At 51.3% G+C, this 180351-nt stretch carries 165 protein-coding genes, 2 tRNA genes, 1 pseudogene and 1 riboswitch; of the genes and pseudogenes, 38 read left to right on the forward strand and 130 right to left on the reverse strand.

The features are described from left to right. Positions 1-939: 939 nt before the first annotated feature. The 9 genes from AC0YOA_RS30795 to AC0YOA_RS30835 all read right to left on the reverse strand — a co-directional run bounded on the left by AC0YOA_RS30795 (position 940) and on the right by AC0YOA_RS30835 (position 10874). Entirely contained in the window at positions 940-1110 is a 171-nt protein-coding gene (locus AC0YOA_RS30795) for a hypothetical protein (protein ID WP_475789878.1), read from the reverse strand. Between the two features lie 228 nt (positions 1111-1338). After that, positions 1339-1782: a D-aminoacyl-tRNA deacylase gene (gene dtd / locus AC0YOA_RS30800; protein WP_475789879.1), complete on the reverse strand. Its 444-nt coding sequence runs from the start codon at positions 1780-1782 to the stop codon at positions 1339-1341. 23 nt (positions 1783-1805) lie between these two features. Beyond that, on the reverse strand, positions 1806-3989 hold the full coding sequence (locus AC0YOA_RS30805; RefSeq protein WP_475765283.1) for a RelA/SpoT family protein: 2184 nt from the start codon (positions 3987-3989) through the stop codon (positions 1806-1808). Positions 3990-4328: 339 nt separating this feature from the next. After that, entirely contained in the window at positions 4329-4841 is a 513-nt protein-coding gene (locus AC0YOA_RS30810; protein ID WP_210045682.1) for an adenine phosphoribosyltransferase, read from the reverse strand. Further along, the gene (gene recJ / locus AC0YOA_RS30815) at positions 4838-7273 is read right to left on the reverse strand and encodes a single-stranded-DNA-specific exonuclease RecJ (RefSeq protein WP_475789880.1); all 2436 of its coding nucleotides are present in this window, start codon (positions 7271-7273) and stop codon (positions 4838-4840) included. The genes AC0YOA_RS30810 and recJ overlap by 4 nt, the downstream gene beginning before the upstream one ends. A 130-nt stretch (positions 7274-7403) precedes the next feature. After that, a complete protein-coding gene (locus tag AC0YOA_RS30820) occupies positions 7404-8315 on the reverse strand; it encodes a cation diffusion facilitator family transporter (RefSeq protein ID WP_475765279.1) in 912 nt (303 codons plus the stop codon). Positions 8316-8357: 42 nt separating this feature from the next. Beyond that, a complete protein-coding gene (gene secF / locus AC0YOA_RS30825) occupies positions 8358-9290 on the reverse strand; it encodes a protein translocase subunit SecF (protein ID WP_379113733.1) in 933 nt (310 codons plus the stop codon). Then, entirely contained in the window at positions 9280-10545 is a 1266-nt protein-coding gene (gene secD, locus AC0YOA_RS30830; RefSeq protein WP_475789881.1) for a protein translocase subunit SecD, read from the reverse strand. The genes secF and secD overlap by 11 nt, the downstream gene beginning before the upstream one ends. Before the next feature lie 89 nt (positions 10546-10634). Beyond that, positions 10635-10874 (reverse strand): post-transcriptional regulator, encoded by a 240-nt coding sequence (locus AC0YOA_RS30835; RefSeq protein WP_210045737.1) that lies wholly within the window; start codon positions 10872-10874, stop codon positions 10635-10637. 253 nt (positions 10875-11127) lie between these two features. Between AC0YOA_RS30835 and spoVB the strand changes: the two genes are divergently transcribed. Then, positions 11128-12726: a stage V sporulation protein B gene (spoVB, locus tag AC0YOA_RS30840; RefSeq protein WP_475789882.1), complete on the forward strand. Its 1599-nt coding sequence runs from the start codon at positions 11128-11130 to the stop codon at positions 12724-12726. Positions 12727-12803: 77 nt separating this feature from the next. Here the strand turns inward: spoVB and AC0YOA_RS30845 are convergent, their stop codons facing one another. Beyond that, positions 12804-13535 carry a YetF domain-containing protein gene (locus AC0YOA_RS30845; RefSeq protein ID WP_475789883.1) on the reverse strand — a complete coding sequence of 244 codons (732 nt, stop codon included), beginning with the start codon at positions 13533-13535 and terminating at the stop codon, positions 12804-12806. 289 nt (positions 13536-13824) lie between these two features. Here AC0YOA_RS30845 and AC0YOA_RS30850 point away from each other — a divergent pair, with 289 nt between their 5' ends. The 3 genes from AC0YOA_RS30850 to AC0YOA_RS30860 all read left to right on the forward strand — a co-directional run bounded on the left by AC0YOA_RS30850 (position 13825) and on the right by AC0YOA_RS30860 (position 16449). Then, positions 13825-14217, forward strand: coding sequence for a TIGR04086 family membrane protein (locus AC0YOA_RS30850; RefSeq protein ID WP_210045677.1), 393 nt, complete (start codon positions 13825-13827; stop codon positions 14215-14217). A 111-nt stretch (positions 14218-14328) separates the two neighbouring features. After that, positions 14329-15198 carry a phosphatase PAP2 family protein gene (locus AC0YOA_RS30855; RefSeq protein WP_475789884.1) on the forward strand — a complete coding sequence of 290 codons (870 nt, stop codon included), beginning with the start codon at positions 14329-14331 and terminating at the stop codon, positions 15196-15198. 255 nt (positions 15199-15453) lie between these two features. Beyond that, on the forward strand, positions 15454-16449 hold the full coding sequence (locus AC0YOA_RS30860) for a class I SAM-dependent methyltransferase (protein ID WP_475789885.1): 996 nt from the start codon (positions 15454-15456) through the stop codon (positions 16447-16449). 126 nt (positions 16450-16575) lie between these two features. Here the strand turns inward: AC0YOA_RS30860 and yajC are convergent, their stop codons facing one another. From yajC to AC0YOA_RS31130, 54 genes are all read right to left on the reverse strand, one after another. Continuing rightward, complete coding sequence (yajC, locus tag AC0YOA_RS30865; protein ID WP_210045674.1) at positions 16576-16878, reverse strand: preprotein translocase subunit YajC; 303 nt, start codon at positions 16876-16878, stop codon at positions 16576-16578. Positions 16879-16896: 18 nt separating this feature from the next. Further along, complete coding sequence (gene tgt, locus AC0YOA_RS30870; RefSeq protein ID WP_475789886.1) at positions 16897-18030, reverse strand: tRNA guanosine(34) transglycosylase Tgt; 1134 nt, start codon at positions 18028-18030, stop codon at positions 16897-16899. A 17-nt stretch (positions 18031-18047) separates the two neighbouring features. After that, positions 18048-19094: a tRNA preQ1(34) S-adenosylmethionine ribosyltransferase-isomerase QueA gene (queA, locus tag AC0YOA_RS30875; protein WP_475789887.1), complete on the reverse strand. Its 1047-nt coding sequence runs from the start codon at positions 19092-19094 to the stop codon at positions 18048-18050. A 10-nt stretch (positions 19095-19104) separates the two neighbouring features. Continuing rightward, positions 19105-21255 carry a SpoIID/LytB domain-containing protein gene (locus AC0YOA_RS30880; RefSeq protein ID WP_475789888.1) on the reverse strand — a complete coding sequence of 717 codons (2151 nt, stop codon included), beginning with the start codon at positions 21253-21255 and terminating at the stop codon, positions 19105-19107. A gap of 23 nt (positions 21256-21278) precedes the next feature. Beyond that, positions 21279-21716: a thiol-disulfide oxidoreductase DCC family protein gene (locus tag AC0YOA_RS30885; protein WP_475789889.1), complete on the reverse strand. Its 438-nt coding sequence runs from the start codon at positions 21714-21716 to the stop codon at positions 21279-21281. A gap of 103 nt (positions 21717-21819) precedes the next feature. Continuing rightward, positions 21820-22842, reverse strand: a complete 1023-nt coding sequence (gene ruvB, locus AC0YOA_RS30890; RefSeq protein ID WP_210045670.1) for a Holliday junction branch migration DNA helicase RuvB — start codon at positions 22840-22842, stop codon at positions 21820-21822. Between the two features lie 20 nt (positions 22843-22862). Further along, positions 22863-23492, reverse strand: coding sequence for a Holliday junction branch migration protein RuvA (gene ruvA / locus AC0YOA_RS30895; protein WP_475789890.1), 630 nt, complete (start codon positions 23490-23492; stop codon positions 22863-22865). Then, positions 23489-23992 carry a crossover junction endodeoxyribonuclease RuvC gene (gene ruvC / locus AC0YOA_RS30900; protein ID WP_210045668.1) on the reverse strand — a complete coding sequence of 168 codons (504 nt, stop codon included), beginning with the start codon at positions 23990-23992 and terminating at the stop codon, positions 23489-23491. Before ruvC ends, ruvA begins: the two co-directional genes overlap by 4 nt. A gap of 164 nt (positions 23993-24156) precedes the next feature. Beyond that, positions 24157-24861: a BofC C-terminal domain-containing protein gene (locus tag AC0YOA_RS30905; RefSeq protein ID WP_475789891.1), complete on the reverse strand. Its 705-nt coding sequence runs from the start codon at positions 24859-24861 to the stop codon at positions 24157-24159. A gap of 200 nt (positions 24862-25061) precedes the next feature. Next, on the reverse strand, positions 25062-26741 hold the full coding sequence (locus AC0YOA_RS30910; RefSeq protein ID WP_475789892.1) for a LysM peptidoglycan-binding domain-containing protein: 1680 nt from the start codon (positions 26739-26741) through the stop codon (positions 25062-25064). 167 nt (positions 26742-26908) lie between these two features. Then, entirely contained in the window at positions 26909-27790 is an 882-nt protein-coding gene (gene ilvE, locus AC0YOA_RS30915) for a branched-chain-amino-acid transaminase (RefSeq protein ID WP_475789893.1), read from the reverse strand. A 25-nt stretch (positions 27791-27815) separates the two neighbouring features. Further along, positions 27816-28682 carry a prephenate dehydratase gene (pheA, locus tag AC0YOA_RS30920; protein WP_475789894.1) on the reverse strand — a complete coding sequence of 289 codons (867 nt, stop codon included), beginning with the start codon at positions 28680-28682 and terminating at the stop codon, positions 27816-27818. Next, on the reverse strand, positions 28679-29659 hold the full coding sequence (gene thrB / locus AC0YOA_RS30925; protein WP_475789895.1) for a homoserine kinase: 981 nt from the start codon (positions 29657-29659) through the stop codon (positions 28679-28681). Before thrB ends, pheA begins: the two co-directional genes overlap by 4 nt. A gap of 178 nt (positions 29660-29837) precedes the next feature. Then, positions 29838-31124: a homoserine dehydrogenase gene (locus AC0YOA_RS30930; RefSeq protein WP_475789896.1), complete on the reverse strand. Its 1287-nt coding sequence runs from the start codon at positions 31122-31124 to the stop codon at positions 29838-29840. A gap of 23 nt (positions 31125-31147) precedes the next feature. Next, entirely contained in the window at positions 31148-31585 is a 438-nt protein-coding gene (locus tag AC0YOA_RS30935; RefSeq protein WP_210045661.1) for an ACT domain-containing protein, read from the reverse strand. A gap of 356 nt (positions 31586-31941) precedes the next feature. Then, complete coding sequence (gene obgE, locus AC0YOA_RS30940; protein WP_475789897.1) at positions 31942-33264, reverse strand: GTPase ObgE; 1323 nt, start codon at positions 33262-33264, stop codon at positions 31942-31944. Positions 33265-33278: 14 nt separating this feature from the next. Further along, positions 33279-33836 carry a Spo0B domain-containing protein gene (locus AC0YOA_RS30945; protein WP_475789898.1) on the reverse strand — a complete coding sequence of 186 codons (558 nt, stop codon included), beginning with the start codon at positions 33834-33836 and terminating at the stop codon, positions 33279-33281. A 297-nt stretch (positions 33837-34133) separates the two neighbouring features. Beyond that, complete coding sequence (gene rpmA, locus AC0YOA_RS30950) at positions 34134-34448, reverse strand: 50S ribosomal protein L27 (protein ID WP_210045658.1); 315 nt, start codon at positions 34446-34448, stop codon at positions 34134-34136. Positions 34449-34465: 17 nt separating this feature from the next. Beyond that, positions 34466-34804, reverse strand: coding sequence for a ribosomal-processing cysteine protease Prp (locus AC0YOA_RS30955; RefSeq protein ID WP_475789899.1), 339 nt, complete (start codon positions 34802-34804; stop codon positions 34466-34468). 14 nt (positions 34805-34818) lie between these two features. Continuing rightward, positions 34819-35130, reverse strand: coding sequence for a 50S ribosomal protein L21 (gene rplU, locus AC0YOA_RS30960; RefSeq protein WP_475765233.1), 312 nt, complete (start codon positions 35128-35130; stop codon positions 34819-34821). Between the two features lie 204 nt (positions 35131-35334). Beyond that, positions 35335-36609 (reverse strand): Rne/Rng family ribonuclease, encoded by a 1275-nt coding sequence (locus tag AC0YOA_RS30965; RefSeq protein WP_475789900.1) that lies wholly within the window; start codon positions 36607-36609, stop codon positions 35335-35337. Between the two features lie 41 nt (positions 36610-36650). Further along, complete coding sequence (locus AC0YOA_RS30970) at positions 36651-37535, reverse strand: site-2 protease family protein (RefSeq protein ID WP_475789901.1); 885 nt, start codon at positions 37533-37535, stop codon at positions 36651-36653. After that, complete coding sequence (locus AC0YOA_RS30975; protein WP_475789902.1) at positions 37528-38472, reverse strand: peptidoglycan DD-metalloendopeptidase family protein; 945 nt, start codon at positions 38470-38472, stop codon at positions 37528-37530. The genes AC0YOA_RS30970 and AC0YOA_RS30975 overlap by 8 nt, the downstream gene beginning before the upstream one ends. 189 nt (positions 38473-38661) lie before the next feature. Next, positions 38662-39453 carry a septum site-determining protein MinD gene (minD, locus tag AC0YOA_RS30980; RefSeq protein ID WP_475789903.1) on the reverse strand — a complete coding sequence of 264 codons (792 nt, stop codon included), beginning with the start codon at positions 39451-39453 and terminating at the stop codon, positions 38662-38664. A 188-nt stretch (positions 39454-39641) separates the two neighbouring features. Next, positions 39642-40301, reverse strand: a complete 660-nt coding sequence (locus AC0YOA_RS30985; protein WP_475789904.1) for a septum site-determining protein MinC — start codon at positions 40299-40301, stop codon at positions 39642-39644. 63 nt (positions 40302-40364) lie between these two features. After that, the gene (gene mreD, locus AC0YOA_RS30990; protein WP_475789905.1) at positions 40365-40892 is read right to left on the reverse strand and encodes a rod shape-determining protein MreD; all 528 of its coding nucleotides are present in this window, start codon (positions 40890-40892) and stop codon (positions 40365-40367) included. Continuing rightward, entirely contained in the window at positions 40889-41770 is an 882-nt protein-coding gene (mreC, locus tag AC0YOA_RS30995) for a rod shape-determining protein MreC (RefSeq protein WP_475789906.1), read from the reverse strand. Before mreC ends, mreD begins: the two co-directional genes overlap by 4 nt. A gap of 47 nt (positions 41771-41817) precedes the next feature. Then, positions 41818-42849 carry a rod shape-determining protein gene (locus AC0YOA_RS31000; RefSeq protein WP_210045649.1) on the reverse strand — a complete coding sequence of 344 codons (1032 nt, stop codon included), beginning with the start codon at positions 42847-42849 and terminating at the stop codon, positions 41818-41820. A 43-nt stretch (positions 42850-42892) separates the two neighbouring features. Further along, a complete protein-coding gene (gene radC / locus AC0YOA_RS31005) occupies positions 42893-43582 on the reverse strand; it encodes a RadC family protein (protein ID WP_210045648.1) in 690 nt (229 codons plus the stop codon). A gap of 45 nt (positions 43583-43627) precedes the next feature. Next, entirely contained in the window at positions 43628-44251 is a 624-nt protein-coding gene (locus AC0YOA_RS31010) for a Maf family protein (protein WP_210045647.1), read from the reverse strand. 34 nt (positions 44252-44285) lie between these two features. Further along, positions 44286-44528, reverse strand: coding sequence for a DUF4321 domain-containing protein (locus AC0YOA_RS31015; RefSeq protein ID WP_210045646.1), 243 nt, complete (start codon positions 44526-44528; stop codon positions 44286-44288). Positions 44529-44590: 62 nt separating this feature from the next. Further along, positions 44591-46039, reverse strand: a complete 1449-nt coding sequence (locus tag AC0YOA_RS31020) for an SPOR domain-containing protein (protein WP_475789907.1) — start codon at positions 46037-46039, stop codon at positions 44591-44593. A gap of 994 nt (positions 46040-47033) precedes the next feature. Beyond that, positions 47034-48434: a UDP-N-acetylmuramate--L-alanine ligase gene (gene murC / locus AC0YOA_RS31025; RefSeq protein WP_475765217.1), complete on the reverse strand. Its 1401-nt coding sequence runs from the start codon at positions 48432-48434 to the stop codon at positions 47034-47036. A gap of 7 nt (positions 48435-48441) precedes the next feature. Then, entirely contained in the window at positions 48442-49818 is a 1377-nt protein-coding gene (locus AC0YOA_RS31030) for a bifunctional folylpolyglutamate synthase/dihydrofolate synthase (RefSeq protein WP_475789908.1), read from the reverse strand. 70 nt (positions 49819-49888) lie between these two features. After that, positions 49889-52549: a valine--tRNA ligase gene (locus AC0YOA_RS31035; protein ID WP_475789909.1), complete on the reverse strand. Its 2661-nt coding sequence runs from the start codon at positions 52547-52549 to the stop codon at positions 49889-49891. 543 nt (positions 52550-53092) lie between these two features. Then, positions 53093-54670, reverse strand: a complete 1578-nt coding sequence (locus AC0YOA_RS31040) for a LysM peptidoglycan-binding domain-containing protein (protein WP_475789910.1) — start codon at positions 54668-54670, stop codon at positions 53093-53095. An 85-nt stretch (positions 54671-54755) separates the two neighbouring features. Further along, positions 54756-55748, reverse strand: coding sequence for an RluA family pseudouridine synthase (locus AC0YOA_RS31045; RefSeq protein ID WP_475789911.1), 993 nt, complete (start codon positions 55746-55748; stop codon positions 54756-54758). A gap of 14 nt (positions 55749-55762) precedes the next feature. Next, positions 55763-57064, reverse strand: coding sequence for a glutamate-1-semialdehyde 2,1-aminomutase (gene hemL / locus AC0YOA_RS31050; protein WP_475789912.1), 1302 nt, complete (start codon positions 57062-57064; stop codon positions 55763-55765). Positions 57065-57128: 64 nt separating this feature from the next. After that, positions 57129-58121, reverse strand: a complete 993-nt coding sequence (gene hemB, locus AC0YOA_RS31055; protein WP_475765204.1) for a porphobilinogen synthase — start codon at positions 58119-58121, stop codon at positions 57129-57131. Positions 58122-58209: 88 nt separating this feature from the next. Next, complete coding sequence (gene cobA, locus AC0YOA_RS31060) at positions 58210-59772, reverse strand: uroporphyrinogen-III C-methyltransferase (protein ID WP_475789913.1); 1563 nt, start codon at positions 59770-59772, stop codon at positions 58210-58212. A gap of 5 nt (positions 59773-59777) precedes the next feature. Further along, positions 59778-60746 (reverse strand): hydroxymethylbilane synthase, encoded by a 969-nt coding sequence (hemC, locus tag AC0YOA_RS31065; RefSeq protein ID WP_475789914.1) that lies wholly within the window; start codon positions 60744-60746, stop codon positions 59778-59780. Next, on the reverse strand, positions 60743-61423 hold the full coding sequence (locus tag AC0YOA_RS31070) for a precorrin-2 dehydrogenase/sirohydrochlorin ferrochelatase family protein (protein WP_475789915.1): 681 nt from the start codon (positions 61421-61423) through the stop codon (positions 60743-60745). The genes hemC and AC0YOA_RS31070 overlap by 4 nt, the downstream gene beginning before the upstream one ends. Before the next feature lie 43 nt (positions 61424-61466). Further along, positions 61467-62285 carry a cytochrome C assembly family protein gene (locus tag AC0YOA_RS31075; RefSeq protein ID WP_475789916.1) on the reverse strand — a complete coding sequence of 273 codons (819 nt, stop codon included), beginning with the start codon at positions 62283-62285 and terminating at the stop codon, positions 61467-61469. 100 nt (positions 62286-62385) lie between these two features. Then, positions 62386-63795 (reverse strand): glutamyl-tRNA reductase, encoded by a 1410-nt coding sequence (gene hemA / locus AC0YOA_RS31080; RefSeq protein WP_475789917.1) that lies wholly within the window; start codon positions 63793-63795, stop codon positions 62386-62388. 177 nt (positions 63796-63972) lie between these two features. Continuing rightward, a complete protein-coding gene (speD, locus tag AC0YOA_RS31085) occupies positions 63973-64371 on the reverse strand; it encodes an adenosylmethionine decarboxylase (RefSeq protein WP_210045632.1) in 399 nt (132 codons plus the stop codon). Positions 64372-64693: 322 nt separating this feature from the next. Then, the gene (locus AC0YOA_RS31090; RefSeq protein WP_210045631.1) at positions 64694-65284 is read right to left on the reverse strand and encodes a non-ribosomal peptide synthetase module; all 591 of its coding nucleotides are present in this window, start codon (positions 65282-65284) and stop codon (positions 64694-64696) included. A gap of 166 nt (positions 65285-65450) precedes the next feature. Continuing rightward, positions 65451-66095, reverse strand: a complete 645-nt coding sequence (gene yihA, locus AC0YOA_RS31095; RefSeq protein ID WP_475789918.1) for a ribosome biogenesis GTP-binding protein YihA/YsxC — start codon at positions 66093-66095, stop codon at positions 65451-65453. An 18-nt stretch (positions 66096-66113) separates the two neighbouring features. Beyond that, a complete protein-coding gene (gene lon / locus AC0YOA_RS31100; RefSeq protein WP_210045629.1) occupies positions 66114-68456 on the reverse strand; it encodes an endopeptidase La in 2343 nt (780 codons plus the stop codon). Positions 68457-68542: 86 nt separating this feature from the next. Continuing rightward, entirely contained in the window at positions 68543-70249 is a 1707-nt protein-coding gene (lonB, locus tag AC0YOA_RS31105) for an ATP-dependent protease LonB (RefSeq protein WP_210045628.1), read from the reverse strand. A gap of 252 nt (positions 70250-70501) precedes the next feature. After that, entirely contained in the window at positions 70502-71617 is a 1116-nt protein-coding gene (gene ispG, locus AC0YOA_RS31110) for a flavodoxin-dependent (E)-4-hydroxy-3-methylbut-2-enyl-diphosphate synthase (protein WP_210045627.1), read from the reverse strand. Between the two features lie 106 nt (positions 71618-71723). Next, positions 71724-72980 (reverse strand): ATP-dependent protease ATP-binding subunit ClpX, encoded by a 1257-nt coding sequence (gene clpX, locus AC0YOA_RS31115; protein ID WP_210045626.1) that lies wholly within the window; start codon positions 72978-72980, stop codon positions 71724-71726. A 23-nt stretch (positions 72981-73003) separates the two neighbouring features. After that, the gene (clpP, locus tag AC0YOA_RS31120) at positions 73004-73600 is read right to left on the reverse strand and encodes an ATP-dependent Clp endopeptidase proteolytic subunit ClpP (RefSeq protein ID WP_210045625.1); all 597 of its coding nucleotides are present in this window, start codon (positions 73598-73600) and stop codon (positions 73004-73006) included. A 228-nt stretch (positions 73601-73828) separates the two neighbouring features. Next, complete coding sequence (gene tig, locus AC0YOA_RS31125; protein WP_475789919.1) at positions 73829-75130, reverse strand: trigger factor; 1302 nt, start codon at positions 75128-75130, stop codon at positions 73829-73831. A 95-nt stretch (positions 75131-75225) separates the two neighbouring features. Next, positions 75226-76137 carry a hypothetical protein gene (locus tag AC0YOA_RS31130; RefSeq protein WP_475789920.1) on the reverse strand — a complete coding sequence of 304 codons (912 nt, stop codon included), beginning with the start codon at positions 76135-76137 and terminating at the stop codon, positions 75226-75228. Positions 76138-76322: 185 nt separating this feature from the next. Between AC0YOA_RS31130 and AC0YOA_RS31135 the strand changes: the two genes are divergently transcribed. Together AC0YOA_RS31135 and AC0YOA_RS31140 are read left to right on the forward strand one after the other, a co-directional pair. After that, positions 76323-76396, forward strand: a tRNA-Gly gene (locus tag AC0YOA_RS31135). Positions 76397-76712: 316 nt separating this feature from the next. Next, complete coding sequence (locus AC0YOA_RS31140) at positions 76713-76841, forward strand: sporulation protein YjcZ (RefSeq protein ID WP_210045623.1); 129 nt, start codon at positions 76713-76715, stop codon at positions 76839-76841. A 461-nt stretch (positions 76842-77302) separates the two neighbouring features. On the opposite strand, the gene AC0YOA_RS31145 is transcribed toward AC0YOA_RS31140, so the two are convergent. Together AC0YOA_RS31145 and AC0YOA_RS31150 are read right to left on the reverse strand one after the other, a co-directional pair. Then, complete coding sequence (locus AC0YOA_RS31145) at positions 77303-78196, reverse strand: TetR/AcrR family transcriptional regulator (protein WP_475789921.1); 894 nt, start codon at positions 78194-78196, stop codon at positions 77303-77305. Between the two features lie 19 nt (positions 78197-78215). Further along, positions 78216-81413 (reverse strand): efflux RND transporter permease subunit, encoded by a 3198-nt coding sequence (locus AC0YOA_RS31150; RefSeq protein WP_475789922.1) that lies wholly within the window; start codon positions 81411-81413, stop codon positions 78216-78218. 195 nt (positions 81414-81608) lie between these two features. Between AC0YOA_RS31150 and AC0YOA_RS31155 the strand changes: the two genes are divergently transcribed. Next, positions 81609-81685: transfer RNA gene (locus AC0YOA_RS31155), tRNA-Arg, on the forward strand. A 224-nt stretch (positions 81686-81909) separates the two neighbouring features. Here the strand turns inward: AC0YOA_RS31155 and AC0YOA_RS31160 are convergent. From AC0YOA_RS31160 to AC0YOA_RS31185, 6 genes are all read right to left on the reverse strand, one after another. Next, positions 81910-82353 carry a LytTR family transcriptional regulator DNA-binding domain-containing protein gene (locus AC0YOA_RS31160; protein ID WP_475789923.1) on the reverse strand — a complete coding sequence of 148 codons (444 nt, stop codon included), beginning with the start codon at positions 82351-82353 and terminating at the stop codon, positions 81910-81912. A 17-nt stretch (positions 82354-82370) separates the two neighbouring features. Next, a complete protein-coding gene (locus AC0YOA_RS31165) occupies positions 82371-82517 on the reverse strand; it encodes a cyclic lactone autoinducer peptide (protein ID WP_475789924.1) in 147 nt (48 codons plus the stop codon). Next, entirely contained in the window at positions 82498-83040 is a 543-nt protein-coding gene (locus AC0YOA_RS31170) for an accessory gene regulator ArgB-like protein (protein WP_475789925.1), read from the reverse strand. The genes AC0YOA_RS31165 and AC0YOA_RS31170 overlap by 20 nt, the downstream gene beginning before the upstream one ends. After that, complete coding sequence (locus tag AC0YOA_RS31175) at positions 83021-83665, reverse strand: hypothetical protein (RefSeq protein ID WP_475789926.1); 645 nt, start codon at positions 83663-83665, stop codon at positions 83021-83023. The genes AC0YOA_RS31170 and AC0YOA_RS31175 overlap by 20 nt, the downstream gene beginning before the upstream one ends. A 432-nt stretch (positions 83666-84097) precedes the next feature. Further along, the gene (locus AC0YOA_RS31180; RefSeq protein WP_475789927.1) at positions 84098-85819 is read right to left on the reverse strand and encodes a methyl-accepting chemotaxis protein; all 1722 of its coding nucleotides are present in this window, start codon (positions 85817-85819) and stop codon (positions 84098-84100) included. Further along, on the reverse strand, positions 85812-87494 hold the full coding sequence (locus AC0YOA_RS31185) for a pyridoxal phosphate-dependent decarboxylase family protein (protein ID WP_475789928.1): 1683 nt from the start codon (positions 87492-87494) through the stop codon (positions 85812-85814). Before AC0YOA_RS31185 ends, AC0YOA_RS31180 begins: the two co-directional genes overlap by 8 nt. Positions 87495-87606: 112 nt before the next feature. Continuing rightward, a riboswitch (cyclic di-GMP riboswitch) is annotated at positions 87607-87693 on the reverse strand. A gap of 303 nt (positions 87694-87996) precedes the next feature. On the opposite strand from AC0YOA_RS31185, the gene AC0YOA_RS31190 reads away from it, so the two are divergent. Then, a complete protein-coding gene (locus AC0YOA_RS31190) occupies positions 87997-88890 on the forward strand; it encodes an SDR family oxidoreductase (protein WP_475765169.1) in 894 nt (297 codons plus the stop codon). Between the two features lie 104 nt (positions 88891-88994). Here the strand turns inward: AC0YOA_RS31190 and AC0YOA_RS31195 are convergent, their stop codons facing one another. The 3 genes from AC0YOA_RS31195 to AC0YOA_RS31205 all read right to left on the reverse strand — a co-directional run bounded on the left by AC0YOA_RS31195 (position 88995) and on the right by AC0YOA_RS31205 (position 91893). Further along, the gene (locus tag AC0YOA_RS31195) at positions 88995-89978 is read right to left on the reverse strand and encodes an aldo/keto reductase (protein ID WP_210045614.1); all 984 of its coding nucleotides are present in this window, start codon (positions 89976-89978) and stop codon (positions 88995-88997) included. 146 nt (positions 89979-90124) lie between these two features. Continuing rightward, on the reverse strand, positions 90125-91453 hold the full coding sequence (locus tag AC0YOA_RS31200) for a 5'-deoxyadenosine deaminase (RefSeq protein WP_475789929.1): 1329 nt from the start codon (positions 91451-91453) through the stop codon (positions 90125-90127). A 92-nt stretch (positions 91454-91545) separates the two neighbouring features. Continuing rightward, the gene (locus AC0YOA_RS31205; RefSeq protein ID WP_475789930.1) at positions 91546-91893 is read right to left on the reverse strand and encodes a hypothetical protein; all 348 of its coding nucleotides are present in this window, start codon (positions 91891-91893) and stop codon (positions 91546-91548) included. A gap of 173 nt (positions 91894-92066) precedes the next feature. Between AC0YOA_RS31205 and asnB the strand changes: the two genes are divergently transcribed. Further along, entirely contained in the window at positions 92067-93911 is a 1845-nt protein-coding gene (gene asnB, locus AC0YOA_RS31210) for an asparagine synthase (glutamine-hydrolyzing) (RefSeq protein WP_475789931.1), read from the forward strand. Positions 93912-94085: 174 nt separating this feature from the next. Here asnB and AC0YOA_RS31215 read toward each other — a convergent pair whose 3' ends face one another. The 3 genes from AC0YOA_RS31215 to AC0YOA_RS31225 form a co-directional block, all read right to left on the reverse strand. Then, positions 94086-94742, reverse strand: coding sequence for a non-canonical purine NTP pyrophosphatase (locus AC0YOA_RS31215; protein ID WP_475789932.1), 657 nt, complete (start codon positions 94740-94742; stop codon positions 94086-94088). Next, complete coding sequence (rph, locus tag AC0YOA_RS31220; RefSeq protein ID WP_475789933.1) at positions 94739-95485, reverse strand: ribonuclease PH; 747 nt, start codon at positions 95483-95485, stop codon at positions 94739-94741. The genes AC0YOA_RS31215 and rph overlap by 4 nt, the downstream gene beginning before the upstream one ends. A 236-nt stretch (positions 95486-95721) precedes the next feature. Next, a complete protein-coding gene (locus tag AC0YOA_RS31225) occupies positions 95722-96780 on the reverse strand; it encodes a GerMN domain-containing protein (RefSeq protein WP_475789934.1) in 1059 nt (352 codons plus the stop codon). A gap of 166 nt (positions 96781-96946) precedes the next feature. Between AC0YOA_RS31225 and AC0YOA_RS31230 the strand changes: the two genes are divergently transcribed. After that, the gene (locus AC0YOA_RS31230; protein ID WP_475767249.1) at positions 96947-97471 is read left to right on the forward strand and encodes a phosphatidylglycerophosphatase A family protein; all 525 of its coding nucleotides are present in this window, start codon (positions 96947-96949) and stop codon (positions 97469-97471) included. 584 nt (positions 97472-98055) lie between these two features. Here AC0YOA_RS31230 and hemG read toward each other — a convergent pair. Genes hemG through hemE form a run of 3 tightly spaced genes read right to left on the reverse strand, consistent with a single transcriptional unit; the run spans position 98056 to position 101613 of the window. Then, positions 98056-99585, reverse strand: a complete 1530-nt coding sequence (gene hemG, locus AC0YOA_RS31235) for a protoporphyrinogen oxidase (protein ID WP_475789935.1) — start codon at positions 99583-99585, stop codon at positions 98056-98058. A 32-nt stretch (positions 99586-99617) separates the two neighbouring features. After that, entirely contained in the window at positions 99618-100547 is a 930-nt protein-coding gene (hemH, locus tag AC0YOA_RS31240) for a ferrochelatase (RefSeq protein ID WP_475789936.1), read from the reverse strand. Next, positions 100540-101613: a uroporphyrinogen decarboxylase gene (hemE, locus tag AC0YOA_RS31245; RefSeq protein ID WP_475789937.1), complete on the reverse strand. Its 1074-nt coding sequence runs from the start codon at positions 101611-101613 to the stop codon at positions 100540-100542. Before hemE ends, hemH begins: the two co-directional genes overlap by 8 nt. Positions 101614-101867: 254 nt before the next feature. Here hemE and AC0YOA_RS31250 point away from each other — a divergent pair, with 254 nt between their 5' ends. Continuing rightward, positions 101868-103082 carry an MFS transporter gene (locus AC0YOA_RS31250; protein WP_475765149.1) on the forward strand — a complete coding sequence of 405 codons (1215 nt, stop codon included), beginning with the start codon at positions 101868-101870 and terminating at the stop codon, positions 103080-103082. A gap of 135 nt (positions 103083-103217) precedes the next feature. Here the strand turns inward: AC0YOA_RS31250 and AC0YOA_RS31255 are convergent, their stop codons facing one another. Next, positions 103218-103844: an O-methyltransferase gene (locus AC0YOA_RS31255; protein WP_210037616.1), complete on the reverse strand. Its 627-nt coding sequence runs from the start codon at positions 103842-103844 to the stop codon at positions 103218-103220. A 119-nt stretch (positions 103845-103963) separates the two neighbouring features. Here AC0YOA_RS31255 and AC0YOA_RS31260 point away from each other — a divergent pair, with 119 nt between their 5' ends. Together AC0YOA_RS31260 and AC0YOA_RS31265 are read left to right on the forward strand one after the other, a co-directional pair. After that, positions 103964-105103 (forward strand): THUMP domain-containing class I SAM-dependent RNA methyltransferase, encoded by a 1140-nt coding sequence (locus AC0YOA_RS31260; RefSeq protein ID WP_475789938.1) that lies wholly within the window; start codon positions 103964-103966, stop codon positions 105101-105103. A gap of 95 nt (positions 105104-105198) precedes the next feature. After that, on the forward strand, positions 105199-107190 hold the full coding sequence (locus AC0YOA_RS31265) for an LTA synthase family protein (protein ID WP_475789939.1): 1992 nt from the start codon (positions 105199-105201) through the stop codon (positions 107188-107190). Positions 107191-107347: 157 nt separating this feature from the next. Here AC0YOA_RS31265 and AC0YOA_RS31270 read toward each other — a convergent pair whose 3' ends face one another. From AC0YOA_RS31270 to melA, 8 genes are all read right to left on the reverse strand, one after another. After that, positions 107348-108592 (reverse strand): DUF445 domain-containing protein, encoded by a 1245-nt coding sequence (locus tag AC0YOA_RS31270; RefSeq protein WP_475789940.1) that lies wholly within the window; start codon positions 108590-108592, stop codon positions 107348-107350. Between the two features lie 204 nt (positions 108593-108796). Continuing rightward, positions 108797-109018 (reverse strand): YuzB family protein, encoded by a 222-nt coding sequence (locus AC0YOA_RS31275; RefSeq protein ID WP_210037612.1) that lies wholly within the window; start codon positions 109016-109018, stop codon positions 108797-108799. A gap of 43 nt (positions 109019-109061) precedes the next feature. Then, positions 109062-109364 carry an iron-sulfur cluster assembly accessory protein gene (locus AC0YOA_RS31280; RefSeq protein WP_210037611.1) on the reverse strand — a complete coding sequence of 101 codons (303 nt, stop codon included), beginning with the start codon at positions 109362-109364 and terminating at the stop codon, positions 109062-109064. Between the two features lie 108 nt (positions 109365-109472). Continuing rightward, complete coding sequence (locus AC0YOA_RS31285) at positions 109473-109715, reverse strand: hypothetical protein (protein ID WP_475765138.1); 243 nt, start codon at positions 109713-109715, stop codon at positions 109473-109475. Between the two features lie 211 nt (positions 109716-109926). Then, a complete protein-coding gene (gene fur / locus AC0YOA_RS31290) occupies positions 109927-110406 on the reverse strand; it encodes a ferric iron uptake transcriptional regulator (RefSeq protein WP_475765136.1) in 480 nt (159 codons plus the stop codon). Positions 110407-110607: 201 nt separating this feature from the next. Beyond that, complete coding sequence (locus AC0YOA_RS31295) at positions 110608-111825, reverse strand: M14 family zinc carboxypeptidase (RefSeq protein WP_475789941.1); 1218 nt, start codon at positions 111823-111825, stop codon at positions 110608-110610. A 163-nt stretch (positions 111826-111988) separates the two neighbouring features. After that, the gene (gene racE, locus AC0YOA_RS31300; RefSeq protein WP_475789942.1) at positions 111989-112813 is read right to left on the reverse strand and encodes a glutamate racemase; all 825 of its coding nucleotides are present in this window, start codon (positions 112811-112813) and stop codon (positions 111989-111991) included. A gap of 260 nt (positions 112814-113073) precedes the next feature. Further along, complete coding sequence (gene melA / locus AC0YOA_RS31305) at positions 113074-114375, reverse strand: alpha-galactosidase (RefSeq protein ID WP_475789943.1); 1302 nt, start codon at positions 114373-114375, stop codon at positions 113074-113076. A gap of 207 nt (positions 114376-114582) precedes the next feature. On the opposite strand from melA, the gene AC0YOA_RS31310 reads away from it, so the two are divergent. Next, complete coding sequence (locus AC0YOA_RS31310; RefSeq protein ID WP_475789944.1) at positions 114583-115485, forward strand: AraC family transcriptional regulator; 903 nt, start codon at positions 114583-114585, stop codon at positions 115483-115485. Positions 115486-115541: 56 nt separating this feature from the next. Here AC0YOA_RS31310 and AC0YOA_RS31315 read toward each other — a convergent pair whose 3' ends face one another. Both AC0YOA_RS31315 and AC0YOA_RS31320 read right to left on the reverse strand, forming a co-directional pair. Beyond that, complete coding sequence (locus AC0YOA_RS31315; RefSeq protein ID WP_475789945.1) at positions 115542-115943, reverse strand: YtxH domain-containing protein; 402 nt, start codon at positions 115941-115943, stop codon at positions 115542-115544. A 1-nt stretch (position 115944) separates the two neighbouring features. Then, positions 115945-116451: a DUF948 domain-containing protein gene (locus AC0YOA_RS31320; protein ID WP_475765124.1), complete on the reverse strand. Its 507-nt coding sequence runs from the start codon at positions 116449-116451 to the stop codon at positions 115945-115947. 231 nt (positions 116452-116682) lie between these two features. Between AC0YOA_RS31320 and AC0YOA_RS31325 the strand changes: the two genes are divergently transcribed. Continuing rightward, a complete protein-coding gene (locus tag AC0YOA_RS31325) occupies positions 116683-117459 on the forward strand; it encodes an SDR family oxidoreductase (RefSeq protein ID WP_475789991.1) in 777 nt (258 codons plus the stop codon). A 49-nt stretch (positions 117460-117508) separates the two neighbouring features. After that, positions 117509-117628: pseudogene (locus AC0YOA_RS31330) on the forward strand (MerR family DNA-binding transcriptional regulator); the annotation flags it as partial. 155 nt (positions 117629-117783) lie between these two features. On the opposite strand, the gene AC0YOA_RS31335 reads toward AC0YOA_RS31330, so the two are convergent. The 3 genes from AC0YOA_RS31335 to AC0YOA_RS31345 form a co-directional block, all read right to left on the reverse strand. Beyond that, the gene (locus AC0YOA_RS31335) at positions 117784-118449 is read right to left on the reverse strand and encodes a helix-turn-helix transcriptional regulator (protein WP_379112744.1); all 666 of its coding nucleotides are present in this window, start codon (positions 118447-118449) and stop codon (positions 117784-117786) included. A 169-nt stretch (positions 118450-118618) separates the two neighbouring features. Continuing rightward, complete coding sequence (locus AC0YOA_RS31340) at positions 118619-119044, reverse strand: DUF86 domain-containing protein (RefSeq protein WP_475789946.1); 426 nt, start codon at positions 119042-119044, stop codon at positions 118619-118621. An 82-nt stretch (positions 119045-119126) separates the two neighbouring features. Beyond that, positions 119127-119414 (reverse strand): Dabb family protein, encoded by a 288-nt coding sequence (locus AC0YOA_RS31345; RefSeq protein ID WP_475789947.1) that lies wholly within the window; start codon positions 119412-119414, stop codon positions 119127-119129. Between the two features lie 119 nt (positions 119415-119533). Between AC0YOA_RS31345 and AC0YOA_RS31350 the strand changes: the two genes are divergently transcribed. Further along, complete coding sequence (locus AC0YOA_RS31350) at positions 119534-119785, forward strand: hypothetical protein (RefSeq protein ID WP_475789948.1); 252 nt, start codon at positions 119534-119536, stop codon at positions 119783-119785. A 138-nt stretch (positions 119786-119923) separates the two neighbouring features. On the opposite strand, the gene AC0YOA_RS31355 is transcribed toward AC0YOA_RS31350, so the two are convergent. From AC0YOA_RS31355 to AC0YOA_RS31370, 4 genes are all read right to left on the reverse strand, one after another. After that, on the reverse strand, positions 119924-120304 hold the full coding sequence (locus AC0YOA_RS31355) for a cupredoxin domain-containing protein (RefSeq protein WP_210037597.1): 381 nt from the start codon (positions 120302-120304) through the stop codon (positions 119924-119926). A gap of 125 nt (positions 120305-120429) precedes the next feature. Beyond that, positions 120430-120807, reverse strand: a complete 378-nt coding sequence (locus AC0YOA_RS31360; protein ID WP_379112747.1) for a YhjD family protein — start codon at positions 120805-120807, stop codon at positions 120430-120432. Positions 120808-121022: 215 nt separating this feature from the next. After that, positions 121023-121382, reverse strand: a complete 360-nt coding sequence (locus AC0YOA_RS31365) for a phage holin family protein (protein WP_210037595.1) — start codon at positions 121380-121382, stop codon at positions 121023-121025. A 168-nt stretch (positions 121383-121550) separates the two neighbouring features. After that, the gene (locus AC0YOA_RS31370) at positions 121551-123737 is read right to left on the reverse strand and encodes an alpha-galactosidase (protein WP_475789949.1); all 2187 of its coding nucleotides are present in this window, start codon (positions 123735-123737) and stop codon (positions 121551-121553) included. A gap of 239 nt (positions 123738-123976) precedes the next feature. On the opposite strand from AC0YOA_RS31370, the gene AC0YOA_RS31375 reads away from it, so the two are divergent. The 4 genes from AC0YOA_RS31375 to AC0YOA_RS31390 all read left to right on the forward strand — a co-directional run bounded on the left by AC0YOA_RS31375 (position 123977) and on the right by AC0YOA_RS31390 (position 128095). Further along, entirely contained in the window at positions 123977-125437 is a 1461-nt protein-coding gene (locus tag AC0YOA_RS31375; protein WP_475789950.1) for a spore germination protein, read from the forward strand. Positions 125438-125499: 62 nt separating this feature from the next. Beyond that, on the forward strand, positions 125500-126720 hold the full coding sequence (locus tag AC0YOA_RS31380; RefSeq protein WP_475789951.1) for a Ger(x)C family spore germination protein: 1221 nt from the start codon (positions 125500-125502) through the stop codon (positions 126718-126720). 17 nt (positions 126721-126737) lie between these two features. Next, positions 126738-126983 carry a hypothetical protein gene (locus AC0YOA_RS31385; protein WP_475765106.1) on the forward strand — a complete coding sequence of 82 codons (246 nt, stop codon included), beginning with the start codon at positions 126738-126740 and terminating at the stop codon, positions 126981-126983. A 5-nt stretch (positions 126984-126988) separates the two neighbouring features. Further along, complete coding sequence (locus AC0YOA_RS31390) at positions 126989-128095, forward strand: GerAB/ArcD/ProY family transporter (RefSeq protein WP_475789952.1); 1107 nt, start codon at positions 126989-126991, stop codon at positions 128093-128095. Between the two features lie 108 nt (positions 128096-128203). Here AC0YOA_RS31390 and AC0YOA_RS31395 read toward each other — a convergent pair whose 3' ends face one another. The 6 genes from AC0YOA_RS31395 to AC0YOA_RS31420 all read right to left on the reverse strand — a co-directional run bounded on the left by AC0YOA_RS31395 (position 128204) and on the right by AC0YOA_RS31420 (position 136362). Continuing rightward, positions 128204-130471, reverse strand: coding sequence for a poly(ethylene terephthalate) hydrolase family protein (locus AC0YOA_RS31395; RefSeq protein WP_475789953.1), 2268 nt, complete (start codon positions 130469-130471; stop codon positions 128204-128206). A 255-nt stretch (positions 130472-130726) separates the two neighbouring features. Beyond that, positions 130727-131872, reverse strand: a complete 1146-nt coding sequence (locus AC0YOA_RS31400) for a metallophosphoesterase (protein ID WP_475789954.1) — start codon at positions 131870-131872, stop codon at positions 130727-130729. Between the two features lie 473 nt (positions 131873-132345). Continuing rightward, positions 132346-132909, reverse strand: a complete 564-nt coding sequence (locus tag AC0YOA_RS31405; protein ID WP_475789955.1) for an FAD-dependent oxidoreductase — start codon at positions 132907-132909, stop codon at positions 132346-132348. A gap of 59 nt (positions 132910-132968) precedes the next feature. Then, entirely contained in the window at positions 132969-134126 is a 1158-nt protein-coding gene (locus tag AC0YOA_RS31410) for a DNA sulfur modification protein DndB (RefSeq protein WP_475789956.1), read from the reverse strand. Further along, the gene (locus tag AC0YOA_RS31415) at positions 134126-135262 is read right to left on the reverse strand and encodes a DNA sulfur modification protein DndB (protein ID WP_210037585.1); all 1137 of its coding nucleotides are present in this window, start codon (positions 135260-135262) and stop codon (positions 134126-134128) included. The genes AC0YOA_RS31410 and AC0YOA_RS31415 overlap by 1 nt, the downstream gene beginning before the upstream one ends. A gap of 347 nt (positions 135263-135609) precedes the next feature. Next, positions 135610-136362: a 3-oxoacyl-ACP reductase family protein gene (locus AC0YOA_RS31420; protein WP_475789957.1), complete on the reverse strand. Its 753-nt coding sequence runs from the start codon at positions 136360-136362 to the stop codon at positions 135610-135612. Between the two features lie 306 nt (positions 136363-136668). Between AC0YOA_RS31420 and AC0YOA_RS31425 the strand changes: the two genes are divergently transcribed. Then, positions 136669-137256: a TetR/AcrR family transcriptional regulator gene (locus AC0YOA_RS31425; protein ID WP_475789958.1), complete on the forward strand. Its 588-nt coding sequence runs from the start codon at positions 136669-136671 to the stop codon at positions 137254-137256. 149 nt (positions 137257-137405) lie between these two features. On the opposite strand, the gene AC0YOA_RS31430 is transcribed toward AC0YOA_RS31425, so the two are convergent. Next, a complete protein-coding gene (locus tag AC0YOA_RS31430; RefSeq protein WP_475789959.1) occupies positions 137406-137789 on the reverse strand; it encodes a c-type cytochrome in 384 nt (127 codons plus the stop codon). Between the two features lie 209 nt (positions 137790-137998). On the opposite strand from AC0YOA_RS31430, the gene tatC reads away from it, so the two are divergent. Continuing rightward, positions 137999-138736 carry a twin-arginine translocase subunit TatC gene (tatC, locus tag AC0YOA_RS31435; RefSeq protein WP_210037581.1) on the forward strand — a complete coding sequence of 246 codons (738 nt, stop codon included), beginning with the start codon at positions 137999-138001 and terminating at the stop codon, positions 138734-138736. An 18-nt stretch (positions 138737-138754) separates the two neighbouring features. Beyond that, positions 138755-138967: a twin-arginine translocase TatA/TatE family subunit gene (gene tatA / locus AC0YOA_RS31440; protein WP_210037580.1), complete on the forward strand. Its 213-nt coding sequence runs from the start codon at positions 138755-138757 to the stop codon at positions 138965-138967. A 109-nt stretch (positions 138968-139076) separates the two neighbouring features. On the opposite strand, the gene AC0YOA_RS31445 is transcribed toward tatA, so the two are convergent. Together AC0YOA_RS31445 and AC0YOA_RS31450 are read right to left on the reverse strand one after the other, a co-directional pair. After that, positions 139077-140792, reverse strand: coding sequence for a GMC family oxidoreductase (locus tag AC0YOA_RS31445; protein WP_475789960.1), 1716 nt, complete (start codon positions 140790-140792; stop codon positions 139077-139079). Between the two features lie 21 nt (positions 140793-140813). Then, positions 140814-141584 carry a gluconate 2-dehydrogenase subunit 3 family protein gene (locus tag AC0YOA_RS31450; RefSeq protein ID WP_475789961.1) on the reverse strand — a complete coding sequence of 257 codons (771 nt, stop codon included), beginning with the start codon at positions 141582-141584 and terminating at the stop codon, positions 140814-140816. 120 nt (positions 141585-141704) lie between these two features. Here AC0YOA_RS31450 and AC0YOA_RS31455 point away from each other — a divergent pair, with 120 nt between their 5' ends. The 3 genes from AC0YOA_RS31455 (at position 141705) to AC0YOA_RS31465 (ending at position 144684) form a co-directional block, all read left to right on the forward strand. Beyond that, the gene (locus AC0YOA_RS31455; RefSeq protein ID WP_475789962.1) at positions 141705-142403 is read left to right on the forward strand and encodes a hypothetical protein; all 699 of its coding nucleotides are present in this window, start codon (positions 141705-141707) and stop codon (positions 142401-142403) included. A 244-nt stretch (positions 142404-142647) separates the two neighbouring features. Then, on the forward strand, positions 142648-143760 hold the full coding sequence (locus tag AC0YOA_RS31460) for a copper amine oxidase N-terminal domain-containing protein (RefSeq protein WP_475789963.1): 1113 nt from the start codon (positions 142648-142650) through the stop codon (positions 143758-143760). A gap of 276 nt (positions 143761-144036) precedes the next feature. Beyond that, positions 144037-144684, forward strand: coding sequence for a transmembrane-type terpene cyclase (locus tag AC0YOA_RS31465; protein ID WP_475789964.1), 648 nt, complete (start codon positions 144037-144039; stop codon positions 144682-144684). A gap of 117 nt (positions 144685-144801) precedes the next feature. On the opposite strand, the gene AC0YOA_RS31470 is transcribed toward AC0YOA_RS31465, so the two are convergent. After that, positions 144802-145599: an AraC family transcriptional regulator gene (locus AC0YOA_RS31470; RefSeq protein WP_475789965.1), complete on the reverse strand. Its 798-nt coding sequence runs from the start codon at positions 145597-145599 to the stop codon at positions 144802-144804. A gap of 179 nt (positions 145600-145778) precedes the next feature. Between AC0YOA_RS31470 and AC0YOA_RS31475 the strand changes: the two genes are divergently transcribed. Both AC0YOA_RS31475 and AC0YOA_RS31480 read left to right on the forward strand, forming a co-directional pair. Then, positions 145779-146864: an FG-GAP repeat domain-containing protein gene (locus AC0YOA_RS31475; protein WP_475789992.1), complete on the forward strand. Its 1086-nt coding sequence runs from the start codon at positions 145779-145781 to the stop codon at positions 146862-146864. Between the two features lie 6 nt (positions 146865-146870). Further along, positions 146871-147929 (forward strand): Gfo/Idh/MocA family protein, encoded by a 1059-nt coding sequence (locus AC0YOA_RS31480; protein ID WP_475789966.1) that lies wholly within the window; start codon positions 146871-146873, stop codon positions 147927-147929. Positions 147930-148160: 231 nt separating this feature from the next. Here AC0YOA_RS31480 and AC0YOA_RS31485 read toward each other — a convergent pair whose 3' ends face one another. The 7 genes from AC0YOA_RS31485 to AC0YOA_RS31515 all read right to left on the reverse strand — a co-directional run bounded on the left by AC0YOA_RS31485 (position 148161) and on the right by AC0YOA_RS31515 (position 157073). Continuing rightward, positions 148161-148601, reverse strand: coding sequence for a HEAT repeat domain-containing protein (locus AC0YOA_RS31485; protein WP_210037571.1), 441 nt, complete (start codon positions 148599-148601; stop codon positions 148161-148163). A gap of 152 nt (positions 148602-148753) precedes the next feature. After that, on the reverse strand, positions 148754-149698 hold the full coding sequence (locus AC0YOA_RS31490; protein WP_475789967.1) for a carbohydrate ABC transporter permease: 945 nt from the start codon (positions 149696-149698) through the stop codon (positions 148754-148756). Between the two features lie 14 nt (positions 149699-149712). Next, a complete protein-coding gene (locus AC0YOA_RS31495; RefSeq protein ID WP_475789993.1) occupies positions 149713-150663 on the reverse strand; it encodes an ABC transporter permease in 951 nt (316 codons plus the stop codon). Between the two features lie 123 nt (positions 150664-150786). Beyond that, positions 150787-152466 carry an extracellular solute-binding protein gene (locus tag AC0YOA_RS31500; RefSeq protein ID WP_475789994.1) on the reverse strand — a complete coding sequence of 560 codons (1680 nt, stop codon included), beginning with the start codon at positions 152464-152466 and terminating at the stop codon, positions 150787-150789. 171 nt (positions 152467-152637) lie between these two features. Beyond that, positions 152638-154365, reverse strand: coding sequence for a sensor histidine kinase (locus tag AC0YOA_RS31505; RefSeq protein WP_475789995.1), 1728 nt, complete (start codon positions 154363-154365; stop codon positions 152638-152640). 78 nt (positions 154366-154443) lie between these two features. Next, on the reverse strand, positions 154444-156018 hold the full coding sequence (locus AC0YOA_RS31510) for a response regulator transcription factor (RefSeq protein WP_475789968.1): 1575 nt from the start codon (positions 156016-156018) through the stop codon (positions 154444-154446). A gap of 209 nt (positions 156019-156227) precedes the next feature. Next, positions 156228-157073, reverse strand: a complete 846-nt coding sequence (locus AC0YOA_RS31515) for a helix-turn-helix transcriptional regulator (RefSeq protein ID WP_475789969.1) — start codon at positions 157071-157073, stop codon at positions 156228-156230. Positions 157074-157226: 153 nt separating this feature from the next. Here AC0YOA_RS31515 and AC0YOA_RS31520 point away from each other — a divergent pair, with 153 nt between their 5' ends. After that, positions 157227-157970 (forward strand): SDR family oxidoreductase, encoded by a 744-nt coding sequence (locus AC0YOA_RS31520; protein ID WP_475789970.1) that lies wholly within the window; start codon positions 157227-157229, stop codon positions 157968-157970. A gap of 114 nt (positions 157971-158084) precedes the next feature. Next, positions 158085-158885 (forward strand): SDR family NAD(P)-dependent oxidoreductase, encoded by an 801-nt coding sequence (locus tag AC0YOA_RS31525; RefSeq protein ID WP_475789971.1) that lies wholly within the window; start codon positions 158085-158087, stop codon positions 158883-158885. Between the two features lie 217 nt (positions 158886-159102). Here AC0YOA_RS31525 and AC0YOA_RS31530 read toward each other — a convergent pair whose 3' ends face one another. The 9 genes from AC0YOA_RS31530 to AC0YOA_RS31570 all read right to left on the reverse strand — a co-directional run bounded on the left by AC0YOA_RS31530 (position 159103) and on the right by AC0YOA_RS31570 (position 168480). After that, positions 159103-160242, reverse strand: a complete 1140-nt coding sequence (locus tag AC0YOA_RS31530) for an exo-beta-N-acetylmuramidase NamZ family protein (RefSeq protein ID WP_475789972.1) — start codon at positions 160240-160242, stop codon at positions 159103-159105. Then, complete coding sequence (locus tag AC0YOA_RS31535; protein WP_475789973.1) at positions 160239-160943, reverse strand: PIG-L deacetylase family protein; 705 nt, start codon at positions 160941-160943, stop codon at positions 160239-160241. Before AC0YOA_RS31535 ends, AC0YOA_RS31530 begins: the two co-directional genes overlap by 4 nt. Before the next feature lie 2 nt (positions 160944-160945). Then, entirely contained in the window at positions 160946-161911 is a 966-nt protein-coding gene (locus AC0YOA_RS31540; RefSeq protein ID WP_475789974.1) for a GNAT family N-acetyltransferase, read from the reverse strand. A 28-nt stretch (positions 161912-161939) separates the two neighbouring features. Continuing rightward, positions 161940-163136 (reverse strand): anhydro-N-acetylmuramic acid kinase, encoded by a 1197-nt coding sequence (locus tag AC0YOA_RS31545; protein WP_475789975.1) that lies wholly within the window; start codon positions 163134-163136, stop codon positions 161940-161942. Next, positions 163137-163997, reverse strand: a complete 861-nt coding sequence (locus tag AC0YOA_RS31550; protein WP_475789976.1) for a carbohydrate ABC transporter permease — start codon at positions 163995-163997, stop codon at positions 163137-163139. An 18-nt stretch (positions 163998-164015) separates the two neighbouring features. Beyond that, complete coding sequence (locus AC0YOA_RS31555) at positions 164016-164918, reverse strand: carbohydrate ABC transporter permease (RefSeq protein WP_475789977.1); 903 nt, start codon at positions 164916-164918, stop codon at positions 164016-164018. Positions 164919-164999: 81 nt separating this feature from the next. Beyond that, the gene (locus AC0YOA_RS31560) at positions 165000-166451 is read right to left on the reverse strand and encodes an ABC transporter substrate-binding protein (RefSeq protein WP_475789978.1); all 1452 of its coding nucleotides are present in this window, start codon (positions 166449-166451) and stop codon (positions 165000-165002) included. Between the two features lie 40 nt (positions 166452-166491). After that, a complete protein-coding gene (gene murQ, locus AC0YOA_RS31565; protein ID WP_475789979.1) occupies positions 166492-167406 on the reverse strand; it encodes an N-acetylmuramic acid 6-phosphate etherase in 915 nt (304 codons plus the stop codon). A gap of 210 nt (positions 167407-167616) precedes the next feature. Continuing rightward, entirely contained in the window at positions 167617-168480 is an 864-nt protein-coding gene (locus tag AC0YOA_RS31570; protein ID WP_210037555.1) for a MurR/RpiR family transcriptional regulator, read from the reverse strand. A gap of 319 nt (positions 168481-168799) precedes the next feature. On the opposite strand from AC0YOA_RS31570, the gene AC0YOA_RS31575 reads away from it, so the two are divergent. Further along, positions 168800-169138, forward strand: a complete 339-nt coding sequence (locus tag AC0YOA_RS31575) for a c2 calcium-dependent domain-containing protein 4C-like protein (protein ID WP_475789980.1) — start codon at positions 168800-168802, stop codon at positions 169136-169138. Between the two features lie 165 nt (positions 169139-169303). Here the strand turns inward: AC0YOA_RS31575 and AC0YOA_RS31580 are convergent, their stop codons facing one another. Continuing rightward, complete coding sequence (locus AC0YOA_RS31580) at positions 169304-170119, reverse strand: UTP--glucose-1-phosphate uridylyltransferase (RefSeq protein WP_475789981.1); 816 nt, start codon at positions 170117-170119, stop codon at positions 169304-169306. Positions 170120-170345: 226 nt separating this feature from the next. On the opposite strand from AC0YOA_RS31580, the gene AC0YOA_RS31585 reads away from it, so the two are divergent. Genes AC0YOA_RS31585 through AC0YOA_RS31600 form a run of 4 tightly spaced genes read left to right on the forward strand, consistent with a single transcriptional unit; the run spans position 170346 to position 174855 of the window. Continuing rightward, on the forward strand, positions 170346-171629 hold the full coding sequence (locus tag AC0YOA_RS31585; RefSeq protein ID WP_475789982.1) for a UDP-glucose dehydrogenase family protein: 1284 nt from the start codon (positions 170346-170348) through the stop codon (positions 171627-171629). Then, the gene (locus tag AC0YOA_RS31590) at positions 171626-172570 is read left to right on the forward strand and encodes an NAD-dependent epimerase/dehydratase family protein (RefSeq protein ID WP_475789983.1); all 945 of its coding nucleotides are present in this window, start codon (positions 171626-171628) and stop codon (positions 172568-172570) included. The genes AC0YOA_RS31585 and AC0YOA_RS31590 overlap by 4 nt, the downstream gene beginning before the upstream one ends. A gap of 18 nt (positions 172571-172588) precedes the next feature. Beyond that, entirely contained in the window at positions 172589-173845 is a 1257-nt protein-coding gene (locus AC0YOA_RS31595; protein WP_475789984.1) for a glycosyltransferase family 4 protein, read from the forward strand. Between the two features lie 5 nt (positions 173846-173850). Then, positions 173851-174855 (forward strand): CotS family spore coat protein, encoded by a 1005-nt coding sequence (locus AC0YOA_RS31600; protein WP_475789985.1) that lies wholly within the window; start codon positions 173851-173853, stop codon positions 174853-174855. A 71-nt stretch (positions 174856-174926) separates the two neighbouring features. On the opposite strand, the gene AC0YOA_RS31605 is transcribed toward AC0YOA_RS31600, so the two are convergent. Continuing rightward, positions 174927-175973, reverse strand: a complete 1047-nt coding sequence (locus tag AC0YOA_RS31605) for a DUF4037 domain-containing protein (protein WP_475789986.1) — start codon at positions 175971-175973, stop codon at positions 174927-174929. Between the two features lie 178 nt (positions 175974-176151). Further along, the gene (locus AC0YOA_RS31610) at positions 176152-177540 is read right to left on the reverse strand and encodes an MFS transporter (protein WP_475789987.1); all 1389 of its coding nucleotides are present in this window, start codon (positions 177538-177540) and stop codon (positions 176152-176154) included. 148 nt (positions 177541-177688) lie between these two features. Between AC0YOA_RS31610 and AC0YOA_RS31615 the strand changes: the two genes are divergently transcribed. Together AC0YOA_RS31615 and AC0YOA_RS31620 are read left to right on the forward strand one after the other, a co-directional pair. Continuing rightward, positions 177689-178528, forward strand: coding sequence for a helix-turn-helix transcriptional regulator (locus AC0YOA_RS31615; RefSeq protein WP_475789988.1), 840 nt, complete (start codon positions 177689-177691; stop codon positions 178526-178528). A gap of 132 nt (positions 178529-178660) precedes the next feature. Beyond that, positions 178661-179443, forward strand: coding sequence for a sugar phosphate isomerase/epimerase family protein (locus tag AC0YOA_RS31620; RefSeq protein WP_475789989.1), 783 nt, complete (start codon positions 178661-178663; stop codon positions 179441-179443). A gap of 59 nt (positions 179444-179502) precedes the next feature. Here AC0YOA_RS31620 and AC0YOA_RS31625 read toward each other — a convergent pair whose 3' ends face one another. Together AC0YOA_RS31625 and AC0YOA_RS31630 are read right to left on the reverse strand one after the other, a co-directional pair. Further along, positions 179503-180018, reverse strand: coding sequence for a DUF6886 family protein (locus AC0YOA_RS31625; RefSeq protein WP_475789990.1), 516 nt, complete (start codon positions 180016-180018; stop codon positions 179503-179505). A gap of 194 nt (positions 180019-180212) precedes the next feature. Next, complete coding sequence (locus AC0YOA_RS31630; RefSeq protein ID WP_475789565.1) at positions 180213-180329, reverse strand: IS3 family transposase; 117 nt, start codon at positions 180327-180329, stop codon at positions 180213-180215. Positions 180330-180351: the final 22 nt, after the last annotated feature.

Raw genomic sequence — 180351 nt, forward strand, 5'->3', positions numbered from 1 at the left:
TCCCTGACGGGACCCACTTTTACTTTTTCTGCGCTCGGGGCACCTGGTGTTCCTTCGGAACTGGAATAACGTTTGGGGAACAGAGTGCGCATCAGCACGACTATTATGGTTATTAGTTTCGTCCCTGACGGGACCTGTTGCTGCCCCCTAAATCCCCCGGAGAGGGACCCCAAAGGGTTCCGGCCCTCTGGACTCCCGGCCGAATAACGTTGGCGATGCTGACAAGCGGGTTAGCTGCTGCGAGGTCGCCTCGTTTTTCGTCCCTGACGGGACCCACTTTTACTTTTTCTGCGCTCGGGGCGCCTGGTGTCCCTTTGGGACTGGGATAACGTTTGGGGTTCAGAGGTGCATGCATGCAACTATTAAACTTTCACGTGTTCGTTACTGGAGATTGACAAGTAAACTTATCAAATTTAAACATCACTTAAAAACCGGCTCTGTCACACAACGTTATTATGGGACGCAGTCCACCAGGCGCCTTGGGAGCAAAGAAAGGAAGTGTGTCCCGCAAGGGACGAAAACGATCCAAGGTAAGCAGTGACTTCCATGCGTTTCTCTGTAGCGACAACGTTATTCATTCCGGGTGTCCAGAGGGCCGGCGGCCCTTGGGGTCCCTCCTGTGGAGGGATATAGGGAGGGATATACAAAGAAAAAAACCTACAAACAATGTTGTAGGTCCATCAATAATATATTCAAAAAAGGGGGTCGACCTTTATTATAGGTTCAACATGTTATAGGAACATTGAAAATAAGTTACATTTTCATTACAAAATTAAAAGCGTTTCCTTTCACACTTCACAACCATGCTCGGCAATCCAAAAAAAATTACCTACATGGAGATGCAAGCAATGTTGGATTAGAGAAAACATCACAACATTCCCCGCACAAGACAAGAAAGAGGCCTCACTTCAGCTACGGCCTCTCCTCTCTTGCACATCCTCAACTGCTGTGCTCGCCCTGAGTTTCTCGGCGTGGAGCCACTGCCCCGCCCATCCATTCGGCAGCGATCTCCTCCTCAAGCTCCGAGAAGATCAATGCTTCCCGGCGGTCCGCCTGAAGCAGTCTCCTGGAGGATCGTTCCATACCTTGCTCCTTACGCGACCGGTGCATGGCGGCAAACCCCTTTTCACCCATTTACTTAAAAAAGTCGTCCAGAGTCCGTAAGGCGACAGATAAAAAGATCTGTCGCCAAGTCTCAAGGAAAAACCGCAGCCGGGTTATGAATTCTCCATTCCCGCTGCATCGCCTTTTTAAGCTTATATGGTTATTAGTGTTGCCCATGCGCCCGGAATTAAGCCGTGTCCGGCCGGTTTGGAATAAATTCTCTTCCTGACTCCCTTATTGCCCGCTGTCCAATAAAAGAGTGACTGGCCCCCAATTGACCAGAGAGACATCCATCATTGCCCCAAAACGCCCCGTCTCCACATGAAGTCCACTGGACCGCAGCACCTCGTTAAAGTTTAAATACAGCGCTTCGGCCTGCTCCGGCTTGGCCGCAGCCATGAAATTGGGACGTCGGCCCTTTCGACAATCGCCGTACAGAGTGAACTGGGAAACCGATAAAATGGACCCTCCGGCATCAAGAATGGATAAATTCATTTTATCGCTGGTATCTTCAAAAATCCGCAAGCCCGCAATTTTATCAGCCATCCAGCGGACATCGTTTTCGGTATCTTCATGCGTAAGACCTACCAACAGGACAAGACCTTGCTCGATGGAGCCGACCGTCTCGCCATCGATGGTTACGGCCGCATGCTTGCTGCGCTGCACAACGACTCTCATATGTCTATAACCCTCTCCATTACCTATTGCATGATCCGATGGACCGAATACACATCCTTCACACGCTTGATCTTCTCCACAACAGACTGCAAATGTTCCAGATTACGGATCAGGATGGTCATGTGGATCATGGCCAGCTTGTTCTTGTCAGAACGTCCGGACACCGCGGAAATATTGGTTTTGCTCTCCGACACGGCCTGCAGTACTTCATTCAGCAAGCCGCGGCGGTCATGGCCGGTAATTTCAATATCCACACTATAGTTGGCCTCAATGGACTGCTCCCACTCCACTTCAATAACGCGTCCCGCTTCCTCGCCGCCTTCACCGAGTGGAATGTTCTGGCAATCCGCCCGGTGAACGGATACGCCGCGGCCCCGGGTGATATATCCGATAATATCGTCGCCGGGGATCGGATTGCAGCAGCGCGCAAATCGAACGAGCAAATTATCCAGGCCTTTGACCGTAACACCATGGGTGGGCCGCGTCTTGCGCTGCGCCGGTGCGGTCTTGACATCCTTCTTCTCATTCGTCAATTCAATTTGATTGGCTTCTTCTGCTTCTTTGCGCATTTTTTCCGTCAGCTTGGTTACAATCTGGGCAGCTGTAATGCCGCCGAAACCGATCGCGGACAGCATATCGTCGATATCGTTAAAGGTGAATTTGGCGGCAGCTTCCTGCAGCTGCGAATCGCTGAGCCATGCCGGGGGCTCCAGCCCCAGACGTTTCAGCTCGCGCTCGAGCATGTCACGACCTTTCTCCACATTCTCTTCACGGCGCTCTTTCTTGAACCACTGCTTGATTTTACTGCGGGCATGAGAGGATTGGGCGATTTTGATCCAGTCCTGACTGGGGCCGTAGGAATGCTTCGAGGTGAGAATCTCAACGATGTCACCGGTCTTCAGCTTGTAGTCAAGCGGGACGATTCGTCCGTTGACCTTGGCTCCGATCGTACGGTTGCCGACCTCCGTATGAACCCGGTAAGCGAAATCCAGCGGTACCGCACCTGCCGGCAGCTCAAAGACTTCCCCTTTTGGGGTAAATACAAAAACAAGATCGGAAAAGAAATCCATCTTCAAGGATTCGACAAATTCCGATGCGTCGCTGGCCTCATGCTGCAGCTCGATAATTTCACGGAACAGCGTCATTTTATCCTCGAAATAGCCGCCTGGCACTACGGCCCCTTCCTTGTAGGCCCAGTGGGCGGCAATCCCGAATTCGGATGTGCGGTGCATGTCCCACGTTCTGATCTGCACCTCCGTAGGCTCCCCTGTCGGTCCGATCACTGTCGTATGGAGCGACTGATACATATTGGCTTTGGGCATCGCGATATAATCCTTGAAGCGGCCAGGCATCGGCTTCCAAAGCGTATGAATAATACCGAGTGTGGCATAACAATCCTTGATATTATCCACAATAATACGAATGGCGAGCAGATCGTAGATTTCGTTGAACTGCTTGCTTCTCGTCGTCATTTTTTTATAAATGCTGTAAATATGCTTGGGCCTGCCGGATATATCGCCTTCAATATTCATTTCCTCGAGCTTCTCGGTGATTCGTCCGATGACGTCGGCGATATACTGCTCCCGCTCCGTGCGTTTCTTCTTCATCAGATTGGCAATCCGGTAATACTGCTGGGGATTCAAATAACGCAGCGCGATATCTTCCATTTCCCACTTGATGGCAGAAATACCAAGACGGTTCGCGATCGGACAGAAAATCTCAAGCGTCTCATAGGCGATACGCCGCTGCGCTTCCTCTGACTGATATTTGAGAGTGCGCATATTATGAAGCCGGTCGGCAAGTTTAATAAGAATGACACGGATATCCTGCGCCATCGCGACAAACATTTTCCGGTAATTCTCGTTCTGCTGCTCTTCCTTGGAGCGGAACTGGATCTTCTCCAGCTTGGTCAGACCGTCCACAACCGCCGCGCATGGCTCGCCAAACCGGGACCTGACCTCTTCCAACGGGACGGTCGTATCCTCGACCACATCATGAAGGAGAGCCGCTATTATCGACAATACATCCATCTGCATATTGACGAGAATTTCCGCAACTGCAACAGGATGCAGGATATAGGGCTCACCTGATTTACGAACCTGCCCGTGATGGGCCTGATCTGCAAAATCATAAGCTTCCTGAATTTTTTGCAAATCCTGTTCCTTCATATAGGTGGAAGCTATTTTGAGTAACTGCTCGATGCCCATGAAACGTCCCTTCCCGACTTCTATTTCCCCTTATTATGCCCCCTGTCAGGGCTCAGCGTCAACTATGGCAGCCATTGGCGGCACTCTTGCCCCTCTTGTGAAGCGAGCCACCGGACCTGACATAGGCCCTTCAAACACTATCAGGATGCGGCATACCTCATGCAGCCGGTCAAAGCGCGACCTTCTCCCCATTCACAAAACAAAAAGCAAGGTCAACTCTCACTGTTGATAGATGAGAAGAAAGCCTTATAAAATGATACGGAATGAACTTTATAAATTGAGAAAAAACACCGGAACATGATCATTCCGGTGTTTTTTCTTACCATCTGTTCGAAGGAATCAATAGGTCATCAATGAGAAAATATCCAGGTCGCCAAGCTTGCTGCGGCCGTCCAGATAACCAAGCTCGATCAGGAAGGCCGCTCCGATTACTTGTCCGCCAAGCTGATCGATCAGATTGAGTGTCGTTGCAATCGTTCCTCCCGTAGCAAGCAGATCATCTGCAATAAGCACTCTCTGGCCAGGCTGGATGGCGTCCTTGTGAATCGCCAGCTTGTCTTTGCCATACTCAAGATCGTAATCAGCTTCTACCACCTCACCCGGAAGCTTGCCGCTTTTACGAATCGGTACGAATCCAACGCCAAGCGCAACCGCTAGCGGCGCACCTACAATAAAGCCGCGGGCTTCCGGTCCGGCAATCAGATCAATCTGCTTGTCTGCCACCGCCTGCTTCAGGGCATCGATAACCGCGCAGTAAACAGGACCGTTGTTTATCAGTGTTGTAATATCCTTAAATCGGATGCCCGGCTGTGGAAAATCGGGAATAATCCGAATATAATCCTTAAAATTCATGAAACGCCCACTCCTTTTATTATGGATAACGGTAAAGCTTCCTCCGCCTGCTCAATAATCCAGCCGGCAAGCTCTTTGGTTTCTGCGAACAAAATCTGCTCCGTTTTCTCCCGCCGCAGCGCATCACGATATGTCGGAGAATGAGCAAGCTCTCTTTTGACAGGATCGGCGACAAGCCGGAGCTCATTGTTCTCTGTACGGATCAGCTCCAGCTCCAGAAAAACCTTCAGCATGAAAGCGGCAGACGCTTTCTTCCAGCCCATCATGACAGACAGCCGATCCGCTGCGCCATCCTCGTTGATTGGACATACGCGACGAAGGGTCTGGTACAGGTGACCGAAGTTCTTGCGGTCCGTATGGGAGAATGGCTGTACGGCTGCAGTTTCAGGTTTTTTTTGCTTGTCCTGACGCGATGCGGCAGATTTCGCTTTGCTGCCTGGCTTGTCTTCATTGCCGTTAAAGGATTCGCTGTACATGGCGTAGACCCTTTCAATCCCTTGGCAAGCCTTAATGGAGGAAGCGAGCTTATCTGCAGAAGGCGGCCTCCCCAGAATAATCAATTTGGAGCAATACCAGCTAGCTTCTGCAGCATCTTCATAAGTAACCATCCGAAGGCCATCCGGGAGAGCCGCGGATTCCGATTCCCTGACGGCCTCAAGCCATACCGGCGACGGAATCAGGACCAGGACAGATTCCAGATCGTCATCCTTGATCAGCTTGAGCAAAGCTGAGAACGAATCGCTGCCGGCTTGTCCACGGCGATCAAAAAGCTGAATATGCGGCACCCGCATATCGCCAACCATGAACTGCACCCGGCGTTCGCCATTCCATTCATTGATGGAAAGCTCGCCAACCAGTTCTAGCTCAGCGTCGTCGGAGAGCTTATCCAAGTGCTTGCCGAAGCCAAAACCGACCGCATCCAGCAGCTTCCCGTCACCGCTTAGCGACAGCTTCAAATGCTTGCTCTCCCTGCCAATGGCCCGCCGGTCCGCAAGCTTCGCGCCTTGCAGAAGCAGCTTAGGGGCCATATTGCCATTTCCAAACGGTTCAAGCTGTTCAAGCTGCTCCAGCACATCCATGGAAGCATCTTTGATTGTGCACGCCATATCAATCAAGGTTCCCGGGATCCAGTCTTCCTCCGTGAGCCATTCATCCGCCAGTTGGCACAGACGCGATTCCAGCAGCTCCAGATTGTCTGCACGCAAGCTCATGCCAGCTGCCGCCTGATGGCCGCCATAATGGTCCAGCAGCTCATCGCATCGTGTCAGCGCGGCATGCAAATCATATCCGGCAATCGACCTGGCAGAGCCCTTACACATCCTGCTTTCCTTGTCGATGCTCAGAATTAGTGTTGGCTTGTAGAATCGGTCAATCAGCTTGGACGCTACAATTCCTACAACACCGACATTCCAGCCTTCTGAAGCCAGCACGATGACAGCCGGCTCCTTCTGCCCCGCTTCAGCGGCTAAGCTGCGCTTGTCCTCCCACTGCTGCTCGGCTTCCTTCACGATGGTTTCCACGATAAGCTGCCTCTCACGGTTCAGGGTATCCAGTGTAAAAGCAGCCTCTGCCGCTGTCTCGTCATCCGAAGCGGTAAGCAGGTTCAATGCCCGATGAGCATGGTCCAGACGGCCCGCCGCGTTGATCCGCGGCGCCATTCCAAAACCAATGTCTGTAGAACTGACATCTGCAAGCTTGATGCTCGCCGCGTCCGCAAGAGCACGGAAGCCCGGCTTATCCCCTTTGCGCAGCTCCTGCAGGCCAAGACGCACCAATACCCGGTTTTCATCCGTGAGCGGCATTAAATCCGCGACGGTACCAAGCGCGACCACATCGCACCATTCTACCGGCGGTTCGCCTAGCAGCGCCTGTGCCAGCTTGAACGCCACGCCTACACCTGCCAAGCCCTTAAACGGGTAGGAACAGTCCTCCTGCTTGGGATTGATTAATGACCATGCGTCCGGCAGCACATGAGGCGGCTCGTGGTGGTCCGTCACAATAACATCGATCCCCAGCGAATTGGCGTGATTGATTTGTTCAACGGCGCTGATTCCAGTATCCACTGTCACAATCAGCTTAACCCCCGCTTCAGCGGCAAGATCAATCGCTTTTGCATTCAGCCCATACCCCTCCAGGGTACGGTGCGGTATGTAAGAGTCGAACTTCAGTCCCATTCTGCGGAACAAAAAGGTCATCAGCGCAGTGGAGGAAACTCCATCCGCGTCATAGTCGCCAAATATTCGGATAAACTCATTTCGTTCCTCCGCCTGCCTGATGCGCTTAACGGCTTGTTCCATCCCCTTCAGCAGAAATGGATCATGCAGGCCCTCTAAACCGCCATAAAGAAACTGACGCGCGGCATCAACACCAGCTAAACCCCTTTGAACAAGCAGTCTTGCGACCAATGGCGATAAGGATAATTCACGGGCCAATATGGCGGCGCGTTCCTCTCCTTCATCGTCAATCTTTGCGACAGTCCAACGTGTTTTGGATCTGATCAGAATGCCACCTCCTTTCACCGGGACTGAAAAAATTGCTATAAGCTCAAAAAAAACGCTGCTGCTACTGCAACAGCGTCGGCATATGGTCCTGGTTCGGATCGTGATTGGATTTGTATGGATAACCCGGGTCATAGGGCTCAACATGTACTGATACATCCGTAACATGACTGAACCGCTTCATCAAGAAGTATTTGACCCGCTTGGCAATCTCGTTGCCTTCTAAAACCGAGATGCGCGGATTAACGCTAATTACGATGTCCCCGACAACATAATGCCCATGCTCCCGGACACGAAGCTCCTCAACTGCAATTACACCTTCAATCCGCTGAATCGCGGCTTTGAATTCATTCAGATCCGCAGGCTCGATCTCACTTGAATGGCTTTTCAATACGGATGCTGAAGCTACACGGTAACCGCTGGAGAACACAATCACCACAATAATAAGTGATGACGCGGGGTCAAAATAATAGAGCACCGGCAGATCGAGCGGCTTGCCGAGAGCTGCCGCCCCTGTTCCCACGAGAGCAGCCAATGAAGCATAAAAATCAGTGCGGCGTTCTTTAATCGGGAAGAACAGCTCCTTTATGACAAAAGCAAGCACGACTGTTGTAACGGCAGGCCAGCCCGGCCCCTTGTCCACCCCGTCGGCGATTGATTTGATGGCGGATATACCGATTTCCAATCCGACAATCATCAGTAATATCGAAGCCATCACACCGGATGCTGCCTCGGTTTTTCCTTGCAGGGCCGGTACCGGAGCATCGGGTGCGCCAAGCCTCCTGCTGCGCCTGATACCGGTAAGAGAGACAAATGATGAAGCAGCGTCGGAGGCGGAGCGGCATGCATCGGCAAGCAATGCTTTACTGCCTGTTTGCGCACCGATTCCACCTTTCACCGCCGCGATGCAGACATTACCGAGAAGTCCGGTCCATGCCGCTGATTCCGCCTTAGCGTAACGTTGATTCGCTGTCATGGAGGCCTCCTAAGCCATCATAATAATTGAATCCTTATAATCTTATGAAGCGGCTGGCGTTTTTACCGCTGTTTTTGGTTTTTGTTTCTTCTTCAGCACCAGCCAGAGCGGGCTTGCGATAAAGATCGAAGAATATGCTCCACTGACAAGTCCAATGAGAATGGCCAGTGAGAACAGTTTGATGGCTTCACTGCCGAATATCAACAAACAAATTGCAGCAACCGCAACAGTCAATACCGTATTAATGGAACGCGTGAACGTCTGCCCTACGCTGGCATTAACCAGCTCGTCCAGATCGGACGGCTTCTTGATCTTGGCAAAACGTAAATTCTCGCGCACACGGTCAAATATGACGATCGTATCGTTAATGGAGTAACCGATAATGGTCAATACCGCAACGATGAACGGCAAATTCACTTCCAGCTGCAGAATCGAGAACACACTGATTACGATGAAGGCGTCATGCATCAGGGCGACAATCGCCGCGAGCGCAAAGCGCCATTCAAAACGGATGCTTACATAGATCACGATACCCAAACTTGCAACGAGCATCGCAATTAATGCATTGCGTTCCAGTTCTTTGGCAATTTCAACATCAACCGTATTCACCTCGGCGGATGCATCCTTGTCAAAATTCGCAGCAAAGCCATCTTTAAGCGTTCTTTCCTTGGCGTCGTCAAGAACGGTGTCAAAGCGCATGGTTACACGGCTTGCTCCAACGGTTATGGCCGGTTGACCCAGGCCGTTATCCGCAAGGAACTTCTCGATGGCTTCCTTTTGTCCACTCATATCCTTCTTGACGGCGATATCGACACTGGAGCCTGCACGAAAATCAACCCCGTAATTCATTCCAAAAATGCCGAGCATAGCGATTCCCAATATCGTGATGGCAATCGAAAAGATAAAGAAGTAACGGGATCTTTTTACAAAATCGAACTTGATGTTCGAATCATGACCAAATTTATTAAAGCGCACGGATATCCTCCTCCTTGACTCCGAAATATCCCGGTTTTTTCACCAAGTTACTGCGAATAAGCAGGGAAAGGAGAAAGCGGGAGATGAACACGTTGGACAGTATACTCACAATAATGGTCAGGATGAGAATGATCGCAAAGCCTTTGACAGCGCCTGTCCCAAGGAAATAAAGCACGATCCCTGCAATTCCTGTCGTTACGTGCGCATCAATAATGGTCCGGAAAGAGTTTTTGGAACCGGCCTTATGTGAGGACATGATGCTCTTGCCGCTGCGCATTTCCTCCTTGATCCGTTCCGCCATAATAATGTTGGCGTCGACCGCCATCCCGATTCCCAATATAAAGGCGGCAATACCAGGCAGTGTAAGCGTCGCATTAATCAAGTTGAAGCACAGGAGCAAAAGCCAGATGAACACCACGATCGACACACTGGCAATAATTCCCGGCAGACGGTAAAAAATCATCATAAACAGCAGGATAAGCACCGTTCCGAGCGCACCGGCAAACAATGTTTCCTGCAAGGAAAGTTTGCCCAAGGTCGCCCCTACGCTCTGGGTATATTTCTCCGTCAATTTAAGCGGAAGTGCGCCAAGGTTGATTGTATTCTTCAGATCGGTTGCTTCCTCACGGGTGTAATCACCGGTTATAACAGCTTCATCGCTGTTGATTTCCTGTGCGACGTTAGGCGCTGATAGCTCTGTATCATCCAAATAAATGGCCAATTGATTTTTTGGAGAAAGCTTCGCAATTTCTCTGGTTATCTCAGCAAATTTGCTTTTATCCTTCATCTTTATGGATATCTCATACTGGTTCAAATTGGTTTGGCGGATATCCGCCCCATTTTGTTTGAACTCGTTCCCTTGAAGCTCCACCCTGCAATAGCCTGCGTCGTCAGCACAGCCGCGGGCACTGCGGAAAGTAAGCTCAGCCGGTTTCTTGAGAATATCACGTACTTTATTCTCATCGGTGACTCCTGCAATCTTGACGCGAATCCGGTTTGAACCTTCTGTTGTTACGTCAGGCTCCGCAACCCCCGTTGCGTTTGCACGCTGTTCGAGACTTTTGGCTGTCTCGGTCAAGGACTCTTTGGTAACCTTTCCACCTGCTTCAATCGGTTGTGCCTCGTACAGAATTTCGAATCCACCCTTCAGATCAAGACCCAGCCTGACCTTGTCAATGATCATAGGGCTAGTTGCTGCTACGACGCCGACGGATACGACGACGATGAGCACAAATGCTAGCAAACGACGGTTCATAATACCCTTAGTTCCCCCTTAAATTCTCATGTCAATATTCCTATTATAACGATGGTGCAAAAACGAGTCAAAAAAAAAGAGCCCCTCTTTTAAAAATGGGTTCCTTTATAGGCGCTGATAGTCATAAAGTTCATGAATTTCGTTACCTTGAGCGACAAAATGTCATTTACCACCTGGTGCATCATCGGTTCTCCGGTCTTGGCGTATTTCTCACTGACACATTCCCATATATCCTTGCCTGAAACATATTCGTAGCCCACAAGCCTGAACTCTTCCGCTTTGCTCTGACACAGCGATTCAATCGAGCTCACCCATTCTTCACTTGTCATCGGCTTATCGTCATCAGTCAATAAAAGATTATTATCCGTTGTCAAGGGAACAACTCCTTTCGCACTTCCTGCTTTCTTTCTCTGCTGCTCCTTATATTCGCCGCCTAGCCCCTGGATTCCTGCCGCAGGTTCAAAATTGACTGCATGGAAACGGACATGCCTCGCATAAACATGAAGACAGGACAGGTTAGCGTCTGCATGCTGTCATTCACTTAAGCACGTCCATTAATCGTGGAGGAAAGAGGGAACGACCGTGACCAAGCAAACGTTTATCAAAGGGGCTCTTATCCTGCTGGCTGCCGGAGTCGTGAATCGCATACTTGCGTTCATTCCCCGTATTGCGCTGCCGCGAATCATCGGAGCGGAGGGCGTGGGTCTATACCAGCTCGGTTACCCTTTCCTGATCGTGCTTCTTACCCTTATAACAGGCGGGATTCCCCTGGCAATCGCCAAATGGATTGCCGAGGCCGAGTCACAAGGCGATCATAGACGCGTAAAACAAATTTTCCGGACGGCAATGGGACTGGTGGTTTCTCTGTCCTGCGTGCTGACAGTCTCCTTTATTCTGCTTACCCCATGGATGGTCAAGCATTTGATGACGGACCAGCGCGTTTATCAGACCTTTCTCATGATGACCCCCCTCCTTCTCATAATCGGGATTTCTTCCGTGTACAGGGGCTATTTTCAAGGCAAACAAAATATGATTCCAACCGCGATTTCCACGACCGTCGAAACGATTTTCCGTATTGTTTTTGTACTTCTGTTTGCAAGCTGGCTGCTTCCTTACGGTCTGGCATGGGCGGCGGCAGGGGCCATGATCGGCGTCGTCGCTGGTGAAATCATGGGATTGGCGGTACTAGTCTGGCAATATGTCCGGGACAAGCGCCGGCAATCCTCCGTCCCGCAGCATGAAGCAGCAGACAGTCTGGAAGCAGCCTGTAAGCCCGGCCAGCCAATAATGGGCAGCGATAGTCAAAAACCAATCCTGAGGCGCCTCATCAATCTGTCCGTCCCCGTGACGGCAAGCAGAATGATCGGCTCCTTCTCCTACCTGCTCGAATCCATTTTTACCGCTCGTGCGCTCGCAGCTGCGGGCATCGCAACCGGCATTGCAACTGCCCAGTATGGCGCCCTGCAGGGAATGATCATCCCTATCCTGCTTCTGCCGACTGCGCTTACTTACTCGCTGGCTGTTTCTCTGATTCCCTCGCTTTCTGAAGCAGCAGCCAAAGGAGATTGGACGACAATCCATAAGCGGCTTCACCAATCGATGCGGCTGGCCCTGGTCACTGGCGCCCCCTTCGTCGTGGTGATGGCCCTGTTCGCCGAACCGATCTGCCGGCTGCTGTACAATCATGCGGAAATTGCCCCCATGCTCAAGTGGATGGCGCCAATCGGTCTCTTTATCTACATGCAGGCTCCGCTTCAGGCTGCGCTCCAGGCGCTGGAGAAGCCAGGTACTGCTCTTATGAATACATTCATTGGCGCAGTGGTCAAGCTTCTTCTCATTATCAAATTAGCTTCTGACCCTGAGCTGGGCATATATGGCGCTCTGATCGCCATCAATATCAATATCGTGCTGGTCACTCTGCTTCATGCATTCAGCGTTATGCGTTTTATCAAATTCCGGATGAATATGATGGACTTTCTGAAGGTTGGCGCGGCAATGGTTGTCATGGGGGCCGTCTCCCTCTGGATGATGAATCAACAAACGCTGCCAGCATTATGGCAAAACATGACCGCAGCCTGCCTCCTGGGCGGTTTGGTATATTTGATTCTAATGGTTAAGCTTCGCATTATTGACCGGTACGATGCCGCCCGGCTCCCCCTGATCGGAAGGTGGTTCCGTTAAATAATATCTAAATCCTAAAGAGGAATGGGCAGAAAAAAGGATCGCTCCTTCTCATCCGGGGAGAGAAAGAACGGTCCTTATTTGCGGCCGTCATCGATATACAGCTTGCCATTGTGGTCAATGGTGCAGAGAAATATTTTCTTCATATCATACACGCCATTCTGGCGCAATTGATTATTAAGCCAGAAACGGTCTTTGCCCATACGCTCCAAATTATCGGTTTGCAGCTTGCCGTCCATGATCAAGGCAACAGGCAGGGATTCGAATCTGAAATTCTTGGGAAAAGGCTTCGGCGGCATTGATTTTTTGGCCCATTCAGAATCTTGCCGGTTGTTGCCATCTGATTCATCCGGCTGCGGATTCTCTTTCTCGATGACGGATAATTTGCCGCTTGGTTCAAGAAGCGCGAATTCAACATCGGCAACAGAAGATATCTGATTTTCCCGAAGCTGCAGCATGAGATCATCGAGATTGTATCGCTGCTTTTTCATGGCCTCGCGATCCAGCTTGCCTCCCTGAATAACGACCGAGGGCTTACCGTCGAACCATGTGCGAAGCGTGTGGCTTTTCAGGGTGATTAACGCAATTCCAATCTGGATTATGACCAGTACGGCCATCGGAAGCAAGCCTTCCATCATCGGTCTTGACGTGTCTTCAATAACAATGACAGCAATTTCCGCGATCATGACAGAGATCACAAGGTCAAAGACTGACAACCGGCCGATCTCTCTTTTCCCCATGAAACGCAAGGTCAGAAAGACCACAAAATAAATCAAAACGGTACGGAGCGCAAGAATCCAGAGGTCCATCAGATCACGTCCTCCCAAAGTTCTAAGGAGTATTGTCACCTTCCATGTGCGGGGTCATACGTCCAAAAGGGTTGGTTATATTCATCTCCTGCCCCAAATTCTGCCCCATGGAATCTTCTTTGCCACAATTGGAATATTACCGCTCGACTTGTACTATTCTTGTCAGCTTGACCATATGTTTAGTAACGAAAAGTTTTAACCTGTCCTTCCGGAGCATAAAAAGATTCTCTGGCAGCATGTCATCCGTGGAAGGAAAGCATCGCTATAATTCTTAAGGAGGCTGCACGGAATGAATCCAATGAAAAATGTTCCTAATGTGCATATGAAATCGCCCATGCTATCGGGACTTCTGTACGCGGGGATCTGGCTGGCTGCCGGAGCCCTGCTGCTGTCGGCATTGTTAAGATGGGGCAGCATGCAGGAAAGCGAGCTGCCTTCCTACAGTATGATCGTCCATGGCTGCGCAGCCCTCGCCGGCGGCTTCGTATCAGGCCGGAGATCCGGTCGCCGCGGCTGGTATTCAGGCGGGATGCTGGGTCTTTTCTATGCGGTGCTGGTGCTGTTTATCAGCTTCATGGCTTCCAATACGGGAGTCAGCGGACGAACCTTGATCATGCTACTGGAAACGCTTCTGTGCGGCATGGTCGGCGGAATGGTAGGCGTAAATGCCAAACGCTCCTGAGCGAATACATTCAATTCGTGAACAGTTTTTGAACATGCAGTCTCCCCCTTAAAATATGCTATACTGAATCGCAGCCATAGAAACCGGTTTTTTAGGGGGAACGTAACTACGATGATTCTGTTCAACAATATGACAACCGTTGCCATCTACACCACGATTGTGGTTGTCATTTTATTGGGGTATGGTTCTTTGAGCAACCCGCTTCGCATCGGCGGATTATTTCTGAAAGAGCTGGCGACGAACCGCAAATACCTGCTTCATTTTGCAGCAATGATGCTCATTTTATTTTTCAATAAATATGAGCTTTCTATCGAACAAAATATGACAAACACTCATGATTTCGCTACTTTTTTTCAATCAATCGAAGGTCATTTTGTGGGCAACCTGCAGCATTTCTTTAAAAATGATATTTTGACGACTGTACTGGCGATGATGTATGTCGTTGTATTTCAAGCGCTGCTCATCACTTCAATCGGTCTTTATACGTATCAGCAAAAAACCCGGCGCATGTTCTACGCGTTATGCTACGCGATCATGCTGAACTATCTTGTAGCTATCCCGTTTTATTTATATTTCCCTGTCAATGAGGTTTGGGCGCATGATCCAACTGTGCAGTTTTTGATGCTTGACGCTTTTCCACACTTTGAGACGGAATACCGGGCTTTATCCGGAATAAATAATTGCTTTCCAAGCCTGCACACCTCCATATCCGTAACGCTTGCCATTCTGGCTATACGCTCAGGCAACAAACGCTGGGCCTGGTTCTGCAGCATCAGCGCGGTTGTCGTGATCTTTGCGATTTTCTACCTGGGTATACACTGGCTCATCGATATGTGCGGAGGTTTGCTACTCGGCCTTGCGGCCTCGACGCTCGGCATGAAGTTCAGCGCGTTCAAAGATCCATCCAAAAATCGCAAAAGTAGACCCGATGCATCGCCAGCACCTGGATCCGCAAATGTCAGTTTCGTTCGTGAGGAATGAAACTGAACTGATTTCCTGCACATTTTTCACCGCACGCCCGGCTCTTGCAGCCGGAGCGTGTTTTTTGTTTTGACTTCCAGAAATTCCTGAAGAAACTGTACTTCCCCTACTTCAGTCCCCGTTTCAACTCGGCTAAATGGCGGTATTTATTTCTATGATGCTCTCCTGCATCGAACAAAAGAACTATTCGATCCAGAAGCTTTGGGTCACAACAACCAAGCAATTCATCAACTACGCACAATGGGAGGTGCTCTCATGATAGAGCACATAATTGAATGGAACCGCCATTTTCAGGCCAAAAAATGGGCAAAACAAAATACCTCCTTCATCTCGAGCTGGCATGCTTATGTTGGCTATACCGCCCAGCTGTTTGACCGGTTCTCTCAGGGTGGCACCATTGCCCATATTGCCGAACGCTATGGGCTGGATCCTCTGCTGCTTCAGCAGTGGGCTGATGTGGGGATTGAAGTCGGGCATTTGCATAAAACCGGGGATATCTATATGACAAGCTCCATCATGCGGCAGTATGCTTCAAGCGAAAGCAACGAATCGATAGGACACTGGCTGGAGGAAATGATGGAGATCCACATTCCGACGCTGCTGCGCTTCCCGGACCTGTTGACAGCCTCTTCTAACGGCACACATACATATTCCAAATCATTATCGACTTCTTTTTCCTCTCTGCTGGAGACGCTCGCCTACCCAAAAATCTTGCAATGGGTGCGCAGGCAGGGAGCCAAAACCATTCTGGACATCGGCTGCGGCCGTGCCACCTATCTGAAAAAACTGGCTAAAAGGGACAGAAGACTTAAATTAATCAGGATCGAGCAAAATCGTTCTTTAATTGGCAAGTCCTTAAAAGGAACAAGACGTCAGTACCATGGCAGAATTGAACTGGTGCAGGGAGATTTTCGCAGCTGGAAGGGTCCCAAAGAGCCGGTAGATCTGGTCATGCTGAATAACGTTCTGCATCAGGTCAAACCCCGGGATCGCAAATGGATGCTTGAGAAGGTAAGCGGATTTCTGGCTGGAGACGGCTCGGTATCCATCATCACTCCGCTTCATACAGCCTCCAGCGGTAAAATATTTTCAGATGCCTTCAACAGTCTCACGCCTGCCCAGCAGAAACCGTTTCCGATACCGACCCGGGAAGAGCTCACGGATTTGGCTCATGTCAGCGGACTTAACATCGTCTCGCAAATTCCCATTCATCCGGAAAGCCATTGGTATTTTATCACTCTGGAATCCTAGGATCTTCCCACGCCCACTGGAATATATTCATTTGAATCTCTTAATTCCAATTGAAAAGGCCGGCAGCTGATAGAGGCAAGAAACCTCTTCAGATGCCGGCCTTTTATTGACAAGAAGGCTGTTTATTTATGTAGCTGATTCTTCTTTCTTATCAAGTGAGACTGGTGCGCTTGCGGTTACAATGTTATTCACCGCACTGCGGTCGAAGGTAATTTTTGTCGCGTCATTTACACGCAATACCACGATATCATCACTAAGTTCCAAGACCGTTCCGTGCATGCCGCCAATCGTGACGATTTTATCGCCTTTCTTTAATTGGCTCAGCATGTTGCTGCGTTGTTTGGATTTGCGCTGCTGCGGACGGATAAGGAGAAAATAAAAAACCGCAAACATCAGTACAAATGGCAGAATAGATGTTAATCCTGTCATTTTCTTTCACCCCTTTCCTTAAAATCCTTTGGTGTTCTCAAACAGACCGTATTGAGCAAAGAAGGTCTCCCGGAAATCGAGCAGCCGGTCTTCCATAATTGCTTGGCGAACGTCCCTCATGAGCTGCAGTAGAAAATGCAAATTGTGGATCGTCGTAAGCCGGATACCGAACGTTTCCTCCGCCTTGATAAGATGGCGTATGTATGCGCGGGAATAATTCTTACAGGTGTAGCAGGAACATTCCGGATCCAGCGGCCCAAAATCCTCGGCATACTTGGCATTTCGTATAACAAGTCTTCCACTGCTTGTCATCGTTGTACCATTACGCGCAATACGGGTCGGCAGAACGCAATCGAACATATCAATTCCGCGGATCGCACCGTCAATGAGAGCATCCGGTGATCCTACTCCCATCAAATAACGGGGTTTCCCGGCTGGAAGCAGCGGAACCGTACATTCAAGCACGTTATACATCATATCCTTCGGTTCTCCAACGCTAAGCCCACCAATAGCATACCCCGGGAAATCCATGGAAGTCAACTCGGTCGCGCTTTGGCGGCGCAAATCTTCAAACATGCCGCCCTGAACAATAGCGAAAAGACCCTGGTCCTGAGGTCTTGCATGGGACTCCAGGCAACGCTCCGCCCAGCGGGTGGTCCGTTCCAGCGATTTCTTCACATAATCATATTCGGCTGGATAAGGAGCACACTCGTCGAAAGCCATCATAATATCGGAGCCCAGTGCATTTTGGATTTCCATCGCTTTCTCCGGAGAGAGAAACAGCTTGTCCCCGTTCAGATGGGAGCGAAACTCCACACCCTCTTCCTTGATTTTACGCATGTTGCTCAAACTAAATACCTGAAATCCGCCGCTGTCTGTCAAAATAGGCCGGTCCCAGTTCATAAACTTATGCAATCCGCCGGCTTTCCTGACAATTTCATGTCCTGGGCGAATAAACAAGTGATAGGTATTGCTCAGTATAATATGAGCATCCATCTGCTTCAGTTCTTCAGGACTCATCGTCTTGACCGTTGCCTGAGTCCCAACCGGCATAAATGCCGGTGTCTCAATGACTCCATGGGGAGTGTGCACCCTTCCGAGCCTGGCTCCGGACTGCTTGCAGGTTTTAATCAATTCGTAAGTAATCGCCAATTTGCTCTCGTCCATTCCTAGTAGATAAACATCGCATCGCCAAAACTGAAAAAGCGATATTCTCGATCAATTGCTTCCTGATATGCTCTCATCACCGCCTCGCGCCCTGCGAGCGCACTGACCAGCATGACAAGCGTTGACTTCGGCAGGTGAAAATTGGTCAGCAGCGCGTTGACAAGCTTGAACGCATAGCCGGGATAAATGAAAATATCCGTCCATCCGCTGCTCTCGCGTATCGGTTCTCCCTCAAAGCGGCTGGCCACCGTTTCCAGCGTTCGCGCCGAGGTAGTCCCCACCGCTATTATCCGGCTGCCGCGCTCGCGCGCCGCCTGCAGCACAGCAGCTGTCTCCCGGCTTAATTCATAATATTCCGAATGCATCGTATGCTCTTCGATTCGTTCCACTGACATAGGCCGAAATGTGCCCAGTCCGACATGAAGAGTTATATAGGCAATGTGAACGCCTTTTGCCGTTATCTGCTCCAACAGCGATTGCGTAAAATGCAGCCCTGCCGTAGGAGCGGCGGCTGAGCCTTCATGCTTCGCGTACACGGTCTGATACCGCTCACGGTCATCCAGCCGTTCCTTGATGTACGGCGGCAGCGGCATCTCGCCAAGGCGGTCGAGCAGCTCGTTAAAGATGCCCGTGTAATGAAATTCAACTATCCTGGCTCCCATGTCGCCTTCGCCAATAATGGTAGCCTTCAAAAGAGGCTGGCCCTGGCTGTCTTCGCCAAAAATCAGCTCTGCGCCAACTTTTAACCGTTTGCCCGGCTTGGCCAAGGTCTCCCATCGGTCTCCGGCCAGTTGTTTCAACAAAAGCAGCTCGGCTTTGGCTCCTGTATCCGCCTTGATCCCCATGAGTCTGGCCGGCATTACTCTCGTATCATTAAGTATAATGGTGTCTCCGGGGACCAGCATCGTCAGCAGGTCTACAAAACGGTGATGGCCGATAATGCCTGTCCCGGCAGAGAGGCTCAGCAGCCTGGAAGCGGTACGATCCGCTAACGGTGTCTGGGCAATAAGCGATTCCGGCAGTTCAAAATCAAAATCATCTACATTCATCTGTTATTTCTCATTCCTTCATGATCGTTACATCTTTAAAGTAGTATTGCAAAATATATTTGTAGTCATACCCTGATCCCGCAAGTCCCAAAGCTCCATATTGCGATAGACCCACGCCATGCCCGTTTCCGTGCCCGACAAACCGGAACGCCGGTTCCGTAGTTGCCGCTCTCACCGTACCATCACCGCTCAGAACGAATATATTGCCGCTCAACTCCTTTGTTTGGGAGCTGCCCGAGGCGATAAGCATGCCGCCTTCCGCCGGCCTCTCGCTGACCCCGCCACTGGCGCCTGCAATCGTTAAGCGCGCGGTTTGGTCAATGGTAAACAACGTGCTCGGCAGCCCTCCAAAAGCGGTACGGTAGGAGTCTGGTGTTTTCACATCCAGCTTCTGACCATTGACCAGAATCTCGGTTGGACGTCCGGATGGACCTTTCTGGCTCACTTCGAACGTCTTTACCGCTCCGCTCACCGCGGTTGGAACCTTGCCCTTCATGAGCGCCAACAGCGCGTCGGAAGTATAGGGTCCCCTGATCCACGACATCTGGTTGGACTCAGCCACGGTCTCAATGACCGTAACCAAAGTACCTTTGGATACCTGAGCCACGGGTGCAGCCTTCTCATCCACCAACGGGGCGGGTCTGACCTGAACGGAGTCGGCATTCACCCGCATCAGCGGCTGGCCCGCTGCATTCTTCTCCCCCGTCTCTTCCAGCAGATCCTCGCGGATATAACCAACCACTCCTGTCGGAAGGACGGCGCGCTGCCAATGCTTGAGTCCCTTCTCGGAGGATTCATCCGGGCTCGTTACCGTCTTCAGGTAGCCGACATCATTGCCCCAGATCTCCATGGAATCAGCTGTTTGTCCGCCTGCGCTGGAAGAGAACAAAGCTTCGATTACGCTCCCGTTATACGTAAGAACCTCACCTTTGGTTGCATCCACTGCGGCAATTGTTGTGGGCTTCTCCGAACCAATCCCACCGTAAGCCTGGCTTAGCGTCGTATCCACAACATGCGCAACCTGAAATTTAAAGCCTTGGAACAAGGCATAGGTGCGGGCAGCCACCGCTTGCGATTTGAGTGCTTCGGCAGGCCAGGAGGCCGGCATTTCCGCTCCTACAACAGCGTACAGATATTGTTCAAAGGGCAGTTCATTAATAACGGTCAGCTTATTGTTGACTCCGCTCAGCTCAATTTGCCCCCGGTAGCTGCGGTTATATCGTTCTGTCAGTTTAATTCCGCTGGAGGCTGATGTGGACAACCACAACTTCGATTCGGCCATCGGGACAGAATACAGCATCTGAGGCGCGGCGGCCGCTTCCGAGATGGTATGATCATTGCGGATAATGACATAAGCGGCAGCGGGATCGGTTGCGGTCAGCGGCAAGCCGTTATCCGCTGCGGCAGCCTGCGCTTTGATATTGTCCAATGCGGCCGAATCAGCAGCAGCACCGACAATGACAGTGTAGGAACCCGCTGCGCCTCCAACAGATTTGATTGCTGCGAACGCGTCAATACCCGCTGCTCCGAACGATTTCGCCGCAGCCGCAGCTTCTTCCCGGGTGTTAAACGAGCCTGCCTCAGCATGCAGAGGGCCGGTGATATCCGGCTTGGCTTGTCCCCCCAGAGCAGCGATTGTGCCGTCCTTCTGCCATTTCTCACTGGCGGTGCGCGCTGCTGCTGCTGCTGTGTATGTACCTTCAAGAACCTGATATGCTGTTCCGTTGTTTTTGAATATGGAAGTCAGCAGCGGTGTTCCGCCTATTGCTTTCAACCGTTTGGCGGCACTGAGCGCCGTCTGGAAGTCGCCGGTCTCAAGCACCTTCGGCTTATAGTCGTCCAGAGTAAAGCGGATCGACTCTCCAGCGGATGATTGAAACAATGGCGTAACAGCGGAAGGCTGCCGCAAGCCCACCTGGATCGGGGCTGCGGAGGAGACTGTGGCCGTCGCCGTATTCAGCGTATATTTGCCCGGAACATCCAGGAACAGCCCCACCCGGATGGTATCCAGTGACGTAACCGCTCCCTGAGCAGGCTGTGCAGCAGCAACCAGCAGAAATACAAGTGCTGAAAGCATTGCAGTAGCGGCCCAGTTGTAGCTTGCTTTGGGACTTTTTGATCCCGCAGCCTTCTTATCAGAGCCTGCACGCATGACATTCATATGCCGTTCATCCCCCTTATGCTTTATTCACGCCTCGGCAGGGTGCACGACCCATTCGTACAGCCATCGTCTGCTTTGCCAAACCAGTCATAACGTCTTGCAGCAATATATCTGTACAAGTAATCAGCCATTCCCCGCATACCCGGTATACGGTAGAGAAGAGCCACCCACTTCAAATTACGGACAGTACGCAGAATACGAACTATACCATCTGCTCCTGCATAAACAGCCCCGCCCTGATCAATGACATGAAGCCTGGAGAGTAGTTGTTCGCGGGGGAATGATTGAATGCTTGCAATCTCCTCCTCACTCTCTTCGAGGGATTGGATGGAGATAAACCTCAAATCCGCCGAGGAGCGCAGCTCCTTCATTCGCCGCACACTGGTCAAGCACAAATTGCATACACCGTCATACAAAACGATAAGCCTCTCGCCTTCATTGTCCTTCACGCGCTTCCCCATCCGAGAAGACCGCCTCCTTTGTTCCTTCAGCCAAACTACCCCTTATACTCCATATCAAAGGGTCATTGCAGGCATACGAACGAACCCATGCTTATGGCTGCCGCTAACTCTCCTCATCACCTGTAAAACGCTGCGGCACAGGCAGACCAAGGTGAAGATAAGCGAGCGGTGTGACGATGCGGCCGCGCGGAGAACGTTGGAGAAATCCGATTTGCATCAAATAAGGCTCGTATACATCCTCTATCGTCTGACTCTCCTCGCCGATTGTAGCGGCAATGGTGTCAAGACCCACCGGACCGCCGCGATAGTTGGAAATCATGGCACGGAGCATTTTGTGATCGATTTGATCAAGACCCAGCGCATCAACCTGGATCAGACCAAGTGCGGATTGCGCCAATTCATGGGTGACAATCCCGTCCCCGCGCACCTGGGCAAAATCGCGCACCCGCTTGAGCAGCCTGTTGGCAATCCGCGGCGTCCCCCGCGAGCGCGTCGCAATCTCCCCGGCCGCCTCGCCAATCACACTCACTCCCAATATTTCCGCAGCGCGGTTGACGATGTAAGCAAGCTCATCAACATTGTAGAATTCCAGTCGGCTGGTCACTCCGAACCGGTCCCGCAGAGGAGCAGAGAGCAATCCTGCCCTTGTGGTAGCGCCAATAAGAGTAAAAGGCGGCAGCTCCAGCCGGACTGAGCGGGCGCTCGGTCCCTTGCCGATCATAATATCCAGTGCAAAGTCCTCCATCGCCGGGTACAGCACCTCCTCCACACTCCGGTGGAGACGGTGGATCTCGTCGATAAACAGCACATCGCCTTCCTGCAAATTCGTAAGCAATGCGGCAAGATCGCCGGGACGCTCGATCGCAGGGCCGCTCGTCGTCCGCAAATTTACTCCAAGCTCATTGGCGATAATATTGGAGAGCGTGGTCTTGCCAAGCCCTGGGGGACCATACAAAAGCACATGATCAAGTGCTTCCTTGCGCAGTTTCGCGGCTTCGATAAACACTTTCAAATTTTCCTTGACCTGCGTTTGGCCAATATATTCAGCCAGGTAACGGGGACGCAAACTAAGCTCCACCGCCTGGTCTTCCATCATGAGGTTAGCGGAAATTATCCGATCATCCATTCACGCCTGCCTCCTTCCCCTCAACCTTTAAACAACTGCTGCAGCGCTCTTTTCATAAGCGCGTCCACTGTCTCGTCCGGAACTGCCGTATTTTGCAGCAAGGTCCAGGCCCTGTCAAGCTCAGCCGCCGTATAGCCCAACGCGCCAAGAGCTTCACGTGCTTCCTGCCAAACCTTACCGCCTTCACCTGCGCCAGCTGGAGCAAAGTCCTCTTCAAGCGACCAGCCTCCGTTAACGCCGAATCCAGGAGATACGGAAGCAAGCTTATCCTTCAAGTCCAGAATCATCCTCTGCGCCGTCTTCTTTCCGATTCCCGGCAGCTTCATCAGAAATGCTACATTCTCCTGCTGGATGGCGGCGATAATTGTCTCCGGACGTCCTCCCGCGAGGATTCCCAGTGCCACGCGCGGCCCTATCCCGGAAACCTCCAGGAGCCTGCGAAACATCGCCTGCTCCTCGCGGCTTTGAAACCCGAACAGCAGTATAGCATCCTCTCTGACATGATGATGGGTATAAACCGTTACACTCTCATCTCCTGCCGCAAACGCGTATGGATTGGGCGTATAGACACGGTATCCGATATCCCGGACATCAATAACCACATATTCAGCATCCAGATGGACAACGCGGCCTCTCACAAAATCGATCATCGGCGCGTCACCTCGTTAATTTTGGCGGTAAGTACAGAAGAGTGGGCATGGCAAATTCCGATAGCCAGCGCATCAGCAACATCATCCGGCTTCGGGATTGCGCTGAGCTTCAGCAGCATCTTGACCATCTCCTGCACCTGGCGCTTCTCCGCCTTCCCGTAACCCACTACCGCCTGCTTCACCTGCAGCGGTGTATATTCGGAAACCGGCAGACCCCGCTGCGCGGCAGCCAGTATGATAACGCCGCGCGCCTGGCCAACCGCAAAGGCTGTTGTCACATTCCGGTTGAAGAAAAGCTTCTCGACCGCTACAGTATCCGGCTTATATTTGTCAAGGAGCGAGCAAGTCGACTCATACACCTGCAGTAACCGCTCTTCCTGGGGAGTATGTGCCTTGGTTTCAATGCAGCCATACTGGACGGGAACAAGTTTATGTCCTATTTTATCGATGAATCCGAATCCTACAATGGCGATTCCCGGATCGATTCCTAATACACGCAAGGCCTAATCTCTCCTCATGCCAGTCAATTGGCCTTTTTTGCCTACCTCCCATTATAACAAATGATAAGCGGAATGAGAACACGCGTTTTGTCTTTCGCCGGAATCTCATATGCACACAAAAAAGGACATGCGGCAACCCACGCACGTCCTGCTTCATCTCTAGTTCAATAAGTGGACTTCATGACCTTCTCGCTTTCGTCCAGTGCATAGTCGCTGAATGTGGACAACACGCTGTTGTATCCGTCCAGATCGCTTATCCGTATACCGTTCAATAATTCATCCATTCGCTCCTTGGGCAGACTGCTCTCCATGTAGTTAACATCAAGCTGAAAAAAGGTCCGCATGACTTTCTCTTTTTTCGGCGGCCCATCGAATAATGTGAGGTTGCCATCCTTGTCTATTCCAATATAGGCATGGCTTTTGCAAGCTTCTGACAAGTCATCCATGCGCTGCTCCATCACAACCGTACTGTTTTTACCTATAACCGCCGTCCATTCCGGATGTTGTTTAAGCATCCCAAGAACTGCTCGGGCATCCGCTGTTCCAAGTGAAGACGTCTCCTCACCGCATATATACGTCCGATGCAGCCAAACCTTCACCTGCCCCTGATGCTCAGCCAGAAGCTTGATGACACTGCTGCTGGCAGCAGGAGGGGATTCACTCTCTCCATGCGTCTCCGGCAGCATTCGGGAGACATCGACCCTGGCTATGTTCATGGAGCCGCTGCTATCCTGAAGGCTAGCAGCATAAACGTCTTCGGATAGTGCCGATATACTAACCAGGACGAGCATAGAGCCAAGCGTCCACAAGGAGCGGCGGCGGCGGCGGATTCTCTTCTTCAACTGCTTCCACAGGCTGAATTCCATCATGGAGGAACTCCCCTTTTAACTTTTCTGCTAGTATTCCTCCATTGTTCAGGAAATATGCGCCTTGGAATATTGTGAAACAAAAGTCCTGATAGAATGAAAGAAGACGGACCGGACATGACATTTTTCACTTCGGAAGCAGTTAGTAAAAGACTCTCCCCTGTCCAACGAGGACCGGAGAGAGCCATATATTTAAAATTCAATTATCGGTTAATCCACGGGTAGGAGCCGCGGTTTTTCTGTCTTTGCTGGGTCTGTGCCTTACGGGATACCCGGACTGCTGGCTTGGCAGCGGGCTTGCGGATCTTCGCCACCTTGGCCGGCTGGCTTTGCTCGACGCTCTCATTTATTTCAGCCTGCTCCTCCTCATCGCGGTCATGGCATCCGCAGTTGCAGGGCTTTTTGCCGGAACCGGTGGTCTGCTGGGCCGCAACCTGGCCATTTCCGACATAATTATAGCTCGGATAAGGTGATTCCGCCTGGCTTAGCGTTGCAGACGGGTAACCTCCATATGGCCCCATCATCGCCGGAGACACGGCCGTCTGATCATAATACCCGTAGCCGCCTCCTTGCGGCATCATCATTGCCGGAGACACGGCTGTTTGATCATACTGCCCGTAGCCGCCTCCTTGCGGCATCATCATCGCCGGAGACACGGCTGTTTGATCATACTGCCCGTAGCCGCCTCCTTGCGGCATCATCATTGCCGGAGATACGGCCGTTTGATCATATTGCCCGTAGCCGCCTCCTTGCGGCATCATCATTGCCGGAGACACAGCCGTTTGATCATACTGCCCGTAGCCGCCTCCTTGCGGCATCATCATTGCCGGAGACACGGCTGTTTGATCATACTGCCCGTAGCCTCCTCCTTGCGGCATCATCATTGCCGGAGACACGGCCGTTTGATCATACTGCCCGTAGCCTCCTCCTTGCGGCATCATCATTGCCGGAGATACCATTTCGTTCTCCATCCCGTAACCGCCCATCGGTCCGTAGGGCATTGGTGCCGGTGCTCCCCAAGGCAGCGTTGATGAGCCCATCACCTGCCCGGGCGGACACCAATTAGCCGGCCCCATTTCAGCGGGACTCACAGCGGTCGGCATTGAATAACCATAGCCTCCGGACATTGCCGGAGAAGTCATCGGGTAGCCGTATCCATGAGTTTGCATTGCCGGCGAGACATTCTCCGGCATATTAGGCATATCATACAATGACATTACCTCGGTAGCCGGCACTCCGTATTGTTGAAACAAATCGATATGCTTCTCGTATTCGACATGGATCGGGTACGTTTTCGGCTTCTCCATCACTGGCACAACAGGCATTGGAGCAGGAGCAGGCGCAGGCTCTGGAAGGGGCATGGGAACCGGTGTCGGGACAGGAGTTGGAACAGGCATCGTGCTCGGCTTTTGCCCAGTCGGCTTTTTGCCGATGAAGGGTGCCGTGGACATCTTTCCCATCAAACCCTGTACGCCTTGCATCACCGAAGATGGATGAAGCGGATGATGGCCTGCATCCTCATGATGCTGATCGTGCATATGCGGCATTTGACCCGGAGTGCTGGTCTTGGGAATGTTGACAATCTCACCCGTCAGCAGAACGTTCGGGTTTTTGAGCTGAGGATTGGCTTTAATCATATCGCTCAGCGGAACGCCCCAGGCTTTGGACAGCTTCCAAAGTGTATCCCCTTGTTTAACCTCATGCTGATGCATGATTTCCATGTCTTCCGGCTTCGATGCCGGGATTTTAATCTTCATTCCCACATCAATCATATCTACGTTTGTTATGGATGGATTAAGCTCAACAATGTCTTCCAAAGACACGCCATACTTTTGAGCGATCATATATAATGAATCGCCTTTTTTCACAATATGAATTTTCACTTGCCACTTACCTCCTGTCACGGTCTGTAGTTTATGGGCAGCGGCGAACGCCCATCCACCAATCCCTACATCCTATGCGAGAGATAGGCGGCTGCCACACTCTTTAGCAAAAAAAAATTGGCCCGCCGCGGGACAAAATCCCGCAGCAGGCCCTAATAAAACCATGATTACTCGTATACTTTTACGCCATCAACTTCAACAATCTTACGGAATTCTTCAAGCAGACGGGTTGTGATTGGGCCCGCTTTGCCGGAGCCGATCGTTCTGCCGTCCACCTCGCGCACAGCGATAACTTCAGCAGCCGTCCCTGTGAAAAACACCTCGTCGGCCACAAATACGTCATGAAGCGTGAACGGCTCTTCCTTGAGCTTATAGCCCAGTTTATCGCACAGTTCCATAATGGCTGCGCGGGTGATGCCTTCAAGCGCTCCGATATAGCAGGGCGGCGTGTACACGACACCTTTCTTGATAATAAAAATGTTGTCGCTCGAGCCTTCCGCCACATAGCCTTGGGCATTCAGCATGATTGCCTCGCCTACGCCTGCAAGGTTAGCCTGGATTTTAACCAGAATATTATTGAGGTAATTGAGCGATTTGATCTTCGGATTGAGCGCATCCGGGATGTTGCGGCGCTGGGATACCGATACAGAGACAAGGCCGTCGCGGTATGCTTCAGGCGGGTAAATGGCCAGCTGTTCGACGATGATGATTACCCATGCGGTCGGGCAGCGCTTCGGATCAAGCCCCAGATTGCCGGGTCCGCGGGACACAACCAGCCGGATATACCCGTCGCGGAACTCATTGCGCCGGATTGTCTCGACCAAGGCTTGTTCCATTTCCTCATAGGAAAGGGGAATATCCAGCATTATGGATTTTGCCGAGTCGTACAGCCTGTCAAGATGCTCCTTGCATTTGAAAATATTGCCGTTATATATGCGAATCCCTTCAAATATTCCATCGCCATAAAGAAAGCCATGATCGTAAACCGATACCTTTGCATTTTCCTTAGTAACGAATTCTCCATTCAAATAAATAACTTGCTCTGCCATATGCGTGTGTGCACCTCCAGGAATATTAGCCTTCATATGTGAAGCTGGGATAGCTGCCCAGCGTTCGGACCTGGCAGCCAATTGCCTCAATCTCGCTGATTGCGGATGGAAGCAATACGGTATCCAATGACATTTCGATATCGATGAGAAAATAATAATTGCCCAGCTTTTTTTTCGTCGGGCGCGACTCGATGCGGGAAAGATTGATTTTGCGCCACGCGAAAGCAGACAGCACCTGATGAAGCGCACCCGGATAATCCTCCGGCAGCGTAATTAATATACTTGTTTTATATGCCTGCGATTGTCTGCTGGTCAACGGCTCCGGGCCTATAAGAAGAAATCGCGTAAAATTGTTGTCATGATCGGTTACGCCCCGCTCAAGCACATCAAGCCCGTTGTTCCATGCTGCCGTCGTCTGACCGATTGCCGCCCATCCGCTTAGCGGATTTTCCCTTACGATGCTTACCGCTTCAGCCGTGCTTCCCACATGCTCCAGTTCCGCATGCGGAAGATGCTTGCGCAGGTACTGCAGGCACTGCGCCATGGCAACAGGATGGCTCATTACCTTGGTAATCCGGTTGTAATCCAGGACTCCGTCTGCGCCGGAGAGCTCTGCCAGCGGCCCGATGAGATTTTGGATGGAAGGATATACCCACTCAGCCTGAATCGGCAGATTCACCTCATCAACCAGCCAATCGGTATGTAGGCTTACAGAGCCGTCAATCGTATTTTCTATTGGAATAATGCTGTAGTCGGTTGTCCCGTCGGCCGTGGCAAGAAAAACATCTCCAATAATCCGAAAGTACTTGTAATCAACCTCGACGCCGGAGAACAGGTATCTCGCCGCCTCATCCGACGTTGATCCTTGTGTCAAACACGCAACTCGTATCATGCTCTTACTTCTCCTTTAATCCGCTCCAGCAGCGAGCCGCCGTTCTCTTCACCCTGCAGAATGGTTATTTCAGGGCCAGTCGCACATGGCTTAAGCCACAGCGTCTCCGCCTTGATTCCTGCCTTGCCGAGTGTCTGAATGAGAAACTGCTCCAGTTCCGCCTTGCGCAGACTGTTAGTATCAACAAGAGTCAGCAGTGTCGGCCCCGCCCCGCTAAGAGCAGCTCCAAGGGCACCGTACTCTGTTGCCTTATTCAGTATTTCCTGCATTCCCGGAATTAGTGCGGCCCGGTAAGGCTGATGCAGCCGGTCCCGCATCGCATGCTTGATCAGCTCCAGCTTCCCGCTTGCCAATGCGGCGACGAGCAGCGAGCTGCTGGAGACATTGAAGACTGCATCTGCATGCGGTATGTGCACAGGCAGCGCATGACGGGCTTTTTCCGTTGCTAGATGAAACGCCGGGATGGCTACCAGGACCTCAAGCTCTACATGCGGATCAAGGCGAACCTTCTCCGCCCGCTCTCCGTCCCAGGCCGAGACAACAATGCCGCCAAAAAGCGAAGCCCCGACATTATCGGGATGCCCTTCCAGCTTCGTCGCGATCTGGAACAGCCGGTCGTCCGTCAACGGGAAGCCAACCAGGGCGTTGGCCGCCGTCAAGGCTCCGACGATAGCCGAAGCGCTGCTCCCAAGTCCTCTGGTAAGCGGAATATCGCTGTACATGGCGATGTGCAGCTCCGGAATCTCAATGTCTGCCTCTGCGAATACCAGCTGTGCTACTTTGTAAATCAGATTGGACTTATCCAGCGGAATGCCATCCAAGCCCTCGCCATGCAGTTCAATGACCGTCTTGCCGCTTCGGGGCAATGACATCTCCAGCCAGGAATAGAGGGAAAGCGCCATGCCCAGCGTGTCGAAACCTGGACCCAAATTGGCCGTGCTGGCAGGAACCTTAACGATTATTTTGCGATCAGTCATCGTACACCACATCCCAATCCGAGACTACAGGCAAATATTTTTTGCCGTTCTGAAGCAAACCAAGGTATCTCATGCGTGTCAATACTCCTTCAAAAAGGGTTATACATAGAGAAACGGCTTTGATGCCCCCTGGGCGGCAAAGTTAGTTTCCTTACTTAAAGTAATTAAAATGACTGAGTCAGCCTTCTACACGGTAAACGCTCCTGATGGTCTTAACCACATCCATACTTTCAAAGGATTCCAGCACCTTCAGAACTGCCGCTTTGCTGGCATCATGCGTAATAATGATGATTTCCGCTTCGGGTATGCTAGCATTGGGCTGCTGAAGCACAGATTCCAGACTGACCTCGCATTCCGCAAAGGCTTGCGTGATCTTCGCCAGAACGCCTGCGCGGTCATCGACATGCAGCAGCATAAAATACTTCGATGCAATCTGCTCATCGGTCTTGAGCTTCTTCTGCTTATAGGAGAGCAGCGCCTGTTTGCCGTTGACACCGAGCTTCAAATTCTTGATGACAGCCACCAGATCAGCCACAATCGATGTAGCAGTCGGCAGTTCTCCTGCTCCGGCGCCGTAAAACATGGTTTCGCCGACGGCTTCGCCAAATACATAAACCGCGTTAAAGACGCCATTGACCGAAGCAAGCGGATGGGTATGCTTCACCATTGTCGGCTGCACGCTGACGCTGATAAAGTCATCCTGGCTCTCTGCAATTCCAAGCAGCTTCACCACATATCCAAGCCGGCCCGCATATAAAATATCCTCGCGGCTGACCGATGATATTCCCTTCACATCGACATCTTCCAGTGCAATATTCGCACGAAAGCCAAGTGTCGAAAGAATGGTCATTTTGCGGGCCGCATCCAGCCCTTCGACATCCGATGTCGGATCCGCTTCGGCATAGCCGAGCTGCTGGGCTTCAGCCAGCGCTTCCGTATACGCAGTGCCCTCCTGCGTCATTTTGGTCAGGATGAAGTTGGTCGTTCCGTTGACGATCCCCATAATTTTTGTAATCCGATCTGAAGAAAAACCCTCAACGAGCGTGCGGATGATCGGTATGCCTCCGGCGACGCTGGCTTCATAGAGCACATCGCATCCATGCTCCTGCGCTTTGGCCAGAATCTCGGGGCCATGCAGAGCCATCAGATCCTTATTTGCCGTAATGACATGCTTGCCCCTCGCCAATGCTTCAAGAATATATCCTTTGGTCAGTTCAATCCCGCCCATGACCTCGACAATAACGGAAATATCCGGATCATGAATAATATCCCAGGGATCCTCTGTAAGCTTGCCCGGATCAATATTCACCGCGCGGCTCTTATTCACATCTTGCACCAATATTTTATCAATAACGATCGGCGAACCCACCTGGCTCTGCAAATCCTCCTGATGTCCTTCGACGATCCGAACAACACCCGTTCCAACCGTTCCAAGACCAAGCAGTCCCACTTTTACCGGTTTCATGATTTCTCCTCCATCAACTCGTTCTATCCTTGTCCGATGACCGACGCTTTGCGGACGCCATCCTGTTCATGAATGGCTGTCATAAGCTCCGTCAGCGTCCCGCCCATCTGCGAAGTATCGACAGAAATAACTACATTGGCTAATCCTTGAAGCGGAATGCTCTGATGAATCGTCAGCACATTGCCCTCCGAGCTTGCAACAAGACCAAGCACTTTGGACAAGACACCCGAGCGGTGATCCAAATCCATGGAGATCGTGACAATCCGTTCACGTTCGAGCTGATTCAGCATATGAACGCCATCCTTGTACTTATAGAAGGCGCTTCTGCTCAGTCCGGCACGCTCCGTCGCTTCATGGACAGTAGCGGCCTCGCCGCGCTGGAGCATCTCTTTGACCTGAATCGTTTTGACAATCGCCTCAGGCAAAATGTCCTCTCGGACGATAAAATATCGTTCCGCCACTAATCGTCCTCCTAAGAAAGACATCTGTTCTTCTATAGTGGACATTATATCGAATATCCACCAAAGCGGCAATAGGCAATTCCATGAACACAATATTTCTATTATACCTGATTTGACAGAAGTGGGAAGCCTGAGGCTTAATGCTCCCGTATGCATCTTCTTAAGCAAGAAGAAACCGCTTTGCCGTCCTCAGGGACAAAGCTTCTTCACCCTAGAAACTTTGGCATAGTATAGACCTAATTTATATTTTCTTGTAGTTCCAACAAAAAATAAGACGAACCCGGCATATTATCCGGGTCCGTCTTATTTCTGTCCCACTTCATTTCTATGCCAAATCAGCCATTGCAGGAGAAGCATTATTCGTAGAAATAATCGCTGCCCTCGAAGAACTCGAATGAGAAATCCCCGATCCGAACGGTGTCGCCGTCCTTTGCTCCGATTTTACGCAGCTCTGCGTCGACTCCCATTTTCCGCAGAGTGCGGGCGAACCGCATGACGGCATCATGCGTGTTCAAATTGACGCGCCTCATAAATTTCTCGATTGCTGCGCTCTCGACATAGAAGCCTTCGTTTTCCTTGCCGACGGTAAAGGACTCGTCTTCCTGCTGCTCCAGCGTATAAACTTTACGCTCTGCTACATCCTTGACCTCTTCGATAAGCGGCATTTCCGGTACGGTTTCAAGCAGATCCGCAGCTTTGTAGAGCAGTTCCTGTACGCCCTGCTTGGTTAGAGAAGACATCGGAACGATCTCGTACTCCATCTCGCCGTCAAGCCCGCTCAACTGTTCCCGGAACAGCTCCAGCTGCTCCTGCGAATCCGGCATGTCCATCTTGTTGGCGGCAATAATTTGAGGACGTTTAGCCAGCAGCGGATTATACAGAGCCAGCTCTTCATTGATCTTGTTCCAGTCCTCGAATGGATCTCTGCCTTCGGATCCGGACATGTCGACCACGTGCACAATAACACGCGTCCGCTCTACATGTCTCAGAAAATCATGGCCCAGTCCCACGCCTTCATGAGCTCCCTCAATCAAACCTGGCAGATCCGCCATGACGAAGCTCCGGCCGTCGCCGACTTCGACCACACCAAGATTCGGTGACAGCGTTGTAAAATGGTAGGCGCCGATCTTCGGCTTCGCCCCCGAAACGACCGAGAGCAGCGTAGACTTGCCTACACTCGGAAATCCGACCAGTCCAACATCCGCCATTACCTTCAACTCGAGAACGATCCAGCGTTCCTGGCCTTCTTCACCGTTCTCGGCAAAATCCGGAGCCGGATTGCTTACGGTGGCAAACCGGCAGTTTCCCCGTCCGCCCCGTCCGCCGCGCGCTACAACGATCTGCTGGCCGTGCTGGGTCATATCGGCAATAATTTCCTGGGTATCGTCATTAATAATAATCGTGCCTGGCGGTATCCGGACAATCATGTGCTCGGCATTGGCTCCATGCATGCTTTTCACTTTGCCGCGTTCGCCCTTCTCCGCCTTGAAATGCTTCTGATACCGGAAGTCCATCAGCGTCCGAAGCCCTTCATCCACGCGAAAAATCACATCGGCTCCCCGGCCCCCGTCTCCGCCGGCCGGTCCGCCCTCGGGAACATATTTCTCCCGGCGGTAGGATACGATACCATTACCGCCGTCCCCGCCTTTTACAAAAATCTTTGCTTTGTCGACAAACATGCCCCAGCCTCCGTTTATTTCACAAGCTCCGCATGGAGCACCAAATTGTCCGGCTCTATATCCGCTCCGGCTGCCCTCAGCGGCGAATCTGTCATCGCCCGCTTACATTTATGCTTCCATTCGTTTGTATCCTTCATTCCGCCGTCATAATGAAACGAAGCGGTCATTGTATTCTCGTTCAGCGATAGATCGACCAGCAGCTTGGCCGCATCTCCGGAATCCGGTTTAACCGCGAGCCGGTACGCATCAATAATGTCCTGCATAGTCTGTGCTGCGCGATGACCGTCAATACCCAATTCCATGAAATTAAGGTCACCCTCAATATCAATATCCAGCTCCACGTCATTCGTCAGCGTTCGAAAGGACTGCAGAAAAGTGACAAGCGATGGAACGCCGAGCTTGGCGATCTTGCTCTCAGTCATCATTCGTTCTCTTATTTGCTCCACACATTGAACTGCCTTCTCGGCCTTCTGCATCCTGATATAGCCGTATAAAACCTGCAAATCATTCATCCAGTCATGACGATGATGATTTAAAGTTGTAATTGATAATGTCTGCAGCACATGAATCATCCGGGCTTCCCGTAACGCAAATTCTTTTCGTACACACCATGCCCAGACCGCCCCGGCCGCCAAGAACCAAACAACGAAACCCGCTAAAAACCAAGGCTCAAACCGCCATGTGAGAACGGCAGCGGTTGGGATAATCAATGACGCGGCTGCATAATACTTGTTCCTGTTAAAGCGATTCATGGACCGATCCTACTTTCCTGTTCTCTCCTAGCCATTACCAGTATAGCATATGCTTCCAGGCGCCGCCTAAGGAAAAAAAGGAAGCCCCGGCCTGCGTGCAGACCGGGGCGAGCTTGATTATTGCGCTTCGACTGCCGCAGCTACCGGAGCAGCCTCGACCGAGTATACGCTAACTTTCTTACGTACACGTCCCCAGCGTTCAAACTTCACAACGCCTTCGATTAATGCGAATAATGTGTCATCTTTTCCGATCCCGACATTATTGCCCGGATGGATTTTGGTTCCGCGTTGACGGAACAAGATGCTGCCCGCCGTTACCAATTGACCGTCTGCGCGTTTGGCGCCCAAACGTTTCGATTGGCTGTCACGACCATTTCTTGTGGAACCTACACCCTTCTTCGATGCGAATAACTGAAGATTCAGTTTCAACATGGTTGTACCCTCCTTTGTTACCGAGTTAGTTGACGAATCTGAACGTACTTTCCGTAAGAGGTTACGATTGTGCTGAGCATAACAATCATCGATTCCAGCAGCAGCTGCACCCTTTCGTTCATAGCGGGATCGCTCTGCTCCGGAATATCAGACTGCAGCCACCCATTGTCCATGGAAGCAGGAAGCTCCAGACCCGCAAGCTCCTCAATCGCGTTGACTGTACCGACCGAAATGGCCGATACCCCGGCGCAAATGATATCTTTGCCTGGATTCTTAAACTTCGCATGTCCTTCAATCGCAAATGATACGATACGTGAATTCTCGGCGGAATGCCGCAAAATAGTGATCGTAATCATCCCTGGGACCTCACTTAAGCCTTGATCGCGCCAATCGTTACTTTCGTATACGGCTGACGATGACCTTGCTTACGACGGTAGTTTTTCTTCGCCTTGTATTTGTAAACGATAATTTTTTGACCTTTGCCGTGTCTCTCAACTGTAGCTGTAACAGAAGCTCCAGCAACAACGGGAGTTCCGGTTACGAGACCATCTTTATTGGAAACAGCCAGTACGCGGTCGAACGTTACGCTCTCGCCATCACCGGCGTTCAATTTCTCGATGTAAAGAACATCGCCTTCTTGAACCTTGTATTGTTTACCACCCGTTTCAATAATCGCGAACATGTAGTGCACCTCCTTATTTTCGAAGACTCGCCTGATGCAGGTGCCTTCCGATTCAATAACCGGCCGGGCTTGTCAACCTGTTCTGTGCGGTAAATGACTGCAGGGGAAAAATCCCACTCCAACAGGCACCATAATATATTATCACAGGATCAGTCACAATAGCAACAATATAATTCCATTCCAGCTATCAAACTGCCGGTTTATTTACTTGCCGCCCGATGGTCTGGACATATTCACTCTGCCCCTGCCCTTGCAAACCGGACAAACCTCCAGCAATTGATTCATGACATGATCGCGAACCTTCTTGCGGGTCAGCTCCAGCAGTCCAAGACGGGTCCAGCCGACAACCTGGCATTTGGTGCGGTCAAGCTTGAGCAAACTCTCCAGCCGGTGTGCGATCTGTTCGCGGTGCGATTCCTGCTCCATATCAATAAAATCAATGATAATAATGCCGCCTACATCACGCAGCCGCAGCAATCTGGCAATCTGCTCGGCCGCTTCCATATTCGTCTGGAACACCGTATCTTCCAAATCGCGCGAGCCGACAAATTTACCGGTATTGACATCAATCACGGTAAAAGCCTCCGTTTCATCCCAGACCAGATCTCCTCCGCTGCTCAGACGGATACGGCGCTCGAATGCCTCCTGCAGCTGATGATTCACCTGATAGCGGTTCATGAGCCCGACAGAAGAATGACTGGAGTGAGACTGATCATAGAACCGCAGCCGGGATTGCATGGTAGGCGCCATTTGCCTGATTAATGCTTCCGTCTCGGTGTAAAATTCCTGATCGTCGATCCAGACCTCGTCCATTTCCACAGTAAGCAGATCTCTCACCAGCCGGTGGGCAAGACCTGCCTCGCGGTGAAGCTCCGCAGGTACCGGAGTATCCTCCGAACGGGCCTCAATTCCCTGCCACAGCTCCCGCAGGAACTGCACATCCGTCTGCAGCGCGTCACTGGCCTCGCCCTCGGCCGCGGTACGCAGAATGATTCCTTCATCAGAATGGCGGAAACGTTCACCAAATGAACGCAGCCTTGTCCGCTCCTGCTCCATCTTCACTTTTTTGGAAACTCCGACATAGGCGGCATGAGGCATATACACGAGAAATCTCCCCGGCAGCGAGAAATGTGTGGTTACGCGCGCCCCTTTTCCTCCAAGAGGCTCCTTGACAACCTGCACCAGAATCTCCTGACCGACCCGCAGAAGCTGAGCGATCGTCGGCTTCTCCTTCGGCTGCTGGTCCAGATGGGGATGAAGCACGTCGTCAATATACAGAAATGCGTTCTTGACAAGTCCTATATCCACAAACGCCGCCTGCATGCCTGGAAGGACATTCACGATTCTGCCTTTAAATATACTCCCGACAAGCTGGCTGTCCATCTCTCTGGTTTCCATATAAAATTCCAATAAACGGCCTTTATCGACGATTGCGATTTGCAGTCTATCCTTTTCACTATGCACTAGCATCAGCTTCATCTTGATTTATCACCTGCCCAGTAGGTGTTCTGGGTTATATTTTACATGAAAAGCTCCAAAACTGCACGGTCTGCCTTTCCCTCTGCCAGGAAACCGTCCACCAGCCGCTGTTCCGGCAGCACCGCAACAATGCTTCCCTGCTCTTCCATGACGACAATCAAGTGGTAGCTGTCGCGTTTAAACAAACGCAAAGCGGAAGCGATTGTATGATGCCTTGATATAATAATGGGAAGCGCCCAGCTCCCATGCTCAAGTGATCTTGAAGAGGCTACCGCCCGATGTGTCAGAAAGCGGATAAACAAAAAAGGGATATGCCGATAGGCTGTCCAATTCGTCAGCAGCAAAAAAAATCCCACCGCCAGCAAGTTCGCCTGAATCCCGCCGCCCGGATGACGAAATACGGGAACAACCGAAACTATTATCATGCAGCTGCTGAGGAGCAGACTAGTTCTCGTTCCCCAGACAAGCGTTCGATGAAATGGCTGAATTCTGCTCAGGGCTGCCTGCAGCAGCTTGCCTCCGTCCAGGGGAAGAATAGGCAGTAAATTAAAAAGCCCGATCATCATATTCGCCTGCATCACATACATGGACCAATCATGGCTCCACCAGCCTAAGAAACCCATAAGCCACGCCAAGACCCCCATCCAGACGTTCTGCAGCGGACCGGCAATTGCGACAATCGCCTCTTCCCTTGCCGGCAGGTTGGCCCCTTCTTCGATTTCAGCAACGCCTCCAAAGGGAAGCAGCTTCACTTCACGGACTGTCCACCCAAAGCCTCTGGCCGTAACGACATGTCCGATTTCATGGACCAGCACGATAGCGAACAAGGTGATAAGCTCTACAAAATAACCCGTTGCAATGGAAGCCAGCATGACAAGTACAAAAAGCGGATGAACCGACCACGCAATCCCATACAGCTTAATCAAACGGGATGACGTCAGCGGGATCGACGTACCGGCCTTTCTCCTTCACCGCAAAAAATAACAAGCTTTGCTCACCTTCTTTGGCAGCAGGCAGCTCCCCAAGCGACTCCCCGGCTTCCACCCAGTCATTAACAGCCACCTTCACCTGACCAAGCCGTCCGTAGACCGTCATCCGTCCGTTGGCATGCTGGACAACAATGGTCTTGCCCGTCTCCTTCTCTTCGGATACAAGCAGAACCCGGCCTGTTTCAGCCGTCAGTACCGGAGCCGCGGAGCTGCCGGCAAGCTCGACTCCGCTTAAGGTTTCGGCAAAGGAGCGGATAATTACTCCCTTGGGAAGCGGTGCGACGACAGGCAGCGCCACCTCCCCCTCGGCCAGCTGCGACTCTCCCTGGTTCCCGCCGTTGAACAGCGGGATAAAGGAAGGCGCACCGGCAAACATCCGGTTATACCAGGTTGCAGCCTGGTTGAAATCGATTTGTTCCGTGAGGGCTGCCGTAACTATTTCCTGTCCCTTCTTCGCTGCTGGAGTCTCCAGATGGAACATGGCGAACACGATAACGAAAAGCGCAGCGGCGATAGCACTCTGAATGAAAAGTCCCTGGACGATGAACGGTTTGCCGGGGGGGCGCTCGCCTCCGGGAACATCCGGAACCAGTCGGTTCCGGATGCCCTTTTGAGGCGTACGCTCCCATCCCGTTCTTTCCCATGGATTGGCCTGCGCCTTCCACATTTGCTCAGGATCAAGTCCCTGCTCTGGGATTTGCACAGTGAGCGGAAAGTTCTTTTCTTCGAAAGGCAGCGGCAAAACGGGTGATGATTGGTCATCCTTGAGGCTGCGTACCGGTATCATGACAGCTTGCTCCTGCTTCTGCTTTTGCTTCATTATCCGACGGATCCGCTCCTGGCGGCGCTGACGGATACCATTGTTTGTATCCACGGCCCATCCCTCCATCTCATCAAGCTTGTTCGCTTATTTATATGAGAAGACAGGCTTGTTTATGTTGTTGGCAAAACTGGGCGGCGGACACAAATAAACCGTTCAGCTTTGCTGAACGGCTTCCAAGAGAGCCGGAGGGTTGAACAATTCAGCCGGTTCAACGGTTAGATATTGCTCAATCCCTTGCAATCAACCTATTCCAAGAAACTTGCGGAAACGCTTTATGACTCCCGACTTTTCCTCAAGCGGCATTAGCGGCACCATGTCGCCTAACATCCGGCGGGCGATATTGCGATAGGCAATAGCAGCACGTGAGGAAGGATCCATGACGGTAGGTTCACCCGCATTGGCCGATCGGATTACCTTCTCGTCGTCCGGAACGATCCCCAGCAAATCGATTGCGAGCACCTGGCAGATTTCATCGATATCCAGCATTTCACCCGAGCGCACCATATTGGCGCGGATCCGGTTAATGATCAGTTTGGAGGGGACCTTGTTTTGTTCGAGAAGTCCAATCACCCTGTCCGCATCCCGGACAGCGGCATTCTCCGGCGTGGTAATGATAATCGCGCGGTCAGCGCCCGAAATGGCATTGCGGAATCCCTGCTCGATCCCTGCAGGACAATCAATCACGACATACTCGAACTCCTTCTTCAGCTCCAATACAATATCTTTTACCTGCTCAGGTGTAATATCGTTCTTGTCCTTGGTCTGAGCAGCCGGCAGCATATAGAGTTCATCGAAACGTTTGTCCTTAACGAGCGCCTGATTCAATCGGCAGCGGCCTTCGGAAACATCGATCAAATCATAAATGATCCGGTTCTCAAGCCCCATCACCACATCCAGATTACGCAGACCGATGTCGGTATCCACCATGCAAACTTTTTTGCCCAATAAAGCCAGCGCCGTCCCTAAATTGGCCGAGGTCGTTGTTTTGCCGACTCCGCCTTTCCCTGATGTAACCACTATCGCTTCTCCCAAGCTTAACACTCCCCCGCTGCAACCATCGAAGCCTCAATCCGCTAAGCCAGGCTCCAATTGGCAGTCTAAGTAACGTTGTACCAGAGCATATACTCCGCTAAGACCCAAAACCTGGATAGTATTGGGACTTTTAAAAGCCTGGCGGCATAACAAGATTGTTCCTCGCTTCATGAATGAATCCAATAAACCTATACCTTAAAAACAAAAGAATGATTGCGTAAACGATGCAGCTGCGACATCTTGTCAATCTTCATGGCGCCCTCATTCAAATAAGCGAATTCCATCGTTGCATCACCTGTCATCCACTCATCCGGCGGCCGGCTAATCACTTCACTAATACGAAGCTGAGTAGGTCTGAGCAGAGAAGCTGCAATAATAGCATCCGTTTTGCCGCCGGTTCCAGCATGGGCGAGTCCGCGAAGAGCGCCAAGCACATAAATATCCCCTGTGCACAGCAGCGAACCTCCGGGATTCAGATCTCCCATCAGCAGCAAATCACCATGATGCTCCACGGTTTGGCCGGAGCGGATAATGCCGGTCATGACGCGTATATTGTTGCCCTCATCAATCCTGGGTGCTTCCGGTATATCACTTTCAACCGATTGCACGATAAGATTGCCTTGCTGGCGGATAACAGACCTTATTTGGTCCTTCTCCTCCTCGTTGGCCAGGCGGGCACCCAGCTTCACATGAACATGAACGATCGGACCGGTCAGCAGCTGTTGGTGCGACTTTTCCAATTTGTACTGCAGTTCTTGAAGAAGCACGGAAAATTCGCAATGGTCGTCAAGAAGAAAAACCAATCCTTCTTTAACGCCTTTGATCGTAATATGCTGCTTATCGGTCACGCTCGTCCCTCCTTCTCTACTTAATTACGATTCTTTTTCGGACCTCCCGATTCCTGCCTGGATTTATTTTTCATCGTCATCTTCCTTATTCTTTTTCAGACTGCCCTCGAACCAGCGCCTTGCAGGCACGTACATGAGCAGGGAAAATAACAGCTGAAGAAAAAGACTCGGCAGAATGTGATCAAAAATCGCCCATTCATAGGACAGGCTGGTTAGTCTGAAGACGCGGTAAATAAAATGGACAACCGTATCATTTATAAAAGTAAACAAACCGATCATGGATAAGGCCATCAAAAGGGTGCTTCTTTTATTTTCCAGCAGCAGACCAGACAAGTATCCCACAAGCCCGAACGTAAAGGACTCAACTCCAATAATTCGGCCATAAAAAGCCAGATCCTGCAGCAATCCAAAGGACAAGCCAAGAATAACCGCGGAATGGCGGCCCCGGTACATCGCTGCAAAAAGCACAAAAGCCAGTGTGAAATGGGGAACTACCCGCCCCACTAGACCATCCGGCAGAATCCAGTAAAAAATCGTCCCCTCCGAAATAAAGAAAAGCAGCATCACAAGGATAATCCGTTGTATGCTCATTGCGTTTCTGCTCCGGTATCCGGAATTTTCACCACGAATACTTCCGTCAAATGATTAAAATCCGCTGCAGGCGTAATCGTTGCCGTCTGGGTCAGACCAAAATCCCCTACCTGAACGGAATCCACAGTTCCCACAATCAAACCTCTCGGGAACACATTGGCAAGCCCGGAAGTAATAATTGTATCACCTTTGGCAATAGGATCGTTCTCGGGAATTTTGCTCATCGTCAGCTTGCCCGTATCCTTGCCGTAACTTTCAATCATGCCAAAAGAGTCCTCTTTGTTCAGTGCCGTGGTGGGAATTTGCTTCGTACTGGCATCCAGTGAATTCGCATCCAAATCCGTTATCGGCATCACTGAGGAATAAAATGGATCAACCCGGCTTACCAAACCGACGAGACCTTTGGTTGTGACGACAACCATATTTGTTTTAATCCCGTCTTTAGACCCCAGATCAATACGAATGGTCTTGTCATAAGGATCATTACTTGCGGAAACAACTTGTGCAATCAAATATTGATAATTTTTATACAGTTCCTTCTGCCGTTGTGTAAATCCCAATGCCTCAGTCAACCGCTCATTATCTTTTTTAATCTGGTTAAAATTAATGCTGTCCCTGGCATAATTCGCCGCAATTCCGCGGAGAATTTCATTTTCCTTGTATACGTCATGCAGCTTGGATAAATCTTCAAACAAGCCCGCGATATAGCCTGCGGGCCTGTAAAACCATTCCTGTACAAATGCGCTGGAATCGAGGATAAAATTTTCCGGCCAGGTGAGCTTCTTGCGCTCACCGATCGAAAAGCCCATAACGGCTACAAAAACAATAAATATGATCATCAGAACAAACATGCGTCGATTGCGCATCCAATTAAACAATTCTTATCACCCGTCCATTCCACTCATCCGTTTTCCCCATCCGGACTTTATCGTTTGGAACGAGAAACCGGGCCGCCCCGCGTTTTGAATAAATCAATATTATCAAGCGCACGTCCAGTTCCTATTGCAACGCAATCAAGCGGATTTTCCGCAACAATAACAGGCATCCCTGTTTCACGGGCCAACAATTTATCGAGGTTGCGCAGCAGCGCGCCTCCCCCGGTCAGTACAATTCCACGATCCATAATATCGGAGGACAGCTCCGGCGGACACTTCTCCAGGGTGACTTTAACCGCTTCAACGATCGAATTCACGGTATCCATAAGCGCTTCCGTGATTTCGCCGGAGGAAATCGGCAATGTTTTGGGCAGTCCGGACACAAGGTCGCGGCCGCGAATTTCTATGGTTTCGGGCTTGTCCATCGGCAGCGCCGAACCGATCTCCATCTTGAGCTGCTCCGCTGTCCGTTCCCCGATCATGAGGTTATACATGCGCTTAATATATTGGATAACTGCTTCATCCATTTCATCGCCGGCAATCCGGATCGAACGGCTTGTTACAATACCTCCAAGGGAAATAACCGCCACTTCGGTTGTGCCGCCGCCAATATCGACGACCATGCTGCCAGTAGGCTCCCATACCGGAAGATCAGCCCCGATAGCCGCTGCGAAAGGTTCTTCAATTGTGAAAGCTTCTTTGGCTCCCGCCTGCTCCGTTGCTTCCTTGACAGCCCGCTGTTCCACTGCTGTAATGCCAGATGGCACGCAAACCATGACATTTGGATGGCGCGGAAAAAAAGAACGCTGCTTCTGAGCCTGGCGAATAAAATATTTAATCATTGTAGCTGTTGTTTCAAAGTCAGCGATAACGCCGTCTTTCATCGGACGGATCGCCCGGATGTTGCCCGGTGTGCGGCCGATCATTTTTTTGGCTTGCTCGCCAACAGCTTCAATTGTTTTTGTATCCGTACGAAGAGCTACAACTGAGGGTTCTCTTACGACAATACCTTTTCCTTTTACATATACAAGCGTATTTGCCGTTCCCAGGTCAATCCCTAAATCCTTTGTACCACCAAACATGATAATCTTCCTTTCTCTTCTTAAGGCAATCCCTCATATTATATTACATACAACCTTGCTCCTTCAAACTGATAAACCGATTGTCACCTATTACCAAATGGTCAAGCACATCGATGCCGACCAGTTCGCCCGCCTCCACCAGCCTGCGTGTCAAAGTAATGTCCTCAGGGCTCGGCGTTGGGTCGCCGCTTGGATGGTTATGTAAACATATTATAGATGCGCTGCTGCACTTAATGGCCGCCCGAAAGACTTCACGCGGGTGCACAAGCGACGCATTCAAGGTTCCAACCGAGAGGGTCTCGCGATGGATGACATGGTTTTTGGTATTCAAAAATAAACAGACGAAGTGCTCCTTTTTCAAATACCGGAGTTCCTCCATCATGAAATTAGCCGCATCGGAGGGTTTGCGAATCGTCAGAGTCTCATTCTGCTGGCTGCGCGCAAGGCGCCTGCCCAGTTCAATGCCTGCACGCAGCTGAACGGCCTTGGCCGGTCCAATACCGCGAATGGCCGTGAGTTCATCAATGCTCATATCAACCAGGCCATACAAACTGCCGCATTCTTTCAGAATACGCGAAGCGAGCAGCACAGCAGATTCACTCTTGGTTCCCGTTCGTAACAAAATAGCCAGTAATTCGGCATGACTTAATGCTTCGGCCCCAACTGTCATCAGGCGTTCTCTTGGTCGGTCTTCGTTAGGGACATCCCTCAGCACATATTGCTGCGCCTCCATGTCCTGTTCCTGCCTTCTTGGATGAATTGAAAAATCATGCTTGAATCAAATGACTTCTACGCCAAAAGCAGACAGCATTTCGGACAGCAGGGATAACGGCAAGCCCACGACATTGAAATAGCAGCCGTCCAACCTGTCTACCAGCGTCGCGCCCAGACCTTGTATGGCATAGCTTCCCGCTTTATCCAGTGGTTCTCCGGTCGCCACATAACGCTTCATCCGGTCCTGATCAAGCGGTTTCATAGCAACCCTGGTCATCCGGTAACGGACAAGCTCCCTCCCTGAGGAAGTCTCCAGGCAGGCGACACCTGTGTAAACATGGTGTTCCCGTCCCTGAAGTCTGGTCAGCATCCTGAGTGCGTCCTGCTCATCGACAGGTTTCCCCAGAACGTCCCCGTCCACTACGACTATCGTATCCGCTCCAATAATAAGAGACCGGTCCGCGTCATGGCCGCCGAGCATGGGAACAGCCGCTCTTGCTTTGCGTAGTGCGAGCTGCTCGACAATACGGGATGGCGACCAATCCGGAGGTGTTTGTTCATCCGCATCGGTCGACAAAATGAGAACCGGCAAGGACAGGTCGAGCGATGCGACCAAATCCCGCCGGCGTGGAGATGATGAAGCCAGCACGAGCTGGCGAACTTGTTTTGTAGGAAGGGATGCATCCATTTGAGTAGCACTCCTATTAATTACTGATGCGTTGTCACATTTTGCGGTACAGCCAGACGGCTGCAACAAGCCCGATGATACTGAGCAGGCTTACCTTTAAGCGGATTGTGAAATCGTAGCTCAGCACAAGTAAATCTGCAGCTGGCGACCACTTAACTTCGGAGGTTTTGGTTAGAAACGATAGTCCAGAGACGGGAGTAAGCCAGCGCGCCACCAAAGTGCCCGCCAGTAAACCGATTAAGATGAATAACAGCAGAATCCATCCATTTTTCTTCATCTTCCATCGTCCCTCGCCATTTTTTGACACGTTTGCTCTATTATACGCTCCAGCGAAACGCTTTACAATCCATCGATAGCAGCAAACCAGGCTTTTTGGGCAAACACCGCTTCCATAAGCGCGTTTTGCATTGACCACAGATGCGCATCAGAAGGCTTCTTTGCATATTCGCCAGCTGCAGCGGACGCCGCGTTCACCTGCTGAATAACCTTAAGCAGCGCCGTTTTTTGCTGTGCATCTGTCACACCCTTCTCTACAAGCGAAGCTGATTTTACCCACTGCTGATGAAGCTCGCTCCAACTGCTCGCCTCACCCGTGGAGGCATCATTAAGCTTTTCTAATGTGCTCTCATCCATTTGACGAATAAGCTCGCCCGTTTGTTTGAAAAAACTTTCAATTTCTGCAGGCTTGCCGGTATAGGGTAGGGAGGAGAGTGCGGGTACATCGATTTGCTTAATGTAAACTTCCATTCCGGTTAACGTTTGGCCAAGCGCAAGCGCCTCGTTTCGATCCGCAGCCATGCCCACATAAACCCGATAGTCTTCACCATCCGCATAAGATGCAGCCGCCAACCCTTTTGCCGTCAGCTCCTGAACTGCCGCATCCAATCCTTCTTGATTGCTGAAAACTCCATATTGCAGCATGTAATAGGAGCTTTCAGGTATATCGACTTTGATATTGGATAATCCAGCCGCTGCCCCGCTCTGATTTCCAGAAGTGCTGCTGCTCCCATTTGAATTAACCGCCGCGACTTGACTGTCCTTATTATCTGTTGCGTTCGCGCCCGCACCAACCTCAAAAGTCGGCACAGCCGCTCCGGCCCCAGGATCCTCCGTCGACGGCGGACCTCCCGCAAAAAGGGCCAATATAAAATAACCGAACAATCCTCCGGTCACAACCGCTCCGGTCACGGATGCAAATACCTTGTACCAGGATGGATTCCGGCCATGGCGGTAATTTGCAGCCGTCTTGAACGAGCTGAGGTTGCCCTGTGAACCTGAAGAATTCCTTTCATGCTCGTCCAGATCCTCAAGATCAATTTCAGGCTGATGCGCTTGAATTGTTTTCGGTCTCCCGTTGAACGGCTCCTCCGCTGCCGGCATATGATACAGACTATCGTGAGCGTCATAAATGGGAGTTGATGCCATATAGGCATCCTCCCAGGACGAAAGCTTCGCTTCTAAAGGTTTCACTGTTTGTGGTGGATCAGCATGAGCGGGCTCGGCAGGTTTTACTGTATTCCTGGAGTCCTGAGGCGTGGCTGAAGGCTGAGATGCTCCCTTGACCGTTTGACGATCGGTCTCGCGAATCAACTGCTCCAACGCATGCGCATCATTTTGGAACGGGCTGTTCCATGTCCCCTTATCGGATGAAAATTGAAGTTCTTCCTGAAAAATCGGCACGACATTGGACTTGTTCGGGCGTTCCTGCAAATCCGGATCCGGCTCCCGCTGCTCACGAGCTCCGTTTTGCTTGTCAAAACGGTACGTAATGCGTGCTTTTGAATTCATATCACTCTCTCCTTGTCCGCATTCTCTAGTACGCTTCCTGTGGTACTTAACAATATCTTTGTGAATCTTGTCCCTATTTTCAGCAATGTCTTTGTGTTCCTTGTCCCTGTTTTCAACAAAGTCTTTGTGTTCCTTGTCCCTCTTCTCAGCAATGTCTTTGTGTTCCTTCTCCCTCTTCTCTAGTAATAGTGTATGAAGAGATTAAGAGACTTATGACAAGTGCCCCTCCCTAAATCCCTCCTGAGGAGGGACCCCAAGGGTCTTCCGACCCTCTGGACACCCGGAATTGACTAACGTGGGCGTTATAGAGAATCGCTAGTATGCCGCTGACTGCTATGATCGTTTTCGTCCCTCTCGGGACACACTTCCATGTAGCGCTCCCGAGTCGCCTGTGGACTTTCGTCCCTGAATAACGAACGCAGCTGCAGAGACGCTCTTACGTTACAGCAAGCAGGGATCGTTTTCGCCCCTCTCCGGGGCACACTTCCATGATGCACTCCCAAGCCGCTGATGGACTTCGTCCCTGATAAGATTTGGTTCATATTGATGAGGAATTTACCTTGGTATAATCGAATTGTAATTATCTCGAATTCTTAAATCGGGGATTAAAATAAGATCGGAAGAATGTAATCGTAAATGGAGGAAATGAGTCTGTGATTCTCAAACGTTATTCCAGTCCCGAAGGGACATCTGGTGCCCCAAGCGCAGTAAAAGTAAGAGTGGGTCCCGTCAGGGACGAAAAACGAGGCTATGTCGTAGCAGCTAGCCCGCTTCGCCGCCCCGCCAACGTTATCCCACCCGGGTGTCCAGAGAGGGCCGGAACCCTTTGGGGTCCCCCTCCGGGGGATTTAGGGGGTCATCTCCACTCCATAGAAATGGAATCCGGGGAACATTTGGGGAGGGGCCTCTCCAAATAAAAATAGCCCTCTGGCAGCATCCGAAATTGAATCGGATGTCCAGAGGGCCAAGAGGCACTTGTCGTCCCACAGAGGACTTAGGGATGCCTTGATCGAAGCAGTCTTGCGAGTCCATCGGCAACCTTCCAAATGTCTCCGGCACCCATAGTAATGACAAGATCACCTGGTGACACTCTTTCGGACAGCTCGGCAAGCACCTCTTCTTTAGTTGGCAGATAGGCGGTATTCGCATTACTGTTTTTGACGATGAGCTCGACCAATTTTTTAGAATGAACACCTTCGATCTGCAATTCGCCGGCAGGAGAGTAGATGTCTGTAATAATGACCTCATCCGCCTCCAGGAAAGCCCTGCTGAATTGCTCGAACAGAAAGAAGGTCCTCGTATAGCGCTGCGGCTGGAATACGGCGATAATTCGCTTTCCAGTTGATTTTGCCGCACTGATGGTCGCCTGGATCTCAGTGGGATGATGGGCGTAATCATCAATGACGAGAATGTCATTAACCTCGCCGAGAACCTGAAATCGGCGTTTGGCTCCGCGAAAATCGACGATAGCCGCGGCTATTGCGTCGAAAGGCACGCCTGCCTCCAGACAAGTAATGATAGTTGCCATCGCGTTGTAGACATTATGCCGCCCCGGAACGGACAGGTTGATACTGCCCAGCTTATTGCCATGCTTTGTCAACTCGAAGGAGGCTTTACGGTCGCCGAGTTCAATATTCGCTGCGGTGTATACGGCGTCGTCTCTTTCGATCGCATATGTGATGATCCCGGATCCGCCAAGCGGACCGGCTTCCAGATTCGGCAGCATATCCAGGAGGTTTTCATCGTCAATGCAAATAATCGCTTTCCCGTCTTCCTTAACCTGGCTTAAGAACTGCACATAAGCGGCCTTCAGCTTGGTGAAATCGCCGTCGTAGTTCTCCAAATGGTCAGGCTCAACGTTGGTCACAATAGCAATAGCAGGATGATATTGCAGGAAGGAGCCGTCGCTCTCATCGGCCTCCGCTACTACAAACTCTCCCTTTCCGGCCTTTGCATTGGTGCCTACATTAATGATCTCTCCCCCGATAATATAGGTGGGATCAAGTCCGCATGTTTCCATAACAAGTGCGATCATCGATGAAGTCGTCGTTTTGCCATGAGCGCCCGCAACTGCGACGCCTTTGCCGTTATTCATCAGTCTCGCCAGCATTTGTGCGCGATGCAGGATCGGAATGTTCAAATCCTCTGCTTCTTTGCGCTCCACATTGTCGCGGGACAAAGCGGTAGAGTATACAACAAGGTCCGCGCCTCTCACATGCTCCCGCTCATGGCCAATATAGATATGCGCTCCATTAGCCGCAAGCTTCTCGGTGAGTTCCTGCCCTGCGACGTCGGAACCTGACACCTTGTACCCCATTTCCAGCATGACCCGAGCGATAGCGCTCATACCATAACCGCCGATACCGATGAAATGAACGTGTTCTGCCGTATTCAAAGACGGTTCACCAACCTTTTTCAGAATCCATATTGTAGAGCAATTGAGAGCGGACGTCTGCAATCAAATAGAGCGTTCCGGTTACAACCGCCAAATCGGCTTCACCGGTCAACTTCTGAAGCCGCGCGAGCGCCTGCTTCCAATTCGGTTCCACGATGAGCTCGAAAGGACGGCCGATTTTCTCCCTCATCTCCCGAACGATATCTGCCAATGCTTCGGCCGACATCGCCTTGCGAAAATCAGGCTCAGTTACCACGAGCGTATCCACTAGAGGTAGTATATGCCGTATTGTGTCAGGATGATTCTTGTTCGCCAGCATCCCGATCATAAGATGAAGTCGGTTATACGTATACGTATTGCGGAGTGCGTCCGCGAGTGTTTCTGCGCCCTCGGGATTGTGCGCGCCGTCAACCAGCAGTCGGGGAGATTGGAGCACCATCTCCAGCCGTCCGGGCCAGGCTGCCTTGCGCAATCCCTGCCGGAGATCTTCATCATCCATGACAAGCGCATAGTATTGACGCATAACCTCCAGCGCCATGACAGCTACCGCAGCGTTGGCGCGCTGATGCGCACCATTCAGCGTAATCGTCAAATCGTCAATGGAGCGGAACAACCCGTTGAAACGAAAATTCTGCTCGTCTTCCTTCACATTGAGTGTGGTTTCACTGAATTTCTCACCGAGCAGATACAAGGTGCTGTTTGCAGCCTTGGCCTTGGAAGCGATGATTTCGATGACCTCCGGCTGACTGACGGCGCTTATTACTGGAACTCCGGGCTTGATAATCCCTGCTTTCTCCCGGGCGACCTCTTCAATGGTATCACCCAGAATATCCATATGATCATGTCCCACATTTGTGATGATGGAGACGATGGGATTGACAATATTCGTTACATCAAGCCTTCCCCCAAGCCCCGTCTCCCAAACTACAAAATCCGGATATGCTACTGTCGCATAATACAGTATAGCCAATGCCGTTGAAACCTCGAACATCGAGGGCGATCCAAGCTCCGATTCCGCAATCTCCTCGACATGCGGCTTAAGCCTGTTGGACAGCATAAGCAGCGTTTCCTCCGGGATATCGACACCGTTATATTGAAACCGGTTGGTGAATTTGGTGATGAAAGGAGACGTGTAGGTCCCCACATCATAACCGGATTGAATCAGCACGCTGGTAAGGTAAGCACAGACGGAGCCCTTGCCGTTTGTACCGGCAACATGAATAAACTTCAAGCGGCGCTCCGGATGGCCGAAGCGTTCCATCAACAGCTCGATGCGATCCATTCCCGGCCGAATGCCGAACGCAACTAATCCTTCTATCCAATCCCGTGCTTCCTGATAAGTTGCAAGCCCGCCGTCAGCGGACTTAAGAAGCTGATCTGTCATAAAAGTTCTTCCTTCTTCCTCATTAACCTAAGCAATTGCTCGCAGGCTGCTATAGCGGCGTTAACGATCGTTATCCGCGCAGCTCCGCGAGTCTTGCTTTCACTTTTTCCCGTTTATCCGCATAATCGGCCATTTTGGCCCGTTCTTCATCAATGACCTTGGCAGGCGCTTTGGCTACGAAGCCTTCATTGCCCAGTTTCTTCTCGACCCTTTCAACTTCGCCGGTCAAATTCTGAATTTCCTTCTCCAAACGTACAATCTCCTGGTCGATATCAATCAGCCCGGCCAGTGGCAAATACAGCTCCGCCCCGGTAATAACCGCCGTCATTGCTTTATCCGGCGCCTCCTGGGAAAGACTGATTTCAAGCAAGGATGTCCCGCAGAAACGGCTGACGAATTCTTCGTTGCGGCTGAGAATGCCCGCTTCCGCTTCACCGGATGGCTTGATGAGCAGCTCGACTTTCTTGCTCATTGGCACATTGACCTCTGCGCGAATATTGCGGACCGATCGGATAATCTCCATCAGAAGCTCCATCTCGCGAACGGCATCAGGCGCTTCCAGCGCAGAATCATATGCCGGCCAGGCAGCCAGCGTGATCGTCTCGCCGTCATGGGGCAGATGCTGCCATATTTCTTCACTTATGAAAGGCATGAACGGGTGAATCAGCCGCTGCGTCCGGTCAAGCACATATGCAAGAACGGACTGCGTGGCCCGCTTCGCTTCCGGATCGCTGCCGTACAGGTTCAGCTTCGCAAACTCAATGTACCAATCGCATAAGTCGTCCCAGATGAAATTCGTCAGCAATCTGCCGGTTTCACCGAACTCATAGCTATCTATAAGTCGTGTAACATCGCGTGAGGTTTCATTTAACCGGTGCAGAATCCAGCGCTCTGCTGTTCCGAGCTTCCCGCTGATATCGATATCTGAAGCCGTTACCCCTTCCAGATTCATCAGCGCAAAACGGGATGCGTTCCAGATCTTGTTCGCGAAATTACGCGCCTGTTCCACTCTCTCCCAGCGAAAACGCAAATCCTGGCCAGGCGTACTGCTCGTCGAGATCATGAAGCGCATCGCGTCAGCACCATATTTCTCGATCACTTCAAGCGGATCGACGCCGTTGCCCTTGGATTTGGACATCTTGCTGCCATTCTCATCGCGAACAAGCCCATGCATCAGAACATCCTTGAACGGTTTCTGGTCCGTGAATTCCAGGGCGGTAAAGATCATGCGGGCGACCCAGAAATAAATAATATCATAACCGGTTACCAGTACGTCGGTTGGATAGAAACGCTTCAGATCCTCCGTCTGCTCCGGCCAGCCAAGCGTCGAGAACGGCCATAATGCCGAGCTGAACCAGGTGTCCAGCACATCCTCATCCTGCCGCAGCGAGGAGCCACCGCATTTGTCGCAAACTTTAATATCTTCTCTTGCTACAAGCAGTTCTCCGCAATCATCACAATACCAAGCCGGTATGCGGTGCCCCCACCACAATTGGCGGGAAATGCACCAGTCACGGACATTTTCGATCCACTGCAGATAAATTTTCTCAAACCGGTCAGGAACAAAACGGACACCGCTGCCCGCACGCTGAGCCTCAATCGCCGCCTGTGCAAGGGGTTTCATCGATACGAACCATTGCGTGGACAAATAAGGCTCGATAACGGCGCCGCTGCGCTCGCTGTGTCCTACCTGATGGACATGATCCTCAATTTTAATGCAGACGCCCTGAGCCTGAAGATCAGCCACAATGCGCTTGCGGCATTCCGAACGGTCCATTCCCTTGTAGGGGCCTGCCTCATCGTTCATCACGCCGCTCTCATCCATGACAACAATTTGCGGGAGCTGGTGGCGCCGGCCGACCTCAAAGTCATTCGGATCATGGGCAGGCGTTATTTTAACCGCGCCGGAACCAAAATCCTTCTCTACATAATCATCAGCGATAATCGGGATTTCCCTGCCGATAATCGGCAGAACGATCACCTGCCCGATCAAATGCTTGTAGCGGGCATCCTCGGGATGAACAGCAACAGCGGTATCGCCAAGCATCGTCTCCGGCCGGGTTGTAGCAACGGTCAGGAAGCCGCCCTTATCCTTCAGCGGATATTGCAAATGGTAGAGATGCCCGTTCACTTCTTTATATTCAACCTCAATATCCGAAAGCGCTGTGCGCGCGGCGGGATCCCAGTTGATGATCTTTTTGCCGCGGTAGATCAGCTTCTTCTCATACAGTCTTACGAATACCTCGCGCACAGCTCGTGAAAGTCCCTCATCAAGCGTAAAGCGTTCGCGCGAATAATCCAGCGAAAAGCCCATTTTGCCCCACTGCTCATGAATGGTCTGTGCGTATAATTCCTTCCACTCCCAGACCTTCTCCAGAAACTTCTCGCGCCCGAGATCGTATCGGGACACACCCTCCTCGCGCAGCTTCTGCTCCACTTTGGTTTGTGTCGCAATCCCGGCATGGTCGCTGCCCGGCAGCCAGAGCGCGTCAAAGCCCTGCATCCGTTTCGTACGGATCATAATGTCCTGGAGTGTAAAATCCAGTGCATGCCCGATATGCAGCATCCCCGTTACATTGGGCGGCGGGATAACAATGGTATACGTCGGAGCATCAGGACGCTTGCCGGCTTCAAAATATTTTCCCTGCATCCAATATTCGTACCATTTGGCTTCCGAGGCCTTCGGATCATACGTCGTCGGCATCTCTGTCGTCATTTGTTTTTCAGACATGGCTACTTACCTCCATTATGTTTGCAAACCGGAACTTGAGTAACGGCCTGAAGGCCGCTGCTCCGGTTGTGAATATGAACATGGTTAAACATTGTAAATGGAAATGAAAGGAGCAATTATTTTCCAAATAAAAATAAACCTTCCGCCCCTTTATTGCAAAGGACGAAAGGTTATGCTTCCGCGGTACCACCTTTGTTTCGACCAGCGGTTTCCCCCTGATGCGACACCTCGAACAGATAACGGCTGCGACCGGCTGGAACTAACGGACGAATCCGCTCATCCAAGCAACTCAGGGGCGACCAGTTGCAGCAAACATCCTGCAGAACCTCACAGCCATCCGGTTCCGCTCTCTGAAGGCATTGATGCCACTCTTCCCCTTCAATGTTATTATTACTTAAAAGTATTGCCTTATTTTTTCTATCATACACGTTATGATTTGCACTCGTCAATCCTAAAGCGGGATACAGGCGGCCCAATATGCCGTTCACAGCAAAAAATCCCTCTGGAGCGGATTGCCGCTGCAAAGGGATTCATGGTTTGAAGCTATGGAATATATAAAACCTGGCCTTCATTGATGCTGTGGTCGGACAAACGGTTATAGAGAGCGATTTCGCGGGGCTGCATTTGATAGCGGCTCGCTATCGTCTCGAGAGTTTCTTCGCGCTGTACGATACACATGCGCAATCTGCGGAACGATTGATCGTCCGCGCTTCTTCCGAAGAACAGATTCTTCCATTCGATCTCATCGCCGTTTGGCTGACTTGCCGCTTCCGCCGCCTTTTGCGCATCCTGCTTCGCAACCGCTCTTGCTTCCTGCTCCCTCAGGCTGGACTGCAAAAGAGAACGAAAACCGACATTGCTTGCTGGCTGTCCGGACACTTCATCAGAAGGCTTGATCCCCAAAGCAACGCGCATTTCCTTGGGAGCAGGCTCAGGTTCTGCCGCGACGGGATCAATCTGGATTGGCTGAGCGCCCAATGGGCTGTCCGCTGCAATAACAGACGGGTCAGGAGGCTGCTCTTCGGCTGCCGGGTGGAATGTTGAAAACTGCTGGTCGGTACGCTGTGATTCCCGATTAGAACCCTCAGGCTCTTCCGCTTCCAGCTCGGAGAGATTAAGTATTTCCTCTTCCTCTTCAAGCTGCTGCTGTCTGAGCGCCTCTAGCCTGTAGGCTTCCCATTCGGCAGCTTCGCGGCGGGCGTCTTCCCGCTCTTCTTCAAGAGCCCTCTCCCGTTCTTCCTCCTCCAGCTGGGCAGCGCGCAGTGCAGCCGCTTCCCGCTCGGCATCCGCTTGACGCAGCTTCTGGAAGGCTAATGCATCCCGCTGCTCGGCTTCCAGTCGGCGCTGTTCCCTGCCGGCTTCCTCTGTTTCACGCTGAAGCTGTTCCCGCAGAGCCGCTTCGCGGTTCGCGGCCTCCCGCTCGGCGATCTCGCGGTTTGCCGGTTCCCTGAATCCTTGCGTAACAGGAGCTGCCCAGCCGTCGAAGCCAGCTGGCGGCTCCTGTACCCGCGGTGGCGAAGGCTGTGATGCGGGAGCTGCCCAGCCGTCGAAACCCGCTGGCGGCTCCTGCGCTCCCGGTGGCGAAGACTGTGATACGGGAGCGCCCCAGCCGTCGAAACCAGCTGGCGGCTCCTGCACTCGCGGTGGTGAAGGCTGTGATACGGGAGCGCCCCATGAAGGCAGCTGTTCTTCATCTTCCCTTTTATGAACGACGGTAAAAGGTTCCTCACGCCATTCTTCCTGCTCCTGCTTCTGCTCGATTTCAATGCCAAGCAGGGACAATACGCCTGTTACATTGAGCGTTCTGGCGGATAGCAGATCGACATCGAAGTTATCAATTTCCACCGCGATGTCATCGAGTCTGTTAATGCGGTTCATAGGAAGCGTGATTTCCACTGGAATCATATGCTCCAGCGCTTGATCTCCCTCAAGCCCGTCAGGCGCCCGATATACTCCTGACAGCAGCAGATGCCCCTTTAGCAGCACTTGTTCACCCTGCTGAACAATCTGGATACGGGGAACAAGCTCGATCTCTTCGAGCTCGTCTATTGCAGCCACATCATCCGGCAAATGAACACGTTCGTAAACGTCAAAGCGTAAACCGCTCGATGGATTGGACACGCTAGTCGTCCTCCTTTCCCCTCTCATAGCTTGGTTATAGCTATCTTCCCTATTTATCTATATGGCGAGGGGTAGGCGGGCATGACTACATTTTCAATGGAGTACCCAATTGATTGACGACATTCCGGAACCAAGGGGGCTCCGGTGAGCGAACGGTGATTGTGCGATGGGAAAAAGGATGCTGAAATACCAGTTCCTCGCCCCGCAGCGCCTGATGGGGAAGAAGCCGGCTGCTGCCGCCATACAGAACATCGCCGATAAGCGGGTGACCGATATGGCTCAGATGGACACGGATTTGATGCGTACGTCCTGTTTCCAGCATCAGGCGGACCCAGGTGGCCTCCTTGAAGGTCTCCAGTACCTCATAATGCGTGACAGCCTCATCGCCTGCGGGCGAAACGCGCCTGCGGGCCTTATGATGGCGGTCCTTCCCGATTGGTGCAGCTATTGTACCGCGTTGATTGCCCATGCGGCCCTGGACAAGCGCAGCATACTGGCGTCCGATCTGTTTAATCCGCATGGACTCGTCCAGACGCAGCTGGGCGAGGTCATTTTTAGCATACAGCACAGGTCCCGATGTATCATCATCCAGACGATGGATATGCTTGACCGGCATGGGGTCGCCTGCTCTTAGACAATGACAGGCAGCAGCCTCGTCCAGCGTGCCGCGCTGACCGGGAGCCGAAGCATGGACAGGCATTCCGGCTGGTTTGTCCATTACAAGACACCAGTCATCCTCAAACAGGACAGCGGCTTCCCCATGAGACTTCTCGGTGAGCTGTTTTTGGGCCAGGCGGTAAAGTGGATCGGCTTCAATATTTGCCGGTACAAAGGCATGCAATCGGACAACATCGCCTTCCAGCTGAATGCCGCCAACCGAGAACAGCCGGTTCACCCATTTGTCCGGAAAGAAAGCAAGAGCCAGCAGCCACTGCCGCACAGCATGCGGATGGCTCCCGGCCTTCAATACAGGAATATTCAATTGCTTTTCTTCAGACCATTCAGCCAGAACGGGAACCGGCAGCTCCAGCCACTCTCCGCTGCGTCTGATGCTCCTGCCTTGCGTCCATTCATCCATTGGCCCCATCGCTCTTATAAACGCCGCAGCGCTTCATCATGAGCATCAACCGTGGCATCAATGGCATTCTCATCATGGACGGCAGAAACAAACATGCCTTCGAACTGGGAAGGCGCAACGCTGACTCCCAAATCCAGCATCGCTCCAAAATAAGCCTTAAACCGTTCCGAATCAGCGGTTTTAGCCGTGTCATAGTCGATGATGTGCTTGTCGGTGAAAAATGGGCACAACATGGATCCAACACGGTTAATCGTACAAGCGATTCCATGTTTGAGCGCATTGGATTCAAAACCATCCTGCAATCTGACCGACATCCGTTCCATATGCTCATATCTCTCCGGCGTGAGCAGGCTAAGCGTCGTATATCCCGCCGCCATCGCGAGCGGGTTGCCCGACAATGTGCCGGCTTGATAGATTGGGCCGCTCGGGGCCATCAGCTCCATCAACTCGCGTCTGCCGCCATATGCGCCAACCGGAAGCCCGCCGCCGATCACTTTTCCCAGGCAGGTCAAATCCGGACTGATGCCGTACAAGCCCTGCGCGCAATGATAGTGGACGCGGAATCCGGTCATGACCTCATCAAAAATAAGCAGGCTTCCATACTGCTCCGTCACCTCGCGCAGCCCTTCAAGGAAACCCGGCAGAGGAGGAACCACCCCCATATTGCCGGCGACCGGTTCAACAATGATGCAGGCAATTTGCTCGCCAAACTTCTCGAAAGCGAGCCTTACCGAATCCAGATCATTATAGGGTACTGTAATGGTTTGGGAAGCCACGCTTTCCGGCACGCCAGGACTGTCAGGCAGACCCAGCGTGGCGACACCGGAGCCTGCTTTGATCAGAAGGCTGTCGGCGTGCCCATGATAAGAGCCTTCGAATTTTAAAATTTTGCTCCGCTTCGTGTAGCCTCTTGCCAGACGCAGGGCGCTCATGGTCGCCTCTGTGCCGGAATTCACCATACGCACCACTTCAACTGATGGAACGCGCTCGCATACCAGCTCCGCCATTCTGGTTTCCAGCTCGGTTGGCGCACCGAAGCTGGTCCCCTTCTCAGCCGTCCGCTTGATGGCCTCAATGACTTCCGGATGGGCGTGACCCATGATCAGCGGCCCCCAGGAGCCTACATAGTCGATATAGCTGTTCCCGTCAATATCGTAGACGCGATAGCCTTCACCGCGTTCCATATAGACCGGGGTAAGCCCAACGGACCGAAAAGCCCTGACCGGCGAATTTACACCTCCGGGAATGACAACCTTCGCTTGTTCAAAAGCCGCCTTGGAACGCTCATCCCGGCGAAACCGATTATTTTCGCTCAAATTCGACACACCACCTGTTATTTGTTCGCAATCCTATCATTTTCACGATAGAGTAAGATTGCGTCTATTCCTTAAGCCAGCGCGCGGCATCCAGGGCATGATAGGTAATGATCAGATCCGCTCCGGCCCGCTTCATACCGGTTAATGTCTCAAGCACAATCGCCTTCTCGTCGATCCAGCCGTTGAGGGCTGCGGCCTTCACCATGGAATATTCCGCACTTACATTATAAGCCACAACCGGCAAATCAAAATGATCCTTCAGCTGGCGGAGAATATCCAGATAGGCAAGCGCAGGCTTCACCATCAGCATATCCGCACCTTCAATAACATCGGATTCCGCTTCACGCAGCGCCTCGCGCCCATTGGCCGGATCCATCTGATAGGTCTTGCGGTCCCCGAACTGCGGAGTCGAATGAGCCGCTTCACGAAAAGGCCCGTAATAGGCCGACGCATATTTTACAGAGTAGGACATGATGGGAATCATTTCGAAACCGGCTTCGTCCAGCCCGTCCCGAATGGCACTCACAAATCCGTCCATCATATTGGATGGAGCGATGATATCGGCTCCGGCTTGAGCCTGGGAAACAGCCGTTTTCACCAAAAGCTCGAGCGAAGCATCATTATCCACTTCAGCTGCGCCAGTCGACTGATTATGCAAGATGCAACCGCAGTGACCGTGATCTGTAAATTGACACAGGCAGGTATCTGCCACAACGACCAGTTGAGGTGCCCGGGATTTGACGCTGCGTATGGCCTGCTGGACAATTCCATCCGGCTCATAGGCGGATGAGCCGACAGCGTCCTTATGTTCGGGAACGCCAAACAGGAGAATGGACTGTACGCCGGAAGCTACAACGGCATCGATTTCCAGTTGAAGCTGATCCAATGATAAATGGTAGACACCCGGCATGGAAGGAATTTCCTCTTTAATATTTTGACCGTACGTAACAAAAATCGGATAAATAAAATCATTCACCGTCAGCTGCGTCTCGCGGACCATATTGCGCAGTCCCGCAGAACGGCGCAAACGGCGATGTCTCGTAATCGGAAAAGTCATAATAATACCTCCTTAGGCGTTTATGGCAAAGTTCTTCATTTCATGGTTTGGCGAGCCGCCAACAAGACTCGGTTTCCCGGCTTCAAGCTTACTCCCCAGGAATCCGTTTGGCTAAGCGCGATGCCGCGATAGCCTCGATAAGACCGTCAATTGTCGCATCCTCCGGCTGAATGGTCACGACCAGTCCCGATTCCGCTGCTGTCTTGGCCGTAAGCGGTCCGATGCAGGCAATATCCGCACTCTGAAGCAGATCTACCGGATTGTCCACTCCCATGCGCTGCATAACCGTTATTAAATTGGTTACCGTTGATGAGCTGGCAAAAGTAATGACATCCACCTTGCGTTTGATCAGCAGCTGCAAAACATCTTCATCCTGGTCATCTTCAATTACAGTTTCGTAGACATCAATTTCCACAGTTACGAGCCCGCGCAAGGCAAGCTCCCGCGGAAGCACTTCCCTGGCCAGATCGCCGCGCGGCAGAAGCACCCGCTGACCTGGCAGCAAGCTCTCATGCAAGCTGTCCAGCAAGCCCTCTGCCTGAAATTTTACAGGAAGCGACTCTACGATCAGACCGCGTTTCTCCAAAGCTTCTGCTGTTTTGGGCCCGACAGCGGCAATTCGGGCCTGATGGAATTGCCGGATATCTATACCCAAACTTTTCAGCCAGCCAAAAAAATACTCGACCCCGTTCACGCTTGTGAACATCAGCCAGTCGTATTGCTCTTCGGCAAGCAGCGCCGATTCTACCTCCCGCACCGCGGCAGCAGAACTCTGCTCACGCGTCTGAATGACCGGAAATTCGCAAGGCTCCCCGCCCAATTCCTCAATACGGTCCGCCAGTTCGCTGCTTTGCGCTCTCGCTCTTGTCACCAGCACCCTTGTTCCAAACAAGGGCTTGCGTTCATACCACTGAAGCTTGTCACGCTGCCGGACAACATCACCTACGACAATAACAGCAGGAGGCTTGAAATCAGCTGCTCTCACAGTTGCTTCTATCGCTTCCAAAGTTCCGGTGATGGTCTGCTGTTCCACCCGGGTGCCCCATCGGATCAGCGCCACAGGAGTCTCAGGAGGCTTGCCGTGCTTCATGAGCTGGTCGGCAATATAGCCGATCTTGGCAACGCCCATAAGAAAAATAAGTGTGCCTGTCGCATTCGTCACTTTATCCCAGTGAATCGACTGGTCAAGCTTATCAGGGCTTTCATGCCCCGTTATAATAGATAAGGATGAAGCCAGATCCCGGTGTGTAACAGGGATTCCTGCATAGGCAGGTACGGCAATCGCCGATGTAATGCCGGGAATGATTTCGAACTCAACGCCATTTTGCTGCAGCAGCTCCGCTTCTTCCCCGACACGACCGAAGATCGTGGGGTCTCCGCCTTTGAGTCTGGTGACAATCTTCCCTTCAAGCGCCAGATCAACAAGAAGCTGATTGATATCCTCCTGCTTCATCGTATGACGGTCGGGAAGCTTTCCCACATAAACTTTCTTTGTGCCTGCCTTAAGATATTTCAGCAAACGGGGGCTGGCTAACCGGTCGTACACCACGACATCACATGCCTGCAAACATTCCATGCCCCGGATTGTAATCAGCTTCGGATCTCCGGGACCTGCTCCTACGAGAAAAACCTTCCCTGTCGCCTTCTCCATGCCGTTCATCCCCCATATTCGGCCAAAATACGGTCTGCACCTCTCTCTATGAGCGCATCCGCGACTTCCTTGCCCAGCTTCTCGGGATCACTCCCATGAATGGTTTCTTTCAGCAGTATCGCGCCATCCGGTGAACCGACAATACCTGTAAGCGCGAGAACAGGAGTCTGCTCGGCTTCCTGCTGATCGATAATCGTCGCATAGGCTCCGATCGGAATTTGACAGCCCCCATTCAGCGCGCCAAGAAAGCTGCGCTCTGCACGTACGGGTAATGACGTCATAGGGTCATTAAATAAATCGAGCAGATCACGAACTTCCTTGTCATCCTCGCGGCACTCAATGCCAAGCGCCCCCTGACCCACTGCGGGAACAGACAGCTCTAACGGCACGTAAGAGGATACCCTGTCCTCCCAGCCCATTCTCTTGATCCCCGCAGCCGCCAGAACGATGGCATCGAAGCCTTCTGTCTCGAGCTTGCGGATTCGTGAATCAATATTGCCTCTGATTGATTCAATTTGCAGATCGGGACGGGCGTACTTAAGCTGGCAGGAGCGTCTTAAACTGCTGGTGCCGACCTTTGCTCCCTGAGGAAGCTGCTCCAGCGAGAAATTGTTTTTGCTGATCAGACAATCCCTTGGATCGACCCGCTTGGGCGTGGCGCCATTGATAAGCCCCTCAGGCAGCTCGAAGGGCATATCCTTCATGCTGTGAACGGCAATATCAATCTCCCCGTCGAACAAGGCTTGTTCAATTTCTTTCACAAACAAACCTTTTCCACCCACCTTGGACAGCGTGACATCCAGAATGCGGTCGCCTTTCGTAATAATTTTGCGCACCTCAAAAGAATAATCCAATTGATGCAGAGCGCATAATGATTGCAGCTGATCGATTACCTGGCCCGTTTGGGTCAAAGCCAGCGCGCTTTGCCGTGTTCCGACCACAATAGTCCGCTTTCCGTCAATGATATATGTCATTCCTCATGCCCCTTCTCCACTATATCCTGAAGCCGTTTCAACCAGCCGCCGATCTCTTCCTCAACAGAACCAGAGCGTTCAGCCGCAGGCGATTCTCCTCTCGAATACGCAAGTATCTCCTGAGCCGCAAGCTTTAAAATGGCATGCCTTCGTTTCTCATCAGACTCCTTCTCAAGAGCTTGTTTACGCAAAAGGCCCAGCTTCGGAAGTGCAGTTCCCAGCTCTTTCCCATAGTTCATTTCCAGCTCCCGCTTGATGCGGGCTATCAGGGAGGGGCTCGCCCCTCCGCTCGTCACAGCCAACAGCAGATCGCCTCTGCGGACGACCGCAGGAGTAATAAATGCCCCTTCTTCGGCTTTGTCCGCCACATTGCACAATACCCCGCTGCCCGCTGCAGACAAGGAGATGGAATGATTGACAGCCCGATTGCCGGTAGCTGCGAATACAAGAAAAGCATCGGCTAAATCCTCTTCCTTGTATTCCCTCCGCTTATGCCGGATAGACCTCAACTCTGCCAATCGTTGAAGCTCCTCAGTAAGCAGGGGGCTCACGACCACAAGCCTGTCCGCTCCGGCTTCCAGCAGTCCCAGCACCTTGCGCTCCGCGACAGCTCCCCCTCCGATTACAACGCAGAGCTTCTCTTTGAGATTCACCATCATTGGATAAAAATCAGCCAAAATTGTTCAACCTACTTTCCTTAGCGTATACGGCTTAAGGAATCTATGACCAGCCATGAAAAGAAGAGGCCTTATTCATTAACAGATTAAGCAGCAGAACGCCAAAGCTGATCAAATTAAAGCGGGCGCTGTTCCAGACTGTCCCGTTGAACCATCGATGCCTCAATACGTTGGCAATATAGAGCGCCAATGCAACGAATGATGTGAGCACCTTCGGATCAAGCAGCAGAGAGTACCTGCCTTCCGTCAAAATCGATGTAACCGCAACCGCCAAAGACAATGTAAGCAGCGGCGTACCGATTAACGACGCCCTGAACATGAACCGGTCCATAACATCCAAACTGGGCAGCCGCTGAACGCTCTTGGTCCACCTCTTCCCTTTCAATCTGCCATGCAGGAACAAATACATACCTGAGAAAATGGCGCTTATCGTAAGCGCGGCGAAGGCACAGATCATCAGGCTGACATGAACCACCAGCAATTCCCTAGCGAGCTCCCAAGGGGCCAGCGACGCCCCTGAGCCGATACCGAACAAATTAAGCGTCAGTACCGCGAAGCCGATTACATTCGCGAAGAAAACAATAAATTCAATCCTGAAAAATTGACTGATAACGAGCGATATCGTCACCAGCAGCCAGGAGAACAGCAATAAATATTCAAACAGGCTCATAAAGGTCATATCCAAATGCGAAGCAATCCGCTGAACCAGAAATACCGCCTGCAGCACCCAAACGAAAGTAAGTAGCCCTGTTCCCACTCGTTTCGCCCTCCGGTTCCGGTCAACGAAATCCGAGAAGTAAAACAGCAAGCTCAGGGCATAGATATAAAGCATTGCATCATATAACCAATTTTGTGTAACCATGGGCGCCTCCACAAGTACGGCTTGAGATCGCCGGATAAGGAAATGGCGGCTATTCGCCGCCTGTCACGTTCACTTGAATCCCAATCGCTCGATATAAAAATTAAGTGGTCGCAGCAGCGATTGTACGTGAGGCTGTCTGTGCTCCAGGATTTTTTCCGAGTGACGAGATATGAGCGCCCTCTGATGAAGAGACAGCCTCACGTTGTTTGGTGGATCTGCGTTCCTCAAGCTTGGCCTCTGCGATTTCCTCTTCCAATGCGAATAATTTCACAAACAAATCCATCGCATCATCAGCATGCTTCTCGGAAGCCATCTCTTTAATACGGACAATCGGATCGTGCATCATTTGGTTCACTATGCTTTTCGTCAGCTTACGGATAATTTTCTTCTCGCGTTCGCCCAAGTCAGGGAGCTTGTTGGTCAGGCTCTCCATGGTCTCTTCGTGAATAACCGCTGCCTTGTCCTGCAAAGCGCGAATGAGCGGCGCAACGCCTAGCGTCTTGTACCACTGGCGGTATACATCCAATTCCTCAGCTATGAAGGTCTCAATCTTGGCCGCTTCTGTACGGCGCTGCTCCAGATTGCTCTCTACAATGCCTTCCAGATCATCGATATCATACAAAAACACATTTTCAACTGCTGCGATTGCAGGATCCAGATCACGCGGCACAGCAATATCAATCATAAAAAGGGGTCGCGCCTTGCGTGATTTGATGGCGGCCGCCACCTGTTCCCGCGACAGCACATAACCGTTGGATCCTGTTGAACTGATAACAATATCCGTCTCATGAAGACGATGAATCGCATCTGTCAAGGATAGGGGAATCCCGTTAAACTTGTCCGCAAGCTCTACAGCACGGTCATACGTCCGGTTCACGACAAAAACTCTGCTGACTCCATTAGCATACAAATGCTTGGCAGTCAGTTCGCTCATCTTGCCTGCACCGATAATCATGACTGTCTTGCCGCTGAATTGTCCGAAAATCCGTTTGCCCAATTCAACAGCCGCATAACTGACCGAGACGGCAGCCTCTCCGATTGATGTCTCGGAATGCGCCTTTTTGGCCAGTGTCACCGCCTGTTTGAACAGCATGTTAAACATCGTGCCCGTTGTCTTCAGCTGCTGGGCAAGCAGAAAAGCACTCTTCACCTGACCCAGAATTTGAGTTTCCCCAATCACCATGGAATCAAGTCCGCATGTGACTCGGAACAAATGCTCAATCGCACGTTCATCTTCATACATATATAGATCGTTCGTAAATTGCTGTCTCGGCATGTCAAACCATTGTTCCATAAAATGACGGATGTAATGACCGCATAAATGCGGACGATCGACTACAGCATACAATTCGGTACGATTGCAGGTCGCAACAATGACACATTCCATGACGCTGTTCGTCTGCTGTAATTGTTTAAGGGCCTCCGGAAGGTCCTCGTCTGTAAAAGTAAATTTTTCTCTGACTTCGACTGGAGCCGTACGGTAATTAAGGCCAACAACCAATATGTGCATGCGCGTTCACCTGCCTTTCTTTACACTTATTATCGTCTTAATCATCAATTATTATAGCATAGTTCGACAACCTGTACTCCTGCAATTATGAAAATTGTTTGAATGCATCATGATTAAAAACCGCATTAAAAATGACCACGAAAGCTCCGTGGTCATTGATCAAGTCATATGAAAATGTTACACAAGCTCGACTTGCTTCAAATCCGGTTCTACAACCTTCAATTCGCCCATTCCACGAATCAATTTCTTGGCATGAGTCGTTGTTGGTTTCAAAACAGACAGCATGTAGTCGATCGCAAGCTGCGGATCCACTGTTTCTCCGCACGTATAACAGTCGAGAGCAGCAAAACCTTTCTCAGGATACGTGTGAATGGAGAGATGACTTTCAGACAGCAGTACAAGAACGGTTGCGCCTTGTGGCTCAAATTGTTTTCCTTGCACAGAGAGTACGGTAGCGCCGCAGCTTTCAGCAGCCTCCACCATTTGGGCTTGTAAAAATTCCGCGTTGTTGAGCAGGTCAAAATCCACACCCCATGTGTCAACAGCAACGTGTCTTCCGAAAGTTGAGTATTCCATCTTTCGGTTCCCCCTTCCTAGGAATAAAATGTTTGAAAACTTTCATCCGCTAGGACCTACGTCATTCACTGCCCGAGGGAAAAATCTCTCGCAACATTACCATGTCCTGAGTGAATCCTGGTTCCTAATATTCTTTTCAACGAGAATAAAAATAACATCTATCGCTGATAAATGCAATAGTTTTTTAAAATTCTTTATATGAAGTTTTATCCTCAGTCCCATGACTGCAGCATTCGCGCCAGAGCCTTGAGCCGCATAGAGGCCGCAAAAAATAAAAGCCGCCAAGGCGGCGGCTTTCAATCATGCATATAATGTCAAGTGATTATGCTTCCAACACGAACAAATGACGGGTGTGGTGCTTTAATTGCTCGTCGATTCCGGCAATCTGATCCCGGTCTGTGCATTGGTTGCGTAAATCGAGCAGTTCATTGATGGTGTGGTGGATGATTTTGATCTCACGTTCGATTTCCGTGCTGCGGAACCGTTCCTCAAGTTGGCCAACGGTATTCTTATACTCAAAAACAACCCGCAATTCTCCACCGGCATTCTCTACAATCTTGCGTACAGCGCCCATTTCATAATAATAAACCATCGTATAAGAAGGATAAATCCGATTGACAATGGCATTCCCGCGAAAAACGGAAACTGCTTTGCGCATAGCATTTGTTAATTTTGGTTTAACCAACCGGCAGGAAAGTTCACAAATATAATGATCTTCTTGACGTTCAAAAATTAAGCGGACTTCTTCATGTCCTGCTTGGTCTTCGAGAATCATTTCGTGATTGCCGTTATCGAGCACCATGACCTGCTGCTGCACATGATGATCTTCAAAGAAACGAACAAATCCCGCCATCTCATCAGCCGTTAGTTGCAGAGAAGCTTTGACATATTCCGTGGCTATCCGCTGAGCCATAAAAATCTCCTCAATTCTATAAACATGCCCTTTGTAAACCTTTGCTTAAATATATTATACTTCATCATTGCCGTTTATTCCTGCCGGTTGTTCTTGAAATTCACTCAAATTCCAGAAGAATCACGAATAATCACTCATGAACGTATCATATTATGCACTTTGCTCGTTATTCGGTTGCTTCATCGCGGACTTCCTGCTCTTCCTGCTGTTCATCCTCTTCCCGCGCTTCCGCGATCCGCTCCACAATAATGCTCCAGACCTCGTCGCGTCCAAGCCCCGTCTCGGAAGAAAACAGCACCATTGCATCGCTGGGGACGGTCCCCAATGTGTTCTTAATCATTTTAATATGTTTGTCCCATTTGCTGCGCGGAATTTTATCCGCTTTGGTGACGATGATACAGACCGGAATATCGTAAAACTTCAACCAATCGTACATCATTTTATCGTCTTTGGACGGTTCATGACGAACATCGATGATAAGCATGACCATTTTGAGCGGTTCGCGGTTCTGCAGAAATCTCTCGATCATTTTGCCCCACTGCTCGCGCTGCGTCTTGGACACTTTGGCATACCCGTATCCGGGGAAATCGACGAAGTAAAGTCTGTCTTCGATACGGTAATAATTAAGCTGCTGGGTTTTGCCGGGCTGAGAGCTCGTGCGGGCCAGGTTCTTGCGTTGGATCAATTTATTGATCAATGATGATTTCCCGACATTCGAACGCCCTGCCAGAGCAAACTCCGGCAAGGCGTCCTCAGGATATTGGGAAGGCTCTACAGCGCTAATCACAAATTCGGCTTTGTTGACATTCATTCTTGAATAACCTGCTTTCTAATGCGTCTGAATAGGCAGCTGCGTAAGGGCGTGCTGCAGCACCTCATCCATATGGCTGACCGGAATAAAATCCAGATCGTTTCTTATGCTCTCCGGAATATCGCGCAGATCACGCTCGTTTTCTTTGGGGAGCAGCACCTTTTTGATCCCTGCGCGATGCGCTGCCAAGGATTTTTCTTTCAATCCTCCGATTGGCAGTACACGTCCTCTCAGCGTAATCTCTCCGGTCATGGCCACTTCCTTGGACACATGTCGGCCGGTTAACGCGGAGATGAGCGCCGTTGCCATCGTAATACCGGCAGAAGGGCCATCTTTGGGAATCGCACCCTCCGGGATATGGATGTGAATATCGTTCTTCTCATGGAAATCCGGATCAATGTTCAGCTCCTTGGCTTTGGAACGCGTAAAACTAAAAGCAGCCTGAGCCGATTCCTTCATGACATCGCCAAGCTGACCGGTCAAGGTCAGTTTGCCACTTCCGGGCAATACCGTAACTTCAATGACCAGCGTGTCGCCGCCGACTTCCGTCCAGGCAAGTCCGGTAACTGCCCCGATCTGATCCTCGATCTCAGCCATACCGTAGCGGAATTTGGAAGGCCCGAGCCACTCCTTCACTTTGGCCGTATCCACTTGAATAGGGGTGCGCTCCGGATCGGACACGATCGCTTTGGCTGCCTTACGGCATATTGCCGCGACCTGCTGCTCCAAATTACGAACCCCGGATTCTCTTGTATACTCTCGGATGACCTGCATCATTGCGATATCGTCGAGCAGAAGCTGCTCCTCCTGAAGGCCGTGCTCCCGCTTCTGCTTGGGCAGTAGATAACGCTCGGCAATCTGCAGCTTCTCCAGCTCCGTATAACCGGGAATAAAGAGCATTTCCATACGATCCAATAAGGGGCGCGGAATATTGTGCACAGCGTTTGCCGTTGTCACGAACATCACATTCGACAAGTCAAACGGCACCTCAATAAAATGGTCGCTGAATGTGTTGTTCTGCTCCGGATCAAGCACCTCCAACAGTGCCGATGCCGGGTCTCCGCGAAAATCCATTGCCATTTTGTCGATCTCATCCAGCAGGAATACCGGATTGCGCGTTCCCGCTGTTTTCATGCCCTGTACAATCCGCCCGGGCATGGCTCCGACGTACGTACGGCGATGGCCGCGGATCTCCGCTTCATCCCGCACGCCGCCAAGCGAGATACGTACAAATTGGCGTCCGAGCGACTTGGCGATGGAACGTGCCAGTGAGGTTTTACCTACCCCAGGCGGCCCCACCAGACACAGTATCGGCCCTTTCAGCTTTTTCACAAGCTGCTGCACGGCCAAGTATTCCAGAACCCGTTCCTTCGGCTTCTCCAAGCCGTAATGATCCTCATTGAGAATCTGTTCGGCTTTGGATACATCCAGATCATCTTCTGTTTTCTTATTCCAGGGAAGCGAAAGTAGCCAATCGATATAATTGCGGATAACACCGCCCTCAGCAGAAGAAGCCGGCATTTTCTCCAAACGGTCGATTTCCTTCTCGACCTTCTCTTTAACTTTATCCGGAAGCTCGGCCTCTGTCATCAGCGTCCGAAGCTCTTCCACTTCTCCGGCGCGGCCTTCCTTCTCCCCTAGCTCCTTCTGGATGGCCTTCATTTGCTCACGCAAATAATATTCCTTTTGCGTCTTTTCCATCTGTTTTTTGACCCGCTGGCTTATTTTCCGTTCAAGCTCCAGCACTTCGCGCTCATTATTCAAAATATCGAGCAGCTTCTCAAGCCGGTCACGGACATCAATGGTTTCCAGAATGTCCTGTTTGTCTTTAATCTTGAGAGTCAAGTGGCTCGTTATGACATCGGCAAGCCGGCCAGGCTCATCAATATCGGAAACGGCCGCGAGCGTCTCAGGAGTGACCTTCTTCGATAAATTGATATAATGCTCGAACTGGTTTAATACCGTCCTCATGAGCGCATCGATTTCAGGATCGCTGGACTCGGCTTCCGGCATTTCCTTGACGGTTACTTCGTAAAAATCATCATTCGGCAAATAATCCACAATCTCCGCCCTGTTGACACCCTCCACCAATACACGTATCGTGCCGTTCGGCAGCTTGAGCATCTGTCTGACGCGCGCTATCGTGCCGACGCGGTAAATATCCTCTTGTGTAGGCTCTTCAATATTTACCTCTGACTGTGAACACAGCAGGATCATATGATCGTCAAGCATGGCACGGTCCAATGCGCGTACCGATTTCTCTCTGCCGACATCAAGATGAAGCACCATGCTGGGGTATACAAGCAGCCCTCTGAGTGGAAGCAGAGGCAGCCTTCGGCCTTTCCATTTTGCAGGTCCCATACCAGCACCTCCGTTCTTGAAGCAATTTCAACCCTTTTGTCTAACGGAAAAATAAGGCTCTTACTTGAGTGCCTATCCCTATTTTATCACTCAACGGAATCAGCCTGCAAATAGGGAAGGCTCGGTGCGATAAAAACATCACTTGCAGCAGTCGGCTGATGCGCCGGAATAAGCTTATCCATATCGCGGAATACATGCCTGAACACCTCGTCGATATGACCGACCGGGATGATCTGCAGCCCTTGCAGATCCGCAAAAATCGCCTGCCAGTTCTCACGCGGGATGATAACCGTATCCGCACCTGCCTGGAACGCTGCCTCCACCTTGGCGAGCACACCGCCCACCGGCTTCACATCTCCATGGATGCCAACTTCCCCGGTCATGGCAAGTTTATTGTCAATGGGCTCGCTCTTGATCGCGGAAGCGATGGCGGTTGCCATAGCAATTCCGGCTGAAGGACCGTCGATCGGTGTTCCACCGGGGAAATTAATATGCAAATCAAAGTTTTCAGGCTTAAACCCGATTCTCCGCAGCACAGTCAGAACATTCTCGACCGAGCCTTTTGCCATGCTTTTCCTCCGTATTGTCCGGCTGCTTCCGCCGCCGAGCTCTTCCTCTTCCACAACGCCTGTAATGGTGTAGCTGCCTTTGCCGGCCCTGGCTGGAATCGCGCTGACTTCAATCTCCAGCATCGTTCCCATATTCGGTCCATAGACGGCAAGACCATTGACGAAACCAATCTGCGGGAGCGCAGGGACTTTGCGGTCGGGTCTCGGCGGAATCTGGCTGCTGTTGACCACCCATTCGACATCCGCAGCCGTGATCCCCTCACGAGATTCAGACAAGGCAAGGCCGGCGGCAAGCTGAATCACATTGACCGCTTCACGGCCATTGGTGGCATAGCGGGTAACCACATCAATCGCATCTTGTGAAGGCGGCAGGCCGATTTTTTTCAGGGCATTAACCGAGATTTGGGCAATTTCGGCAGGCAGCAGCGGACGGAAATAGATTTCCATGCACCTGGAACGCAGCGCTGGCGGAAGCTCCTGCGGTGACCTCGTGGTTGCCCCCACCAGTCTGAAATCCGCCGGAAGCCCATTTTGAAAAATATCATGAATATACATGGGCACTGAAGTATCCTCGGAATTGTAATAAGCGCTCTCCAGATACACTTTACGGTCCTCCAGTACTTTAAGCAGCTTGTTCATCTGTATGGGATGCAGCTCGCCGATTTCATCGATGAACAGCATACCGCCGTGGGCTTTGGTTACTGCACCCGGCTTCGGCTGCGGAATCCCGGCCACACCCATGGCACCAGCCCCCTGATAAATCGGGTCATGCACGGAGCCGATCAGCGGATCCGCGATCCCGCGTTCGTCGAAGCGGGCGGTGGTGGCGTCAATCTCCGTAAACTTGGCATCCGGCAGAAATGGAGAGGTTGGATTCTTCTTGGCTTCCTCCAGAACGACACGGGCTGCCGCGGTCTTTCCTACCCCCGGGGGTCCATAAATGATCACATGCTGGGGATTGGCGCTGCACAGAGCCGCTTTGAGGGCTCTCAAGCCGTCGCGCTGACCGACAATATCGTTAATGGTCTGAGGGCGCGTTTTTTCGGACAATGGCTTGGTAAGCGATACCGAGCGAAGCTTGCGGAGCTTATCCATTTCCTTGCGGGACTCCTTGTCAACAGCGGTGCGGTTGGTCTTCTGACTGCGTAATAAATTCCAAAAGTACAGTCCGATCACGATCGCAAAAAATACTTGAATCAGCATCAGAATCAAATTTAAACTCATAGCGATTAATACTCCTCTCAAACCACTGGGCAAATGGTCCGTTCTGCATGCTAGCGGCAGCGAAAACCGCATGCAGGCAGGCTTGGGCCATTCCTGGTGGTGAAGTAAGTGTTATCCCTTTTGGAAATAGCAGCAGCGTAAGGTCTGCTATTAAAAAAAATCCGGCATATCGGGACTCATACCTGTCAGTATTGCCCCCAGCCGGATGGAATAATCGCTATTTGATTCTAAAGTTTGAATCGTTTGCTGCTTTTACGCATGCGGTACAGAATGAGCCTTGCGTCCGGGAATCTCCCCCGTTGCTTCATAGACGCGGACGATTTCATCGATTTCTTTCTTCAGTTCAGCCAGAAGATCTGCTTCAGGCACCTTGCGGATCATCTCCCCGTACCGGAACAGCATGCCTTCTCCCCGTGCTCCGGCAATGCCGATATCTGCTTCTCTGGCTTCACCCGGCCCGTTAACCGCACAGCCCAGAACGGAGACCTTAATAGGGACTTTGATTTTACTGATGTACTCTTCAACTTCATTGGCGATGGTGAACAAATCAATATCCAGCCGCCCGCAGGTCGGACAGGAAACGAGCGTCGCCGCGTTGGTGATCAGACCGAAGGACTTCAAAAGCTCCCGCGCTACCTTGACCTCTTCCACCGGATCAGCGCTCAGGCTGATCCGTACGGTGTTCCCGATTCCCATCGCAAGCAGCGCGCCAATCCCCGCAGAGCTCTTAATGGTGCCCGTATGAAGCGTTCCTGCTTCGGTAATGCCCAGGTGAAGAGGATAGCGAATCTGCTCGGCCGCCATCCGGTAAGCGGCTATAGCCATTGGCACATCGGATGCTTTAAGAGAAACGATAATGTCATGAAAATCAAGTTCTTCCAAAATGCCGATATGAAAAAGGGCGCTTTCCACCATTGCTTCGGGGGTCGGATAGCCGTATTTCTCAAGCAGGTGGTTCTCAAGCGAACCCGCGTTGACGCCGATTCGTATCGGAATGCCCCGCTCCTTGCACGCCTTCACGACAGCTTCAACCTTCTCGCGGCGGCCGATATTACCCGGATTGATCCGCACCTTATCCACACCGTTCTCAATGGCAGCCAGTGCCAGACGGTAATCAAAATGTATATCCGCAACGAGCGGTATATGAATGCGCTTTTTGATTTCTTTGATGGCTTCCGCCGCTTCTTTATTGTTCACCGTGACACGGACAGCCTGACAGCCGGCTTCCTCCAGACGAAGAATTTCGGCGACGGTCGCTTCCACATCCGCCGTCTTGGTCGTGCACATGCTCTGGATGATTACTTCGTCGCTTCCCCCGATGGTGAGCGGGCCTAACTTAACCGGTATGGTATCTCTACGTGTATACATATCAGGCAACGTCTCCCTCCCGTTAACGTCAAAGTCCACCCCTGTCAAAACGACCTGTAAGGCCGCTTGGACAGAGGTGGATACTTTAGAGCGTTCTTTAATTGAATCAGGCGCTTTCTTCCTTCTTCTTGCTTTTCTTGGAGGATAATTCAGGCATAACCCGATCCTGAACCACTTTCTCGGTAATGATGCAGTTATTCACATCATCACGGGAAGGAACCTCATACATCACATCCAGCATCAAGCCTTCGATGATCGCACGCAAGCCGCGGGCGCCGGTATTGCGTTTGATCGCTTCTTTGGCAATCGCATCCAATGCGGCAGGCTCAAAATCCAGCTTGACGTTATCCATTTCAAGCAGCTTCTGGTATTGTTTCACAAGCGCATTCTTAGGCTCGGAAAGAATACGAACGAGCGCAGGCTCATCAAGCGGCTCCAAGGTGGAAATAACCGGCAGACGTCCCACAAACTCCGGAATCAAACCAAATTTGAGCAGATCCTCCGGAAGCACCATGGACAGGTACTCGCCGGCTTTCAAATCCTTCTGGCTGTCTCCGGCAGCGTTGAAGCCGATGACTTTCTTGCCGATCCGGCGCTTGATAAGCTGCTCCAGACCGTCGAACGCGCCGCCGCAGATGAACAGAATATTCGTGGTGTCGATTTGGATGAACTCCTGATGCGGATGCTTGCGCCCGCCCTGAGGCGGAACCGATGCAACCGTACCTTCGAGAATTTTGAGAAGCGCCTGTTGAACACCTTCGCCCGATACATCACGGGTAATGGAAGGATTCTCCGACTTGCGCGCTACTTTGTCAATTTCATCGATGTAGATAATGCCGCGTTCCGCTTTCTCCACATCATAATCAGCCGCTTGAATCAACTTCAGCAAAATATTCTCGACGTCTTCGCCTACATATCCGGCTTCCGTCAGCGAGGTAGCATCAGCGATGGCAAACGGAACATTCAAGATTTTGGCCATCGTCTGCGCGAGCAGCGTTTTACCGGAGCCTGTTGGACCTACCAGCAAAATATTGCTTTTTTGCAGTTCAACGTCCTCAAGCTTATTTTGCGAGTTGACACGCTTGTAATGGTTGTATACGGCAACAGACAGCGACTTCTTCGCCTGCTCCTGGCCGATTACATATTGGTCAAGAATGTTGCGGATATCTTTTGGTTTCGGAATGTCTTTCAGATCAAGCTCTTCTTCATGACCGAGCTCTTCCTCCACGATCTCCGTACAAAGCTCGATGCATTCATCGCATATATACACGCCAGGACCGGCGACAAGTTTACGCACCTGATCTTGAGATTTGCCGCAGAAAGAACATTTCAGCTGGCCCTTCTCCTCATTGAATTTAAACATGGGATCACCCCTTCTTCGATTTGTTACAGGTTGCTTATATTGCTTGATGAGACGACCTTGTCGATCAAACCGTAATTGAGCGCTTCTTCCGCACTCATGAAATAGTCACGGTCCGTATCGCGGTCAACTTTCTCATAAGGCTGTCCGGTGCGGTCAACATAAATCTGATTGAGCTTTTGCTTGGTTTTCAAAATCCAGTCCGCGTGAATCTTGATATCGGATGCCTGGCCGCGAACGCCGCCCAGCGGCTGATGGATCATGACTTCGCTGTTGGGAAGCGAGAAACGCTTGCCCTTGGCTCCAGCCGTAAGCAGCAGCGAACCCATGCTGGCTGCAAGTCCCACACAAATCGTCGAGACATCCGGCTTGATGAATTGCATCGTATCGTAAATCCCCATCCCTGCGGTTACCGAACCGCCTGGCGAGTTAATGTACAGATGGATATCCTTCTCAGGATCGTCAGCAGCCAGAAACAGCAGCTGTGCGATGATCGAGTTTGCGACATCATCGTCGATCGCACTTCCTAGAAAAATGATCCGATCCTTCAAAAGACGAGAGTAAATATCGTAAGATCTTTCTCCCCGATTCGTTTGTTCAACGACTATAGGTACCAGATTCATGCGACCAACCTTCTTTCTCTTATCGACTTTTAATACCGTATTTATTTTAACATGTTACGCAGGCAATGTCATTTTTTACGAATACTACATTATACGATACTGGCAAACCATTATGTACGGGACAGGTATCCCATTTGTAAACTTATATCCTCTAAAGGGAGAAATAAGGCACGTGTACACGTGCCTTACTTTCTCGTGGCGGCTACACATCGCCCGCCGGGAGCGATATTAAGCAACTTCAGTTGTAACTTTACTGTTGTCCAACAGGAACTTGATCGTCTTGCGAAGAACCAGATCTTCCTTGATATTGTCCAGATTGCCGTTAGCTGCGAAAATCTCGCGAAGCTCGTCTGCCGTACGGCTGTACTGCTTGGACAACGTCTCCAGTTCCTCATTCAGGTCCTCGTCGCCAACTTCGATGCCTTCGTTTTTGGCAATTTGCTCAAGCACCAAATTGTTGCGGACGCGCTTCTGGGCATCGCTGCTCATTTGAGCGCGCAGGGCTGCTTCATCCTGGCCTGAGAACTGGTAATACATATCCAGATTCATCCCCTGCATGCGCAGGCGGTTCTCGAAATCACGAACCATAAAATCTGTTTCGGACTCAATCATAGCATCGGGAATGTCAATAACGGCCGCATCGGCCACCTTTTCCACTACAGCCGTTTCACGGGCCTGCTCATTGCTTTTTTTCTTGTTCTCGACCAGTTTGGTCACGAGATCTTCCTTGAATTCATCCAACGTATCAAATTCGCTTACGTCTTTGGCAAATTCATCGTCAAGCGCAGGCAGGTTCTTGCGTTTGATTTCATGAAGCTTTACTTTGAATACCGCCTGCTTGCCTGCAAGATTCTCGGCGTGGTAGGTTTCAGGGAATGTCACTTCAATGTCCTTGAAATCGCCGATTTGCATGCCGACTACCTGATCTTCAAAGCCAGGGATGAAAGAATTGGAGCCCAGCTCCAGCGAGTGTCCTTCTCCCTTGCCGCCTTCAAACACTTCCCCGTCAACGAAACCTTCAAAATCAATCGAGGTCACATCGCCAGGTTCAGCCGCCCCTTCGTCAAGAACAGTCAGCTCGGCATGACGCTGCTGCAGACGATCAAGCTCAGCTGCAATCTCCTCTTCCGTAACCGTTTCATCTACAGCCGGAACTTCAATGCCTTTGTATTCGCCCAATTGAACTTCAGGCTTGACGGTTACCTTGGCTTTGAATTTGAAAGGTTGTCCTTTGCTGAACTGCTCCACTTCGATATCAGGCCGGTCAACCGGAATGATCTCTGTTTCTTTCAGCGCTTCGGAATATACATCCGGAAGAAGAATGTCAATTGCATCCTGATAGAGGCTTTCGATACCGAAACGGGCTTCAAAAATACCGCGGGGCACTTTGCCTTTGCGGAATCCAGGTACGTTTACTTTTGCAACGACTTTCTTGAAGGCCTTGTCCAGCGCTTCACTCACTTGCTCGGTCTCGACTTCAACGTCGATGGAGACAAGGTTCTTGTCTATTTTTTCCCAAGTTGCTTTCATGTTATGCTTTCCCCTCCAAATTAACTAACGCTTTTCTCGCGTCCGATGATTCACGCTAATAAACCATTCTATTATAATCAACATCCGGGCGAATATCAAGACTCGCTTCCATCCTCCCGGTCCTGCAGCAATGCCACCTGCCTGAGCGAGCGGCAAGCCTGTTCATACTGAAATCGGAGCGCTTGCGTTATACCGTATGTATCGCGGATATCATCGTCGCTTGCCCTGTCATAAAGAGATAATTCTACGATGAGGTGAAGCGCGCCCGCAAAGCAATCAATGGTTTCATCGTCGCCGTTGATCAGCCGGTCGTAGATGGTGGTTCCATAGAAGCATTGGAGGCACTCCTTCCACATTTCACGCGCAAAATGAGGCATGGTTACGTCAATAACCTCCGTCACCGACTCCACTCTCTCGAGCACTCTGGAAACAGGCTCGGGAAAGCCATCCATCGAAAGCGGCGTCAGCTCAATTTCAAGCTCGACCTGCTCCCCCATCCGTAAAAGCGGCAATTTCCCCGTTACGCCCCGGCGATGCAGACATTGGAGCGCCTTGAACTGCAGGGCCGGGTGAAGCTCGCTGCCCGTAAGCCAGGCGACAATCGCTTCATCCACATCGGGATGCTGAATATGAGCGGCTCTCTCCAAAGCCAGCACCTGCTGATCGGGTATAGGATGATTCCGCATAATATACAGGACTTGTTGAACGTAAGCATCATCATATTCTTCCGGAGCCAAGGCGTCCCTTCTGAAGGAATCCTCGTCCTCATCGGCTTTTAGCTCAGCATTCTCCAGGGAACCATAGCCATGGTCAGACGCTTCAAAAGTGGGAAAAGCCATATCGAGCCAAGTGAGCAGGCTGCCCCATTCTTCATAGTGGCGTTTCTCCTCGCCCTGGCAGTTCATCAGAAACCGGAGCAATTGTTTGGCTTCGCCATACTGCTCGGCTTCAAGCATCCGTGTCAGCTGCAGCTGGTATTGATCAAGCATGCGCGGAAACAAATACACATTTTCCTTACTGTCGCCTTGAGGGGAATTTGAAGTTGTAATAGTATCACCACCTTATCAGTCCATCCGCACCGGCAGCGGAGCCTGCTTTTGATATGTGTTCGATTATAACACTGTCTGTTATTGATTTCCATTGCACCCTGTGCTATCATTTATTGGTCGCAGTACGCTGCCAACTTTCTGATGCGGGTGTAGTTCAATGGCAGAACGCCAGCTTCCCAAGCTTGAGGCGAGGGTTCGATTCCCTTCACCCGCTCCACTAAATAATTCCTGAAAGCCTTGATCTGCAAGGCTTTTTTTGTTGTCTTGCGGCTGAAAAATTCAGTCTCGAATATGGCTTGGGACGATTGGGGACAGATAGTTGAACCAGGCCCATTCCGATCTCCATGCGGCAGGTATTTTTAATGAAGCACACAAAAACAACGTCCAATATGATAGCATGCTTTATCTATGCCCGCTCTGCCAGTTCCTATTCCATGACCTGGGCCAATGACGTTATGTGATAAATACCCAATCGCACTGGGGCAGGTGTGCATACCTTAAAGAGTACCCTAGACGCAAGGAGGTGCTTTTGAATGGGCTACGCTGGTGTTGGTGGTGTTGGCTATGGCGGATTTGGCACAGGAATCGGATTTATTCTCGTACTCTTTATCTTGCTGGTCATTATCTCCCGTGGATGCGGCTTTGGTGGATTCGGTTATTAATTAACATTTGGAACGTAACCCTCCATATGTTCCGGACCTTGAAAACTCCATTAATTGACCCGCTGCCAAGCGGGTCTTTTAGCCGTTTACGCCAAGCTGTATCTGCTCCTGGACGGCATCTCTCCTGCATTCGCCGATTTCCTTACATTGCATAAGTGAAAAGAGCAAGGATCCGTGAGCAACAGGCTAGAACGGCCATAACGGCCCTTCTCGCGCGCTCTGGTATCCTGATGCTGATCTCCCCAGCTACAATAAATGGAAGGCTGGAGCAGGCCTGAACATGCCCAGAGCGGTTCTGGTTCGACCGTCCGTACTTATTACCACTATAACGAGCCCGCTAACCGTCAAATATCGACCATTATTGAATAGACATGCAAAAAAACGGACTGTTATGCGCTTTATGCGCCTAAACAGTCCGCTTTTATACTGCCTTGCATGATGATGTCCAATTATTCATGCGTTCAGATCAATTCACTTATGCCAGCCTCCAGCTTGGTCACAAGCTTCTTGAGCTCTACGATTTTGGTACTTTTCAGAAGGGCCAGCATTCCCTTAATGAGGACGGGCTGCGGGTCCGATTTGTCTAGTTCATTCTCCAGCAACTGGAGGGAGGAATTCATCTCTGCAGCGACATCGGAAGGTACGTCTGATTCGGAGATAATCGTACGGATGGCCTCAATATCAGCGCTGACGTTATGATTCCCATCAGCGCTGCGAAGCTCGGAGGAAGTGCATATCCAATCCTCCAGTACTTCACGGTCCATAATCACTTCAGCGTTGCCCGCAACCATACCTGCCATCAGCTGATCCATGCGCTCCAGAATATAAGCTGCCAGCCGCTCGATATCAAACTTCTTGCCTTCCAGAATGACAAAGCCCATGTAGCCCTCAATAAAAGCGTTAAAAAATATAGCCGCATCGTTGGCATAACGCTCAACATCAGGCCCGTAATGCTCGCGTATGGCGGTACGTGTGGCCAGAAGCCCGCTTGCTCTTAATTGAAGGATCAGATCATGCAGCTCCTCATTCAGATCAAAGCGTTCCTGCATAATGATGTTGATGAAGCTCTTATGCTGGTTATACAGCTCATAGCTCATCGTAATCCGCTTCCGCAGCTTGTCGCGGGAGGAGAGTTCCGTGGATTCGGAAATCTCCTTCGCTCTTTTACCCATTTTCCCAATGTAGTACTTGAAGATGGAGAATAACAGATCTTCTTTTGATTTGAAATAGAAGTATAGAGAACCTTTGGAAATGCCGAGGGCGTCAGCAATATCCTGAATGGACGTCCCTCTGTAGCCCTTTTCCGAAAAACGCTTCATGGCGCCTTCGAGAATTTGCTGTTTTTTGCCTTCCACGTGTCAGACACCGCCTTCCTTACTCTTCAATTGCGGGCTTTCTGCGGAATTTAGCCAGGAATTCATAAACGATTGGCACGATGAGCAGTGTCAGTACCGTCGAGCTGGCCAGTCCGCCAATTACGGTCACACCCAGCCCCTTGGAAATTAGTCCGCCGCTGCCGCCTTCAAAGCCAAGCACGAGCGGCAGAAGCGCTCCAATGGTGGCAAGAGCTGTCATCAAAATCGGACGCAGCCGGGTTCCAGCCGCCTCAATAAGCGCTTCCCGGGTACTGAGGCCCGCCTTCTCCATATGCAGTACGCGGTCAAGCAGCACAATTGCGTTGGTAACCACGATCCCGATCAGCATGAGCGCTCCCATCATCGCCGCCGCACTGATTGTTTCCCCGGCCAAATACAGACCGACTAACGCTCCGATAATGGTAAACGGCAGGGAGAACAATATAGCAAACGGCGTCAGAGCTCCGCCAAAGGTGATAACCAGCAGCAGGTAAACGATCGCAATGGCCGCAGCCATGGCCAGACCGAGCTGGGTAAAGGTTTCGTTGATCTGCTCGGCGACGCCGCCAAAGTCGACTGTCACATTCGCAGGCAGTTCTATTTTGTCGATTTCAGCCTTCAGGTCTGTGCTGGCCTTATTCACATCTTTGGACACAATGTTCGCCGATACGCCCACATAAAGCTTGCCGTCTTTGCGGGATACCGTGTCGGCCGATGTACCTTCTTCCACTTTGATGACATCTTTGAGCGGTACGGTCACGCCAAGCGGCGAAGTGATCGTCTCGTTCTCAATGTCGGAAATGGAACCGTACTGCTTCGTATCCACCTGCACATACACATTGTAATCCTTGTCGTCTACAGTCACCTGCGTCAACACCGGACGTTCGCGCACCGGACTGAGCTTCATGACGATCTGGCCGGCTGTCAGGCCAAGCTTGCTCAGCTTTTGCTGATCGGCGACAAGCGTATACTGCTGATATTGCTGGGAGAGAGAGTTGTCAACTTTCTCAAAGGAGCTGTCCTTCTTCATCAGATCCTCGATTTGCGTAACGACCGGTTTAATAGCATCAAAACTGTCACCATATACAGACAAGCTCAACTGACTGCCGCCAAGGCCGCCGCCTCCGAGATTCATCTGTCCCCAATTGCCTGACGGTTCCACCGTTTTGAGGGCTTCGACCAGCTTATCTTTTTCAGCGTTGAAGTCCTTCACATCACTCTCATACTGTACATAGAACAATGCGCTTTTGCCTGATGATGCGCCGAACGGGCTCTGTCCGCCGACCGAATACTGCAGATTAGTTACACCTGCGCGTTCCATGATCAGCTTCTCTGCATCAAGCGAGGTCTGCTCAACGTCGGCCAGGGTTTTTCCCGGTCCTGGCGAATATGTCACCATGGCATATTTCTCCGGCTCTTCCGGAAGGAAGCTAACTCCGATCTTCGGAACCAGGAAGAAGCTTGCGGCCAGTATGACAATAGCGCCAACGAAGGTAATCAGCTTATGATTAAGCGCCCATCCCAGAATTTTACGATACCGGACGGCGATAACGCCGGGACGTTCCTCATGCTTCTGACTTTCCTTCAGACCTTTGCGGAACATCAAATGGGTCATCATCGGCACGACTGTGATAGCTACGAGCAGTGAAGCAAGCAGCGCAAACACCATTGTCAGCGCAAACGGCATAAAGATTTGACCAATGGGTCCTGTAACGGTTCCAAGCGGAAGGAATACGGCAATCGTGACCAAAGTCGACGAGAGAATCGGCATAAACATCTCTCTGGTCGCCTCGGTGATCAGCGCCTTGCCTCTGAGCTTCTCGGAACGCAGAGACATCCGCCTGTAATTGTTCTCAATGACGACAATCGAGTCATCGACGACCCTACCGATCGCGACCGTCATCGCGCCAAGCGTCATAATGTTAAGGGTGATATCCATCTGCTGGAGAAGCAAGAGAGCGATAACCAGTGACAGCGGTATGGAAATAATGGATATAATCGTCGTTCTGAAATTGCGCAGGAACAAAAGAATGACAATAACTGCAAACAGTGCGCCGAACAGCGCCTTGTCGATCATTGTGCTGACTGATTCCTCAATCGGCTTGCCCTGATCCAGCATCACAAGGGATTTAATTTCCGCATGCTCTTTCTGGAATTGAGCCGTCTCGTCCTTCACCGCATTGACAACGTCAACGGTATTGGCATCTGAGGATTTTGTAATATTGATGCCGATAGAAGGCTCCCCGTTCGTCCGGGAGATGGACTCCGGCATGGAGACCAATTCGATATTGGCAATTTCCGACAATTTAACAGTCGGGATTTCTGTTGGCGCTTGTGCACCTTGGGGAGCCTGATTCACAGCGCCTTGCCCTGTTCCGGCATTGCCGGCTGCTGCCCCTCCTCCGGGAGCCCCTGCTGCCTGTCCTGCGCCTCCAGCAGCACCTTGCTGCGGTGTTCCGCCTGCACCGGATGGAATTGCGGGGATCTCAATATTTTTCAACTGATCAAAGGTAGTAACATTGCCGTCAACGACGATGGCTTTCTCGGTCTTGTCCATTTCAAACAGGCCAAGAGGCGCTTTGACGGCCGAGGCTTGTACTATTCCTTTAACCGTATCTTCACTGAGGCCAAGCTCGGCCATCTTATCTTTATTAAAGGTTAACTGAACTTCCTTCACCTGCTGGCCGGAGATCGCTACCGCGCCCATTCCGTCAATACCTTCAAGCGATGGCTTCAAATCTTCCTCGACCAGCTTCGTGACCTCTTCAAGCGTCATTCCGCTGCCGCTGGAGATACTCAGAGACATAATCGGAAAATCATTAAGGCTGATTTTGGATATCTGCGTATCCTGTGCGCCGCTTGGCAGTTCAAAACCATCGGTGACAGCTTTCAGCTCACTCTCCGCTTCCTTCATATCCTTGCCGTAATCATACTCCACAACGATGGAAGAAACGTTCTCTGATGAAGTTGAGGTGAATGCGGTGACGCCATTCATGTTCTTGAGCCGCTGCTCGAGCGGGATGGTCAGCTTGTCCGCCACCTCTTCCGGAGCTGCGCCCGGGAACACAGTATTGACCACCAGTATGGGAACACTAATGTTCGGAATGGTCTCCTGCTTCATGCTCAGACCCGCATACAATCCGCCAACTGTGACAATAATCGTCATGATCCAGATGGCGAATTTGTTGTTTATTGAAAATCGGATAATTCCTTTCATCCTTCCACTCCTCATCTCTTTATATAACTTCATTGACCAATCGTTCAAATATAATTCCATACTATTTGAACAAAGTTCAAAAGTCAATTAAACGGTGTTCAAATGAAGCCTGGTTGAACGGTCAGTCACAATAAAAACATATTTAAAATTCCTCTTGCGCTTTTCAAAAAATGCATGCTATAATATCACTTACGTGTCCCAGTAGCTCAGCTGGATAGAGCAACGCCCTTCTAAGGCGTGGGTCGGGGGTTCGAATCCCTCCTGGGACGCCACTCGCGTTTACATACAATCATTTTAATAAATTGAAAAAAACCTCGAATCCCAGCTGTATCAAGGGATTTGAGGTTTTTTTGTTTCACTATTTAGCTATTCAGATTACGTCTTTTAAAACGATGATTAACTTTTCGGTCCAAAACCTGAACTGAAATGTGTTAAGCCGTACCGGATTCTTGAAGCATCCTGTCTAAAACAAATTAAAGATCAAAGAGGCTGTTTCTCATGACCGGGAAACAGCCTCTTTGATCTTTGTGGAAATCATTCGGGAATCATCACTGGCTTTTGTTTCTACGAAAGGTTGATTGATCTGTTTGAGTTTCTTCTCGACAGCTTTGTATTTCTCCCAAGCCAACGTACAGCTCTTGGAGTCCTTGCCTAATTCATATTCGAAATATGCCCGCTTGTACTGATCATCCAGCCTCTTGATATTCCTGATGTGAATGGAAAAGTTCCGGTCCACCGGAAAGAAGTCGTACCCGCTGTCCTGCAAGGCCTTTGTCCATGTTTTTAAAGTGCCCCATATATAAAATTCTTCATTTGTTGTGTGAATCTTGATTTGCGGCGTACTGCCCCCGATGTACTCAAGGAACACCACAGCTTTAATCTCTACGCTGCACAGCCCGCCGCTGCCATCGTTATTTCGTATAACTGATAATAAATCCATTTCAAACATCTCCCAGGCTATTTCTGCTTTTTAAGAAGACTTGCCGGCGTTTTTGGCTGATGTACCCAAATGATGCTGGCAGTAGAAACAATCAGTACCGCAGCGGAGGCCAAAGCAGTACAAACAAAATAGAACACTTTGTTTTTAAGCGACTTCATTTTCATATTTAGTGTCACCTCCTCTCCATTTGATCAAGAGAATGCATTGAATGAGGAACGAAATAGCAACAATTGAGGATTGGAAATAAAAATTCGAACAAACAATAAGAACGGAAATCCACCTTAATAGTGGAAAATACTTTGAAGGAATCCTGGTTTGCTGCTCGATTCTGGATGGTGCGTAGAGGATGGCGAGAAGTATGCATACGATAGTCAGACAGTACACGGTCAAGCTGGAAATTGAGGAGAAACCGACAATATTGGCCGCTATGGAAGTCGATACCAGGCATGTCCAGCTATGTTTAAGATGAATGCCTCCGGAAACCGCTCTTAGAACAGCGAAGGCCAGCATGGCGTATATCGTTTCCTGCGTTTTCCCTGTCATTAAGCTCAAGATCAATGCAGCAATTAAGGTTCCGAAAGTATTAAAAAGCGCCTCTATGGAAAATTGCAATTCTTCGACAGAGCTTGGATGGTCAGGGGCTCTCCGCTTTAAACCGGCAGCCAATCTAAAGGCCAATGTTTGCATCTTCTGTCTCCTTCTTCAGTGCAAAATAGAGCAGAAAAGCCAGTCCGATAAAATAGATTATTGTGGCTATGTATAGATCACCAATAAACAGCACAGCTCCGAATGCCAGAGCGATTAATATCATTATAATCATTACCAGCAAAGTTACCAACTTATAAATTGGTTTTTCGAATTCAAATGAGAACCCTATTCCTCTTTTATATAAAAAACCGCTAATCAGATACCCGATAAGACCCGTCAATGTCTGCAGCAGATACCCTTTCCAGGCATGAGAATTAATTTCCTGAACGGATAGGTACCCTAAGGATAACTGCATTATCAAGCCTGTCTGCAGCAATGCAAAAAAACATAAGCCTGTCAAAGATACAATTAAAGCCCAGAATGCAGGAATTTTAACTACAGCCATCATAAAAAGAACCAGCAGCACCAAAATGGCAACCGGAGCGTAATCCGCGAGCGCTACTTCTTTTCGCAAGTAAAAACTCACAAGGTTAATGACGATCATCATGATAAGCGAAGGCCAAAGATATTGAGTGAATTTAAGTCTGTAAAGGGTGAATGAAATAGAAAACAATGCAATGCTTTCAATGATGGAAAATAACATGAACAACAAAAAAACACTCATTTGATCAACCGTCCCTCAGTTTACTGAACCCCGCTGTGCGATAAACTCAATCGCCCTATCCTTTAGCCATATTGGCCTGCCACCATCTAACAGTGCATCCGGTTTAAGAAAATCACCCCTATACTCCGGATTGAGCGCCCGTTTGCCGGCAAGCGATATATTTTGTTGGGATGTCCCCAGATGCTTGGAGAGCCAAGCGGCTGTAACGTATTCCAGTAGTTCCATTCGCTCTCCTTTCCCGTATCCGCCTTATTACCTCATTATACCCAAGCGGTTGATATGTACAAGCGAACAAAACTATTTTCCAGACGTTTCTTGTTTGTATGGCACCTGGGCCCGGGTGTTATACAAGAACGGGAACCTGCTCCTAAAAAATAGGAAAAGGTTCCCTGCTTGGGGCGATACCCAATATGCAGTACATTCATAAAAAGCTTACTGCACTTTTACTTTGAAACGGCTTGCCGATTTCAGAAGCTCTGCCGCCAGATCCGAGCACCTGCCGATGGATTCGGTCAATTCCTGCATCGTAGCGCTTTGCTGCTCGGCAGCCGCTGCGACCTCTTCGGAGCTTGCTGCCTGCTCCTGTGTAATACCGGAAATTTGCTGCATGGCCGAGGTGATCTGCCCGAACGACCGCTCCACATTGACAACAGCCTCCTGCAGCTGCTCGGTGCACGTGGAAAACTGGCCCACTCCCTTAAAAATACCTTCGAAATTGGCATGCGTCTCGCTAATCCAGGCATGTCCCTGCGTGACGGCTTCATTGCCATCAACAATACGGTTGATAACCAGCCGGCTGTTTTCCTGTGTGACCGAAACCAGCTCGGATATAGACAAAGCGGACTGTGAAGACTGCTCGGAGAGCTTCCGCACTTCCCCGGCAACTACAGCAAAGCCTTTGCCCTGCTCACCGACACGGGCCGCTTCAATCGATGCGTTAAGCGCCAGCAAATTCGTTTGGCTGGCAATATTGGAAATAATGGTTACAATATCTCCGATAGCCCGCGAATTATGGCCCAGAAGCTCAGCGGCCTCGAGGGAGTGCCGCATCGCCTCCTGTATGACCTCCATTTGATGCAGCGTCTTCTCTACCAATTCCCGCCCGCCTTCGGATTGCTCTCTGACCAGAACCGCAATTGACTGCATCTCCTCCACATCCTGAGTAACCTCCGAGAGCTCCCCGTCAATTTCAGATACAGCTTCCGAACTGTTCGTGAGCCCTTCGACGATCCCATTGATGCCCTCGCTCATTTTGTTCATGGATACCGCTACCTGCAGCGCGCTCTGGCTTGTCTCTCCCGATGCCTGATGCAAATTGCGTGTCGTACCCGAGATCTCGTCCGATGATGATAGAATCTGGCGGATCAGCTCCTGCAGGTTCTGGCTCATCTGTCCGAACGACTGGGACAGCTTGCCCATCTCATCCTCACGCTTCAGTATAATCTGCTCGCTCAAGTCTCCGGCCGCCACCTTCTCCGTGGCCGACATCAGCCTGCGTATCGGCTTGGTGAAGATCCGGCTGATCGCCAGCGATACGATGGAGCCAATTAATAAAACGATGATTGTTATGATGACGGTGGACCAAAATATGGTCGATGACATTTTGGGTATAACAGAAGCATCCAGGTCGATACCGAGCAGGGTGCTCGTGTTTCCATCCGTGTAGGGAACGAAGATGGATTTATGAATACCGAATTCATCCTTGTAGATTTCGCTGACAATTGTCTTGTTGTCGGTCAGAGCCTTGTTCATATCAGCCGTAAAAGGATAGTCGGTCCCGTAATCGTCCGGCACATCGGCTAACACGACGATATGGTCCTTTCCGCCGCTTTTGGAGAGCACATACACATTCTCCAGACCATTCTTAACTTTAACCTGTTCCAGATTTTCTTTCAGGGCGCCATAAAGCGGATCGCCTGCATCCTTTACTTCGGCCTCGTAACCGGGAATGCCGGCTACCAGATCCGAGACAACCCCGATATCCGTATTCAGCCTCAGATCGAACTGCTGCAGCAGCTTATCGACCAGATTCGTATTGACGTAATATGTTGTGCCTGCAAATGCGGCGCATGTAAATAATTGCAGTAGCAGGATGCTGATGATGACTTTGAGCGACAGTCGTTCCCGCACGGGACGCAATAAGGAATTAAACAACTTCGACGGACCTCCCTGATTGATACGGAGAATGGTACTGCTCATAAATTTCGTCTACTCTCTCCTTTAAGTAGCCGACAATTGCCGGGACATGCTCAAGCTGTGTATAAGGCGAGATCACAAACAGCTTGCTGGCGTATAAGGGGACTTCCACACCTTCCTGGGATAAAACCAGCAGATGCTTCTTGGTGTCTCCAAAAAACATTTCATCGCGCCGCTCCCCGAGCAGTTCGAATAATCGTTCATTAAGCCGGTTGTTTCGGAGGAGCTCATCAAGCAGGCACTCCCCGGCCAACTCCTCTTGAAATCGGGAAATCCGATTCTCAAAAATCCTCAGCAGTGTCGTAATACCGGGATTGTCGGGGTTTGCGATCACCATCTCGGGAACTTCCTTCATGAGCTGCCTGCGGAAAGCCAAATTGACCGATACAAACTGCGCCAGCAGCTGTTGATACCCTTCAATGCCAAAAGCCAGCAGAGCGCTGTAGATACTGATCGAGCTGGCCATTCTGGAGCATTCCAGCGTGTAACCGGTATGATACTGGCCGTATCCGCGGTATCCCACATAAGGCGTTTCGTCGGGATTCAAATCAAGCAGACGCAGAGATTCCGCTTCTTTTACCAGGAGCAGGCTAGTCAGATACGGCGTTTGTCCCAGCTTTTGAAAATCAAAGCACATGGTATCGGCAAGATGGATATGCTTCATTTTACCTGCGATCGCATGGAGTGCTCCCAGCGTTTCCATATCCAATGCAAGCGGATTAAGAGCAAAATCATAATCATTGAAAAAGGCGAAAAATCCTCCCAGCGCCGAGTCCGCATGAACATGCGGCCTGTTTAATCCATTAGCCGCGGCAGCTTGTACGGCAATATTCATAATTTCGGAAATATCGTCAATTCCCATAGCATCGGTCGTCCCCGTAGTGGCGACGATATAGATCGGAATTCCGCCTGAACGAATAACCTGCTCCAGTTTCCATTTCAAATCCGCTGTGTCCATGGAGCTGTCGCTTCTTGTCCGGATTTTGACCAGACGGTCGCTTCCAAGTCCTGTCGCTTCCATGGATTTGTACAGACTGTAATGAGCCGAATCCGAACAAAAGGCATACAGGTTATTCGGCACTCCCGTGCGCGAAGCATCCGGAGCGAATTTGGCTATTGCCAGCCGCAGACCGGTGAAGATTGCCCCCTGTCCGCCCCAGGTTGTGTAGCCGCCGCTTCTCGTATGGTCATAACCGACCAGCTTGGACATCATGCTGACGACCCGCACTTCAGCCTCAGCGCCAGCCGGGCCATATACATCCCACAAATTATTGCCATTGACAAGCATCGCGGCGAGCATTCCCATAATGCCCGGAATCGATGCCATGGGCAGAATATTAGTCATAAAATATTTGGTATGGTAGGGATGCGCATGCATCAGTTCGATCAGGCCCCGGGTTACATCTTCCATCGCTTTCCCCTGCGGGGGGATGACACTGCTCTCATTCAGCTGTCCATAGAAATCGCCTGACCGGTCCTTGCTGCCCTTCAGGTTTACCCTCTGAGGGTCCTTCAAAAGATCGAAGCCCGTCATCAGCTGCTCCATAAGCTTCATCAATTGCATCCGGTCCTGCTCATTCCCATCATCGCTCGGAAACCATTGACGTACATCTTGAACTGGTGACATCTTCATGTAATAGCCTCTTTTCTGTAACCAATTTATTTTGTGATGCGAAAAACCCATAAATGATCCGCACAGCAAAAAACAGCATAATGGGCATGGCAAGCCTAAACAGCTGTTAAATGGATGCAACTGGCTGACATTTCCACTGTTGGATGATGCCCCTGTAGTTTTGCGTCACTACTTTTCAATAGCTTTGCCTAGTATTCAATTTGTCTTCGCCGTGGAAATAATAGACCGGGAAGCTTAGTCGTATATTACTATTTTGTTCCATTATCTTCAAGGATTTTTGGGCCTTTTAACAATAAAATTATAAAATAAGTTACAAATTTATTACATTTATCGCGGTTTCGACATTTAAACCAGTTCTTAAGACTTACTTTTCAGTTTTTCTTCTCTTATCCAAGGGAGCTATATTTTTTCATTTCTGCCTGCCCGGGGTAATAGTTCAATGGAACGCGTAAGAACATCGTATTCATGGCATGATAGCTTATCGAAAGGAGTTGTTTCTCAAATGACGAAGCAGCCTATGACATCTCCAGGCGAAACGCCAGCAAGGCCAACCACATTACCGCCGCAGCATCAAAGCCGGCAACCAGGACTGGAATCCAAAATGACGCCAAGTCCGCAATTTGAATCTTCCGGATTGAAGGCAGCGGGCAAGCTTCAAGGTAAAGTAGCCATTATATCCGGAGCAGACAGCGGGATCGGCCGTGCCGTTGCGGTTGCCTATGCCAAGGAAGGCGCCGATATAGCCGTTCTATATTTGAATGAACAAAGCGATGCGGAGGTAACCAAGCAGTTCGTGGAAGCGGCCGGCCGCCGCTGCATTCTGGTGGAGGGAGATATCGGCGATCCGAACTTCTGCCGCGAGGCCGTGGAGGAAACCGTTAAAAGCTTGGGAAAACTCGATATCGTCGTGAATAACGCGGCGGAGCAGCATCCCCAGGATAAGATTGAGCTCATTATTCCCCAACAGCTTGAACGGACCTTCAAAACCAATATTTTCGGAATGTTTTATTTAACACAGGCGGCTATGCCTCATTTGGCAAGCGGTGCAGCAATCGTTAACACGACATCCGTAACCGCCTACCGGGGAAGTCCGACATTGCTCGATTATTCGGCGACCAAAGGAGCCATCGTTTCCTTTACCCGCTCCTTGTCGCTCAATCTTGCCGATCAGGGCATTCGCGTCAACGCCATAGCTCCCGGCCCTATCTGGACACCTCTTATTCCTTCAACCTTTGATGAGCAGAAGGTGGCCAAATTCGGCGCCGATGTCCCGCTCAAGCGTGCCGGACAGCCGGAGGAACTGGCTCCCGCTTATGTGTACCTCGCAAGCGAGGATTCTTCTTACATGAGCGGTCAAGTCCTTCACATCAATGGCGGGGAAATTGTGAACGGGTAGCATTCCCGAAGGAAATGATTTGCAGCATGGAACAACATAAAGAGGCCCGGACAAGCGAAGGAATTCGCTCGTCCGGGCCTGCCCGTGCTTAACTATTCTCTTATTCAATAAGGTCCTCTGATATAGTTGTGGACCTCTTGCTCGTAGAATTGATGGATTTTGTCGAGCTCGCTTCGCGTATAACCCGGAACGTTGGCCGCCCGCAAATTATCTTCCACCTGCGAGACGTTTCGGAATCCCGGTATGATACAGGTAATATGGGGATTATCCAGAAGGTAGCGCAGCGCGGCGCTGGCCATATTCGTTCTGCCCTCGGCAATCCATGACAGCTCCTTGCTCAGTGATACGCCCATCTCGAAGGCAATTCCGGCGAAGGTCTCGCCTACATTAAAGCTTTCGCCATTACGGTTGAAGTTCCGGTGATCGTCAGGGGCAAATGTTGATTTCTCCGTGAACTTGCCCGTCAGCAGCCCGCTGGCAAGCGGCAGACGCACCAGAATGCCCACTCCCTGCCCGAAAGCCTTGGGAATCAGCTCAAGCTCCGGCTTCTGCCGAAACAGGTTGTATATCACCTGCAGCGCCTTCACATTGGGATGCTGCAAGCAAATAAAGCCCTCTTCGACGGTTTCCACGCTTACTCCGTACTCGCGGATTTTGCCTTCCTCGCGCAGACGGTCAAGCGCGCCGAATACCTCGCCGCTTCGCAGAATATCCGTAGGCGGACAATGCACCTGGTACAGATCGATTCTTTCGCGGCCCAACCGCTTCAAGCTTGCCTCGCAATAGGCCCGCACCGACTCGTAGGAATAGGAAGCCGGATCCAGAAGATCACCGGCACGGCAAAACTTGGTCGCGATGTAAATCTCGTCCTCCCGCCCTTTTGTCGCTTTGGCGAGCAGTTCCTCACTATGTCCTTCACCATAAACATCTGCGGTATCGAAGAAGTTGACGCCCTCTTCCATTGCACGTGACAGCGCTTTGAGCGCCGAACCATCGTCCGTTCCGCCCCAGGATCCGCCGATAGCCCATGTTCCGAAGCTGATTTCACTTATGTGCAATTCAGTGCTGCCCAGTTGTCTGTACTTCATGATATCAACCGCCTTTATGTTTTGATGGCGCTTTCTTGCCTTGTTCCATTATGACTGCCATTCCCGCATACTGCAAGAGGACGAGTCGCTAAAATACAGAAATGGCGGGCCTGCTCTTCTGCAGACTCGCCAAAAGTATCGTCAGGTCAAATTCTTGCGAGCAGTCTGGCGATGGATTTATCCGCTTCCCGGAGCACGAGCTTCTTGTCCATCGTCCGTACTCGCCCCCGTTGAACGACGTTTTTGCCGTTCACCCATACAGAATCGACGTTACCGCGGGAGGCGGCATAGACAACACGGGAGTACGGGTCGGCATCAAAAGAGGGAAAGGTGTGAAAATCATTCAGGTTCAGCAGAACCAGATCGGCCTTCTTGCCCTTCTCGATGGAACCGATCAGATGATCCATACCGAGTGTCTGCGCTCCGCCGATCGTAGCCATCCTCAGCACTCTTCTGGCATCCATGCTCTCCGGTCCGCATCTGGGTTTGTGAAGCAGAGCGGTCAGCCGCATCTCCTGGAACATATCCAGCGTATTGTTGCAGGGTGCTCCATCTGCGCCAATCCCCATACCAATGCCCTCATCCAGCATTTCGGGCACATTCGCGATGCCGGAGGCGAGCTTCAGATTGGAACCCGGACAATGGGTCATCTTCGTTCCGGTTCGCTTCATGATGGCCCGCTCTTCCTCGTCCAGCCAGATGCAGTGAGCGAGAACCAGCCGGGGGGAGGTCAGACCTATATGATCAAGATAGACAATGTTGCGCATACCGCGCTGAGTCATTACAAGTGCGATTTCCTCCTGATTCTCCGCCGCGTGCGTATGAACCAGCACTCCGTAACTGGCAGATAAATCACGCACCTCAGTAAGAAGACGCTCCGAGCACGAGACAACAAATCTCGGACAATACGCATAGCTGAGACGGCCGCCATCATGGCCATGCCACTTCTCCAGCAGCCTTGTGCTCTCCTGCAGGGAGGCTTCGGTTTGCTCCTGAAGTCCCAGCGGTACATCGCCGCCCGCGTCCATCATAACCTTTCCGGATACTGCCCGTATGCCGCTCTGCGCCATGGCTTCAAAGGCGGATTCGGTGTGGCTGACGGTCTCCATGTCCAGAATTGTCGTGGTCCCGCTGAGCAGCAGCTCACCAATGCCGAGCATGGCCGAATAATAAATAGATTCCGCATCATGGGCAGCCTCAAGAGGCCATATCCTTGTCCGCAGCCAGTCCATCAGCGCCATATCGTCCGCGCGTCCGCGAAAAAGCGTTTGGCATAAATGGATATGGGTCTGCACGAATCCGGGAAGCAGCAGCTTTCCGCGGGCTTCAATGACTGTCGTATCCGGCTCAAGGTCCGTAATCCTGCCGCCAACCTCTGCGATGATATCATCCTTGATTAAAATATCTCCGGTCAGAATATCATCCTTGTCATTCATCGTCACCATCTTGACATTACGCAGCAAGGTTGAACCCATAGGGGAAGCCTCCTCCATCATCAGATGCTCCCATTGTAGCATGAACATAGGGAAGAGACTTTACATCTCAAGTTGAATATAGTCCTGACAAGTTAAAGACTTTCTTCGGAGAACAAGCCCATCGTCGAGATATGCCGCCTGGTTTCCTCCGTGCCTCTTTCGTACAGCAGCTTGTAGATATCCATGAGCAACCCGTCAAGACCGGCGTTGATTTGTTTGTCCGAAGATGTCTCGAAAAAAGTTCCTCCAAAATGAAATGCCTGCGCTTCATCCATACTGGACAATTCCCCCATCAGCTCCTGCAGTAGGCCCAGCTCCTCTTCACTTGCGGTTATTGCCAGTTCATAGGCTGTTGCTCCCTGATCCTCCAGAATCGAACCCGCCTGGACGGAAACATAATAGGTTTTGCGGCTGGTTGAATCTTGTGTATGCTCTTCCATATTAGTGATTGCCCCTTCCCGTTCTCATTCCACTTCCGCGCCTTCCATTCGATAATGGATCCGTACGCTTCGCTTCTCTAGCATCCCCATCCGGACAGACATTTTATGCTGGCTGACGGCATAACCATCATAGTACCGCTGTTTAAGCCCTGCTTAGAGAGGAATGAGAGAACATGTGTGGAATCACGGGCTGGATCGATTGGACCGACGACCTGACCAAACAGTACGCCACCCTGGAACAAATGACTGAAACGCTGGAAAATCGCGGGCCGGATGCCTCAGGTACATGGCTCTCCCGCAATTGTGCACTGGGTCACCGCCGGCTTTCTGTTATTGACCCCGTCAACGGCGCCCAGCCGATGATACGGACAACTGAGGACGATACGTATGTCATTGTTTATAACGGCGAGCTGTATAACGCCCCCGAACTGAAGCGGGAGCTGGAGGGACGCGGCAGAAGGTTTACTACCAGCTGCGACACGGAAGTGCTGCTGGTTGCCTATATGGAATGGGGTAAGGCATGCATTGAGAAATTCAACGGCATATTCGCCTTTGCCATTTGGGATTCGCGGGAGGAGCATCTGTTCCTTGCCAGAGACCGGCTGGGTGTAAAGCCCTTGTTCATTGCCAAGCAGGATGGGCGGTTCGTATTCGGTTCGGAGCTCAAAGCTCTGCTCGCCCATCCTTCCGTTAAATCCGTTGTTGGCGCGGAGGGACTGGCAGAAATTTTCATTATGGGACCTGCGCGTACGCCGGGCCAGGGGGTCTACCGCGACATCAGCGAGCTGTTGCCCGGCCAGTGCGCCACCGTCACCCGCTCCGGGGTTTCCATTGTAACCTACTGGAAGCTGGAAAGCCGGCCGCATACCCAGAACGTCCAGGAGACGGCCCGCACCGTGGGCGACCTGCTTAAAGACACCGTCGAGCGCCAGCTCGTATCCGATGTCCCGCTTTGCACTCTGCTGTCCGGAGGACTGGATTCCAGTGCTCTTACGACCTATGCCGTTCGTTATTATGAGCAAAACGGGCAGGATAAGGTCCATACCTTTTCCGTTGATTATGTGGATAACGATAAACACTTCAAGGCTCACGCTTTTCAACCCAATTCCGATGCGCCCTGGATCGAGCGGATGACCAAACATCTGGATACGGTCCATCATCCTGTTCAATTTGACACTCCCGAGCTTGTCGATGCGCTGCGCGATGCCATGCTGGCAAGAGATTTGCCCGGAATGGCGGATGTGGATGCTTCGCTGCTGCTGTTTTGCCGGGAAATCAAAAAGGGAGCCACGGTTGCGATTTCCGGCGAGGCGGCGGACGAAATTTTCGGCGGGTACCCCTGGTTCCACCGCGAGGAGGCGTTGAATGCCGGCACTTTCCCATGGGCGCTGGCTGCGGAGATGAGGGCGGGTCTGCTTTCACAGGACGTTGCCGCCTGGATCAAACCGCTGGAATATATCGGCGACCGTTATTCGGATGCGATTGCGCAGGTGCCCAGGCTGGACGGCGAAGATGCGGCTGCCAGAAGAATGCGGGAGATGTCTTATCTGAACATTACGCGGTTTATGCCAACACTGCTGGACCGCAAAGACCGGATGAGCATGGCGGTCGGCCTTGAGGTCCGGGTCCCTTTTTGCGATCACAGGCTTGTTGATTATGTCTTTAATATCCCTTGGGAAATCAAGACGGCCGGCGACCGGGAGAAAGGCATTCTGCGCCTCGCTCTGGAGGGCGTACTGCCGCCTGATGTGCTCTACCGCAAAAAAAGTCCCTACCCCAAAACGCATAATCCCAATTATCTGGAGGCGGTACGCTCAAGATTGCTTGATGTGCTGAATGAAGGCCAATCTCCTCTGCTTCCGTTAATTAACGTTAAAAAAATCCGCGAGCTTGCCGAATCGGATAACGCCAGCTCCAATATTCCCTGGTTTGGCCAGCTCATGTCCGGACCTCAGCTGTTCGCCTATCTGCTCCAGACCGATATGTGGCTCCGGGAATATAACATCGTCATTCGTTAACGAAAAATTCGCAAAAAAAAGAAGCCCCGCAGCAGACCATGCACGTGCGGTCTGCTGCGGGGCTTGGCTATGTTCAAATTATAAGAAAGTATAAAATTCTCGTATACTTTGCTTATACTAATGAGGGTAGAAAGCCGCCTATGGCCGGATAGAGCCGCTTCTTCCTGCCGCTTTCTAAGCTTGCTGTTCCAGCTGGATCAACAAGGAAGCAAGAGCTTGTCCCCGATGGCTGATCGCCTGCTTCTCCTCCGTTGAAAGCTCAGCCATGGTCCTGCCATGGGACGCAAGCCAGAACAAAGGATCATACCCGAAGCCGCCGGCTCCTGATGGCGTATCGGTTATGAATCCGTCGACATAACCCTCCGCTTCCACGAAGCTGCCGCCGGACGGATTATACAAGGCGAGCGCGCAGACAAATTTCGCTTTGCTCAGCAGCTTTGTTTTGCCTTGGGGAGCAGTGCCTTGCTCTGCCTTAATGGAAACCGCAGCACCCAGCTGCGACAGCTCATCGAGCAGCTTGGCATTATTCAGCGCGTCGCTGGCTCCTTCTCCTGCGTACCGTGCCGAGTAGATTCCCGGACGTCCTTCGAGCGCGTCCACTACAAGTCCGGAGTCATCAGCCAGCACCATCAAATCGAGCGCCTTGGCAACGGTCTTCGCTTTCTTGCGGGCATTCTCGCCAAAGGTAGCTCCATCCTCCACAATCTCAGGGAGATCAGGATAATCAAACATGCTGACGACCTGCAGTCCCAGTTTGCCGAACGCATGGGCAAACTCACGCACCTTGCCGGGATTTTTGGTGGCTACGACTACTGTACTGTCTGCCTTCATACGCGCGAGGCTCCGATCCGGCTGCCCAGCGGCCCGAGCACATCGCGCTGTCTGGCGATCAACGCCTGAATGCCTTCTTCCGCCACTCCAAGCAATCCATCCAGCTCCTCGCGCGAAAAGGGGGCGTCCTCTCCCGTTCCCTGAACCTCGACGAATTTGCCGGAACCGGTCATCACAACGTTCATATCGACCTTGGCTTTGGAATCTTCCTCATAGTTCAGATCCAGCAGCGTCTTCTCCTGGATCACACCGACGCTGACCGAAGCCAGAAAATCCGTGATCGGATATTTGGCATAATCCACGTTCTTCGACAGCTTGTTTACCGCCAGGGCCATAGCGATGAAAGCGCCTGTAATGGAAGTCGTTCTTGTCCCTCCATCCGCCTGTATAACATCGCAGTCCAGCGTAATCGTCCGCTCTCCAAGCGCCTGCAGGTCCACAACCGAGCGCAGCGCACGGCCGATCAGCCGCTGGATCTCCATTGTACGTCCGGTGAGCTTCCCTCTTGCGGATTCACGCTGATTGCGGGATTGCGTGGCTCTGGGCAGCATGGAATATTCCGCGTTAATCCAGCCTTTTCCCTGCCCCTTCATAAAAGGAGGCACCCGCTCCTCAACCGTAGCCGTGCAGAGCACCTTCGTGTCGCCGAATTCGATCAATACGGAGCCTTCCGCATATTTATTGGGGTTCATTGTTATTGTGACCGGCCTAAGCTGGTTCCATTGCCGTCCATCTGTTCTCATACTTATGTAGTCCTCCTCATAAATCATCTCAATCATTCTACCAAAGACAAAGGGGAAAAGCATCCTTTGCGGCGGCGGCGGGCGAACGGACTGAGATTGACAGCCATCGAGCACCGTCACACCCCCGTGCGGGAAGCCCCTCATAAGGTGCCGGAATAAGACCGGAACTACGGCAAAAAAACCCGCTCCGGAGCAGGTTCGCCCCGGGCAGGCTTGTCGCTTTTATAAGGTCAGGATCAGGACTTAAAGGCGTTGACATGCTCGGGTGCGGTTACAGGGCTGCTGTAGGATTGGTTATTGGTATCGGTGAAATCCGTTTCGCCGTTGAGCTTGATTTGAACCTTGGCCGCACCAGTATTCGCCGTTAATGCCAGGACCACAGCCTGCAGCATTTCTGCCGGCTCCTGCTGCCCTGCCACATACGCATCATCCTGCAGCTCGACAGTAACGATATCATTCTGCTTCGTAACGCTCTTGACCGTTACATCCGGCGTCATGACAGCCGTAAGCGCACGTCCTTCGGAAGGACCGCTGATCAGCTGCTCTATGGCCGATTTGGCCCGGTTATCGGAACGGTTGACCAGCCTTGTGACCGGAACATAATATAATTCATTATTGGGTGTCAGAGCCGAGAAATACAATGTTACCGGCGTGGTCTGGCTGTAATTGTTCACGCCATCGGCTGCTTCGAGATTGATGCCGACGGATCTTGTCAGAGGCTGATCAATCGGCATGCCGTCAACAGGCATTTCACCGAGTTTCGCGCCTTCCATCCATATGTCCACCTTCTGAATATCCGGCATGCTGGTCAGCGTCCAGGTTACCGCTTCGACGATATGCCGCTCCTCCGTCACAGTGTAATCCGCGAATGCCTTGGAGAAATCAACAACTGCCAGCTTTTGGTCGGGAACGATGTTAAAATCCTTGATTTCGGTGCCTTTGGGCAGCACGGCCTGGAATCCCTCCGGGAGCTGTGATGCGTAGGCACCCCCGTCCACCATCATCTCAAGCGCCTTCTGGCCCGGCTTCTCTCCCTCGCCCAGGGCAGCCTGTACAGCCACGGGCGCCAGCATTCCATTCTGATCCTTCAAGTAAACGGTCATCTGGGTCTGACCGGCATGATTGGCTGCCTGTCCGACGTCGGTAATGGCCCCGCTGACATTCTGCGAGCTGTTCTGCGGCGGATCGATGGACGGTTTTTCTTCCTGTGAGAATAAACCGCAGCCGGTCGTAAGAATGGGCAACGCCAACGCTCCGGCGAGCGCCGCCCGGCGAACAAGGCGATAATGTTTCATGTTCATAATTCCTCCCCGTAGACTTAGTAATCAAGCGCGAGCCCTTCCACTCATTTGGTACAAGTTGCTCTTTTGTAGTACTATGTATACGAGCCCTCTCCATCAATTAGACCAGTTTTGTCCATTAAACAAGAAACAAGAGGTGAGCCCTGTGGCCAAGTCTAAAATGTACAGCCTCAACAGTGAAATCGTAGCTTCGACGACCAAAGAATGGCTGGCCAAACGAGGCGTTACCATTAGTCAAATTGCTGAACTTGTTATTTTTTTGCAGAAATCCTACTTTCCCGAGCTGACCATGGAAGAGTGCGAGCAACACATTGAAGCTGTGCTTTCCAAGCGTGAGGTACAAAACGCGGTGCTGACGGGAATTCAGCTCGATATGCTGGCGGAGGAAGGCAAGCTGCTTGCGCCACTGCAGGATATGATTGAGAACGACGAGGGCCTTTATGGCTGTGATGAAATTCTGGCCCTCTCCATCGTCAATGTATATGGAAGCATCGGTTTTACGAATTTCGGCTACGTCGATAAACTGAAGCCGGGCATCCTGAAGGTGCTCAACGACAAGGAAGGCGAGCAGTGTCATACTTTCCTCGATGATATTGTCGGAGCCATTGCCGCATCGGCCAGCAGCCGTATTGCGCACCGGAAACAGGCGGAGCGCGAGGGAAGCATGGGGCCGCCGATTGACTAAGTGGTTGAATGCCGGTTGAATGCCAAAAAGGATGACAAAAGCGCCTTGCGTTTTCGTCATCCTTTTTTGAATTGTATATTTTTTCTAAAAATCAAAAGCACTGCTTGTGCGAGACTAGCACGGCCGGAAATCTCCAGGCGGGGCAGTCGGACCTGCCAATCTATAAGCCTGATGGACAACTGTTGAAAAGCTGCAGAAGGACCATCCTCGCATACTTGCATATTTGAACAGCAATCGAAACAATCCGCGCTGCAGCAAGGTTTTTTCGGCTTGTACGGTATCCAACAAGAGTGTGGTCGGGCACAAGAAGGTTTTTCCTTGCTGGAACAGATGTTTCCGCTTTATACGCCATGATCGACGGCTGCAGCAAGGTTTTTCCTGCTTAGACGGTCTGTTGCCAGAGCTATGGCAAGTGTAATAAGGTTTTTCCTTGTCGGAACAGTTGTTTCACTTTATACGCCATGATAGACCGCTGCAGCAAGGTTTTTCCTGCTTAGACGGTCTGTAACCAGAGCTATGGCAAGTGTAAAAAGGTTTTTCCTTGCTGGAGTTAATTATTTGATCATGTCCGAGAATATTTTTTATTACTTGCGTTTGGTTATCGCATCATACACGCGGGACGCTGCTTCCCTGCCCTGACGGATGCAGTCAGGCAGTCCCACGCCATCGAAAGCTGCTCCCGTGACCCACACACCCGGCAGCTTTGCGCTCATCCTTGCCCGCAGCGCGGCAATTTGCTGCACATGCCCGACCGGATACTGCGGCATAGACTTATGCAGCCTGGTGATTTCCGTAAACAACGGCACGGCCGTGATACCCATAATATCGCGTATGTCACGCCGGACCGCATCCTCAAGCTGGGAATCAGGCAGATCGACAACCTCTTCATCGCCAGAACGGCCGATATAACAGCGCAGCAGCACCTTATCGTCCGGGCTGGAATGAAGCCACTTCGTCGAAGTCCAGGTACAGGCTGTTATGGTCGTTCCTTCGGAGCGTGGAATGACAAAACCGGACCCGTTAAAATCCTCAGCAATATCCCGTTTGTTGAAGGCCATAACCACATTGGCGACAGAAACATAATTGATCGCCCGCAGCGCCTGCGTATCCATATGGGGTTCCAGCAGCTCTGCCGCATCATATGCTGGCGCTGTGATGACAATGCCATCGGCTTGAATAATTTCACCATCGCTTAGCAGGATGTCATACGGAGCCCAGGGTTCGGCTTGCCCGTCTGTCTGCCCCGCTTCCGGCTCCGTCTCTGCATTCCTGCCGGATTCCTCGCGCTCATCGGGATCGTTTGGCCGAAAGGCCGCAGCCTTGACGCCAATCCTGCGCTCTGCTCCTGACAGCGCATGATCAAGGGCTTCAATCATTGTCGTTAATCCGCCCTTGAAAGTCAGGAACATGCTGCCGCGTACAGAAGCCGGAAGGCGGCTTGCGCTGGCCGCTACGGCTGGGGCCAGGCGCCTGTTCGCACTCATGCCGCGAATCAGACTGCGATGCTTGCGCTCGGCATCGCGAAATTGCGGGAATGTCGCCTGCAGGCTCAGCTTGCGCAAATCACCCGCATAAATCCCGGCCAGAAGCGGCTCCGCCACGCGTTCCATCATTTGATCGCCCAGCCGGCGCGACAGGAAATCACCAAGCGCTTCGTCCGACTCCTCCTTGCGGGCAGGCAGCACAAAATCGAGCAGCGCCCGCAGCTTGCCTCCCCATGAGATCAGCCCTGATTTGAGAAATGGGGAAATTTCTGTCGGTATGCCCAGCACAAGCCCGGGGGGCATGGGATGCAGCTTGCCCTTATGAAGAATATAGCTTTTCTTGGCCGCCGGATTGGTGCCGACCAGCTCCTGCTCGATCCCCAGATCCCATGCCAGATCGATAATCGCGTTCTTGCGGGCCAGGAATGAATCCGGTCCCCGCTCGATTACGAAGTCATCCCGCTTCAAAGTGTTGATCTTCCCGCCCAGCCTTCCGGCCGGATCAACAATCGTAATTTGTATGTCGCGTCCGCGCTTCTCCGCTTCCCTAAGCAAATAAAAAGCGGAGCTCAGTCCGCTGATCCCGCCGCCAACGACGACTAACCGATCAGGTTGTCCGCTTCCCCGCATGTCGTTCATCTCCTCTGCCCTGTGTTATGGCGTTATGCCTGCTGCCACTGATCCTGTGAAATGACGGTTTCCGCCAAGGTTTCCATATATAACGGATCGGTATTCAGCATTTCAATGCGGGCAAAATCAATGCCCAGCTGCCTGGCAGCCTCAATCGCTTCAATGTCCAGATCATATAGAACCTCCAGATGATCGGAAACAAAACCTATCGGAGCCGACAATATCTGTGTATAGCCGCTTCCGGCCACTTCCTTGAGCGTCTCCAGAATATCGGGACCCAGCCACGGCTCGTGCGTGCGGCCTGCGCTCTGCCACGTAAAGCTCCAGTCCGAAGCGCCTGCCCCTTCAGCGACCGCAGCAGAGGTCTCCAGCAGTTGAGCCTCATAGGGGTCATTCATCTCCCGTATCCTGACCGGCAGGCTGTGGGCGCTGAACAGAACCTTAACCGGCATGGAAGCATCAAAAGGTCCCAAGCCCGTTTTCACACGGCTGATCAATGCCTCAAGCAGCTTGGGATGCATATGATAGCTCTCCACGAAATTCATCTCTATGCCGAGCTCTTCCGCCTTTTTCCTGGCGCGTTCCACATAGCCGCCCACGCTCATGATGGAATAATGCGGCGCCAGAACAATGCCAACCGCCTCGCGGATGCCGTCTGCAGCCATATTGGCAACTCCATCCTCAATATAGGGACGGGCATGCTTCAGGCCTTGGTAGCACATATAACGACCCGGCGCGAAGGTATCCAGCTTGTCCTGAATGCCGGCGACCTGGCGGTTCGTATTCTCCCGCAGCGGGAAGAACCCGCCTACGATCGCTTCATAGCGGCCGCTCAGATCAGCCAGCTGCTCCGGCGTAGGGGGATTCCCCCTGCGGATATGCGTATAGTACTCCTCGATACCGTCCATTCTTTCGGGCGTTCCATAAGACATGACAAGCACGCCGATTTTACGCTCAGACATGGCGCGCCTCCTTCTGCTCCCCTGCCGTAGCAATCGCCTCGGCCGAATAATCATGAATATAGGAAGTCAGCTCCCGCAGCTTATCAAGAGATGCCTCGGGAAACAAGCCATGCCCCAGGTTGAAAATAAATCCGGGCTGCCTTATTCCCTCGTCGATAATCTGCTTGGCATGGGATTGAATGACATCCATCGGCGCAGTCAGCACATACGGATCCAGATTTCCCTGAACCGCATAAGAACTGCCGATGCGGCGGCGGCCTTCGGTTATCGACACGCGCCAGTCGAGTCCGATGACATCAGTTTTCAGCTTTCCGAGGGTTGGAAGCAGTTCGCCGGAGGCCACGCCTGGATAATAAATTTTGGGCTGCTTCAAGTCAGACAGCTCTGTAAAGATCCGCTCAATGGTCGGCAGCACAAACTGCCGGAAATCATGGGGAGCAAGCGCTCCGACCCAGCTGTCGAACAATTGGAACGCCTTGCCTCCCGCTGCCATGTGGGCGCGGGCATAGGCGATAACCATATCGCCCAGCTTGTACATCAGCTGATGCCATATCTCGGGCTGGCTGTACATCAGCGTCTTGGTGCGGATATACGACTTGGACGGACGTCCTTCTATTAAATAGCTGGCTATGGTGAAAGGCGCGCCTGCGAAAGTGATCAGAGGCACATCAAGCTCACGGTCCAGAATGCGGATCGTCTCCAGGATATGGGACAGATCGCCCTCGACATCGATGGGCCTGAGCTTCGCCACGTCAGCTGCAGATTGAATGGTATTGGCAATAACGGGTCCCACATTCGGAACAATATCAAAGTCGATGCCGATCGACGCCACCGGATTCATAATATCGGAATACAGAATGGCCGCATCCACGCCAAGCTTTCTTACCGGCATCATCGTCACTTCAGCAGCAAGCTCCGGCTGACTGCAAATTTCAAGCAGCGAGTATTTTTCTTTTATTTTACGGTATTCGGGATCATAGCGTCCCGCTTGTCGCATATACCAGACGGGTACGCGATCGACTTGTTCTCTCCTGCTTGCCAGGATGAACCGATCGTTGTAGCTCATTGACGTTCCCCATTTCTATCGGATTCTCTACGTTACCATTATGCCCTTTTTGATGAAGCGTAACAACCGCCCTCCCTCTTCTTTCAATGACAACTATATGACAAATGACGGATTTCACTCTATAAGAAGAAACGGCTTTGCCCTCCATTGGCGGCAAAATAATTGCTGCAAAGTCAGGATTTGCGGCTTGCTTGTTATGCTATACTTAACCTATTGTGTTCAGAATAAGCAAAGGTTAGGAGAAAACAGTCATTATGGAGCAGTGGAAGAAGAATCTGGCTGTCCTGTGGGTGGGACAGTTCCTTGTCATGGCCGGAATGACCATGATCATTCCGTTTATGTCCCTTTACTTGCAGTCCGATGGCATCGGACTTACGGATCCGCATGAAATCGCCACCTGGGCGGGCATTATTTTCGCCGGCAATTTCGTCACCGCCTTTCTGTTTCAGCCCCTCTGGGGCAAGCTGTCCGACCGCTACGGACGCAAGGTTATGCTGCTTCGCTCCGGATTCGGGATGGCGGTTGTCATCGTGCTGATGGGCTTCGCAACCGCCCCCTGGCATCTGCTGGTGCTGCGGATGATCAACGGCACCATATCCGGTTTCAACCCTGCGGCCATCTCCCTGATATCGGCTACAACGCCCAAGGACCGGACAGGCTTTGCCATGGGCACGCTGCAGTCCGGGGGCATTGCCGGCACGATGCTCGGTCCCCTGCTGGGCGGCCTTCTCGCCGATCAAATCGGCTTCCGCCCGATCTTTTATTTGACCGGCACGCTGCTGTTTATGGCTTCAACGCTTGCCATGCTCGTCGTAAAGGAAAGCTTCGATCACAAGCAGGCGGCTGCAAGGCCCAATGTATCGGTACTTGAAGGATTTCGTCAATTGGGCCGGATTCCCCAGCTGACCTCGCTGTTTGCCGTAACCTTTCTGATCCAGTTCGCCATGGTCGGGCCTATGCCGCTGCTTCCTCTGTACGTCCAGCAGCTGCATGGAAGCGACGTCAACGTTGCGTTCTGGGCTGGACTTGTCAGCGCAGCGGCCGGCATGTCCAATATGGTCGCTTCCCCGCTGCTGGGCAGGCTGAGCGACCGGATCGGGCAGGAGCGGATTCTTGCCGTCTCGCTGATTGGCGCGGCGGTCATGTTCATCCCCCAAGCGATGGCCACACATGTATGGCAGCTGCTTATTTTCCGCTTTCTGCAGGGGGCATTCCTCGGAGGGCTGATCCCGTCCGTGAACTCCCTGATCCGCAAATTTACCCCCGACGGAATGGAGGGACGTGCCTACAGCTTCAACACCAGCACTCTCAGCCTGGGCAATATGTTCGGCCCGCTTGTCGGAGGCGTGATATCGGGCTGGATCGGCATTGGCGGCGTCTTTATCACTTCATCCGTTCTGTTTCTCATCAATGCGGTCTGGGTGCGCAGCACCCTGGCCCGCAAACGCACAGCAAACAATAAATCATGAGGGTTATCGGCAGGCTGGCAGGAAAGCGGATATGCAATCATAGTATAAAAAAACGGACATCCCGATAGAGGGAAGTCCGTTATTGTTATAATCTCGTTCATCATCCGGCATAAACATCAGCCCGGTCAAGAGCTTCTACTTCACAACCGCCACTGCCAATCCGTCATAAGCGGGCAGCAAGGTACCGATCAATCTCTCATCGCTCAGCATCCGCTCGTTAAATTGCCGCATCGCCACCACAGCCGGCCCCGTCCGCTCCGGATCGATCGTTTTGCCATGCATGAGTGCGTTATCGCCGGTAATAACAGCTCCCGGATTGGCCAGCTTGATGGCATAATCGAGATAGACCGGATAGCTTTCCTTGTCCGCGTCAATAAAGAAGAAATCGAAGGTGCGCCCCTCCTGGACAAGCAGCGCAAGGCTCTCCTTGGCATCCCCGATCCGGTAATCGACACGGTCACCGAGGCCTGCCGCTTCAAGGCTGCTTCTTGCCACATCCGCGTAGCTTTGCTTCAGCTCAAGTGAGGTCAGCTTGCCTCCATCCTTGAGCCCTCTTGCCAGGCATATGCCGCTGTATCCGCCAAGTGCGCCAATTTCCAGCACCTGCTGCGCGCCTTTCATGCGGACCAGCATCGTCAGCAGCTTGCCGTAGCCCGGCGCAATGGAAATCTCAGGCATATCATGCTCGCGGATTTGCTTATGTACCCTCTCCAGATCGGCATCCTCACCAAGCAGCTGTTCCACATATTGTTCCGTCGACATCCATGCATTCTCCTCTACCATGAGTTTTAGTTTGTCAGGCCGCCTTCATATGTCTATACTTGATTGTATGATTTTTAATGACCGGAAACAACCGGAGTAGGCGAATCGGAGTGATTGCATTGGAAAAATTACAGCTTATCGCGACATCCCCCATGGGGCTTGAGGCGATTGTTGCACGTGAATTGAAGGATCTGGGCTATGAAGATGTGCAGGTGGAGAACGGGCGCGTGAATTTCACCGGCGGTCTGGCTGACATTTGCCGCACCAACCTGTGGCTGAGAACCTCTGACCGCGTCCTTGTGAAGATGGCGGAATATCCCGCGCGCACCTTCGAGGAATTATTCGAAGGAACGAAGGCGGTCAATTGGGCGGACTGGATACCGGAGGACGGCGAATTTCCGGTGAACGGCCGCTCCCAGAAGTCGCAGCTGACAAGCGTGCCGGCCTGCCAGAGTATCGTCAAGAAGGCGGTCGTGGAGAAAATGAAGGCAACCTACGGCACAGAATGGTTCCACGAGGACGGAGCCAAATATGTGATCGAGGTTTCATTGATGAATGATATGGCGCTCATTACGCTGGATACGACAGGTCCCAGTCTCCATAAGCGCGGCTACCGCAAGCTGGTGACGGAAGCTCCGCTCAAGGAAACGATGGCGGCGGCAATGGTGCTGCTCAGCCGCTGGCATCCTGACCGACCTCTGTATGATCCATTCTGCGGGTCAGGCACAATCCCAATAGAAGCGGCCATGATTGCCTGGAACATCGCTCCGGGACTGCGCCGGTCGTTCAGCAGCGACCAATGGCCGCTCATCCCCGAGGAGCTGTGGGAAGCAGCCCGCGAGGAGGCCTTCGATTCGGTGAAGGACGATATCCCCTTGTCGATTGCCGGCTCCGATATCGACCCGGGCGCGATTGAAGTGGCGGAAGCGGCTGTGAAGAAGGCCGGTTTTGCCCGTGATATCAAGCTGAGCGTGCTGCCAGTTTCCAAGGCGAAGCCGGAGGGCGAATACGGCTGCATTATTACGAACCCGCCATACGGTTCGAGGCTTGGGGATGATACGGAAGCCGAAAAAGCGCTGAGGGAGCTCGGCCACACGGCGCTGTATCTGCCGACCTGGTCATTCTTCGCTCTCAGCCCTTCCAAGTCGGTGGAGCATTATTTTGGACGCAATGCCGACAAAAGGCGCAAGCTGTACAATGGCCGGATTGAATGCGCCCTTTATCAGTATTTTGGCCCGCGGCCTCCTTTCCGAACATAAGGCCAAGCCTTCCGTTTCCTTGATCTGGATACGAAATGTACTATAATGGGAAAGACATTATTAACATTTTGTAAACAGGAAAGGACACCCTTGTTATGGCTCAACCGCTGCAGCCAACCGGGCGGAGAAGTGTCGTCACGGCTCTTGCTGCCCGGCTTAAAGGCCTGGATCTTGCGCTTTTCTTCGCCTTGATGATGATTAAGCTGGTGTTGTTCGACCGCTACGTGCATGTTCCGAATATGGCCATGGACGGGGAGGATGTGCTGGTGGCGCTGGGTACATTGGCGCTGGTCTGCTTCTGGACGCTGTGGCTTCCGCCGCGCGGCCGGATCATCGCTCTCGTGCTGCTGAATATGCTGCTTACGGTCATCATTTACGCCGATTTGATTTATTTCCGCTATTTTCAGGATATGATCTCGATACCGGTGCTTACCCAGGCCGGACAAGTAAGCTCGCTTGGCGACAGCATCGCCTCTCTGCTGGGCTGGGCGGATATCTGGATTTTTATCGACTGGCTGCTGATTGTGCCTGCAGCCGTCTATTCAATATTCCGCAAGCGTCACAAGCGCGATATTGCATTATCCTTCGCCAGACCCAGGAAGCTGCGCAAAATGATGCTCCGTCTTTCGCTCAGCCTGATCATTTTTGCAAGCGGCCTTACTCTCGTCTTCGTGCCCGTCACCTATGCGCAGCGCACCTGGGCCGTCGGACTGTTCACCGGCAACTGGTGGAATATGTCCCTGTACAATGTGACAGGCGTCATCGGTTTTCACGGATATGACCTGTACCGGTATGCGGAGGATCATTGGCTGCATGACAACAAGCTTCCGGAGGATCAAATCCAGGAAGCGAAGCAGTGGTTCGAGGACCGCGGCAATGTCCGCAAGCAGCTTGAGGATGACAGCATGTTCGGACGCTATAAGGGCGCCAACGTCATCATGATCCAGCTGGAAGCCTTTCAGAACTTCCTGATCGGCCAGAAGATAAACGGCCAGGAAGTTACGCCGAATATGAACAAACTGATTGAAGAGTCCATGTACTTCAAGAACTTCTATCACCAAACCGCCCAGGGCCGCACATCCGACGCCGATCTGGCTGCCAATATTTCGCTTCAGCCCTTGCCGAGCGGCTCGGTATTTATCCGCTTCGCGCAGAACAGCTTCGACAGCATGTCTGCCACGCTGAAGGATAACGGCTACGAGACAGGCGTATTTCACGCATACGACGGCGGCTTCTGGAACCGCAATGCAATGTACAGCACGATGAGCTATGACAAGTTTTACAGCAAGAAAAGCTACACGATCGACGAGCCTTTGGGCTGGTCGCTGGGGGATCGTTCGTTCTTCCAGCAGTCCGTTGATCTGATGCTGAGCGAGCAGCAGCCGTTTTACTCCTTTCTGATCTCCTTGTCCAGCCATCACCCTTACAAGCTTGCCGCAAGCACACAAACACTGGATGTCGGGGATTTCAAAGGAACGATATTCGGCGACTACCTGGAGGCTGCCCACTATGTCGACGATTCGCTTGGCGATCTGGTCAACAGGCTTAAAGCCGAGCATTTATGGGACAAATCGATTTTTCTGTTCTATGGTGACCACGACAATTCCATCAAGGAATGGGAACCCTTCGAGAAGTTTCTGGGCAAACCGCTGAGTGAGCTTGACCGGATGAATGTGCTGAAGCAGGTACCCTTGATCGTTCATCTGCCGGATGGAGCCAAAGCCGGAACCTACAGCCAGGTTGGCGGACAGATGGATTTGACGCCTACCGTCCTCCATTTGCTCGGGATTTCCTCTGCAGATAAAACCATGGCGGGAACGCCGCTCGTTACGGACAAGCCGCTCGAGGGCAAGAAAGTCGTTTTCCGAAACGGCGGTTACACCGACGGCAAGGTGTTTTATATGCCGGCAGATGATTTTATAGCCGAACATGCCAAGTGTCTGGACGCCTCCACAGGGCAAGCGCTTGCCCTCACCGCCTGCAAGGGCGGAGCCGAAGAAGCCCGTCAGGAGCTTATCGCGTCCGATCGCGTCATCGAGCATGATTTGATCAAAAATTTCCGTTCGCAGCCTGATATTGAAAAATAAGAAGAAACGTCTCTGCCGTCCTCTGGCAGCTGAAGCAGGTTTCTTCCCTGAGACCCTATCTGAAACTTATACATGCTGCAAGCTTGAAAAAGCACCCGCCGTCCAAAGGCTGATTTTCATCAGCTTCGTGACCATGCGGGTGCTTCTTTTTAAACCTTTAAGTAAACAACTGGATGGAGGACAAAATGATCCCGACGAAAAACCCGCACAGCGCTCCATTCACACGAATCCACTGGAGATCCTGACCGACCTTCTCCTCCAGCATGCTGACCAATGCGGCATCGTCCATCTGATCCAGATTTTCCTTCACCAGCTGCCCTATGCGGAAATGGTTGGATTCCACCAATTGAATCAAATACGCAAGCAGACGGTTTTCCCATTCATTAATTTTCTCGGGCTCCTGGGACAGATGACGAATGATGGCACTGTAGACACGAAATAACGATCGTCCGCCATTTGCACGTCCTTCCTCCAGCTTGGCCAGCGCCAGGCTCCGCAAATCTTCCAGTCTCGCCTGCAGAAACGCTTCCCCACTCTCACCTTCAATGCGGCCAAGCGCCCAATCCTTCGCTGCATTCAGCTTCTCGTCGTTATCGGCCAACTGGAACAGCTGGATCCGGATTTCCCGGACGATCAGCTCCCGGTATGTACTTTCCTTAAACATCAGATCCTTGATCCCGTTCGAAATCATATTCTGCAAAATCGAGCCGAGCTTCTCTTCATTCATCAGTCCGCCGAAAGCCTGCAGTGCAAAGCCCATGAATCCGCCCGCCTTGACCTCAGACAGCTTCTCTAGTGCCAGCTTGCCCAGCATAACGCCGGTCTCGGGCCGCTCCGCCCAGTTGGCCGCTTCGCCCAGTACAAAATCCAGCGCCTTCTCATCGTAGCCGTCGTTCATGACTTTGGTGATCACGGATTCCGCCACAGCCTTCATATCCGTCTTCACCAGATAAGCCGCCAACCAGGATTGAATAACCGGGACCGCTTTCTCCAGCGGAAGGCGGACAATAAGCTGGACCAGAAAATCGAGAATCTGAATTCTGGCTTTTTTCCTGCTCATCAGCTTGGTCAGCTGTGTGGAAGCCATGCGCAGCACATGAAGCTTGCTGAGCTTGTTCTCGATGCTTTCTTTATTCAACAGTTCATTCTCCATCGCTGAGATCAGGGACTGGATGATTCTGCTCTTATTCTTAAGCAGCAGCGCAGTGTGCGGAATGGGAATGCTGAAGGGATGGCGGAACAGCGCGGTGACGGCAAACCAGTCGGCGATTCCCCCTACCAATCCGGCTTCAAAGCCACCCTTTAAGAGGAAAACGAACGTATTCTCGGGTAAAAATAACGTAACCAGAAATCCGGCGGCCATAATGGCTAATGATAATCCCGCCAAGTACTTTGAGTTCATATACGGCCTCCTGCAGCGTTTTTGCAAAGCAAAAATAAATCAGTTTAAGCATCTCTTGACAACATTCTACAACGCGGAAGCAATCAAGCACAAATAAGACCGATGATTACAAGGATCAATTACCCTCATAACGAAAAAGCAAACGTCAACAGCCTAAGATGACGTTTGCCTTTCATGCACACCGGCTGGATGGCCGGCATGATTTTATTTTACATATTTGCGCGCTTTTTCAATCACTTCATCCTCGGTCGGCGCGGTGATATAGCGGCCATTAATGAAAATAAAAGCAAAGCGCGAGCATGGTCCGCAGTATGATTTGCAGGCTACCCGCACTTCTGTTTCAGGTGCTATCTGCGCCAGCTTCGGCAGCATCGTCTTTGTGCGGATATGCTTGCATTTATCGCAAATGCGAATGTCATTAGCCATTCGTCTGTCTCCCCAATCTCCCATTGCCTATCAGCCTTGCTGATTAGTGGTCGCCGTGATTGCCTCTAACCGGGTTCGTGATGACAAAACCTTCCTGAGGCAAATACAGATAATCAATTTTAACGCCGTCGAGCATCTCCACGTTCTTCTCCAGCACGACCGTTATGTCCTTGTCGGTTTCTACAATTTCGTCATTCTCTCCGGCATCGTCCATGCGCATGCCATAGTGAGCATGGTCGCCATGCGAGTGAGTAATGTAGACACGGAGCAGCTTTCCTGCATTTTCAGGGTTGTCCAGCTCCTGGCGTAAAATCTTCGCGGCATTGCGGGTTATTTTGCATTTCATTGGAATAAGCATCTCCTTTATGATCAAGCATGTCTTTTCCTATTTTAAAGAAACCGGACTGATTGTTCAACTATGTACGGCAGCTATTTTTTACAATCGTTCACTTATTTACGGCTTCAGCCGGTCGCCATATTTGCGTTCCATGTACCGCGTGTAACCTTCCGCCGCAATCATCGTCACGGCAATGTCATCGATCGGTAAGAACGGCATGACATCGGGCAGCACCCAATACAGCAGCACCGGAACGACGTATAGCAGCTTATGGATCAGCTTCACATCCCGTGAGACAAGCAGGCGGTAAATGCGGACAAACACATGACGCCAATGGCGGAGCGATAAAAGTTTCATCATGAACCTCCCTTAAGGGCTGTAAACCGGAAGAATGAACGGCCGCCTCAAAACGTGGAGTCCGCCGTCAGTCGCCGAAGCCAAGCTTCTTGCTGCTGTATATAAGTTTACCATATGGCAAGCATCTATGCTTGTGCAGCAAATCAACGACTTAAGGCGCATAGAAGAAAAGGATAACACAAAAAAAGAAGCCTCCCACCGGAAAGGCTTCTTGTCAGGATACGGCTTTACGTTCTTTTTTGCAGGACTTGTTCGCGCATTTTTTATAAATCCCGGTAAATTCCAGGCGGTGATCGGAAACCGTGAAGCCAAATTCCTTCTCCAGCCGCTCTTCCAGCTCCTGCAGCCAGTCGTCCTTTATCTCTTTCACTCCGCCGCATTCGCTGCACAGCAGATGATGATGCATATGCTCGTGATCCTTGCTGCGCAAATCAAAACGCGCCACACCGTCGCCAAAATTTATTTTCTCGACAATATCCAGTTCATTCAGCAGCTCCAGCGTCCGGTAAACCGTAGCGAGGCCGATATCCGGATTGCTTTTCTTGACCAGCATAAAAACTTCCTCGGCACTGAGATGATCGGTCTCATTCTCAAACAATACTCTCAAGGTAGCTTCGCGCTGACGCGTTACTTTATATCCCATGGCGATTAACTGTCGATTGGCCGCACCAACTTCATCCAGTATGCTCAACATAACCACCAGCTTTCTGTAATTTTCAGTAATAATTACTATTTACTATTCATTATAACAAATAAGCCTTCCCCCTTCAACTATGCCTCGCAAGCATGCTCCTGAAGGACCCTGAATCCGGGAGAAGCCAGGGTCCATTGGAGCATCGGTGTAAAGAAGCGGCCCTGTCCTCCTGCCGATACGGAATCAAGAGCCGCCGCCAGTTCAGATTTCCTCCTGCGCCACAGCTTCCACAGCAGCCAGCAGCAGCGGCCGGAGTTCATCGTACAGATCCGGAAAGGAGTCGATCGGCAGCGGATTGCTGCCCAGGCCAACCTCAACCGTAAAGCCGGGCTTGCGGAAATCATGTATGAACCAATCCTTGAAGCCGGCATCGCTCCCGCCAAGCTTGACCGGCTTATAGCCTGCAGCCTTTGCCAACCTGCGGGCAATCCGTTCCGATTGCGCCGGCTCATAACCGCGATAATTCCAATAAATTTCCTGTCCCTGCGTATGAAGGGCCACTACCATGTCAAATTCCCGTTCCTGCGTGAAGCTGTACAAGGCCTGCGCTTCCGGCTCAGACAGCGGGGCCGGACCGGGATAGTCGCGGGGACCTGGTCCTGACGCTTCCCGCCGCCTCACCTCTTCTTCCCAGAAGGCCGGAAATTGGTCATTCAGATCCACTCCGCGTATATTGGCCTTCCACTTGGCGAAGCGCTGCGACTGCCGGTTCCACTGCAGAAGCTCAGAGAAAAAGGGGTGATCCTGACGCATCCCTTCCTGCACCAGTTCAACGCCATCCGGATTCACGAGCGGGACAAACCAGACCTCAGCTCCCTGAATCAATTTGCGTATATCCACCCCGCCAACATTCCTGCCATGAGCGCATGCATCGGCCGCGTCCTCCACAAAGCTCATCAGCAGCGGAGCCGTAATCCATTCGTTGGCATGCATGGCCGCATTGATTTGAATTTTACGGGGGCCTTCTCCAAGACGAACAGCATGAATAGGCTTATGGAGCACACTGTATCCGATAACAGTCCTCTCCAGAAAAGGATACTCGCTCTCCAGCGCATCCAGATCCCTTTGCAGCTCGGCATGGCCATATTCGGCTCTGGCATCGATAATCCGGCCATAAGACCCGGCCGGAACGGTTATCAGCTGACCTGGGATCAGCTTCTTCAGATCCAGATGAGGATTAGCGGCGGCGAGTCCGGGGACAGCAGCGGAGAAAAGCCCGGCAATTCCCAGCAGCGAATCGCCGGGCTGAACACAATAAACGGTCTCATGCTGGGCAGGCACAGACAGCAGCAAGCCCGGAATCAGCTGCTGGGCAGCGGCTATCCGGGGATTTGCGGCGAGCAGCGACTCCTTGTTTACCCCGAACCTGCGTGCAATTCGAAGCAGTGTATCCCCTTGCTGGACGATGTAAGGGAGCATATTTTAAACCTCCTCGCGAGTATATGGACGGCATAAGCTGACATGGCTCCTTTAGACCCATGCTATGCACACCCCACTTCCCGCATGACTATGAGAATATCAACCCAAAAAAAAGAAGACCCGCACCAGATCAATTCTTCTGGCAGGGATCTTCCTGGAATTTTCAACCTACAGTCCGGTTCGCAATCTGGGGGACCTGCCATACAATGGGAGTGAGCTCGATTTGCTCGCCCAGCCACTGCTGTGCAATCTTCTTGAACATTACCGGATCGCCGCTGCAGAAAAATTGATGCACCGGCATATCCTCGCTGCGCTCCAGCCGGTTGCGGTCATGGAGGATGGTGCTGATCTCCCGGGCCGTCTCGCCGTCGGAGCTGATCAGCCTCACATCCTTGCCCATTACCTCGCCTATCGTTTCAGCCAGAAACGGATAATGGGTGCAGCCCAGGATGAGCGTATCCAAATTCCCTGCTTGCAACGACCCCAGGGAAGTTTTTACCGTGTTGAACGTCTCTTCGGAGCGAAAATTCCCCTGCTCAACCAACGTTACAAAACGGGGACATGCCAGACTGACGACCTCAATGGTTGGCGAAAGCTGCTTAAGGGCGTTCTCGTATGCTCCGCTGCTTATCGTGCCTTCCGTACCAATTACGCCGACAACCCCCGTTTGCGTGGAGCTGTTGGCTGCCCGCGCTCCGGGATGGATAACCCCCACGACTGGAACGGCTACCCGCGAGCGGATATCCTCAAGGGCCACCGCTGTTGCCGTATTGCAGGCGATAACAATCATTTTAGGCCGATATTGAATCAAATAATCCACAATTTCTCTCGTAAAACGCGTTATTTCGTCGGCTGGCCGGGGACCATAAGGCGTACGGGCCGTATCTCCGAAATATATGATTTTCTCACGTGGAAGCTGACGCATGACTTCCTTGGCTACAGTAAGGCCGCCTACGCCGGAATCCAGTATTGCTATCGGTTGCTGCACAGACACACCGCTTTCTTGTTCGTTTTAAGAGACATCAATAGAATATGTACGCGGGTTTGAAAAGGTACCTTCATCTTAGCCTAAAATAGGACAAGGTTCAAGAACGGGCAGGTCCCTATTCGACTGTTCCGATGTGCAGCAGACAGACGCAATGGATAGTTGAAATAATGGAGTACCCGGAGCCGTTGACCGGCGGCTGCATGCAAAAAAAGAACCGCCAATCCCCTGACAGGATGGCGGTTCTTGTGCATGGATTCGGATTAATTATATTTCGGCAGCCAGTCGCCATGCGCTTCAATCAGATCGTCGCACATCGAGCGGATATCGTCCATCGACAGCTCGGCCCCGGTATGCGGATCCAGCATCGCGGCATGATAGATATGCTCGCGCTTGCCCGTGATCGCCGCTTCGATGGTCAGCAGCTGGGTATTGATATTCGTACGGTTGAGTGCGGCCAGCTGTGGCGGCAAATTGCCGACATAGGTAGGAGTCACACCGCTGCGGTCAACCAGACACGGTACCTCGACGCAGGCTTCGCGCGGCAGATTGGAGATCAGACCGCCCGTATTCATTACATTGCCGCCAATTTTGAAGGGAACATTCGTCTCGATCGCTTCAAAGATATAGGAAGCGTATTCATGCGTGCGCTCATGATGCAGCTCCGGATTATGAACCAGCTCATCCTTGAGCTTCTGCCATTTGCTGATTTGGCCAACACAGCGGCGCGGGTACTCATCAAGCGGGATATTGAAGCGGTCAATCAGCTCCGGATAGTTTTTCTTGATGAAATATGGATGGTATTCCGCGTTATGCTCAGAGGATTCGGTAATATAATAGCCGAAATTCAGCATCATTTCGTAACGGACCATGTCCCAATGCTTCTCGTTCTGCTTCTCGCGCGCACGGCGTTTGATTTCCGGATACAGGTCGACTCCATCCTTGGATACCTCAAGCAGCCATGCCATATGATTAATGCCGGCGATTTTCGATTTTACGCCCGTCTTGTCAAGGCCCAGGCTGTCGAACAAGCCGCTGACGCAAGCCTGCACGCTATGGCAGAGGCCAACCGTTTCCACCCCTCCGTAGGTGTTCATGACATTGGTCAGAACGGCCATCGGATTGGTATAGTTGAGAAACAGCGCGTCAGGACAGACTTCCTGGATATCGCGTGCAAAGTCAAGCATAACCGGAATGGTGCGCAGATTGCGGAAGATCCCGCCGATGCCCACGGTGTCGGCAATCGTTTGGCGCAGACCGTATTTTTTGGGAATTTCAAAATCGGTAATCGTACAAGGATCATAGCCGCCTACCTGAATGGCATTGACCACATATTTGGCTCCGCGCAGCGCCTCCTTGCGATCCGTATAGGCTTTGATGATGCTTGTGCTGCCGCTCGTGTTTTTAATATGGTTCAGCATGGTTTCGGAATCGGACAGCCGCTCCGGATTAATGTCAAACAGCGCGATTTCGAATCCTTGCAGCGCCGGCGTCTTCAAGCAATCGCCGAGCACATTTTTGGCAAAAACGGTACTGCCTGCTCCAAGAAACGTAATTTTAGACATGAGTATCCTCCCTTGAATAGGTGACTGAAGCTAGAACCTTAGAAAGCGGTTTAATGTATTGCCTTATCCCTACTATAAATGAAAAAACATAGGGTTGAGTAGGAATTATTGCGTGATCAATATGGACATATGTAGTTTTATATTATACGCTTAGGGAAGATGTTTCTGATTGAAATGAAACTGTTCCCTGAAAGGAAATGAGCTGCAATGGCGGATCATTACAAAATATCGACAAAGTCCAATTCCCTTCCCGCGCATGGAGAATTATCCGTCCTGTTCGCAGGCGAGGGAAAGCCTTTTCCCAATCATCAGATCGGTCCTTCGGTTCATAATTATTATCTTGTTCATACCGTTCTTTCCGGACGGGGCGTGTTTGAAATCGACGGCCTACGGTATGAATGCTCAAGAGGCGATACCTTCTTCATCTTCCCGGACGTACTCTTCTCCTACACCGCCGATGCCCAGGAACCATGGTCGTACCGCTGGGTGGCCTTCAAAGGCCATATGGCGGAATCGCTTCTGCTGACGATGGGCATAACGCCGCTGAATCCTGTTATTCACAGCGATAACCTGCGGCCTCTCCGGGAGCTCTACCGCCGGATGAAGGATACGCTGGAGACGGCGCCGTATCCGGAGCTGGCCGATCTGGAAGCAAGCGGCCTGCTGCGTATCCTGCTTAAGGAATATGGGGTCTGCAATGCAGGCAAGCTGGCCTTTAATTCCTTGACCATTGTTCCCGATATAGAGCGGCAGATCAAGCAGGCCGTCCGCTGGCTTTCGTTTCAATACGCGCAGCAGATTTCCATTGAGGATTTGTCGCGGAAACTCGGCTACCACCGTACCCATCTGTCCAAGATGTTCAAACAGGTAACCGGCGTTTCGCCTATGCAATTTTTGCTGAAGGTCCGCATGGAGCGGGCGCGCGAGCTGCTGCTTGGGCAGCATCACTTGTCCATTGATCAGATCGCTTCTTCCGTGGGCTATCTGGATGCCCTCTACTTCTCCAAACAGTTTCGCAAAACCTATGGCCTGGCACCCTCGGAATACCGCTTGCGCCACCGCCAGTCACTGCTGGCCCAACAACAGGAAAAAGGACAGAGCCATCTTTGACGGCCCTGCCCTCCTAACTGTGCCGCTTTATGCGGCATCTGCTATATGGAAACACTTTAGCGGATCGTTTGTATTTCCTCTTTGGCTTCCTCCAACGTATCCTTCAACGCTTCCTTGGTATTATCGAACTCCGGAAGATCAATACCCTCCAGCAGTTCATCCTTCCGGGATCCGCGCCAGCTGCTGATGCTGCCGATGACACTGCCGGCTGTATCCTTGGCCTTGTCACTCAGAATCGCGGCTTTGCTGCCCACCTGTTTGACAATGCGTGCTGTGGAATCTCCGGCATGCGTGACTACTCTTACAGTCCGGTCCGTTACCTGCCGTGTGCCGTCAGAAATATCCCGGCGCAGCTCCTTTCCGGCCTTTGGCGCAAGTAGAAGCGCTGTAACCGATCCGAGGATGCTTCCGGCAACCGCGCCAAACATAAAACTGCTTCTCCGATTCAATTTACCCATTTCAATCGCTCCTTTTAGGATTGTTTTTAGTAGCGTGCCCTTCTCCATACTCCGTGCATGCAGAGGAATCTTTGTTATCTTTGCGCTTTGTCTGCCAGAACTGCCAGGCACTATAACCGACTTCAGCCAAATCCAGCGCGCCGGCAATATGCCGCTGGTATTTGCCGCCAGCATTTTCCACATACCGCTCTGTCGTTTGCGACAAAGCGCCGGACAAGCTGCTGATTGCTTTTGTCGTCTGGTCCGCCGTTTCACCGATCCGCCGTACGGATTCGAACAGTTTGGATGCTCCATCAAGCTGGTGCTGCAGCGTCCTGACTGTGTCCGAGGCTGCTCCCATGAGCTGACAGGTCTGTGCGGCAGCTTCTTGAGCATGGCGTTCCATAGCCTTCGCCGCATAGACCAGCTGATCCAGCTTGCGGTCCACAGACCTCAGCCATAGGAGCACGCCCAGCACCAGCATCACAAACGCGGCAACAAAGGCCGCAGTCAGCCAAAGGTTCAACATCCTGATTCGTCCTCCTTTGCTGCGCAATAGACTAATGCCCATTTCTAATCACAGTATAAGCAGCATGGGCTTGACTTGACACAAAGAAAGATGAGAATTCAAAAATCATAAAAAACCCATTGACCTAGAGTTCACTCTAGACGATATGATGTGTTTGCAGTCAAAATAATCAACATGCCAAGGAGGCACACATCATTGAAAACCATATTGATAACAGGAACATCGTCGTGAATCGGAAAAGCCGCGGCCCTGCATTTTGCTGATAAAGGCTGGAATGTTATCGCAACCATGCGTTCACCCGAGCTTGAAACCGAATTGACTTCTTTAGAGAATGTTCTGGTGACGAGGCTTGACGTGATGCAGAAAGAGACGATTCACGAGGCGGTAGCAAAAGGCATACAACGTTTTGGCTCGATCGATGTTCTTCTTAACAATGCCGGTTACGGAACGATGGGCATCTTCGAAGCCGCTGCCAATGAACAAATCCAAAGACAATTTGACATCAATGTATTTGGTCTAATGAGCATGACAAAAGCGCTATTGCCGCATTTCAGAGCAAAGCAGGATGGAGTCATTATCAATATTTCGTCCATGGGCGGAAAAGTGGCCTTCCCTGCAATGACGCTTTATCACGCAGCCAAATTTGCAGTTGAAGGTTTTACCGAATCGCTGTCTTATGAGCTGGCTCCGCAAAACATCCGGGTCAAATTGATCGAGCCTGGTATGGTAAAAACCGACTTTGGCGGAAGATCCATGGATTTCTTTAACGATGAGTCGCTGACGGAATATCAGGAATTTCTGAATAAGGCGGGGGCCGGTTTCGGAAAAATGGGCAATGGTATCCAATCTCCTCCGGAGTCCGCTGCCCAAATCATCTATGAGGCGGCAACCGACGGTACAAATCAATTGAGATACATTGTTGGCGAGGATGCAAAAGAGGTTTTAAAGCTAAGAAAAGAATTGGACGATACGGCATTCAACGGGCACATCACCGGAATCTTTTCCTAAAAGCCCGATTAGCGCTATAATAGGCGTAAAATACAAGGTGGATTTATAAATGAGTTATACAATTGGGCAAGTTGCCGAGGAGACCGGATTATCGATCCATACCCTGCGGTATTATGAAAAGGAAGGCATTCTTCCTGCTGTCAAGCGCAGTGAGAACGGGATACAGCTCATGTCCTTCATGTCGATGATTGATCATAAACTGGATTTCTATTCCAACGAACATGAAGCCTCTGATCATTAAACAAACACGGCAGTCGCTGCCGTGTTTGTTTGTTTTGAACCGCAGTTTTTCTTGGTTCACCTGATCAAGGCAGGCTTGTCGTGTCAGCCTCCGGAAATCCGGTAGCTGCATTTGCTCCCGCCTTTGGCCAGGCATTCCGTTCTTTCCACATCCGTGTCCAGCAGCTGCCTGAACAGTGCCAGCTCGCATTGGCAGGCCTGCTGGTAACGGCTTGCCACCTGGGCAATCGGACAATTATATTCATGCAGCACGAAACCTTCCTGATCCTGCTCCAGCTGTACCATATAACCGCCGTCATTCTGAATCGCCGCAAGCTCCGTCACCTTCTCAGGCAGGCTCTTGCCTTCCATCCGCAGCGCATAACGCTCGATCAGCTTGCGCTTGCGTCCTTCGAACAAACGGTCTACCAAAGCGGCAGTATCCGGATCGTCCTCCAGCTCCTGAAGCAGATCCATCGCCAGCACATGATAATTCTTGGGAAACAGATGCTCCGCTTGCTCGGTCAATCGATAAATATGGGAAGGTCTTCCCATTGCCTGTCTTACAATAGAAAGCTTAATAAGTCCGTCCCGTTCCAGTGTGCTCAAGTGGCGCCTGACGGCCATCTCTGTAATTTGAAGGTGCTTCGCCAGATCACCGGCCTTCATCTGCCCCTTCGTCTTCAGCAGCAGGAGGACGGTTTGGCGCGTCGATCCCTCATGCCGGGCAGGCAGCTCCTGCTGTGCAAAATATTCGCCATCCTGTTCCACCTTAACCACCACCTTGCGCGCCGCACGGTTCTTGCTGCAATTTCCGTACGTTAGATAGCGTCATTGTATCGTACTTTTAACCTTTCGTAAATCGCGGGACCTATATCGGTCAATTAAAAAAAGCACCGGCAGGGTCCATTCTCCCTGCCAATGCCTTGGATTCCTGTATTTATGCGCCCAATTCCTTCGCCAGATAGGTTTGTACAGCGGATTGAAATTGCTGCAGGATACCCGGAAGGATAACCGACAGCGGATGCAGCTGAGCTCTGTCCCACTCGTAATAATCCTGCACCAGCGGTTTCCGCAGCCGAACCAGCTCCAGCAGAGTCCCATGGATATCCTCTGGAAATACGCCCTCGCCCGCAATAATATCGATGATATCCTCATAGCTGCTGGCATCGCGCATAATGAATCCATCAATCAGACAGCTCCCAATATCGGTAACTGTCTCAATGGCCAAATGCAGCGCCCGCTCCTGCGCAAGCCCGCCGAGCAGTCCGCCATCCCAGCCCTCGGCGATCATGTCGAGCGCATCCACAAGCTGCGGAATGACGTCCAGCCTGGCCGATATCTGTTCCTGATTCACATAGTACATGCTATCTGCCCCTGCCCTGTTTTGCATTTGTTGTTGCCGAATAGTTATTTCCATCCCGGGCTGCAAGCTCCATACGGATGACTTAGCTCTCGTAGTCGACGCTCACCGATGATTCCCTGACTTCGCTTATATGCTCGATGACCTTTTTATGTACAGGATGCACCTGATACGCCGCGAGCGCTTCCATGGAATCCACTTTTGTAACCAGGGCAATGTCATAGGAGCGCTCGGAATGCAGCACATCGGTGCCGACTTCAATGGACCGGAGCTCATCGATTTTGCCCTCCATATCTTTGAGCACCTGTACCGTGCGGGCAATGCTTTCCGGCGAACGGTCCTTCAATTTGAAAAATACAATATGCGTAATCATGACAAAATCTCTCCTTTTTTATTATGAGTTATGTACCGCATGATGAAACCCCTTTTGTCACATAATAACCTAAGCTGCCGTCCATCGGCAATTCTTTTGCAAAAAGGGGCTGATTATCTGTGCGTTATCCGGTTACGACCGTAGCAACCTTGATTGGCATTGCTTTATGCCTTTATAACTATACGGGATATGATCCCCATAACATGGTGTTCTTCATGTTCAGCGTCCCGGGCTGGTTCGCCGACATGTTCATGGATATCCATCAGCTGAATGTGATTTTCATGTATCTCCTGACCATTATCAGCTGGGCCTTGATCGGTCTGTTCTGCGATTGGATGATCGCACGGGACAGACGCCGGAGCCAAACCTGAACAAACGTGAATTCAAGAAGGCTGGCATTATTGTCGGCGGCAAGGCAAGTTATTCCCCTCGAAAGATAAGCAAGGTATGGGAATCACAATTGCTTATCTTTTCAAAAAAAAGGAGCCCTGGAGGCTCCTTTTTTCCGTTTATCCCACGATAATAACGGATTTCATATCTGCATGTCCTACGCCGCACATGACGGAGCAGTGCAATTCATAAGTGCCGGGTTTGTCAAACGTAACCTCTTGCTCCAATTTATCACCCTGCAGGTCAATATTCAGCTCGGGAATCGCCAATCCGTGCACCCCGCTTTTGTTGACAAGCTTCAGGATCACTTTATCGCCTGTTTTCACATGGTATTCTTTCTGGTCATAAACGAAATCACTGGATGCTTCCACCTTCAAGAGCGATGTGCCAGGCGGCAGAGAAGCCGCTTCATCTACAGGTTTGTCCGGAAGCTGAGTTGTCAGCAAAAAAACGCCTAAAAGTGAGGCTGCTGCGAAAATGATAAACATAATCCACTTCATTGCTCCTTGCTCCCCTTCGTCATCAGAATGTCTACTCCCTATATTACCTAAGATCGTCCGTTATTCTCAACCTTAAACTGCATAAAGGGATAAAATTTTTTTGTTTTTTGACAAAACGATGAACGTTATTTGACCATGTACGTCTTTAAAAGCCGCTCCGTCTCGGCACGGATAAAAGTCCAGCGGAGTGAAAATTCATGATGATAACCCTGGCAGATATATTTGGTCGTAATTCCGCCGTCTCCACGCTTCTCCTCATAAATGTGAATCCCGCTTTCGCGAAATTGCCGGCGCAGAGCCGCCAGCTCCAGCATGACACGATCCTGCAGCCCGCGCAGCATCGACTCGTACACTCTGGGCAGCTTCGTCGCCGCGGAGCCGACGACGCGAATATCATGATCGAGAATAAGCATCAGAATGCCAAGCAGAATATAACGTTTGACTAATTCAAGCTCTTTGCCGATTTGAACGGGCGGCTGCGAGCTCATATCGATGGCCATCATGGACCCCTCCATATCTCAATCCCACTAAACAAGAACATTTGTTCCCATTATAGCTCAGGAGCCCCGCTTATGCAAGGAGGAGATAACACGTAAGAAGAACGGGCTATCACCTTCCTCTTGCAGCGACATATAGAGGCGTGAAACTTATCCATTCTATAAGGTCAAAAAAAGCCAGCCCTATAAGGCTGGCCATGAGAAGGATTAGTTATACGGTTTTAATCTTTTTTGTTCTTCAGCACCTGGATGAGATCGCGCAAACGCTCCGGCATCGGCACACCGATTCTGCCCAGGTTCTCGGTGATGGAAATCAGCTCATTAGCCAGGTAGAAGTAAATGGCGCCGCCCATTGCGATATTATCAAGCTCAAGCAAAATATCAATGCGGTGAGCAAGCAGAATGACCAGCAGCATGATGCCTTTCCTGGCGAGACCCCAGGACCCCACCAGACTGCTCAGTCCCTTCTTCTCCATCAACGCCGCGGTAACACCGGTCAAATAATCAACACCCATGGCTACGAGCAGCAAGGAAAGCGACTCCGGCCATATGCCATAAGCAAACATCAGGGTAGAACCCATTACCGCACACGCTGAACATATAACAAGCTGCTGCAAGATTACCACTCCCCCACAATGATGTCATGTCACTAACACCATATGCAGGAGTGGTTAAGGTTGTCCGTTGCAATGACCCGGGACAAACACATATTTACTAGAATCCTAAAACGTATGACCGACTTTGCCGCGTTAAACCGCTCTGAAGCGGTAGATGACGCTGGCATAATCATGCTTTGCCTGCGGTTTGACTATACCGGCATGCATCAGCTCATCGCCGCCGATAAACTCACCCTTCCCGATCCATTCATAAGTGCGGTCCGGATCAAGCCCCTTCAGCCGCAGCCGGTCCAGGCGGGCATTGGGTTCATTAAGCTCTGTGACATGGACAGCCAGTGCTTCGGATTGATCTTCGGACACAAACATCCATGCCGTCTCATTGCCCTCGAAAGGACTGAGCAGCCTGTAAAACAAACCGAATTGAGTCAGCTCGCGGATCTCCTTGACCAGGGCAATCTGCCCTTTCACTTCGGTCTTCTCGGCATCGTCAAACAGCGTAAGATCAAGCTCGTAGCCGAAATTCCCGGACATCGCCACATCTCCCCGGGTTTTCAGCGGCGTATTGCGTCCCACCTGATGGTTGGGCACATCCGACACATGGGCCCCCATCGAGCTGACAGGATAGACGATGCTTGTGCCGTACTGAATCTTCAAACGGCTGATGGCATCCGAATTATCGCTTGTCCATGTTTGCGGCATGTAATAAAGCATTCCCGGATCGAAGCGTCCTCCCCCGCCGGAGCAGCTCTCAAACAGAATATCGGGGAAAGCCGTAGTGATTCTTTCGAGAACGCTGTAGAGACCCAGCATATATCGGTGCGCGGTCTCGCGCTGGCGGTCCGCCGGAAGCAGTGCCGATCCGATTTCTGTCATATTGCGGTTCATGTCCCATTTTACATAGGTGATCGGAGCGCTTTGCAGAATATCGCTCACGGACTGAACGATGTAATCCTGCACATCCTGTCTGGAGAGATCCAGAATAAGCTGGCTTCTTGCTTCCGAACGGCGTCTGCCCGCGACATGAAGACACCAGTCCGGATGGGCGCGGTACAGATCGGAATCCGGCGAGACCATCTCCGGCTCGAACCAGAGGCCGAACTGCAGGCCCTGGCTGCGCACCCGCTCTGCCAGATCGGCAAGTCCGGCAGGCAGCTTCTTCTTATCGACCACCCAGTCGCCGAGCGAGCTATTGTCGCTGTCGCGGCGTCCGAACCAGCCATCGTCCAGAACCAGAAGCTCGATGCCAAGCTCGCTACCCGCTTTGGCGATGGCTTCAATCTTATCGGCATTGAAGTTAAAGTAAGTGGCTTCCCAGTTGTTGACCAGAATCGGCCGGGCCGCGTCGCGGTATGCCCCGCGGCACAGCTTCGTGCGGTAGAGCTCATGATAGGTGCGGGACATGGCTCCCAGACCTTCCGCAGAGAAGACCATAACCGCTTCCGGCGTCTGAAACGACTCTCCAGGCTCAAGCAGCCAGGAGAAATCGAAAGGATTAATTCCCAAATAGGCACGGGCGGTGTGAAATTGGTCCACCTCCACCCCGCCGACAAAGCTTCCGCTGTAGACCAGACTGAAGCCGTACACCTCGCCCTGATCCTCGGCGGCATCTTTGGAGAGGAGCGCAAAGAACGGATTGTGCATATGGCTGCTGGAGCCACGGCGGCTCTCGACTGATTGCGTGCCCGGCACTAAAGCGCGGCGGTGAATGTAGCGCTCACGCGTCCAGGCGCCTGACAGCTGCAGCATATCATAGCGGTCATGCGGCAGGTCGACGCTGGCACTGAGCGCACGCTTCAGGCTGATCGCTTCAGAGCTGATATTCATAATCCTTGAAGAACGGATGATGGCGTCGAATTTCTCAAATACCGTATAGGACAGCTCCACCTTCAAGCCCGCCAGCTCATCGGCCAGCTCGACAATCAAGGTTTGCGCTTCCTGATCGTTCTCCGCATACACGGCAGGCAGATTCTCAAGCATCGGTTTGCCCGCTTCTATCCGGTGGGTCACATAATGAAGCTCCGTCGCGCTTGCACCGCTGGACAGCAGCACCTCATAGGCCGGCGTACGCGTATCACTCGTGCCGTAGCCCGGATATTCATGGGGAAGCGTGTCCAGTGAAATCGTACGGTCTTCCCGGATCGGGTTGGAGCTGAAGGATGCCCGCTCAACGCGCTCCAGCAGCCGCCCGGGATGGGCTTGTTTTATTTTGCGTCCCCAGTAAAGCTGGGTCGGATAACCTTTCAATGCTTGAAAAATATAACTCATTGATGGAGTCTGCAAATGGAAAAGCTGGTGTTCTTCATCGAAACGAATCGTCATGGTTGCCCGTCCTCCTATTTTTAACACCTGTAGCCTGGCCGCACGATATAAGTATAGGCGCGCGCTTTATGGCTGAGTATGGACGCATTTAGCCGCGATATGGATGAATGTAGGTTAATAGCATATCCACCTTGGGCGATTATCCTTACCGCGGCTGCAGGTTTGCCCCGGGAATGAATAAGGAATGGTCTTCCATGGGAATCGTAAGGAAAAGAGAATGCAGGGGAGGGTCTATTGTAATGCCGGTTTCCATTTCTGCCCGAATTGAAAATAACCTGGCTTATATACAAAATGTATTCAAGGATTGCAATGACTTGATGATAGCCCCCTGGAAGTATGGCCCTCACATGGAGTATCGTGCTGTATCCATTTATTTCAACACACTGACTTCCGAGAAAGTCATGAATTATTTCAAGCAGACGCTGCAGGATCTCGTCCCTCATACGGTAGGTCCCGGCACGGAAGTTACGCTGGAAATGATTGAACAATATTTCAGCGAGCATGTCGCTTCTTCAGAATCTGCGCTCATTATCAAGGACTTCGCGCAAGTGGAATCACTGCTGCTCAGCGGCTGTGCGATGGTGTTCATCGACGGCTGGAACAAGGTGATCAGCTACCGCACCCCCGATTTGGACAGACGGCAGGTGACAGAACCGGTTACGGAACCGGTGGTGCAGGGTCCAAGGGAGTCAACCGTTGAGAATCTCAGGAAAAACATCGGGATGATCCGCTTGCGCATCCGGAATCCCAAAGTTAAATTCAACTATCTTCCCACCGGAGGCCAGGCGCACACCATCATTGCTTACGGTTATATGGAAGACGCCGTTGACCCGAATGTGCTCAAGGAATTCAAAAAAAGGCTTGCCCAGCTCCCGAATGGCGACGTATTGGAAACCTCATACGTTGAAGAGCTTCTGGAGGATCACACATGGACGCCCTTCCCTCAATTCCGTTATACAGAACGGACGGATGTAGCGGCAGCGGCGCTTTTGAGCGGGAAAATCATTGTCCTTACGGAAGGCACGGGCAGCATTCTGGTCTGTCCCGGATTGTTTTTTGAGCTGTTTCAATCCAGCGAGGACTATTACCAGCGGACGGCCATCGCGAATTCCATCAGGCTGCTGCGTCTGTTTTCCTTTCTCATTGCCTTGGGACTTCCGAGCGTATACATCGCAATTTCGACGTTTCACACAGAGCTCATCCCTACCGTACTGCTGCTGGCTATTATCGATTCACGCGAAGGAATCCCGTTCCCGGCTTTTGCCGAAGCGATTATTATGATGTTTATATTCGAGCTGCTGCGCGAGGCGGGCATCCGTCTGCCAAGGCCGGTCGGCTCTGCTGTCAGTATTGTCGGAGCGCTCGTCGTCGGCGAAGCGGCTATCAACGCAGGTATCGCCTCCCCGATTATGGTCGTGGTTACGGCGCTTACCGGGATCGCTTCGTTCTCGCTGCCGCAGTACAATTTCGCCATTTCACTCCGCCTGCTGCAGCTCCCGCTGATGCTGCTTGCCGCCATACTCGGAGGGTTCGGACTTATGATTGGCTTCCTGCTGGTATGGAACCATCTGATCCGGTTGAAATCGCTTGGCATCCCGTATATGACTCCGCTGGCGCCATGGATACCGGGACAGATGCGCGATGTTATTTACCGACAACCGCTAAAAACCTTGATGAAGCATACGAAGCCGCCAACGTAAGGAAAGCTCTCCTTTCCTGCAATAACGGGCCGCCCTCCTGCGGCTTCACGGACAAGAAAGGGGTGAGTGCGCTGCTGCCGCAAAAAACGGTCTCTTATACGCTGAAGCTGATTGGAATGATGGCAGCGGCCATCCTGTTCGTCACAGCCCTGTCCGGCTGCGGAGACCGCTCGGAGCTTCCCGAACGGGCATTCGTGATGGGAGTCGGCATTGACGAATCTGAAGCGGGGAAGCTGCTGCTGACTTTTCAAATTTATAAGCCCTCGCAAAGCATCGCGACCAAAGGCAGCGTCGGGCAGCCGTATATTAATGTGAGAACGACCGATGACTCCGTTATGGAAGCCATCCGGGATGTAACCAATCACCTGGGGAGAAAAGCGCAGTTCAGCCATATGCGGGTCATTCTGATCAGCGATACGCTGGTCCGCAAAATCCCCGTAGCCAAGCTGCTGGAAATGTTCTACAGGGATCATGAATCCCGTCTGACATGCTCCGTCATCGTCACCCGCGGACCGACCTTTAATTATTTCTCCCAGCGTCCCCTGATCGAGAATACGGTCAGCCAGCAGTATTACTTGAGCGAAGAGCAGGCCAGTCAAAACAGCGGCAAATCCGTGGAATCCAATCTGCTTAAATTAGCTCTCCAGGTCAGAAGCGCAACGGGCAATGCCACACTTCCCTTTCTGGAGACAAGTACGGATGAAACCGGCAAGGACCCCCGCATTACGGGCATTGCTGTTCTCAGAAAAGGACTGATGGTCGGCCAGTTGAAGGGCTACTATAGCGAAGGGCTTCTCATGCTTACCAATAAATACAAAAGCGGCAGTATCGAGCTGCCTTGTCCGGACAAGTCCGCCGGTAAATCTTCAGGGATTGACGAATCGGTGGAGGTAGTCAGCTATAAAGTACAGAAGACCGTCAAGCTCAAAGGCGATCAGATCCATGTAAACCTTCATGCGGATGCGAAAGTAGCGGCGATCGAGCTCTCATGCTCCACCATATCCAATGATGCTGAAGAAACCGCCTTCGAGAAGCGGATTGCGGATCAGATCAAACAGCAGATGGAGAACACTTTGAATCATATCGTAGCGATGAAGGTGGATTTGCTTGGAATCGGCAATCAAATCAACCGGCATCATCCGGCTTTATGGAAGAAGTGGAAGCCTGATTGGCCAAACAGATTTGCCGGTGTAACGTTCACAATTGATACGCATACCCTCATGGTTACACATGGAACAACAACAGGCAAACCGCTGCTCGAAGACGAGCCGCAGCAAGAATAACAGGCAGGTGAGCCATTATGGTAACGGTTATTGTAGTGATTTGGATCGCCATCATGGCAGGGTGCGACTTGCGTGCAGGACGGCGGGAGGGCCCGAGGCCAGCCCGGATAAAGTTCATTTACGGCCTGCTCCTGCTGGTTATTGCTTACCACACGATTGTCATTCAAGGAAATCTCCACTGGCTCACCTATTATGATTCGGCGAATGCGCTTTTCGGCGGGGCAGGCAATACGATAATGAAGTGGGTTAAAACGAAAGGATGAGCAGCATGCAGGTGAAAATAACGCCGTTCCAGGCGGTGATCTTTCTATTTATCTATCTCACCAGTTCAGCGATCATCAATATTCCCGCGCCGCTCATAAGCTTTGCCGGCAATTCGTCATGGATTAGCCTCTGTATCTCGGCAGTCATGGGCATGATCCTGATACTGCCTGTCTTGTGGCTGGCCCGGACGTTTCCGGAGAAAAATTTCATCGAATACAGCAAAGAGACCGTTGGAGCGCCTGTCGCCTTCCTGCTTGGCCTCGCATTTCTTTATTATCAAATTCATATGGGAGCCGCCATCGTTCTGGATATTGCGATGTTTCTAAAAAGCTCGATGATGCGGTCGACACCGTCCTACTGGTTCATATTTCTCATTTTCCTGGTTGTTGCCGTGACGGTTGACGCCGGAATCGATAAAATAACCGGGTTGTTCCCGATCCTCATCGTCAACGTCATGTTCTTCGTTTCCCTCATTGTACTGATGTCGATTACAAATTTCGACTTTAACCACCTGCTGCCGATTTTACCTGACGGCGTCAAGCCGCTGCTGCACGGGATCTACTATTCCTTCGGTTTTCCTTTTGTCGAGGTTGTAGTCTTCTCCATGATCCTCCCTTTCGTCGCTGGCCCCAGACCGGGGCATGTACTCAAAATGCTTGCCGCTATAGGGCTTACTGCGCTGTCGCTCATCGTAACAACACTTACCACGATCCTCGTGTTCGGCCCCATTGCAGGAGAACGCAAATATTCGCTGTTCGAGGTCGCGCGCTCGGTGAGTATTCTGGATGTTTTTCAGCGGATTGAAGCCCTGATCGGTTATTCGCTCATTGTCGCTTCCTTTATGAAAACAACGATCCTGCTCTTCACCGCACATCAGACCTGCATCCATCTGCTGGGACTCAAAAAGGACAAGATGCTTGTGTTTCCCCTGGCGCTGCTGATGGCTCTCATTTCCATGACAGCCATTGAGGGCGGAGAGGCCAAATGGAATTACGAGGTGACCGTTATTCATCCGATGTGGGGCATGTTGTGCGGAGCTGTGCCGCTCCTGCTCGTATTCTTCATTGCACTGATCCGCCGCAAGAAAAAACCGGCCTCCACACTCCCGTAAGGGGGCGGTGACCGGTTATCAATTGGATGCCTATATAAAGCTCCAACCCCATTCGAAGAGGCTGGTGCTGCCACGATTAAGCTTACTGGCAGAGTCCCTGGATAAGAGCTAGGAAGCGAACACCGGCTTATCCACGCCGATGTCGTCCAGCATGATTTTACCTTGACTGCCCGACAGAAAGAATGTGATCTCCGACAAGCTCCCAGGATCGAACTGCGGATTCTCCGCCTGAAATTGACTGAGCTGCAATCTGTAGGTCTGGAAGACAGGCTGCATGGCATCCTTGTATTTGCCATCCTTGGCCCCATCCTCCAGCCACGAGGCGATCGTGAATATCGTCTTCGGCTGCCAGGTTACCGGAAGGAAGCGGTCAAGCGGCAAGCGGACCTGTACGCCGTTCCGGCTTGTGAGCCGGATATCGATGGAAGGTAAAGAATCGCCCGCCGACTCCTCATCAGAGAGCAGGTCCTGCTCCAGATTGGACATGGAGAATACAAGTCTCGCCTCCCCATCAGCTGCAAGCTTCTTGCCGATTGACGGGTCCAGCTTCAGCGTATAAGAGCCTCCCTGCTGCTTCTTCCATTCCAGCACCGATCCTTTGGTGCCCTTGTTGTAGCCGTCGCGGTCCTTCGCCGCCGCCTCCGACCATTGCAGACCATCCACCTGAACGGTTACCCCGTTCTTATAGGTCGATTTGTCGGCATCGTCGTCGAAACGGGCCAGCTCCTTGAAGCTTCCGTCTTCGAAACGGCTCGTATATCGGCCCTCAGGCAGCCAGCTGCTGCCTGTGCGATAATCGGCAAACAGCTCCTTGTAATGCGTATTGCCGTGGAGGGCAACCTCCAGCAAAGCAGACACATACACCTTGGCGATCTGCTGCTGGTCGGCGGCCGCCATCATGCCGTCCTGAGTTAACAATAAGCCGCCAGGCAGACTGTCGTCCATCGTGCCCCACTCCGTGTTAAAGCGGCTGTGGTTGGCCTGGGCAATGTAAAGAGCTGCCTTGAAGCGATCCGATCCCGGGGAGAAGGTGGAGCGGATATACTGCCGTTCCCCGGTATACGTATCAACATCGCCGTCATTGGCTCCCTGAAGCGTCAAATAATAGGTATCCTTAAGTGCAGCAAGCTGCTTGTCGACGGCTTTGTCCGTTGGCGCAATGCCGATAACCGCTTGAATCCTGATGTCACCCAGCTGTTTCAGGCTTGCATCGGAAGCAAACCACCTGGAGCGGTCCGCTGCCATCGCTACGGCCTGCCCTCCCCTGGAGTGGCCGATCAGCGCAACATTCTGCAGATCAACCTTATTGTAAAAAGGGCTGCCTGCCTGATCGTTGAAAGCGGAGATCTGCTGCAGATGCTGAAGCAGAACCCAGGCCCTTACCTTCATATCCTGATTCGGGATATTGGCCCACACGGAGTAATTAAGGAAGTTCTCATCCACAGAGACGGCAATAAATCCCCGGCTGGCCAGCAATTCGCCCAAATAGGCATAACCTTCGTCGGAAAACTGCTCCATCAGATGATTGCCGTGAACTATAAGCACCAGTGGAAAAGGCCCGCTGCCCTCCGGCATCCAGACTCTTCCATTAAGAGGCAGCGCATGCTCGTCAAAGCCCCAGAAGAAGGAACGCAGCCAAGGCCAGTATTTAATATAAGACGAGGCATCGACGGATTGCGAAGTCAGGTCCACCGCCCCGCCAAATTCATCGCGGTGACGATCCTCGCCGCTGCCGTACGTAAAGCTGGTGAAGCTGAAGGGCCCGGGACTGGCGGGGTCATCCGCCTGCAGAACATCCACGGGATAAGCGTCAACAGGGACATCCTGGGCAAAAGCCGGCACGGCCGCCTGTTCCTGCCACGGCCAATAAGCGACAGCCACGCAGAGAATCCCTGCCGCCAAGAGGGATGCCAGCTTCGGCAGCGGCCTGATCCGGTAGCTGGCAAGCAGCCCGACCAGAATTCCCGCTATCAGCCCGCCCGCTGTCAAGATTGCGGAGAGGATAACCGATAACAGAATGCCTTCGTCGGCAAAATACCAGATCAGATAAATCGCAATTCCTGTGACCAGCAGCGCTCCCGTATAAAAACGCGGCACAGGCAAATAACATAGCGCAAGCACAAATGCGATCAAAACCGCGCCAAGCGCCATTCCGATCGTACCAAGCAGGAAAATTGCCGATGTATCAAAAGCGGCTCCCAGCCCTGTCGGCATTCCCAGCGCCGCGATAATCAGCATGACGGAGCAGGCGATCCACGGGCCGATCAGTGAATACCGCCAAAAGTGCGTATCATAGTCAAACATGCTGTATATGCGATTAAGCAGCCATTCGATAAACATAGAGCTTCGGCGAACGGGCCGTAATTCCATCTCCATTTTTGAAATGCACTCCCTGAAAGCTTGCGCGTTATGGTGGAGCTGTCGGTTCTCTTATTCATTATAAAAGGCATCCATCCATGCAGCCAACACAATGTTGCTGCATAAGCAGAGAACTCTTGACAATTCCGGTTATTAACTAGCGGTGCAGGGTCAACAGCTCCCCGGCAAGTGACAAGCTGCCAGCTCGCTTGTAACACTTGCGAGTACCGGAAGATGTTTGACGCAAGCGCAGCTGGATTATTCACCGGACCTTTAGGCAAGCGGCTCGAAGGAAATGGTGATGTCCAATATTTCCGAACGGCTTCCGATCCGGATGGGAGGCCCCCAGGTTCCATAACCGGAGCTTACAATGGCATGGAGCCTGCCTTTGTGCAGATAACCCCAGTCCAGCTCAAATATCCTCCGGGTAAGCAAATGATTCGGAGCCATTTGTCCCCGATGCGTATGGCCGTGCAGCGACACGTCAATACCGCTATCCGCGGCCTCGCCTATTGAGGAGGGCTGATGATCCAGCAGGATCAAGGGAAGAGAGTGATCCAGCTCCGCAATCAGCTCCTTGATGGGAAGGCGTCCGCTCCGGCCGGTTCTGACGCTTTGCGCCGCTTTATCCTTGCGCCCGACCAGATAGAAGCTGTCGGCGATTTTGAGTGTTTGATCGGTCAGTACGGGAATGCCCGCTTTATCCATAAGGGCAATAAATTCTTCTTTTTTGCCCCCGATATATTCATGATTACCCAGCACGGCGTAGGTGCCATAGCGGGATTTGAAACCCTTCATGACACTTCCCAGATCAAGCCGCCGGAAGGGCTCAACGTCATCGTCAATGACATCGCCCGGAAGCAGCACAATATCCGGATTCAGCTGATTGATGCGCTCCACCAGCACCTTCAGGTAACGTGTTCCCACAATCGTTCCGAGGTGCAGGTCGGAAGCGGCGGCAATGCGAAGCTGTTTGAGGTCGCCAGCCTGTTTGTTCACGACGACTGAATATTGGCGGACAACAGGATTCCAAGCGTTCCAGGAGCCTCGCGCAAGAATAGCAATCAGAATCACAAAATAGACCGCGCCCGCAGACAGTACCGCCGTATCCCGGGAAACGGAAGCGCTGCGCAGCACCCAGACAGCCAGATCAGCCAGCGGCAGCAATATGACGCTATATTCGAACACCGCAAACCAATAGGAGCCGATCCATTTCAAGCCCCTCGGGAGGGGACCGGGAATGACTCTCTCCAGCATTCTGGAAATAATATAGGATAACGCGATAATCCAAAAGCATGTCCAATAGAGAGCGCCCGAATAGCTATCCGTCAGGGCAGACAGAAATACCGATCCATTCCAGCCAATATACCATTGCAATCCTACAAAAATACCAAGCACCGCAGCTATTGTGCCTATCATCCGAAAAACTCTCATACCTTCACTCCGCTTCTGCTTATCTGCGATTCAACCACATCTCTCTATTATAACCGGATTAAGAGGAAACAGCTAACTCCCCGCACGAAGCGATGCGCGATATTTTACGTGCTGGGTTCTGTGCACCACGAACCGTTAGCGCGGTATTTTACGTGCTCGGTTCTGTGCACCACGAACCGTTAGCGCGATATTTTTCGCGCTCGGTTCTGTGCGAGCGAACCGGTGGCGCGAGTTAATCTGCGCCCGGTTCTGTACACCACGAAGCGATACGCGATATTTTACACGCTCGGTTCTGTGCAGCGAACCGGTGGGGCAAGCAAATCAGCGCCCGGTTCTGTGCACCACGAACCGTTAGCGCAAACGAACACGCGCCCGGCTTCGTGCTATCCAGGCAGCAAAAAAAGCAGGAGAGCCGCTGTCACGCGGCCATCCTGCTTCATCTTTTCGTCTGATAGCTTTTACGCCTTCAATACATCATGATCGACATAACGCTCGCCATTCAGCTCGCTGATCACATTGATCGCAACCTTGGCGCCGTCGCCTGCCGTAATGATCGTATGCAGGCTCACACCTGCACAGGCGCCTGCCGCCCAGATGCCTTTCACATTCGTCCTGCCCGAAGCGTCAACATCGAACACAGCCTTCACTCTCGGCTCCGTTCCCGGTTTGGTCTGCAGGCCTATCGTTTCTGCCAGATCGAGCAGCAGCCCGGATGCCACAATGACCACTTTCGCCTGATAGGTTTCATTCTCGGTTGTAATTTGAAAGCCATCCTCTGATTGCTGTACATGGGTTACTTTGGCCCGAATAAGCTCGGCGCCGAATTTTTGCGCCTGTTTGATGCCGACTTCAACAAGATCGACGCCTTTGATTTCCGGAACGCCGTAATGATTCTCGATCCAGGCTTTCTTCGTAATGCTTTGATCGCTGTCGATCAAAAGCGTCTTTTTCCCCGCTTTTGCTGCAAACAGCGCAGCGCTGCCGCCTGCCGGGCCAGCCCCGATAATCGCAATATCCACCATAAGTCCAAAACCTCCTCAAATTAGTAGGCTTACAAACCCCATCATACCGCTTGCATTTGCTAGTTTACAACTGCGCCTTCCAATTCCTTCAAATACTCGATGACTTGAATATGCTTGCGCATCGATTTCTCATGAACCATATTCAGCTTGCCGTTGTCCAGCTTCCCGAATCGCTCGGACAATTCCGGATTATCATGCGTCCAATCCACCTGGCTGAGCACATCCAGGCAGTCTGACCATCCCGGATTATATTTGCCGTCTTCCTTGTACAGGAAGTCATGGGCATACAGCGCCAGCGACTCCTGTACGATCCGGCTGGAGGATATAAAATGAGCCATTCCAGGCTGCTCCGGCATATGAGGCAGAACTCCATTAAAGAATTGATGAAGAATTTCCACATGAGTGGCAGGGTCCTTGCGGATTCGGCGCGCCAATTCATAGGTTGGATTCATTTTGCCCGTGTACAGCAGGGTCGCTACCGAATACAACCAGCTGAAGCAGGTGAAATTCTTGTTGTAGGCGGTCAGGTTGTTGCGGCGCTCGATACCAACCGTCTTCAGCAGCTCGTTGTTGTCGGCCACCTGCTGCAGCACCAGATTAAGCGGATCGCTGCCGTCATACGAATGCCCGAGCTCCTTGCTCACCAGTTGTACCTTGGAGTTGATATCCCCGAACAGCTGCTTCTCTTCCTCTTCCCCCAGACCTACATACAGCTGTACGGAAAGCTCGCTCTCCAGCAGATCCAGCCTTCTGGCCTCCATCTGCTCAAGCAGCCCCTCTGCCTGCTCCAGCTCTTCCTTCGCCTGCGGATCCTCCGGAGAGCGGCGGCATTTCAGCTTGAGCTTCGCGACTTCCTTCTCCCATCTGCGGTTTTCCTTGATCAGCTGCTCATTCGTGTAGCCGAGCGCCAGAATCCGGTGCTGGCCGTCCAGAATGCTGAGCTTGGAGCCATGCAGCAGTACAAGATGGTCCTCCGCTCTGGCAAGGGCGCCTACATCGCGCAGGGAAAGCGTAACAGGACCAAAGAACACATGATCCAGCTCGCGCTCCTGCAGATAGTTGGCGATTTTGCGGCGCTGCATGCCGCTCAGCTTCCGCTGCACCATGGGATCGATAGCCGTATAGTTCAGCAAATCATGGATCCGCAGCGAGACTGTTGCCAGCCCGAAGCGGTCGCAATAAGGATGAATCGTCATATTTAAGCGTAAACCGTCCATTAACCGATCTCCTCCTTATCCGAAATGAGAAACAGATTTTCTTTATCGTAGAAATCCCGGATATATTGATAGGCCTTCATAATCCGGCTCCGTCTTGGCAGGCGGTCCTTCTCCTCATCCTTATAGATCAGGCTCCAATCGATATGGGGCAGGATCTTCATGGCATGTGCGAGCGAATATTTGTTGAACTGCAGCGTCTTGAACGCTTCCTCGTTGAGGAACAGGGCAAGCGCGATCTGCACATTCTCCGACCAGCACAGCTCCTTACGGTCGGGAGCGGGCAAATAACGGAGCATGGTCTCAAAATAATAATTAGCCTGCTCCAGATGCTCATTCAGCGACACCTCGGTGTAGTGATAGCCGTTGTTTCTGGCGGCCGATTTGAGCCGTCCCTCGAAGAGGGCAATCAATAATTCAATAACGAGCGAATAAGCGAACAAATACTCCGGTCCCTTGCCCCGTTCAGAGTATGTATCGGTAGGAAGCTGATTCATCACCGGATATTCCTGCACAAGACGGGTGGCCATGATGTGATAGAATCGCCGCTGATCGCGCAGCGATGCCAGATTCCCGCCGATCTTGCGCGGCAGCTTATTGATATCGGAGAACAGCTGGCGTTCCTGCCTGGAATTAATATCGAGATAAATCATGACGGACATGGGGAAATCGTACAGTTTCCGCAGCTTTTCCGTAAGTTCAGCCACCCGGTCATATTCACGTCTGTCCTTGGCTCTTGCCATATTGCCCTGAAGCGTTTCCATAACACGACGGAATGCTGCCAGGCGATGCTGCCCGTCGACGACGTAGCATTTCTCTACGGATTGCAGGTCATAGGAGCTTCGGTTCGGATCGTATTTGCCAGCGCCTCTGGCGGATAGTATGATGCCTGGAAAATAAACATTTTGCCCATGATCCAGATAAAGCAGAATATAATCCACAAGCCTGGATACATTTTTGGGGATCAGCTGGCGCTGCACTTCAAGGTCGATTTCATAAATTGTAAACAGCTTGCTCATTGGCAGCGTGGTTGACAGCGTTGTTTGACCGAATGTGCGCGCCATATTTCCGGGCACTTCAACATAAGTACCAGGAATTCCAGTTGAAAACAGCTCGGATAGGGATTGTACCGGTTCCATAATTAACCTCCATATTTCGTATTACATACAGAATATAGTAGTATTGTAAACTTCGCAATGTCGTCTTTCGGATTCTTTCGTATTATAGTATATTCACGATACGCCTGTAAAAAGAAGTGTCCGAGCCCTTTATTGCCGGATAAAACAAAGAACCGTGCTTCGTTGGAAGCACGGTTCTTTGTCCCGGGAAGAAACAGAAAACTTTATCCCGGATTATTCTTTTGATCAACCATGGATTTTCCAGCAAACGATGAAGCAGCGCAGCGGCTTCGCCCGGTAATGGCGATCTCAGGCATTAATTTGCCTTTGTTTCCGATGATCCGGCCATCTCCCGTCTCCCTTTCTATTTAGATAACAACACCGCCGTCCACATTGATTGTTGCGCCGGTTACAAAGCTGGCTTCCGGCGACGCAAGGTAGGCCACCATACTGGCAATTTCGAAGTCATGACCGTATCGGCCCAGTGAAATCATGCCGTTTACAATCGGCGCATAAGGTCCGTCAGCCGGATTCATGTCCGTATCCGTCGGCCCTGGCTGAACAATATTTACTGTGATGCCGGCTGGGGCGAGATCACGGGCAAGACCGCGGGTCAATCCCGCTGCGGCCGCTTTCGTCGCAGTATAAAGACTGTTGCCGGGGAAAGGGTTGCTGTCGGCGTTGATGCTCCCAATATTGATTATGCGTCCTCCTGCGCCCATTAGGGGGCCGGCGGCTTGGACAGCAACGAATATAGCCCGGAAGTTAACAGCGACCATTTTATCGAACTCTTCAATAGAGAATTGATCATAGGGCTTCAGGTTGGCCATTCCCGCATTGTTAACGAGAATATCAATTCCGCCAAAAGCTTTGACGGTTTCTGCAACTGCTCCTTGAACGGCCTCCACATCCGCACTATCTGCCCGAACCGCCAAAGCACGGCCGCCGGCAGCTTCAATTTCCTTCACCAGCTCATCCGCTTTATTCTGCGCCTTTACATAAGTGAAAGCCACTGCTGCTCCATCGCCTGCGAGTCGTTTCACGATTGCCGCTCCTATACTTCTGGATCCTCCTGTTATCAAAGCCGTTTTTCCTGATAAAGGTTTTGCTGATTGAGTCATATTGCCATCTCCTTTTTGTTTTGGAACGTTCGGTTCATAACTTCACCGCTAATGTATCGTAAAAGATCAACTGCTGTCAAGAGCTCATTTCCAAATTTCAAAATGTTATATATTGACAAGCCGAAAATCTTGAATTTAAAGCCTGGCAGGACATTTCCCATGAATAATACGGATCTGCCGCGCAGATACTTGACAATTCATATCCCTATTCGTTATATTTATGTCATATTTATAAACCGAACAGTTCAATATTATGACAATATATGTTTTCGGGAAAACAACAGCGGTTGAAAGGGTGTAATCAGCATGGCAGGAGGACGCCCGCGCGCTTTCGACATTGATATTGCTCTGGAAAGCGCGCTAAGACTGTTCTGGCAGAAAGGCTATGAGGGCACGTCGCTATCGGATCTTACGGAGGCTATGAATATTAACCGTTCAAGCCTTTATACAACTTTTGGCAGCAAGGAAGAGCTGTTCCGTAAAGTGCTTGATCTTTATTACGAAGGTCCGCCAAGCGTCACTGGCGCTGCTCTTCACGAATCAACCGCCCGTGCCGTTGCCGAACGGCTTTTGAGCGCGACAGCCGACACGGTCACTGATCCTGCCACTCCAACGGGATGTCTCACTATTCAAGGCGCTCTTTCATGCGGAGAGGAAGCTGAGCCTATACGGCAGGAGCTCATTGCACGCCGGAAGGCATCCGGGATCGCGCTGCGGCAACGTTTCGAGCAGGCCAAAGCAAGCGGGGATTTGCCCGCCCATTCCAATCCGGCCGCTCTTGCCCGGCTCATTTCAACGATCGCTGAAGGAATGTCCATTCAAGCTGCAGACGGCGCAAGCCGTGAGGAATTGCAAGAGGTGATTGATACGGCGCTGCAGGCCTGGCCATCCTGAAACCGGATTCAGCCACCGTCATCTGAAGAAAAGGTAATTAAAATAAAAGCGGGACGTGAGGCTATTTAAGCCACGTCCCGCTTTTATGTTAGATATGATGTATGTTTCGCTTCCGCACGAGCCGCTTCCTTCTCGTTCGGAAGAGCCCGTTACTTGTGATTCGCCAGCCAATCCGTAAGCGCGGTAATTTCATCATCCGTCAGCGTTCCTTTGAAAGGTGGCATACCGCCGCCGCCATTTTGAATCTGGGTGGAAATCTGGTCCGCGCTCATAGTGGCGCCAATCTTCTGCAAATTCGGGCCTACGCCTCCGGACAGATCCGCCGCATGGCAGGAAATGCACTGCTGCTTGTATACGGCTTCCGCTGTCGCATCAACCGTTCCCGCATTCCCGGCCGGCGGGGCTGCCGGTGCGTTATTTGAGTTATTTGCCGGCGGCGGCGCGTTATTCGTATTGTTGTTGCCTCCGCATCCTGCTGCTGCCATAAGGATGGCAGCCATCACCAGCACCAGCGGTAATGTGGTTTTTTTCATGTGGGTGTCCTCCTGAATGTTGTCCGTAGCTTCTTTGAATGGGATAGCTTGTCTTTAAGATTGCCCGTCTTATACATCCTCATACACGCGGATGCCTCCCTTTGGTGAAGCACGCATAATGCGGGCGTGAATGGGTAAAGTAAAAGTATCCCTGAACATCCATTTCAGAGGGAAATCCGCTTGATACTAAAGGGAGCTGAAGAAGGAAGATGAGAAGCGACGAGGATTTGATTCGTCATTTAACCGAGCTCCGTAAACGGCTTATTCTCGTCGCGGTCTGGTTTGCGGCAGCATTCAGCGGGGGCTTGTATCTGTCGCCCGCCATATTACGGTATATCAAATCCAGGCCCGGCACCGCGGAGATCCAGTGGAATGTCTTCTCGTTTACGGACGGGCTGTTCATCTATTTGCGGTGCGCGTTGTTGTTTGCCATCTTGTTCACGCTTCCTTTACTGCTATACCAGATATGGGCCTTCGCCCGGCCGGGGCTCACAGAGAAGGAAGCCAAAGGAACCCTTTCCTATGTCCCCGTCTCCTTCCTGCTGTTTATCTGCGGGATCTCGTTCAGTTATTTTCTCGTCTTTCCCATGATGCTCCGGTTTATGGAGCAGATGAATCAAAGCATCGGAGCAGTGGAAACCTACGGTATCGACCGTTATTTTTCTTTTCTGTTCAATCTGATCCTGCCCCTTGGCATTGCTTTTGAAATGCCGCTCGTTATTTTATTTCTGACGAAGCTTGGGCTGCTGACGCCGGACAGGCTGCGGAGCACCCGGAAGTACGCTTATGTCAGTCTGGCTGTCGCCGGGTCCTGCATATCGCCGCCGGATTTTGCCTCGCATCTGTCCGTTACGATTCCATTATTGGTGCTGTTCGAGATCAGCGTCCTCATTTCCGTGAATTATTATCGCCGGAGAGGAACATCCGCCATACCGTCAAGCCAATAATGAAAGGAGGTTTAAGCCATGTTCAATAACATCGGCATTTCCGGGCTTGTGATTATTTTGCTGATCGCGCTCATCGTATTCGGACCGGCCAAGCTCCCGCAGCTTGGAAGAGCGTTCGGAGACACACTCCGCGAATTCCGCAACTCTACGAAAGGCATTGCAGACGATGATGAGCCCGTATCCGGCGCAACGGAATCCAAGTCCAAGGACGAGCAGCTCAAGCTCCTGTAGCATAAAAAGCAAGCAAGAACCGGCTGTCGCCTAAATTCTATAAGATCAAAAAGAACCTCCAATCCCGCTTTTGCGGACTGGAGGTTCTTTTGCTGCCGACGCCCCAAGCTTACACCAGTAATCCGCCCTTGCTCCGGTAGGTGATGATTCCCTCAGCGGCGCGGTAAGCAAGCGCCCCCACCGTTCCTGTCGGGTTATAGCCGGAATTCTGGGGAAACGAGCTGGCTCCCACCACAAACAGATTGTCCATATCCCACATCTGTGAATAGTTATTGACTGCCGATGTGTCAGGCGCGTTGCCCATAATAACGCCTCCTGTGTTATGGGTGGACTGGTATGTGGAAATATCGTAGGGGCCAAGCTCCTTCAAGGAGTCGACGTGGTCGGCGCCCATTTCCGTTACGATCTCTTTGCATTTGGAAGCCAGATACTTGGCAAGCTCACGGTCTTGATCCTCAAAGTCAAAGGTTATCCGCAGCAGCGGGTCCCCGTATGCATCCTTGTACGTCGTATCCAGATCAAGAAAATGCTGCTTGAATGACATGGAGGATCCTTGTCCGCCCACTGACAGGATACGGTTCGCGTACTTGATGGTGTTCGCCTTGAATTCAGGCCCCCATGTCGGAGTTCCTGACGGAGCGGGATTGTTCTGAATCGGCCTCTGTCCGGACTGGCTCAGGGAAAGCGAGCCGCCGTGAATAAATTTCAAATCCGAATGGTCGAAATTATCTCCGTTATAGTCATCGACATTGACGCCGAGAGCCCCCGCGCCGGCAAAATTATTGAACTGGTCTTTTTCGAAGAAGCCCTGCGCCGAGCCCTTCGACACTTGATAGGCGTAGTTTTTGCCGATGACGCCTTTTCCCGTCTTGGGATCATAAGGCGTGCCGATATCGGACATCCGCAGAAGCCGGACATTATTGAACACATAGCTGGTCAATACGACGATGTCTGCCGGCTGCTCGATTTCCTCGCCTGTCGTTACATCCGTATACATCACCCCGGTTGCCTTATTGCCCGTATACAACACGCGTCTGACATGTGAGTGCGTGCGGATTTCGAACTTGCCCGTTTTGTTGGCAACGGGAATAACCGTCACGACGGGATCGGCTTTCGCTCCGTATTCGCAGCCGAACCGTTCGCAATAGCCGCAGTATTGGCAGGCAGCCCGGGAAATTCCGTCCGGATTGGTGTAGTTCTCGGACAGATTGGCCGAGGGCATCATGTACGGATGCAAATTCAGTTTCTTGCTGGTATCGATGAAACGCTGCATGGCAGGCGATTTCTTCATCGGCGGCGTCGGGTACGGGCTGGAGCGCTTGCCGCCAAACGGATTCGGTTCCCCGGAGATTCCAGCCGTCTTCTCGAACTTGTCATAATAAGGCTCAAGCTCGTCATAGGTGATGCCCCAGTCCTGAATCGTCATATCGGCAGGAATTTTATTCTTGCCGTAGCGTTCGATCGTTTTGCTGCGGATTTGGAAATCGTAAGGGAGAAAGCGGTAGGTCTGACCGTTCCAGTGCACCCCTGACCCGCCTAGACCGTCGCCGATCAGGAAGGAGCCGTACTGCCGCATCGGCAGCGCGCGGAACTTCTCGCTGCTGCGGAAGGTGATGGTCTCCTTCGATAGATCCTGCATCAGGTCGTAACGAATCCCGTAACGCAGCTCGTCATGGACCATAAAATAATCCTCCGTTTTGCGTTCGCGGCCCTTCTCCAGACCAACAACATTCAAGCCTTTCCTGGTCAGCTCGGAAGCGATTATACCGCCGGCCCAACCGACCCCGACAATGACAACATCCGTTTTCGGCAGCTTCTTAGCCATAGAATTCCTTCCTCATTTCCGCTAATGCCCCGCCATATGCTCTTGCAGACTGCTTGGGGCGATAGCCGTAAATTCTTTTTCGATCACATCGGTATAGCTCATTTGATTGCCCGGATAATTCCGCATCCGCCAGCCGTTCTTATCCGTATTGCCGCCGTACAGCGGATCGCTGTATGCGCCTTCCAGCGTATTGCCGCGCATCATTTTGAAAAAACCGCTCGCCGATATGGTCGTCAGCTTCACTTCATCGGACTCGAACGCTTTGAGTACCTGATCCTGCTCTTCCCCGGTCAGCCCGGCGAAGCCTTTGCTTAACTTGGTCTGGCTGTAGTTTTCCATTTCTCTGAGCCCGATTTCATACATTTCTCTTCGTTTCAGACGCCCTTGGTAACCCTGGACCATCTCCCCGGTATAAAAGGGAGGGGACATATACTCTCTTCCGTTAAAGCCGTATTCACCGGCCAGCTGGTGGTCGATAAAGAAGGCGACGCCAAGCTCGCGCGCTCCCGGCCCGTTATTGTCCGACGGAAAAATCCGTTCGGTTGCCGCATCCACAATCGCAAACTGCTCCTGGTTGAAAAACATGAGCGCGCGGTTGTAATTGACCGCCGGCGGAGCGGGCTCATTCGCGGGCGCTGCCGGTTTGGCTTTGCGCGGAATCAGACTCCCGAGCGCTCCCCCCACAACGACGCCCCCCAGGGCAAATCCGGTATTTACGAGAAAACGACGTCTGGAAGGCTCACGAACGTCCGGATCGGACGGTTTCTTGCGATTATCTTCATCTGCTGCCAATCGCTTCACCCCTTGCATGGATTAGGGTTATTATTTTCCAATAATATGTGATTATACATTTTAGTTCCGCAGTAAATATTAACCTTAAAGAACGCAGCTCATATAGAGAGGAACTTTCACATGAATATCAAGCCTATCCTGCTTTCCATTCTGATCGTCGGGGCAATTGCCGTATCCGGCTGCCAAAACGGACGCAATCTCAAGACAGAGAGCGTCCAGGACGCCCAACACATCCAAGAGCAGCAAATGAGAACGCTGCGCAACCCCAATATCATTCCGAGCGCAGGCCACATGAAAGTGCAGACAACGAATGAACTGGGCAAGACAAGCTACGGAATGGGCAGCAATGTGTACAGTGTCATCGGAAGCTCGGGGCTGCACAGCGAGGGCTTGTCGCAGCATCTGGAGTCGCGCCTTGGCGGCATGGGGATTAACAACGTATCGGTATTCGTCTTTGACGACTCTGTCGTACTTGCAGCAGCCAAGCGGGAGCTCACCGCTTTGCAGTACGACCCGATGCAGGAGAAAGTACTGAGCGGTACAGGCGGGTTCTCGGGCAGGGGAACGGAACCGAACAGCCGGATCGGAACCTTTGGCGCCGGTGAGAAGGTATCTGCCGACAATATCGATATGGCCGAAAAGCAGATCGAAACACTCATAGGCGGCAGCGTGCATGTGATCAAGATCGTAAATCCCGAAGCGGTCAAGATCATCAATCAGATCAGGAGCTATTCGGAAAATCCGGAAGCGCACCCGAGCCAGATTGCGGATGGACTTAACAAGCTGCTGAGACTGGCCCCCCAAATGCCCCAGAAATAAGCGGAGAGCGGCGGAGAAATCGTTTCTTCGCTATTTTCACCGGCATGGTTAACCGAATTGATTAATTGAAGAATAGTTCCTCTTGCAGCTGGCTGGCGAGAGGAACTTTTTTTGTGTCGGCGCTGCATTCAACCAGCTGGCAGCCTGCATTCTCTATCGCTTGTCCAATTCGTCCGGTGCAACTAATTGCCTTATATCCGCGTCTATTTGTCGGTACCCAATAAATAAAGGATGGTGCAACGCTATGTTGAGAAAAAACATGATACGCACAGGCCTGCTTACTGCTATAGCGGTTGCTCCCTTGATGCAGCTTTCACCCTCCCATGCCGCTGCTGCAGCGGACGAGGCGCAATTTCAGATTGGAAAGCCGTCCTATTCCATCAATTCCGTGGTTCACCCTCTGGCGGCCCCTCCCTATATGAAGAATGCCACCACGATGGTGCCGCTTCGGGCAGCTGCTGAAGCCATGAAGGCAGAAGTCAGCTGGAGCGTCAAATCGCAAAGTGTCGTCTTAACCGGCCAATCCTTCGGCAGGCTGACCGTAAAGATGAATGAGAACATCGCCGTCAATGACAAAGGCGGAAAAATCAAGCTTCCCGAGCGCGTTGCTAATGTGAAGGGCATTCTCTTTATCCCGGTCAGAAGCCTGTCACAGCTTATGGGCTTTACCGTTCAATGGAACGGGGCGGACCGCAGCATCGTCATCAGCCAGGGAAGCGCGCAAGCGGACAAGCTGACCTTCCAGTATGGATTCAATAAAGATGATGAGGGCTGGGACGGCGGCTTCGCCGATCTGCCGGTCGGATACGATCAGGCTATTTATAACCTTGACTATAAACGCGAGCTTATCCCTCTCGAGGGTAATACAACAAACTTCGGATTAAAGCTGAGCGGAATGAACCGAAGCGACGATCTGTTTATGTTCGCCACCAAAAAGGTTGAAGGTCTGGAGCCAAACACAACATATCAGGTAAAGCTTAAGATCGGAATGTATACGAATCAGGGCGGAGGAATGATGGGCGTTGGAGGTGCTCCCGGCGAAGCGGTAAGCATCAAGACCGGTGTGCTGGGCATAGAGCCGAAGGCCGTTCAGAAGGATGATGGCGGCGGGAAGTTCTACCAGATGAATGTGGATAAAGGAAACCAGTCCGTGGAAGGCGCAGACGCCAAAATTGTCGGCAATATCACGAAGCCCGATTCGGAAAAGGAAGGCTATCAGCTCGTGACCTTCAATTACGGAACCAGCGTTACGACCAATGCCAACGGCGAATGCTTTATTCTGATAGGCAGCGATTCCGGCTATGAAGGCTTGACGACCTTATATTTCGACGATATCCAGCTTTCCTTGACGAAATAATTGAAGATAAACAGGTAAAGCAGTCCAGGCTTATTTTGATAAGCCCGGGCTGTTTTTTTTGTAACACGGGTGCGGACTGCTTCCTCTTCCATGCCGCAGCTCATGTGCAGCATCACGCAAACAGGAAGACCCGATCAAGCCGGATCTTTCATTACGGAGCCGCAGGTCGGCCCTATTTCTGGTTCCCTTCAAACGGTCTATATGGAAAGCTTGTTTCATATACATAGGCATAGACAAGCTCAATCCGTATTTTTGAAAGGATGCGAATGCCGCCGTATGGAGCACCTATTGCCGCTAAAGGTTGTATATCTGCTGATGTTCGGAACAGCCCTGCTTTGGACGGTCGTTTATATTCTCGTCATATATAGGGGGTTTAAGGATAAATTCTGCGGAATGCCCCTCGCCTCCATATGCGCCAATATTACCTGGGAGTTTCTGTTTACTTTTCTTATGCCGTTTCATCCCCTTCAGCAAATCGTCACCCTGGTATGGTTTCTGCTGGACTGCATCATTTTGCTCCAATATCTCTATTATTCCAAAGGCTTGTATCCAAAACGTACGATTCACGCTGCCGTCTTCTCCCTGCTTGTCATCGCTTTGCTGCTGCATTATGGGATGGCGGTTGAATTTCACGATAAATGGGGCATTTATTCGGCCTTCGGCATCAATCTGCTGATGTCCATCCTCTTCATCCAAATGCTGCTGGTCAAAGGGCCGCAGGGCCAATCCCTGCCCATCGCTTACTGCAAAATGATCGGCACCTTATGCGCCTCCTTCTTCAGCTACTCGCTTTTCCCCCAATCCGTTTTATTGACGATTATGTATGTTCTGATCTTTATCCTGGACGCTGCGTACATCCTCCTGCTCGCTGGCCGGTCAGTCAGCAGTACTCACAAGCCGGCTATTACCAATAAGACGATCTGATGAGGGGAGCACTATGAACGCATTTCACCAGGATTACCAACCAACTGACAACTATCGCTTTTTTGCATCGAGGTTCCCTCATTTCCCGTACCAAATTTCCCCGATATTTAAGAAACGCTAGCTCTCCTTCCGGTAAACGGCAGGACTCTTCGATGAATATCGCTTGAACCAATGGCAGAAATACTGCTTGGAGCCCAGGTTCAGCGCCTCGCTGATCTCATCAATCGTACTGTCCGTCTGCTGAAGCTCCCTGCACGCCCACAGAAAACGTTCCTGCTGAATGAACGCGTTAACCGTCATGTGCATCGTTTCGGCGAAGATCCGGGAGAGATGCCGCGGGCTGATATGACAGTGCCTGGCGATCTCCGCAAGTGCCGGGTTCGCCAGCTTATGGTCCTGGATATAGAGCAGCGCCTGCTCCACAATCTGCCGGGAACCGATGAAGCCGACATCGGCGATCTTCTCCACTTCTTGATCCTTGAGCTCGACGAGCGGCGAAATAATCGTCCAGATCAGTTCAATAATCCGCAGCTGCACGCGGAATATCTGATGGCCGCCGACATTCTGCTGCAGCTGCAGGATCGTCTGCAGTTCCTTTTGGATCAACGGGTAAATGCCGTGAATATGCGGCAGCTCCTGCCCAAGGCCGGTGATAGAAAACGGCAGGAAAAGAATTTCCATGGGGTCCTGGAGATCCGACCGCTGCTCATGCATCTCGCCCGGCGGAGCCAGATACACCATTTGGGGCATCAGCTCAAACTGATCCTTGTCGAGCCAGTTGATCCCTCTGCCCTTTGTTATAAAATGCAGCTCATACTGCTGATGGCAATGCGGGGCTATGTACCAGCCCGGCTTGGGCGCGACATACCCCATAAAATTAGCTTCGATTCCGATCTGGTCGAAAGTTACCTGCACAGCCGTTCACTCTCCCCAGTCTATATTGGAAGATACATCAACAGCATAACAGATAACAGACCTTAAACAACCCCCACATGTCCATATAACGTAATATATTGTCCTTCTTGGCTCCTATTGCGTTAGAGGATCTTGCTATAAAATGAACCTATCTGATTATGGAGGTGACGCGCTTGTCTGTGAAATGGAAGAAGCGTCTGATTGATTCGGCGCCATTCGAGGCCTGCTCTGTATTTGATGTCAACAATGATGGGCAGCTCGATATTGTCAGCGGCGAATATTGGTATGAGGGACCTGAATTTACGAAAAAGCATAAAATCTGCGATATTCTGGCCATCAACGAGTATCACGATGATTTTTCAGATTATCCCATGGACGTGGACGGCGACGGCTATCTGGATATTATTACAGGCGGCTGGTGGGGCGAAACGCTGCGCTGGCGGCAAAATCCCGGTGCCGCGGGAGGAGAGTGGCAAACCTTCGACATCGGACATGTCGGCAGCATTGAAACGATACGGTTCTATGATATTGACGGCTGCGGCATACCTGAGATCTTCCCGAATACACCGGGCGGCCCGCAGCTTTTCTTCAAGCTTATTGTGGACACGAACGGCCGCGGAACGGGGAAATTCGAGAAATACATCATTGGCGGGCAGCCCAGCGGGCATGGGCTGGGCTTTGGGGATATCAGCGGCAATGGACGCACAGATATCCTCCTCTGCGGCGGCTGGCTGGAACAGCCGGAGAATCCCTTCCAGACCCCTTGGGAGTTTCATCCCGAATTTTCGCTTGGCTCGGCAAGCGTCCCCATTCTTGCCCACGATGTTACGGGCAACGGACTGACCGATCTTATTGTGGGCCAGGCGCATGATTACGGACTTGACTGGTACGAGCAGATTGTCGATTCGGCAGGCAACCGCAGCTGGCTGAAGCATCAAATCGATCCAACCTGCTCGCAGTACCACGACCTGTACCTCGTCGATATCGATCTCGACGGCGAGCTTGAGCTGGTCACCGGCAAGCGCTACCGCGCCCATAACGACGGCGATCCGGGAGCATTCGATCCTGTCGGCATTTATTACTTCAAGATGAGCGCCGGGCAGTTCCAGAAGCATGTCATCGATTATGGACCAGCAGGCGAGGCAGCCGGCTGCGGAATCTATTTCTGGATCGCAGATTTGACCGGCAATGGCCGACCCGATCTCGTCGCCCCCGGCAAGGACGGCTTATATTTGTTTGAAAATCTCGTTACTGAAAAGGAGTAGGATCAGATGAGCCGCCAAAAAATCAGGCTTGGTTTTATCGGAAGCGGTTATATGGGACAGCTTGCCCATATGACCAACTATCTCAACCTGCCGGAGGAGTGCGAGGTTGTCGCCCTGGCCGAGCCGCGTCCGGGACTTGCACAATCTGTCTCCACCCGCTATGCGATCCCCCATGTATTCGACAGCCATGAGGAATTGCTGGCAAGCCGCCTCGTCGATGCGGTCGTCGCTTCGCAGCCATACACGCGCCACAGCATTCTAATCCCGGATATATTGCGCGCGGGCATCCCGGTCTTAACGGAAAAGCCGGTAACCCTGTCCGTTGCGTCTGGTGAAGAGCTGGTGAAGCTGGGGCAGGAGCTGGGTTCCCTGCATATGGTCGGTTATCACAAGCGCTCCGATCCGGCGATGGAATATGCGAAACGCATCGTCGATGAATGGAAGCAAAGCGGAGAATTCGGCAAGCTTCGCTATATCCGCATTACGATGCCCCCGGGCGATTGGACGGCTGCAACCGACGCACCGATTGGCACCAGTGAACCGGGCATAGCAGGCCCTCTGGAGCCGCTTCCGGCGGAATTCAGCGAAGCAAACGGAAGAAAATATGACGCCTTCGTCAATTATTATATTCACCAGGTCAATGCCTTCCGTTTCCTGCTCGGCGAATCGTATAAGGTGACTTACGCCGACCGGTCGGAAACGCTGCTTGTGGGCGAGAGCGAAAGCGGAGTATGCGTGACACTGGAGATGGCTCCGTACAGCACGTCGATTGAATGGCATGAGGGGATTCTCGTCGCTTTTGAGCAGGGCTTCATTAAAGTGGATTTGCCCGCGCCGCTGGTCCGCCAGCAATCGGGACAGGTGACGGTGATGCGGGATAACGGCAAGGATGTGCCTTCCTATACGACTCCGGTTATGCCGAATGTATCGGCCATGCGCAACCAGGCCAGGAATTTCCTTGCGGCTGTCCGCGGCGAGAGACCGGCCCCTTGCTCCGCTCCCGAGGCACTGGAGGATTTGAAGCTTGCCCGGGATTATATCCGGCTGCTTGAAGCTTATCAATAACATTCCAAAATATGCCAAAGGAAAAAAGCCGTATCCGGTGTCGCTTGCGACTCCTTGGATACGGCTTTTTCATAGGTTAAAATTCCATTCCTTACTGCTTAAATTTCTTGTGGCACAATCTGACTTTTTGCCTAAGGACGGCATGAGCCGTTTCCTTTTTACCTCGCATACCGCGTATGCTGTCCGTTATACACATTTTAAAATTACAAGAAGATAGTGCCATGAAGGCATCTATCTCCTCGTTAGCGAGGCCCATGTTTGCTCAAGCCAGGCATCAAAATCCTCGCCCTTATCGCCTTCGTACGAATTATACACATCAAGTCTGGTCTTCCGCAGCTTTTCCTTGAACTCTTCATAGGAGTGGCCCTCCGGTAGACTCTTCTTGATTCTGACCAGGATTTTGCCGACTCCTTTGATGAGCTCGCCCTTCGCCTTGGAAGGCGGCTGAACCTCTTCACCAAATGCCAGCAGCTTGCGGTAAGCAGCCTCCTGCACGCTGTATACGGTATCGTGATTCATCCGGTGCGTAAGCACGTCAATGGTTTTCGGGTGGTTCCACTGACCCAGCTCCTCTACCGCTTCCAGACGCTCTTGCCAGCTGGAGCGGTTAGCCGCTTTCTTCAATTCTTCGTAATTCGGGGGCAGCTCATGATTGACTTCTATTTCACTCAAACGATCCATTCTCCTTCTAGTTCGATTCCTGCCTGATGCCTGAACATGCCTTCATCTGGTATTGTACCATCATCCAGAGAAGAACATAACCTTAAGTTGCGAATCCCAGGCAGGAATCAGCCCATCCCTTCCCCTCAGCGACATCAGCGGCCCTAACCCTTTACACCGCCAACCGTCATCCCTTTGACAAAATATTTCTGCAGGAACGGATAAACCATAATGATCGGCAGGGAAGCGACAATCGTCATCGTTGCGCGGATCGAGAACGGCGTCACCGTATTCCCTCCCGAATTACCGGCGTTTGCGAACGCGTCGCCCGCCGTCTTCGCCGTCAGGGAGGCGTTGGAGTTCTGAAGAATCTTCTGCAGCTCGTACTGCAGCGTGCTGAGTTCGATATTCGACGAATTGTACAGGAAAACATCGAACCATTGGTTCCACTGATAGACGGCCGTGAATAATGCAACAGTCGCAAGCACGGGCATGCAGAGCGGCAGCACGATGCTGAAGAAGGTTTTGAAATCTCCCGCACCGTCTATCTTCGCGGACTCCAGAAGACTCTCCGGCAGGCTCTCAATGAATGAGCGGATGATGATCAGATTAAATACGCCGATAAGGCCTGGCCAGATGTATACCCAGAAGCTGTTGATCAGACCCAAATCGCGGATGAGCAGAAAGTTGGGAATAAGCCCCCCGTTAAAATACATCGTCAAAATAAATGCGATGGTGACGAATTTGCGGAGAACATAATCCTGTCTGCTGATGGTGTAGGCGACCATCGCTGAACAGAAAACGGTAAGCACGGTGCCGATGACGGTACGAAGTATCGAAATCAGTGTCGCATGAAAGATGGTGGCTTCTTTGAATACATAGATATAGTTGTCGAGCGTCCATATCCTCGGCCACAAATAAATGCCGCCCCTGATCGAATCATCCGCCGTATTCAAGGAGACGGCGAGCGTATTCAGGAAAGGATACAGGGTGACGATCATCAGAATCGTCAGAAAGGCATAATTGACAATATCAAAAATCAGGTCGCCGCGCGACGTGCGGATGCGGCTGGACTGTTTGGACACCGCTTCTGCTGCCGGATTAGCCATGAGGTTCCCTCCTTCTAGAACAGTCTGGACTCGCCCATTCGTTTTGCAATATTGTTCGCTGCGAACAATAAGATGAAGCTGATGATTGTCTTGAACATGCCCGCCGCAATCGAAAGCGAAAAATTGCCTTGGGCAATACCGTATTTCAGCACAAATATGTCAAGGTTCTCGGAATAATCGATGTTCATACCGTTGCCCAGCAAGTACTGCGGTTCGAAACCCGATTCCAGCAGATACCCGATATTCATAATCAACAATACGACGATGACAGGCTTGATGCCCGGCAGCGTAATATACCACATTCGTTTAATACGGCCTGCTCCATCCATTTCCGCCGCTTCATATTGGGCAGGGTCAATCATTGTCATGGCAGCCAGATAGACGATTGTATTCCACCCAACGTCCTTCCACACGGAGCTTGCTCCGAATATTCCCCAGAAATATTCCGGTATGCCGAGGAACAGGATCTCATTGCCTTTCTCCACAAAACCGAACCGGATTAACAATTCATTGATGATGCCGTCCGGCGACAATGTCGTCTGGACGATGCTTGCCGCAACCACCCATGAGATAAAATGAGGCAGATAGCTGACGGTCTGAACGACCCGTTTGAACGCGATCCGGCGCACCTCATTCAGGAGCAGGGCGAGTATAATGGCCGTAACAAAGCCAAGAACCAGGTTAATTCCGCTCATCGCAAGCGTATTTCTTAAGACACGGATGAATCGTTCGTCCTGAAACAAAAATTCAAAATGTCTGAATCCCACCCATTCCTGATCCTTGAAAACCTTGGCCGGCTTATAATCCTGAAAGGCGATTGTCCATCCCCATAATGGCATGTATTTGAATATAAAGAGCCACACCAGAAAAGGAACCGACATGAGGACCAGCATCCGTTGGTGAACCAGCTTCAAGGCAAACCGCTTCAGTCCCGTCGGCTTCTTTGGCAATGCCAGATCCGGCATTGACATTGTTGGTTTCTTCTCCATCTTCCATCTCTCCTTCCGGACTGAATGGGATTCGTTCAATGGAAAAGGCCGGACTTATGCGCGGGGCACGAAGCCGGCCTTTCGCCTATACCTACCTGATTATTTGCTGCTTGCGGTATCAATCAGCTTCTTCACTTCGTCAGTCGTCCATTTCTCGTAACCGGCCGTATCCAGCTTGCCGAATTCGGCCGTGTACTCAGTCCAGACCTTCTCGAAGTCAGCCGGCTTCGCAAGGACCAGTTTCGGGAAGTATTTCTTGGTGATTTCGTCTTTCTTCGTTTCCCAGATTTGCTGCTCCGAGCCCTGTTCCTTCGGAATGCCCCAAGCCGGGAACCATGGACGGTCATCCGGAGCGGCAAACAGCTCGGCATAGGTTTTGACGCCGTATTTCTCAAGGATCACTTTATCCGCTTCCGTCAGGCTCATCTGGAATACTTCAGGCTGCAGGCCCGGAGCAACCGAGTTGCCGTCTGCATAGGATGAACCGTTGCCGTACAGCGGCCAGTTCCAGGAATAATATTTGAACCCGAACGATTCATTGAACGGCTCGTCGATTTTGGCGATTTGTTCGGCTGTACGGAACATCCGGCCATTCTCGTCAACCTCGTAGGTTTCACCTTTTATGCCCCATCGTTGAAGAATCTGGTTCTCGTCCGTCAGCAGGTTATCCAGGTACTTAATGATGCGGACAGGGTCCTTGGCGCTGACCGTGATTCCCATGCCGCGGTTCTTAACGAAGCCCGGAGGATCCAGGTATTGGTCCTTCTGTCCGTCGAAGGTGACCGGCAGCGGGAAGTACACGAAATCATCCTTGGCCGGGTCCAGCTTCGCCGCGTCCGTCAATGCGCTTTGCGCATTCTGGAACTGCCAGCCGTAATCGAAGAAGCCTACAACCTTGCCCGAAGTCAGTTTAGCCAGATACTGATCGTAATTGTCGACGAAAGAGGCTTTGTCGAACAAACCTTGCGCATTCAGATCATTCAGCTTCTGCAGCCAGCGCTTGGTGGCATCCGTAGCCGCATACACCTTCGCCTCATGAGTCGTCATGTCGATGGTAATGTTGCCGTCGTTCGGGTAGCCAAGCAGATGCATGGGCGGGTTGGAGGTGGAGAAGAATCTCCAGTCATGCGTGAGCGAAATAAAGCCAGTCAAATCCTCGTCTTTATGTTTCTCCACGAAATTCTTGACCAGATCCATATAACCGTCAAGCGTGTTGACCTTCGGATATCCCGCTTCCTTCAGCACCCGGCGCTGTACCCAGAATGCGCCCTGGCCAATGTTCGGGTCGGGGATAAATTCGCCGACTACGTTCGAGAAGGGCAGGAAATAAATTTTGCCGTCCGCCGCTTTCATTTGGTTGAAATAAGGACCGTATACCCGCTTGATGTTTGGACCGTACTGCTCAATCAGATCATCCAGCGCAATAAATGCTCCGGCATCGAGAATCTTGTCGATGGCGGCGTCCGGAATCATGACGTCCGGATATTCGTTGGAGGCGATCATCGTCCCGATTTTCGTATTGAGATCGCCTACCAGATGCTCGATCTTGAAGTTGACGCCCGTTTGATCCTCGAGCATCTTGCCGATCGTCGTCTCGTTCGTGTTAATATCTTTTGCCGCTGCAACCCCGTTGAAATAAGAAAATGTCACTTTCTCCTGCTGCTCCGGCGCATCGCCCTCTGCTGTCTCATTCGTACCGGCCGTGTTCGCCGGCGTATTGCTGCTGCCCGTGTTATTGTTGTTTGAACATGCTGTGATCAACACCATGATGGCGGCCATACAAACCAATAGAAGTTTCTTTGACACTGAATTCGATCCCCTTTCACATCCATTATTTATTTGTAAGCCCTTTCATTATATGGGGAATTCCAGACTTTGTTTACCTGATAAACTATAGTTCATTCAGTAAAAAATATAGAAGTATGACCGGGACATGCTCTTCTTGTTCAATCAATCGACAGGAACGCTCAGACAGATATAAGTCCCTTGACCGGGCGCGCTCTCGATCAGAAAACGGAAGCGGCTGCCATATATCAGCTTCATGCGATAGATGACATTCTGCACGCCGATCCTCTCCCCGATCACTTCCTCGCTTTCAAGGTAGCTGTAGAATTGATTGACTTTATCCTCGTCCATGCCGACTCCGTTGTCCCTGATCGAGAACACCAGAGCTGCTGCCTGCGTCTCAATCCGCACCTCAATCCTTCCCCCGTTCCGGAGCGGCTCGATGCCGTGAATGCTGGCATTCTCCACGAACGGCAGGAACATCATCTTGGGCACCACGCATTCCTTGGCGGACGGATCAATATGAATATGATAGTCGAGCCGGTCCTCGAACCGATACTTCTGGATTTCCAGAAAGCACAGGACAAATTCAATTTCCTCCATGACCTTGACCCGATCCTTTCCCCAGGTGAGGGACATACGGAAGATCTTCGCCATATTGTGAATGATTTTGGCTGTTTCCATCTCGTCCTTGATCAGGCTGCGCATCCGGATCGTTTCCAGCGCATTGAACAGAAAATGCGGATTGATCTGGCTCTGCAGTGCATTCAGCTGCGCCTTCCTGCGCTCCAGCTCCAGCGATTTGGTCTGGATATCGGCAACGTACACATCGTCAATGAGGCTTTTCACCTGGATCGTCATCCGGTTGAACTCGCTTGTTAATTGGCCGATCTCATCGGTATGCTCCCGTTGGTTGATGATATCAAAATGCTGGTTTTTCACTTTCTTCATATGCTTGAGAATGCGGACCAGCCGGACATTCATGGACCTGGTGATCCAGAGGATGATCAGCGTCGGCAGAATAATGTTGATGCAAGCCAGAAGAATAATGAATTCCCGCGAATTGCGGACCTCCTTGAGCACTTCCTCCTCGGGAATTGTCCCGACGATCCGCCAGCCCTCCATATAATTGACATACTGGTAAGTCGTCTCGAATTCCAGCATGCCGGGCGGAAACTTAAGCGAGCTGAAGGAGGCCGAGTCTTTTCTCCAATCCACCTCGGGATCGGTCGTATACTCAATCTGATCCTGCGCATTGATCAAATAAATATGTCCCTGCAGATTCAGGTTTTGGAAAATCTGCTGGATCGACGTGGTTTTCATCTCGATTTTCAAAATTTTGTTCCAGTTGTTCTGGGAAGAGTAATAGTCCATTCTGCGGATAATGCTGAACGAATCCCTGACAGGCTCCGCGTCCTTCACCGAGAACAAGTCCTCCCGTTCGGTCCGGACAAAGATCGGCTGGGACGATTTGCTTTTTTCCAGCTGCTGATACCACACCGACTGCTTTACTTTATCCGTCAGATCCCCGATGCCCCCCGAGTGCAGAAGCGTGGGATTATCGACATAAATCTTGATGTTCTGGACGGCGTTGTACATGGGTGTGTAGTTGTTGATGATTTTGCGGAAATAAGAGTCGTAGGCGCCGACATAATCGGCAGGCTCCACATATTCGGCCTCCAACATGTCATTCAAATTAAGATCCGTGTAAAATGCGGTCGAGACGGTTACGGCATCTTCAATTTTGGCCCGGAATTCATTCTTGATCTGTTCGATTGCCCTCGTAATATCCTTCGTCCGCTGGTTCTTGACATTATTCGTTGTCACATAATAGAAAATGACATTCGTAAAGATGATCGGAACAAATACGCAGCAAATATAAAGAATCAGCATTTTGTTCCGCAACCGGACATTATTCAAGTTCAGGCTCGGCTTCACACGGATTGGTCCCCTTTACCGGAAGATGGCTGCTTACAGCAGCTTATTGCGGTATTCCGACGGCTTCATATGTTCAATCTTCTCGAACTGGTTGACGAAATAATCCGCACTGCTGAAGCCGACCTTCTCCGCTACCTCGTAAATCCGGATATCCGGCGATTGACGCAGCAGCTTCTTCGCTTCATTGACCCGTATTTGCAGCAGGAAGTCATTAAAATAAATTCCGTACGTTTTCTTGAACAGCTGTCCCAGATACACCGGGTTGATATAAAAATGGGATGCAATGCTCTTCAAGCTGATGTTGCCCGCATAATTCGCTTCAATGTAGCTGCGGACCTTCTGAATGCCGCCTTTTACCTGCACCTTTCTCAGCTCCGCGATATAGTCCTTGCTCTCTTCGACAAAACCGGCGAACAATCCCTTCAGCTCGCCAAGCGACAGGCTTAAGTCATGCCAGCCGACAATCGGAGCCATGCTCGCGAGAGACCGTTCATCCCCCTCCATGCTGCGGATGGCCTTGGTTATGCCGAGCACGCACTGGTGAATGGTCATTTTTACCGCTTCAGGCGCATACCGCTTCAGGCGGAAATCCTGGAACAGCGCGTCGACCGCAAGCTTTACCTTCTCCGACTGCTGTTCCTCAATCTGCTCAATAAAACGGCCTAATTCGGCCGGGTCCATTCCTATGTAGTTCAGCGGCTCCGATTGCACCTGACCATAGATGACGATACGGCTGTCATCGTGGATATATTTGTGCAGCATGGCTTCCTTGGCCGTTATGTAGGATTGCCGGATATTCGCCAGCCGGTCAACGGGAGCGCCGGCATAAAGAAAAACACGTCCCCCGGCCTCGACAGACATCGTCTGCCGGAATCTTACGGCGAACTGCCTGATGTCCCCCTTGAACGGCACCAGTACGTGATCGGGCAGCAGGATGCCGATCCGGTTCCGGTGCTCATGCAGGTAAAGCGGCTGATCCCCTGCGGTCATATCCTGAAGCGCTCGCTGTACAAGCTCCTTGAAGCGGGCGGATGAGAGCTGTTCGCCAGCCTCCTTCCATATATGGTTGTCGTTCAGCTCGGCGAACAGGTAGTACAAGCGATCGGCCTTGCCAAGCATGAGGCGCTGCTCCCATTCGGCAATAAAGCTGTCATCCGCCTCTCCAAGAATGAGAGATTCGATCATGGCTCCGGACAACAGACGGTCATGGCGTACGCGCTCTTCCCGCAGCCTCCCGAGCCTGTCGTTCAATTTGCGCAGCGCACCGGAAAATTCATGCTCATCGATCGGCTTGACGATAAAATCATGAACGCCGTAACGCACGGCCTGCTGGGCATATTTGAAATCATCGTAGCCGCTGATGATGATGAAGACAGGGCTTGCTTCATTCTCCTCCACGATGCGCCGGATCAGCTCCATCCCATCCAGCACCGGCATGCGGATATCGGTAATAACGAGATCGGGCCGAAGCCGCCGGATAAGCTCAAGAGCATCCTCACCGTTGTCCGCTTCGTCCACGACCTGGAAGCCGCAAGCCTCCCAGTCAATCAGCTTCATCAAGCCTTTGCGGGTGAAAACCTCGTCATCCACCAGAATAACGCTGTACATGGATCAATCATTCCTTTCCGCTATTCTCTCTCATATAGTAACATCTACTCCGGTGCAGCGGACAATGAGGTCTCCATTTTATGAAATGATTGTAATCGAATATCCCTGCCGATTCCGGGCACGTCAAAAAGGAGCCCCGCTGGTCGAATGCGGGCTCCTGAAATTTGACGAAAGCTCCTTAATCGGCAATATTCCTGCCGGTCTGCGGCCTAGCTCTGCGCCTCGAGAAGTTTCCGTATCTTGTCCGTCGTCACTCCATCATGAAGGGGCACGTGAATCGAAATCTGAAGATCCCCGGCACCCATCGGCTGGAAGGAAATATGATCAAAGGCCAGCTTGCCGACGACCGGATGATTGATGATTTTATCGGCATCCGTGGTTTCCAGCACATCATGAAGCTGCCAAAATTCTCTGAACTCCGGACTGACGGCAGATAAAGCTGCGACCTGCTCGGACCACCAGGGATCATCGATAAAACGGGCATACTCCCTGCGGAACTGAGCCACCATACACCTCGCATGCTCTTCCCATTGTACCCCTTTGCGCTGCCGGAAATCCCCGGAAGTAAATGTAATCCACAGTAAATTCCGCTCCTGCCACGACAAGCCTTCCATATCGCCGTTTACTGCGCTAAAAGCCTTGTTCCATGCCATAATATTCATTCTGGAATCCATCGCGCAGCCGGGGGAAGTATGGAGATCCTCCAGAAAACGCTGAAGCACCGGAGTAACCTCCGTCTGCTGCCTCGGCTGCTCGGGCGGCGGCTGGCGATGCGCCAGAAAAAACATATGCTTGCGCTCAGCCGCATCCAGCTGGAGCACTTCCGCCAGACTTTCAAGCACCTCCGCCGAGACATTGATATGGCGTCCCTGCTCCAGGTAGGTATACCATTCCAGGCTGACTCCAGCCAGCATGGCCACTTCTCCGCGCCGCAGTCCCGGCGTGCGCCTGCGCCCGTCATCCGGCAGGCCAGCGCGCCCCGGCGTAATGCGTTCCCGCCGGTTGCGCAGAAAATCAGCCAGCTCGCTGTAGCGATCAAATTCCTTTGTAGCCATAATCTTGGTTCCTCCAATCCGTGATTCCATTCCCAAGGAGGGTGGTAGTACGGGTTCCAGTATAACCGGTCCTCTCCCTATACAATATTGCTCATTATACAATAGCCTATGACAAGCCGCATCATAAATCAAACCTTGGGAGGAAAAGATCTTATGAACATGAGCTCTAATACCATTCTTATTACAGGCGGCGCATCCGGCATCGGTTATGCGCTTGCGGAACGATTCATCCAGGCAGGCAATAAAGTCATCATCTGCGGAAGAAGAGCGGATAAACTGGCCGAAGCCAAAGCAGCTCTTCCCGAGCTTGTAACGTATACATTCGACGTATCCAGGGAAGAGGACCGCATTGCCCTGTTCAAACAGGTGACGCAGGAGCACCCCGAGACGAATATTCTCCTGAACAATGCCGGCATCATGCGCTACCAGGATTTCACCAAGCCGGAAGACTGGAAGGAAACAGTCTCCGAAATCGAAATTAATCTGGCGGCACCCGTTCATTTATCGCGATTGTTCACGGAGCATTTGATGAGGCAAAAAAATGCGTCGATCATGAACGTCACTTCCGGACTTGCTCATGTAGCATTGGCTCTGACTCCTGTATACAGCGCAACCAAGGCCGCTCTTCACTCCTTTACCTTGTCATTGAGACATCTATTGGCCGGCCACTCCATCCGCGTCATTGAAATTTCGCCGCCCCATACCAATACCGATCTGGGAATTCCCGGCGGAAATGCCGTAGGCATACCGGTGGAGCTGTTCGCCGACGAGACAATGAAGGCTCTTGCTCTGGATGAAGATGAGATTACGTACGGCTGGTCCCAGCTGACGGCTCAGGCTTCGCGTGCGGAACGCGACGAAATGTTCAAGCAGGTGAACGCCAAAGCTTCGGTTTAAGTCTCTCCCCGTGGAATTTTTACATCCGTTCTGGAAAGCTTTATTATAGAGATAAAGCTGCACGGCTGTTGCTCTCACTAAACAACGGCATGTGATACACGGGAGGAAAATGAAATGGATTTGGGACTAGGCGGAAAAGTAGCAATTGTTACTGGAGCAAGCGCAGGGATCGGTTTTGCCTGCTCCAGGGCATTATTCCAAGAGGGTGCTGCCGTTGTCATGGTTGCAAGGGATCCTGACCGCGCCAAGCAGGCGGTAGACGCGATTCTTTCAGGCCGCTCCAGGGAGGAAGCAGCCCGTATTATCACTGTAGCAGGCGATATGAATGAGCCGCAGACGGCTAAGCAGGCGGTTACCGCAGCGCTGGGAGTTAATGGCCGTATTGATATTTTGATCAATAATGCCGGTTCCGCCAAAGCGGGGTCTTTCTTCGAAATGCCTGAAGAAGCTTTTTTGGAGGCATGGAATTTAAAGCTGCTTGGTTACATCCGAATGGTCAAGGAAGCAGCGCCCCACATGATCAAACAGAGAGACGGGCGTATTGTTAACATTGTCGGCGGCGCAGGACGGACGCCAACCCCTGCATTCCTCGCGGGCAGTACCGCCAATGCGGCGCTGCTCAATTTTACAAGGGGCATTTCCAAGGAACTGGCGAAATCGAACGTCAGGATTAACGTCATTTCACCGGGCGCAACCAACACGGAACGTGCGGAAAAGCTCGCCCAACAGAACGCGGAGGCCAAAGGCATCACCGTCGATGCCCAGAAAGCGGAGATGAACGCCGCGATTCCGCTCGGGCACATGGTCGATCCGTCCGAAATTGCAGCGATGGCGCTGCTGCTTGTTTCCGATCATGTTCCTTCCATTACGGGCACGGAAATTGTCATCGACGGCGGACAGCAGCCGGGCGTTTGAACGGCCCTTCTGCCGACCGCATAATTGATGCACAATACCAGATAAAAAAGGCACATGGCAGAGAAATCACGCCATGTGCCTTTTGCGCGCAATATTCACCGCCGTCTTGGTGGCGCCGCCATCCAATCCGGCAACATATCTCATTCCATGATCACGTCCTTGTTATCTTGACCTGTAATACTCACTCGACCGCAGGGGCAATGGAGCCCATCCCCCATCAATAAAGATGATAGTTCCGTTTGAGATTTGCAAAGTCACGGCTTTCCGCATGGAACTGCTCCAGCATAAACGCCAGATCTGCTGAATCGCCACGGTACAAATTATCCCCGCACAGCAAATCAATAAAAGGTCTGGCGTTCTCCCTTATTGGCGGCAGGAATGAAAATGGTTCATAAAACCTCCTGATTGTATACATAAGAGTAACTCCCGTTTTTACAGCCTGGATGGTACGGGCATCTGTTACATGAAGCTGTACACCGCCGCAGAGCTCGTCTTTATATTTGGAAGCCGTTGGTTTGAAGTAAACAGGTCGGAAAAGCACGCCGGGCAGCTTCATCCGGTTCATTTCATCCGCCAGCTGCAGCGCATTGATGAACGGTGCTCCTATGATTTCAAAAGGAAACGTGGTTCCTCTTCCTTCAGAAATATTGGTGCCCTCAAATAAGCAGGTGCCGGAATACAGCAATGCCGTCTCAAAGCGCGGAATTCCCATGGAGGGCTGCACCCAGATACGGCCCGTGTCAGGGAATTGCATCCTCCGGTCCCAGCCGTCGCATCGCACGATAGTCAGCTTGCCGTTCCAGTTCATCTGATCATTGGCCATTGAAGCTACCTCGCCAGGGGTCAAGCCATAGCGCACACAGAGAGGGTAATTGCCCACGAACGATTGATAGCCTGGCTTCAGAATATTCCCTTCCACCGTCACGCCATCGAGCGGATTGATCCGGTCGAGAACGACAAATTCCTTGCCGTTTTTTGCACAATCCTCCAAAGCGTAAAGCATGGTGTAGATAAAGGTATAATACCGTACTCCCACATCCTGAATATCGTAAACGACCATATCTACTCTCTCCAGCATCTCCTGAGTCAGCCGCTTGGAATCCTTCCGGTACAAGCTGTATACGGGCACGCCAGTAACCGGATCCTGATAGGTATCTACCATAGCCCCGGCTTCTTGGTCGCCGCGAACACCATGTTCTGGCGAGAACAGGGCGGCCAGGTTGAAATTCTCATGCAGAATCTGAATGGTAGCTGCAAAATCATTGTTCAATCCTGTAGGACCCGTAATCAGTCCCAACCGTTTGCCTTTGAATACATGGGCATATTGCGTTATACAGTCAATACCATTTCGGATCATAGCTGCCCCTTAAGGACACGCATACTTTCCTCCGGAATCGTGAAGGTCTCCGCATACTCGTTTCGGGATTCGATGCCGCGGACTCTGGACAAATGCTTATAATATTCCAAATAAGGGAAGGATTTGCTTCCGGTCACAAACCAGTGCCGTGACACGGCCTTAATCCACAAATCATAAGCTTCTTGAGAGAAATCCACATATACATAAGGTACAAAGCCGACTGCGTCCTCCCAGTTCTCCGCATAATACAGCCTGGAGGCAAAGAAAGCGGGATTCTCCCGTTCCAGAGGGGCAAGAGCCGCATAGAAGCGCGCGTCGTTGACAATAAGATGAGTCGTCATATGATCCTTGTGCATGCTGTTCTTGAAGTGAGTGATAATAACATTGGGCCGCACTTCACGAATCACATCACATACTCGCAGACGCATCTCCTCGTTATCCTGCAGCTCTCCATCGGGTATCTCGAATACGATGGATTCACCGCCCAGCATCTCTGCGAAAGCTGCGGCTTCCCTGACCTTCTGCTCGCGGTACTCCCCCACATCTCTGCCTGCCGGAACTCCGCGTTCACCCGCTGTCAGCGCTAAAGTTACAATCCTGTCGCCGCTCAGCGCATGGCTTGCCAGGACGCCTCCAGCAGTCAGCTCCATATCGCCCACGTGACCGCCGACCGCCAATATCGTTAATTGTTGTTCACTCATAATCAGAGCTCCCTTCTCATCACAGCAAAGTGTTTGACCGTCCGAAAGCCAGCCTTCTCGTAAATCCGGATGGCCGGATTGGTGCTGCCCGTATACAATGACATATACGTAGCTTGGATACGTTGAAATGCTTCACATAATTTAAAGAAAAGGATACTCCCCAGTCCGTGTCCCTCATGCTCAGGATGTACTCCGATTCCGGTAAAATAGCTTCTGCCGTTGTTCTGGCGTATGACTGGACCGGCGAAGCCGACTGCTTTCCCTTCATATACGGCGAATAGAACAGGCACGCTGTCGGCGGCACATTGTGCTATTTCCCTCTTCCACAATGGATTATTGAATCCGTCCAGCATTTCCTCCACACCGCTGATCTCCTCTGATTTAAACAGTTCCACCCTGTAACCGTCCATGCCCGCTGCTGCTTCTTTGGCTTTCATATCATCAGGAACAGTGAAACCGGCAAGATTCAGATACATCGCACATTCTCTGGCACGTTCTGCATAACCCTGACTGAGCAGAAAGCGATAAAGCGCACTGTTTACCGGTACGCCGGGTGCGTTGTTATGCTCATGATGCGGGGTGTCCGGTATATACCAAGGCAATCGCATGGGATTAAAAAACATGAGCTCTGACTGCTGTTTACCCAAATACTTAAAACGGTTCTCCAAGGCCTCTAACATCATCGCGTACGTTTCATTGGTTCTACAATCGCTGGATAATACTATACAGGTTATATAGCCAGCAGCATGTCCCAAGGGCAAGTCATCGCCCGTACATCCACAGGCAAAGCCTTTAACCTGATCAGATTCCAGTAAAATAAATGTCGTTTCTTCATCAAAGTAGGGGCTGGACAAAAAAATGTCTGTGAAGCTTATTTCGGTAAGCTCCTTATATCCGTCTTTCACAGCTTCCTTGTTCCACAAAGATATAACCCCTTGAGTATAATGGCTGTCCCAAGACACAATCATGAAGCTATGCCTCCATTCAGGAAGGAATTTAATAAGAGATTTTCCCCAGAATCACTGCTCGCTGGGCTCCCGTGACGACAGGAAGATTGTTAGGCTGCGCAGCCATTGTATAATCGGCAAGCAAGGCGAAAGCAATCGCCTCCTTGGCATCGCTGTGATATCCAGCCTCTTCTTGAGTAACCACCTGCACATTCATAGACTCGAGCTCATGCTTTAGAAATTTCATCAGCACCGGATTATAGCTTCCTCCTCCACCCACGATCATCATATCTGCTGGGTGGCGGTGGCGGATAAAACGGGAGTAAGCCTCTCCAATCGACCACGCAGTGAGCATGGTGACGGTAGCGACGATATCATCTGAAGATAGACTGTTCTCTTGTTGATAGCGAATCAGCCCATCGATATAAGATGTGCCAAAGCGTTCTCTGCCCGTTGATTTGGGCAAAGGAAGGCTGTAATAGGCCTCTTGCTGCAGCATACGAAGAAGATCGCTGTTTATGTCGCCCCTATGAGCTATGGCCCCTCCGGTATCCATCGTTTTTTCTCCGGGATATAAACGCGCCACCACACCATCGATCAGCATGTTCCCCGGACCCGTATCAAACGCAAAAACCTGATCCGGGGTGCCGCCTGCCGGAATCACGGTAATATTGCCGATGCCGCCAATATTCTGCAGCAGCAGGGTCCGATTGTCCTCCCGGTACAGCAGATATTCCGTAAACGGAACCAGCGGTGCCCCTTGCCCGCCGACAGCCATATCAGCCACGCGGAAATCCGATACGCAGGGAATTCCGGTTCGGGCAGATATAACCGCACCTTCTCCAATCTGCACCGTGTAATGAAGATTGTAACCATCCACATCATGCGCTTCAGGTGCATGATAAATCGTTTGCCCGTGGGAACCGATGACCGCAATGTCTTTGGACTCGAGACCGGCTGCCGCTATGACAGACAGGGCAGACTCCGCAAACAGCTCGCCTAACCATATATTCATGCGTCCGACTCTGTCTATTGCCGCCTCCTTCGGATCAAACAAGGCAAAAATCTCTTTCCTGACTTTTGCCGGATAGGGCTTATTCTCAAATGCGATCAGGCGGACATGAGGCTGCCCGCCGGGAACACCGTTAATCTCAATCACGGCGGCATCGATACCATCCACAGAAGTACCGGACATCAAACCCACGGCATAGCGACGGTCATAAGCAGGCAATGACAAGCTGGCCATTTAACCTTTCACCGCCCCTACGGTAACGCCCTCCAAAAAATACTTTTGCAGGCTGAAAAACAGAATAAACATAGGAAGGGCGGATATCGTGGCGCCTGCCATCATCGGAGCGAAATAAGTTGTATTGGCGAAGCGGAAATTTTTCAAACCAACCTGGATGGTTTGCATATCCATTGTATTGGTAACAAGAAACGGCCAGAAGAAGGAGTTCCAATTATCCATGAACGTGAGGATTGCCATGACGGCCATGACGGTTTTGGATAAAGGCAGGATAATTCTGAGATAGATTTGCAGCTGGCTGCAGCCTTCTATTTTGGCGCTTTCTATAATCTCTTTGGGGATGGTGGTCATAAATTGTTTGGCAAGAAAAATATTATATACCGTAACCAGACCTGGCAGAATCAAGGCGCTGTAGGTATTCTGAATGCTGAATACATTGACGATCAGGATATACAAGGGTACCTGTGTCACTTGATAAGGAATCATCATGGAGCATAGCAGCAAAGCAAAGAGCCACGCTCTGCCTTTAAATTTAATTTTCGAGAATGCATAACCTGCCATACTTGCAAAAAATACATTGGAAATGGTGACGCTCCCCGCCACGATCAAGGAGTTCAAAAGCCATCTGACGGAATATTCGCTGTAATCGAAGAAAAACTTGTAGGAATCAAATGATATCTTGGTAGGAAAGAGGGAATAACTCATCGCACCTGCTTCAACGGGATCCCCCAAGGATGAAATGATCATAAAATAAATGGGGAATAACGTTGCCAAGGCAAAGATTAGAAGCAAAATGATGATCGCCGTATTTCTGATATATCTGATCTTATTGTTCTCTGAATGGTTGCTAAAGAGCGCCATCTATGATCCTCCTTCCCCCTAATATTCCACTTCTTTGCCAAGGAATTTGAATTGGACCAATGCTATTCCCGCGATGAGAAGCGCCAGGATCAAGGATTGCGCAGCCGCTTCGCCGAACTCGAAGTACTTGAATGCATTATTGAATATGAGCAATCCGACCATCGTAGTTGCATTATCGGGACCTCCGCCTGTCATCAAATAAGCGTTCTGAAACACCTGGAACGAACCGATAACACCGGTGACCAAGAGAAATAAGGTCGTTGGCTTCAGGCAAGGAATGACGATATACCAAAGCTTTTGCAGGAAAGACGCCCCATCGAGCTCGGCCGCTTCATAGTAGCTCCCGTCTATGCCCAGCAAGGCTGCCAAATAGATGATAATACTCGCACCATGACTGGATAGCCATGCCATAAACACCAAAGAGAACATGGATGTTGAGCTCGATCCCAGCCAATTCTGGTTGCCGATCCCAACCGAGCTAATCAATTGATTAAAAATACCTGACGGCATCGGATCAAAAATCCACAGCCATACAACCGATAAGGCAACACCTGAAGCAACTGCCGGAAGATAATAGACGGCCTTAAAGGTCGTCTGCATCCATTTCTTCAATGGAATAATCAGGATCGCCACGGCAAAGGACAGGAACAGGGCCACAGGCACGGTTAGAATCGTATACACAACGGTATTTTTGATGGATTTCCAGAATAAGGAATTCTGTATCGTATGAGCATAATTATCGAATCCAACAAAGGTGGATCCCAGCGGTTTATATTCCTGAAAGCTGATCACGAAGGCACTGGCAACCGGATAGGCCGTAAACATTGCAAATATGACTAAAGCTACGGCGATAAATGCATATCCCCAAGCTCCGTCTCCTTTTATTTTTCGCTTTTTTATGAATTTTCTTGAGTGAATCATACAGCTGCACCTCATTTCAGATATCCGGCTCGCTCAACCGGATAGCCGCATGCGGATGCACACGACTATCTGGTTGATTCCTTATTCCTGCACCACGCCGTCTTCGCCAAAGGCGTCGATTGCAGCGGTTTTTACCGCTTCATACATGGCTTCAGGCGTAATTTCACCAGCCAGCAGCGCCTGTAATTTAGGAATAATCACTTCATCTTCAATTTTGATGGCTTCGGCACCCAATTCAACAGGGATATCAGGACGGGCAGGCGTTGCATGCGAGAGCAGGGTTTCGACGGCTGCCACATTGTCGGGATTCCTGTTGATCGTCATGCTTTCAGCGGCTTTTCTCCCGCTTTCCGTAATATGCGCAACGAAAAGGTCATTATTGGTCGTTGCCGCAACATTGCCGCTTGCCAGGTAATAGGCTGCTTTTACGACATTGGCTTTGTGCTCGGCCGTCGGTTCCTTTTTGCCGCGGAAAGCGACATAACCATCTACCGCAACGCTGGACTGCGGTTCATTCCCCAGAAATGTAGGTACGGGCAGTACGATATAATCGACCGCTATACTTCCTTTTACGGCGCTGCCGTCGTTGGCTTCCAGCTTCTCGTTATTTTGGTTGGCGGAGTTCTCGAAGGTGGCCAGTCCCTTGCCCGTGATCATCGTCTGACCGGTCAGAAACATGTTCCAGCGTTTGCCCGCGTCGACGGAGCTGAGCTCTTTAGGCATCGAGCCGTCGTCAATAAGGGCCCGGACTGCTTTCAACACTTCCAGATAATTTTTATTGGTATAAGCGTATTTCAGATCTGTGGTGAATGCGGACGGCATGCCTGCATTTTTGATCAATACATTCAAATAGTCTTTGGATGTAACGCCAGCGGTTGCGAACACAAATCCGTAGCGGCTCGTTTGGTCTCCGTCCTTAACAACGCCTTTTTTAATCGCTTCGCGGAATTGCTCGTAGGTCCAACCGTTTTTTTGAACATCTTTCCAGTCGATTCCTGCCTCTTCCATGAACTTCTTGTTTCCTCCCAAGGCGTGAGCCTCCATATACGCCGGGAAGCCATACAGACCACTGCCGTTTTTCATGTATTCCAGCGGAGTTTTATCGTAATCTGCGACCATTTCCGGTGTTGCCGTATCAGTGATGTCCATAAGCATTCCCTGCTGCACATACTTGGAAATCCCGTCCGAGCCGATGAACGCCAGATCAGGAGGGCTGCCCGCATTGACCTGCGTATCGAGCTTCTGTGTCATATCTTCCCAGCTGGCAGGCTCTATTTTCAAGGTGAGATTAGGATATAATTCATTGAACCCCTTCTCCATTTGAGCAAAATTATCTTGAAAATTTGCGGAAACCGGCGGCAGCAGCGCCGTAATGGTGTCTTTCGCCTCTGTGCTTCCTGCGCTTGAAGTGTTGCCAGGGCTGGAAGCATTGCCATTATTGGAATTCGCATTATTGGATGAACATGCTGCAAGTGTGGTCAAAGACAGACTCAAAGCTAATACGGATGTCAGAAGTCGCATTTTACTTTTCACAGAATATTGCCCCCTAGGAATCGGATTTTATAATTGTGGATTAAACAACTCGACTGGAATTGCGTATGGCTGCTTTCAGGTTTCCGCCAGATAGATCCAGTGCCCGCTTGGCATCCTCTAGCTCCAGGCTCGTTTTTATCATCATGATGGCAAGCTTGCAGCTCATTGAAGCCTTTTCCAGATATTTGGCTGCTGTTCCGGCGTCCGCGCCTGTTGCTGTCTGAATAATGCGGATAGAGCGGTCATTCAGCTTGTTGTTGCTTGCCTTCAAGTCGACCATAAGATTGTTATACGTCTTGCCCAGCTTCACCATCGAACAGGTTGTGAGCATGTTGAGAACCAGCTTCTGAGCAGTTCCCGCCTTCAGCCTTGTAGAGCCCGCAATTGCTTCAGGCCCGACAACAGGCGCAATACATACATCGCAGACATCCTCTATTCTGGAGTTTTTGTTGTTCACTACCCCTATAGTTGCGGCACCAAGCTCTCTTGCCTTCTTCAAAGCGGCAATGACGAAATTTGCGCTCCCGCTCGCAGAAATGCCAATAACCGCGTCTTTATTCGTGACGCCGCAGCGCTCAATTAAAACGATCCCCTCCTCTGCATTGTCCTCAAATCCTTCAACAGCCAATCTCAAAGCAAGATCCCCTCCGGCAATATGTCCCTGCACCAGCAGAGGATCAACGCCAAAGGTGGGCGGGCATTCAGACGCGTCGAGCACACCTAATCTGCCTGATGTTCCGGCCCCTATATAAAACATTCTGCCACCATTTCCAAGCAGATGATGCAGAATATCAACCGCTTTCATGATTTGCGGAATTTCCGCAGCGACCGCTGCAGGAACCTTCGCATCCTCTTGATTCAGGAGCCGCAGTATTTGTTCTGTCGTGCTATCATCGATCATCAGCGTATCCTGGTTAATCTCCTCCGTTGTCAGTCCCGCGAGATATTCATTCATAGCCAATTCATTCTCCTGCCTCAGGTTATTGTAATGTCAATTTAGCTGACACGTATTCCATTTCTTAAGCTTATATTAAGGGGATGCCGGGATTCCGTCAATAGATTCTGAAATTAAATTTTATTTTAGAATTAATTTTTGTTTTTTAAATTCTTATTTGCGACAAAAAAAGACACTAGCTCTAAATCACTAATGTCAGTAACGTCCATCTTATTTCTTCTGCTTGCTTGCCAGGATGTTATGGGTCTTGGTCAGGTATTTTTTCACATTCTGGTATTCCGCACTCGCTACCCCCGCAAAAAGGATATCAATAATGGTAAGCATAGCGATTCTTGACCCCATAGCCCCGCTTCTTATGGTTAATTCCGGAGTTGAGATGCTGAGCACAATATCTGACTTTCCCGCTAATTCACTTTTGTTATATTTGGTAATGGCAATAATATTGGCTCCATTCCTCTTGGCAATTTCCAGCGAGTCGAGTATCTCTATCGTAGCGCCGGAATTCGAGATAAAGATGGCTACATCGCCCTTTCCTAGGAGGGTTGCGGCAGTGAGCTGGCTATGGCCATCGGTATAGGCGTGACACATCTTGTTGATCCGGGAAAACTTCTGTTCCCCATCCTGACAGGCCAGACCGGAGGCTCCAACACCGAAGAAAACAATCCGATTGCTGGCACGGAGCGCTTTGACAGCACGGGCTACCTCATTCCGGTCGATGATGCTGAGCGTGTCTTCAATGGATCTGACATTGTTGTGAGAAATATTGGAGATGATGATGGACAGGTCGTCTCCTGGCTGGATATCGGTGTACTGATCCTTCTGTTCCTCGTCCATGGAGCCCAGTGATGCAGAGATGCTTACGATAAAACTGCGGTAACCGTTATAACCCATCGTTTTGCAGAAACGAAGAACGGAGGCATCGCTGGTTTTACTCAGTTTAGCAAGACCCTTGATGGAAAGATGGGGAATTTCCTCCAAATTGGTCAAAATGCTCTCAGCTACCATTCTCTCGACTGGCGTCAAGCTATCCTTCTTGTCCCTGATCTTAATCAGAATATTATCATTAATCGCCATTTAATTTTTTCCCACTCACCTTAAAATTCTACGAACCGGGCTTCACAAAATTCAACTTTATATTAAGTGTATTTACGCCAAAACACAAGATAAAGCAAATAAATATTCGGGAAACGTTTCACGTGTCTTGCATATTTATTTCATAAATATAAATCATAATGAAAATTATTTCTGTTTATAATCATTCAGATCTATTCATAGCTCAGAGTGAAAACTGGAGAGCGATATCTAGTATTCTATAAAACCAACTGATGACCCGTTACGAGTGCTAGTTTTCATTCATATGATACTAAATAACGTAAAGAGGAGGTAAATGTATATGCCATTAGGAAAGAAATCCAAAAAAAATGCTGCAGGCAGCCAAACTGGCGGCAGCAAGACGGCCGGCGATCAAACCGGGGGCAGCAAGACAGCGGGCAACCGGACAGCGGGCAGCACGTCAGGCGGCAGCAAGACGGCCGGCAGCCGGACGGCGGGCAGTAAGTCGGGCGGCAACAAGACAGCGGGCAACCGGACAGCGGGCGGCAAGTCGGGCGGCAACAAGACAGCGGGCAACCGGACAGCGGGCGGCAAGTCGGGCGGCAACAAGACAGCGGGCAACCGGACAGCGGGCGGCAAGTCGGGCGGCAACCGGACAACTGGCGATGATATCGAATAAGATCATACACATTTTGCGGTTATACGGTTCATAGATGACTTCTGGTTTCATCAGAGGTCATTTTTTTAATCAACAAAAGCTCCTGGAAAGCGCAAATGACCCATCCAAAGGTCACTTCTGCAAAGTGTCCTTATTGCGGGTCACAGGTTGTAAACGGGTATCCGTCTATTCATTTTTCCCTTGCTTCATAAGGTATGCGCAGCGTTGGATGTTCAGATATTCCTGTTCAATGCTGATATCGTACCACTTCTCCGTGAACACGTAACCAAGCATCCTCCTGGATCGGCACATTGCGTTTAATGCTTCAGTCAGCTGGATTTCTCCCCCGTTAGCTTCGATTTGTTCGAGATAAGGAAATATTTCCGGCGTCAGTACATATCTCCCCATAACGGCAAGCTTGGATGGCGGATTGATTTTAGGCTTTTCGATGATGGATTGAAGATGGCAGACCTGAGATTCCAGACTCGTTCCGGAGACGACTCCATAGTTTTGAAGCAGCTCCTCCGGTACCGCTTGCAGTCCGATCACCGGACATTTGTATTGCTCGTACACATGAATCAATGCCTGTAACGGTGAGGTCTGAGCCAGGCTGACTTGATCCGGAAGCAGAATGGCAAACGGGTCATCTCCTGCGAACGCCTTGCCGATCTGAATGGCATGTCCCAGTCCGAGCGCATCCGGCTGTCGGGCATATTGAATGTACACCTTGGCCGGGCCAACCTTTTCAATCATATGTTCCTTGTGATGCTTGGATAAATGCGACTCCAGCTCAATCGAGCGGTCAAAGTAGTCCATTATATCCGTTTTATTGCGGGAGAGAATGATTAGAATTTCCTGTATCCCCGCGTTTATGGCTTCCGATACGATATAATCGATCGCCGGCCGGCCGCTGATCGGGAACATTTCCTTTGGAACCGCTTTGGTTATCGGCAGATTTCGAGTCCCATAGCCGGCAGCGGGAATGATTGCTTTCAACACCATGAAAATCACCTCTTCCATTCAAATATTTTATTATTGTTAATTATCAGTATATAAAGAATTTTCTATTTGAAGCTTGTCCTCTATCAAAATCAGGCATCTGTATACACCCATTTTATAGAGTACTTATTCAGGGCCCAATTTCATCCTGTTTGGATCATTGGCCGTGACGATTGTTGGACAACCGCTAATATAATAGATTAGTAGATTTGAAAGAGGGAATTCCTATATGAATATTTGTGTTGTTGGAGCGGGATATGTCGGCCTCACGACGGCTGCTGTATTAGCCGATATCGGACATATTGTCTATTGCACGGATCGCGACACCGCCAAGATAAGCAGCCTGAAGGAAGGAATCGTACCGATCTATGAACCCGGACTTACCGAAATGATCGCGAAGAATCAGGCGGAAGCAAGACTGTTTTTCGCTGCGAACGTAAAACGGCATATGATGAACTGCCCGGTCGTTGTCGTTGCAGTCGGAACGCCTTCCGCCAAAAACGGCAGTGCGGATATGAAGTATATCCTTAGTGTCGTTCAAGACCTCTCGCTTGTTATTCGTTCTCCTAAAACCATCATTATAAAAAGCACCGTTCCCCCTGGAACTGCGGACCGGATTGATGCTCTGCTTCAAGAATACGGGGTAAGCCAAGCGCTTTACGAGCTTGTGTCCAATCCCGAATTTCTGCGGGAAGGAAGCGCAATTGAGGATACGGTGCATCCCGACCGAATCGTCATCGGAGCAGCCAATGAAGAAGCCGCGCTTATAGTGAAGGATCTGTACCAGGCTATTGAAACCAGATTTCTATTGACTCAACGTATTGAAGCGGAATTGATTAAATATGCGTCCAACGCTTTTTTGGCTACCAAAATTTCCTTTATCAATGAAATATCGCGTATTTGCGAGGCTTATCACGCCGATATCACGGAGGTTGCCCAAGGGATCGGGATGGACAATCGGATCGGGCCCAAATTTCTGCAGGCGGGGTTAGGTTATGGAGGCTCCTGCTTCCCGAAGGACGTCAATGCATTGAATTATGCCGCTTCCACTAAACAGGTGAAAATGGAGCTGCTTCAGGCCGTTAAAAAAATTAACCGCTCACAACTGGGGGTTTATCTGAATAAACTGAACCACAAGCTGGGCGAAAAGAGAGAGAACATCCGGATCGCAGTCTGGGGAGCAACGTTCAAGGAGAATACCGATGATACCCGCTATTCTCAGGCAATAGCCTTTATGAAGCTGCCGACGAAACAAGGATACCAGGTTTATGCTTACGATCCGCTGGTATCTCCTCCTATCCCGCACGTCGTTTGGTGTTCCGATAAATATGAGGCCGTAAAGGAGGCAGATGCGCTTGTCATTGCGACAGGCTGGCCGGAATTTATGGAAGCCGACTTTCACCGCGTCAAGCTGCTGATGAAACGAAATCTTCTGTTAGATGGACGAAACTGTCTGGACAAAAAAACAATGGAAGCGCATGGGTTTGAATGCTTGGGAATTGGAAGACCATGAAAATCATGGTGACGGGTGCCGCGGGATTTATCGGTTCGCATCTTTGTGAATTTTTACTGAATAGCGGGAAGCACGAAGTCATTGGAATCGATGCCTTTGTTCGCGATGAGTTGAAAATAATAGGAACCAAGAACATCGAGATGTTTCATTCCCACCCAAAGTTCACCTTGGTTACGTCAGAATTGCTGCATACCGATTGGGATGGACTGCTGCAAGGCGTTGATGTCGTTTTTCACCTGGCGGGGATACCCGGTGTCCGGTCCAGCTGGGGGAATGATTTCCGGAATTACGTAGAAACAAACATACTCGCAACCCAGCAGCTGCTCGAAGCATGCCGCGGCAAGGCAATCAAGAAATTCATCTTTGCTTCCACTTCTTCCGTTTATGGAGAACGGACAGGAAGGGTGCCGGAGGACACAAGCACGACCCCGCTCTCTCCTTATGGTGTGAGCAAGCTTACGGGTGAACAATTATGCCGTGTTTATTGGAAGAACGATGGCGTTCCCATCGTTATTCTGCGTTTTTTCACCGTATATGGCCCTCGTCAACGATCGGATATGGCCTTTCATCGGTTTATGAAGCAAATGATTAAAAACGAACCGATTACGCTGATTGGAGACGGCACGCAGTCAAGAGATTTTACGTATATCAGCGATTGCGTTGAAGCGACGGCTGCAGTCGCGGACCAGCCCTCAGTGGTAGGTGAAACCATTAATATTGGAGGAAAAGAACGCTCCTCCATTCTGAATGTGATTCGCATACTGGAGAATTTGACGGGAAAACACGCGAATATCGTGAACGCAGGCGCCATGCGGGGAGAGCCGATGCATACATGGGCAGATATTACCAAAGCGTCCCGGCTCTTGAACTACGAACCGAAAGTAAGCTTAACAGAAGGCTTGGCCGAAGAACTGGCCTACTTTACAAAATACTATTCATAACGGGAGGCTGTCTTTGGAATGAGACTGGCATTCGTATGTACGGAGAAACTTCCTGCTCCCGCTGTAAAAGGCGGCGCCATCCAGATGATGATGGACGGGGTTTCTCCCATTCTTGCCCGCGAGCATCAATTAACCATTTATTCAGTGACGGATGAGCTCCTGCCGGATCTGGAGACTCGCGGCAGCGTTAACTATATAAGATTTCCAAGGGAACACTATGTAACGGAAGTGGCCCGTTCGCTAAAAGAAAACGCTTATGACGTCGTTCATGTTTTTAACCGGCCGGTCAACGTCATTCCGTTCAAGAAGGCCTCTCCCTCCACCCGCTTTGTCCTGAGTCTTCATAATGAAATGTTTGCCGAGAACAAAATTTCGGATTCGGATGCAAAGCTATGTGTACAGTATGTCCATAAAATAACGACCGTCAGCAACTACATTAAGAAGACCATAACGGACCGGGTTCCCGAAGCGAAAGATAAAGTCGAAGCGATCTATTCCGGGTTTGATCCCAATCGCTATTTTCCCATATGGACGGCACGGGGGAACAGCACGCGCGAGCAGCTTCGCACCCGTTACGGGGTCAATAATAAGAAAGTTATCCTGTTTGTAGGGCGGCTGAGCGTAAAAAAAGGCCCGCATCTGCTCATTCAGGCAATGGAACGTGTCCTGGCGCAGCATCCGGATGCCGTTCTGGTCATTGTGGGCGGCAAGTGGTTCAGCGACAATACTGTGGATGACTACGGGAAATCGCTGTTGAAGCTGGCCGAACCGTATAAGAATCAGGTCATATTCACCCAGTTCGTTCCGGCTGACGAGATTCAAAATTACTTCTCGATGGCCGACGTATTCGTGTGCAGCTCGCAGTGGCAGGAGCCTCTTGCGCGCGTACATTACGAAGCGATGGCTGCAGGCGTTCCCGTCATTACGACCAATCGCGGCGGTAATGCTGAAGTTATTACGCATAAGGACAACGGCTACATCGTCCGTGACTATACGAGCGCGAATTCATTTGCCAATGCCATCAACTATATGCTCACCAATAAAGAAGAGGCATCGGCAATGGCTGTACGGGGGAGGCAGCTGGTAGACAGCAAATTCACGTTCGGACATGTGTCGGACCGGCTGAACAAGATTTATATGGGGGCCTATTCCAGCAGTCCCACTCCATTGTCCAGTGTATCCGTATCCAAGAGAAAATCGGCCCGTCCGCTTCGTTCACGCAAGAACAGGAATAGCGCTGCAGGTCTTAAAAGAATATCTTACAGAGGCAGGTAGGATTCATGCAGGCGAATATTAATGAAATTATGTTCCAGTATCCTCTACGTGTGAAAAGCGTCAAACTGATCTCGGACAAAGGCAAAAAAGCGACATGGAGCGTAGTCACTAACGCAGGTACAAAAATATTAAAAAAATCGCCCGCAACCCAAAAGAGACTGCTGTTTCTGGTTCAAGCGATCAGACATATGCAAAAAAACGGGGCTCCCATCCCGGCAATGGTGGAGACCCGGTCAGGAAAAGATTATGCCGAGGACAGCAGCGGCAACTGCTATGTCTTATCGGACGCTGTGCAGGGCTCTTCCCCAACCTATGGAACAGAGGATCTGCTGGCCATCATGAAGGAGCTCGGCAGATTTCATATGGCTTCAAGAGGATTCGCCTCGAATTACACGACCAACGAAAGAGTTCATCTGGGCGGCTGGGCGCAAAGCTATGAGCGGTATATCGAGCGGTTGGAGGGCTTTAAGGGAATGGCGAAAAGCAGCAGCGAATTTCAAAAGCTGTACCTGCTCCATGCCGACAATTTCATCAACCAGGGAAAAGAAGCCCTGAAGTGGATTAGAAGCAGCTATTACACCAATTGGGTCAACAAGGTCGCTGCGCAAAAAAATCTGTGCCATCAGGATTTTGCGGCAGCTAACTTGATCAAGACGGGTAAAGGCCTGGCTGTAATCGACATGGATTCGCTGACTTATGATTTGCCAGCCCGGGATCTTCGTAAAATCTTCAATAAAGTCATGAAAAAGCATGGATGGAGCACAGCGAAAGCGACTGCGATGCTCAGAGCCTACCGCGAGGTCCATCCTCTGAGCGATGAGGAATGCCAGATTGTTTATGCCGACCTGTTGTTCCCCCATTTATTCTATGGAATTGCGAGCAAAGTCTTTAATAAACGTTCTGAGTGGAATCCTTCCGTTGAAGTGCAGAAGCTGAAATCGTTCATCGCGGCAGAAAGCGACCGTCAGAAGATGCTGTCCTCATGGCCGGCAATCGTCAGACAATCCTGAATCCGTTATGTTTCATTAGTCCTGCCCGGCCGACAGCAGCATGGCCGGTACATAGCTCAAGGAGAAATATTTCATTTTCGTATCGGCTTGAATAATGTTTTCAAAGCATTTCGTGCAAGATCTCCGTCCGGCCAACTGCCCAGTTTTCTGAAATCGGTGTTGTCCGTAATTTGGTCAATGCCGCCGATCAGACGAGCCTGGGCCAGTTGTTGAAGTTCCGAATCCACAATTTGCCCCGCAATGAGGCCGGCAACTCTTTCCCCCTTCATAACCTTGAAGGGACGGTCATAGAACGTTGAGGCGTCAGCCGGAATATTTTCGGTAATCCCCAATCCGTTGTGCATTTCCGATAAACAGCTGTATGCCTCATTTAATGCAAGCTCGCGTTCTCTCCAGTCGGCTGTCGTCTGAGCCGTTAACAGGCAGGGCAGGAGCTGATCCGAGCATTTCAAACGTCTGAATGCCGTTCCGAACCATTTCGGATATGGCGCATATTGGCCTTCCATCAAGAAACACAGATTCATAATGTCCCGAACGACGCGAGAACCGATGACCGCTGAGCCCAGTTCGTCGCCAACAAAACCGGAACGGTGCATCAGATGCTCCTCCTGCCCGATCCGCTGCCAGCCGGACGCCATCAGGTATAACCAAATATCGCGTGGATAGAAATCAAATGTATGGCGCAGCGCTGACAGCTGACCGTCATCATCCCGAAAAACCTCCCCGCGGGTTATCTCCAGAAGATTCTGGGAGGGGAAGGTCAGCCAATCAACCAGCTCCAACGATCGGGTAATGTCTGTGGCAAGATGGCCCCTGATGAAATTTGGCACCGTAGTGATTACAGTCATCTTGATATCAATGGGAAAACCGTAGAAGCTTGGCGGGACTCTCTGATCAAGCAAAGCCCGGATAGTCTCGCGAAGCGCAAGATCACGTTCATGCAGAAAAAGACAGACGCGTGGTCCCCAGTCATGGTCCCTCGACATTTCCGTGTCAAACCCCAGTACTTCGCTTCCCGGGCCGATCAGCGCAGCCGAATAGGATACAGGCGATAATGTATCCATCACAGGCTCCACGATTTCAACATAAAATCGGCGGCATAATTCAATGCCTAACATAAACGAGTCTCCTTTCTCTACAAAAAATGGCTGCCGAAGCAGCTGTTTTTGTTATTTTCAGAAAAATTCATACGGGCCTTCATCAACATATTCGTACTTCCGCTCACTTCCGGGGCGTTTGCCGCAGCCTTCATTTTACATGATCCCAGGCAATTGGAAAAGCCTGCATACTCTGCTGTCAAGTTGATTTTCTCCGGCCGATAAACGCCAGCGAGAGCAAGATGCCGCCAAGCATAACCGCGGCTGTAACCATAAGCGAGATATGCATACCGCCTGCAAAGGATTCGCTGCCGCTCAAAATTGAACCGAGAATGGCAACGCCCAGCGTCGCCCCAAGCTGCCGGCTTGAGTTCAGAGCGCCTGATGCGGCGCCGGTCATTTCTTTTGGCACGGAAGAGATGACAGCCGCCATCAATGCGGGAATCGTAAATGATACGCCAAATCCGATCAACAGCAGTCCCGCGAGCGTGAGCATGTAATTCGTATCGGTGTCCACCCATACGAGGAGTAACATACCCAGCGCACCCAGGCCAAAGCCGGACGTCATCGGTATGCTTGCTCCGATCCGGCCTACGAGACGACCGGTAAAAATTGGATTGAACGCCAGCGGAAGCATCATTGGCAGGAGCGCGAGTCCCGCTATATGGGCGGATAATCCGCGCGCTTGCTGGAAGAATAAAGGCAGAATAAACAAAATACCCGACAGGCCGATATTAACCGCCATCCCTGCAAGCATCCCGGCTGATACCGCCGCATTCCTGAAGATCAGCAGCGGAAGCAGCGGATTCCTGCCTTTTGCTTCAACAATCAGGAACAGGATGGCGCTTAGAAGCGCCAGAATAAACGCAGAGAGAATGACCGGAGAATGCCATCCGTATTGATCTCCCTCCATAAGAGCGAAAGAAAGTGAAGCAATGCCGGCAACGGCTGTAATTTGACCAGCCGGATCAAAGCCTGTCTGCGGTTTGCGCCTGGTTTCACTGACCAGAAGCGTTGTCATGACCAGACTGATGAGGCCAAGCGGAACATTGAGCAGGAAGATGCTGCGCCAGCCCAGCGAGTCGACCAGCGATCCGCCCACGACAGGTCCTGCCGCCATCGCCGCTCCCGTCACCGCTGCCCATATTCCCAATGCCCGCGCACGTTCCGACGGCTCCGGATAAGCATAGGTAAGGAGCGTCAGCGAGGCTGGCAGCAGAGCGGCCCCGCCAATACCAAGTATGGCGCGCAGACCGATCAGCGCCCCAAGGGATGGAACAAATGCCGAAAAGGCGGATGCCGCCAGAAACAAGCCGAGGCCGCCAATATAGACGCGCTTGGCTCCCAGCTTGTCGGCAAATGCTCCCATCGACAGCAGCAGGCCGGCGAACACGATCGTATAGGCGTTCACCACCCACTGCAGGCCGGCTATGCCTCCCCCAAGGTCGGCGCGAATGGCAGGCAAAGCTACACTCACCACCGTCGTATCCAGGAGCACCATAAAATAACCGAGTGAAAGCCCGATAAGCAGCAGCATTTTTGAGAGCTTGCCTGCCTGTTTAGCTTGTATTTGCAGCGTATGTTCCAAACTTATCTTCCCCTTTCATCGCGATATGGAAAATCGTCATTCTCCTGATGAAAGTGTATAATGGATTTTATACTAGAATAAGATGATGGTTTATCATAGGAGAAAATCTCCTATGATAATATCCCATTAAGGAAGCCGGTGAAGTGGAATGAACCAGGCAAATAATGAGCGTTTTCTGGAGCTTGCCCAGTTCCTGCGGACGCGGCGCGCCCGTATTTCACCTGAGCAAGCCGGTCTGCCCGGCGGAGGACGGCGGCGGACGCCGGGTCTTCGGCGCGGGGAGGTGGCGCTGCTCTCGGGCGTCAGCGTCGATTGGTATACATGGCTGGAGCAGGCACGCAGCATTCAGGTATCCGCACAAGTACTGGAAAGCATTGCCCGTGCTCTCCAGCTGGATCCGGATGAGCGAAAACATTTATTTCAGCTTGCCCTGCAGCAGCTGCCTGCGGATCTGAACCCCGCCGAAAGCAGCATCAGTCCGACGCTGCAGGACTTCCTTGATCAGCAGGGGATAAGTCCTGCCTATGTTACCGATCAACGCCTGAACATTGTTGGCTGGAACAGTATGGCTAGCCGGATTTACGGGAATTATGAGGCCATGTCCCCGCGTGAGCGCAGCACCGTCTGGCGTTCCTTCACATCGCCTTATGTCCGGCAGATGCTTCAGGAAAACTGGGAAACGCATGCCCGGCACCGCTTGGCTCAATTCCGCGCCAGCTACGGCAAATTCGCCGGTGATCCATGGTGGATGGAGCTCATCGAGGCTCTCAATCAGGCAAGCCCGGAATTCAGGGAATGGTGGCCGCAGCACGACGTCCTGAACGGTCCCGAGGGGAAGAAAATCAATCATCACCCGTCGGCCGGCATGCTCGTATTTGACCAAATTTCGTTTCTTGTGGCGGGCTCTCCCCACTTGACCGTCACCATCAATATACCGTCGAAGGATGACGATACAATATCCAGGCTTATCAAGCTTCAATCTAATTGAGAAACGTCTTTTTTGGAATAATCGCAGTGCACCTCTCCCCCCTCAACCTCTGAACATTTATGATATAATCCTGAAGTAATTCAATAAAGGGCATAACCCGCTTACCGCCGGGTTGAATTAGGAGGAAATCAAATGGCAGGCTTTTCTATCGGATCATGGTCATTTCACGCTTTATTCGCCGCAGGAAAAATCAATTTGTTTGGCTATCTGGAAAGCATCAAGTACCGCTACCGCCTTGATCAGGCAGACATTTGGAGCGGCATGCTGCTCTCCACAGAAGACAACTATATCAACAGCGTCAAGGAGACGCTTGATGAAGAGGGCTTGACCGTCGCTTGCCTGAGCGTGGACGGTGCCGATATTTGGCATGACGATCCTGCCATTCGCGAACAAAACTACCAAAAAGCGCTCCTGTACCTCGACATCGCACGCAGATGGGGGGCTAAAGCGCTTCGGATCGATATGGGCGTCAATTCACTTGCCATCACGGATGAACAGTTCAATCTCATTGTCAAGCGGTACCGGGAGTACACGCAGTTTGGCCAGGAGCATGGTTTTCGGGTAGGGCCGCAGACGCATCAGGCCGGTTCCCAATCTCCCCAAAATCTGAAGCGGGTCAGCGACGAGGTTGCTTCGCCATCCTTTGGAATCGTACTGAATGTCAACCGCTGGCTGGCGGATAAGGAAATCGGGGACGAGCTGGTTTCCCCTTTCACGATGCATGCCCAGTTTGACAGGGCGTTTGTGGATTTCGCCGGAGCCGAACTGCTCCAGAAAGTGCAGCTGCTGCGGCAGGGCGGTTACCAGGGGTGCTGGTCGCTGGAATTCCGGGGCGGAGCGGATGAATATCTGGAAGTGGAACATGATCTGCTGACTGTCCGGCGCGCTGTAAGACAGGCGTATGGCGAGAATTAAATTCAGCAGTTACTAAGCAAGCTGTCTTCCGCTATTGGAGACAGCTTGCTTTTTTCTCTTCATAGATTCCCTGCATTTTCGAAGCGGTGCATGCCGAAATCCTTCAATGAGGAATTTAGAATGGCTTCTCGCAATGGATTCAGGTTGGGGGTGAAACGCACATCGATATTCAAACCCATTAATCTCTCCAGCAGATTCGAGACGGGTTCCATTTCCAGCGGCTTGACCGTCTCGGGCGATATGTAGTATCCCGCAATTTCATCGAATAACCGAAAGCTCTCAACGGGCAGACGGTATCTGTATACGGTGGCGTTCTTGATGCGCTCATACCAATGGGTTTCGACGGTAATCACAATGTCCGCGCCGGTCAAGCCAAAAAACCGTCGGTGATCCTCCTCAAGAATCCCTTCACCCTTGGTATACACAATTCGTGGACAATCCCGCGGAAAATAAAAAGTGAACTCATGCGCATCGTCAATCGCCCAAACCACAGGGGGCATATTCTGTCGGTTTTCTTTTACTCTGGGAAAAAAGGTATGAATGGCAGCGTCCTTGCTAAAATGAAACAGCTTCATTTTATCCTCCTCTTCGCCTTTCGCTTACCCTCTAATCTACCATACTGTCCGGACCTGCGGCACGTTATGATTTGGCAAACCTCCAAGCAACCGTGCCCCATGCACAGGACTGAAATCGATAGCCTCCGCATAACCAGAAGAGACCCTGCACCGGAATTGGTCAAGCCCCAAATTTGTAGACAATGAAAAAAGCCCTAGGCTATGAGCTGGCGTCGGTACTCAACCGGCGTCAGTTTGTTTAATTTTAATTGAATCCGTTCTTCGTTATAAAAACGAATGAACGCCTCAATTCTTCTTTGTGCTTCGACCATGGTTCGTATATCATAGGGATAG

Source organism: Paenibacillus sp. JT22N12, from assembly GCF_056269365.1.

Excerpts from the sequence above, each read along its gene's own strand:
- AC0YOA_RS30795 (WP_475789878.1), bottom strand. The coding sequence starts at position 1,110 with ATGCACCGGTCGCGTAAGGAGCAAGGTATGGAACGATCCTCCAGGAGA.
- dtd (WP_475789879.1), bottom strand. The coding sequence starts at position 1,782 with ATGAGAGTCGTTGTGCAGCGCAGCAAGCATGCGGCCGTAACCATCGAT.
- AC0YOA_RS30805 (WP_475765283.1), bottom strand. The coding sequence starts at position 3,989 with ATGGGCATCGAGCAGTTACTCAAAATAGCTTCCACCTATATGAAGGAA.
- AC0YOA_RS30810 (WP_210045682.1), bottom strand. The coding sequence starts at position 4,841 with ATGAATTTTAAGGATTATATTCGGATTATTCCCGATTTTCCACAGCCG.
- AC0YOA_RS30820 (WP_475765279.1), bottom strand. The coding sequence starts at position 8,315 with ATGACAGCGAATCAACGTTACGCTAAGGCGGAATCAGCGGCATGGACC.
- secD (WP_475789881.1), bottom strand. The coding sequence starts at position 10,545 with ATGAACCGTCGTTTGCTAGCATTTGTGCTCATCGTCGTCGTATCCGTC.
- AC0YOA_RS30835 (WP_210045737.1), bottom strand. The coding sequence starts at position 10,874 with ATGACAAGTGAAGAATGGGTGAGCTCGATTGAATCGCTGTGTCAGAGC.
- AC0YOA_RS30845 (WP_475789883.1), bottom strand. The coding sequence starts at position 13,535 with ATGGACCTCTGGATTCTTGCGCTCCGTACCGTTTTGATTTATTTTGTG.
- AC0YOA_RS30850 (WP_210045677.1), top strand. The coding sequence starts at position 13,825 with ATGAATCCAATGAAAAATGTTCCTAATGTGCATATGAAATCGCCCATG.
- AC0YOA_RS30855 (WP_475789884.1), top strand. The coding sequence starts at position 14,329 with ATGATTCTGTTCAACAATATGACAACCGTTGCCATCTACACCACGATT.
- AC0YOA_RS30860 (WP_475789885.1), top strand. The coding sequence starts at position 15,454 with ATGATAGAGCACATAATTGAATGGAACCGCCATTTTCAGGCCAAAAAA.
- yajC (WP_210045674.1), bottom strand. The coding sequence starts at position 16,878 with ATGACAGGATTAACATCTATTCTGCCATTTGTACTGATGTTTGCGGTT.
- queA (WP_475789887.1), bottom strand. The coding sequence starts at position 19,094 with ATGAATGTAGATGATTTTGATTTTGAACTGCCGGAATCGCTTATTGCC.
- AC0YOA_RS30880 (WP_475789888.1), bottom strand. The coding sequence starts at position 21,255 with ATGAATGTCATGCGTGCAGGCTCTGATAAGAAGGCTGCGGGATCAAAA.
- AC0YOA_RS30885 (WP_475789889.1), bottom strand. The coding sequence starts at position 21,716 with ATGGGGAAGCGCGTGAAGGACAATGAAGGCGAGAGGCTTATCGTTTTG.
- ruvB (WP_210045670.1), bottom strand. The coding sequence starts at position 22,842 with ATGGATGATCGGATAATTTCCGCTAACCTCATGATGGAAGACCAGGCG.
- ruvA (WP_475789890.1), bottom strand. The coding sequence starts at position 23,492 with ATGATCGATTTTGTGAGAGGCCGCGTTGTCCATCTGGATGCTGAATAT.
- AC0YOA_RS30905 (WP_475789891.1), bottom strand. The coding sequence starts at position 24,861 with ATGATGGAATTCAGCCTGTGGAAGCAGTTGAAGAAGAGAATCCGCCGC.
- ilvE (WP_475789893.1), bottom strand. The coding sequence starts at position 27,790 with ATGGCAGAGCAAGTTATTTATTTGAATGGAGAATTCGTTACTAAGGAA.
- pheA (WP_475789894.1), bottom strand. The coding sequence starts at position 28,682 with ATGATACGAGTTGCGTGTTTGACACAAGGATCAACGTCGGATGAGGCG.
- thrB (WP_475789895.1), bottom strand. The coding sequence starts at position 29,659 with ATGACTGATCGCAAAATAATCGTTAAGGTTCCTGCCAGCACGGCCAAT.
- AC0YOA_RS30930 (WP_475789896.1), bottom strand. The coding sequence starts at position 31,124 with ATGAAACCGGTAAAAGTGGGACTGCTTGGTCTTGGAACGGTTGGAACG.
- obgE (WP_475789897.1), bottom strand. The coding sequence starts at position 33,264 with ATGTTTGTCGACAAAGCAAAGATTTTTGTAAAAGGCGGGGACGGCGGT.
- AC0YOA_RS30945 (WP_475789898.1), bottom strand. The coding sequence starts at position 33,836 with ATGATTCATGTGCTGCAGACATTATCAATTACAACTTTAAATCATCAT.
- rpmA (WP_210045658.1), bottom strand. The coding sequence starts at position 34,448 with ATGTTGAAACTGAATCTTCAGTTATTCGCATCGAAGAAGGGTGTAGGT.
- AC0YOA_RS30955 (WP_475789899.1), bottom strand. The coding sequence starts at position 34,804 with ATGATTACGATCACTATTTTGCGGCATTCCGCCGAGAATTCACGTATC.
- rplU (WP_475765233.1), bottom strand. The coding sequence starts at position 35,130 with ATGTTCGCGATTATTGAAACGGGTGGTAAACAATACAAGGTTCAAGAA.
- AC0YOA_RS30965 (WP_475789900.1), bottom strand. The coding sequence starts at position 36,609 with ATGAAGCTGATGCTAGTGCATAGTGAAAAGGATAGACTGCAAATCGCA.
- mreD (WP_475789905.1), bottom strand. The coding sequence starts at position 40,892 with ATGAGCATACAACGGATTATCCTTGTGATGCTGCTTTTCTTTATTTCG.
- AC0YOA_RS31000 (WP_210045649.1), bottom strand. The coding sequence starts at position 42,849 with ATGTTTGGTGGTACAAAGGATTTAGGGATTGACCTGGGAACGGCAAAT.
- radC (WP_210045648.1), bottom strand. The coding sequence starts at position 43,582 with ATGGAGGCGCAGCAATATGTGCTGAGGGATGTCCCTAACGAAGACCGA.
- AC0YOA_RS31010 (WP_210045647.1), bottom strand. The coding sequence starts at position 44,251 with ATGGATGCATCCCTTCCTACAAAACAAGTTCGCCAGCTCGTGCTGGCT.
- AC0YOA_RS31015 (WP_210045646.1), bottom strand. The coding sequence starts at position 44,528 with ATGAAGAAAAATGGATGGATTCTGCTGTTATTCATCTTAATCGGTTTA.
- AC0YOA_RS31020 (WP_475789907.1), bottom strand. The coding sequence starts at position 46,039 with ATGAATTCAAAAGCACGCATTACGTACCGTTTTGACAAGCAAAACGGA.
- AC0YOA_RS31030 (WP_475789908.1), bottom strand. The coding sequence starts at position 49,818 with ATGACAGATCAGCTTCTTAAGTCCGCTGACGGCGGGCTTGCAACTTAT.
- AC0YOA_RS31035 (WP_475789909.1), bottom strand. The coding sequence starts at position 52,549 with ATGTCTGAAAAACAAATGACGACAGAGATGCCGACGACGTATGATCCG.
- AC0YOA_RS31045 (WP_475789911.1), bottom strand. The coding sequence starts at position 55,748 with ATGGATGAATGGACGCAAGGCAGGAGCATCAGACGCAGCGGAGAGTGG.
- hemB (WP_475765204.1), bottom strand. The coding sequence starts at position 58,121 with ATGACTTTTCCGATTACGAGACATCGCCGTTTGCGCCGTTCTGCGGGA.
- cobA (WP_475789913.1), bottom strand. The coding sequence starts at position 59,772 with ATGGAGAAGGCGACAGGGAAGGTTTTTCTCGTAGGAGCAGGTCCCGGA.
- hemC (WP_475789914.1), bottom strand. The coding sequence starts at position 60,746 with ATGACATATATCATTGACGGAAAGCGGACTATTGTGGTCGGAACACGG.
- AC0YOA_RS31075 (WP_475789916.1), bottom strand. The coding sequence starts at position 62,285 with ATGGTTACACAAAATTGGTTATATGATGCAATGCTTTATATCTATGCC.
- hemA (WP_475789917.1), bottom strand. The coding sequence starts at position 63,795 with ATGCACATATTGGTTGTTGGCCTTAATTACCGTACGGCTCCAGTCGAA.
- speD (WP_210045632.1), bottom strand. The coding sequence starts at position 64,371 with ATGGAATACTCAACTTTCGGAAGACACGTTGCTGTTGACACATGGGGT.
- AC0YOA_RS31090 (WP_210045631.1), bottom strand. The coding sequence starts at position 65,284 with ATGGCTCAGCGGATAGCCACGGAATATGTCAAAGCTTCTCTGCAACTA.
- yihA (WP_475789918.1), bottom strand. The coding sequence starts at position 66,095 with ATGAATGTCAACAAAGCCGAATTTGTGATTAGCGCTGTAGAGCCTTCC.
- lon (WP_210045629.1), bottom strand. The coding sequence starts at position 68,456 with ATGGGACCTGCAAAATGGAAAGGCCGAAGGCTGCCTCTGCTTCCACTC.
- lonB (WP_210045628.1), bottom strand. The coding sequence starts at position 70,249 with ATGAGTTTAAATTTGATTCTGATGCTGATTCAAGTATTTTTTGCGATC.
- ispG (WP_210045627.1), bottom strand. The coding sequence starts at position 71,617 with ATGTATACACGTAGAGATACCATACCGGTTAAGTTAGGCCCGCTCACC.
- clpX (WP_210045626.1), bottom strand. The coding sequence starts at position 72,980 with ATGTTTAAATTCAATGAGGAGAAGGGCCAGCTGAAATGTTCTTTCTGC.
- clpP (WP_210045625.1), bottom strand. The coding sequence starts at position 73,600 with ATGAATCTGGTACCTATAGTCGTTGAACAAACGAATCGGGGAGAAAGA.
- tig (WP_475789919.1), bottom strand. The coding sequence starts at position 75,130 with ATGAAAGCAACTTGGGAAAAAATAGACAAGAACCTTGTCTCCATCGAC.
- AC0YOA_RS31140 (WP_210045623.1), top strand. The coding sequence starts at position 76,713 with ATGGGCTACGCTGGTGTTGGTGGTGTTGGCTATGGCGGATTTGGCACA.
- AC0YOA_RS31150 (WP_475789922.1), bottom strand. The coding sequence starts at position 81,413 with ATGAAAGGAATTATCCGATTTTCAATAAACAACAAATTCGCCATCTGG.
- AC0YOA_RS31160 (WP_475789923.1), bottom strand. The coding sequence starts at position 82,353 with ATGGATTTATTATCAGTTATACGAAATAACGATGGCAGCGGCGGGCTG.
- AC0YOA_RS31165 (WP_475789924.1), bottom strand. The coding sequence starts at position 82,517 with ATGAAAATGAAGTCGCTTAAAAACAAAGTGTTCTATTTTGTTTGTACT.
- AC0YOA_RS31170 (WP_475789925.1), bottom strand. The coding sequence starts at position 83,040 with ATGCAAACATTGGCCTTTAGATTGGCTGCCGGTTTAAAGCGGAGAGCC.
- AC0YOA_RS31175 (WP_475789926.1), bottom strand. The coding sequence starts at position 83,665 with ATGAGTGTTTTTTTGTTGTTCATGTTATTTTCCATCATTGAAAGCATT.
- AC0YOA_RS31185 (WP_475789928.1), bottom strand. The coding sequence starts at position 87,494 with ATGAAGATGTCACCAGTTCAAGATGTACGTCAATGGTTTCCGAGCGAT.
- AC0YOA_RS31190 (WP_475765169.1), top strand. The coding sequence starts at position 87,997 with ATGACGAAGCAGCCTATGACATCTCCAGGCGAAACGCCAGCAAGGCCA.
- AC0YOA_RS31195 (WP_210045614.1), bottom strand. The coding sequence starts at position 89,978 with ATGAAGTACAGACAACTGGGCAGCACTGAATTGCACATAAGTGAAATC.
- AC0YOA_RS31200 (WP_475789929.1), bottom strand. The coding sequence starts at position 91,453 with ATGGGTTCAACCTTGCTGCGTAATGTCAAGATGGTGACGATGAATGAC.
- AC0YOA_RS31205 (WP_475789930.1), bottom strand. The coding sequence starts at position 91,893 with ATGGAAGAGCATACACAAGATTCAACCAGCCGCAAAACCTATTATGTT.
- asnB (WP_475789931.1), top strand. The coding sequence starts at position 92,067 with ATGTGTGGAATCACGGGCTGGATCGATTGGACCGACGACCTGACCAAA.
- AC0YOA_RS31215 (WP_475789932.1), bottom strand. The coding sequence starts at position 94,742 with ATGAAGGCAGACAGTACAGTAGTCGTAGCCACCAAAAATCCCGGCAAG.
- rph (WP_475789933.1), bottom strand. The coding sequence starts at position 95,485 with ATGAGAACAGATGGACGGCAATGGAACCAGCTTAGGCCGGTCACAATA.
- AC0YOA_RS31225 (WP_475789934.1), bottom strand. The coding sequence starts at position 96,780 with ATGAAACATTATCGCCTTGTTCGCCGGGCGGCGCTCGCCGGAGCGTTG.
- AC0YOA_RS31230 (WP_475767249.1), top strand. The coding sequence starts at position 96,947 with ATGTACAGCCTCAACAGTGAAATCGTAGCTTCGACGACCAAAGAATGG.
- hemG (WP_475789935.1), bottom strand. The coding sequence starts at position 99,585 with ATGCGGGGAAGCGGACAACCTGATCGGTTAGTCGTCGTTGGCGGCGGG.
- hemH (WP_475789936.1), bottom strand. The coding sequence starts at position 100,547 with ATGTCTGAGCGTAAAATCGGCGTGCTTGTCATGTCTTATGGAACGCCC.
- hemE (WP_475789937.1), bottom strand. The coding sequence starts at position 101,613 with ATGAGCTACAACGATCGGTTCATCCTGGCAAGCAGGAGAGAACAAGTC.
- AC0YOA_RS31250 (WP_475765149.1), top strand. The coding sequence starts at position 101,868 with ATGGAGCAGTGGAAGAAGAATCTGGCTGTCCTGTGGGTGGGACAGTTC.
- AC0YOA_RS31255 (WP_210037616.1), bottom strand. The coding sequence starts at position 103,844 with ATGTCGACGGAACAATATGTGGAACAGCTGCTTGGTGAGGATGCCGAT.
- AC0YOA_RS31265 (WP_475789939.1), top strand. The coding sequence starts at position 105,199 with ATGGCTCAACCGCTGCAGCCAACCGGGCGGAGAAGTGTCGTCACGGCT.
- AC0YOA_RS31270 (WP_475789940.1), bottom strand. The coding sequence starts at position 108,592 with ATGAACTCAAAGTACTTGGCGGGATTATCATTAGCCATTATGGCCGCC.
- AC0YOA_RS31275 (WP_210037612.1), bottom strand. The coding sequence starts at position 109,018 with ATGGCTAATGACATTCGCATTTGCGATAAATGCAAGCATATCCGCACA.
- AC0YOA_RS31280 (WP_210037611.1), bottom strand. The coding sequence starts at position 109,364 with ATGAAATGCAAAATAACCCGCAATGCCGCGAAGATTTTACGCCAGGAG.
- AC0YOA_RS31285 (WP_475765138.1), bottom strand. The coding sequence starts at position 109,715 with ATGATGAAACTTTTATCGCTCCGCCATTGGCGTCATGTGTTTGTCCGC.
- fur (WP_475765136.1), bottom strand. The coding sequence starts at position 110,406 with ATGTTGAGCATACTGGATGAAGTTGGTGCGGCCAATCGACAGTTAATC.
- AC0YOA_RS31295 (WP_475789941.1), bottom strand. The coding sequence starts at position 111,825 with ATGCTCCCTTACATCGTCCAGCAAGGGGATACACTGCTTCGAATTGCA.
- melA (WP_475789943.1), bottom strand. The coding sequence starts at position 114,375 with ATGTCTAAAATTACGTTTCTTGGAGCAGGCAGTACCGTTTTTGCCAAA.
- AC0YOA_RS31310 (WP_475789944.1), top strand. The coding sequence starts at position 114,583 with ATGGCGGATCATTACAAAATATCGACAAAGTCCAATTCCCTTCCCGCG.
- AC0YOA_RS31315 (WP_475789945.1), bottom strand. The coding sequence starts at position 115,943 with ATGGGTAAATTGAATCGGAGAAGCAGTTTTATGTTTGGCGCGGTTGCC.
- AC0YOA_RS31320 (WP_475765124.1), bottom strand. The coding sequence starts at position 116,451 with ATGTTGAACCTTTGGCTGACTGCGGCCTTTGTTGCCGCGTTTGTGATG.
- AC0YOA_RS31340 (WP_475789946.1), bottom strand. The coding sequence starts at position 119,044 with ATGTACTATGTGAATCAGGAACAGATATCGGCCAGGCTGGACGTCATT.
- AC0YOA_RS31345 (WP_475789947.1), bottom strand. The coding sequence starts at position 119,414 with ATGATTACGCATATTGTATTTTTCAAATTGAAGGACCGTTCGCCGGAA.
- AC0YOA_RS31355 (WP_210037597.1), bottom strand. The coding sequence starts at position 120,304 with ATGAAGTGGATTATGTTTATCATTTTCGCAGCAGCCTCACTTTTAGGC.
- AC0YOA_RS31360 (WP_379112747.1), bottom strand. The coding sequence starts at position 120,807 with ATGATGGCCATCGATATGAGCTCGCAGCCGCCCGTTCAAATCGGCAAA.
- AC0YOA_RS31365 (WP_210037595.1), bottom strand. The coding sequence starts at position 121,382 with ATGGGTTCTACCCTGATGTTTGCTTATGGCATATGGCCGGAGTCGCTT.
- AC0YOA_RS31370 (WP_475789949.1), bottom strand. The coding sequence starts at position 123,737 with ATGACGATTCGTTTCGATGAAGAACACCAGCTTTTCCATTTGCAGACT.
- AC0YOA_RS31375 (WP_475789950.1), top strand. The coding sequence starts at position 123,977 with ATGCCGGTTTCCATTTCTGCCCGAATTGAAAATAACCTGGCTTATATA.
- AC0YOA_RS31385 (WP_475765106.1), top strand. The coding sequence starts at position 126,738 with ATGGTAACGGTTATTGTAGTGATTTGGATCGCCATCATGGCAGGGTGC.
- AC0YOA_RS31390 (WP_475789952.1), top strand. The coding sequence starts at position 126,989 with ATGCAGGTGAAAATAACGCCGTTCCAGGCGGTGATCTTTCTATTTATC.
- AC0YOA_RS31395 (WP_475789953.1), bottom strand. The coding sequence starts at position 130,471 with ATGGAGATGGAATTACGGCCCGTTCGCCGAAGCTCTATGTTTATCGAA.
- AC0YOA_RS31400 (WP_475789954.1), bottom strand. The coding sequence starts at position 131,872 with ATGATAGGCACAATAGCTGCGGTGCTTGGTATTTTTGTAGGATTGCAA.
- AC0YOA_RS31405 (WP_475789955.1), bottom strand. The coding sequence starts at position 132,909 with ATGGTGGATATTGCGATTATCGGGGCTGGCCCGGCAGGCGGCAGCGCT.
- AC0YOA_RS31410 (WP_475789956.1), bottom strand. The coding sequence starts at position 134,126 with ATGGACGGTTTACGCTTAAATATGACGATTCATCCTTATTGCGACCGC.
- AC0YOA_RS31415 (WP_210037585.1), bottom strand. The coding sequence starts at position 135,262 with ATGGAACCGGTACAATCCCTATCCGAGCTGTTTTCAACTGGAATTCCT.
- AC0YOA_RS31420 (WP_475789957.1), bottom strand. The coding sequence starts at position 136,362 with ATGACTCAATCAGCAAAACCTTTATCAGGAAAAACGGCTTTGATAACA.
- AC0YOA_RS31425 (WP_475789958.1), top strand. The coding sequence starts at position 136,669 with ATGGCAGGAGGACGCCCGCGCGCTTTCGACATTGATATTGCTCTGGAA.
- AC0YOA_RS31430 (WP_475789959.1), bottom strand. The coding sequence starts at position 137,789 with ATGAAAAAAACCACATTACCGCTGGTGCTGGTGATGGCTGCCATCCTT.
- tatC (WP_210037581.1), top strand. The coding sequence starts at position 137,999 with ATGAGAAGCGACGAGGATTTGATTCGTCATTTAACCGAGCTCCGTAAA.
- tatA (WP_210037580.1), top strand. The coding sequence starts at position 138,755 with ATGTTCAATAACATCGGCATTTCCGGGCTTGTGATTATTTTGCTGATC.
- AC0YOA_RS31445 (WP_475789960.1), bottom strand. The coding sequence starts at position 140,792 with ATGGCTAAGAAGCTGCCGAAAACGGATGTTGTCATTGTCGGGGTCGGT.
- AC0YOA_RS31455 (WP_475789962.1), top strand. The coding sequence starts at position 141,705 with ATGAATATCAAGCCTATCCTGCTTTCCATTCTGATCGTCGGGGCAATT.
- AC0YOA_RS31460 (WP_475789963.1), top strand. The coding sequence starts at position 142,648 with ATGTTGAGAAAAAACATGATACGCACAGGCCTGCTTACTGCTATAGCG.
- AC0YOA_RS31465 (WP_475789964.1), top strand. The coding sequence starts at position 144,037 with ATGGAGCACCTATTGCCGCTAAAGGTTGTATATCTGCTGATGTTCGGA.
- AC0YOA_RS31480 (WP_475789966.1), top strand. The coding sequence starts at position 146,871 with ATGAGCCGCCAAAAAATCAGGCTTGGTTTTATCGGAAGCGGTTATATG.
- AC0YOA_RS31490 (WP_475789967.1), bottom strand. The coding sequence starts at position 149,698 with ATGGCTAATCCGGCAGCAGAAGCGGTGTCCAAACAGTCCAGCCGCATC.
- AC0YOA_RS31495 (WP_475789993.1), bottom strand. The coding sequence starts at position 150,663 with ATGCCGGATCTGGCATTGCCAAAGAAGCCGACGGGACTGAAGCGGTTT.
- AC0YOA_RS31500 (WP_475789994.1), bottom strand. The coding sequence starts at position 152,466 with ATGGCCGCCATCATGGTGTTGATCACAGCATGTTCAAACAACAATAAC.
- AC0YOA_RS31505 (WP_475789995.1), bottom strand. The coding sequence starts at position 154,365 with ATGCTGATTCTTTATATTTGCTGCGTATTTGTTCCGATCATCTTTACG.
- AC0YOA_RS31510 (WP_475789968.1), bottom strand. The coding sequence starts at position 156,018 with ATGTACAGCGTTATTCTGGTGGATGACGAGGTTTTCACCCGCAAAGGC.
- AC0YOA_RS31515 (WP_475789969.1), bottom strand. The coding sequence starts at position 157,073 with ATGGCTACAAAGGAATTTGATCGCTACAGCGAGCTGGCTGATTTTCTG.
- AC0YOA_RS31520 (WP_475789970.1), top strand. The coding sequence starts at position 157,227 with ATGAACATGAGCTCTAATACCATTCTTATTACAGGCGGCGCATCCGGC.
- AC0YOA_RS31525 (WP_475789971.1), top strand. The coding sequence starts at position 158,085 with ATGGATTTGGGACTAGGCGGAAAAGTAGCAATTGTTACTGGAGCAAGC.
- AC0YOA_RS31530 (WP_475789972.1), bottom strand. The coding sequence starts at position 160,242 with ATGATCCGAAATGGTATTGACTGTATAACGCAATATGCCCATGTATTC.
- AC0YOA_RS31535 (WP_475789973.1), bottom strand. The coding sequence starts at position 160,943 with ATGAGTGAACAACAATTAACGATATTGGCGGTCGGCGGTCACGTGGGC.
- AC0YOA_RS31540 (WP_475789974.1), bottom strand. The coding sequence starts at position 161,911 with ATGATTGTGTCTTGGGACAGCCATTATACTCAAGGGGTTATATCTTTG.
- AC0YOA_RS31545 (WP_475789975.1), bottom strand. The coding sequence starts at position 163,136 with ATGGCCAGCTTGTCATTGCCTGCTTATGACCGTCGCTATGCCGTGGGT.
- AC0YOA_RS31550 (WP_475789976.1), bottom strand. The coding sequence starts at position 163,997 with ATGGCGCTCTTTAGCAACCATTCAGAGAACAATAAGATCAGATATATC.
- AC0YOA_RS31555 (WP_475789977.1), bottom strand. The coding sequence starts at position 164,918 with ATGATTCACTCAAGAAAATTCATAAAAAAGCGAAAAATAAAAGGAGAC.
- murQ (WP_475789979.1), bottom strand. The coding sequence starts at position 167,406 with ATGAATGAATATCTCGCGGGACTGACAACGGAGGAGATTAACCAGGAT.
- AC0YOA_RS31570 (WP_210037555.1), bottom strand. The coding sequence starts at position 168,480 with ATGGCGATTAATGATAATATTCTGATTAAGATCAGGGACAAGAAGGAT.
- AC0YOA_RS31575 (WP_475789980.1), top strand. The coding sequence starts at position 168,800 with ATGCCATTAGGAAAGAAATCCAAAAAAAATGCTGCAGGCAGCCAAACT.
- AC0YOA_RS31580 (WP_475789981.1), bottom strand. The coding sequence starts at position 170,119 with ATGGTGTTGAAAGCAATCATTCCCGCTGCCGGCTATGGGACTCGAAAT.
- AC0YOA_RS31585 (WP_475789982.1), top strand. The coding sequence starts at position 170,346 with ATGAATATTTGTGTTGTTGGAGCGGGATATGTCGGCCTCACGACGGCT.
- AC0YOA_RS31590 (WP_475789983.1), top strand. The coding sequence starts at position 171,626 with ATGAAAATCATGGTGACGGGTGCCGCGGGATTTATCGGTTCGCATCTT.
- AC0YOA_RS31595 (WP_475789984.1), top strand. The coding sequence starts at position 172,589 with ATGAGACTGGCATTCGTATGTACGGAGAAACTTCCTGCTCCCGCTGTA.
- AC0YOA_RS31600 (WP_475789985.1), top strand. The coding sequence starts at position 173,851 with ATGCAGGCGAATATTAATGAAATTATGTTCCAGTATCCTCTACGTGTG.
- AC0YOA_RS31605 (WP_475789986.1), bottom strand. The coding sequence starts at position 175,973 with ATGTTAGGCATTGAATTATGCCGCCGATTTTATGTTGAAATCGTGGAG.
- AC0YOA_RS31615 (WP_475789988.1), top strand. The coding sequence starts at position 177,689 with ATGAACCAGGCAAATAATGAGCGTTTTCTGGAGCTTGCCCAGTTCCTG.
- AC0YOA_RS31620 (WP_475789989.1), top strand. The coding sequence starts at position 178,661 with ATGGCAGGCTTTTCTATCGGATCATGGTCATTTCACGCTTTATTCGCC.
- AC0YOA_RS31625 (WP_475789990.1), bottom strand. The coding sequence starts at position 180,018 with ATGAAGCTGTTTCATTTTAGCAAGGACGCTGCCATTCATACCTTTTTT.
- AC0YOA_RS31630 (WP_475789565.1), bottom strand. The coding sequence starts at position 180,329 with ATGGTCGAAGCACAAAGAAGAATTGAGGCGTTCATTCGTTTTTATAAC.